General features: G+C 67.0%; 134 protein-coding genes, 1 tRNA gene, 4 pseudogenes and 2 riboswitches (1 of these 141 only partly in view). Of the genes and pseudogenes, 61 read left to right on the top strand and 78 right to left on the bottom strand.

Features of this window, described 5'->3' with window-relative positions; translation table 11 throughout:
- The first annotated feature begins 15 nt into the window (after positions 1 to 15).
- A tRNA-Met gene (locus tag ACP7C5_RS08465) sits at positions 16 to 92 on the top strand.
- A gap of 723 nt (positions 93 to 815) precedes the next feature.
- On the opposite strand, the gene ACP7C5_RS08460 is transcribed toward ACP7C5_RS08465, so the two are convergent.
- The 7 genes from ACP7C5_RS08460 to ACP7C5_RS08430 form a co-directional block, all read right to left on the bottom strand.
- On the bottom strand, positions 816 to 3,626 hold the full coding sequence (locus ACP7C5_RS08460; protein WP_426263902.1) for an MHYT domain-containing protein: 2,811 nt from the start codon (positions 3,624 to 3,626) through the stop codon (positions 816 to 818).
- A 454-nt stretch (positions 3,627 to 4,080) separates the two neighbouring features.
- Entirely contained in the window at positions 4,081 to 5,958 is a 1,878-nt protein-coding gene (locus ACP7C5_RS08455; protein ID WP_426263901.1) for an ABC transporter ATP-binding protein, read from the bottom strand.
- 308 nt (positions 5,959 to 6,266) lie between these two features.
- On the bottom strand, positions 6,267 to 7,565 hold the full coding sequence (locus tag ACP7C5_RS08450) for a DUF1501 domain-containing protein (RefSeq protein WP_426263900.1): 1,299 nt from the start codon (positions 7,563 to 7,565) through the stop codon (positions 6,267 to 6,269).
- A gap of 88 nt (positions 7,566 to 7,653) precedes the next feature.
- Positions 7,654 to 9,375, bottom strand: coding sequence for a DUF1800 domain-containing protein (locus ACP7C5_RS08445; RefSeq protein WP_426263899.1), 1,722 nt, complete (start codon positions 9,373 to 9,375; stop codon positions 7,654 to 7,656).
- A gap of 315 nt (positions 9,376 to 9,690) precedes the next feature.
- Positions 9,691 to 10,317 (bottom strand): hypothetical protein, encoded by a 627-nt coding sequence (locus ACP7C5_RS08440; RefSeq protein WP_426263898.1) that lies wholly within the window; start codon positions 10,315 to 10,317, stop codon positions 9,691 to 9,693.
- A 23-nt stretch (positions 10,318 to 10,340) separates the two neighbouring features.
- Positions 10,341 to 10,649: a hypothetical protein gene (locus tag ACP7C5_RS08435; protein ID WP_426263897.1), complete on the bottom strand. Its 309-nt coding sequence runs from the start codon at positions 10,647 to 10,649 to the stop codon at positions 10,341 to 10,343.
- Positions 10,650 to 10,733: 84 nt separating this feature from the next.
- The gene (locus ACP7C5_RS08430) at positions 10,734 to 11,003 is read right to left on the bottom strand and encodes a GlsB/YeaQ/YmgE family stress response membrane protein (protein WP_189677354.1); all 270 of its coding nucleotides are present in this window, start codon (positions 11,001 to 11,003) and stop codon (positions 10,734 to 10,736) included.
- A 169-nt stretch (positions 11,004 to 11,172) separates the two neighbouring features.
- Between ACP7C5_RS08430 and ACP7C5_RS08425 the strand changes: the two genes are divergently transcribed.
- On the top strand, positions 11,173 to 12,648 hold the full coding sequence (locus tag ACP7C5_RS08425) for a PAS domain S-box protein (RefSeq protein ID WP_426263896.1): 1,476 nt from the start codon (positions 11,173 to 11,175) through the stop codon (positions 12,646 to 12,648).
- A gap of 52 nt (positions 12,649 to 12,700) precedes the next feature.
- Entirely contained in the window at positions 12,701 to 13,093 is a 393-nt protein-coding gene (locus tag ACP7C5_RS08420) for a DUF1622 domain-containing protein (RefSeq protein ID WP_426263895.1), read from the top strand.
- 145 nt (positions 13,094 to 13,238) lie between these two features.
- Here ACP7C5_RS08420 and ACP7C5_RS08415 read toward each other — a convergent pair whose 3' ends face one another.
- The 5 genes from ACP7C5_RS08415 to ACP7C5_RS08395 all read right to left on the bottom strand — a co-directional run bounded on the left by ACP7C5_RS08415 (position 13,239) and on the right by ACP7C5_RS08395 (position 18,321).
- Positions 13,239 to 13,901: a TenA family protein gene (locus ACP7C5_RS08415; RefSeq protein ID WP_426263894.1), complete on the bottom strand. Its 663-nt coding sequence runs from the start codon at positions 13,899 to 13,901 to the stop codon at positions 13,239 to 13,241.
- A 260-nt stretch (positions 13,902 to 14,161) separates the two neighbouring features.
- Positions 14,162 to 15,226, bottom strand: coding sequence for a hypothetical protein (locus ACP7C5_RS08410; RefSeq protein ID WP_426263893.1), 1,065 nt, complete (start codon positions 15,224 to 15,226; stop codon positions 14,162 to 14,164).
- Positions 15,219 to 16,181 carry a glycosyltransferase gene (locus ACP7C5_RS08405; protein WP_426263892.1) on the bottom strand — a complete coding sequence of 321 codons (963 nt, stop codon included), beginning with the start codon at positions 16,179 to 16,181 and terminating at the stop codon, positions 15,219 to 15,221. The genes ACP7C5_RS08410 and ACP7C5_RS08405 overlap by 8 nt, the downstream gene beginning before the upstream one ends.
- A complete protein-coding gene (locus ACP7C5_RS08400; protein ID WP_426263891.1) occupies positions 16,178 to 17,389 on the bottom strand; it encodes a bifunctional PIG-L family deacetylase/class I SAM-dependent methyltransferase in 1,212 nt (403 codons plus the stop codon). The genes ACP7C5_RS08405 and ACP7C5_RS08400 overlap by 4 nt, the downstream gene beginning before the upstream one ends.
- Positions 17,386 to 18,321 carry a glycosyltransferase family 2 protein gene (locus ACP7C5_RS08395; RefSeq protein WP_426263890.1) on the bottom strand — a complete coding sequence of 312 codons (936 nt, stop codon included), beginning with the start codon at positions 18,319 to 18,321 and terminating at the stop codon, positions 17,386 to 17,388. The genes ACP7C5_RS08400 and ACP7C5_RS08395 overlap by 4 nt, the downstream gene beginning before the upstream one ends.
- A gap of 363 nt (positions 18,322 to 18,684) precedes the next feature.
- Here ACP7C5_RS08395 and ACP7C5_RS08390 point away from each other — a divergent pair, with 363 nt between their 5' ends.
- The 3 genes from ACP7C5_RS08390 to ACP7C5_RS08380 are packed head-to-tail and all read left to right on the top strand — an operon-like array spanning position 18,685 to position 22,771.
- Positions 18,685 to 20,706, top strand: a complete 2,022-nt coding sequence (locus tag ACP7C5_RS08390; protein ID WP_426263889.1) for an HAD-IIB family hydrolase — start codon at positions 18,685 to 18,687, stop codon at positions 20,704 to 20,706.
- On the top strand, positions 20,703 to 21,863 hold the full coding sequence (locus ACP7C5_RS08385) for a glycosyltransferase (RefSeq protein WP_426263888.1): 1,161 nt from the start codon (positions 20,703 to 20,705) through the stop codon (positions 21,861 to 21,863). The genes ACP7C5_RS08390 and ACP7C5_RS08385 overlap by 4 nt, the downstream gene beginning before the upstream one ends.
- The gene (locus ACP7C5_RS08380; protein ID WP_426263887.1) at positions 21,860 to 22,771 is read left to right on the top strand and encodes a galactosyltransferase-related protein; all 912 of its coding nucleotides are present in this window, start codon (positions 21,860 to 21,862) and stop codon (positions 22,769 to 22,771) included. Before ACP7C5_RS08385 ends, ACP7C5_RS08380 begins: the two co-directional genes overlap by 4 nt.
- Here the strand turns inward: ACP7C5_RS08380 and ACP7C5_RS08375 are convergent.
- Entirely contained in the window at positions 22,705 to 23,793 is a 1,089-nt protein-coding gene (locus tag ACP7C5_RS08375; RefSeq protein WP_426263886.1) for a glycosyltransferase, read from the bottom strand. The genes ACP7C5_RS08380 and ACP7C5_RS08375 overlap by 67 nt on opposite strands.
- Before the next feature lie 202 nt (positions 23,794 to 23,995).
- Between ACP7C5_RS08375 and ACP7C5_RS08370 the strand changes: the two genes are divergently transcribed.
- The 3 genes from ACP7C5_RS08370 (at position 23,996) to ACP7C5_RS08360 (ending at position 27,832) form a co-directional block, all read left to right on the top strand.
- Positions 23,996 to 26,035 (top strand): M3 family metallopeptidase, encoded by a 2,040-nt coding sequence (locus tag ACP7C5_RS08370; protein ID WP_426263885.1) that lies wholly within the window; start codon positions 23,996 to 23,998, stop codon positions 26,033 to 26,035.
- Between the two features lie 366 nt (positions 26,036 to 26,401).
- Positions 26,402 to 26,827 carry a fasciclin domain-containing protein gene (locus tag ACP7C5_RS08365; RefSeq protein ID WP_426263884.1) on the top strand — a complete coding sequence of 142 codons (426 nt, stop codon included), beginning with the start codon at positions 26,402 to 26,404 and terminating at the stop codon, positions 26,825 to 26,827.
- 75 nt (positions 26,828 to 26,902) lie between these two features.
- Complete coding sequence (locus ACP7C5_RS08360; protein WP_426263883.1) at positions 26,903 to 27,832, top strand: NAD(P)/FAD-dependent oxidoreductase; 930 nt, start codon at positions 26,903 to 26,905, stop codon at positions 27,830 to 27,832.
- On the opposite strand, the gene crtI is transcribed toward ACP7C5_RS08360, so the two are convergent.
- The 4 genes from crtI to ACP7C5_RS08340 all read right to left on the bottom strand — a co-directional run bounded on the left by crtI (position 27,829) and on the right by ACP7C5_RS08340 (position 32,033).
- A complete protein-coding gene (crtI, locus tag ACP7C5_RS08355; protein WP_426263882.1) occupies positions 27,829 to 29,451 on the bottom strand; it encodes a phytoene desaturase family protein in 1,623 nt (540 codons plus the stop codon). The genes ACP7C5_RS08360 and crtI overlap by 4 nt on opposite strands.
- A complete protein-coding gene (locus tag ACP7C5_RS08350; RefSeq protein ID WP_426263881.1) occupies positions 29,448 to 30,314 on the bottom strand; it encodes a Brp/Blh family beta-carotene 15,15'-dioxygenase in 867 nt (288 codons plus the stop codon). Before ACP7C5_RS08350 ends, crtI begins: the two co-directional genes overlap by 4 nt.
- Positions 30,315 to 30,384: 70 nt before the next feature.
- Positions 30,385 to 31,152: a bacteriorhodopsin-like gene (locus ACP7C5_RS08345; protein ID WP_426263880.1), complete on the bottom strand. Its 768-nt coding sequence runs from the start codon at positions 31,150 to 31,152 to the stop codon at positions 30,385 to 30,387.
- A 257-nt stretch (positions 31,153 to 31,409) separates the two neighbouring features.
- Positions 31,410 to 32,033 carry a LuxR C-terminal-related transcriptional regulator gene (locus ACP7C5_RS08340; RefSeq protein WP_133191934.1) on the bottom strand — a complete coding sequence of 208 codons (624 nt, stop codon included), beginning with the start codon at positions 32,031 to 32,033 and terminating at the stop codon, positions 31,410 to 31,412.
- Between the two features lie 497 nt (positions 32,034 to 32,530).
- Between ACP7C5_RS08340 and ACP7C5_RS08335 the strand changes: the two genes are divergently transcribed.
- From ACP7C5_RS08335 to lysA, 4 genes are read left to right on the top strand one after another with little or no spacing between them, the layout of a single operon-like run.
- Entirely contained in the window at positions 32,531 to 32,803 is a 273-nt protein-coding gene (locus tag ACP7C5_RS08335; protein WP_426263879.1) for a hypothetical protein, read from the top strand.
- Positions 32,804 to 32,846: 43 nt separating this feature from the next.
- Positions 32,847 to 33,365, top strand: a complete 519-nt coding sequence (locus tag ACP7C5_RS08330; RefSeq protein WP_426263878.1) for an SAM-dependent methyltransferase — start codon at positions 32,847 to 32,849, stop codon at positions 33,363 to 33,365.
- Positions 33,362 to 33,622 carry a hypothetical protein gene (locus ACP7C5_RS08325; RefSeq protein ID WP_426263877.1) on the top strand — a complete coding sequence of 87 codons (261 nt, stop codon included), beginning with the start codon at positions 33,362 to 33,364 and terminating at the stop codon, positions 33,620 to 33,622. The genes ACP7C5_RS08330 and ACP7C5_RS08325 overlap by 4 nt, the downstream gene beginning before the upstream one ends.
- A 40-nt stretch (positions 33,623 to 33,662) precedes the next feature.
- Entirely contained in the window at positions 33,663 to 34,955 is a 1,293-nt protein-coding gene (gene lysA, locus ACP7C5_RS08320) for a diaminopimelate decarboxylase (protein ID WP_426263876.1), read from the top strand.
- A 7-nt stretch (positions 34,956 to 34,962) separates the two neighbouring features.
- On the opposite strand, the gene ACP7C5_RS08315 is transcribed toward lysA, so the two are convergent.
- The 8 genes from ACP7C5_RS08315 to cbiE form a co-directional block, all read right to left on the bottom strand.
- On the bottom strand, positions 34,963 to 36,024 hold the full coding sequence (locus ACP7C5_RS08315; protein WP_426263875.1) for a HoxN/HupN/NixA family nickel/cobalt transporter: 1,062 nt from the start codon (positions 36,022 to 36,024) through the stop codon (positions 34,963 to 34,965).
- Between the two features lie 234 nt (positions 36,025 to 36,258).
- A riboswitch (cobalamin riboswitch) is annotated at positions 36,259 to 36,497 on the bottom strand.
- Between the two features lie 73 nt (positions 36,498 to 36,570).
- A complete protein-coding gene (gene bluB / locus ACP7C5_RS08310) occupies positions 36,571 to 37,212 on the bottom strand; it encodes a 5,6-dimethylbenzimidazole synthase (protein ID WP_426263874.1) in 642 nt (213 codons plus the stop codon).
- Positions 37,209 to 37,967, bottom strand: a complete 759-nt coding sequence (cobF, locus tag ACP7C5_RS08305) for a precorrin-6A synthase (deacetylating) (protein WP_426263873.1) — start codon at positions 37,965 to 37,967, stop codon at positions 37,209 to 37,211. Before cobF ends, bluB begins: the two co-directional genes overlap by 4 nt.
- A complete protein-coding gene (cobA, locus tag ACP7C5_RS08300; protein WP_426263872.1) occupies positions 37,964 to 38,692 on the bottom strand; it encodes a uroporphyrinogen-III C-methyltransferase in 729 nt (242 codons plus the stop codon). The genes cobF and cobA overlap by 4 nt, the downstream gene beginning before the upstream one ends.
- The gene (locus ACP7C5_RS08295) at positions 38,689 to 39,996 is read right to left on the bottom strand and encodes a cobyrinate a,c-diamide synthase (RefSeq protein ID WP_426263871.1); all 1,308 of its coding nucleotides are present in this window, start codon (positions 39,994 to 39,996) and stop codon (positions 38,689 to 38,691) included. The genes cobA and ACP7C5_RS08295 overlap by 4 nt, the downstream gene beginning before the upstream one ends.
- Positions 39,993 to 40,778 (bottom strand): precorrin-4 C(11)-methyltransferase, encoded by a 786-nt coding sequence (gene cobM / locus ACP7C5_RS08290; RefSeq protein WP_426263870.1) that lies wholly within the window; start codon positions 40,776 to 40,778, stop codon positions 39,993 to 39,995. The genes ACP7C5_RS08295 and cobM overlap by 4 nt, the downstream gene beginning before the upstream one ends.
- On the bottom strand, positions 40,775 to 41,140 hold the full coding sequence (locus tag ACP7C5_RS08285) for a cobalamin biosynthesis protein (RefSeq protein WP_426263869.1): 366 nt from the start codon (positions 41,138 to 41,140) through the stop codon (positions 40,775 to 40,777). Before ACP7C5_RS08285 ends, cobM begins: the two co-directional genes overlap by 4 nt.
- Complete coding sequence (gene cbiE, locus ACP7C5_RS08280; protein WP_426263868.1) at positions 41,137 to 42,345, bottom strand: precorrin-6y C5,15-methyltransferase (decarboxylating) subunit CbiE; 1,209 nt, start codon at positions 42,343 to 42,345, stop codon at positions 41,137 to 41,139. Before cbiE ends, ACP7C5_RS08285 begins: the two co-directional genes overlap by 4 nt.
- On the opposite strand from cbiE, the gene ACP7C5_RS08275 reads away from it, so the two are divergent.
- Positions 42,344 to 43,093, top strand: a complete 750-nt coding sequence (locus tag ACP7C5_RS08275; protein WP_426263867.1) for a cobalt-precorrin-6A reductase — start codon at positions 42,344 to 42,346, stop codon at positions 43,091 to 43,093. The genes cbiE and ACP7C5_RS08275 overlap by 2 nt on opposite strands.
- Here ACP7C5_RS08275 and cobJ read toward each other — a convergent pair.
- From cobJ to ACP7C5_RS08225, 10 genes are all read right to left on the bottom strand, one after another.
- Positions 43,069 to 43,812: a precorrin-3B C(17)-methyltransferase gene (gene cobJ / locus ACP7C5_RS08270; protein ID WP_426263866.1), complete on the bottom strand. Its 744-nt coding sequence runs from the start codon at positions 43,810 to 43,812 to the stop codon at positions 43,069 to 43,071. The two genes, ACP7C5_RS08275 and cobJ, sit on opposite strands and share 25 nt — an antisense overlap.
- Entirely contained in the window at positions 43,809 to 44,534 is a 726-nt protein-coding gene (gene cobI / locus ACP7C5_RS08265) for a precorrin-2 C(20)-methyltransferase (protein ID WP_426263865.1), read from the bottom strand. The genes cobJ and cobI overlap by 4 nt, the downstream gene beginning before the upstream one ends.
- Positions 44,531 to 45,160, bottom strand: coding sequence for a precorrin-8X methylmutase (locus tag ACP7C5_RS08260; protein WP_426263864.1), 630 nt, complete (start codon positions 45,158 to 45,160; stop codon positions 44,531 to 44,533). Before ACP7C5_RS08260 ends, cobI begins: the two co-directional genes overlap by 4 nt.
- Positions 45,160 to 46,263 carry a cobalamin biosynthesis protein CobG gene (locus ACP7C5_RS08255; RefSeq protein WP_426263863.1) on the bottom strand — a complete coding sequence of 368 codons (1,104 nt, stop codon included), beginning with the start codon at positions 46,261 to 46,263 and terminating at the stop codon, positions 45,160 to 45,162. Before ACP7C5_RS08255 ends, ACP7C5_RS08260 begins: the two co-directional genes overlap by 1 nt.
- Positions 46,260 to 49,532 (bottom strand): cobaltochelatase subunit CobN, encoded by a 3,273-nt coding sequence (cobN, locus tag ACP7C5_RS08250; RefSeq protein ID WP_426263862.1) that lies wholly within the window; start codon positions 49,530 to 49,532, stop codon positions 46,260 to 46,262. The genes ACP7C5_RS08255 and cobN overlap by 4 nt, the downstream gene beginning before the upstream one ends.
- A gap of 7 nt (positions 49,533 to 49,539) precedes the next feature.
- Positions 49,540 to 50,577 (bottom strand): cobalamin biosynthesis protein CobW, encoded by a 1,038-nt coding sequence (gene cobW / locus ACP7C5_RS08245; RefSeq protein ID WP_426263861.1) that lies wholly within the window; start codon positions 50,575 to 50,577, stop codon positions 49,540 to 49,542.
- Positions 50,578 to 50,746: 169 nt separating this feature from the next.
- Positions 50,747 to 50,973, bottom strand: a riboswitch (cobalamin riboswitch).
- 99 nt (positions 50,974 to 51,072) lie between these two features.
- Positions 51,073 to 52,083 carry an aldo/keto reductase gene (locus ACP7C5_RS08240; RefSeq protein WP_426263860.1) on the bottom strand — a complete coding sequence of 337 codons (1,011 nt, stop codon included), beginning with the start codon at positions 52,081 to 52,083 and terminating at the stop codon, positions 51,073 to 51,075.
- Between the two features lie 25 nt (positions 52,084 to 52,108).
- A complete protein-coding gene (locus tag ACP7C5_RS08235; protein ID WP_426263859.1) occupies positions 52,109 to 52,987 on the bottom strand; it encodes an amidohydrolase family protein in 879 nt (292 codons plus the stop codon).
- Entirely contained in the window at positions 52,984 to 54,039 is a 1,056-nt protein-coding gene (locus tag ACP7C5_RS08230) for a 4-oxalomesaconate tautomerase (protein ID WP_426263858.1), read from the bottom strand. The genes ACP7C5_RS08235 and ACP7C5_RS08230 overlap by 4 nt, the downstream gene beginning before the upstream one ends.
- The gene (locus ACP7C5_RS08225; RefSeq protein ID WP_426263857.1) at positions 54,032 to 54,706 is read right to left on the bottom strand and encodes a 4-carboxy-4-hydroxy-2-oxoadipate aldolase/oxaloacetate decarboxylase; all 675 of its coding nucleotides are present in this window, start codon (positions 54,704 to 54,706) and stop codon (positions 54,032 to 54,034) included. Before ACP7C5_RS08225 ends, ACP7C5_RS08230 begins: the two co-directional genes overlap by 8 nt.
- A gap of 93 nt (positions 54,707 to 54,799) precedes the next feature.
- Between ACP7C5_RS08225 and ACP7C5_RS08220 the strand changes: the two genes are divergently transcribed.
- The 13 genes from ACP7C5_RS08220 to ACP7C5_RS08160 all read left to right on the top strand — a co-directional run bounded on the left by ACP7C5_RS08220 (position 54,800) and on the right by ACP7C5_RS08160 (position 67,132).
- The gene (locus tag ACP7C5_RS08220; protein ID WP_426263856.1) at positions 54,800 to 56,008 is read left to right on the top strand and encodes a LysR substrate-binding domain-containing protein; all 1,209 of its coding nucleotides are present in this window, start codon (positions 54,800 to 54,802) and stop codon (positions 56,006 to 56,008) included.
- 52 nt (positions 56,009 to 56,060) lie between these two features.
- The gene (locus ACP7C5_RS08215) at positions 56,061 to 56,939 is read left to right on the top strand and encodes a DUF1932 domain-containing protein (RefSeq protein WP_426263855.1); all 879 of its coding nucleotides are present in this window, start codon (positions 56,061 to 56,063) and stop codon (positions 56,937 to 56,939) included.
- Positions 56,936 to 57,961 carry an amidohydrolase family protein gene (locus ACP7C5_RS08210; protein WP_426263854.1) on the top strand — a complete coding sequence of 342 codons (1,026 nt, stop codon included), beginning with the start codon at positions 56,936 to 56,938 and terminating at the stop codon, positions 57,959 to 57,961. Before ACP7C5_RS08215 ends, ACP7C5_RS08210 begins: the two co-directional genes overlap by 4 nt.
- Positions 57,958 to 58,989: a Rieske 2Fe-2S domain-containing protein gene (locus ACP7C5_RS08205; protein ID WP_426263853.1), complete on the top strand. Its 1,032-nt coding sequence runs from the start codon at positions 57,958 to 57,960 to the stop codon at positions 58,987 to 58,989. Before ACP7C5_RS08210 ends, ACP7C5_RS08205 begins: the two co-directional genes overlap by 4 nt.
- Positions 58,986 to 59,456 carry a protocatechuate 4,5-dioxygenase subunit alpha gene (gene ligA / locus ACP7C5_RS08200; protein ID WP_426263852.1) on the top strand — a complete coding sequence of 157 codons (471 nt, stop codon included), beginning with the start codon at positions 58,986 to 58,988 and terminating at the stop codon, positions 59,454 to 59,456. Before ACP7C5_RS08205 ends, ligA (ACP7C5_RS08200) begins: the two co-directional genes overlap by 4 nt.
- 1 nt (position 59,457) lies before the next feature.
- Positions 59,458 to 60,300 (top strand): class III extradiol dioxygenase subunit beta, encoded by an 843-nt coding sequence (locus tag ACP7C5_RS08195; RefSeq protein WP_426263851.1) that lies wholly within the window; start codon positions 59,458 to 59,460, stop codon positions 60,298 to 60,300.
- Complete coding sequence (locus tag ACP7C5_RS08190) at positions 60,297 to 61,238, top strand: Gfo/Idh/MocA family oxidoreductase (protein WP_426263850.1); 942 nt, start codon at positions 60,297 to 60,299, stop codon at positions 61,236 to 61,238. The genes ACP7C5_RS08195 and ACP7C5_RS08190 overlap by 4 nt, the downstream gene beginning before the upstream one ends.
- Positions 61,235 to 62,413, top strand: a complete 1,179-nt coding sequence (gene pobA / locus ACP7C5_RS08185; protein WP_426263849.1) for a 4-hydroxybenzoate 3-monooxygenase — start codon at positions 61,235 to 61,237, stop codon at positions 62,411 to 62,413. Before ACP7C5_RS08190 ends, pobA begins: the two co-directional genes overlap by 4 nt.
- An 82-nt stretch (positions 62,414 to 62,495) precedes the next feature.
- Positions 62,496 to 63,017, top strand: a complete 522-nt coding sequence (locus ACP7C5_RS08180) for a DUF1993 domain-containing protein (RefSeq protein ID WP_133187872.1) — start codon at positions 62,496 to 62,498, stop codon at positions 63,015 to 63,017.
- A gap of 121 nt (positions 63,018 to 63,138) precedes the next feature.
- A complete protein-coding gene (locus tag ACP7C5_RS08175) occupies positions 63,139 to 64,815 on the top strand; it encodes a chloride channel protein (RefSeq protein WP_426263848.1) in 1,677 nt (558 codons plus the stop codon).
- 160 nt (positions 64,816 to 64,975) lie between these two features.
- Positions 64,976 to 65,536, top strand: a complete 561-nt coding sequence (locus ACP7C5_RS08170; protein ID WP_426263847.1) for a YkgJ family cysteine cluster protein — start codon at positions 64,976 to 64,978, stop codon at positions 65,534 to 65,536.
- A 109-nt stretch (positions 65,537 to 65,645) separates the two neighbouring features.
- On the top strand, positions 65,646 to 66,458 hold the full coding sequence (locus tag ACP7C5_RS08165) for a glycoside hydrolase family 16 protein (protein WP_426263846.1): 813 nt from the start codon (positions 65,646 to 65,648) through the stop codon (positions 66,456 to 66,458).
- Positions 66,455 to 67,132, top strand: coding sequence for a DUF6445 family protein (locus ACP7C5_RS08160; RefSeq protein ID WP_426263845.1), 678 nt, complete (start codon positions 66,455 to 66,457; stop codon positions 67,130 to 67,132). The genes ACP7C5_RS08165 and ACP7C5_RS08160 overlap by 4 nt, the downstream gene beginning before the upstream one ends.
- Here the strand turns inward: ACP7C5_RS08160 and ACP7C5_RS08155 are convergent.
- The gene (locus ACP7C5_RS08155) at positions 67,129 to 69,381 is read right to left on the bottom strand and encodes a beta-glucosidase (protein WP_426263844.1); all 2,253 of its coding nucleotides are present in this window, start codon (positions 69,379 to 69,381) and stop codon (positions 67,129 to 67,131) included. The two genes, ACP7C5_RS08160 and ACP7C5_RS08155, sit on opposite strands and share 4 nt — an antisense overlap.
- 215 nt (positions 69,382 to 69,596) lie before the next feature.
- Between ACP7C5_RS08155 and ACP7C5_RS08150 the strand changes: the two genes are divergently transcribed.
- The 8 genes from ACP7C5_RS08150 to ACP7C5_RS08115 all read left to right on the top strand — a co-directional run bounded on the left by ACP7C5_RS08150 (position 69,597) and on the right by ACP7C5_RS08115 (position 81,715).
- Positions 69,597 to 72,668 carry a TonB-dependent receptor gene (locus ACP7C5_RS08150; protein ID WP_426263843.1) on the top strand — a complete coding sequence of 1,024 codons (3,072 nt, stop codon included), beginning with the start codon at positions 69,597 to 69,599 and terminating at the stop codon, positions 72,666 to 72,668.
- A gap of 106 nt (positions 72,669 to 72,774) precedes the next feature.
- On the top strand, positions 72,775 to 74,298 hold the full coding sequence (locus tag ACP7C5_RS08145; protein WP_426263842.1) for a tryptophan halogenase family protein: 1,524 nt from the start codon (positions 72,775 to 72,777) through the stop codon (positions 74,296 to 74,298).
- Positions 74,298 to 75,020 carry a SapC family protein gene (locus tag ACP7C5_RS08140; protein ID WP_426263841.1) on the top strand — a complete coding sequence of 241 codons (723 nt, stop codon included), beginning with the start codon at positions 74,298 to 74,300 and terminating at the stop codon, positions 75,018 to 75,020. Before ACP7C5_RS08145 ends, ACP7C5_RS08140 begins: the two co-directional genes overlap by 1 nt.
- A complete protein-coding gene (locus ACP7C5_RS08135) occupies positions 75,013 to 76,044 on the top strand; it encodes a cupin-like domain-containing protein (protein ID WP_426263840.1) in 1,032 nt (343 codons plus the stop codon). Before ACP7C5_RS08140 ends, ACP7C5_RS08135 begins: the two co-directional genes overlap by 8 nt.
- Positions 76,041 to 77,519, top strand: coding sequence for a tryptophan halogenase family protein (locus tag ACP7C5_RS08130; protein ID WP_426263839.1), 1,479 nt, complete (start codon positions 76,041 to 76,043; stop codon positions 77,517 to 77,519). Before ACP7C5_RS08135 ends, ACP7C5_RS08130 begins: the two co-directional genes overlap by 4 nt.
- 5 nt (positions 77,520 to 77,524) lie before the next feature.
- Positions 77,525 to 78,571, top strand: a complete 1,047-nt coding sequence (locus ACP7C5_RS08125) for a LacI family DNA-binding transcriptional regulator (protein WP_206365646.1) — start codon at positions 77,525 to 77,527, stop codon at positions 78,569 to 78,571.
- A 52-nt stretch (positions 78,572 to 78,623) separates the two neighbouring features.
- The gene (locus tag ACP7C5_RS08120) at positions 78,624 to 79,838 is read left to right on the top strand and encodes an MFS transporter (RefSeq protein WP_426263838.1); all 1,215 of its coding nucleotides are present in this window, start codon (positions 78,624 to 78,626) and stop codon (positions 79,836 to 79,838) included.
- Positions 79,839 to 80,047: 209 nt separating this feature from the next.
- Positions 80,048 to 81,715, top strand: a complete 1,668-nt coding sequence (locus ACP7C5_RS08115) for a diguanylate cyclase domain-containing protein (RefSeq protein WP_426263837.1) — start codon at positions 80,048 to 80,050, stop codon at positions 81,713 to 81,715.
- A 324-nt stretch (positions 81,716 to 82,039) separates the two neighbouring features.
- On the opposite strand, the pseudogene ACP7C5_RS08110 reads toward ACP7C5_RS08115, so the two are convergent.
- The 14 genes and pseudogenes from ACP7C5_RS08110 to ACP7C5_RS08045 all read right to left on the bottom strand — a co-directional run.
- Positions 82,040 to 83,152 (bottom strand): annotated as a pseudogene (locus ACP7C5_RS08110) (SGNH/GDSL hydrolase family protein); the annotation flags it as partial.
- Between the two features lie 29 nt (positions 83,153 to 83,181).
- Positions 83,182 to 83,602: pseudogene (locus ACP7C5_RS08105) on the bottom strand (MFS transporter); the annotation flags it as partial.
- Positions 83,603 to 83,751: 149 nt separating this feature from the next.
- Complete coding sequence (locus ACP7C5_RS08100) at positions 83,752 to 85,182, bottom strand: phospholipase D-like domain-containing protein (RefSeq protein ID WP_426263836.1); 1,431 nt, start codon at positions 85,180 to 85,182, stop codon at positions 83,752 to 83,754.
- Between the two features lie 114 nt (positions 85,183 to 85,296).
- Positions 85,297 to 85,434, bottom strand: a complete 138-nt coding sequence (locus ACP7C5_RS08095) for a hypothetical protein (protein ID WP_426263835.1) — start codon at positions 85,432 to 85,434, stop codon at positions 85,297 to 85,299.
- Positions 85,435 to 85,568: 134 nt separating this feature from the next.
- Positions 85,569 to 88,295, bottom strand: a complete 2,727-nt coding sequence (locus ACP7C5_RS08090) for a response regulator (protein ID WP_426263834.1) — start codon at positions 88,293 to 88,295, stop codon at positions 85,569 to 85,571.
- 68 nt (positions 88,296 to 88,363) lie between these two features.
- Positions 88,364 to 90,139, bottom strand: coding sequence for an SLC13 family permease (locus tag ACP7C5_RS08085; RefSeq protein ID WP_426263833.1), 1,776 nt, complete (start codon positions 90,137 to 90,139; stop codon positions 88,364 to 88,366).
- Positions 90,140 to 90,377: 238 nt separating this feature from the next.
- Positions 90,378 to 90,716, bottom strand: coding sequence for a hypothetical protein (locus tag ACP7C5_RS08080; RefSeq protein ID WP_133187904.1), 339 nt, complete (start codon positions 90,714 to 90,716; stop codon positions 90,378 to 90,380).
- Between the two features lie 143 nt (positions 90,717 to 90,859).
- Positions 90,860 to 93,406, bottom strand: coding sequence for a cation-translocating P-type ATPase (locus ACP7C5_RS08075; RefSeq protein ID WP_426263832.1), 2,547 nt, complete (start codon positions 93,404 to 93,406; stop codon positions 90,860 to 90,862).
- An 86-nt stretch (positions 93,407 to 93,492) separates the two neighbouring features.
- The gene (locus ACP7C5_RS08070) at positions 93,493 to 94,308 is read right to left on the bottom strand and encodes a universal stress protein (RefSeq protein WP_426263831.1); all 816 of its coding nucleotides are present in this window, start codon (positions 94,306 to 94,308) and stop codon (positions 93,493 to 93,495) included.
- 124 nt (positions 94,309 to 94,432) lie between these two features.
- A complete protein-coding gene (locus tag ACP7C5_RS08065; RefSeq protein WP_426263830.1) occupies positions 94,433 to 94,705 on the bottom strand; it encodes a hypothetical protein in 273 nt (90 codons plus the stop codon).
- Positions 94,706 to 94,921: 216 nt separating this feature from the next.
- Positions 94,922 to 95,449 carry a peptide-methionine (S)-S-oxide reductase gene (locus ACP7C5_RS08060; protein WP_426263829.1) on the bottom strand — a complete coding sequence of 176 codons (528 nt, stop codon included), beginning with the start codon at positions 95,447 to 95,449 and terminating at the stop codon, positions 94,922 to 94,924.
- Positions 95,450 to 95,473: 24 nt separating this feature from the next.
- The gene (locus tag ACP7C5_RS08055; protein WP_426263828.1) at positions 95,474 to 96,379 is read right to left on the bottom strand and encodes a diacylglycerol/lipid kinase family protein; all 906 of its coding nucleotides are present in this window, start codon (positions 96,377 to 96,379) and stop codon (positions 95,474 to 95,476) included.
- A gap of 122 nt (positions 96,380 to 96,501) precedes the next feature.
- Positions 96,502 to 97,563 carry an AI-2E family transporter gene (locus ACP7C5_RS08050; RefSeq protein ID WP_426263827.1) on the bottom strand — a complete coding sequence of 354 codons (1,062 nt, stop codon included), beginning with the start codon at positions 97,561 to 97,563 and terminating at the stop codon, positions 96,502 to 96,504.
- Positions 97,564 to 97,729: 166 nt separating this feature from the next.
- Positions 97,730 to 98,668: a DUF808 domain-containing protein gene (locus ACP7C5_RS08045; RefSeq protein ID WP_189677282.1), complete on the bottom strand. Its 939-nt coding sequence runs from the start codon at positions 98,666 to 98,668 to the stop codon at positions 97,730 to 97,732.
- A 301-nt stretch (positions 98,669 to 98,969) separates the two neighbouring features.
- On the opposite strand from ACP7C5_RS08045, the gene ACP7C5_RS08040 reads away from it, so the two are divergent.
- Positions 98,970 to 100,232: a YihY/virulence factor BrkB family protein gene (locus ACP7C5_RS08040; protein ID WP_426263826.1), complete on the top strand. Its 1,263-nt coding sequence runs from the start codon at positions 98,970 to 98,972 to the stop codon at positions 100,230 to 100,232.
- 172 nt (positions 100,233 to 100,404) lie between these two features.
- On the opposite strand, the gene ACP7C5_RS08035 is transcribed toward ACP7C5_RS08040, so the two are convergent.
- A complete protein-coding gene (locus ACP7C5_RS08035) occupies positions 100,405 to 102,063 on the bottom strand; it encodes a M28 family metallopeptidase (protein ID WP_426263825.1) in 1,659 nt (552 codons plus the stop codon).
- Positions 102,064 to 102,392: 329 nt separating this feature from the next.
- Between ACP7C5_RS08035 and ACP7C5_RS08030 the strand changes: the two genes are divergently transcribed.
- The 6 genes from ACP7C5_RS08030 (at position 102,393) to ACP7C5_RS08005 (ending at position 111,669) form a co-directional block, all read left to right on the top strand.
- Positions 102,393 to 105,245: a TonB-dependent receptor domain-containing protein gene (locus tag ACP7C5_RS08030; protein WP_426263824.1), complete on the top strand. Its 2,853-nt coding sequence runs from the start codon at positions 102,393 to 102,395 to the stop codon at positions 105,243 to 105,245.
- A 71-nt stretch (positions 105,246 to 105,316) separates the two neighbouring features.
- The gene (locus ACP7C5_RS08025) at positions 105,317 to 105,997 is read left to right on the top strand and encodes an ABC transporter ATP-binding protein (RefSeq protein WP_426263823.1); all 681 of its coding nucleotides are present in this window, start codon (positions 105,317 to 105,319) and stop codon (positions 105,995 to 105,997) included.
- Positions 105,987 to 108,515 (top strand): FtsX-like permease family protein, encoded by a 2,529-nt coding sequence (locus tag ACP7C5_RS08020; protein ID WP_426263822.1) that lies wholly within the window; start codon positions 105,987 to 105,989, stop codon positions 108,513 to 108,515. The genes ACP7C5_RS08025 and ACP7C5_RS08020 overlap by 11 nt, the downstream gene beginning before the upstream one ends.
- Positions 108,515 to 109,579 carry a lipocalin-like domain-containing protein gene (locus ACP7C5_RS08015; RefSeq protein WP_426263821.1) on the top strand — a complete coding sequence of 355 codons (1,065 nt, stop codon included), beginning with the start codon at positions 108,515 to 108,517 and terminating at the stop codon, positions 109,577 to 109,579. Before ACP7C5_RS08020 ends, ACP7C5_RS08015 begins: the two co-directional genes overlap by 1 nt.
- A 63-nt stretch (positions 109,580 to 109,642) precedes the next feature.
- Entirely contained in the window at positions 109,643 to 109,969 is a 327-nt protein-coding gene (locus ACP7C5_RS08010; protein ID WP_426263820.1) for a DUF485 domain-containing protein, read from the top strand.
- Positions 109,966 to 111,669: a cation acetate symporter gene (locus tag ACP7C5_RS08005; protein WP_189677275.1), complete on the top strand. Its 1,704-nt coding sequence runs from the start codon at positions 109,966 to 109,968 to the stop codon at positions 111,667 to 111,669. Before ACP7C5_RS08010 ends, ACP7C5_RS08005 begins: the two co-directional genes overlap by 4 nt.
- A gap of 138 nt (positions 111,670 to 111,807) precedes the next feature.
- On the opposite strand, the gene ACP7C5_RS08000 is transcribed toward ACP7C5_RS08005, so the two are convergent.
- From ACP7C5_RS08000 to ACP7C5_RS07975, 6 genes are all read right to left on the bottom strand, one after another.
- The gene (locus tag ACP7C5_RS08000) at positions 111,808 to 112,083 is read right to left on the bottom strand and encodes an HU family DNA-binding protein (protein WP_133187930.1); all 276 of its coding nucleotides are present in this window, start codon (positions 112,081 to 112,083) and stop codon (positions 111,808 to 111,810) included.
- 189 nt (positions 112,084 to 112,272) lie between these two features.
- Positions 112,273 to 112,950 carry a nitroreductase gene (locus tag ACP7C5_RS07995; RefSeq protein WP_426263819.1) on the bottom strand — a complete coding sequence of 226 codons (678 nt, stop codon included), beginning with the start codon at positions 112,948 to 112,950 and terminating at the stop codon, positions 112,273 to 112,275.
- A gap of 118 nt (positions 112,951 to 113,068) precedes the next feature.
- Positions 113,069 to 114,460 carry a phospholipase D-like domain-containing protein gene (locus tag ACP7C5_RS07990; protein ID WP_426263818.1) on the bottom strand — a complete coding sequence of 464 codons (1,392 nt, stop codon included), beginning with the start codon at positions 114,458 to 114,460 and terminating at the stop codon, positions 113,069 to 113,071.
- A 214-nt stretch (positions 114,461 to 114,674) separates the two neighbouring features.
- Positions 114,675 to 114,881, bottom strand: coding sequence for a helix-hairpin-helix domain-containing protein (locus tag ACP7C5_RS07985; RefSeq protein WP_426263817.1), 207 nt, complete (start codon positions 114,879 to 114,881; stop codon positions 114,675 to 114,677).
- Positions 114,878 to 115,372, bottom strand: a complete 495-nt coding sequence (locus ACP7C5_RS07980) for a nucleoside deaminase (RefSeq protein WP_426263816.1) — start codon at positions 115,370 to 115,372, stop codon at positions 114,878 to 114,880. Before ACP7C5_RS07980 ends, ACP7C5_RS07985 begins: the two co-directional genes overlap by 4 nt.
- Before the next feature lie 49 nt (positions 115,373 to 115,421).
- On the bottom strand, positions 115,422 to 116,609 hold the full coding sequence (locus ACP7C5_RS07975; protein WP_426263914.1) for a DUF2252 family protein: 1,188 nt from the start codon (positions 116,607 to 116,609) through the stop codon (positions 115,422 to 115,424).
- 297 nt (positions 116,610 to 116,906) lie between these two features.
- Here ACP7C5_RS07975 and ACP7C5_RS07970 point away from each other — a divergent pair, with 297 nt between their 5' ends.
- Both ACP7C5_RS07970 and ACP7C5_RS07965 read left to right on the top strand, forming a co-directional pair.
- Positions 116,907 to 118,322: a M20/M25/M40 family metallo-hydrolase gene (locus tag ACP7C5_RS07970; RefSeq protein WP_426263815.1), complete on the top strand. Its 1,416-nt coding sequence runs from the start codon at positions 116,907 to 116,909 to the stop codon at positions 118,320 to 118,322.
- 83 nt (positions 118,323 to 118,405) lie between these two features.
- On the top strand, positions 118,406 to 120,514 hold the full coding sequence (locus ACP7C5_RS07965; protein WP_426263814.1) for a M3 family metallopeptidase: 2,109 nt from the start codon (positions 118,406 to 118,408) through the stop codon (positions 120,512 to 120,514).
- Between the two features lie 69 nt (positions 120,515 to 120,583).
- Here the strand turns inward: ACP7C5_RS07965 and ACP7C5_RS07960 are convergent, their stop codons facing one another.
- The 5 genes from ACP7C5_RS07960 to ACP7C5_RS07940 form a co-directional block, all read right to left on the bottom strand.
- Complete coding sequence (locus tag ACP7C5_RS07960) at positions 120,584 to 123,121, bottom strand: beta-glucosidase (protein WP_426263813.1); 2,538 nt, start codon at positions 123,119 to 123,121, stop codon at positions 120,584 to 120,586.
- 37 nt (positions 123,122 to 123,158) lie between these two features.
- On the bottom strand, positions 123,159 to 125,057 hold the full coding sequence (locus ACP7C5_RS07955) for a glycoside hydrolase family 2 protein (RefSeq protein WP_426263812.1): 1,899 nt from the start codon (positions 125,055 to 125,057) through the stop codon (positions 123,159 to 123,161).
- Positions 125,058 to 125,064: 7 nt separating this feature from the next.
- Entirely contained in the window at positions 125,065 to 126,267 is a 1,203-nt protein-coding gene (uxuA, locus tag ACP7C5_RS07950) for a mannonate dehydratase (protein WP_426263811.1), read from the bottom strand.
- A 59-nt stretch (positions 126,268 to 126,326) separates the two neighbouring features.
- Entirely contained in the window at positions 126,327 to 127,667 is a 1,341-nt protein-coding gene (locus ACP7C5_RS07945) for an alpha/beta hydrolase family protein (RefSeq protein WP_426263810.1), read from the bottom strand.
- Between the two features lie 72 nt (positions 127,668 to 127,739).
- Positions 127,740 to 129,992: a TonB-dependent receptor gene (locus ACP7C5_RS07940; protein WP_426263809.1), complete on the bottom strand. Its 2,253-nt coding sequence runs from the start codon at positions 129,990 to 129,992 to the stop codon at positions 127,740 to 127,742.
- Between the two features lie 719 nt (positions 129,993 to 130,711).
- On the opposite strand from ACP7C5_RS07940, the gene ACP7C5_RS07935 reads away from it, so the two are divergent.
- Entirely contained in the window at positions 130,712 to 133,054 is a 2,343-nt protein-coding gene (locus tag ACP7C5_RS07935; RefSeq protein WP_426263808.1) for a TIM-barrel domain-containing protein, read from the top strand.
- Between the two features lie 387 nt (positions 133,055 to 133,441).
- On the opposite strand, the gene ACP7C5_RS07930 is transcribed toward ACP7C5_RS07935, so the two are convergent.
- The 3 genes from ACP7C5_RS07930 to ACP7C5_RS07920 all read right to left on the bottom strand — a co-directional run bounded on the left by ACP7C5_RS07930 (position 133,442) and on the right by ACP7C5_RS07920 (position 137,053).
- Positions 133,442 to 135,055 (bottom strand): M28 family peptidase, encoded by a 1,614-nt coding sequence (locus ACP7C5_RS07930; protein ID WP_426263807.1) that lies wholly within the window; start codon positions 135,053 to 135,055, stop codon positions 133,442 to 133,444.
- A gap of 274 nt (positions 135,056 to 135,329) precedes the next feature.
- Positions 135,330 to 135,728, bottom strand: coding sequence for a hypothetical protein (locus ACP7C5_RS07925; RefSeq protein ID WP_426263806.1), 399 nt, complete (start codon positions 135,726 to 135,728; stop codon positions 135,330 to 135,332).
- Between the two features lie 416 nt (positions 135,729 to 136,144).
- On the bottom strand, positions 136,145 to 137,053 hold the full coding sequence (locus ACP7C5_RS07920; protein WP_426263805.1) for a LysR family transcriptional regulator: 909 nt from the start codon (positions 137,051 to 137,053) through the stop codon (positions 136,145 to 136,147).
- Between the two features lie 129 nt (positions 137,054 to 137,182).
- Here ACP7C5_RS07920 and ACP7C5_RS07915 point away from each other — a divergent pair, with 129 nt between their 5' ends.
- The 6 genes from ACP7C5_RS07915 to ACP7C5_RS07890 all read left to right on the top strand — a co-directional run bounded on the left by ACP7C5_RS07915 (position 137,183) and on the right by ACP7C5_RS07890 (position 144,758).
- The gene (locus ACP7C5_RS07915; RefSeq protein WP_426263804.1) at positions 137,183 to 139,612 is read left to right on the top strand and encodes a TonB-dependent receptor; all 2,430 of its coding nucleotides are present in this window, start codon (positions 137,183 to 137,185) and stop codon (positions 139,610 to 139,612) included.
- Positions 139,613 to 139,774: 162 nt separating this feature from the next.
- Positions 139,775 to 140,890, top strand: coding sequence for an FAD-dependent oxidoreductase (locus ACP7C5_RS07910; protein WP_426263803.1), 1,116 nt, complete (start codon positions 139,775 to 139,777; stop codon positions 140,888 to 140,890).
- Between the two features lie 28 nt (positions 140,891 to 140,918).
- Complete coding sequence (locus ACP7C5_RS07905) at positions 140,919 to 141,821, top strand: VOC family protein (protein WP_426263802.1); 903 nt, start codon at positions 140,919 to 140,921, stop codon at positions 141,819 to 141,821.
- 3 nt (positions 141,822 to 141,824) lie between these two features.
- Complete coding sequence (locus ACP7C5_RS07900; protein WP_426263801.1) at positions 141,825 to 142,982, top strand: alpha/beta hydrolase family protein; 1,158 nt, start codon at positions 141,825 to 141,827, stop codon at positions 142,980 to 142,982.
- Positions 142,979 to 143,758, top strand: coding sequence for a cyclase family protein (locus ACP7C5_RS07895; protein WP_133187964.1), 780 nt, complete (start codon positions 142,979 to 142,981; stop codon positions 143,756 to 143,758). Before ACP7C5_RS07900 ends, ACP7C5_RS07895 begins: the two co-directional genes overlap by 4 nt.
- Positions 143,759 to 143,792: 34 nt before the next feature.
- Positions 143,793 to 144,758, top strand: coding sequence for a fumarylacetoacetate hydrolase family protein (locus tag ACP7C5_RS07890; RefSeq protein WP_426263800.1), 966 nt, complete (start codon positions 143,793 to 143,795; stop codon positions 144,756 to 144,758).
- A gap of 241 nt (positions 144,759 to 144,999) precedes the next feature.
- Here the strand turns inward: ACP7C5_RS07890 and ACP7C5_RS07885 are convergent, their stop codons facing one another.
- The 5 genes from ACP7C5_RS07885 to ACP7C5_RS07865 all read right to left on the bottom strand — a co-directional run bounded on the left by ACP7C5_RS07885 (position 145,000) and on the right by ACP7C5_RS07865 (position 150,734).
- The gene (locus ACP7C5_RS07885) at positions 145,000 to 147,363 is read right to left on the bottom strand and encodes a TonB-dependent receptor (protein ID WP_426263799.1); all 2,364 of its coding nucleotides are present in this window, start codon (positions 147,361 to 147,363) and stop codon (positions 145,000 to 145,002) included.
- Positions 147,364 to 147,636: 273 nt separating this feature from the next.
- Positions 147,637 to 148,533: a class III extradiol dioxygenase subunit beta gene (locus ACP7C5_RS07880; protein ID WP_426263798.1), complete on the bottom strand. Its 897-nt coding sequence runs from the start codon at positions 148,531 to 148,533 to the stop codon at positions 147,637 to 147,639.
- 1 nt (position 148,534) lies between these two features.
- Positions 148,535 to 148,987 carry a protocatechuate 4,5-dioxygenase subunit alpha gene (gene ligA / locus ACP7C5_RS07875; protein ID WP_426263797.1) on the bottom strand — a complete coding sequence of 151 codons (453 nt, stop codon included), beginning with the start codon at positions 148,985 to 148,987 and terminating at the stop codon, positions 148,535 to 148,537.
- Between the two features lie 27 nt (positions 148,988 to 149,014).
- Positions 149,015 to 149,863 (bottom strand): formyltetrahydrofolate deformylase, encoded by an 849-nt coding sequence (gene purU / locus ACP7C5_RS07870; protein WP_426263796.1) that lies wholly within the window; start codon positions 149,861 to 149,863, stop codon positions 149,015 to 149,017.
- Entirely contained in the window at positions 149,856 to 150,734 is an 879-nt protein-coding gene (locus tag ACP7C5_RS07865) for a methylenetetrahydrofolate reductase (RefSeq protein ID WP_426263795.1), read from the bottom strand. The genes purU and ACP7C5_RS07865 overlap by 8 nt, the downstream gene beginning before the upstream one ends.
- 88 nt (positions 150,735 to 150,822) lie before the next feature.
- Between ACP7C5_RS07865 and ACP7C5_RS07860 the strand changes: the two genes are divergently transcribed.
- Together ACP7C5_RS07860 and desA are read left to right on the top strand one after the other, a co-directional pair.
- The gene (locus ACP7C5_RS07860; protein ID WP_426263794.1) at positions 150,823 to 151,554 is read left to right on the top strand and encodes an alpha/beta fold hydrolase; all 732 of its coding nucleotides are present in this window, start codon (positions 150,823 to 150,825) and stop codon (positions 151,552 to 151,554) included.
- A 36-nt stretch (positions 151,555 to 151,590) separates the two neighbouring features.
- Positions 151,591 to 152,988 (top strand): syringate O-demethylase, encoded by a 1,398-nt coding sequence (desA, locus tag ACP7C5_RS07855; protein ID WP_426263793.1) that lies wholly within the window; start codon positions 151,591 to 151,593, stop codon positions 152,986 to 152,988.
- Positions 152,989 to 153,036: 48 nt separating this feature from the next.
- Here the strand turns inward: desA and ACP7C5_RS07850 are convergent, their stop codons facing one another.
- A complete protein-coding gene (locus tag ACP7C5_RS07850) occupies positions 153,037 to 153,780 on the bottom strand; it encodes an IclR family transcriptional regulator (RefSeq protein ID WP_133187980.1) in 744 nt (247 codons plus the stop codon).
- 36 nt (positions 153,781 to 153,816) lie between these two features.
- Positions 153,817 to 154,944, bottom strand: coding sequence for a cobalamin-independent methionine synthase II family protein (locus tag ACP7C5_RS07845; RefSeq protein ID WP_426263792.1), 1,128 nt, complete (start codon positions 154,942 to 154,944; stop codon positions 153,817 to 153,819).
- 113 nt (positions 154,945 to 155,057) lie between these two features.
- On the opposite strand from ACP7C5_RS07845, the gene ACP7C5_RS07840 reads away from it, so the two are divergent.
- Both ACP7C5_RS07840 and ACP7C5_RS07835 read left to right on the top strand, forming a co-directional pair.
- A complete protein-coding gene (locus ACP7C5_RS07840; RefSeq protein WP_189677252.1) occupies positions 155,058 to 155,465 on the top strand; it encodes a nuclear transport factor 2 family protein in 408 nt (135 codons plus the stop codon).
- A 408-nt stretch (positions 155,466 to 155,873) separates the two neighbouring features.
- Positions 155,874 to 156,731 carry a serine hydrolase gene (locus tag ACP7C5_RS07835; RefSeq protein WP_426263791.1) on the top strand — a complete coding sequence of 286 codons (858 nt, stop codon included), beginning with the start codon at positions 155,874 to 155,876 and terminating at the stop codon, positions 156,729 to 156,731.
- A gap of 84 nt (positions 156,732 to 156,815) precedes the next feature.
- Here the strand turns inward: ACP7C5_RS07835 and ACP7C5_RS07830 are convergent, their stop codons facing one another.
- The 6 genes from ACP7C5_RS07830 to ACP7C5_RS07805 all read right to left on the bottom strand — a co-directional run bounded on the left by ACP7C5_RS07830 (position 156,816) and on the right by ACP7C5_RS07805 (position 164,134).
- Positions 156,816 to 157,568 (bottom strand): exonuclease domain-containing protein, encoded by a 753-nt coding sequence (locus ACP7C5_RS07830; protein ID WP_426263790.1) that lies wholly within the window; start codon positions 157,566 to 157,568, stop codon positions 156,816 to 156,818.
- A 152-nt stretch (positions 157,569 to 157,720) separates the two neighbouring features.
- A complete protein-coding gene (locus ACP7C5_RS07825) occupies positions 157,721 to 158,071 on the bottom strand; it encodes a hypothetical protein (protein WP_426263789.1) in 351 nt (116 codons plus the stop codon).
- A 13-nt stretch (positions 158,072 to 158,084) separates the two neighbouring features.
- Positions 158,085 to 159,578, bottom strand: coding sequence for a L,D-transpeptidase family protein (locus ACP7C5_RS07820; protein WP_426263788.1), 1,494 nt, complete (start codon positions 159,576 to 159,578; stop codon positions 158,085 to 158,087).
- A gap of 299 nt (positions 159,579 to 159,877) precedes the next feature.
- Entirely contained in the window at positions 159,878 to 161,182 is a 1,305-nt protein-coding gene (gene pncB, locus ACP7C5_RS07815) for a nicotinate phosphoribosyltransferase (protein WP_426263787.1), read from the bottom strand.
- Complete coding sequence (locus ACP7C5_RS07810) at positions 161,179 to 162,891, bottom strand: alpha/beta fold hydrolase (protein WP_426263786.1); 1,713 nt, start codon at positions 162,889 to 162,891, stop codon at positions 161,179 to 161,181. Before ACP7C5_RS07810 ends, pncB begins: the two co-directional genes overlap by 4 nt.
- 148 nt (positions 162,892 to 163,039) lie before the next feature.
- Positions 163,040 to 164,134: an alpha/beta fold hydrolase gene (locus ACP7C5_RS07805; protein ID WP_426263785.1), complete on the bottom strand. Its 1,095-nt coding sequence runs from the start codon at positions 164,132 to 164,134 to the stop codon at positions 163,040 to 163,042.
- Between the two features lie 108 nt (positions 164,135 to 164,242).
- On the opposite strand from ACP7C5_RS07805, the pseudogene ACP7C5_RS07800 reads away from it, so the two are divergent.
- The 6 genes and pseudogenes from ACP7C5_RS07800 to ACP7C5_RS07775 form a co-directional block, all read left to right on the top strand.
- Positions 164,243 to 167,788: pseudogene (locus tag ACP7C5_RS07800) on the top strand (hydantoinase B/oxoprolinase family protein); the annotation flags it as partial.
- A 6-nt stretch (positions 167,789 to 167,794) separates the two neighbouring features.
- Positions 167,795 to 168,448 (top strand): DUF969 domain-containing protein, encoded by a 654-nt coding sequence (locus ACP7C5_RS07795; RefSeq protein ID WP_133188008.1) that lies wholly within the window; start codon positions 167,795 to 167,797, stop codon positions 168,446 to 168,448.
- A complete protein-coding gene (locus tag ACP7C5_RS07790; RefSeq protein ID WP_426263784.1) occupies positions 168,445 to 169,386 on the top strand; it encodes a DUF979 domain-containing protein in 942 nt (313 codons plus the stop codon). Before ACP7C5_RS07795 ends, ACP7C5_RS07790 begins: the two co-directional genes overlap by 4 nt.
- Positions 169,386 to 170,361 (top strand): annotated as a pseudogene (locus ACP7C5_RS07785) (DUF2891 domain-containing protein). The gene ACP7C5_RS07790 and the pseudogene ACP7C5_RS07785 overlap by 1 nt, the downstream one beginning before the upstream one ends.
- Positions 170,362 to 170,956: 595 nt before the next feature.
- Positions 170,957 to 172,132 (top strand): tyrosine-type recombinase/integrase, encoded by a 1,176-nt coding sequence (locus ACP7C5_RS07780; protein WP_426263783.1) that lies wholly within the window; start codon positions 170,957 to 170,959, stop codon positions 172,130 to 172,132.
- A protein-coding gene (locus ACP7C5_RS07775; RefSeq protein WP_426263782.1) for a hypothetical protein crosses the window boundary here: on the top strand, positions 172,133 to 172,656 show its 5' portion. Its footprint extends 88 nt past the window's final position; the window shows 524 of its 612 coding nt (coding positions 1–524); its start codon is at positions 172,133 to 172,135; its stop codon lies off the right edge, out of view.

The raw sequence follows: 172,656 nt of genomic DNA, 5'->3' as shown, positions 1-172,656 counted from the left end.
AGTCATCTACCCTGGCGCGGGGTGGAGCAGCCCGGTAGCTCGTCAGGCTCATAACCTGAAGGTCACAGGTTCAAATCCTGTCCCCGCAACCACACACCGACATACCAAACCGTCTCAGGATATTCCGAGGCGGTTTTTTTGTACCTGCTTTCCGTGGCTTGTCGCCAATTCGTCGCCGCTCGCCGCGCGCGCTTGGCCGCGTTTTTGGCCAATGATGCTGAGTTTCTTGGGATATTTTGAGGATCCAATGCTGCATCCATGCAGGAGATATCCCCATGGCACTCAGCGACAGCCTCTATGCGTTCGTCTGCCCGAACCGCTCGAAGCTCTGGCGATTTACGTATTGGACAATGACAAGAAGCTGCTGTCGCCAGGTCGCTATCCGAGGCTTGTCCTCGCGGTTACGTGGCATCGCCGCGGGGGAGCCAAGCTGGCATTGCAGCAGGGCCGGGACCGGCGCGCTCAGCTGGTGCCGGTTTCGTGGACACCAGGATACAGAAGGTTTTGGAACCGCACGGTGAAATGCGGCAGCGCAAGTTCGCGCGCAAATTCCAGCGCGAGGTGACGAAATCTACCCGCGATCGGCGGCGGCGGTCACATTGGCCGCGTATGACCTGGCTCTGTACGAGAACGTCCGGCGCAAACCCGTCGGCGAAGCCGAAGCCCATCCCCCGTCGGTAATCCCTGACACCGGCCAGATGAAGCCCGAACAGGAGGACGCAGTCGGTTCGGCGCAAAACAGGAGCGAGACAAGTGGCCGGGGTTGCGCAGCTTCGGGACCACGTGGATGTCGTCCTGGGGCCGCGCCGCCCGTTTCAGTTTCTCAACTGGCTCAAGGCCGCTGCAAGGTCGTCCCTGCGGAACGGTTTCGTAAGCCGCGGAAGGGTGGCGTCGATCCCGGCTGTTTCCGCGTAACCCGAGACGATGAGCACTGGGCGCTCCGGGGACAGGTCGCGCACGGCGTAAGCGAGGTCGGTGCCCGTCATCCCCGGCATCAGATGGTCGGTCACGAGCACATCGAATCGAACGCCCGCGCCGATCAACCGCATCGCTCCCTCGCCCGAGCTTGCCTCGATGACGTGATATCCCAGATCGATTAACATGTCCGCGGTGGTCATACGCACCAAATCCTCATCATCGACGACCAGTGCAGTGCCGGTGGCGACGTGCGAAACGATCTTTTCGACGGCCAGCTCGACTGGTGTTTCCCCGGCGCTCACCGGGAGCCACAGCTCGACGGTCGTGCCGACGCCGGTCTGACTGTGCAGCGTGAGCGCGCCGCCGAGCTGCGACGCCAGTCCGTGGACCATCGACAAGCCCAGGCCGGTCCCTTTGCCCACGCCCTTGGTGGAAAAGAACGGCTCGGTCGCGCGCGCGAGCGTTGCCTCGTCCATTCCGGATCCGGTGTCCGAGATTGCAATGCAGAGATAGCGGTCGGGGTTGAGACCAGAGCGGTGGCCTTGCCCAATGGCCGCAGTGCTCGCCGACAGGCGCAACGTGCCGCCATCCGGCATCGCGTCGCGCGCGTTGACCGAGAGGTTTAGGATGGCCATTTCGAGCTGGTTATGGTCGGCGCGCGCGCAGGGTAGGTCGGCGCCTGCGTCGATCACCACATGGACCTGGGGGCCGGTGGTGCTCGATATGAGCTCGCCCATCCCGCTCACGAGTTTGCCGATGTCGACCGCCACGGGTTGGAGCGGCTGACGCCGCGCAAACGCCAACAATCGCTGAACGAGGATCTTCGCGCGCTCCGCCGATTGCATGGCGCCCGCGATCAGACGCTGCTCGCGTTCCCCGCCGACGCCCTTGCGCTGGAGCAGGTCCAAGCTGCCGATGATCGGCGCGAGCAGGTTGTTGAAATCATGCGCCACGCCGCCGGTCAGCTGACCCATGCTTTCCATCTTCTGGCTCTGGCGCAGCGCCTCCTGCACTTCCTCGCGGTCTTTGAGCGCCGTCGCTATGCGGGCTTCCAGCGTCGCGTTGAGCTCGCGCAGCGCTTCCTCGGCCCGCTTACGCCCCGTAATCTCGACCACCGTGCCCGCGACGCGGAGGCAGCGCCCCGTTTCGTCGAAGACGCCGCGACCCTTGGCGGCGATCCAGCGAACGATCCCGTCCTCCTTGCCGACCGTGCGATACTCCACGTCGTAGAGCGCGCGCTGGCCGGGATCGATCGCCGCCGTGAACGCGACGGCGGTCGGTTCGCGATCTTCGGGGTGCAGGCCTTCGTAAAAGTCCGTCAGCGTGACCGGAACGTCGGGTGAGATGCCGAACATCGCCTTGGTGCGCGGCGGCCAGACCAAGGCGTCGTTGACGACGTCGAGATCCCAGAAGCCGATCTCGGCATTGTCGACCGCGAGCCGCAGGCGCTCCTCGCTTTCCCGCAGCCGCGCCTCCGCGCCGATCCGCCCGACATGCGCCCAGCACCGCTCGACCACCTCTTTGACGAGCAGGATCTCGTTTGCGGTCCAATCGCGCGGGTGGTCCTGATGCACCGCCATTATAGCCGAAAGCCGACCGTCGCCGCCGATCAGCGGGCAGCAGATGATCGCGTCGATCGAGATGCCCTGGAACATCTCGCGCCCACCGCCGGGCTCAAGTTCGCGGGCGATATCGCGCAAGACGACCGCCTCCCCGGCGCGAAGGTTCTGCGATGCGCGGGGCCCGAACAGGTCGAGACTGTATGCCCCGACCGAACTTTCCTGTCCCGGCGCGGTATAGTCGCTCCGGATCCAGAACCGGTCGCCGTCGCGATCGACGTCGGCATAGGCGCAGCGCGATGCGCTCAGCTTGCGTCCGAGCAATTCCGAGGCGGCGCTCATCGCATGCCACGCGTCTGACGACCGGAGCAGCCGGTCGTTGAGCTCGCTGAAGAAGTGCAGGCGTTCCTCGCGCTCGGCGCTTGTCCGCAAAAGGTGCTCGACCCAAACCGCCGCGAGCCCGAGCAGCAGAACGAACAGCGTGACCAAGCCGATCGCGGTCGCCAGGTACGCCTGTCCCAGGCTCGCAAGCCCGTTCGCCTCGCCGACGCCGCGCGACCGCGTGAACGGCGCTGCGTACATTCCGGCGTAATGCATGCCGGCGATGGCGAACCCCATGACGACCGAGGCTCCCGCGCGGCCGCCCGATCGCTGATCGCGACCCGCCAGCCAGACCGCCAATGTCGCAGCGACGATCGCGATCGCAACGGAAACGGCAACCCATCGCACGTCGTAGCTCAGGGTCGCGGGCATACGCATCGCCGCCATCCCAAGATAGTGCATCGAAGCAACGCCAGTGCCGATCAACAGGCCCGCCGCAAGCATTCTGGAAACCGACGCGCGCTGCCAATCGACGATCGCCAGGCCCGCGCCGGTGAACCCGATCGCGAGACATAGCGAGAGCAGCGTCGGGGCGAGCTCGTAGCGCATCAACATGCCGGGCATGCTGAATGCGAGCATCGCGACGAAGTGCATCGACCAGATCCCGCCCCCCAGCGCAGCCGCAGCCGCCGCGAGCCAAGCGGCGCGGGAACGGCCGCTCGAGCGCCGGATCCGGCTCGCGAGACTGAGCGCGGTGAACGATCCGATAATCGCGATCACGATCGACAGGGAGACGAGATATGGGTCGTGAACCCCGGTCATGGTCATGAAGCGACATTTCCACAGAGAACTGACGTTCGCAACTCCGGCGCGGCCGCGCGTAGCGGATCTGCGTGAGGAAAGTCGCATGGTTCGCCCGGTGCGCCCCGATGTGACGCGGCTAACGTAGCGTAACGCCGCCCGAAACCGAACCGAGCCTGCAAAACGAAAAACCGAACTGGCCAAGAAAGATTAAGTCGCTGTGGTTTATCGATAAAACCCGTAGAGGAGGAAACGCCTATGGGGAGTGCGCATTCCGCAACCGCCGCCGTGGGACGCAGTCAGGAATGGCAAGGTTGCGCTGTCGGAGCCGGATGAGCCGCTCGGCACTGTCGCCCGCAACGCAATTTCGTTCGCCAGCGTGAGGGAGAAGGACATAGGCCGCCGCGGCCCCATTCAGCGCATAAGGTTCAAGGTGCCGCCAACGCGGAGTGCCGGGTACTGGAATTCGGGCAGGTGCCCGTCACCGATAGCCCGCGGCCTGGAGTTCGAACAACTCGGCATAGCGGCCGCCGGCAGCGAGCAAATCGCCATGGGTCCCGGATGCCTCGACACGACCGTTGCTGAGGACGAGGATCCGATCCGCCATTCGCACGCTGGAGAAGCGGTGCGAGATCAGCACGGCCGAGCGTCCGGCGCTCAACTCGCGGAACCGTTGGAACACCTCATATTCCGCTCGCGCATCAAGCGCCGCCGTGGGCTCGTCGAGAATCAACACTTGGGCGTCGCGCATATAGGCGCGGGCGATCGCCATCTTCTGCCACTCGCCGCCCGACAGGTCGACGCCGCCCTGGAACCGCTTGCCGATCATCTGGTCATAGCCGTTCGGCAAGTTGGCAACCACATCATCGGCGAGCGCGGCGGATGCCGCAGCCTCGATCCGCGCGCGATCGCCCCGCGCTTCGATGCGGCCGACCGCGATGTTGTCGGCGGCGGGCAGATTATAGCGGACGAAGTCCTGGAAGATCACGCCGATCGCGGCGCGCAGGCCGTCGAGGTCGTAGTCGCGCAGGTCGCGTCCATCGAGCAGGACGCGGCCCTCGACAGGATCGTAGAGCCGCGAGAGCAGCTTCACGAGGGTGGTCTTGCCAGCCCCGTTCTCGCCGACCAACGCCAGCACCTCGCCCGGCGCTAGCGTGAACGACAGATGCCGCACCGCCCATCGTTCGGCACCTGCATAGCGGAAGCCCACATCCTCGAAAACGAAGCCTTGCCGGACGGGATCGGGGAACGGCAGCGCTCCTGCGGGCGAGCGGATGCCCGGCTCCGTCCGCAAGAAGGAGAACAGGTCGTCGATGTACAATGCCTGCCCAGCGGTCGAGGAAAAGCCGGTCAGCAAGTTTTCCAATAGCCCACGAAGTCGCAGGAACGAGGCAGCGAGGAAGGTGAGGTCACCGATCGTGATGACCCCGCTCACCGCGCGCCAGGCGATGTAGGCGTAGGCGGCGTAATAGGCGATCGTGCCGAGGGCTGCGAAGCCGGAGCCCCAGACTGCGCGGCGCAGCGCCAACCGTCTGCTCGCCTGGTAGGTGTCGCGTGAGATGGTGCGATACCGGTCGATCAGGAACGGGCTGAGGCCGAAGATCTTGACCTCCTTGGCCGTGTCCGCGCTTGCGGCGACCTGTCGGACATAGTCGAGCTCGCGGCGCTGCGGCGTGCGGACATAGCTGAGCGCGTAACTCAGCGCGTTGAAGTGCGCCTCGCCGAGGAACGAGGGCACCAGTGCGATGGCGAGCAGGACGATCAGCCACGGCGCATAGACGACCAGGCCGGCGGCGAAGCTCAATACCGTGACGATGTCTTGTACCTGTCCGAACAGCTGCCCCATCAGCGACATGCGCCCGCTCGCCTGCATGCGCGCGCGATCCATGCGGTCCTGGAAGGCCGCGTCTTCAAAGTCGGCGAGATCGAGGGTGGCGGCGTGTTCCATCAGCCGTACGCTCGCGTCGTTGCTGACACGGTCGGAGAGCAGCCCGTCGACCAACGAGACGGCCCGGCCGAGGAGATCGGAGGCGACCGCCAGAGCGAACTCGACCAGCAGCAGCACCTCGAGCCGGCCGAGCAGACCTGAGCCCAGCCAACCCGCGAGGCTATCGGGGCGAACCGCGAGGTGACTTAAATGCACGACCTCGTCGATGATGAGCTTGCCGACAAACAGCGTCGCCACCGGAAGCAGTGCACGCACCAACCGTACGGCCACGGTCGTGGCGGTCAGCTGCCAACTGCTGTCCCACACCATTGCAAGGAACGGTGGCAGGTTGCGCAACGCACCGAGCCGCTCGCGCCAGCTGGTCGGCCGGGGCGGAACACCGCCACGACCCTGTCTGACGCCGAGCGCCATTCAACCGTTCCGGGACGACATGCTGGCCGCTTCGTACCGGGGTCGGGAAGGGGATAACGTCATCTGCATACCCACCCGATACACAATCGGTACCTGGGTTGGCAGGGGTACTCGATGTTTCCCTCTCGATGCTGCGAGCAGTTCGATCCGAGCCTAACGGCGCCGGCACCGGCTCGTCGAAGAGACCGACGTGCGCGACCGATGAGTGCGTGTCTAAAGTTGGCGCGGAAATGCAGTCGGGAGAGACGGCTTGTGGGTCAAGTGGCAGGCATTCGCTCCACGATGACGCCGCAAGTCTTACGCTGAAATCAGACGAAACCGAGATTCCAGGACGACGGATTGTAATTGCCGATGTTCGGCAACACCGTCGGCATGGCGCCGGCCGACACGCCGAACCAGCTCGCGAGTGTCGCGGCATATTGATCGACCGAAATCGTCGGCAGCAGGCGGCCTTGTCCGACATCGTCGGCGGTGCCGTTGCCGATCGCCGGCGGGGTGCCGTAGATCTTCCGGCCGTTGACCGCGCCGCCCATGACGAAGTGCATCGACCCCCAGCCATGATCGGCACCGCTGGTGTTCGACACGAGCGTGCGGCCGAAATCGCTCGCGGTGAAGGCGGTCACTTGGTTGGACACGCCCAGCGCGACGGTCGTGTCGTAGAACGCGCGCATCGCATCGGCGACGAGCCCGATCTGCGTCGGATGCGCGGTGGCGAGGTTCTGGTGCATGTCGAAGCCGCCCAGCGAAACGAAGAACACTTGCCGTTTCGCACTCAGCGTTTGCGACACCGAGATCATCTGCGCGACGATGCGCAATTGCAGCGCGAGCGAGTTGGTCGTCGGAAAGAGCGGGAAGTTCGCCGCGGGTGCGCTCGCCAGCGCGCTCGAGACCTGGCTGTAGAGGTTGAGCGCCCGCGCGCTGACCTTGCCGTGTTCGTTGGCGAGGATGTTGCCTGAGGACGCGGTCATCAGCGTGCGCAGCGTCGACGCGGCGGTGGTCGAGCCGTATAGGCTCGTCGCATTGTTGATCAGCGCGGTCGGGCCACCCGTGCCGATCGCATATTGGATCGCCTGTTTGCCGGCAAGGTACACCGCATTGCCGCTGGCGTTGATGCACGTCAGCGTCGCGGTGCCGTTGCCGCTTTCGAACAGATCGTCCATCCGCCCGCCCCAGCCCGAGGTCGCGCCTTCGGGGCTCGATGCCTGGAAATAGCTTTGCTGGTCGTTGTGGCTGAACAATTTCGGCGGCAGCCGGACCGAGGCGGCGCTGTACTGCGCCTTGGTCGTCGGCTGGACGAGCGTGCCGACGTTGAGCGCGACCGCCATCTTGCCGGCGTTGAACACCGGGAGCAGCGACGCCATCGTCGGCGCCATCGCATATTGCCGCCCGCCGAGGCTGTTGGTCGGGCTGAGCGCGGTCGCCGCGAGCGCATCGCGGGCGTGCGCGATGTTCGAGCGCTGCGCCTGATAGAGTGCGTAGCTCTCCGCGTCGTAGGGCGGCAGCGTGTTGGCGTAATCGTTGCCGCCGTACAGGAAGATGCAGACCAGCGCCTTGTAATCGCCCGCCGTCGCCGCCGCGGCCTCGCCGATCGCGCCCAGGCTGGTCACGAAGGGTGTCGCAACGCCCGCTAGCCCCAATTGCGCCGACCGACGAAGGAATGCGCGTCGTGACTCATCGTGATCGAAAACGCTCATATCACTTCACCGTCAGATAATCGGGCGACGCAAGCGCCAGGAGGATCGCGATCTGAACACGGGTGCTCGCTCCGTTGGTCGCGGTCGCCGCGATGCTATCCACCGCGCTCTTGATCGAAGCGATGGTGGTCGCGGACAATTGCCCCGCCGCCAGCACCGTGTTGACCTCGTCGACCAGCGCTGCGCTATCTGATGCCTTGGTCAGGATATCGGTATAGTCGGCCTTCACGTCGCCGATCCCGCTGGCGACGAGCGTCTGCATGAAATTGACATAGGCGACGACGGACTGTTCGTTGGTGATCTGGAACTCGGGCGCGACGAGCCCGGCGGTGGCGATCGCGGTGTCGGGCGGGGTGTAGCCGGGGCGGAACCAGTTGAAGACCGTCTGGCTGCGGCCCATCGCCTGGCCGAGCCGTGTCGTCGTGCTCGACGTGTCGCCGATCGCCCAGGCGGCAGACGGCGATGTGACGCCATAAGCGCGCGCCCAGCTCGTCAGTCGCAGCACGGGCTCGCGCAGTTTGCCCGCGGCGGTCGCGCTCAGTGTGGCGTCGCTGCGCGCCTCGGTATCGAGCAGGATCGCGCGGAGCACCGCTTGCATGTCGCCGCGCACGCCCTTGCCGTTGTCGGCGAACACTCCCGCCACGCGCCCGATATAGCCCGGCGAGGGATTGCTCGTGACCAATCGCTGGATGAGCTGCTTCGAGACGAAGGGCGGCACGTTGGGATGCGCGAAGATCGTGTCGAGCGCGGCGTTGACCGCCGCCATGCCGCCACCCGACACGCTGGTGCCCAGGAAGCTGGCGCTCCCGGTCTCGTTGAGCGCCGCGTTCATCACCAGCGGGGTTCGGTAGACATCGGGCGTGGTCGTACTGCTCGAGGCGAGCGAGAGGCCGGTGAACACGCGCGCGAGGCCCGAGACGTCGGCTTGCGTATAGGTCTCGAGCGGGGCACCGTTCGCGGTCTTGATGCTGCCGTCCATGTTGAGCTGGTAGAGCCCCAGCGTGAACAGCTGCATCAGCTCGCGCGCGTAATTCTCGTCGGGCTGCGATCCCGTCGCCGCATTGGCCTTGCGGTTGCCGAGGAAGGTGAGGAACGATCCCATCGCGGGATTGGTGGTGATCGCGCCAAGGATCTGGCGATACGTGCTGAAGGCGTTGTCGAGCAGCACGTCGACATAGGCGGCCGTCGCAAACGCCTTCCAGTTGACGTTCACCCCGTCGATGCCGACCACCAGCATGTCGAGCAGCGCCATGCCGACGCGCTGGCGCAGCTGGTCGGGGTCGGAAATCATCCCACGCCACATCGTCGGATCGAAGCCGGTTTGGCTATTGACGTTGGCGGCGGCGTTGTAGCCGTTTGCGACCAGCCAGTCCCAATGCGTCGTCGTCCGGGCTCTCGCGAACTGTGCAGTCAACCAGCCATCGAAACCGGACGACACGACCTCGGTGATCATGGCGCGCGTCGCACCCATCGTTGATTGCGCTAGAAAGCGGCTCGCCTGGCTGGACGTGATTGCTTGCGCCACCACGATCGGGGGCGGCGGGCTGCTGCTGGATGCGCTGGAGCTGCCATCGCCGCCACATGCCGCCAGCGCGACGGCGGGGGTCAGCGCGCCGATCGTCTTGAGCAGAGACGATCGATCGATGCCACCTGAGTCGAAATCAGCATCCGCGACGCGATCGTCGCTAGGGCGCGGCAACAACACGGTGTCCGAAATTCGCATTACCATCACCCCACCACGACCTGTCTTTGCGCCTGGAATGCGGGTTCGCGCAAGTGCCATGCGCTCGAAAGATCATGACAGGCCTAACGGCAGTTGTGGCGCCACGGCACTCGATCTCGACTGCGCGATGAGACGAGAAACGCCATATTTGATCGCGGGTCAGAGGCCGACGCAAAGCAGACCAGCTTCAAACGCCCCAACAGGGTGAGGGGGCGGACTGGTAGCGGGACGCTGCTCAGCACGACCAAGAGGACATGCCTGGGGCTTGGTGCTGCAAGTACGGTCCGTCCCCTAAAGGACGGACCGTCTGCGCGATCAGAGGCTCGACGTGTTGCCGTAGCGCGCGCGCTCGGCCGCAACGTCGTCGTCGGTGTAGGCGGGCGCCGTGTCGTCGAAGCTGTTCCAGCCCGACTGGCGATAGGCGGCGCCGCGCGTGGTGGCCTCGACCGACTTGTTTCGCTCGAGCACCGCCTCGGCATCGGCTGCGAGCGCATCGTCGACTCGAGCGCTGACCAAGGTGCCGCCGCGGCGTACGCCCTCGGAATAGACGTTTGCCTCTTCGTCGGTATGGCCCGCTTCCTTCAGCGCCCCAACGACCCCACCGGTTGCTGCGCCACCGGCCGCGCCGATCCCAGCGCCGACCGCCGTGGACGCGAGCCAGCCCGCCGCCACGATCGGACCCAGGCCTGGGATTGCGAGCAGACCGAGGCCAGCGAGCAAGCCGCCCGCGCCGCCCAGCAGCGCGCCGGTCGAGGCGCCACGCGTCACGTCACCGTCGTCATTGACGTCGTCGATGCCGGTCGTGCCGTCACGGTCGGTATGGTCGCGCGAGTTGGCCATGATGCTGAGGTGGTCGTGCGGGACGCCGAGCCGCTCGAGCTCGTTCACCGCATTGGTCGCGTCGGCATAGCTATCAAACAGGCGGGTGATGGTCTTGGTCATGATGTCTCTCCTGAAGGTGTCGCTTAGCGGGTTGTAATGTTGCCCTTGTAGTCGAGCCCGACTTGCACCCGCTTGCCATGGCGCATCGCCACGCCGCGCCAGACGCCGTCGCGGTCCTTCGCCAGCTTCGAGACGCCGGCATAACCAGCCTTGGCGATCCGACCGCGGGCCTGCGCTTCGGTGAACGAATTGCTGCCGCTTGCCGGGGTCGCGACATGACCGACGTCGCTGTCCTTGATGGCTGAGTTGTGCGATCCGGGATGCCCGGACTGAGCGAACGCGCTCGACGACAATGCCGCGACTGCGGCGGCGGCGAAAATGATGCGCTTCACAATTGCTCTCCTGTGATCAGTGCCGACTGCACCGCGATCCTAAAAATGCCGCGGCGATCCGGAGCCGGATCGCCGCGTTGTCCCTCAGCGAACGGTGCCGCGACGAAGAAGGTTGACGATCGCAAGCAACACGACCGCGCCGAGCAGCGACACCAGGATCGACTGGATATTGATGGCGCCATCCATGATCGACGCGCCGCCGATGAGCGGAGTGATGATGAACCCGGCGAGCAGCGCGCCGACGATCCCGACGACGACGTTGAGGATGATTCCCTGTTGGCCGTCGGTCCGCATGATCATGCTGGCAACCCAGCCGATGAGACCTCCGACGACGAGAAGAATGATAAGGTTCATAGGTAAAGCCCTCCAGTTTTGGTAAGGCGACTAAAACCAAGGGGAAGGCGTCGATGTTCCGGTTCCGCCTTCCGCAGCCACCGCTCGGCTTGGTTGTTTCGCATCAGCACGATTGGTAGATTGCCGCGCTGGCGAGGGAACTTGCAGCGCTGTGTTGCGCTTCGACACGATGAGCCCTTCCGCAAATCACCCCGTTCACGGTCCCACGCTCCATCATCTCGAGCAGTTGATGGAAAGTCTGCTCGCCGGCGTCATTCTGATGGACCCGACCGGCGTCATCCTCAGCGCCAATGCCGCAGCGCTGGAGATGCACGGCATCGACCGGTTCGAGGATTTGGGCGCGACGGCGGACGATTATGCGCAGCGCTTCTGCCTGCGCTACCGCGACCAGCGCCGCCTGGCGCGCCGTGAATATCCGCTCGTGCGCTTGCTCGCGGGCGAGAGCTTCCCCGACCTGATCGTCGAGGTCGCGCCGCTCGGCAGCAACACGCCGCGCTGGGTCCATCAAGTGCGCGACGTCGCGATGGACGACGATGGCGGCGAACCCGACTGCCTGGCGCTGGTCATCCACGACGTGTCGGAGCGCTTCGACGCAGAGGACCGCTTCGAGGCGATGTTCCAGGCCAATCCCGCACCCGCGATCATCGTCCGCGTGTCGGACCAGCGCTATGTCCGCGCCAATCAGGGCTTTCTCGATCTCGGCGGATATCATCGCGGCGACATCGTCGGTCGCAGCCTGTTCGAGCTCGACCTGCTGGCCAACGTCGATCGGCGCGAACACGTCAAGGACTGCGTCGCGGCGGGCAAGGTCATCCCGCAGCTCGAGGCCGAGCTGCCGCTCGCCGACGGATCGACCAAGCTCGTCATCCTTGCCGGCCAGCCGATCGAAGTCGAAAACGACCCGTGCCTGCTGTTCACCTTCGCCGATCTGGAGCCGCGCCGCCGGGCGGAGCGTGCCCTTGAGACCAGCGAGCAGCATTTCGCGACGGTGTTCGACATGGCTCCCGTCGCGATGGTGGTGACCAAGGGCGACGACTATCGCATCATCAACGTCAACGACGCGTTCCGGCGCCTGACCGGCTATTCCGGGCACGATGCCATCGGCAGGGTCGCGGACGACCTGCAGCTCTGGAACGACGCCGCGCAGCGCGAGGGGCTGGAGGCGGAGATCGTGTCGCGCAGCGGCTTTCGCGGGCATGACGTCCGCGTGATCGGCAAGGACGGCGCGCCGGTCGATTGCATCGTCTCGGCCGAACGGATCAGCGTGCGCAGCGACGAGTGCGTGCTCTGGCTCTACCAGGACATCAGCGCCCGCCGGCGAAGCGAGCTGGAACTGGTCGAGGCGATCGAGGCGGTGATGAAGGACGCCAATTGGCTCAGTCGCTCGATCATGGACAAGCTGGCGACGCTCCGCGGCCCGCGCGGTGCAGCACTGGTGCGCAAGGATGCTGCCGAAATCAGCCCACGCGAGCGAGAGGTGCTCGAACTGATCTGCCAGGGCGTCGACGATAGCGGCATCGCGGAAAAGCTCGCGCTGTCGCGCAACACGGTGCGTAACCATGTGGCGCGGTTGTACGCGAAGATTGGCGTCAACCGCCGCAGTGCGGCGATCGTCTGGGCACGCGAACGGGGAATCGAAGGGTGAGCGCGACGCGGTCTTTCGAAAGGCGCGACCTGCAAGCGCGCGGAGGTATGGGATGAACACCGCAGGGGCGCACGCCTTCGTCGATCAGCTCGCCAAGCTGCTCGAACTCGTCGGCGTCGGAATCATCATCGGCGGGGTCGCGCTGGCGGCGGTCCTCTTCGTGCGATCGGGATTGCGCATTGGCCAGTGGCAGGCCGCCTATCAGGATTGCAGGTCCAACCTCGGTCGCGGCATCCTGCTCGGGCTCGAGTTGCTGGTCGGAGCGGACATCATCTCGACGATTACCGCACCGCTCACCGTCCAGAGCGTCGCGCTGCTCGGCGGCATCATCGTGATCCGGACCTTTCTCAGCTTCTCGCTCGAGACCGAGATCGAAGGCTGCTGGCCTTGGCAGCGCGCCGGCCGCGACCGGAGCGAGCGGGAAGGCCCTACCTCGCCCGGCTAAGCACTTTGGCGGGTCGATTTCGCACGCAGCGAACCGTAGAACAGCAGAATACGCGGCCGAGCGCTGGCAGATGGTCGGGGTCAGCGAACAGATTCAGACGGGGTGAAGGGCGTATCGACGCCAAGGGGCGGGCGTAATCGAGATGCTATATCGGCCAGTCGAGTTGCCGATAGGCGGAATCCCAGAACATCCATTCGTAGCGGGTGGCCGTGCGAAAAGCCTTGGCCATTGCCGCGCGGACCGATGGCGTCGCAAGGCTTGCGGCGTGGTCCACCAAAGCGCTGACCCGACGCGTTGCTTCGCCGAACCCGGGGTCGGCATAGGTGGTGATCCACGCCTCGTACGGATTGGGCGATCCGGCGATCGATTTGATCGCGCATCCAACCTCCCAATACACCGAAAAGCACGGCAGGATCCCGGCGATCAGTTCCTCGTAGCTCCGCGTGGCAGCGAGGCTCGCAAGGTATCCGGTATAGCCGAGACATACCGGGCTTGGCTCGCTCATGGCCACCATTGCGGGGGTGATATCGAAATGTTCGAAGAAGGTCTGGTGCAGGATTTCCTCGACCTGCACCGCAACCTTGGCACCGTCGGAAAATTCGAGCCGAGCCGCAGCACTGGGCGCGCGCGCCGCGGCGATCGCCAGGACGCGTGCGTACTCGGCCAGATACAGGCTGTCCTGCACGATGTAATGCCGAAAGCTGTCGGGCGCGAGCGATCCGTCGGCGAGTTCTGCGAGAAACGGCTGCACGAGGATGGACTGTCGCAGCGGGGCAACGTCTTCCCATACCGCGTCGCAGAAGCTCATCGTAGAATCCTCCCTGAAAGTCTTGCAATCGCCATGCAGGCTGACGCGCCCGCCGTCACTCGCCGATTGCGGCAGCAGACCGGGGCGCGCCGTGACATTCCCGTCATAGCGCAGATTCGTATTGAGTTGCGGACCGCGGCTAGTGCACGCTTGGCAAGGCTGCCTCGAGTGCTTCATCGAACTTTGTCGGCTGGTCTTACGTAGGGCACCGTGACCGGTATCCCGACCGCGCCGAGGTCCGGCCGGCAGCTCGATTTTGGCTAAGCGACGAACCAATCCGCCGTCGCGACGCGTAGTTTCCCGTCGAGATCGGCCTGGCGGAGATACAGGCGAAGATCGCGCGACAGCCGACCGATCTCGCTGCCGCGGCGATGCATCGCGGTGCCGTTGATGCGCTCGACCAGCGCCAACAGGCGCGTTGCGGCTTGCTCGATCGCTTCGCGCGCGAACAAGGTGGTCGCCACCGCCTCGCCCCGAGGCGCTTGCGGGGTTTCCACCGCGAGGCAGGCGGCACGGGCCCACAATGCGGCGCCCTTCGCCTCCATCGCAAGATGCCCGAGCCGATGCGCGGCGAGCGGGTCGCCGCGACTGCCTGTCCGGTCCACCTGGCGGGAGGTCAAGCGCGCCAACCGCTCCATCGCGCCGGCATAGCAAGCGCATAACCGCCACACTCCGCCGTTGAAATCGGGCTCGATGAACAGCGCATCGACTTCGCCGAGGCAGTCTGCCGGCCCCGCCGGGAGCCCCGTACACTCGAACCGGCCCGACTGGCTGCCGACCATGCCGTCAACGTCCCAATCGAGGATTTCGCCGCGCGCGGGATCGGTGGCGTCGGTCAGCACCATCCGCAACCCATCGGCGACACACGCGGTGACGATGGCGAGCGTCACGTCGCCGAGCCCCGAGGCGAACGTCTTGACCCCCGTCAGCAGCCCGTCGGCGTCGATGCTGACCGGCTGATCGCGCTCCGCACCCCAGACGCCCAGGATCGCGCCCGCGACGACCGCATCGCAGACCCGGTCCTGCTGGCTCCGGTCCCCATGGCGCAGGACGAGCTTGATCGCGTTGACATGCCCTTCGTAGATCCGCGCGAGCGGGAGGCTGGCGCCGCCCAGCGTCGCCAACGACGCGAGCATCGGCTCTGCGCCTGGCGCGCTCGTTCCCCAGCCGCGGCCACCGCGATCCACCGGCAAGGGCGCCGAGAGCAAACCGGCGTCGGCGAGCAGCGCGAGTTCGCGTGTCGGCCCGCGCAAACCGCGATCGAGCGCTTCGTCGCCGGCGCGGATCGCCGCGAGCAGATCATCCGCCAATATCGTCTCAGGCATTCGAGGCTATCCAGTCGCGCAGGCGGTCGATTTCAGCAGGGAGGTCGGCCGGGCGCAGCCGGGGGGCGATATGCGATTTGCGCACGGTCGCCGCCCACGCGGCGCCGAAGGTCGATCGATCCGTCGCATCGGCCCGCCATGCGGCGCGTGCGGCATGACGCGCTCGCCACATCGCGACCAGCGCATCGGCAGGCACGAGCTGATTATCGCACAGATAGTCAGCCGCCAGCCGCAGGCGCAGCGCGTCGGCCATGCCCCCTCCGGCGCGTCCGACCAGGCGTGCCGATGCCGTGACATGCGGCGCGCGATCGTGGCGGATGCGACCGTCCGCCAGCTCGACCGCCGCCAGCAGCGCGCGGTCTTCGCCGGTCGCCAGCGCGGGCACTCCGCCGACCCGCTCGAGCATCGCGCGGGTTATGCCGAGATTTGCGCCGCAGCGTTGGGCGTGGCGGGGGGCGGGGTCGTGCGCGAGCGGATCGAAAAGCGGCTCAGCCTCGGCGATCAGGCCGAGATAGGTCCATTCGAGCTCGCCGATCCGCAGCGCGGGGGCGGGGTGGAGCGACAATTCCGACCAGTCCGCGCTGACCCGCCCCGCCACCGCATCGGCGCCGCGCGCAAAGGCCGCGCGATGCGCGCGGACCCAGTCGCGATCGGCAACGCAATCGGCATCGGTGGTGAGCACGATCGTCCCAAGCTGCGCAGCCTGCGCCATCGCCATGCGCCGCGCCGCGCCGGCGCCGCGTTCGTGCTCGGCGAAGGCGTGTTCGACGACCTCGACTTGGATTGCGCGCGGCGCGCGCGCGATCGCGGCGGTCGCATCGCTGCAATTGTTGGCGACGACGACCGCGACGATCGGCCCGGGATCGTCCAGCGCCGCGAGCGAGTCGAGGCATCGCCCGATCCGGTCGGCTTCATCGTAAGCGGGTATCGCGATGGAGACGATATCGCTGATCATACCCGGGCCATCACGTGGATCCTGAGGCGATCGGTGCGTTCGGCGTGGATCCGCGTCCAGCCCGGAAGGTGCGCGATCGCGATCTCGGCGGCCATCTCGCCGGTTATGATGGTCTCGGTCTCGCCGAGATAGCTGGCCAAAAAGACGCGCGCATCGGGCGTGGCCGACCGTTCGATTGCGGCCATCAGCGCGACAACGCCGTCGAGGCCGAGATAATACAGCATGTCGCTCGCGACGATCAGGTCGAAGCGCGCCTCGGGCATGTCCTGCGGCATCGTCTGCTGCTCGAGGACGACATTTGCGCGCGCACCGATGCGATCGCGCGCGGCGCTCAGCGCAGCCAGCGAAGCGTCGGTCGCGAGCAACCGGTCGCACAGCGGCGCGAGCTGTTCGGTCAGCGCGCCGTTCGCGCAGCCCAGTTCGAGCGCGGAGCGATACCGACGCCCGGCCAGCGCGGCGACCGTCCGCTGGAAACGATCGCGCTCATAGGGCTCGCTGTCATAGCGCCACGGGTCGGGCGACTGCGTGAACAGCGAATCGAAATGCGCGGCAGGGATCGCGTCGTTGCTCCGGTCGAGGCGGTCATAGGCGGTCCGCACATATTCGACCGTGGTGAACGCGTCGCAAATGTCGGGCGCGAGCGAAAATCCCGCAACCGGGTCGAGCTGGCTCCGGTGACAGGCGAGGGCTGCCCGCTTGCGCGCAGCGAAATCCCCGACCGGGATGGCGTCATAGCCGGTCGGGTCGAACCGGCGATCGACTCGCTGGCTCACCGGCATCACTTGAAGCACCCGGCCGGTACCCGAGCCGACGATGCGGCTGGCGAGGCCGAACGCGGCCTTGTGATCGGGGTGCCCGTCGGCAGGATCGGTGACGAGAATCGTATCCGGCGCCGCCTCAGCGACAAATGCCCCGAGCGCGGCCATTCGGGGGCGGGGGATCGCGGTGCTCGACAGGCCGCCATCGGGTTGGTCGAGGAAGAGGAGCGGGGGGACATATCCCAGCATCCGCTCGAGCCCGGCCCGGCATTCTTCGCGCCGCAGGCTCGCCAAGGTCGTGGCGTCGCGCCCGGGGTCGGACGCCGCGCCGTCGGTCGCGACGATGACGGCAACCCGCGCACCGGCCTGCGCGGCGCGCGCCATGATCGCCCCCGCGCCCAGGATTTCGTCATCTGCATGCGGCGCTATGACGAGCAGCGATGCGGTCATGCGAGCCTCGCCACGATGGCGTCGAGCCGGACGCGCGTCGCGGGCGTCAGGGCGATGTCGTTCGCAACGACCAGGGGTTGCGGCAGAGACGCGAACGCAATGCCCATGTCGGCGAGATTGATCGGGACCGGCGCGGGCGTGGTTCCCGGACGCCAGTCGGCGATCGTCTGCCACAAGGCCGTGCGATCGTCCCTGCGCCGGGCACTCGCATAGCCCGTCGCGGTGGCTGCGGTCAGGCTATCGGGTTGCTCGTATTTGTCGAGCAGGACATCGTCGATGAACCAGATATGCGCGCCCGCCATCAGCGCGCGGTTCCGCAGGTCGCGATCTTCCTCGACGCTCTCGGCATAGCCGCCGATCCGGGTGAACAGATCACGCCGAAACAGCCCGCTGTTGATCAACACCCAGGCGCCGGGCGGCCCTGCGGAGAATTGCAGATTGGGGAAGAAATCCTCGACCAGCGACAGCGTGCGGGCGATCCGCGCCGCGCGACCATCCGCGGAGACGAAGCGATGTGCGGTCAGCACCAAGTCGAGTTCGGCCGGCGCATCCGCAACCTGGCCGCCGCCTGCAAGATGCCAGGGCGCGCAATCGGCAGCGACGAGACCCGAGCGCGCGAGCGTGCGCTGTTGGCGGAGCAGCTTGTCGATATGCGGAATGTCGTCGGAATCGTGGAAGGTGATCGCATCGAACGCAAGCAGCGCAAGCGCGACATTCTTGGCGGCCGCCGTGCCGAGGTTCCGGTCGAGCTTGATGTAGCCGAAGCGGGGGTGGCCGAACCACTGCGCACACGCGGCTTGGGTTTCATCGGTCGATCCATCGTCGATCACGACGACGCTGACGTCGTGCTGCGACTGCGCCAACGCCGCTTCGACGGCACGCACGATCTGATGCGCGCGCTGGTAGGTCGGGATCGCTATGAGACTTTGCATGGCCGACCTGACGCGGGGAAAATGACAGCGGTCCGAAGGATCCAATCGTGCCCGATTTCGACGATGCCACTCTGCCCAGGTCTTCTGGGTATTTTATTTTCTGCGCGCATTCTCGACCTCCACATCACCGCTGAACGCGTGTCGCGGGAATTCGACGCCTCAGGCCGTGAGTGCAGTGCGATGTCATGCGTCGAAATACCCGCCCACTAAAGAGTAGGAGCCTTCGCGCTGATGCAAATCAATATAAAATCCAGGGCAATTGGGGTTTGCATCCGCAACCACACCATGAACCCTGCGTTAATGCGGTCGGCTCCGGCAGGAGCACCTATCCCGTGACTTGAGGTTTTGCGTCCCTTGTTCATCATGTCGATTGCCCTTGGCGGGTGCCTTAAAGGCCCGCCCATCGAATTCGGCCTGACCGAAGATACCGGTGGACATATTACCTATGCGCTGGGGGCCGCCCAGGCGTTGGCGCAACGCGGCGATGTCGACCGGGTCGAGATCCTCACGCGCTTGATCGAAGACGGGACTCTAGGTGCAGCCTATGCGGTCCCGTTCGAGCCGATCACCGAAAAACTCGCGATCCGTCGCATCGGAACCGCCGATCGGCAGTATCTCTGCAAGGGCGCTGCGGCGGCCGATCGTCCCGCTTTCGCCGAGGCGTTGATCGCGCACATCGCGACGCTCGACCGGCGCCCCGATGTGATCCATGCCCATTTCGCCGATGCGGCCGACGTCGCTGCGGCGGTGCGCGATCGTTTCGGCATCCCGTTCCTTTACACCGCGCATTCGCTCGGCATCGACAAGGCGAACCATGCGACGGGGCTTAGCGAGGCGATGGCGTCGCGGATCGCCGAGGAGAACCGCGCGATCGCCGCCGCCGATGCGATTATTGCATCGTCGCGCGACGAAGCCGAGCGGCAGCTGATGGCGTATCCCGCGGCGTGCCCCGCAAAGATCCATTGTGTCCCGCCCGGGGCCGGGCTCGCGCAGACCACGCCAAGCGATCTGACCCGCGCCCGCGCGTTGATCGTGCCGTTCCTGCGCGATCCCGACAAGCCGATGATTCTCGCGATCGCGCGGCCGGTCGCGAAAAAGAACCTCGGCGGGCTGATCGACCTTTTCGCCGGCGATGCCGGGCTGCGCGATCGCGCCAATCTGGTGATCGTCGCGGGGCTGCGCGACGGCCCCCACACCGGCGAGGATGAACAGCGCAGCGTGATCGCGGGCCTGCTGGCCGGACTCGACCGCCACGATCTTTACGGGACGCTGGCGCTGCCCAAGCGCCATACCGCCGACGATGTTGCCGCGCTTTACGCGCTTGCCCGCGAAACGCGGGGCATCTTCGTCAATCCCGCGCTGACCGAACCTTACGGACTGACGCTGACCGAAGCCGCGCTGCACGGGCTGCCGGTGGTGGCGACGTGTCACGGCGGTCCTGCCGACATCGTCGCGCGATTGGGCCACGGCTTGGTCGCCGATCCGCGCGATCCCGCGAGCTTCGCGGCTGCGATCACGACATTGCTCGACGACGAGATGGCATGGGCGCGGGCGTCGAGCGCCGGACGCGTAAATGCGCGGGCGCTCGACTGGCATGGCTATGCGGCGCGGTTCGTCGCGATCGTCGAGGGTCTTGCCACGGTCGCCCCGGCGAAACCGCGCCCCTCGCGCTTATTGCTCTGCGATATCGACAATACGCTGACAGGGTGCACCGTCGGCGCACTCGGCATGGCGGCGTATCTCGAGGCTGAACCCAATCTCGCCTTCGGCGTCGCGACCGGACGATCGCTGCAGGTAGCCGAGCGCTTGCTCGGCGAATGGGGGCAACCCGCGCCCGACGTCCTGATCACCTCGGTCGGCGCTGAAATCTACTGGCGCCACGGCGCGCGGCTCGTCGCGGACGCCGACTATGCCGCGCACATCGATCGCGGCTGGGATCCGGCGGCGGTCGATGCGCGCGTCTCGGGCCTTGCTGGCGTCGAGCGCCAGCCGGCAGTCGAGCAACGCCGCCACAAGCGCAGCTATTTCGCCGAGGAGCCCGCAGTGGTCGCTGCCATCCGCAGCGCGGTCGCCGATCTGCCGGTGCGCGTGATCCACAGTCACGGGCGGTTGCTCGACATCGTTCCGACGCGCGCCGGCAAGGGTGCCGCGATGCAATGGGCGGCGCGCGCCTTGGGGGTCGCACCCGATCAGGTCTATGCCGCCGGCGATAGCGGCAACGATCTCGATATGCTCGCCCAGTGCCAGAACGGCATCCTCGTCGCCAATTACAGCACCGAGCTTGCCGAACTGATCGGGCGTCCGACGATCTATCTCGCACGCCGCGCGCATGCCGCCGGCGTCGTCGAAGGTATGCGCGCCTTTGCCATGGCGCGCGCGGCATGATGCGGCCGATCGGCTATTTCGTCCATCATCAGGGGCGCGGCCATGCCGAGCGCGCTGCGGCGATCGTCAATGCCTTGCCCGCTGACCGTCCGGTGGTGCTGTTCTCGGCGCGCGCCGACATCTTCCCGCCGCTCGCCGCGAACGTCACGGTGCGCACGATCCCGTCGCTGTTCGAAGCGGTCGGCGATGAGCCGGCCGGTTTGGCAAACGTACCGACGCCCGCGAACTTCCATTGCGCGCCGCTCGGCTGGAGGAGCATCACGCAAGCAGTCGCGGTCATCGCGTCGTGGTTCGATACCGCCCAGCCTGCACTGTTCATCACCGACGTATCGGCCGAACTCGCGCAGCTCGCCCGGATCGCGTCGGTTCCGTGCATAAGCGTCCTCCAGCACGGCGACCGTAACGATCCGGGGCATATGGCGGCGTATGAATCGGCGCTGGGGATCTTGGCACCCTATGCGCCGACGCTCGAACAGCCGGGGCGGCCGGCGTGGATGCTCGCAAAGACGCACTATGCGCCGGGCGTTGGGGTTGCGGTCGACACGATCGAGCGCGACGCTGCGCGGACTGCGCTTGGCCTGCCGCTCGATGCCGAGATCGTCGTCGTGATCGCCGGGGGCGGGGGTAGCGGCACGCCCGCGACCCCGCTCACGCTCGGCGCGCGGGCCGAGCCCGACGCGCTCTGGCTGACGATCGGGTCGGTCGAACACGAGTGGCACGCGACGGCGCCGGGGAACCTCCGGCATCTCGGGTGGGTCGATACGCCGGCGCTGTATATCGCGGCGGCGGATCGCGTCGTCTCCTCGGCCGGCAATACCACGGTCCATATGATAGCGGCGGTCGGGCGCCCGTGGATCGTCGTGCCCGAATGGCGCTATTTCGACGAACAGCTGTGGAAGGCGCGGATGCTCGATCACGCCGGCGCGGCGACCATGCTCGAGCATTGGCCGTCGCATGTCGGCGCCTGGACCCAGGCCTGGGCGCACGCTGCGTCGCTCGACCTGTCGCGGCAACGCGCACTCTACGACTCCAACGCGGCACAGGATGTCGCCGCATGGCTGTCGCGCGTCGCGGACTCGGCCTGGACGCGGCCCCGGGTCGCGGCATCGCCCGAACTCGCCCCTGTCGATCAGCTCCTTTGTGAAAGCCTGTCATGACCGTCTCGATCTGTACGCTCGCCCATGGTCGCTCGGCGCATTTGGTCAACGTCGTCCGCGCCCTCGATCTGCAGACGCAAACGCCCGACGAGTTGGTGATCGCGGTGATGCAAAGCGAAGCGTATGACTTGCCCGAGACGCGGTTTCCGGTGCGGCAGATCCTGATGGGGGCCGACGGCATCCCGTTGGCATCGGCGCGGAATACCGCCGCCGAGGCAGCGCACGGTGAGCATCTGATCTTTCTCGACGTCGACTGCATTCCCGAGCCTTCGCTCGTCGCGGACTATGGCACGCAGTTGCGATCGGTCGATGCCGTGCTGATGGGGGAGGTGTTGTACCTGCCGTCGGGCGCCACCGCAGAGGGGCTCGATTTCGACCGGTTCGCCGCGATCGGGGTCAAGCATTCGGACCGGGCGGGGCCACCGGTCGAGGCGCTGGGCGATTGCACCGACTATCGCTGTTTCTGGTCGCTCAACTTCGCGATGCGGCGCGCGACGTTTGTCGCACTCGGCGGCTTCGACGAACGCTATGTCGGTTACGGTGGGGAGGACACCGATTTCGGGCGCGTCGCGATGACCGCGGGCGTGCCGATCAACTGGGTGCGCGGCGCGCGAGTCTATCATCAATACCACCCGCACCACATGCCGCCCGTCCACCATATCGACAGCGTGATCGCCAACGCCGCGCGCTTCCGCGACAAATGGGGGCATTTCACCATGGAGCATTGGCTCAAGGCGTTCACGCTGATGGGCTTGATCACGCTGCGCGACGGCGAGCATGTTCGTTTGCGGGAAGTCGGCGAGGACGATCTGGCGCTGACCCGTCAGCAGGCCGACCAGCCCTATGCGAGCACCTCGGTCGTGCTGGCGCAGCTCGAGGCGCGCGCGCCCGCGATCGCGGCGGCATAGGCGGCTTCATACCCGTCGAGCATCGATGTCAGCGAGAACTCGCGTGTCACGCGGTCCCGGCATGCGGCGCGCGGAAACGCTCGGGCGCGACCGATAGCCTTAGCAAGCGTCGCCGCGTCGGTCGCGAGCGCGCCGCAATCGCCCACGACTTCGTGCATCGCCCCGCGATCGAGCGCTGCGACGGGGACGCCGCACGCGAGCGCTTCCGCGGCGATGAGGCCGAACGGTTCGTCCCACATCGGGGTCGAGAGCAAGACCGATGCCGCGCCGATCGTATTGACCAACGCCTCGCCGCCCAGATGGCCATGATAGACCCGGGCCTCGTCGAGCAGCGGTGCGACGTGATCGGTGAAGTAATCCATGCAGTCGATCGGCCCGATCACGTCCAGGCCTATGCCGGCCAGACGCGCCGCCTCGAGCGCGACGGCGGTGCCCTTGTTCGGCGTTATGCGCCCCGCCCAGACCGCCCGACCGTTGCCGGTCGAGCGGAATTGCCAGCGTGCGGTGTCGATGCCGTTATGGACGACCGAGGCTGTGTCGGGCGGGGTAGTCCACCACGTGGCCAGATGCGCCCGAGACGTGGTCGTCTGAAGCATCCAGGCTGCAATATTGGCCGCGATCGAGTCGGCGAGGCCCGCGAAAGGAGGAACGTGGAGCGACGTCACCATCGGTTTGCGATCGCGCTTGGCGAGCACGTGCAACGTCGGGTGCATCGTGTTGTTGTGAACGATATCGAAGTCCCCTCCGGCGATCTCGTCCCAGGCGTGACCGAAGGCGACGTCTTGGAATGCGGTGAGGTCGCGTGTTCCGTGCCATTGCGCCCACGGCAGCACGGCCTCGTAATGGCGTTCGGCGATGGGGTGAAGCGGCAGCGCGGGGTCGCTGTCGCCGCTGGCGAACAGTTTGACCTCATGGCCGCGTGCGACCAGCGCTGTGACGAGCTGATGACAATGCGCTTCCATGCCGCCCATGAACGGCATTGCAATCGGATGACGAAGATGCGCGATAACGGCGATCCGCAAAAGCGCACGTCCGTGCGTGGCGGCATGTTTTGCGTCGATGGGCTCGGAGATGGTCATCAGGTTGAAACACCCGGGTGGAGCTTTGGTGCCCACCAGCGTAGCTGGCAGTCGAGCCCTTCCTCGCCGGAAATAATGCCCGTGCGATTGCCGCCGCCGGCGTCGATACCGCGTTGATGGTTTGAAACCTGAAGTGGATGAAACGATGACGAACCCTCTGCTCGACACGCTGGACCTGCCGCGTTTCAGCGAGATTCGGCCGGAGCACGTTGCGCCCGCGCTCGACAAGGTCATTGCCGACCATCGCGCGGTGGTTGCGCGGATCGTTGCGACGCAGCCGAGCAGCTTTGCCGAGGCATGGTTGCCGCTCGAGCGGGCAGACACTGCGATCACGGCGGTCTGGTCTGCGGTTTCGCACCTGCACGCTGTCGCCGACACGCCCGAACTGCGCGCCGCTTTCGTGGCCGGGCAGGAAAGGTTGGTCGAAAACAGCCTGCAGGTGATGCAGAATCAGGCGGTGTATGCAGTGCTCGTCGCGCTCACCACAACCCCGGAATTCGCGGCGCTGGCGGATCCCGACCGCGCCGCCGTCGAGCACAGGATCCGCGATTTCGCCTTGGCAGGCGTCGCGTTGGAGGCAGCGGAGCGCGCGCGCTTTGCGGCGATCTCGGTCGAATTGTCGCACCTGTCGACCGCATTCGGCAACGCCGTGCTCGATGCGACCGACGCCTGGTTCGAGCATGTCGAGGATGCGGCCGTGTTGGCCGGCATTTCGGAGGCCGACACGGCGATGTTCGCCGCCGCGGCCGCCGCGCGCGGACTGCCCGGATGGGTCGTGACGCTCCAGATGCCGAGCGTGAACGCCGTCCTGACGTTCGCCGAGGACCGCGGCCTGCGCGAGCGGGTGTATACCGCATTTGGCACGCGCGCATCGGATCAGGGACCGCATGCGGGGCAGTTCGACAATTCGGGCCGGATCGCGGCGATCCTGAAACTGCGGCGCGAAGGTGCGCGGTTGCTCGGCTTCACCGATCCGGTCGCGTGGTCGCTGGCCACCAAGATGGCGCCCGACGCCTGCGCGGTGCTGGCTTTTCTCCGCGATCTCGGCCGCCGGGCGAAGCCTGCCGCGACCCGCGAATATGCCGAGCTGGCGGGGTACGCCGCCGACCATCTGGGGATCGCGGCGCTTCAACCCTGGGATCTGGCCTATGTCTCGGATCGGCTGCGCGCCGCGCGCTATGCCGTCGACGAGCAGGCGGTGCGCGCTTATTTTCCCGTCGAACGCGTCATCGCGGGCTGGCAGCAGTTGCTCAATCGTCTGTTCGGCATCCGCATGATCGCGCGCGCCGACGTGCCCGTCTATCATCCCGATGCCTGCTATTACGACGTGACGGACGAGGATGGCGCGGTCATCGCCGGTATCTATGTCGACTTGCACGCCCGCAGCGGCAAGCGCGGCGGCGCGTGGATGGCGCAGGCGCGTCCGCGGCTGAAGGATGGCAACAGCCGACAGGTGCCGGTTGCCTATCTCGTCTGCAACTTCGCACCGAAAACCGAAGCAAGCCCCTCGCTGCTCAGCCACCGGGAAGTGGTCACCTTCCTGCACGAGACCGGGCATTGCCTGCACCATTTGTTCACGCGCGTCGATCGTCCCAGCATTGCCGGCACCAACGGGTTCGAATGGGATGCGATCGAGCTGCCGAGCCAGTTGATGGAGGATTTCGCCTGGGACCGCGACGTGCTTAGCGGCATGTCGGGCCATTACCAAACCGGTGCGCCGTTGCCAGGCGGGGTGTTCGACACGCTGGTGGCGGCGCGCCGGTTCCTGTCGGGCATGTTCGTCGTCCGCCAGGTGGAATTCGCACTGTTCGACCTGCTGCTGCATCTGGGCACGCTGGGCAGCGACCCGATGGAGGTGATCGAGGCGGTGCGCGACGAGGTCGCAGTGGTCCGCCCACCGGCATGGCACCGCTTTCCGCACGGCTTCACCCATATCTTCGCCGGCGGCTATGCATCGGGCTATTACAGCTATCTGTGGGCGGAAGTGCTTGCGGCGGACGGGTTCCAGCGTTTTGCGGAGGCAGGATTGGTCGACCGCGCCACCGCCGCTCTGTTTCGCGAAGAGGTGCTTTCGCGCGGCGCCAGTCGTCCAGCCGCAGACAGCTTCCGCGCCTTCCGCGGTCGCGATGCGGACCCGCAGGCAATCCTCGTCCGTCATGGCCTGGCGATGCACACCGACGGTTGATCGCACCGGTGCCGATCGGCGGATCGGCTACGCTCGACAATCTCAGCAAGGCCGCGTTCGAGAGCTATTTCTCCTGAGCGGGAACGCGATGCGCGCGGCATCGCGCACTCGTGGTGTTACAGGGGCGTACGGATTGCACCGCGTGACCGCCCCTTCACCCAACGCAGCAGCATCAAGGGGACGGCGGGATCGCATATGTGGGGCAATCATCGGAGAGGTGAACGCCAAGGTGGGCCAAAGCCCGTATTGGGAGTCCGCTGTCACTATGGGAAGGCGACGCAGCGTCGGAGCGCAGCGATACCAACTCGCAAGAGGCGGTATGCGCTGACTTCAGGCGCGACACCGGCCCAGCCAAAGGATTCCATAATGACCGATCCACGCCACGATATCGTCGATACCGCCGTTGCTGCGGGTTCCTTCTCGACCCTGGTCGCCGCGGTGACTGCCGCTGGCCTTGTCGAGACGCTGAAAGGGGCCGGCCCCTTCACCGTGTTCGCGCCGTCGGACGACGCGTTCGCAGCCCTGCCCGCAGGGACCGTCGAGACGCTCGTCAAGCCCGAGAACAAGGACCAGCTGACCGCGATCCTCCTCCTCCACGTCGTTCCCGGCAAGGTGATGGCGGCTGATGTCGCCGGCCAGGTGCTCGACCCGGCCACTGCCGGCGGTGCGACCGTCCATATCGATGGGACGAATGGCGTGACCGTCGACGGCGCGAAGGTCGTCACCGCCGACATCGAGTGCACGAATGGCGTGATTCACGTCATCGACGCCGTGATCTTGCCCAAGGCCTGACCGTCGACACCGGCGGCGCTTGGTCTTTATAGCGTCGCCGGTGTCACACGTCGTGCCTATCGGACGGGAACTCGAATGAAGATCGCCATCGTCGGCGCAGGGATCGCAGGGGCGTCCTGCGCTGAAACGCTGCAGGCCCGCGGCCACACCGTCCTGATGTTCGACAAAGGGCGCGGGCCCGGCGGGCGGATGGCGACGCGGCGCGCGCCCGGACCCGACGGCGACGTCGCCTTTGACCACGGCGCGCAATATTTCACGGCACGCGACTCCGCCTTTGCCGCGCAAGTCGCGCAGTGGGCCGCCGCGAACGTCACGGCGGCATGGCCGAGCGCGGGCGACGATGCCTGGGTCGGAACGCCCGGGATGAGCGCGGTGGTCAAGGCCATCGCCGAACGGTTGGACGTCCACTGGACCACGAAGGTCGACACGATCCGCCAGGACGGCGCGGTCTGGAAGCTCGACCCGGTTTCGGACTTGGCGTTCGACGCGGTCGTGATCGCGACGCCTGCCGAGCAGGCCGCACCGCTGCTGGTCGCGCATGATCCAGCGATGGCGGCGATGGCGCAGGCGTGCCCGTCGGCACCGTGCTGGACCGCGATGGTGGCGTTCGACGAACCGATCGCAATAGCAACCGACATTCTGCGCGACACCGGCATCCTTGGCTGGGCGGCCCGCAACAGCGCCAAGCCCGGACGCGGCGCCGGGGAAGCCTGGGTGCTCCAGGCGACGCCGGACTGGTCCCGCCTACATCTCGAGGATGCGGCCGAGAGCGTCGTAGACGCTTTGCTCGCCGCGCTGGCGGACCAAGCCACGCGCGCACTGCCCCCGCCCACCGTCCGGATCGGTCACCGCTGGCGCTATGCGCGCGTCAGGGCGACACAGCACGGGGCGCTGTGGAATCCCGCTAAGCGTATCGGCGCGGTCGGCGACTGGCTGCTCGCGCCGCGGATCGAAAGCGCGTGGCTGTCCGGCCGGATGCTCGCCGACCGGATCGGCCCAGCCTAGCGCGTTGCCGGGACGCCCGCGACGATCGCCGGATCGATCGCGTAATCGCGCGCGATCTCACGCGCGGTCATCTTCGCGGACATCATCACCGACGGCGTCCCGCCGCCCGGCTGCGTGCCTTGGCCGACGAGATAGAGGTTGGTGATGTCCTCGCTGCGATTGTGCGGGCGGAAGAAAGCCGTCTGCGTCAGCCGCGGCTCGACCCCGAAGCCGTTGCCGGCATACGCGCCGAGCACTTGCTCGAAATAGTCGGGTGTGACGAAGCTCTGATAGACCAGCCGCTCGCCGAGGTCGGGGATATAGCCGCGCTCGTCGAGGAAGGTCAGCACCTTCTGCGCGAAGGCCTCGCCTACCACGTCCCAGTCGACATCACCGAGCGTGTTGGGGACGGGGATCAGCGTGTAGGCCGCGTGATGCCCTGGCGGCGCGAGGCTGGGGTCGGTCATCGTCGGGATGTGGAGATATTGCGAGAAGTCTTCCGCGAGGATCTTGCGCTCGAAAATGTCGGTCAGCAGTTCCTCGTAGCGCGGGCCGAGGATGATGTTGTGGTGGCGCAGGTCGGGATCGCCGTCGCGCTTCTGATAGCCGAAATAGATCACCATCAGCGACATGCTTTGCTTGCGGAACTTGACCACCGCGTCGCGATTGATCCGCCGATGCGCCTTGTCGATCAGCTTGAGATAGGTCGTCGCATAATCGCCGTTCGACACGACGAGATCGGCGGCGAGCCGCTCGCCCGACGCCAGCGTCACGCCCGTCGCGACGCGCTTGCTGCCGCGCTTCTCGACGTCGATCCGCGCAACCTCGGCGTTGAGCTGTACCGTCCCGCCGAGCTCCTCGAACTTGGTCACCATCGCCTTCACCAGCGCGCCGGTGCCGCCCATCGCGAAATGCACGCCCCAGGTCTTTTCGACGAAATGGATCATCGCATAGATCGCGGGCACCTTCAGCGGGTTGCCGCCGATCAGCAGCGGCTCGAAGCTGAACACCTGCCGCATCTTGTCGCTCTTGAAATATTTGCTGATGAGCGAGAATAGCGGCTGGACCGCGCCGAGCTTGAGCAGGTCGGGCACGACGCCGAGCATCGAGCCAAGGCTGCCGAAATAGGTGTAGCCGAGCTCGAGGAAGCCGCGCTGGAAGATCGCACGCGCGGCTTCGTGGAAGCGTTCGTAGCCGTCGAGATCCTCGGGCGCGAGCTGGGCGATCTGCGCGCGGACGTTGACCGGGTCGGCGTCGTAATCGAAGAAAGTGCCGTCGTCGAAATAGATCCGGTAGAAGGGCAGGACGGGGACGATCTCGAGATAGCGGCTGGTGTTGGGCCCACCGCTGATACCTTCGAGAATCCGCTTTTCGGCAAGCACTTCGGCGGGAAAGTCGGGTTGCGCCAGCATCGCGTGATCGCGCTCAAGCGAGAACAGCTCCTCGATGAAATGCGGCACGGTCAGCACGGTCGGCCCCATGTCGAAGGTGAAGCCCTCGGCGCGCCGGACATAGGCGCGGCCCCCGACATCATCGAGCTGTTCGACGATCCTGGTGTCGAAGCCGAGGCTCTGCAAGCGGATCGCGCACGCGATGCCGCCAATGCCGGAGCCAATTACGATCGCAGTACGACGGGTCATGGGGTCGATGTCTTTTCGTGAGAGTAAGGCACGGCGATAAGCCGTCTTTCGATCCAGCGCGAGAGCAACAAATGCGGCACCGCCACCGACGCTAGCAGTTGAAACGCCTGCGCGACCAGGCTTGCGTCGACGTGGGACGATACGAAGCCACGCAGGCCCCACCACCCAAGAATCGCGAGGCCGGAGAGCAAAGCGCCAGTCCCGATCCAGCGCCCTAGTGGCATGTCATGTAAGGCCGAACGGGTCTGCGCCAAGTGCCGCGGCGAATGGAGGAAGACGAAAAACAGCGCGAAGCCTGCGACGGGCGGGAGGATGACGAGCAGGACAAGGCAAAGGCTCATCGCCGCAGCCCAGTGGCGGCTGCCATCGCGCCACGCAAGCGCGACGCCGACCGCGGTGACGAGCAGCGCGACCGGCGCTGCGGCGGTGATGATTTGCGCAATGACCGCCGCGCGCGGATCGCTCATCGCGACGAACAGCGTGGACACCTCGGCGGGATGACCAAGCGTCGCCGCCGCAATCACCGCGGCGCCCGCGGCAAACCGCAGCAGCGGCTCTTCGAGCATCGGCCAATCCTCGCCGAAATGGACCGATGCGACCGCCAGGAACACCACAAGAGCGACCAGCGGCAGCGTCATCCACAGCGCGACCATCAGCACGGCGATCGCCACATATCCGCCGATTGCGAGCCAGAGCCCCGAGCGGTCGAGTGCGACCGATCGACGCAACAGCGCGATGTCATAGGCCCCGTGCGGGAGCCCGCCCGCGATAAAGACCAGCGCGGCGGCGGTTTGCGTGAGCGGAACGCCCATCAGCGTCATCCCGATCAGTCCGGCCGCCGCGACCCAATAGGCTGGATACACGACATCGCCGCGCCCGGGAGGGGCACGGCGAGCCGATGGCGGGTGCGGGTGGGCAAGCGCCGTCATGCGATCAGGCAGCATAGCCCTTATGCCCGTCGGCTTCGGCTTCCGACTTGCGGACCGCGATCAGGAAAATCAGGATGCCGAGGCCGGCCTTGGCGACGATATCGGCGATCGTATACCCGATCTGGATCGTCGTGGTGACGTTGCCGCCGGTCAGCCCGGCATACGGTGCCATGTAGACGATCGGGTAGAAACCCCACGATGCGAAGGTCAGCAGGCGCGCCTTGCGAACCAGACCTTGTGCGCTGGCAGGCTGCTGCTTGATCGAGGCGCCGAGGCCGCTGAACAATTCCCACACGATGTAGACGAACGGGATCGCCGACAGCGTCCCCCAGATCGCGCGGGTCGGGATGTCGCTGGCGATCTCACCGGGATAGCCGAGGATGATCATCAGCGCCGCCGCCGAGCCGAGGCGGATCGCCTTGGACGACGTCTCCTCGCGCGACAGCCGCATCACGAGCACGAGTTCGATCAGCAGCAGCGGCACGGTCAACAGCCAGTCGACGTAGCGATACGCATCGTTGAACGCGTAGCCCGTCGCGGTGACGATGCCGTCCTTGAAGGTATAGGCGGTGTTCCAGCTCTCGAAGATCCGGAAATAGTGATAGGCGGCGATTCCGGTGACGAGCCCCGAAATGGTCAGCGCGGTGCGATAGGCCGGCGCGACTTGCCCGCGGCTGAGCCAGAGGAATGCGGTCGCGGCGCCCATCGCCGCGAAGGTGAACGAGAACGCATTGTAGACGAGCGAGAATTGAAAGGGCGTGACGATATCCATCGGAATCTCCGTCGCAAGGGTACGCGGCACGGATGCGCCGGGCAGGGGGGGGATTCAGGATGCCGCTCAGTCGTGGCGGAGCGCCCCTTCATCTCCAGATTTGTCGCCACAGCAGCACCACACGGGCGAGGGTAACCCTGACCGCACACCGAATGGCTGAACGGGTGCGGCAATGCCGCTGTGGCGACCCCACTTTCCTAGAATGAGCCGGTAGCGGCGGCGATACGGGCTTTGTGCCGTACCGGGGTAACGCGGTATTACAGGCCAGCCTCGACAGCGAGGCGGATAAGGTCTGCGGTCGTGTTCAACCCCAGGCGATCCATCAGAATGGCACGGTGCATCTTGACCGTCTTTTCGGCCAGATTGAGTTCGGCCGCGATCTGCTTGTTGAGCAGGCCGTTCGCGACGAGCTTGAGCACCTGGCCCTGCCGCGGCGACAGCGCCTTGACCATTTCCGCCGCGCGGATACGGCGCATGCTCGATGGGCTTGCCGCGCCGGCGTCGATCTCGAGTTGCGATCCGAGGAAATACAGCAACGCGTCCTGCTCGTCATAGATCGGCGCGACGAGCACGGCATTGCGGAATGGCTGGCCGCTGCGCTTATAGTTGAGGATTTCGACGAGCACGGGGCGATGCTCGCGCACCCCGCGCCGGATTTCCTCGGTCAGCCAGGGTTCGGTCGCGGGGCCGGAGAGGAAACGGCAGTTCCGTCCGACGACGAGATCTGCCGGATATCCGGTCAAATCGCAGAACGCATCGTTGCAGGCGACGATCGGATTGTCGGGCAATCGCGGATCACTGATCACTGACGGAATCGGGCTATCTTTGACAAGACGGATGTGGCGGTTCGGGGCAGACGGGAGTTCCAACGTTTGTGCCATACCGAGTGTGCGCCCATTTCCTGTGGGCTGTTCTACCGCCGACAGGAGGATAAGCCACGCACTTTGTGCCCTATCTCGGGCCATTTTCCGATCACACTGATCGGAGCGATCATTTGACGCGAATTCCCTGATGTCGTCAGCCATTCTCGGCCCGATGCAGGATTTTCAGAGCTCCGGATCGGCATCCTCGGACCGAGGCTGCCTCGGGGGGCAGCCCACGGCAACGAACCCGCCGCAGACCCGCGCGATCATGCGATCCTGATACGCAAAATCCGTGTTCGGGGCTCCGCGCCATAGGACGAGACTACCAGCCCGTGCGGGCTTCGACGGATGCAAGCATGCGGCGGGGATTACGCGGATTCTACGCGTTTGCCGCCCAAACAGTCTCGCGCCTTTATGCGCGGAGTCGCTATTTGGCTTCCTGCAAGGACATCCGCTCTCGAGCGTCGCTTCGGCGGTATCGGTTTCTGGGATGGTCCGCATGAGGAAGTCGAGACATGACAGCATCACTCAACCCGGAGCCCGACCAAGCGTGCCCGGTTTTGAAAGTTGGACAGGATTGCGCCGGCCATTGGCTGGTGCAGGATAGCGGCGGCGCGCTCGAAGGCCGCTTCGTGTCGCGTGCCGCAGCGATCGGTTTTGCGCGCAGCGAGCTGCATGCCTTTGCGGGCGCCGTGATCGTTATGGCGGCGTCTCCGCTGGTCGCGAGGATTTCCTTTGCGCCGGTTCAGCCGTGGGAAACCGCGCGCGATCATCGGAAGGCCGCCTGATGCGCCCGATCTCCCGCCGCAATGCGCTTTCGGGTGCACAGCAATGACCTATGCTGCCGAACATACGATCGATGGCCCGTCCTGCCTTCACCGCAGTGCCCGCAAACGCATCGTCGCTGCCCCGCGCCGCCCGCGCTGCCGCGACACGCGCTGGCCCGAGGTTGCAGCGACGCTCGCCGCCTTGCGCGCCGCCAAGCGCTGCAGCGTGCGGATCGTCGATGTCGATTGCGGGGCGGGGACGCTGCTGCTGTGCGCGGTGCGGTTCGCACGCGCGCTCGGCTTCACCGCGATCGAGGCGCGCGGCATCGACGCCGCTCCGACGTTGATCGGGCGCGCCAGGGTTGCCGCCGCGGCAGTCCGCGACCCGGCGATCGGGATCATCTTCGAACGCGGCGATCCCGTTGCGGCGTTAGGCGCGGAATGCGATTTTCCGGCCGACATCGTGCTGTGGCACGGCTGCGACCGGACGCACGGCGAAGCCGCAGTCCGCGCCGAGCGGACCGCGCTGTGCGCCGGCCACGCGGTCATCGCGGATCACCCGTCGCCGCGGATCGCGGCATGACGCAGCGCGATCTCCTCTGGCGTGGGCTCGGCGTCGCGCTGGTCGTCTTCGCCACCAGCGTCCGGGTGGCGGATGGTGATGGCACGCAGGCGGCGGCGAGCCTCGTCGCATTCATCCTGACGCTCACCGGGCTCGTCCTCATCGTCCAGGGGAGGCGCGTCCCCGCCGCGCTGCGTGTCGAGCGCAGCCGGCACCGCCTGCTCGCGCAGGCGATCCGCGACCGACGGCACAAGCGGACCGACGACGGCAACGCTTGATCCCCGCGTCTCCACACGACCCTTTCCAGAACGGACTGCCATGCCTCTTCCTTTCGACTGTCGCGACGGCGTCCTCCATGTCGAGGACGTCGCGCTGCCGGCGATCGCCGCCGCGGTCGGCACCCCGGCCTATGTCTATTCGACCGCCGCGCTCCGCACCTCCGCGCGCGCGTTCCGCGCCGGGCTGGCGTCCGTGCCGCGCAAGCAGCTTGCCTTTGCGGTGAAGGCCAATCCCAACCTTGCGGTGCTAAAGCTGCTCGCCGCGGAAGGCTATGGCGCCGATATCGTTTCGGCGGGCGAGATGCTGCATGCACGCGCCGCAGGAATGCCAGCTGAGAGCATCGTCTTTTCGGGGGTGGGGAAATCCCTCCGCGAACTCGCCGCCGCGCTCGACGCCGGGATCGGGCAGTTCAACCTCGAGCTCGAAGAGGAAGGCGTGGTCCTCGCCGCGATGGCGGCAGCGCGCGGCGTGCGCGCCTCCGCAGTGCTGCGTGTGAACCCCGATGTCGACGCGGGCACCCACGCGAAGATCTCGACCGGCCGCAAGCAGAACAAGTTCGGTGTCGCGCTGGACGATGCGGCGGCGATCTATGCGCGTCTCGCCGGGTGCGACGGGCTCGATTTGCGCGGGATCGCGATCCATATCGGCAGCCAGTTGTCGGATCTTGCGCCGCTCGAAGCCGCTTACGCGCGCGTCGGCGAGCTTGTGGCGCGGCTGCGCGCGGCGGGGCACACGATCACGCACGTCGATCTCGGGGGAGGTCTTGGCTTGTCATACCGGCCGGGCGAGCAAATGCCGAGCCCGGCGGCGTACGGCGCGATGGTGGCGCGCGTGACGCGCGACTGGGATGTGACGCTGCTGTTCGAGCCTGGCCGCTTCATCGCCGGCGACGCGGGCGTGCTGCTGACCGAAGTGCTGTGGGTGAAGCCGGGCGCAGTCGACCCCTATGTCATCGTCGACGCTGCGATGAACGATCTTGCGCGGCCTGCGCTCTATGACGCGTTCCACGACTTTGTAGCGGTCCGGCCGAGCGGGCAGCGGATGACCGCCAACATTGCCGGCCCGGTCTGCGAAAGTGGTGACACCTTCGCGATGGGGCGCGAGATCGATGCGGTGGCGGCGGGCGACCTCGCCGTGTTTCGCACCGCCGGGGCGTATGGCGCGACGATGGCGTCGACCTACAATTGCCGCGCGCTGGTGCCCGAAGTGCTCGTCGATGGCGATCGCTTTGCGGTCGTCGCCGACCGGATCGCACCCGAGGCGATGCTCGCCGCACAGCATATCCCGCACTGGATGGCGGAGGCTGAGGCGGCCCCGCGCAAGGCCGCTTGAAGCCTTGCTACGGGGCGAGCGCGGGGGGCGGCTCGTAGACCGCGATCTCGTCGAAGCGCATCCAGCGATAGATTAGGAAGCTGACGATCCAGGCGCTCGCGAACAGGCCGATGATCCAGAAGCCGAGCAGATTGAGGTGGCTGCCGAGCCCGGTCGCCACGTCCCACACCCCGCCCGACAGGTTGAGCTTGTCGGCGAGCAAGGCGGCGGTCTCGATCCCGCCGATCATCACCGCGACCAGCGCCGAGACCGCAGTGATCGTCACGTTATAGTACAGTTTGCGGATCGGCCGGACGAACGCCCATTCATAGGCGCCGAGCATGAGGATGGCGTCAGCGGTATCGACCAGTGCCATCCCGACCGCGAACAGCGCCGGGAACACCAGCACCGCGGCAAACGAGAAGCCGTGCGCCGCCTGCGCGGTCGAGAGCCCGAGGATAGCCACTTCGGTGGCGGTATCGAAGCCGAGGCCGAAGAGGAAACCGAGCGGCGCCATGTGCCACGGCCGCGTTATCAAGCGGAACAACGGCCGGAACAGGCGCGAGAGGGGCCCCTTGCCGGCGAGCAGCACGTCGAGATCGTCGGCGTCGTAGCTGCCGCCATCGCGGACGTGGCGGAAGGTCTTCCAGACCGAGCGCAGGATGACGAGGTTGATCGCCGCGATCGCGAAGAGGAAGCCGGCGGAGAAGATCGTCGCGATGACGCTCCCCGCGGCCTTGAGCGTCTCGAATTGCGCGAGCGCGTTGGCGGTGGCGGCGATCGCGACCGAGGCGATCAGGATCACCGCGCTGTGCCCGATCGCGAACCACAGGCCGACGCTGATCGGCCGAGTGCCGTCCTGCATCAGCTTGCGCGTGACGTTGTCGATCGCGGCGATGTGATCGGCATCGACCGCGTGGCGCAGCCCCAGCGTCCAGGCGAGCAGCGCGGTGCCGAGCATGGCAGGGGCGGCGTGGAACAAGCTGCCGGCCCAGATCCACGCGCCGATATTCGCCGCGAGAAGCAGCGCGAACAGCGCGATGATGCGCGCCCGCAAACGCCGTTTGCGGCTTGGCTGGAGCCCGGTCATCGGGCCGCCCGCTGCGCGCTGGAGTGATGCGCGGCCGGTACCCGATCGGCGCAGAACGATCGAAATCGCATGAAACGTCCCCCGGCGTCGGACGAAACCGGCGGGCCTTCCGTATCGACGGCGACAGTCGTGCCGCCCGGACGCCATCGCGACCGGCACGCCTGCTCGTGCGGCCCCCCGCACCTTCGTCGCTCGACGGACTTCACCGTGCCGCGGCCATCCCCTGGACCAAGGCAAGAGCGACCCACGCCGGCAGGTCTCCTGGCTCACGGGTCACCGCCACGCTGCACGGCCTTCCCAGGCCGATCACGCAAGCGTGTCCGTCCCAGTGGCTGCCCCCGTCCGATGGACCTGGAGCGATGTGCAGCGCGCTCGCCGCTTACAGTTGCAGGGACAGCCTCGGCTTCGGGGTAACCCCCTCACCGCGTTCCCTTTTAAGTCCCTTGCGGGACACCAGCGTAGTCACGAGACGGGCTATCTTCACGACCGCTCGCCTCGGTTGATGGCGTATCGAAACGATCGCTCCCGGGCAAGCGCGCAGCGGTGTCAGCGTTCGAACAGCCGATCGGCGAGCGGTTCGCGCGCCTGCCAGTCGCGGCGCTCGAGTTCGGGAATATCCGAGGGGGCGAGCGGCGTGCCGAGGCACAGCAGGGCGACGAACGACCAAGTCGCCGGCACGTCGAGCAGCACTGTGACCACGTCGGCGTCGAGAATCGACACCCAGCCGAGACCGTAGCCGCGCGCGTGCGCCGCGAGCCAGAGCGTATGGATCGCGGTGACGGTGGAGTCGCGCAACGTCTCGGCGATCGTCGCGCGGCCAAGGCCGTGGCCGGCCAGCGGATCGAGCGCGTTGAACACCGCCAGGATCTCGGGGGCCTCGCGCAGGCCGTGGAGCTTCAGCGTGGAATAGTGCGCGCGGCGCGCCGGATCGACGAGGCGATCGGCCGCGGCGTGGCTGGCCGTATCGACATGCTCGGCAAGACGGTCGCGCAACGCCGGTGAACGGATGCGGATGATCCGCCAGGGCTGCGCATTGCCGACCGACGGCGCCAGGGCGACCGTGGCGAGCAGGTCGTGCAGATCGCGTTCGGGGATCGGCCGCGTATCGAAATGCCGGACGTCGCGCCGCCAGCGGAACAGGTCGTCCAGGCGCGCGACGAACGCGGCGTCGAAGACCGGTGGCGTCATGGCAGTGCTGTCCGGCGCAGCAGGTAGATGTCCATGATCCAGCCATGCTCGGCGCGCAACGCCGCGCGGCGCTCCACGATCCCGTCGGCGACGTCGCCAAGCGAGCCGGCGATCAGCGCCTCGTGCGGCATGCCGAGATAGGCGCCCCACCAGATCGCGACACCCTCCTGCGCCAGCGTGGTGAAGCAGCAATCGCCGTCGAGCATCACCGCGACGCTGTCGGCCGCCTCGGGCCAGCCATGCTCGCGCAGCCGTCGACCCGTGGTGATGACAACGGGCGCGCCGAGCGTGTTGAGCGGGATCGCATGCGCGGCGGTCAGCGCCTGCAGGCTGGTGATGCCGGGGATGACCCGGACGCGCAGCGCCATGCCGCCGGCGCGCAGCCGCTCGGCGATGCGCAGCGTGCTGTCGTAGAGCGAGGGATCGCCCCAGACGAGCAACGCGAGCCGACCGCCCTGCGGCAGGTGCTCAGCGATCTGCGCCGTCCAGGTCGCGGCGATCGCATCGTGCCAATCGCCCACCGCGGCGAGATACGCGCCTGTGGCAGCGCGGACCGGCAGGTCGAACTCGACGATCCGCACCGGCTGCGTCAGCGCGGTGGCGCAGAGCGTGCGGCGCAGGTCGATCAGGTCCGACTTGGCGTCGCCCTTGCGCGGCAGCAGGATCAGGTCGGCGGCGTTCATCGCCGCCTCGGCCTGGCGGGTAAGGTGATCGGGATTGCCCGTGCCGATGCCGATCAGATCGAGCTCGATCACGGCGCATCCTCCTCCATCAGCGGGCCATAGAGGATCAGCGCCGGCGCGGTGCCGATGTCGGTAGCGAGGCTCTCCGCCAGCGCTGCGATCGTCGAGCGGAGCAGCCGCTGATCGGGATGCCCGACATTTTCCGCGAGCAGGGCGGGGGTGGTCGGCGGCAGGCCGTGCTCGACGAGGCGCGCGACGAGCGCGGCGAAGGTGCGTTTGGGCATGAAGATCACCGTGGTCGCCTCGGCATCGGCGAGAGCGGCCATGTTCAACGCGCCGGGCAGGCCGCCGGTGATGTCGTGCCCGGTGACGAACTGCACCCGCCGCGCGCTGAGCCGCCGCGTCAGCGGGATCGCCGCCGCGGCGGCAGCAGCCGAGGCGGAGGTGACGCCGGGGACGATCTCGAACGCGATCCCCGCGGCGCGAAGTGCGACGATCTCTTCCTCGAGCCGACCGAAGATTGCCGGGTCGCCCGACTTGAGCCGGACGACACGCGCGCCGGTCGCGGCATGATCGACGAGCAGTTGGGAGACATGCGCCTGGCTCGGCGAGGCGCGTCCGGCGCGCTTGCCGACTGCAACGAGCTCGGCGCCGGGGCGGATATGGCCAAGCAGCGGACCCGACGAGAGATCGTCGAACAGCACGACATCGGCCGCCTGCAGCCGCGCGACGGCTTTGAGCGTCAGCAGTTCGGGATCGCCCGGGCCCGATCCGACGAAGGAGACGAAGCCCGTCATTGCGCGGGCGCGATCAGGTGGAAGAAGGTTCCCGAGACGCGCCCGCGATACGATCCGGATTCGGCGACGGCCGTGCCCTCGGCATCGACGACATGCGCGAGTGCGGCGTCGGGCTGATCGAGGATCGTCGAATAATGAAATTCGTGGCCGCGCAGCGCCGTGCCGCCGGGCAGCCCCGCCATCGGTGCGAGCAGCGTGGCATGGCGATAGCCGAGATGCATCCGGCGCTGCGCATAGCTGGTGACGAGCCCCAGCAGCCCCGCCATCCGGTGGCTGGTCCCGTCGGCATCGATCAGCGCCTCGCCGAGTGCCATATAGCCGCCGCACTCGCCATGGATCGCGCGGGTGCGGGCATGCTCGGCGAGGCCGGCGTGGAAGGTCGAAGCGGCGGCGAGGCGACCGGCGTGGAGCTCGGGGTAGCCGCCGGGCAGCCAGACGAGGTCTGCGCTGGCGTCGGGCGCCTCGTCGGCGAGTGGCGAGAAGGGCAGGATCTCCGCGCCCGCGTTACGCCACGCATCGAGGATATGCGGGTAAGTAAATGAGAACGCAGCGTCCTGTGCGAGCGCGATGCGCTGTGCGGGGGGTGCGAAACGCCAGGTCTCAGCGGTGGTGTCGGGCTTGGCGGTGGCGGACTCGCGCAGTGCGGTGAGGTCGACATGCTCGCGCAGGAAGGTCGCGTACTGCGCGATGCGCGCGTCGAGATTGGCATGTTCCCCGGCCTGCACCAGCCCCAGATGCCGTTCGGGGAGCGTGAGGTCGCTCCGCCGCGGGAGCGCGCCGAAGACGCGGATGCCTGCCGCCGCCATCCCGCTGCGCGCGAGCCGGTCGTGGCGCGGGCTCGCCACGCGGTTGAGGATCACGCCTGCAATCCGCAGATCGGGATCGTAGCGTGCGAAGCCGAGCGCGGTCGCGGCGGCGGATTGCGCCTGGCCCGACACGTCGATGACGAGCACGACTGGCCATCCCATCCGCCGCGCTATGTCGGCGCTGGCGCCGTTGCCCGTCGCGCCCGCCGCCGCGACGCCGTCGAACAGCCCCATCGATCCCTCTGCCAGCACGAGATCGGCGTCGCACGCGCTGGCGGCGAGGCGGTGGAGCATCGCCTCGGGCATCGCCCAGCTGTCGAGGTTGAACGATCGCCGGCCGCTCGCCGCATGGTGAAAGGCGGGATCGATATAGTCGGGGCCGCTCTTGAACGGCTGGACGCTCAGCCCCTCGTCGCGCAGCGCGCGGAGCAGGCCGAGCATCACCGTCGTCTTGCCGGTGCCCGAGGCGGGTGCGGCGATCATCAGGCCGGGGGTCATGCCTCGGGCTCACTGAAGGGCGAGGTGGCGCTTTGCGGGCGGAAGCGGCGGTCGTAACCGGGAGCGTAGAGGCTGCTTTCGATGAAATCGTCCGCCGCGAGCACGGGGCCGACGAGGATCAGCGCGGTGCGTTCGGGGCCATCCGCCGCTACCGGTGCGATCGTCGCGAGCGTCGCGCGGACGATCCGCTCGTCGGGCCAGCTCGCGCGCCACACGATCGCGACCGGGCAGTTCGGCCCATAAGCGGGGATGAGGTCGGCGACGACGCGGTCGAGCGCGTGGATCGACAGATGGATCGCGAGCGTCGCGCCGGTGGTGGCGAAAGTGGTGAGGCGTTCGGCCGCCGGCATCGTGCTCGCCCGGCCTGGGGTGCGCGTCAGCACGACCGATTGCGTCAGGCCGGGCAGCGTCAGCTCGGCCTCGAGCGCGGCCGCGGCGGCGGCGAAGGCGGGGACGCCCGGCGTGATCGTGAACGGAATGTCGAGCGCACGCAGGCGGCGGAGTTGCTCGCCCATCGCCGACCAGATCGACAGATCGCCCGAATGGAGCCGCGCGACGTCCTGGCCCGCCGCATCCGCCGCCGCGATCTCGGCGACGATCGCGTCGAGCGACAGCGGCGCGGTGTTCACGATCCGCGCGCCCGGCGGGCAATGGTCGAGCAGCGCCTGCGGGACGAGCGACCCGGCATAGAGGCAGACCGGCGACCCGGCGATACGGTCACGCCCGCGCAGCGTGAGCAGGTCGGGCGCGCCGGGGCCGGCGCCGATGAAATGGACGGTCATGGATCGGATCTTTCGGCGATGGCGCAACTGGCCATGCGGTCGGGGGAGATATGGCGCTGCGCGATCAGGCGTGCGCCGGGGCCTGCGGCGGCGAGCGCGGCGGCTTCCGCGACGCTGCCCGCGCCGCGCGCGGCTAGGCTGGCGGGGGATTGGGTCGCGGTCGGCGTGGCGCGCAAGGCTGGCGGTGCAACGGCTATCAGGGGGATGCCCATCGCTTCGGCGAGCGCGGCGAGCAGCGCAGTCTTGTCGGATGGCGCCGCGAGCGCGGTGACCGGCGGATGTCCGGCGCGCGCCAGGTCAAACGCAGCGCTCAGCGAGTCCGCTTGCGCACCGGTGCGATACCCGAAGCCTGCGACGATCATAGCGTCACGCTCCACTGCACGATGGGATAGTTCGAACGCCAGCCACGCCGAGTGCCGATCGGGGCGGCCCGCGCGAGTTCGATCCGCAGCAAGTCGCCGCCCTTATCGCGCTGCCACTGCGAGAGCAGCGCCTCGGATTCGAGCGTGACGGCGTTGGCGACGAGCCGCGTACCCGATGGCAGATGCTGCCACAGCCACACGAGCAACGCTTCGGAAAGCCCGCCGCCGATCACGACCGCGTCGGGGATCGGCTCGCCGGCGAGCGTACAGGGCACGCGACCCTCGATCACGCGCAGCCGATCCATGCCGAGCGCGGCGGCATTGTCGCGCGCGCGGGCGGCACGGGACGGGTCGGCTTCGAACGCCAGCGCGCGCATCGATGCGGCGCAGAGCAGCCATTCGATTGCGATCGACCCCGATCCGGCGCCGATGTCCCACAGCAATTCCCCCGGACGCGGAGCGAGCGCCGAGAGGGTAAGCGCGCGGATCGGTTGCTTGGTGATCTGCCCGTCATGCGCAAACCAGTCGTCGGGTCGGCCGCTGGCCCCTGGCAATACTGCACCCTCGCCAGCGACCTCGATGCCGACAGCGACCGGATGCTGGATGTCGGCGAACGCTTCTGAAGCTGCGCTGGTCTGATGAATGCGCTCGCGCGGACCGCCGAGCGCCTCGAGGATCCACAGCGCGCTCTCGCCGAAGCCGCTCCCGGTCAGGTAGCCCGCCAACGCGGCGACCGCTCCGCCATCGCGGAGGGTGACGATCACGCGGCGGCCGGGTGCGAGATGCCGGCGCAGCCGCTGGAATGGCGCGGCGTGGAGGCCGAGGCACTGCGTCTCCTCGATCGCCCAGCCGAGCCGCGCGGCGGCGAGCGCAAAGCTCGACGGGGCAGGGTGCGCCACCCATTCGTGCGGCGCCAGCTGCCGCGTGACAACCGACCCCGCGCCGAACCAGAACGGATCGCCCGACACGAGCATCACCACCCGGCGCCCACGCCGCGCCAGCACCGGCGCGATGCCGTCGGCAAAGGGGACCGGCCAGCATGCCGTTTCGCAGCCCGGATCGGCGAGCAAGGCGAGGTGCCGCGCCGCCCCCGTCAGCCAATCGGCCTGCGCGATCGCATCACGGCTTGCCGCGGACAGGCCTGCCGGTCCATCCTCACCGATCCCGACGATCGTCAGCCACGGATTGCCGACACCCTCAGCCATGACGCACATCCTGATCCTTGGCGGCACGACCGAAGCCAGCGCACTTGCGACCGCGCTCGCCGAACGCGGCGTGCCCGCGACGCTGAGCTATGCCGGGCGCGTCGCCAGCCCGAAGCCGCAACCGGTGGCGGTGCGGGTCGGCGGTTTTGGCGGGGTTGCTGGGTTGGTGGCGTGGCTGCGCGAAGCTCGGGTCACGCATCTGGTGGATGCGACGCACCCCTTCGCCGCGCAGATGAGCGCGAACGCGGTCACTGGAGCGGCGCAAGCGGGCGTTCCGCATATCGCGCTGAGCCGTCCCGGTTGGGTCGAAGAGGATGGCGACCGCTGGATCCGCGTCGCCGATATTCCCGCGGCGGTCGCTGCCCTTGCAGGTCCACCCCGAAACGTGATGCTTGCGCTGGGGCGGATGCATGTCGCGGCCTTCGCGGCGCAACCGCAGCATCGCTACTTGCTCCGCTTCGTCGATACCCCGTCCGAGCCCGTTGGGTTGCCCGATTACGGCCTGGTGGTGGATCGCGGGCCGTTCACGCTCGCTGGCGATGTCGCGCTGCTGCGGGAGAACGCGATCGATCTGATCGTCTGCAAGGATGCCGGCGGCACCGGCGCGCAGGCGAAGCTGATCGCCGCGCGCAGCCTGGGCGTGCCGGTCGTGATGATCGATCGCCCGCCCTTGCCCCAACGGACCGAGGTCCATGACTTCGCCGCGGTGCTGGCCTGGATCGATCATGCCGCCGACCGCGGCGTGTAGAGGAAGCGCGTTCCGGGGATCATGCGCGTGCGGCTCGAGCCGACGATGACCACCGTGCGCATGTCGGCCATCTCCGCGCGAGCCTCTGGCAGCGCGACGACCTCGAGCTGCTCGTCGGGCGTCGAGACGGCGCGCGCGAAGAGCACCGGGCGCGCGTCGGCACAGGTCTCGCGAAGGATCGCCAGCGCCGAAACCAACCCGTCGGGCCGCGCCTTCGAGCGGGGATTGTAGAAGGCGATCGCGAAATCGGCCTCCGCCGCGAGCCGCACGCGGTGATCGATGATCGCCTGCGGCTTGAGATTGTCCGAGAGGTTGATCGCGCAGAAATCGTGGCCCAACGGCGCCCCGGCGCGCGCGGCGGCGGCGAGCATTGCGGTGATCCCGGGAAGCACCCGGACATCGAGCGTCCGCCATTCGGGCGCGCCCTGCTCGATCGCCTCGAACACCGCCGCCGCCATCGCGAACACGCCGGGATCGCCCGACGACACGACGACGACGCGATGCCCGGCGAGCGCGAGCTCGAGCGCGTGCCGCGCGCGCTCGAGCTCGACGCGATTGTCCGACGGATGCAGCGTCAGCCCGTCGCGCGGCGCAACGCGCGCGACATAGGGGATGTAGCCGATCACATCGGTCGCCGCGGCGAGCGCCGCGCTCACCTCGGGCGTCACCAGCGCCGCGTCGCCGGGCCCGAGCCCGGCGATGGCGAGCCAGCCGGTCACGGCCGACGCCCTTGCCCGTGGATCAGCAGGATCGCGAAATAGGGGGCGACCGCGCCCGCATCGACCAGCCGCGTGATGCGCTGGTCGGGCATTGCGGCATGTTCGACCAACCAGGCGGCATCCTCGCGTCCCGCAGCGGCGACCGCGCGACGCAATTTGCCGAGGTGGCGGCCGATCTTCATCACCACCAGCGCGTCGGTATCGCGGATCCGGCGCGCGAGCTCGGCCTCGGGCATCGTCGCGGTCAGCACGGTCAGCACGTCGTCGCCCCAGGTGATCGGACTCGCGCTCGCGGTCCACGCGCCCGACATGCCGGTGATGCCGGGGACGACCTGGACGGGCACGAGTCCGGTCAGGCGGCTGTGGAGGTGCATGAACGACCCGTAAAAGAACGGATCGCCCTCGCACAGCACGACGACATCCGCGCCGCCCTGCGCCAGCGTCGCGAGGCGTCCGGCGCACTCGGCATAGAAGCCGCTCAGCTGAGCGTTGTAGCGCGGGTCGGCGAGCGGGATCTCGGTGGTGACGGGATATTCCATCGCGAATTCGACCGCGTCGTCGCGCAGGATCCCCTCGACGATGCAGCGCGCATGGCCGGGGCGTCCGGCCTTGCGGAAGAAGGCGATATGGCGCGCCTGGCGCACCAGCCGATCGGCGCGTACGCTCATCAGATCCTGCGCGCCGGGGCCGAGGCCGACGCCGTGGATGGTGCCGCAGGTCATTCGGCGCGGCTCGCCAGCGCGTTGATCGCGGCGACGGTGATCGCGCTGCCGCCCATCCGCCCCTCGACGATGACGCACGGCACCGGCTGTTCCGCCCATAATGCCGCCTTCGACTCCATCGCGCCGACAAAGCCGACCGGACAGCCGATGATCGCGGCGGGGCGCGGGCACGTCGGGTCTTCGAGCATGTTGAGCAGATGGAACAAGGCGGTCGGCGCGTTGCCGATCGCGACCAGCGCGCCGGCGAGATGCGGGCGCCACAGTTCGAGCGCGGCGGCCGAGCGCGTGTTGCCCATCGCGCGGGCAAGCTCGGGCGTCTCGGGCGCGTGGAGCGTACAGATGACGGGATTGTCGGCGGGGAGGCGGGCGCGGGTGATCCCTTCGGTCACCATGCGCGCGTCGCACAGGATCGGCGCGCCGGCTTGTAGGGCTGCTCGCGCGACGCTGGCGAAGCCAGGCGAGAAGCGGATGTGGGCTGCGAGCTCGACTAGTCCGGCGGCGTGGATCATCCGCACCGCGACCGGCTCCTCGTCGCGGTCGAAGCGCGACAGCGCGGCTTCGGCGCGGATCGTGGCGAACGACTGGCGATAGATTGCGGCGCCATCGGTCTCATAGACATGCGGCATCAGGCGGCTCCGAAATGGTCGAGAATCTGGCGCACGTCGAGGCCCGCGCGCGTCGGCGGCGCCCCGGCGCGGGCGTCGAACGCGAGGTCGTAGCGCCCGTCACGCCCGGTCAGCACGACGGCGGCGGGGGCCGCGCGCGCGCAGCCCCTGGCGCACCCCGAGACGTGGAGATGCCCGGCGACGAACGGGGCGAGCCGGGCGGCGAGGTCACGCGTCGCGACGCTGGCTTGCGGGCAGGCGGGTGCGCCGACACAGGCGTCGGTCGCGGCGAGCGGGTCGCGGGCGGGGACGTGGGTTGCGCCTTCGATCAGCAGGAGGCGCCACGGGGTGGTGCGGACGGCGCTGGCGGGGAAGGTGGCGAGCATCGCGATAAAGGTGTCGGCATCGATTCGGCCGAACGGAAGCGGCTGCCCGGCCCCGAGCGGATGGCGGCCGGGGGCGAGCGGCGCTGCGGGTGGGGCGGGATGATCGCCGCCAGCGGCCCAGTCGGGGAGCGGTGCGGTATGGCGCGCCATCCGACCGGCCTCTGCGCCGCCGGTGGCGACGAACCACTGGGCGAGCGCGATCAGCGCATCGACTTCTTTGCCGAGCGCGATCGCAACGCCAGTCTCGCGGCCTTCCGCTCGCAGGATCAGACGGCCTGTGGCGGCGCGTTCGATGCGAAAGTCGGCGGGCGCGGTCGTCAGGATCGGTGTGGCACCAGCGTCGATTGCGAAGCCGACCTTGCCCGGCAACTCGGGAAGTTCTGCGAGGCGCGCTTCGAGTTCGGTCGCGATGCGATACGTGTCGTCGCCTGTCTGCCAGTTGGGCGCGACGAGGATCGCCCGGCGGGCTTCGCGCTGTGGATCGGGATCGACCAAAGCCAGGTCCACCAGCGCGGCGACAAGCGCTTCCCAACTGGAGTCGGTAGCCCCGCGGATCTGCAAATTCGCCCGGTTGGTCACGTCGATCTGGCCGTTGCCATACCGCACCGCCGCCGCGCACAGGCCGAGTATCTGGTCACAATCGAGCCGCCCGAGCCGCGGCCGCACGCGCACCAGCAGGCCGTCGCCCGCCGCCATCGGCCGCCACGCGGTCGGGCACCAGCCACGCACCGCGCTCATGCCGCGCCGTCCAGTTGCGCGAGGATCGAATTGCGCCGCGTCTGCCACAGCCCCGCCGCGTGCAACGCCGCAAAGCGCGCCTCCATCGCCGCGAGCGCGCCCGGGTTGGCCTCCGCGATGAACGCACGAACATCGTCGCGCGCCAGCGTCGCGTCGAAATAGAGGTCGAACGATTCGGGCGTCACCGCGCCCGCGAGATGCGCAAAGCTGCCGAGATGATCGAGCGTCGCCGCGATCTCGGCTGCACCGCGATAGCCGTGGCGCATCATCCCGGCGATCCAGCCCGGATGCGCGGCACGCGCGCGGACGACGCGGGCGATCTCTTCGGGAAGCGGCCGCGCGCGCGGGCGATCGGGATCGGTCGCATCGAGGTGATAGGCCGCCGCATTCCCGCCCGTCACCGCCTGCGCGGCGGCGAAGCCGGCTTCGTGCGCGGCATAATCGGCGGCGAGCAGCAGGTCGGTTTCGGGCAGGTCCTGGAGATGGACGAACAGATCGGCCGCAGCGACCCGCGCGCGGATGCCAGCGGAATCCGCGCGTTCGGCCTCGCCATCGAAGGCGTGCGACGAAGCGGCGAGCCACGCTTCGCCAGCCGATCGGCGCGCCTCGGGCGTGTAGGTGTCGACGCTGTCGCCCAGGCCGACGCCATAACGACCGGGCGCGGGACCGAACACGCGCGAAGCGGCCGGTGCGCCCACGAACGGGTTGCGATCGGCGGGCTCGTCGCGCGCGGCAATCGCGCGCACCGCCTGGCCGAACATAACGCACAGCGTCGGGAAAGCATCGCGGAACAGGCCGGATATGCGGAGCGTCACGTCGATCCGCGGCCGGTCGAGCAACAGCAGCGGCAGGATTTCGACCCCGGTTATGCGCTCCGACCCCATGTCCCACACCGGCTCTGCGCCGAGCAGATGGAGCGCCATCGCGAACTCCTCGCCCGCGGTGCGCATCGTCGCCGATCCCCACAGGTCGACGACGAGCGCGCGCGGATAGTCGCCCTGATCCTGCAAGTGGCGGCGGATCAGTTCGTCAGCGAGCCGCACGCCCTGCGCATGCGCCGAGCGCGACGGCACCGCGCGCGGATCGGTCGTATAAAGGTTGCGTCCGGTCGGCAGGACGTCGCTTCGTCCGCGCCACGGCGAGCCCGATGGCCCCGCCGCCACGCGGCGCCCGTCGAGCGCGGCGAGCAGTCCGTCGCGCTCCGCCGCACCTTGGTGCTCGCGGCCGAAGACGTGCAGCCCGTCGCCGAACTGGCTGTCCTTGACGTCGCAGACGAAGGTGTCGATCCGGGTGATCGCCTCGGCATCGGAGCGCGCCGCGTCGAGGCCGAGCACCCCGTCGAGCCCGAGCGCGCGCGCCTCGTCGCGGATGTCGCCGCGCAGCCGCGCACGTCGCGGCGGATCGAGCCCGTCGGCGTTGGAGAATTCGTCGAGCAACCCCTCGAGCCGACCGAGCCCCGCGCCGCCTCCGCTGCGCGCGAGCGGCGGGGGAACATGCCCGATCGTCACCGCGCCGATGCGGCGCTTGGCCTGTGCCGCTTCGCCTGGATCGTTCACGATGAACGGGTAGATCACGGGCAGCGCGCCGGTCAGCGCCTCGGGCCAGCAGGTGTCCGACAGCGCAACCGCCTTGCCCGGCAGCCATTCGAGCGTGCCGTGCGCGCCGACATGGACCAGCGCGTACGTGCTCCGCGCCTGGAGCCAGAGGTAGAAGGCGACGTACCCGTGACGCGGGCAGCGCGACAGGTCATGATATTCTTCCGTGCGCGAGGCGGCACGCCCGCGTTCGGGTTGCAGCGCGACGATGCTCTCGCCGCTGGCATAGGCGGCAAAACGAAACTGGCCTTCGCTGACGGTAGGGTCGCCCTCCGGCTCGCCCCACGCGGCGAAGAGATCCTCGCGCAACGTCGCCGGTAGCCCGAGCAATGCCGCACGATAGTCCGCGACCGGCCAGTCGAGCCTCTGCGTCGCGAGCAGGCCTGGCAGATCGGCGGGGCCGAGTCCGGTGGTATAGCCGGCCCTAGCCAGATCCTCCAGCATCGCCGCGACCGAGGCTACCGCGTCGAGGCCGACCGCATGCGCCATCTGGTGCGTCTTGCCCGGATAGGTCGAGACGACGATCGCCAGCCGCCGCTCCGCCGCCGGGGTGCGCGCGAGCGAGATCCAGCCGAGCACCCGTGCGACGATGGCAGCGACCCGTGCGGGATCGGCGCGATGTTCGCGGCGGGCGAACTGAAGGTCGGGATCGAACGGCGCGTCGTCCTTGAAGCTCGCGACGCCTGCGAACAGGCGACCGTCGACTTCGGGCAGTACGACATGCATCGCCAGATCAACCGGCGACAGCCCGCGCTGCGCGCCTGCCCAGGCCGCGCGATCCGATGTCGCGAGCGCAACCTGAAACACCGGCACGCCCGCCCCATCGAGCGGCGTGGTGCCGGTGTCATCGCGCGCTGAGAACGCGGTCGCGTTGATGATCGCGGCAGGCGCGAGGCTCGCGACCCAGCGCCGCAGCCAGCCGCTTGCTTCCGGGTCCTTGAGCGACGGCGCGAACAGCGCGAACACGTCGCAGCCGCGCGCCTCGAACCCAGCTTGCAGCGCGGCGATCGGGTCGAGATCGGCGGCGGTGAGATACGATCGGTAGAAGACGATCAGGATCCGCGGCCGCGTTGCAGTGAGCGCGAACGCTGCGGGGCAGACGATTCCGCGCCCCGCCTGCCACCCCCCGACCGGCGCGATCGCGCGTGCGCCGTGGACCGGCCGGACATAGCAGCCTGACGCCAGCGCGAACTGCGCAAGCGCCGCCTGCGCCGCCGCCGCGCCGCCGATATCGCACAGCTGCGCGATCCGATGCAGCGTCGAGACCGGCACCGTCGAGGCGGCCTCGAGCCGTTCGTCGCGGCGCCCGTCGGCGGGGATCACCGCCAGCGCGATCCCCTCGCGCCGCGCCAGCGCCGCGACCTGCTGCAGGCCATACGACCAATAGGCCGCCCCGCCGATCAGCCGGATCAGGATACCCTTCGCACCCGTTAAGGTGCGTTCGACATAGGTATCCACCGACAGCGGATGCGTCAGCTCGGCGAGATTGGCGAGCCGTACGCTCGGCAGCGCGGCATCGCCCGCATCCGCCACGGCGCTGCGCCACCCGGCCGCAAACGCGCCGAGATCGCTGTCGGAAAACGACAAGAGCACGAGATCGGCGGCGTCCTGCCCCAGATCGCGCGGCGATGCGCTCTCCTCCAACCCGTGGGTTTCGCGGAAGATGACGTGCATCGCGGCGTCAGCCCTGCAGCGCCGCCCGGATCGCTGCGGGGTCGAGACGATCGCGCTCGGCGATCACCACAAGGCGCGTGGCGCGTGGCTCGTCGCTGCGCCACGGCCGGTCGTAATGCGTGCGGACGCGCGCGCCCACCGCCTGGACCAGCAGCCGCATCGGCTTGCCCGCCACCGCGGCATAGCCCTTCACGCGCAGCACCTCGCCACCGCCGCCGAGCGTCTCGATCCGCGCGGCAAGGTCATCGGGCGCGGTTATCTCGCTGAAGTCGAGCACGATGCTGTCGAAATCGTCATGCTCGTGCTCGTCCTCGCCATCGTGATGCGACGGGCGCGCGGCGATATCGTCCTCCGCCGCCGCGCCGATGCCGAGCACGATGCGCGGATCGACCACGCCGTCGATCAACTCGAGCACGGGAAGCGCGCGCGGCGTCTCGGCGGCGATCACCGCGCGCGCCGCAGCGATGCCCTCGGCACCGGCCAAGTCGCATTTGGTGAGCAGCACCATGTCGGCGCAGGCGAGCTGATCCTCGAACACTTCGGACAGCGGGGTCTCATGGTCGATGCTGGGATCGGCGGCGCGCTGCGCATCGAGTGCCGCCAGATCGGGGGCGAAGCGCCCGGCGGCTACCGCCTCGGCATCGGCGAGCGCGATCACCCCGTCGACGGTGATCCGCGAGCGGATCGCCGGCCAGTCGAACGCCTTGAGCAGCGGCTTGGGCAATGCGAGCCCCGAGGTTTCGATCAGGATATGGTCGGGTCGCGGGTCGAGCGCGAGCAGGGTCTCGACGGTCGGGATGAAATCGTCGGCGACGGTGCAGCAGATGCAGCCATTCGCCAGTTCGACGATATTCTCCGCCGGGCAATCGGGGATCGCACAGCCCTTGAGGATATCGCCGTCGACGCCGAGCGTGCCGAATTCGTTGACGATCACAGCGAGCCGGCGACCGCCCGACTGGCGGATCAGATGGCTGATGAGCGTCGTCTTGCCCGCGCCGAGAAAGCCGGTGACGATGGTAACGGGGATTTTCGTAAGATCGGACATCGGGATTCCCACGGCTCTGGCAACGACCGGCGGGGACCTCATGTCGGTCGGCGCACGCCTTCGATGGGCGCCGAAAGCCCCCCGCAAGCGCACACCGATGCGGCCCCAGCCACACAGGTTCGTCGCTCAGACGGAGAACCGTGCCGCAGCCATCCCCTGGGCCGAAGCAAGAGCGACCTTATCGCCGGCAGGTCTCCTGGCTTGCGGGTCAAAGCTCGGGCATCGCCTTCCCAGGAGCGCATCGCTGGATGCGGTATCCCAGTGGCTGCTCCTGAGTGGAGCCTGACGCCGTCGCTCACCGCTCACAGTTGCAGGGACAGCCGCGGATTTGGGGCGAACCCCGCACCGCATTCCCATTCAAGCCCCTCGCGGGGCACCGGCGCGATCATCGGGACGCGAAAACGCTTCCCGATCATGGTTGTAGCTGCGGCGCGACGGATTGCCAATCGGTCATTCGCGCGGCCGGCGATCATCGGCCGCCGGGATACGCCCTGCCTAGGCCGCGAGCTCTTCGCCCGGCAGGGTTTCGGTATCGATCTGCGCTTGCATCGCCGCGGGATAGCGTGCGCCCTTGAGCGCCCCCGCCGGAAACAGACGGTCGACCGCAGCGACCAGATCCGCGGCGAGCGGGTGTTCTGCCGCGGCGAGATTTTCGGCGAGATGCGCCAGACTGGTCGTCCCCGGAATCGGCACGGTGAACGGCCGCTGCGCCAGCACCCAGCCGAGCGCGAGTTGCGCGGGCGTCAGCCCCGCCTGCGCGGCAAGCGCGTCGAAGTCCGCCACGGTCTTCAGATTCTGTGACAGCAGCGGCTCGACGAAGCGCGGCATCGGGCGGCGGATGTCACCCTCGGCATAGCTGTCGTCGCGGACCGCGCCCGCGAGCAGCCCGCGCGCCACCGGCGAGAAGGCGACGAGCGCGATGCCGAGCTCGGCGCAGGTATCGAGCACCGCCACCTCTGGATTGCGCACTGCGGGCGAATATTCGGATTGCACTGCCGCGATCGGGTGAACGGCGTGCGCGCGGCGGATCGTCTGCGCGGACATTTCCGACAGGCCGATCGCGCCGATCTTGCCCGCTTCCTTCGCCCGCACCAACGCGCCGACCGACTCCTCGATCGGCACCTTCCGGTCGAGCCGGTGCATGTAATAGAGGTCGATATGGTCGGTCCCGAGCCGCCCCAGCGCGCCGTCGAGCGTGCGCGTGATCGCGGCTGGCGTTGCGTCGAGGATGCGTTTGCCGTCGACGAGATCAAGCACGCATTTCGAGGACAGCGTGAATTCGGCGCGGCGATGCATCACCGCGCGCCCGATCAGCCGCTCGTTCTCGCCACCGCCATACAGCGCCGCGGTATCGAGCAGCGTGTAGCCGAGATCGAGCGCTGCGTTGAGCAACCGCGCGCCGTCCTCCGCGCTCGGTGGCACGCCGTAAGCATGGCTGAGGTTCATGCAGCCGAGTCCGATCGCCGAGACGGTGAACGGGCCGATCGTGCGGGTCGGCAAGGTCATGGCAGCTCCGAATGCAACGGGCGGGTCAGCCCAATTCCTCGGGCCAATACAGCCGCATCGGATTGTCGACCAGAAGCTTGCGCTGCAACTCGGCAGTAGGAGCGATTCGCGGGATGACGTCGACCAGCGTGCCGTCGTCTGGGATGCGATGCTCCATATTCGGATGCGGCCAATCGGTGCCCCACAGCACGCGGTCGGGGAAGCGCTCGACCACCGGGCGGATCACCGCGACGAAATCGTCGAACGGCGGGCCCTGCGGTGAGAGGCGTTCGGCGCCCGACACCTTGGTCCAGATGTTGGGGTGGTCGTCGAGCAGCTGCACGAAGCGCGTGATGTCGGCGCCGCCGGGGCCCTGCGCGATGTCGGGGCGGCCAAGGTGATCGACCACGATCGTCGTCGGGATCGCGGCGAGGAAGGGCTCGAGCTCCTCGAGGATATCGGCCTCGAAATAGACGACGACGTGCCAGCCGAGCGGGGCGATGCGGCGCGCGATGTCGAGGAACTTGTCCTTGGGCGCATCGTCGACGAGGCGCTTGAGGAAGTTGAAGCGGACGCCGCGGATGCCGCCGTCGTGGAGCCTCTGCAGTTCGGCATCGTCGATATCGGGGCTGACCACCGCGACCCCGCGCGCTACGCCGTCGGACTTGGCGATTGCGTTTAACGTCGCGGCATTGTCGGTGCCGTGGCAGCTCGCCTGGACGATCACGTTGCGCGCGAAGCCGAGTTGGTCGCGGAGGGCGAACAGCATTTCGGGCGTGGCGTCTTCGGGGTGATATTTCGCCTTGGGGCTGAACGGGAAGTCGGCCTCGGGCCCGAAGACATGGACGTGCGCGTCGATCGCGCCGGGGGGCGGGGCGTAGGCGGGGGTGCTCGGCTGATCGACCCAGGTCTTGGTGCGGCTCATTCGAAAACCTCTCCGTCCATCAATTTGCGCGCGGTGCGCAGCATGCCCGCCTCGATTGGCTGGCCGCCGGCGTCGATCGTCACGACGCATTCGGTGACGCCGCTGGGGTGCTCGACGCCGAGCGTCTTGGTGTTGCCCTCGGGCACGTGCGCGAGCGCGGCGGCGGGCGAACCCTCGATCAGGCACGCGGTCGCGACACTCACCGCACCAAGCACGCCGATCGAGGCATGGACGCGGTGCGGGATGAGCGAGCGCACCGCGATCGCGCCGCCGTCCTTGGGGGCTGCGACGAGCATCATCTTGGGGACCGACTTTTCGGTGACGTCGCCAAGGTTCATCAGCGGCCCGGCCTTCAGCCGGATCGCCTCGATCTTCGCCTTCATCGCGTCGTTCGCGTCGAGCGTTTCCCGATCTTCATAGCCGGTGACGCCGACATCGGTGGCGGCGAAGACGACGCATGGCATGCCGTTGTCGATCAGCGTGACCTGAACGCCGTCGATCGTGTCGACGCCGTTGCCGGTCGGCAGCAGCGCGCCGCACGACGATCCGGCGGTATCGCGAAACGCGAGCGAGATCGGCGCGGCGGTGCCGGGGACGCCGCTGATCGCGGCAGCGCCATCGTAGCGCACCTGGCCGCCCGGCGTCTGCAGCGTGGCGACGGCGACTTGTCCCGTATTCTCCATGAAGATCGCGACGCGGGTTTCGTCGCCGCTCGGCGTCACCAGCCCGCGCTCGACCGCGAACGGGCCGACACCGGCGAGCATGTTGCCGCAATTCTGGCTGTCGCTGACGAGCGGCTGATCGACGAACACCTGGAGGAAGAGATAGTCGACGTCGACGCCCTCGCGCGCCGACTTCGACACGATTGCGACCTTCGAGGTCAGCGGATCGGCGCCGCCCATGCCGTCGATCTGGCGCGGATCGGGCGAACCCATGATCCGCAGCAGCAACGCGTCGCGCGCCGCGGGATCGGCGGGGAGGTCGTCGGCGAGGAAGAACGCGCCCTTCGACGTGCCGCCGCGCATCCACATGCAGCGCACGCCATCACTCATAGCGCAGCCCCAGCGCTTCGAGCTTGCCGCGCATGTCGTAGATGTCGAGCCCGAGTTCGCCCGCCGCGAGCCGCTGGCGCTTCGATTCCTCGTTCGCCTCGCGCTTGCGCGCCTCCTCGAGCACGGCGGGCGCATCGGCGCGTTTGACGACGCAGACGCCGTCGTCATCGGCGACGATCACGTCGCCCGCCTCGATCGCCGCGCCCGCGCAGACGATCGGCACGTTGACCGAGCCCAAGGTCGCCTTGATCGTCCCTTGCGCGAACACCGCCTTCGACCAGACCGGGAAGCCCATGTCCTTGAGGTCGCGCACGTCGCGCACGCCCGCGTCGATCACCAGCCCGCGACACCCGCGTGCCATCGCGCTGGTCGCCAGCAGGTCGCCGAAATAGCCGTCGACGCACGGCGAGGTCGGCGCGAGGACGAGGATGTCGCCCTCCTTCAATTGCTCGATCGCGACGTGGAGCATCCAATTGTCGCCCGGCGGCGACGAGATGGTGACCGCCGACCCGGCGATCCGCGCTCCGGAATAGATTGGGCGCATGTAATGCGCGAGCAGGCCGATGCGCCCTTGCGCCTCGTGCACCGTCGCCACGCCGGCATGGGCGAGACCATCGATCACGCTCTGCTCCACTCGCGAAATCTCGCGTACCACGCGTCCGGCCATGCTCACTCTCCTTGCGGCGTCGGAGTGCCCGGCGCCGGCGAAACCCCCAAATCAAATCTCGTGCACGGCCATAAGATTATACTATGAGAGGGTATGGCGTACGATCCGCTCGACCTCAATCTCCGCCACCTCCACGCGCTGGCGACCGCGACCGAACTGGGCAGCATCAGCCTCGCCGCCGAGGCGGAGAATCTGTCGCAGCCGGCGCTGACGCAGGGGATCGCCAAGGTCGAGCGGCAGCTCGGCGTCGCCTTGCTCGATCGCCGCGCCGACGGCGTGAGCGCGACCGCGCTGGGCGCCGCGCTGGTGGTGCGAATCCGCGCCGCCTATGCGCGGCTCGCCGAAGCGTCGCGGGCGAGTGCGCGCAGCGGCGCGCGAGGGTTCGCGCGGCCCGAACGGCTGATCAGCGCGACGCAGCTGCGCGCATACCTTGCCCTGGCGAATGCTGGGAGCTTCGCGGCGGCGGCGCTGCAGCAGGGGCAGTCGCAGCCCGCGGTCCACCGCGCGGTGCGCGATCTCGAGAGCCTGTATGGCGTGCCGCTGGTCGAGCGGCGCGGGCGCGGCGTGGCGTTGACGCATGCGGGGCGACGCCTTGCGCGCGGCGCGCGGCTGGCGGTGCTCGAACTCGCCGCCGGGCTGGTCGAGGCGCTGCCAGAGGGGGCTGCCGAGCGGATAGCGATCGGCGCGATGCCCTTGTGCCGCGCGCTCGTCCTGCCGCACGCGATCGCGGCGTTCGCGCGGAGCGAGGCGCGGGTTACTGTCGACGTGCGCGAGGGATCGTGGCGCGAACTGGTCGAGCCGCTGCTCGATGGCGAGATCGACGTTATGATCGGCGCCTTGCGCGACGTCGCGCCTGCCGGGCTCGAGCAGACGCCGTTGTTCGAGGATCGGCTGGTGATCGTCGGGCGTGTCGATCATCCGCTCGCCGGCCGCACGCCCGAACCCGCCGACCTGCTGCGCTATCCGTGGATCGCCGCCCCGCACGGATCACCGCTGCGCGCGTTATGGCAGGGCTTGTTCGCTGGCGGCGCTGTGCCCGAAGCCCTGATCGAATGCGGATCGGTGATGGTGATCCGCGGCGTGCTGCGCGACAGCGATTTCCTGACGCTGCTGTCGCCCGACCAGGTCGCGCCCGAGCTCGCGACCGGCGTGCTGTCTCAGATCGGGGCTCCGATCGACCACGCCGTTCGGACGATCGGGCTTACCGTGCGCCAGAATTGGCGGCCCACGCCCGAGCAGGAGCATTTCCTCCAGCTGCTCCATGCAGCGGTCGGAGAAACGAGACTTCCGGAAAACCGATAGCAGCGTGCAATTGTGATTGGCGGGGCGGGCGCGGCTTTGCCACCACGGCTGCATGGCGACGCAAGATCCCAGTTTCATCGGTTTTGGAGAGGCGGCGATGGCCTTCGCCGGTGGCCTCGCGGCATCGGGATATGACCGCGAGCTCGCCTATCCCGCGACGCGCGCCGCCAAACTGGCGGACTTCGCCACGCTGCATGCAGAAGCCGTGATGACCAACCGCGAGGCGGTCGAGGGCAGGGCGGTGATCCTGTCGCTCGTCACCGCCGACCAAGCGCGCGCTGCCGCCGAAGAAACCGCGCGTTCGATCGCTCCCGGCGCGCTGTTCTGCGACCTCAACTCGGTCGCCCCCGAAACCAAGCGGCACGCCGCGCACGCGATCGAGCAGGCCGGTGGCCGCTATGTCGACGTGGCGGTGATGGCGCCGGTGCATCCGCTCGGTCGCAAGGTGCCGCTGCTTGTGGCCGGCCCCCATGCCGAAGCGGGCGCCGAGGCGCTGACCGCTATCGGCTTCACCAACGTCCGCATCGTCGGCGCGAGCATCGGCGCCGCAAGTGCGATCAAGATGATCCGCTCGGTGATGATCAAGGGCCTTGAGGCGCTCACCGCCGAATGCCTGCTCGCCGCCGAGGCGGCGGGGGTGCGCGAAGAAGTGCTCGCCTCGCTCGACGCGAGCGAACGCGCGCGGCCCTGGGCCGAGCGCGGCGCCTACAATCTCGAACGGATGATCGTCCATGGCGGCCGCCGCGCCGAGGAAATGGTCGAAGTCGTCAAGACGCTCGACGGCCTCCGCACCGGCTCGGCGATGGCGCGCGCCACCACCGAGCGTCAGCGCGCGATCGGCGCACTCGGCGTCGCCCCCACCGACACCCTCGATTCCACGCTCGCGCTCCTCAACGCGCGGCTTTCTCCTGCTTTCGGATGTGCCGCATGACCCTCGTGATCGACTGCCATGGCCATTACACCACGGCCCCACCTCAGCATGATGCCTGGCGCGCCGAACAGACCGCGGCGTTCAAGGCGGGCACTCCGGTCCCGGCCTACCCCGCTATCAGCGACGACGAGATCCGCGCGACGATCGAGGCGAACCAGCTCAAGCTGATCCGCGAGCGCGGCGCCGACATGACGATCTTCAGCCCGCGCGCCTCGACGATGGCGCCGCACGTCGGCGACGAGAGGATCGCGCTGCAATGGGCGCAGGTGTCGAACGACCTGATCGCGCGCGTCTGCGACCTGTACCCGGAAACCTTCGTCGGCGTGTGCATGCTGCCGCAGAACCCGCAGGCCGACATGGCCGGCTCGATCGCCGAGCTCGAGCGCTGCGTTACCGAGCTTGGCTTCATCGGCTGCAACCTTAACCCCGATCCCGGTGGCGGCCATTTCACCGCGCCGCCGCTGACCGACCGCTTCTGGTACCCGTTCTACGAGAAGATGGTCGAGCTCGACGTGCCCGCGATGATCCACGTCTCGGGATCGTGCAATCCGGCGATGCACGCGACCGGCGCCTATTACATCGCCGCCGACACGATCGCGTTCATGCAGCTGATCCAGGGCGACCTGTTCCGCGATTTCCCCACGTTGCGCTTCATCATCCCGCATGGCGGCGGCGCGGTGCCGTATCATTGGGGGCGCTATCGCGGGCTTGCCGACATGCTCAAGCAGCCCGATCTGGCGACGCATCTGATGAACAACGTGTATTTCGACACCTGCGTCTATCACCAGCCCGGCGTGAACCTGCTGGCCGAAGTGATCGACAGCAAGAATATCCTGTTCGGCAGCGAGATGGTCGGCGCGGTGCGCGGGATCGATCCGCAGACCGGCCACTATTTCGACGACACGAAACGCTATGTCGACGCGCTCGCCATCCCCGAGGCGGATCGCGCGGCGATCTTTGCGGGCAATGCGCGCCGCGTCTTCCCACGGCTCGATGCCAAATTGAAGGAGCGCGGACTGTGAGCACCTGGGTCACCAACGCCTGGTACGTCGCCGGCTGGGACAGCGAAGTCGATCACCAGCCGCTCGCGCGCACGATCTGCGGCGTGCCGATCATGCTCTATCGCAAGCTCGACCGGCAGGTGGTGGCGATGCGCGATGCCTGCCCGCACCGCTTGCTGCCGCTGTCGATGGGGATCCGCGAGGGCGATTCGATCCGCTGCAAATATCACGGGCTGAAGCTCGGCCCCGACGGCGTCGCCGAGGAAATGCCGCTCAAGACCGACCGCGTGAACACGCGCGTCTGTGCCGAGACCTATGTCGTCGCCGAGAAGCATCGCTTCGTGTGGCTGTGGGTCGGCGACAAAGCCCGCGCCGATGAAGCGCTGATCCCCGATCTGTGGCCATGCTCGACGCCGGGCTGGACCTTCGACGGTGGCTATTATCATGTCGCGGCCGACTACCGGCTGATGATCGACAATCTGATGGACCTGACGCACGAGACGCACGTCCATTCGGGCTCGATCGGCCAGCCCGAGCTGATGGAAGCGCCGCTCCAGACCCGCGTCGAGGGCGACCGCGCCTATGTCGCGCGCTGGATGCCGGGCGTCGATGCGCCGCCCTTCTGGCGCGGCGCGCTCAAGCAGCCGGGGCCGGTCGACCGCTGGCAGATCTGCGAATTCCTCGCGCCCTCCTCGGTGATGATCGACGTCGGCGTGGCGCCGGTCGGCGCGGGCGCGACGCTCGAGAGCCATGACCAGGGCGTGCGCGGGATGGTGGTCGATTGCATGACCCCCGAGAGCGAAGGCACGATGCACTATTTCTGGGGCATGGCGCGCAGCTTCGACCAGGACGATCCCGGCTTCACCGCGCGCTTCAAGCGCGCACAGGGCGGCGTGTTCCTGGAGGACAAGGAAATCCTCGAGGCGCAGCAGCGCGCGATCGCGCTCAACCCCGATCTCAAGCTCAACGCCTACAATATCGACGAGGGCGGCACGCGCGCGCGGCAGATCATCCGCCGCCTGATCGCCGCCGAGGCGGCAAGGGCATGACGGCACCACGCGACATTCACGCCTATCTCGCCGAGCTGGAGACGATCCCCGGCACGCGCGTCTACACCGCGGCGCGGGCGCGTAAAGGCTTCCACCTCAACCAGTTCGCCTTCAGCCTGATGCAGGCCGGAAATCGCGAACGGTTTAAGGCCGACGAGCGCGCCTATCTCGACGCCTGGCCGCTCACCGACGGGCAAAAGGCGGCGGTGCTGGCGCGCGATTACAACGCGATGCTCGACGTAGGGGGGAACATCTATTTCCTGGCGAAGATCTTCTCCACCGACGGCAAGAGCTTCCAATATGCCGCCGGCACGATGACCGGCATGAGCCAGGAGGAATATGCCGCGATGATGCTCGGCGGCGGGCGCTCGCCCGAGGGCTTGCGCTCGCATGCCGAGCAAGCGGCGCTCGCCGAGGTGGCTGAGATCGCCGCCGAAATCCCCAACGCGCCGACGGCGGAGAACTGACATGGCCCGCATCACCGCTGGCATTACCACCAGCCACATCCCCGCAGTCGGCGCCGCACTCGACAACGGCAAGGCAGACGAGCCCTATTGGCAGCCGGTCTTCGCCGGCTACGAGTTCGCGCGGGCCTATGAGCGCGACACCAAGCCCGACGTCGTGATCCTGGTCTATAACGACCACGCCTCGGCGTTCGACATGACCTTCATCCCGACCTTCGCGATCGGCTGTGCCGAGAGCTTTCCGATCGCCGACGAGGGCTGGGGCCCGCGCCCGGTGCCCGAAGTGCAGGGCCATGCCGATCTCGCCTGGCACATCGCGCAGAGCTGCATCCTCGACGAATTCGACATGACGATCATCAATGCGATGGCGGTCGACCACGGGCTGACCGTGCCGATGTCGCTGATGTTCGGGCAGGTCGATGCCTGGCCGGTCAAGGTCGTGCCGATCGCGGTCAATGTCGTCACCTATCCGCCGCCGTCGGGCAATCGCTGCTGGCTGCTCGGCGAGGCGATCGCGCGGGCGGTGGCGAGTTACCCCGAGGATCTCAACGTGCAGATCTGGGGCACCGGCGGGATGAGCCACCAGCTCCAGGGCCCGCGCGCCGGGCTGATCAACAAGGCATGGGACACCGCCTTCCTCGACAAGCTCACCGCCGACCCGGCCGCTTTGCGGCACATGCCGCACATCGACTATCTGCGCGAAGCAGGGAGCGAGGGGATCGAACTCGTCATGTGGCTCATCATGCGCGGCGCGCTGGGCCCCGAGGTGCGCGAACTGCACCGTCATTATCACGTTCCGGCGTCGAACACCGCCGTCGGCCATATCGTTCTGGAGCCATTGCCATGAAGATCGCCCTCGCCGGTGCCGGCGCTTTCGGGGAAAAGCATCTCGACGCCCTGCAGAAGATCGACGGAGTCGAGGTCGTTTCGATCGTCGGCCGCCGATTGGAGCCGACCCAGGCGGTCGCCGCCAAATATGGCGTGCAGCATGCCTGTACCGAGCTCAGCGAAGCGCTCGAACAGCCCGGGCTCGACGCGGTGATCCTCGCCACTCCGACGCAAATGCATGCCGAGCAGGCGATCCAGTGCATGGTGGCGGGCAAGCATGTCCAGGTCGAGATCCCGCTGTGCGACAGCCTCGCCGATGGCGAAGCCGTTCTCGCTAAGGCCGAGGAAACCGGGCTTGTCGCGATGGTCGGCCATACGCGGCGCTTCAACCCGTCGCACCAGTATATCCACGACAAGATCGTCGCGGGCGACCTCGCCGTTCAGCAGATGGACGTGCAGACCTATTTCTTCCGCCGCAAGAACATGAACGCCAAGGGCGAGGCGCGCAGCTGGACGGACCATCTGCTCTGGCACCACGCCGCGCACACCGTCGACCTGTTCGCCTATCAGGCGGGGCCGATCGTCCAGGCCAATGCGATCGCCGGGCCGCTCCATCCCGAGCTCGGCATCGCGATGGACATGTCGATCCAGCTCAAGGCCGAGAGCGGCGCGATCTGCACGCTGTCGCTGAGCTTCAACAATGACGGGCCGCTCGGCACCTTCTTCCGCTACATCTGCGACAACGGCACCTGGATCGCGCGCTACGACGATCTCGTGACGGGGCGCGAAGAGCCGATCGACCTGTCGGGCGTGGCGGTGTCGAGCAACGGCATCGAGCTGCAGGACCGCGAATTCGTCGCGGCGATCCGCGAGGGGCGCGAGCCCAATGCGAGCGTTGCGCAGGTGCTGCCGTGCTACCGCATCCTCGACCAGCTCGAGCGTCAGCTCGCGTCATGACCACGCGCCGCACCCAGGTCGCGGTGATCGGCGCCGGACCCGCCGGGCTGCTGCTCGCGCATCTGCTGCGCGCCGAGGGGATCGACGTGATCGTGATCGAGCGCCAGACGCCCGATTACGTGCTCGGACGGATCCGCGCCGGGGTGCTCGAACGCGGCACGACCGATCTGCTCCACCAGCTCGGGCTCGGCGCGCGACTGACCGCCGAGGGGATGGTCGAAGATGGCTTCAACCTCGCCGATGGCGAACATCTGATCCGCATCGACATCGCCGCGCTGACCGGCAAGCGCGTCACCGTCTACGGCCAGACCGAGGTGACGCGCGACCTGATGGATGCGGCGCCGGCCCGCGGGATCGAGATCGTCTATGGTGCTTCGGATGTCGCGCTGCATGATCTTACCGACGACCGGGCGGCGGTGACCTTCAGCGTCGACGGCGTCGAACAGCGGATCGAGGCCGATTTCATCGCCGGCTGCGACGGCTTTCACGGCCCGTCGCGCAAAGCGATCCCGATGGCCGAGCGGCGCGAGTTCGAGCGCGTCTATCCGTTCGGCTGGCTCGGCATCTTGGCCGACGTGCCGCCATGCCATCCCGAGCTGATCTACGCCAACGGCCCCAAGGGATTCGCGCTCGCCTCGATGCGCTCGCCGACGCGGAGCCGTTATTACATCCAGGTGCCGCTGACCGACCGGATCGAGCAATGGCCCGAGGCGCGTTTGTGGGACGAGTTCGAGGAGCGCTTCGCGCCGCTCGCCGCCGGCCCGGTGACGCGCGGGCCTGCGCTCGAAATGTCGATCGCGCCGCTGCGCTCCTATGTGTTCGAGACGATGCGCTACGGTCGGCTGTTCCTTGCCGGCGACTCCGCGCACATCGTGCCGCCGACGGGTGCGAAGGGGCTCAACCTCGCCGCGTCCGACGTCGCCTATCTCAGCCAGGCGATGATCGCGCATTACCGGCGCGGCGACGATAGCGGGCTCGACGGCTATCAGGCCAAGGCGCTCGCGCGGATCTGGAAGGCCGAGCGTTTCAGCTGGTTCCTGACCAAGCTGATGCACCGCTTTCCCGAGGACGGCCCGTTCGAACACCGCATGCAATCCGCCGAGCTCGCCTATCTCGCCAGCTCGACCGCGATGCAGACGGCGGTGGCGGAGAATTACGTCGGCCTGCCATTATAAGAGGTTGAACCGGGTCAAGAACGGACGTGGACCCGCAGCGCCCGACGCTGCATAAGGCGCCGACCGCAATGGGAGCCGGACGATGACCTTTTCGCTATACGATGCCGTGGTGCCGTCCAACCTTCAGATCCTCGGGGCGATCGACGCGCTGCTCGACAAGGCCGCGGCGTTCTGCGCCGAGCAGGGGACCTCCGAGGCCGAGCTGATCGATGCCCGCCTCGCGCCCGACATGCTGCCGTTCGGCTATCAGGTTAAGTCGTGCGCGGCGCATTCGATCGGCGGGATCGACGGCGTCCGCGCGGGCACCTTTTCCCCGGATATGAAGCCCTGGCCAACCGACTTCGCGAGCCTCCACGGCGTCGTGCAGGACGCCATCGCGAGCCTGAAAGCGATCGACCGTGCGGAGTTCGATGCGCTGGCCGACAGCGATACCGAGTTCGCGTTTGGCGAGACGCGGATGCCGTTCACGGGCGCCAATTTCCTGCTCTCCTTCTCGCAGCCGAACTTCTATTTTCATGCCACCACCGCGTACGCCATCCTGCGCGCGCAGGGCGTCAAGCTTGGCAAGCGCGACTTCATCGGCATCCCGCGCCTGAAGCGCTAAGCCTGATCGACCCGCGACGGCGCAGGCCGTCGGCGCGGGTCGATTCCGTCGATAAGGACATCCCCTGCGCGCCGTAGCCCTCTTGAAATGGTTTCGCCGCCGCGTGCGCGCGAGCGAAGCGATGTTCATCGTACTCGCGACGATCGTGGGGGCGGGGGCCGGTCTGCTGAGCGTCGTCCAGGGGACGATGGCGCGGACGATCCAGCGAATCCTGTTCGGGCTGCCGCCGGGCCAGCGGCTCAGCGCCGTACCGTCCCTGCCGCTGGCTGCGTTGCTCGTGCTCCCGGTCGGCGGGCTCGTACTCGCTGCCTTCTCCTGGGGCGTGCGCGCGCGGCGGCGGCGGTTGGTCGACGCGGTCGAGGCGAATGCGCTCCATGGCGGGCGGATGACGCTCGGCGACAGCTTGGTGATTTCGGGCCAGACGGTGATTTCGAACGGATTTGGTGCGTCGGTCGGGCTCGAGGCGGCTTACGCCCAGCTCGGCGGCGCGCTGGCGTCGCTCGCGGGCGGGGCGTTCAATCTGCGGCGTGCCGATCTGCGTAATCTTGTCGGCGCTGGCACGGGGGCGGCGATCGGCGCCGCGTTCGGGGCGCCGCTGGCCGGTGCCTTCTACGCCTTCGAGATCGTGATCGGTGCGTACACGCCGTCGGCGCTCGCGCCGGTGGTCGCAGCGGCGCTCGCGGGGACCTTGGTCGCGCAAGGCCTGGGCGCGCAGCCCTATGTCATCGACGCTGCGACGATGCCGACCGAGACGCATCATTACCTCATCTATGCCGGGCTCGGTGCGATCTGCGCGGGGCTCGGGATCGTGCTGATGCGCGCGGTGGCCTTGGTCGAGGCGGGCACGCGGCGGCTGCCCCTGTTCGATTGGGCACGGCCAGCGATCGGCGGGCTGTTGCTGATCCCGATCGCGATGATCTCGCCGCAGGCGCTGTCGGCGGGGCATGGCGCGCTCCATGCCGATCTCGCGCTCGGTGCGCCGCTGACGCTCATCCTGATGGTGTTGCTGGTGAAATGCGCGGCGTCGATCGTGTCGCTCGGCTTCGGTTTCCGCGGCGGGCTGTTCTTCGCGTCGCTGTTTCTCGGCACGCTGGTCGGTCATCTGTTCGCAGGTGGATTGGCGCTGGCGATCGGCCACGATGTCGTCGATCCGCGCAATGCCGCGCTCGTCGGGATGGCAGCGCTTGCGGTCGCGGTGGTCGGCGGGCCGATGACGATGGCCATGGTCGTGCTGCAGGCGACGCAGGATTTCGCGCTGACCGGCGCTGTGCTGGCGGCTGCGCTGGTCTCCTCGACGATCGTGCGCGAGACGTTCGGCTACAGCTTCTCGACCTGGCGGCTGCATCTGCGCGGCGAGACGATCAAGAGCGCGCGCGACGTCGGGTGGGTCAAGACCTTGACCGCGGGGCAGATGATGCGGCGCGGCGTCGCGGTGGTGGCGGCGGACACGCCGCTTGGCACGTTCCGCAGCCATGTCCCGCTCGGATCGTCGAGCCGTACCGTGCTGGTCGATGGCGCGACGCATTACGCCGGCATCGTCCAGACGCCGGCAGCCTATGCCGAGGGCCTCGATACCCACGCCGCGGTCGGCCAGCTCGCGATCAACGTCGACGCGGCGCTGACGCCGGGAATGGACATTGCCGAGGTGATGCGGCGCTTCGACGCATCGGGCGCCGACGAACTCGCCGTCCTCGACGACAATCGCGCGGTGCTCGGCATCCTGTCGGAATCGTTCGTCCGGCGGCGCTATGCCGAGGAGCTCGAAAAGACAAAGCGCGAGCTGTTCGGCGAACGCTAGCCCCGCCGCCCTGTCCCCGCGCGCGCGCGTGTACCCGGGCGGAGGACGGACGCGCGCAGTTGCCGACGCCCGCTCCAGCTGCGCGCACCGCATCGCGGAACAGCTCCTCGCCGACCGACGATGGTTGACGGCGTACGCCGTCGTGCGGCACTCCCGTCGGGTGGAGACAGACCCCGACTTGGAAACCACGTTGCTCGGCCCGGTCCTCGCCGACCGCGCGTGTGGCGATTGCACCGCGTGTTGCACCGTTCTCACGGTCAACACGCCCGAGTTCGCAAAGCCCGCGGGAACGCCGTGCGTTCACCTTACGACGCTAGGATGCGGCATCCACGCCGTGCGCCCCCGTATCTGCCGCACCTGGTTCTGCGCGTGGCGGCGCGTCGCGCGCATGCCCGAGGACGCGCGCCCCGACCGATCGGGCCTGCTCGTCTCGCTCACCTTCGTCCAGCACCCGCAAAACTGCCTCGAAGGCGTGTCGATCACCGTCCGCGCGCTCGAGGGGAGCAACGCGATCGAAAACGGCATGGCCGCCGCGGTGCTCGACAGCGTGTGCGATCGGTTGGTCCCCGTCTGGTTCAGCGACGGGTCCGAGAAGATGTTGATGCACCCCGACGCCGAAATTGCCGGCTTCGTCCTCTCGGGCGACCCCGCACCCGCCGAACTCCACGACGAAGTCGTCGCCTGGCGCGCGCGCTACGGCGTTTTCGCGTCCGACGCTTAGTCGCGCGCGCGTGACCCTCGCCGATGCGCTGGTTTCAGTCGCCTCCGCGCTTTAAAGGGCTTGCAGACACGACGACGGGAGCTCGATCTGTGCTGGACGAGGTGACACGATGACGGCTGTAGCGATCCTGCTGGCACAGGCGGTCAGCCTGGCCGCGACCAACTATTCGATCGACGTGCCGATGCGCGCGCCCGTGGCGCCGCCGGTCTGGGCGGACGAGTTCAACCAAAAGATCGACCAGACCCGCTGGCGTTTCGACACCGAGCGCAACCTGCAGGGCTGGGCCAATCACGAGAAGCAATATTACGCCGCCGACCGGCGCGAGAATGCGCGGATCGAGCACGGGGCGCTGGTGATCGAGGCGCGGCGTGAGGCGCTGCGCGCCGAGCCCGACTGGGGTGGGCAGGCATACAGCTCGGCCAAGCTCGTCAGCCGCGAGTCGCTCGGCTACGGTTTTTACGAAGTGCGCGCCAAGCTGCCGTGCGGGCGCGGCACCTGGCCCGCGATCTGGTTGCTGCCCCAGAGCGGAACGTGGCCCGATATGGGGGAGATCGACCTGATGGAGATGGTCGGCTGGCAGCCACGCGTGGTGCATGCCACGGTGCATAGCGGGGCGTTCAATCATGTACGCGGTACGCAGCGCGGCGCCGAAACCCGCATTGCCAGCGCGTGCTCCGCCTATCACCGGTATCAACTCGACTGGCAGCCCCATTCGATCACGATCGGCGTCGACGGCCATGGCTATATGCGCGTTGTCGACGATCAGCCGGGCGGACATGCCGCCTGGCCGTTCACTGTGCCGTATCGGCTGATCCTCAACCTCGCGGTCGGCGGTGATTGGGGCGGGGTCAAGGGAATCGACGATGCCGCGCTGCCGCAGCGCATGTCGGTCGACTACGTCCGCTACTGGCGCGCACCGTGAGCGAACCCGCGATCACCGTCCACCGCGTCGGGCGCGAGGCGCAGCCGGTGGTGGTGATCGACGGCTTTTCCGCCGAGCCTGATGCGTTGCGCGCGGCCGCGATCGCGGCGAGCTTTGGTCCTGCCGCGCAGCATTACCCGGGTATCCGCGCGGCGCTTCCGCCGGCGTATGTGCCCACGCACCTCGCGGTGTTGGCGAGCGTGCTCGGCCCGGTGCTCGGGCGCGGCGGTGCGGTCGACCTGATCGACGCGAGCTTCTCGATCGTCACGACGCCGCCCGCAGCGCTCGATATCCGCCAGCGCTTGCCGCATTGCGACGCGTTCGGCGCCGACCGGATCGCGCTGGTCCACTATCTCGCCCCGCACCATGCCGACGGGACCGCCTTCTTCCGGCATCGCTCGACCGGGTTCGAGACGATCGACGAGGAACGCGCCCCGATCTTCTTCGGCCAGCTCGAGGCCGAGCTCCGCCACGGCGGCGTGCCGCCCGCGCGCTATGTCACGGGCGATACGCCGCTGTTCGAGCGCACCCTCGAAATCGAGGCGCGCTACAACCGCGCGCTCGTCTACCCGAGCTATCTGCTCCACAGCGGCGCGATCGCGCCCGACGCATTGCTGTCGGGCGATCCCGCGGACGGGAGGCTGACGGTCACCGCCTTTCTGTCGGTCGGTTAGGGTTTCATCGTCGCCGCGGTCACGTTCGCGGTCGAAACAAGCGCGCGATCGGTCGCATCATGCGCCAGTGCCACCCGGTAGCGGCCACCCGCGACCCGCCAGCCGGGCAGCGCCGGATCGTAATCCGCGAGGATCCGCGGCTCGGCGACGAGCGTGACGCGCTTTGCCTCGCCCGGCTTCAGCGTCACGCGCTGGAATGCCGCGAGTCGCATCGGCACCGCGGTGCCGTCGCGCGTAACGTACATCTGCGGCACGTCGGCGCCCGCAACGCGTCCGGTATTGACGACCTCGAAGCTGATGCTGAGCTTGGCGCCGCCCGTCACCACCGGGTTGCGATAGGCGAAGCGCGTGTAGCTAAGCCCGTATCCGAACGCGAAGAGCGGCGTGACACGCGTCTTTTCATACCAGCGATACCCGACATCGGCACCTTCGGTGTACTCGATCGGGAAGCTCGCCAGTTGATGGTCGCTGGCATGGCCGGGGTCGGCGGCGGCCTGCGCCTCGGCGCTGGTCAGGCGGTCGAGCCCGACGGGAGCGGCGCGCGGTGCCTGGCTTGCACTGGCGGGGAAGGTGATCGGCAAGCGACCCGATGGATTGACGCGACCGGTAAGGATGTTGGCGATGGCGGGGCCGCCACGCTGGCCGGGATACCAGGCCTGGACGACTGCTGGCACCGCCGACAGCCACGGCATCAGCACGGGGCCGCCTGTTTCCATCACCGCGATCGTCCTGGGCTGCGCGGCGGCGACCGCGGCGATCACGTCGTCCTGCCGGTCGGGCAGCGAAAGGTCGGCGACGTCCTGCGCCTCGGTCGCCCATTGCGTCGCGAACACGATTGCGACGTCGGCAGCCTTGGCGGCGGCAGCGGCGGCGGCCGGGTCGCGGCCATCGATCCATGTGACCTGCGCTTGCGGCATCGCCGCGCGGATCGCGAGCAGCGGCGAGGAGGCGTGCCAGGTGATGCGCGCAAACGACGACGCGGCACCGCTGGTGAGCGGGATCTCGACCGGCGCGCCGCCGACCGAACGCACCTGGCTCGATCCTCCGCCCGACAGGACGCCGACATCGGCACGCCCGCCGATCAGCACGACGCGCTTCGTGGTGCGGGAAAGCGGCAGGAGGTTGCCCTCGTTCTTGAGCAGGACGATCCCGGCTTCGGCCGCGCGCTGTGCGACTTCGGCATGCGCGTCGTACGAGATCGGCTGCGCGGTATCGGCGGGCGCATCATAGGCGCCGGTCTCGATCAGCCCGGTCAGATAGCGGATCACCATGGCGTCGAGCCGCGCCATCGGCACGCGGCCGGCGGCGATATCGGTCTTAAGCGGATCGCCGAAATAGATGGCGCGGTCGAGTTCCTGCCCCGATTCCTGATCGAGCCCGGCGTTCGCCGCCTTGGCGGTCGAATGCACCGCGCCCCAATCGCTCATCACCCAGCCGCGATAGCCCCAGTCGCGCTTGAGCACGTCGTTCATCAGATGCGCATTCTCGCACGCCCAGTCGCCATTGACCTTGTTGTACGCGCACATCACCGAGCCGGGCTTGCCCGTCTCGATCGCGATCTGGAAGGCGAGCAAGTCGCTCATCCGCAGCGCCGCCTCGCCAATCCTGGCGTCGACGACGGTCCGGCCGGTTTCCTGCGAATTGAGGGCGAAATGCTTGACCGTCGAAACGATGTGGTTCGACTGGACGCCAGCGATGTGGGCGCCCGCCAGCATGCCCGAAAGCAGCGGATCCTCGCCGAGATATTCGAAGTTGCGGCCGTTCCACGGATCGCGTGTCAGATTGACCCCGCCGGCAAGCAGCACGGTGAAGCGCTTGGCGCGCGCTTCGGCGCCGATCATCGCGCCGCCGGCCCGCGCGATCGCGGGATCGAAGGTTGCCGCGGTCGCGAGGCTCGAGGGGAGGGCGGTCGCGACGTCGCCCTTGCGCTGTTCGATCTGGTTGGCGACGCCAAGCGAGGCGTCGCTTTCGCGAATCAGCGGAACACCCAGGTGCGGAATGCCATCGATATGGCCGGCCGACGGAATCAGCTCGTTTGGCGTCTTGCCCTTGGCCATTGGCGGGAAGAGTCCGTGAACGAGCGCGATTTTCTCGTCGAGTGTCATTTTGGCAACGATCGCCGCCGCACGCGCGCGCGCGTCCTGCGCCGCAGCTTTCGCGGGCGATTGGCGCGCGACGACGGGCGACGTGCAGGCGATGCCGGAAAGCAGCGTTGCGCCCAGCAGCCAGCGGTGAATCGTCTTCGCCATTTCAGAAATCCTCCCAGATCTTGGCGCGCTGCCCTCGCCGACGCGGGCTACCCCGCGTGGCAGTGCCGCCGCCTGCGGTGCCTAGACAGCACATCCCGGGAACGTTCACAACCACCCGTTTCCGCCAGTTCGTCGACTTGACAATCGCTTTGCTGCGGAACAAGTGAACGTTCTCAAATCAAGAGGGCGCAGGGGTAACGCGCCGCTCAGGGAGGATGATGATGGGGGGCTTTAGCAGCCGTTTGGCGACGCGTTTGGCGCTTGGCGTATCGACGCTCGCGCTCGCGGGCTATCCGATGATGGCCGTTGCGCAGGACGCGGCATCGACGATGGGCAACACCGGTCCGTCGACCACACAGGACGCGCCTACCGGCACCGCGACGACGCAGAGCACCGCGACCGCAGACGGGACCGATGCGAGCGGCGATATCGTCGTCACCGGCATCCGCGCCTCGCTCCGCAGCTCGATCAACCTCAAGCGCAACGCGCAGGGCATTGTCGACGCGATCTCGGCCGAGGATATCGGCAAGTTCCCCGACACCAACCTGGCCGAATCGCTCCAGCGCATCACTGGCGTGTCGATCGACCGATCGAACGGCGAAGGCCAGTTCGTCACCGTCCGCGGCTTCGGCCCCGAGTACAATCTCGTCACGCTCAACGGCCGCCAGCTCGCGACCTCGACCATCGGCGACGGCAACAGCGCGCCGGTCTCGCGCTCGTTCGATTTCGCGAACCTCGCTTCGGAGGGCGTCGCCGCGCTCGAAGTCTACAAGTCGGGCCGCGCGAGCGTTCCGTCGGGCGGCATCGGTTCGACGATCAACATTCGCACCCCGCGTCCCTTCGACAAGCCGGGGATGCGCGGCTCGCTGTCGGCGCGCGGTGTGGTCGACACGTCGCAGAATGGCGGCAAGGACGTGACGCCCGAAGTTTCGGGCATCTTCTCCGACACCTTCGCCGACGATCGTATCGGCGTGCTCATCCTCGGTTCGTTCCAGGAGCGGCGTTTCAGCGCGAACCAGGCCAATGTCGGCTTCCGCGACGGCTATCTCGGTGCCGAGAACAATTGGGGTTCGCTCGCGCAACCAGGCGACCCGCGCGCCGCCAACATCGCCAATCGCCCGGGCGCGACCGACGTCTATCAGGTGCCGCAGAACGCGGGCTACGACGTCGTCAACGGCAAGCGCCAGCGCATCAACGGGCAGGCGGTTCTCCAGTTCAAGCCGACTGACACCCTGACCGCGACGTTCGACTATACCTATTCGCGCAACACCGTCGACATTCGCGATAACAGCGTCGGCATCTGGTACAACCACAACGACACGTCGAGCTCGTGGACCAACGGCCCTGTCGCGGGCCCGAACTTCTACACCGAGCGGTTCGGCGCGGGCGAGACCAAGGATCTGGCGTATTCGGCGTCGCAGACGTCGGCGCGCAGCGAGAACAAGGCGATCGGCGGCAACCTCACTTGGAAGGGGCCGGGCGGGGTCACCGTCGTGCTCGACGTCAATCACTCGACCGCGACGTCGAAGCCCAACAGCCCGTACGGCAACAGCAACTCGGTCGGCACCGCGGTATTCGGCGTCCAGAACCAGACGATCAACTTCCAGAACCAGCTGCCTGTCATCTCGTACAACATGTATTCGGGCATCGATCCGCTCAATGCCGCGAACATCGTCCCGACCGGCAACGCCTTCCGCAATTCCTACTTCCGCGACGAGATCAACCAGATCCAGCTGAAGGGGCATTACGATCACAGCCACGGCTTCCTCGAAAGCCTCGACTGGGGCGTGCAATACACCGACAACAAGGTCCGCTCGGCCTATAGCGTGTTGCAGAACGACACGTGGGGCGGAACCGGCGGCGACAGCGCGGCGCAACGCGCGGCGGCGGCGGCATTGCTGCCCGACAGCCTGTTCACGCTGACCAGCATTCCCGACAAGTTCTCCGGGATCAGCGGCGCGAATTCTGCGGACATCGTCAAGTCGTTCTACACGTTCGACCTGCCAAGCGTCGTCAAGCTGCTCGACCAGGCGTACAAGATCTGTGGCGGGGCCGGCCAGTGCCTGCTTCCGTACACCACCGATTCACGCGTCCGCGAGAAGACGATCGCGCCGTACTTCCAGTTCAACGGCAAGTTCGACGTGTTCTCGGTGCCCGGCCACATCATCGGTGGCGTGCGCTACGAAACGACCGACGTCAGCGCGACCGCGCTCGTGCCGAACCCATCGGGCGCGCGGCAGAATTCGCAGAACGAGTTCAACATCCTGTTCAACGGCAACGGTTTCACGTCGTTCAAGGGTAGCTATCAGAACTGGCTCCCGTCGGTCGATTTCGACATCGAGCCGACCGACACGATCAAGCTGCGGGCGTCGTACAGCCACACCATCACCCGTGCGGACTATGGCAGTCTGCAGGGCGGTCGCCGGCTCGATCAGCTGTTCCGGGTCGGCGGTGGTACCGGCTCGGTCGGCAACCCCAATCTGATCCCGTTCAAGTCGAAGAACATCGATCTGTCGGCAGAATGGTATTACACCAAGGAGAGCTACATCTCGGTCGGCTATTTCCACAAGAACGTGTCGAACTATATCAGCACGACCGTGGTCAATCAGACGATCCCGGGCATTACTTCGCCGACGACGACGTTCAACGGCGTGACGCAGAACGGTCCGCGGTATCAGGCGGCGCTCAATGCACTCGGAGCGAATGCGACCTTCGCCCAGATCCGCGACTATATCGGCGCCAATTATCCGGGCGGCGTGGTCAATGGGACGATCGTTGCGCAGGCGAACGATCCGCTCGTCAACTTCGTGATCCAGACGCCGTTCAACAGCGCGCAGACCGCCAGTGTCGACGGCTTCGAATTCGCGATCCAGCACAATTTCTGGAACACCGGGTTCGGCACGATCCTCAATTACACGATCGTCCGCGGCAATCAGAACTATAACAACCGCTTGCCGTCGAGCGTGCCGCAGTTCGCGATCACGGGTCTTTCGGACAGCGCCAACGCAGTGCTGTTCTACGACAAGAACGGGCTGCAGGCGCGCGCCGCGTATAACTGGCGCAAGGGGTATTTGGCGGGGGCCGGCGTCAACCCGACCTACGTCAATACCTACGGCCAGCTCGACGTCAGCGCGAGCTACGCGATCACCAAGAACATCTCGGTGTTCGTCGAGGGGATCAACGTCAACAGCGAGAATCGCAGCGGCCATCTCCGCTCGGACCGCAATGTCACGTTCGTGACCAAGCAGGATCCACGCTATTCGGCGGGGGCGCGAATCTCCTTCTAGCAACTGGTGCCACCCTCGCGATGCGAGGGTGGCGTTTTCCAGGGCCACGCGGCACAAGCGTCAGCGAACCGGGCCCGAGTACGGACCCCGCAACAGGACGGGCCAATTGGATACGGCCATCTCTAAAGTCGTCATCGTCGGTGGCGGTACCGCCGGTTGGCTTGCCGCGTGTCGTATCGCCGCGGCGGCGCGGCCCTCCGCGGCGCATCCGATCACGGTGACCCTCGTCGAATCTCCCGACGTTGCGACGATCGGGGTGGGCGAGGGGACGTGGCCGACGATGCGCGCGACGCTCGAGCGGATCGGGATCGGCGAGGCCGAGTTCCTGCTCGCCTGCGATGCCTCGTTCAAGCATGGCTCGCGCTTCCACGGCTGGGCGACCGGCGCGGCGGACGACGTTTACTTCCATCCCTTCACGCCGCCCCTGGAAGCCGACGCGCGCGCGCTCGTCGCCGCGTGGCAGGCCGAAGCCGCGGGTGCCGCGTTCGCCGACGTGGTCACGCCGCAATCGCAGGTTGCAGGGCAGTGCCTCGCGCCACGCCAGCGATCGATGCCCGATTATGCGGGCGCGCTGAACTATGGCTATCATCTCGATGCGGGCAAGCTCGCGGCTTTGCTGGTGCGGCATGCGACAGAACGGCTTGGCGTGCGGCACGTGCGCGATCATGTGATCGGTGTCGATCGCACGGCGACGGGCGAGGTGATCGCCGTAAATACCCGCGACACCGGCGCGGTCTCAGGCGATCTGTTCCTCGATTGCACCGGCCACGCCGCGCTGCTCGTAGGCGACGTGCCGTTCATCGACCGCAGCGACGTGCTGTTCAACGATCGCGCGCTGGCGGTGCAGGTTCCGGTCGCCGCCGACAGCCCGATCGCCGCGCAGACCGACGCGACCGCGCATGCGGCGGGCTGGATCTGGGACATTGGCTTGCCCACCAGGCGCGGTGTCGGCTGCGTCTATTCCTCCGCGCACATGAGCGACGACGCCGCGCTGGAAACGCTGAGCGCATATCTTGGCAGCGCCGAACAGATCACGCCGCGCCGGCTGACCTTCCGCTCGGGCCACCGCGAACGCTTCTGGACCGGCAATTGCCTCGCGATCGGGCTCTCGGCGGGGTTCCTCGAGCCGCTCGAGGCGTCGGCGATCGTGACGATCGAGCTGGCGCTCGACGCGCTGCTCGACGACTGGCCGACGCACGAAACGATGCCGCTGACGGCGGCGCGCTTCAACACGCTGTTCCGCTATCGCTGGGACCGGATCGTCGAATTCCTCAAGCTGCACTACGTGCTCAGCCGACGCGAAGGGCGGTATTGGCAGGACCACCGCGATCCGGCGTCAATTCCGCCGCGCCTCGCCGAACTGCTCGCGTTGTGGCAGCACCGGCCGCCGACGCGCGCCGATCTGCCGATGGTCGACGAGCTGTTTCCGGCGGCGAGCTATCAGTATATCCTGTACGGCATGGGGGCACGGGTCCCCGATCCCGGCCCGCTGCGTGGCGGTCCGCTACCGTCGTTCGCCCCGATCGCCCAGCGCACGCGCGGCATGGTCGCGACGCTGCCGCCGATCCGCGCGTATCTCGACGCGTGCCGGGCGGCATCTCAACCGATCGCTATGGAGCATATGAACTGATGGCCAACCACGTCCTGCTCACCAGCGACGATCACCGAACGCTCCGCATCACCTCCGAGCGTAGTGCCGCGCTTGGCGACGCGGTGATGTCGTGCCTGATCGTGCCGAGCGAGTTTCGGCGCGTGCAGAACGAATATCCGATCCTGTTTCGTCTCACCCCACAGCGCGATCGTTTCCAGGCGCTCGCGATGTTCGGGTTCGAACCCGGCGAGAACCTGTTCCTCGCTGGCGAGCGGTGGGAAGCCCGCTACCGTCCGCTCGCGCTCGAGATCCAGCCCTTCCTGATCGGGCATCCCGCGACCGAGGGCGGCGACAAGCAGATCCATCTCGACCTCGACCATCCCCGCGTCGCGACCGGCGGCGAGGGGGTGCGCGTGTTCGACGATCTCGGCCGGGCGACGCCGTATCTCGAGACGATCGCCGCCCAGCTCGGCGAGCTCGATGCCGGCTGGCAAGCGAGCGAAGGCTTCTTTGCTGCGCTCGCGCGGCACGAATTGCTCGAGCCGCTGACGCTCGAGATCACGCTCGCCGACGGCAGCACCAACCGGCTGGTCGGCTATCACGGAATCGCCGAGGAACGGCTGCAGCAGCTCGACGCCGTGGCGCTGGGGGAACTCCACGCCGACGGGCATCTGCTGCCGGTGTTCATGGCGCTCGCTTCGCTCGCCAACGTCGCCGAGCTGGTCGAGCGCAAGAGCCGACGGGGCGACCTGCGTGGCTGAAGCCGTCCCCGGCGTCTTCAAGGATCTCGCGTCCGTGCCCGAGGTCGAGGTCGCCGACGCGGCCGAGCTCGACGCGCGGCTGCGCGCGGCCGATGCGCCGTTCGTCGTGCGCGGGCTGGTCAAGGACTGGCCGCTGGTCGAGGCGGGGCGCCGCTCGTCGCGCGACGCGCGCGCTTATCTGCTGCGTCACCACCGCGACACCGCCTTCACCGTCGCGATCGGCGAGCCCGGCGGCGATGGCCGGCTGTTCTACGATGCGGCGATGGCGATGAATTTCCGCACGCTGCGCGCCAAGCTGCCCGACATCTTCGGGCGGATCGACGCGATCGAAGGCAAGGCGGGGGCGCCGCCGGTCTATCTCGCCTCGATCGACATGCACCAGTTCTTCAAGGGTCTGTATGAGGCGAACCATGTCGATCTCGGCGATCGGACGTGTCTTGCAAGCATCTGGATCGGCACCAGGACGCGGATCGCCGCGCATAACGATCTGCCCAACAATCTGGCGTGTGTGGGCGTGGGGCGGCGGCGTTTCACGCTGTTCCCGCGCGAGCAGTTCCGTAATCTCCATCTCGGGCCGATCGACAATACGCCTGCCGGGCGCGCAATCAGCATGGTCGATTTCCACGCGCCCGACGCGCAGCTGCACCCGCGTTTCCCCGACGCGCTCGCGCACGCCCAGGTCGCCGAACTCGAGGCGGGCGACGCGCTCTATATCCCCGCGCTGTGGTGGCATCACGTCGAGGGGCTCGCCGATTTCAATGTGCTGGTGAACTATTGGTGGCGCGAGACGCCGCGCTGGATGGGCTCGCCGCAGGATGCGCTCAACCATGCGTTGCTTGCGATCCGCGATTTGCCCGCCGACCAGAAGCAGCATTGGCGCGACCTGTTCGACTATTACGTGTTCGACAACGGCGACGACGTGACCGCGCATATTCCGGACGCGGGTCGCAGCATCCTCGCCCCGCTCACCCCGGAAAGCGCCGACCGCATCCGCGCCTTCCTGCTCAGGAACCTCAGCCAATGATTGCCAGCCCACGCCGTATCGTCGTTGCCGGGGGCGGAACCGCGGGCTGGATGGCCGCCGCCGCGATCGCGCGGACGATGGGCCGCACCGCCGAAGTGACGCTGATCGAATCCGATGCGATCGGGACCGTCGGGGTGGGCGAATCGACCATCCCGCCACTCGTCACCTACAATCGGCTGCTCGGCATCGGCGAGGCCGATTTCATGCGCGCGACGCAGGCGACCTTCAAGCTCGGCATCCTGTTCGATGGCTGGAAGGACGGGACCGACCGGTATTTCCACTCGTTCGGGACGACCGGGCAGGACCATTGGTCGGCCGGCTTCCAGCATTTCTGGATGAACGGCCGCGAGCGCGGGCATGACGCGGCTTACGACGCCTATTGCCTCGAGCTGGTCGCCGCGATGGAGGGCAAGTTCGCGCATCTCCCCGACGAGCGGATGAACTACGCCTATCAGCTCGATTCCTCGCTCTATGCGCAATTCCTGCGACGGATGGCCGAGGGTGACGGCACGCGGCGGATCGAAGGCAAGATCGCGCGCGTCGCGCTCGATGGCGAGACCGGCGACGTCGCCGCGCTGCATCTGGAATCTGGCGTGGTCGTCGAGGGTGACCTGTTCCTCGACTGTACCGGCTTTCGCGCGCTGCTGATCGAGCAGGCGTTGCACGCCGGCTATGACGACTGGAGCCACTTTCTGCCGTGTGACTCGGCGATCGCGGTGCAGACCGAGAACGTCCGGCCACCCGTTCCCTATACGCGCGCGATGGCGCACGATGCGGGCTGGCAGTGGCGCATCCCGCTGCAGCATCGCACCGGCAACGGCATCGTCTATTGCAGCCGCTACCTCGACCGCGACGCCGCGCTCGAGCGCCTGCTCGGCAATGTCGAGGGCACGGTGCTGACCGAGCCGAACAACATCCGCTTCGTGACCGGCGCGCGGCGCCGGCAATGGCACCGCAACGTCGTCGCGATCGGGCTGTCGGGCGGGTTCATGGAGCCGCTCGAATCGACCAGCATCCATCTCATCCAGCGCGCGATCCTGCGGCTGATCCGGATGATGCCGGGCGGCGCGATCTCGCCGCGCGACGTGGCCGAATTCAACGACCAGCAATTCGCCGACATGGAGCAGATCCGCGACTTCCTGATCCTCCACTACAAGGCGACCAACCGCCGCGACTCCCCGTTCTGGCGGCAATGTGCGGCGATGGAGGTGCCCGAGAGCCTGGCACAGAAGATCGCCTTGTTCCGCGAGACCGGCCGTGTGTTCCGGCGCAACGAGGAACTGTTCGCCGAGAATAGCTGGGTGCAAGTGATGCTGGGGCAGGGGATCGAGCCTGCCGCCTATCACCCGATCGCCGACAAATTGCCCGATGAAGAACTGGCGCGGTTTCTGGGGACGCTGCGCGAGAATGTCGCCCGCACCGTCGCCGGGTTGCCGGCGCATGCCGACTATGTCGCGCAATATTGCGGCGGCTGAGCGGGATGGCGCGCAGACGGCAGGCCGTCACGATCAAGCATGTCGCGGCGGATGCAGGGGTGTCGCTGCAGACCGTCAGCCGTGTCGTCAACAAGGAGGCCGGCGTTCGGCCCGAGATGGTCGCGCGGGTGCAGGAAGCGATCGACCGGCTCGGCTACGTCCCCTCGATCGCGGCGCAGCGGATGGGCGGTTCGCGCTCGTATCTGATCGTCGCGCTCAACGACCGCGAGCGTACGATCGCCGACTGGCGCGCGCGTGAGGGAACCGACTGGGTCGACCAGATGCTGCTTGGCGGCATGTTGACTTGCGCGACCTACGGCTATCGCATGATCGTCGAGCTGGTCGACACGCATAGCGACCATATCGCGCGCGAGCTGATGGGGGCGATCGCCGCGCTCCAGCCCGACGGCGTGATCCTGACGCCGCCGCATTCGGAAAATCCGCTGATCATCGACCTGCTCGAGGCGCAGCGGATCAGCTTCGCGCGGATCGGCTCGCGGCGCGCAGGCGCGGGTTTCGCGCTGACGATGGATGACGAGCGCGCGGCACAGCTGGCGACGAAGCACCTGATTGCGCTTGGCCATCAGCGGATCGGCTTCATCGCCGGCCCTTCCGAATACACGTTGAGCGGGTGGCGCATCGACGGCTGGCGCGCGGCGATGGCGGCGGCGGGGCTCGCCGACGATCTACTCGCCCGCGGCGATTTCGGCTATGCGTCGGGCCGGGCCGCAGCGGCGGCATTGCTCGACGCGGCCGAGCCGGCGACCGCGATCATCGCCAGCAACGATCAGATGTCGCTCGCCACGCTCGAACTGTGCCGCGAGCGCGGGATCGCTGTGCCGCACGATGTGTCGCTGATCAGCTTCGACAACACCCCGATCGTCCGCTTCACGCATCCGCCCCTCACCGCGATCGACCAGCCGATCGCCGATCTGGCCGCGCGCGCGGTCGAACTCATTATCGGCGAGCTTGCGGGACGCGAGGCACCCGAGCAGCCGATCATCGTGTCGGCGAAGCTCGAACTGCGGCAATCGACCGCACCGCGCCGCTGACCGCGTTCAAACGCTTGGCCGTGGCGGGTGCTACGTCCTAAGCGTCGCGCGTATGACCGTGTATCAGGACCGCTTCTTCTCCGCTCGCCGCGCCGCGCGATCGACCCTGCTGGTTCCGGTGCTGGGTGCGCTCGGCTATGCCGGATGCGTCGTTGCCTATCTCCCGCTGCTGACGCTGCTGCTGCCGCTGCGGGTCGAGCAGATCGCGGGGGACGCCCGGTTCGGCGTGCTCGCGACGGCGCTGATCGCCGGGGCGGTAATGGCGAGCGTGTCGGGGATCGTCTTCGGCTGGCTGAGCGACCGCGCGCTCGAACGCGGCGGTGGGCGGCGGCCGTGGATCGCGGCGGGGCTGATCGCGACGCTCGCTTCGTACGCCGGCATCGCGGTCGCGCGCACGCCTGAAATGCTCGTCGTCGCGGTGATGGTGTTTCAGGTGGCGCTCAACGCCGCGCTCGCGCCGCTCGTCGCGTTGCTGGCCGAGGAGAGCCTCGATCGGCAGAAGGGCGTGATGAGCGGCTTGCTCGGCGCCGCGCAGCCGTTTGCCGCGGCCATCGGCCCGCTGTTGATCGCCTGGACCGCGCCGGGACTGGGGCTTCGCCTCGCGGCGATCGGGGTGATCGCGACGCTGTGCCTCATCCCGCTGCTGGCGACGTCCGCCAAACCGACCGCGCAGCCCGGCGGTCGGACCGTCGCGGCGTCGTCGCGCGACCTCGGGCTTGCCTGGATTGCGCGACTGCTCGTCCAGATCGCGGGCAATGTGCTGTTTGCCTACCTGCTGTTCTTCATGGAGCAATTCGTCGCGCCGTCCGCGCGCGCCACCGTGCCGGTAGAGGTCGGCGGGCTGATCCTCGCCGCCAATATCGTGCCGTTGCCGATCGCGCTCGTGCTCGGCCGCTGGTCGGACCGGATCGGACGCCGCAAGCCCTTCCTCGTCGCGGCGGCGCTGCTCGATGCGACGGGGCTGGTGGTGATGGCGGGCGCGCAGGGATGGGCCGTCGCGGCGATCGGCTTCGGCCTGTATTCGATCGGCTGGTCGGTCTTTCTGACGCTGCAGATCGGCTTCGTCATGCAATTGTTGCCAAACCCACGACGGCGCGGACGCGATCTGGGGCTGATCAACCTGTCGAACACGGCACCAGTGCTGATCGGGCCGGCATTGGCCTGGGGGCTGGCGACCCCGCAGTCCTTCGCTCCGCTGCTGCTGACGCTTGCCGCCTTGTCGCTGGCTGGGGGCATCGCGATGCTCGGGGTCAAGGGACGCAAATGACGCGCGGCGCGATCCGGCCGGCCGCTGGCAGCGTTCGGTAGTGATCCTGGCGTAGCGCACGCCCACCCGTCACTCGGTGGTCTTGTCGATGGACCGAACTGCGATGATCGTCCCGCTGCTCGCGGCATCGCTCGCGCACCGCGCTGGCAAGCGCCGTCGGCATCCAGCACGAGTACGATCAGTTAAGGAAACAGGCTCTATGCAACGGTATGAGCAAGTTCGACCTCGATACGATATGGCCCACGCAAACGCTGCTGCCGCCCGCTTCCCGCCTGCTGGACATGTTGCCGGGGCTCGTCGCCTATTTCGGACCCGACCTGCGGTATCGCTATGCCAATGCGACGTATGCGACGTGGCGCGGTCTCAAACCCGCGCAGATCATCGGCCGGACGTGCCGCGAGATCGTCGGCGAGGCGAACTATCAAAGCGTGGAAATGCGGCTCGAGGCAGTGCTTCAGGGCAAGACGGTCACTGCCGAATATACGCTGTTCGACGGGAACAATGCGCGCCGCGTACAAGGCAGCTACGTTCCCGATATCGATCCGGCCGGGTGCGTGCTTGGCGTCGTCGCGCTCGTTACCGACATCAGCGTTCGTGAAGATCTCGAGGCGCGGATCGTCGAGACCGAAGGCATGTTCGACGATGCCTTCGATCATGCCCCGATCGGGATGGTCGTCATCAACGTCGATGGGCGGATGGAGCGCGTCAACGAGGCCTTCTCGACGATGCTGGGCCGGTCGAGCGAAGCGCTGACCGGAACCGATTTTCGTGCGATCACGCATCCCGATGACGTCGCGGCTGACGATCGCCAATTCCGCCAGTTGGTCGCCGGACGGCGCGCCGGCTATCGCATGGACAAACGCTATCTGCGCGGCGATGGCGAAGTCGTCCACACGACGCTTGCCGTCTCCGCGGTGCGGGGGCTGGACGGCGCCGCCCCGGTGCGGCTCATCGCGCAGATCGAAGACGTTTCGGAACGCCGCACGGCCGAACGCGAGCAGCAGGAGATCACCGCGCGGCTGATGCTGGCGATGGAAGCGGTGCGCGGCGGCTTCTGGCATATCGATGTCGAAAGCATGCGTTTCGAGATGTCGCCGTCGTTCCAGCGTTTCGTCACCGGCAGCGATACGGGTGCCTCCTCCGATCTCGCGGATTACGCCGAGCGAATCCTGCCCCCCACGCGCGAGGCGGCGTCGGTCCAGGCGTTGCTCGACGGGACGATCGACGAGACGTCGGTCGAATATGCGTTGCAGACCATCGCAGGACCGCGCTGGATGCGGTGCGACCGCCGCTTGCTGCGCGCGCCAGACGGCAGCCCGCTTCGCATCGTCGGCGTGACGATCGACGTCTCGGAAGACCGTGAGCGCCAACTCAAGGCCGAAGCCGAAGCGGGAACCGATCCCTTGACGGGGCTGCTCAATCGGCGGGGCCTCGACCAATGCCTTGCCGACCCCGCATTGCGCCTGCCGCTCGGCGTGCTGGCGATCGATCTGGATCGCTTCAAGTCGATCAACGACAGCTTCGGCCATTCGGTCGGGGATGCCGTGCTGGTCGAGGTCGCTGAGCGCCTGCGCCATGCGGTTCGGCCGACCGATCATGTCGCCCGGCTCGGCGGCGACGAATTCGCAGTGCTGTTGCCCGAATCGACCGACGACCGCGTCGCAGCCGTCGCCGAGCGGATCGAGACAGCGCTCAATCGCGCCATGGTGAGCGCGGGCGTCACGGTATCGATCAGCGCGAGCGTAGGGGCGGTGACGAACGAGGCGGACGATGGCGCAACTGCGGTCGAGCGCTTCAATGCGGCGTGGCGTCGCGCCGATGCCGCGCTCTATGAGGCTAAACGCGCTCGCCACAGGCGCTGGCTGCACCGCGACTGATTTCGTCGGCGGATATCGCGGTGGAAAGAAGCGGACCCAGGCTCCGCAGTCCGCGCGGCGCCGACCGTCGGGATCGATGCCGACGGTGTCGTTTGGCGCGCGATTTGACAGCGATGCCGGACGGCGGTCGGCTTCGTCGGCGTGCTGCGCGTCGCAACCACGCTTGGCCACAAGGTCGCGGAGATGCTCGACGCCACGGTGCCCGCGGCGACGCGGCGTCGCCTCAGCGAAACAGCGCAAGCGGGATCGCCTGGCCCATCCGGGCATGGCCTTGGCCGAGGGGTGCAGCCCATCGCCCGAGTCGAATGCCGCCGCCAGCCGGGCGGGGTTGGCGGGATCGCGCATCACCACGTCGAAATCGACCACTGCGTCGAACACGCCCGACGTCCGGATCCAGGCGTTCACGGCGAGGCGATCGGCTTCGCCCGCTGTGCCGGGATGATAATAGGCCGATCCGCCATCGGGCAGGATCGTCGCGCCAATGACCTTGATCCCGTGGGCACGCGCGCGCGCGACGATCTGGCGATAGCCTTGCTCGAGCTCGGCGACGAGTGCGGCATGCTCGGCCGCGGACACCGGGTGATCGCGCGTCAGGACGCCGAGATCGTTGACCCCCTCGAGCACGATCAGATAGCGCACGCCGGCTTGCGCGAGCACGTCGCGGTCGAGCCGGGCGAGCGCGTTGGGGCCGAGCCCGTCGCGCAGCACGCGATTGCCGCCGATCCCGTGGTTGACGAGCGACAGCCCCGATCCAGCGGGAAGCCGCGCCGCGAGCACGTCGGTCCAGCGATCGTCGCGGTCGGTGGTGGCGCCGTGCCCGTCGGTGATCGAATCGCCGAGTGCGACGATCGTCCTGCCGCAGCCGGCGACATCGACACCCGATGCGAAATACCAATGCTCGACGCGGTCGCCGACGAGCGTGGTGTCGCCGCTATGGTTGCCCGCGGCGATGTAGCTGCTCGTACGTGAGCCCGGGTGGCTGGTCACCGCGGAGGGCGCTTCGGGCAGATGGAGGCTGATCGACAGGGTCGCGCGGTCGGGAGCTTCGAGCGCGATCGGATCGGAAACGTAGTCGGCGCTGGCCGGTATGCTGATTTGGGATTGGCCGCCGAACGTGACGGCATGGTCGCTGCCGGCGCGGATGCTCGGCGAACCGCTCGCCTCGGCCAGCGCCGCGTGCACCGAGTCGATCGTCAGCGGGGCGGTCCCGACGAGGTTCGACAGATGGATCCGCACGCGCTTGCCGCCGCGCGAGAGCCAGACCGTCTGGCGCAGCGTCGCATCGCGCAGCTTGGCGGCGATGCCGGTCTCGGCCGGGTCGGCATCGCGCTGCGACGAGGCCCAGCTCGCGCTCCAGCTTGCGGTGCAGGCCGGAGCGGCGGTGGCGAGCGCGGGCACGCTCAGCGCGAGCAACGCCGTAAGCGAGCGAATGAGCATCGAGCGGTCTCCCGGTTGGTCAGTGGCGGTCACCCGGTCCGCTCCGCTGCAACCGGCGTATAGCGCGGAACGAGCAAGGGGATCACGCTGAATGCCACGCTATACGCGCACGAGGCGATGAGGAAGATCGGCTGATAGCTGCCGAGCATATCGAGGATGGTCCCGGCGAACTTCGCCATGATCATCCCGCCGACAGCCCGCCAAGCCCGATCACCGAACGGCGCGACCGCGCGGGAACAGGTCGCCCGGCAGTGCATAGACGCTGATCGAAAAGCCCTGATGAGCCGCGCACGCGAGGCCGATCGACAGCACCGCGGCTCACATACTGGGCGCCTGCGCGGCCAACGCGATCGGCTGAGCGAACAGCGCGCAGGCAAACATCGCGGTCTTGCGCGCACGGCCCGTCTGCCAGCCGCGCAGCAACAGCCGCGACGACAGCCATCTGCCGCCGTCGAACCCAATCTTCGCATCGTCGAAGCGGTGTTCCCGGCGCATCGTCCCCGGGCGGATACCGTCAGGATCTGGCGGATCGACGACACTGTCGGGCTCGAGCGGGTGAAGGCAAGCGTCGTTTCGCCCTGATCCCTGTTCGGGCGCGGTCAGAACAGCGGCGCCGCCATCGTCAGCAGATTGTCGACGAAGCGGCGGGGGAGCGATCGCTGGGCGACGCCACCATGATCGATTTCGGTCGCAGCGGCGAGCCAGCGGCGTTGCTGCGCGCCGACCTCGGCCGCCAGTGCGGGCGATTCGAACAGCACGTTGTTCTCGAAATTGAGGTCGAGGCTCCGGCGGTCCATGTTGGCCGACCCGACGAGCCCAAGCGCCTCGTCGACGACGAGCGTCTTGGCATGGAGCAGGCCGCCGCGAAACTCGTGGATATGCACGCCCGCGCGCGCCAGCACCGGGTAATAGGCGCGGCTGATCGCGCCGACGATGCGACTGTCGTTGCGCTGCGGAAAGACGATCGTGACTTGCACCCCGCGCCGCGCGGCCGCGATGATCGCGTTGAGCAAGGGCGGGTCGGGCGCGAAATACGGGGTGGTGATCACCGCTTGCTCGCGCGCCGCCGCGAGCACCGCGACGAAGATGTTGGTCATCGTCGCATGGGGCGACAGCGGGCCGGTGCCGACCGCGATCGCCGGGAAGCCGTCGGCGCGCGGCGCAGGCGGGGCGGCTGCGAGCACGGGGCGCATGTCCTCGCCGGTCTCGGCCATCCACGCCGACGCGAAGATCAGCTCGGCCTGGCGCGCGACGGGGCCTTCGTAGCGGATCAGGATGTCGACCCACGGCGCGAAGTGGCGCTTGGGGAGAAAGGCGGGATCGGCGCAGTTCTGGCTGCCACACCACGTGATTCCGCCATCGACGACGATGATCTTGCGGTGGTTGCGCAAGTCGGTGCGATGCCCGGAAAGCACGCCAAGCCCGAGCGGGACGGGCAGCGAAGCGTAGACGTGCGCGCCAGCGTCGCGCATCGCAGTCCACTGTCGCGAGCGGATCAGCGCGCGCGAGCCGATCGCGTCGGCGACGATCCGGCATGCGACGCCGCGGCGCGCGGCGCGGCATACGGCGTCGACGACCTTGGTGCCGTTGCTATCGCCGAGCCAGATGTAGAAGGACAAATGGACCGTCCGCGTCGCGGCATCGATATCGGCGACGATCGCGGTGATCGCCGCATCCGCGCCCGATGCGACTTGCGCCGTATTGCCAGTTGCCACCGGCCACCGGCTCGTCGCTTCGCACGTCCGGAAGGCGCCTTCCATCGCGGGAGACAGTATCGGCGTCGGCGCCAACGGCGCGTAGGGCAACAGCGTCGTGTACGCCGCGCGGGCGCGCTGCTTGAACGCGGTGGAGATCCACGGCTCGCCGAACAGCAGATAGAGCACCGTCCCGATCCCCGGCAGCGCGATCAGCAGCAGCAGCCACGCCGCGCGCGCATAGGCGTCGCGGCCCTCGAGCAGGATCGCACGCACGATCACCGCGAGATGCAGCGCGCCGAGCGTCAACCAGAGCGCCGTCTTGAAATCGATCATGCTTCACCCGCATTCGCCACGCGCCGACATCGGCGCGGCGGACGCCTTTCGCTAGCGGTATCGCGGGGCGCTGTCAGCGGCGTCCTCGCGCCCTCGTCGAGAGGCGTGCGCCGCTCAGCGCATGGCAAGGTCGGGCGCGGCCGCAAGCCGCTGCATCAGATCGACCAGACGATGAATCTCGCGCGATCGCCCTGCATCGGCGAGCGACCAGACACCGAACCGCCACGACGTCGCCGTTGCGACGCGCAACACCGTGATGGCCTAGTGCCGTTGATCGCACAGGATCTCCGCAAACAGCGTGTCGACCGCCGCGGGGTTCCTTCGATGGTCTGCGCGCCATGCCGGTCGGTCGCGACCAGCGCGCCGGCAATCGAGGGCCGCAACCATTAGTCTGTCGTTGTGCGCTCCGCCGCAGCGGGGGCGTCGAGCGCGACGAGCTCGGGCCTGCCCAGTGCCACGCGCACCGCACGTTTGAGAGCATCCGCGTCATACGGCTTGGCGAGCACGATCGTTCGCGCGTCCTCGAGCCCCGCCACGGCTTCGGCATCGCCAGTGGCGAACACGATCCCGACCGTCGGCCGCAGCGTCCGCGCGCGCGATGCGAGCTCGGGCCCCGACACGCCCGGCAAATTGACGTCGGTCACCAGCACGTCGATCGCGGCGGTCTGCAGCGCCATCGCCGCGTCCTCGGCGCTCGCCGCCTCGACGACGCCGACGCCGCTCGCCTCGAGCATCGCTGCGGTATCGGCGCGGATCATCGCGTCGTCCTCGACGAGCAACACCATCGGCCGGGCCGATGAGGCCGGATCGGCGGGCGGCAGCGGGGTTGCACCGGGCTCGGCGATCCCGCGCCGCGCGCGCTGGCCGGCGAGCATTTGCTCGAATTTCCGGGCGAGCGCCTCGCGCGTGTAGGGCTTCGACAGCAAGTCGATCCCGGCATCGAGCTTGCCGCCATGAACGATCGAGTTCTCGGTATAGCCCGAGGTAAACAGCACCGCGAGATCGGGCAGCCGCTCGCGCGCGCGGCGCGCGAGCTCGGGGCTCTTCAGCTGGCCGGGCATGACGACGTCGGTGAACAGCATGTCGATCGGGATGCCGCTCTCGATCACGCTCAGCGCACTGCCGGCATCGACCGCCTTGAGCACTTGATAGCCAAGCTCGCCGAGCATCTCGACCACCGTCGCGCGGACTTCGTCATCGTCCTCGACCACCAGAACTGTCTCGGTCCCGCCGACGATCGGCCCCGCGGTCGCCGCGACCTCGAGATCTTCCGACGCCATCGCGCGCGGAAGATACAGCTTGATCGTCGTGCCTTCGCCGAGCTCCGAATAGATCTTCACATGGCCGCCCGACTGTTTGACGAGGCCGTAGACCATCGACAGCCCAAGCCCCGATCCCTTGCCCTCGCTCTTGGTCGAGAAGAACGGCTCGAACACCTTGTCGATGATGTCGGGTGACATGCCGGTACCGGTGTCGCTGACCGCAAGCATGACATATTGGCCGGGTGTCACCTCGGCATGCGTCCGGGCGTATGCATCGTCTAGGCTGGCATTGCCGAGCTCGATCGTCAGCTTGCCCTGGCCGTCCATCGCGTCGCGCGCGTTGATCGCGAGGTTGAGCAAGGCATTCTCGATCTGCGCCGGATCGACAAAGGTGTTCCACAGCCCGCCGCCGACGATCGTCTCGATCTCGATGCCCTCGCCGATCGCGCGGCGCAGCATGTCGTCCATTCCGCGCACGAAGCGGGTGACATTGACGACCTTGGGCTCGAGCGCCTGGCGGCGGCCGAAGGCGAGCAGTTGCGCCGCAAGCTTGGCACCGCGCGACACGCCCGCCATCGCATTGGTCACGCGCTTCTCGGCACGCGCGTTGCCCGCGACGTCGAAGGCGAGCAGCTGCAGATTGCCCGAGACGACTTGCAGCAGATTGTTGAAATCGTGCGCCACGCCGCCGGTGAGCTTGCCGATCGTCTCCATCTTCTGCGACTGGGCGAGCACCGCCTCGGTCTGGCGACGCTCCTCGATTTCCTGGATGACGCGCGCTTCGAGCGTTTCGTTGAGATGGCGCAGTTGCCCCTCGGCACGCGCGCGATGCGCGGCCTCGCGCTCGAGCGCCTCAGCCCGGCGGACGCGCTCCTCGATGTCGAACACCATTACGTGGAAGCCCGGCACCGACCCGTCGGCCTCGATCCGCGGGATATAGCGGATCTCCGCGCGCCGTGGGCCGTCGGTATGCGGCATCACGTCGTCGACGGTGATATCCTCGCCAGCGAGCGCGCGCGCTATCATCGGCGCGCGCCGGAGGTAGAGTTTGTTGCCCATCACCTCGCGGATCGACCGGCCGATGATCTCGCTGCGTGGCCGGCCGGTCCAGGTTTCGTAATAGCTGTTGGCGAAGCGATAGATCAGGTCGCGATCGATATACGAGATCAGGATCGGCATCGCGTCGGTGACGGTGCGCAGCTCGGCTTCGCGCCATGCGAGCAGGCGTTGCGCCGCGACCTTCTCGGTATTTTCGAGGACGGTACACATCACCCCGCCGACGGCGCCGTGATCGTCATAGACGGGGGTGTAGAACAGGTCGAACACCGCCGTTTCGGGTTTCCCGTAGCGATTGAGCACCATCGACTGGTCGGGGAGCGACTGGACTTCGCCGCGGAACCCGGTCGCCAACATCGCTTTGTTGAAGTCCCAGATCTCGGGCCAGATCTCCCGCACAGTGCCGCCGAGCGCGCGCGGATGGTTGTCGCCGGCGATCACGCTATACGCATCGTTGTAAAGCATGACGTGCTCGCTGCCCCACATCAGCACCTTGGCGACGGGCGAATTGACGATGTTGTTGACCGTCGCGCGGAGCGATCCCGGCCAGCTGGCGAGGCCGCCGAGCGGCGTCGGCGACCAGTCGCGCTCACGGATCATCGCCCCGCAGCTTCCGCCGCCGATCAGCCATGGGGCGGTTGCCTTCGTGTCGACTGACCGCTCGTCGCGCAGCCGCGCGATCGCGGCGCTTATGACCGCGTCGGCCGTCGCGTAAGCGCCGAGCGCGACGCGCTCCTCGATGAACTGCTCAAGCTCGGACGGGAGCGAGACGGTGCGACTCTGAGGGCTAGGCATGGCAACCCTTTGCAACGCGGTCGGCATGTGTCAACAAATCCGCGGGTTTTGGCGGTTCGTACCGTGCGCTAGCCCAGATGCCACACCCACGCGATCAGCGGCGTCCCGACCAGGATCACCAGTACGGACAAGGGCAAACCGAGCTTCCAATAATCCCCGAAGCGATAGCCGCCGGGGCCCATGACGAGCGTGTTGCACTGGTGCCCGATCGGCGTGAGGAAATCGCAGCCGGCGCCGGTCGCTACCGCCATCAGGAAGGGGTCGGGGTTGAGGTGCAGGCCGCTCGCCACGCCGACCGCGATCGGCGCGAGCACCAGGACCGTCGGCGCGTTGTGCAGGAAAGGCGAGCAGGCCATCGCCGCGACCATTATGACGCCGAGCGCGAGCATCGCCGGGATGCCGAGCAACATCGCCGACAGCGCATGCGCGATCAGGCCGGTGCCGCCGCTATGCTGCACGGCTTCGCTGAGCGGGGTCAACGCGCCGATCAAAACCAGCACTTCGGGCTCGAGCGCGCCATAGGCCTCGCGCGTCGACAGCGCCCCCACCACGATCATCAGCACTGCCGCCCCGAAAAACGCGCCGACCACGGGCACGATCTTGAGCGCGACCAGAACCATCGCCACGGCGAGGATCATCACCGGGACATAGCGCCGGCGCCGGTCGCCGAGCTTGACCATTCGTTCGACCAGCGGGAGCAGCCCGAGCTCGGTCATCGTCTCGGGCAAGGTGTTCTCACCAGCCCGCAGCACCAGCACGTCGCCCGCGCGAAGCTGAATGTCGCGCAAGCGCTCGGTGATCCGCGCATCGCTACGGCCGACCCCCAGCAACTGGACGCCGTGCCGGTCCTGCAGCCGCGCGCGTTCGGCGGAATCGCCGATCAGCGACGAGCCTGGCTGAATCACCGCCTCGACGGTGCGCATTTCCTCGTTGGGCTCGTCCTTCGACAATTGCTTGACGTCGCGCGCTTGATCGAGCGGCACGCGCGTGAACAGCCGGTCGAGCGCTTCGTCATCGCCCTCGAGCACCAGGCTGGTGCCCGGCGTCAGCGTGGCGTCGTTGGAAGCCGCATGCGGACGACCATCGCTCCCGACGATCCCGCGCAGCTTTACCCCCGCATCGGCAAGACCCAGGTCGGCAACGGTCGCGATGCCTTCGGGAAGGCTTTCGGGGACCTTCGCTTCGGTTGCATAAGAGGCTTCGGCGGCGATGCTGTCCAACCCGCCGCGTCCCTGGCGGTCGCGTGGCAGCAGCCGCCAGCCAAAGCTCACGAAGACGAAGCCGAGCGCGGTCAGCACGAGCCCGACCGGCGCGAAATCGTACATCTGGAAGAGTTTGCCGAGCGTGTCCTGCCGCACTTGGCTGACGATGATGTTGGTCGACGTGCCGACCAACGTGACCAGGCCGCCGAGCAGCGACATGAACGCCATCGGCATCAACAGCGACGATGCCGAGGTCTCGGTCTTGCGGCCGATCCGCAGCGCGACCGGCATCATGATCGCAAGCGCGCCGACATTCTTGGTCAGCATCGACAGCAAGGCGGTCGTCCCGGCGAGCGCGGGCACTTGCGTCGCGGTGCTGTGCAGCCGCCCCATCAGCGGTCGCACAGCCCATTCGATCACGCCCGAGCGCGCGATCGCGGCGCTGACGATCAGGGCCGAGGCGATGATCACGACCACATCGCTGGTGAACCCGCTGAACGCCTGTTTGACGGGGACGTCCCGCGTCGCGATGCCGATCAGCAAGGCGACCAGCGCGATGAGATCGTAGCGAAACCGGCCCCACACGAACATCGCCACCGCGCCGCCAATCACGGCGAAGGACAGACCCTGAGCGTAGGTCATCGCGGCGGCATCCCGGCCAGCGGGTTTGCCTTGGCCGCGGTCGATGGGTGTTCGATGGTCATCGTGGTTGAACGCGCCCGCGTTCCTTCCGCTCCGTTGGCGCCTTCCAAAACACCGGCAGGCGGGCGATTTGGCGCGCCATCGCAGGGGCTAGCCGTGTACCAGCGGCATCGCGCGTCGAGCTGGTGGTCCGGTCGGACGCGCGCTGCAGGTCCGGCCGCCTTGCAACGATCCCCCGTCAGCGCTGCTTCTTCGTCGTGCCGGCGGTGAAATCGGGATCCTTCTTCGCGACCCAATCGACGAACTTGCGCACCGCAGGTTCGGCGAGCAATGCCTCGGCGTTCATGCCGTGCCGCTCGAGCTCGGAATTGGTGAAGTTGGCGGTCACCGTCTGCTGGCAGATCGGGTGCATCGGCACGACATCGCGACCGCCGCGGCTTTTGGGGACGGGATGGTGCCAGACGATGGTCTTGCCGGTCGGCCGACCGCAGAGCCAGCACGGCGGTGCCACCTCGACCGTTTCTTCCTCGCCCATCGGGTCTTCATAACCGCCGTGTTTCGAGTGCTTGCGAGCCATGCGTCTCTCTGGATCCGTGCCTGCGCCGCCCGTCATGGGCGGCGCGCTCGGTTCCCCTACACCAGCGCCGGATCGATACCGAGTGCGAATACTCGGTTCGGAGCGATCAGCGGTCCGTCAGCTTGCGGCTGCGGGGCACCCGGTCATGCCCGCGCCGCCAGCCGCGCCGTAACCGAGCGCACGAACGGTTTGCACGCCTCGAGCAAGACCAGCAGCAGCAAGCCCAGGCCGATCGCCAGCGCCATGTCGCGCCACCCGATCGATCCGAACTTGAGCAGCGCCTGCGCGCTTGGCAGGAACAGGATCAAACCCGTCACCGCCACGATCGCGCCCGCGACATAGCGGAGTGCGGCGTTGTGCCGCGTCAGGGCATCGCGCAGCGAAGCGCCGAACGAGCGGTTGACCAGGATCAGCGCGACGATCTCGGCAATCAGCGCGAAGAAGATCAGCGCGCGCAGTTCGAATTCGCCCATTCCCGAGCGGTGCTCGACCAGGAAGACTGTTCCGAGCATCGCGAACGCCAGCCCGCCCTGAAAGACGCTCCACACGATCATCGGCAGCGAGAACAACGCTTCGGCGGGATCGCGCGGGGGGCGCCGCATGATGGTGTCCTCGTCGCGCTCGGCCTCGAACACCAGGGCGCAGACCGGATCGATCACCATTTCGAGCAAGGCGATGTGGATTGGCCCGAACAGGATCGGCAGCCCGGCGAACAGCGGCAGCAGCGCAAGCCCGGCGATCGGCACGTGCACCGCGAAGATGAACGCCATCGCCTTGCGGAGATTGTCGTAGATCCGTCGTCCGAGCCGTACCGATTGCACGATCGATCCGAAATCGTCCTCGATCAGCACGATCGCCGCCGCTTCGCGCGCGACGTCGGTGCCGCGCTTGCCCATCGCGACGCCGATATGCGCGGCTTTGAGCGAGGGCGCGTCATTGACCCCGTCACCGGTCATCGCGACGATCTCGCCTGCCGCCTTGAACGCCTCGACGATCCGCAGCTTCTGTTCGGGCATGATGCGCGCGAACACTGTCACCGACTTCAGGCGTTCCGCCAACGCCGCGTCGTCGAGAGCCGCCAGATCGTCGCCGGTCAGCACGTCGCCTTCGGCAATCCCGGCCTGGCGCGCAATCGAGCGCGCGGTCGCGGCATAGTCGCCGGTAATCATCACGACGCGGATCCCGGCACGGCGACACTCGGCGACTGCCTCTGGGACGCTTGCTCGGATCGGGTCGGCAAGGCCGACGAGGCCGGTCAGCGCATAGGCATAGTCGCTTTGGGTCGCGGCCCAATCCCGGTCTTTCGGCGTCGCGCGCGCGACGGCAAGCACGCGGATGCCGCGAACCGCCATCGCCTCGACAGCGGCCGTCATCGCCGCCAGTTCGGCCGCCGACAGATGACACAGGCGAGCTATAGCCTCGGGCGCGCCCTTGGCCGCGATCGTCAAGGCATCGCCATCCGCCCAGACGTTCGACATCGCCAGCAAATCGGGTCGCAGCGCATAGGCATGGACCAAGGCGCCTGTGGGCAGCGACGCGGTCGTCGCGTTCGCCGCGCGGGCGCTGTGCAACGCCAGTTCCATCGGATCGGTCGGCTCGGCCGCGCTGGCGAGTGCGGCAGTGGCGAGGAGATCATGATACGCCGCGCCGACCGCAAGATCGGGCTGCAGTGCGAACGTTTCGCCCGACGGCAGCCAGAGCTCGGTCAGTGACATCCGGTTCTCGGTCAGCGTGCCGGTCTTGTCGGTGCACAGCACGGTGGCCGATCCGAGCGTCTCGATCGCTGCGGCGCGCCGCGTGAGCACGCCGACCGCGCCGATCCGCCAAGCCCCCATCGCGAGAAACACCGTCAGCACGACGGGGAATTCCTCGGGCAGCATCGACATGCCGATCGCGATCCCGGCGAGCGCCGCATCGATCCAGCCGCCGCGCAGCAGCCCGTACAGCAGCACGACGAGCAGCGCGACCGCGCCGCCGCCGATCCCGCACCACGTGACGATCCGCGTCGTCTCGCGCCGCAGCCGCGGCGCTTCGGTCTCGAGCGTGGCGAGCGACTGGCCGATCTTGCCGATCTCGCTACGCGGCCCGGTCGCCAGCACGCGCGCGATGCCGCTGCCGCGCGTCACCAGCGAACCCGAATAGACGTAGGGCTGGTCGTCGCCGCCCGGACGCCGCGCCGCGCCCGTATCCTGCTCGCTGCCGGCGACCTTGTCGACGGGCAGCGACTCCCCCGTCAGCAGCGATTCATCGGCCTGCAAATCGGCGGCCTCGACCAGCATCGCGTCGGCGGCGATGCGATCGCCCTGTTCGAGCACGAGCAGATCGTCGCGCACCACGTCGCGGCCCGCGATCCGGACCCGAACCCCGTCGCGGATGACGAGCGCGCGCGGCGCGGACAGGTCGCGCAGCGCGTCGAGCACGTGTTCGGTGCGGGTCTCCTGGACCACCGTCACGACGATCGAGAAGGTCGCGAAGGCGAGCAGGATCAGCGCTTCGGTGAGGTCGCCGAGCAGCAGATAGGCGATGCCGCCCGCGAGCAACAGGACGAGCATCGGCTCGCGGAACACGTCGAGCGCGATGCGGAGCATCGATCGCCGTCCAGCGCTTTGCAGCGCATTGGGGCCGTCGCTCGCCAGGCGCTCGGCCGCAGCGGCCGTTGAAAGGCCGGGGTGGCGTGGTGGGACGGTCATCGCATCTGGCGCCGTAACGCGTGGCAATCGTCGGCGCGGATGGTCTGCCCGCGTCCTGTGATCGTGTCGTACGCTGCGTGCCGCATTCAATGGGCCATCAGGACGGGCAGGCGCGGGTCGGCGATCAGGCTGCGCGTCACCCCGCCGAGCAGGATTTCACGGACGCGGGCGTGTCCGAAGCCACCCACCGCAAGCAGATCGGCCCCATGTTCGAGGGCGAAGCCGGTGAGCGTGTCGTGCGCGCTCTCCGAGCGATCGAGCGCATGGCCCGTCACGGAAAAACCATGCCGCTCGAGCAGCGTGACGACCGGTGCGAGATCGGTCTCGGCGAGGTCGTCGAGGCCGTGCTCAACCGAGACGACATCGATGCGGGCGCCGGGCGCGGCGAGATGGATCAAATGGTGCAAGCTGCGCATCGCCGCAGGACCCGGCTTCCAGCCGAACACCGCATGGTCGATCGCGCGAAGCGACCGCCCCGATGGAAGCAGCAGCAGCGGCAAGCCCGACGACAGCAGGATCGTCTCGATCGTGCGGCGCCGCAGCCAGTCGATCGACCAGGTTTCGGCGGGGCCAAAGACGACGATATCCGCAAGCGGGGCGGTCGCGCGGACGTCGCCCGGGATCCAGCCGACATCGTCGAAATGCGAGACGACCTCGGCAGGCGCGCCCGGCGGCAGCATCGCGCGGACGCTATCGGCGTGCATTTGCGCGAGCTGCCGGATCTGTCCGGGCAAGGTGTAGAGCGTCCCAAGCGGCGCAAGCTGTTCCGAGAGTAGCGGGGCCGCGGTCAGCACGTCGAAGATGACATGCGCTTGCCGGAACGCGGCGAGTGTCAGAACCGTGTCGATGAAACCCGATTTCCGGGCGGGCCCTTCGACAATTGCGAGAAGTGTCTTGATCATGGCGGCCCCCGTTGGAGGCGCCATATTGCGCCGGACGGGGCGCTGTCGCTCTACGTGACTCTACGGACGATCGTCCGCCCAGCGCGCAAACCATGGTGCCGGGCTGGGTCGGAGGCGACAGCGATCACGATGGCTCAGACGGCGGCTGCCGGTCGATGCGAACGTCCTCGCGCGCCCAGGCGTCGCGGGACTGGCACGTGTCGATCGATGGACCAGGATGCGGATCGGCAGCGGGCGGATCGGCAAAGAAGCGGATGCAATACACGTCGCGCCGCGCGTCATACCGCACGCGGTAGTCCTCGGTCGTCGTGGCACCCGACGGTGCGGTGGCCGCGGGTGGCTGACCCGTCAGCAATACCGCAGCGGCAAGAAGCGTGATCGTTGTGATACCCGTCATATCCAAGCTCCCCGTTGCGGCGGCCGTCCGTGGCGCCGCGTACTGGTCGCTCTGCAAGTCGTGTGCCATGCGAGTAATACACCTGCAAGCGCAGCGGGCGCAAAGCGGCTGTCGGTGCGAGCCGCCACAAGATGGCGGATCCCGCCAGACACAGGTCGTTCGCCAGGCGCAATTGTGCTGCTTCGCGCCTAGCGTGACGAACTGACGACGATCGCCTTATTCGGTTCGCGGCGGAGCCAGGTCTGCCTTCGCCGCCGCTGCTTCAGGAAGCGCGTTGTCGGCGAATTGACGCCGGATAAAATCGAGCTTGGGGTCGATATAGCGGCGGCAAAACGGCCTCTGCGGGTCGGTCCGATAATAATTGCGATAGCGCGCCTCCGACGGTTCGAAGCCGACAAAGGCAAGCACCAGCGTTCGAGGAGCCTCTCGCGAAGCGCTGGCGAACTGATCGATTGCGCGCTCGGCCACTGCGCGCTGCTCCGCTGTAAAAACATAGACCGCGCTGCGATAGCGGCCGCCCGGCGAGTAGGTCCCGTTGGCCGAATGCGTCCTGAGATGGACCTCGATGAGCGTCGCCAAGCTGATGACCGCCGGATCGAAGCCGACGATCACGCCTTCCGCCGCGGCCTCCCACGGGGCTTCCGACCGAATGAAGCCCTGGTCGACCTGTGCGACACCGCGCAGCGCCTGGAATACGCCCTCGGTGCACCAATGACAGCCGCCGCCAAAGCCGATCGTTTCCACGGTTGGTTCTCAGCGCCGACCGGATCAGACAAATGCAGCGCCGCGCGGCACCGCAATCTCGACAGCCTGCGCGGCGATCTTGGCAACGACTGGGGTCTTGGCGAGGACTTCGCCGTCGATCGAGATCTTCATCCGCGGCGTCGTCTCGATGCGAAAGGTGCAGCCGCGAAATTCGCGCGTGTGCGCCTGCCGGTCACGCAGCCGGAAGAACTTGGCGTACCAGTCGGCGGCAAGGCGCGCGCGGCTGCGACCGACGACCGCCTGGATGACGATCTCGCCGCTTTCCAGATTTGCGTTGTCGGACAGTTCGACACCACCATGATAGCATCCGTTGAGAATGCGGACCTCGGTCGACCACATCCGCCGCTCGACGATCCCGTCGTCGATCATCAGCCGGAACGCGCGGAAGCGGATCGAGCAGCGTAATGCCCAGAGGAGATATCCGACACGGCCGAGGTACCGCTTCAGCGCATGCGGCACGGTCTGCCCGATCAAGGCGGGCAGGCCGATCGAAGCGCCGTTGACGAAATAGTCGCCGTCGATCATCCCCAGATCGACGCGCCGACGCATGCCATCGGCAATCACCGCGATCGCACCGTCGAGATCGAGCGGCAACTCGAGCGTGCGCGCAAAGCTGTTGGCGGTGCCGAGTGGCAGGACCGCGAAGACGCAACTCTGGCCGATCAGTTCGTCGATCGTCCCTGACAAGGTGCCATCGCCCCCGCCGACAATCACCATCGGCGCGCCGTTCGCCACCGCGCGGCGGACCGTTTCGGCGAGCGCGTCGGGGTCCTCGACCGCATGGGCTTCGGTCAGCGTCATCCCCGCCGCCTCGAGCTTGGCCTTCGCCTCGACGAAGAGATCGCGCCCGCTCCGCGAATGCGCGTTGACGATCAGGGCCGCGGCGCGGGGGAGGGGGGCTGGGGTCATCGCATGACAACTCACATGGAACGATTTGGATGCCGCGCAGCACGGCGTCTTGGACCGACGGTGTTCGACGGCAACGGCACCTCCGGGCTTTTCACGGTCGTGTCGGGCCGGCGCGATCGTCGTCAGGAGCGGGCGCGGGCATCGTCGCGAATTGGCGCGCCGTCGGTTCCGGCTGGATCGCCCAAGCGCTTTTCGGTCAGGATGCTCCAGCCCGTGATGAACAGCGCGCCAGCGATCGGGCCGACGACGATCCCGCTGAGGCCGACCAGCTCGACGCCGCCCAGCGTCGTCACCAGGACGAGCCAATCAGGAATGCCGGTGTCGCGCCCGACCAGCATCGGCCGCAGAATATTGTCGGCCAGGCCGATCACCAGCATGCCAGACGCGACGACCACGCCGGCCTGCCAATATGCACTCGTGGCCAGCAAGTAGACCGCCACCGGCGCCCAGATGATCGTCGGCCCGATCGCTGGCAGCAGCGCGGCGATCGCCATCAACACGCCCCACAACAAGGCTGCAGGCAGCCCCACGATCCAGAAGGTCGCGGCGCCGAGCGCACCTTGCACCAGGGCCACGACGACCGAGCCCTTGATCGTCGCCCGTGCGACCGAAACGAACTGGTCGGCGATCCGGGTCGCGACGCTCTGCTCGAGCGGAAGGCCGCGGACGATCGCCGGGCCGAGCCGCTCGCCGTCGCGCAGCAGGAAGAAGGTGACGTAAAGCCCGACGCCGAATGCGAGCAGGAACGCCGCGGCGTTTGCGCCGATCGAGAGCGCGCGCCCGGCAAGCAGGCTCGCACTGTTGCTCACTGCCTCGACGACTTGGGTCTTCGCGCGCTCGAAGCTGCCGAACCCGGCGCTGTCGAGCATTTGCTGGAGCCGGATCGGCAGGGCGTCGTGGATCTTTTCGAAATAGGACGCGATGTTGATCTGGCCCGAGCGGATCTGGGTATAGACGCCCGCTGCCTGGTCGACGACCATGCTGCTCACGATCAACGACGGCAGCACGATCGCGACGGTGATGATCAGCAGCGCGACCAGGGCGGCGCGATTGCGGCGTCCCGGCCAATAGCCAAGCAAGCGCTGGTAGAGCGGCTGGAACAGGATCGCGGCAAGCGCGGACCACAGCAGCGCGCCGAGGAAGCTCGAAACGACCAGTACCAGTCCGACCGAGATCGCGGTCACAAAGAGAATAAGCCCGCCGTTTTCAACGCGCTGTCGATCGATCGCGATTGTCTGGTCCTCCAAAGATCTTAGCCGGGGCAATGCGGTGGCAAGGCGACGAAATCTGTCGTTGCGGGGCCGTAACGCGCAACGGTGCGGATCGCTCCGTAAGAAACTGCCGCGCGGTTTATGCGTGCCCGCCGCGCAGCCGCGTCACCGCAGAATGCCCGAGCACGATCGCGCCGCCGACGACAAGGCCGACCACCGCCGCGAAGGCAGCGCCCGCGGTCCAGCTCGCCACGCCGCCGATCGCCGGCAGCGCGGCCGCGGCCGTGCTGAAGGCGTGGCTGACATGCGCCGGGCCGCTCACCCCGAAGGTCTCGAGCCCATGCACCAGGATGCCGCCGCCGACCCAGATCATCGCTGCCGTGCCGATGATCGCCAAGACGCGCATCAATATCGGCATGCCGATCACCAGCCCGCGGCCGACCGCGCGGGAAACTGCGCCCTCCCGTCTCGCCAGGAACAGGCCGATATCGTCCATCTTCACGATCAGCGCGACCACGCCGTAGACCCCGAGCGTGATCGCGACGCTGACCAGCGCCAGCACGATCGCCTGAGTGATGATCGGCGAGGACGCCACTTCGGCAAGCGCGATCGCCATGATTTCGGCCGATAGGATCAAGTCGGTGCGGATCGCGCCCGACACTTTCTGCGCCTCCAGCGTCGCGGCGTCGCCTTCCACCGGCGCGGCTTCGGCCGCATGCCCGCCGAAGATCGCCTCGACGACTTTCTCGGTCCCCTCATAACACAGATAGGCGCCGCCGAGCATCAATAGCGGGGTCACCAGCCACGGCGCGAAGGCGCTCAGCAGCAGCGCCGCCGGAAGCAGGATCAGCAATTTGTTGCGCAGCGACCCGAGCGCGATCTTGCCGATGATCGGCAATTCGCGCTTGGCGGTGAAGCCCGCGACGTAGCGCGGCGTCACCGCGGCATCGTCGACGATCACGCCCATCGCCTTGCTGCCGGCCTTGCCCGTTGCGGCGGCGACGTCGTCGAGCGACGCGGCGGCGAGCTTGGTGATCGCGGCGACATCGTCGAGCAGTGCTACGAGTCCTGACGGCATGGTATTCCCTGTGATTGTCGGGTGATTGTCGAGTGGTTGTCGGCCCGCGAACGCGCGGATGTTCGGGGCGGGGCAAAACCAAGGTGAGGTAACGGTGGGCGAGACGGCAGCTCAGGCGGTGCTAACCGATCGAGGTACGGTGGCTCAACGCGACAACACGCTTCGTCGTCGCGCAGACATGCAATGTAACGCGCCAGCAATGGTGCGGAAACACAAAGCTGTCGGGAAGCGTGCCGAAATTGCGGGTCCGAGTGGCGCGCGGGAACGCTAGTGGAAGGCAGGTGTTCAGGCACCGCGTCGCATGATCGGGCGCTGGGAACGGGCAGAGCTATTGAACGCGCAAGGGCATGACGCCACCACCCCGTGGCAGATGCCACCAAAGGCCTGGCTCAGCGTCGCAAAGCGCACCTGGGCCGAAACGGGGAGCGACAATATTGGTCTGATCGCCGCTGGCGTCGCCTTTTACGGCTTTCTTGCGCTCGTGCCGCTGCTCGGCGCGATCGTGCTGATCTATGGCATTGCCGCCGAGCCTTCGACCGTGATGCACAACATGAAGCAGTTGATGGCGGTGATGCCCGCCGAAGTCGCCAAGCTGATCGGCGAACAGCTGATGAACGTCGTCAAGACGTCCGACGGCAATAAGGGTTTCGGCTTGTTGCTCGCGGTCGGTCTCGCGCTGTTTGGCGCGCGCAATGGGGCGGGCGCCGTGATCACCGCGCTCAATGTCGTGTATGAGGAGCAGGAAGCACGCGGTTTCGTCCGGCTCAATGTGCTGGCGCTCGGCATCACCGCCGCCGCCGTGCTTGTGGCGATCCTGGCGCTGGTCGCGGTCGCGGCGCTCGGCTATCTCCAGGCGGTGCTTCCGCAGGCGCCCGATGCGGTCGTCGTGCTCGGGAAGCTCGTCGCCTATCTGCTGCTGACACTGGCCGGGGCGGGCGCGGCGGCGACGCTGTACCGCTATGGCCCGTCGCGGCAGAATGCGCGCTGGATATGGTTGACGCCGGGTTCGCTGTTCGCGGCGCTGATGTGGCTGGCGCTGACGGTCGGTTTCGGGGTCTACGTCGCCAATTTCGGCAATTACAATGCGACCTACGGCTCGCTCGGTACGGTCGTGGTGACGCTGACCTGGCTCTATCTCTCGAGCTACATCCTGTTGTTCGGAGCCGAGCTCAATGCCGAGCTCGAGCATCAGACCGCCACGGATACGACCACGGCCGATGCGCCACTCGGGGCGCGTGGCGCCTGGGTCGCCGATCATGTCGCCGATGACGGCATCCCCGATGCATCGCCCGGGGGCCTGACGGCGGCCAAACCGAGCGGGGTCGGAGACGTGGTCGCGAGCCGTGGCGCGGTGCTCGCGGCACAGATGATCGGTCTGCCTAAAGTCGGCTGGGTGCCGTCGGCCGCGGCAACGCTCGGGCTCGCTTTGTTGCGGCGAGGGCGTGGGGTGTCGGGTGTGGCTGTGATCGGCGTTACCGCGGCGACGATGTGGGCTTTGCGCGAACGCCCGGCAGCCCATCCGCGCGAGCCGGACCCGCCGCAATCCCCGGTGAGCGATCGATAACCGCCTTATCGCCGCATCACTTTGGACCGCTCGCGAACCGGGCAAGGAAATCGATGAGCGTCGATATTGATGAACGCGGGGCTCTGACCTGGGCGGCGGACCCGACTGTCCGATGCGGCAGCCCAATACGGACGGCCAATACCGCAGATCACCGGAACGCGGACGTGCCGGATCAGCGCCGCAGCGTTTCGCTTCGATCGCGCACCGCCTTGAACTCGGATCCGTCCTTCCAGCGTGGCCAGCGCGACGTGTGGGCGAGTTCGTCGCCGATCTGACCGATCAACCCGATGTCCTGCACCGCACCGGCGAGGTTCCAATCGGGGCTCCACTGGTCGCAGGCCTGATGATAGCATTGCCCGGTATAGGCATCGATCCACGCTTGGCCGGCCTTGACGCCGCCTTGCTTGAGGTCGGTCGCGCCGGCAATTCCCATCATGAGCAACACCGGCACGCCGCGCTTGGCGAAGGAGAAATGGTCGGCGCGGTAGAACAGCCCGCGTTCGGGCAAGCCTTCGGGCGTGATGCGGCGGCCCTGCGTCGCCGCGACGCGCGCCATATCGTCTTCGAGCGTATCCTGCCCCTTGCCGACCAGCACCACGTCGTTGCCGGCCCCCGCGGTCTGGAGGATATCGATCGCGAGGTTGGCGACGGTCGTTTCGAGCGGGAAGACGGGGTGGGTGGCGTAATATTCGGATCCGAGCAACCCGCGCTCCTCGGCGGTCCAGGCGGCGAACACGACGCTGCGATCGGGCGCTGGGCCGGCCTTGATCGATCGGGCGATCTCGAGCAGCCCGGCGATGCCGAGCGCATCGTCGTTGGCGCCGGCGCGATAGACGCGGCCCTGCGCATCGGGCGGGCCCTTGCCGTACGCATCCCAGTGCGCCCCGAACATCACGCTTTCCTGCGGGCGCTTCGTGCCGGCGATCCGCGCGAGCACGTTATGGCTGTCGATCCGTTCGTGGGTGACCGGGATGCTCGCATCGAGCGTCACGCCGGGCAGCGGCACCGGTCGGAAACCCGAGGTTCGGGCGGTGACTTCGAGCGCGGCGAGATCGAGCCCTGCTGCGGTGAAGAGCGCGCTGGCGGCATCGCCGGCGATCCAGCCTTGCAAGCGCAGGCTGGTAACGTCCTCGGGCTTGCGCGCGATGTCGTAATTCTCGCCGCCCGGGCTGATCACGACGTTCCAGCCATATCCGGCGCCCGCGGTCTCATGCACGATCAGCGCACCGATCGCCCCGTGCCGCGCGGCTTCCTCGAACTTGTAGGTCCAGCGCCCGTAATAGGTCATCGTGCGGTCGCCGAACTTGCCCGCCGCGGGATCGCCCGGCTTGGCGGCGAAATCGGGGTCGTTGACGAGGAACACGAGCACCTTGCCCTTCACGTCGACGCCCTTGAAATCGTCCCAGCCACGCTCGGGTGCGGTGACGCCGTAGCCGACGAAGACCAGCGGGGCCTTGGCGATCGTGGAGACATCGTCGGGCCGGATCGTCGAGACATAGACCGAACGCGATTGTTCGAGCGCGACCGCTGCCTTGGGCGTGGTGAAGCGCAGCACGCTCGGCGTTCCCAGCCGCGTATGGAGCAACGGCACCGTCTGCACCCATTGCCCGTTGGGGCCGCCGGGCTCGAGCCCGAGCGCCTGGAAGCGCGCGATGAGATAGCCGACCGTTCGGTCTTCCCCCGCCGTCCCGGGCGCGCGGCCCTCGAACGTGTCCGACGCGAGCGTCTTGACCGTTTCGGTCAAGCGGGCGGGGTCGATCGTCTGCTTGGCAAAAGCGGGGGTGGCGCTCGCGAGGAGCGCGGCGAGCAAAGCGAGGGTGCGCAGGGTCATCGCCGCACTGTATCGCGCACCTCTCGCAGCGCAACTGCGCGACGCTCGACCGTATGCGCCGTCCCGATAAGGACAGATCCGCGTTGCACCGGAAAGCGGAAGCGCGCGCTGCGCCGGTATCACCTTTGCCAGAGTCACCACCCGTAACGACTGTCTCTCATTTATCACAATATCGGGCGAAAAGGCCGATCCGGGCAGATTGCGCCTTGCCACCCTACGACAGATTGTTTCAGTTTCGTCGCATAGATCCGGAGAGGATGTCGCGAAGACGACTAACGGGGGATCGAATCATGCAAAAGTTGACGTCGCGATGCTATGCAAGTGGTGCCATGCTCGCACTCGCTGCGGGGCTGGCGGTCGCACCGGCATCGGCGCAGACCGTGCCGGACAGCGCAGCGTCGGCGTCCGATCAGGACATCGTCGTCACCGGATCGCGCATTCGCCGCAGTCCGCTCGACCAAGACAAGCCGGTCATCACCGTCGATCAGACCGCGATCGCGCGGACCGGCCTCAGTTCGGTCGCCGACGTGCTGCAACGCTTGCCGAGCGCGGGCGGTGGTCTCAACACCAAGGTCAACAATGCCGGCAATATCGGCGGCCCGCCCGATGGCACCGGCGTGAGCTCGGGCGCGGCGGAGATCGACTTGCGCTATCTCGGCGCGAAGCGGACGCTAGTGCTCGTCGATGGCCTGCGCTACGTCAACGGATCGTCGGCGGGGGGCATCCCGGCGTCGGTCGATCTCAACGAAATTCCGATGAACTCGATCGAACGGATCGAAGTGCTCCAATCGGGCGCTTCGCCGCTCTACGGCACCGATGCTGTGGCGGGTGTGGTCAACATCATCACCAAGCAAAACCAGAAGGGTCTGCGGGCCAACGCCCAGTTCGGCACCTTCCGCCAGGGCGACGGCCACACGCAGAATTACGAGCTAAGCTACGGCATCCAGAAGCCCGAAAGCGGGACGTCGGTGGTGCTCGGCGGCTATTACACCAAGCAGGAAGCGGTCAGCACCGCCAACCGCGCGATTTCGCAATTTCCGTCGGCGGGTGCGGTCTCGTGCGCCGACCCGGCCTTTGCCGCGAGCGGCGGGGTGGGATGCAGCGGTTCGCCGCCACTCGGGCGCTACCGTGTGCTCGGCCAGAACCTGACACTCAGGGCGCCAGTGATCGGCCGCACTGCGACGCTTGCCGATTTCAAGACCTTCACCGATGCCGACCGCTTCAACTTCGCGCCGTTCAACTATCTGCTGACGCCGTCCGAGCGCTACGGCGGGTTCCTCAACTTCAAGCAAGCGCTGAGCGATGCGGTCAACATGCGCGTCAAGCTGGTGTACAACCACCGGCATTCGCGGACCCAGGCGGCGTTCCTTCCGCTCGTGATCGGACCGGGCGCTGGCAACGGCAATCTGCTCGACCGGATCTCGGTCGATGCGAGCAACCCGTTCAACCCGTTCGGCGTCACGCTTTCATCGGGCGTCAACCTCGACGGTACGCCGTCGGGGCGCCCGGCGAACTACGTCGCGATCAACCGGCGTTTCGTCGAGGGCGGCCAGCGCGTCTTCACGCAGGATGTCGATACCTTCTCGGGCACGGTGACGCTCGACGGCTCGTTCCACATCGGCGACCATAAATGGTTCTGGGACGCGAACGCGGTCTACGGGCTCAACGACGCACACCAGCTCTTCACCGGCAACGTCAACGCCGCCAAGCTCGCGCAAGCGCTCGGGCCGGTGTCGCAATGCACCGGGGCGTGCGTGCCGTTCAACATTTTCGGCGGCGCGACGGTCGGCGGGGCCGGTTCGATCACCCCGGCGATGCTCTCCTTCGTGACCTTCGACCAGCGCGACAAGAGCCAGCAGGAGCTCAACGATTTCAGCGCCAATCTGTCGGGTGCGCTGTTCACGCTCCCTGCGGGCGATGTCGGCGTGGCGATCGGCTATGAGCATCGCGACCAGGGCGCGAGCTACGATCCTGATCCCGTGATCGTTGCCGGGCTAGGCGCCGACGTCCCGACCCAGCCAAGCCGCGGCCGCTTCAACGTCGACGAGATTTACGGCGAGCTGCGCGTGCCCATCCTCACCAACACGCCGTTCTTCCAGAAGCTCGAATTCGACGGTGCGGTGCGCCATTCGAACTATTCGACCTTCGGCAGCAACACCGTGTTCACCGCATCGGTCTTGTGGAAGCCGACGGCAGACCTGCTGTTGCGCGGCGGCTATGCCGAGAGCCTGCGCGCGCCGAGCATCGGCGAGCTCTACGCCGGCGCGTCGCGATCCGACCAGACGATCCAGGATCCGTGCACCAGCGGGCTCGGCGGATCGTTCCAGACGAACGCGACCGTGAAAGCGAACTGCATCGCCAATGGCGTGCCCGCAAATGGCAGCTATGCCGAGCCCGCCGGGCAGATCGGCGTGTTCTCCGGGGGTAACGTCAAGCTCAAGCCGGAAACCGCGGTGACCTGGACCGCGGGCGGGGTGTACAGCCCGTCCTGGGCGCGGGGCGGCATCGCCAGCGTGCTCAGTCTCGAGGTCAATTATTACGCGATCAGCTTGAGCAACGCGATCGACTCGGCGCCCGCGTCGCTGATCCTGTCGCGTTGCGCGTTCAATGCCGATGCGCCAAGCTGTGCGCTCGTCAAGCGCACGACCGTGGGCACGATCGCATCGGTGGGGGCTGTCTTGCAGAACCTCAACTCGATCAAGACCGACGGGCTCGACGGCACGTTCCTCTACCGCACGCCGCAGATCCACGGCGGAACCGCCGGGCTCAGCGTCAACGCCGCGTATCTGCTGAAGTATGACGCGCTGCTGCCGACCGGCCTGCAGCAATGCGTCGGGAAAGAGCGCTGCCTCTCGGTCGACCAGGCGTTCCCGCGCTTCAAGCTCAATGCGACGGTCGATTTTGCGACGCCTGCATTCGGGGCGTCGTTCACCGGCCGTTACATCAGCGCGGTGACCGAGAACAATGCGACCAAACACCGGATGACGCCGACCTTCTACGGCGATATCCAGCTGTATCTGTCGCCCGCATGGATGCAGAAGTTCAAGCTCGTGGCGGGCGTGAACAACGTCTTTAACAAGCAGCCGCCGGTCTGCATCACGTGCGACGGCGCGAACTTCGATGCGACGACCTACGATGTCCCCGGCCAGTTCGGCTATCTGCGGCTGTCATACGGCTTCTGAGGCATCGGTCGGAGCGACCGACCGACGAGGATTGATCTTGTCGCCGCCCTGGCAAGCGGCGACAAGGGCGGATGGCCCATCCTGTTCTACTGACGGTGCGCGCGCTCGCGAAAAGCGTTCCCGGACCGCGATCGCTGTTTCATGCGCTCGATCTCGAGGTGGCGGCGGGGGAGATCGTCGCGATCACCGGCGAATCGGGTGTCGGCAAATCGACGTTGCTCAATATCCTCGCCGGGCTCGACGATGCCGATACCGGCGAAGTGGCGATCGAGGGTGTCGTGCTCGGCACGCTCGGGGAGACGGCGCGCACGCGGTTGCGGCGCGAGCGGATCGGCTTCGTCTTCCAGGCCTTCCACATCCTGCCCTATCTGACCTTGCGCCAGAACGTCGCCTTGCCGCTCGCCTTGGTGTCGGCCGACGGCGCGGCGGCGCAGGCCGAGGCGGAGGCGATGCTCGTCGCGGTCGGGCTTGGCGGGCGCGGCGAAGGCTATGCGCGGGATCTGTCGGGCGGAGAGTTGCAGCGCGTCGCGATTGCACGCGCGCTCGTCCACCGCCCGGCACTGATCCTCGCCGACGAGCCGACCGGCAACCTCGATCCCGAAACCGCGGCGCGCGTCCTGACGCTCTTCGCCAATGCTGCGCGAGATCGCGGTGCGGCGGCGGTCATGGTCACGCATTCCGATGCCACTGCTGCGATTGCCGACCGCGTACTGACGCTCACCGCCGAGGGGCTGGTCGCGCGTGCGCGCTGAGCCCGGCCTGTGGTCGGGACGGCGGGCGCTCGGCTGGCTGATCGGCGGCGAGTGGCGCTTTCACCCGGCGCGTTTCCTCGTTACCGCGCTGGCAATCGCGGTGGGCGTTGCGCTCGGCTTTGCGGTGCATCTCGTCAACGGATCGGCGCTGGCGTCGTTCGACAGCGCGGTACGCGGGGTCAATGGCAGCGCCGACCTGAGCGTCAAGGCGACGAGCCGGCTCGGCTTCGACGAACGCCTCTACCCGCGCGTCGCGAGCGCGACGGGCGTTATGGACGCAAGTCCGGTTGTCCAGCTCGACGCGCGGATCGGGACGGCACGCGTGACGCTGCTGGGGCTCGACATTCTCCGCGCCGCTGCGGTGACGCCGACGCTGATCGGGGTTGGTGCGCAAGCGGCAAACGGGGTCGGCGGCGATGTCTTCGACGAAGCGAGCGTGTTCCTGTCGCGCACCGCGCTCGAGCGGAGCGGAGCGAAACTGGGTGCGGTCGTCACGGTCGAGGCGAACGGACGCGCGGTTCCGCTGCGGGTTGCGGGCACGCTGCCGGGGGTGGCCGACGGCAGTGCGGTCGCGGTGGTCGACATCGCCGCGGCGCAGTGGAAGTTCGACCGGATCGGACGGCTCGATCGGCTCGACGTGGCGGTGGCGGATCGCGCAGCGGCGGAAGGTGCGCTCGCCACGCTCCTGCCAGGCAACGCCGTCGTCTCGACCGCGCAGGCGCAGAGTTCGCAGGGCGACGCGCTGTCGCGCGCGTACCGCGTCAATCTCGACATGCTCGCGCTCGTTGCGTTGCTGACCGGCGGGTTCCTCGTCTATTCGGCGCAGTCGCTGTCGGTCGTCCGACGCCAGCGCGCGTTCGCGTTGCTGCGCACGCTCGGCATGCCGCGCGGCGGGGTGATCGCCGCGGTCGTCGCCGAGGGCGTGGCGATCGGCGTGATCGGATCGGGTCTCGGGCTTGCGGCAGGCTATGGCCTTGCCTGGGCCGCGGTGCAGTGGCTCGGCGGCGATCTGGGCGCCGGGTATTTTCGCGGGGCCGGGGCAGGGGTGGTGTTCCAGCCCTGGGCCGCGCTCGGCTTTTTCGCGATCGGCCTGCTTGCGGCGATCGTCGGGAGCGCGGTGCCGGCGCGGCTGGCGGCGCGCGCGGCGCCTGCCGCGGCGCTCAAGAACGCCGGCGATGTGCTCGATCCGCGGCAGCGCGTGGCGTGGTGGCCCGCCGCTGCGCTGTTGCTGGCGGGCGGCGCGGTGTCGCTGCTGCCGCCCGTCGCGCACTTGCCGGTGTTCGGCTTTGCCGGGATGGCGCTGTTGCTCGCCGGTGGCATAGCGGGCGTGCCGTGGTTCGCCCGCGCGCTGCTCGCGCCGCTCGCCGCGCGCGCGATCGGAACGGTGCCGCGCCAGCTTGCGATCCGGCATTTGCACGGTGCGCCGGGCGAGGCCGCGACAGCGCTGTGCGGTATCGTCGCCTCGACTGCGCTGATGATTGCGATGGCGACGATGGTGACGAGCTTCCGCGGCGCGGTCGACGACTGGCTCGGCGATGTGCTCAGCGCCGATCTCTACATGCGCACCAATGCCGGCGCGAGCTTCGACCCTGCGACTCGCGCGACGCTCGCCGCGACGCCGGGCGTTGCGCGTCTCGCCTTCGGGCGACAGCTCCAGCTGACGATCGCGCCCGATCGTCCCCCGATCGCGCTTGTCGCGCGGCCAACGCCCGGCGCCGGGGATCGGCAGTTGGTGCTGATCGCGCGCGCCGACGCACTTCCGGCGGGTGTTCCACCGATATGGGTGTCGGAACCGGCGGAGCGGCTTTACGGCTGGCACCCCGGCGCCGTGATCCGCTTGCCGATCGGCGGCGGCACGCGCTTTGCGGTCGCGGGAGTGTGGCGCGACTATGCCCGCCAAGGCGGGGCGGTGCTGATCGATGCGGCGGCGTATCAGCGCTTGACCGGCGACACCGGCAGAGACGAGGCCTCGGTCACGCTCGAGCCGGGCAGCGACGCTGCCGCAGTGATGCAGCGGCTGCGCGCGCGGCTGAGCCCGGCGCTGCGCGATCAAGTCGACATCACGCAGCCGGCGACGCTGCGCCGCTTCGCGCTGACGCTGTTCGACCGCAGCTTTGCCGTGACCTATCTGCTCGAGGCGATCGCGATCCTGGTCGGGCTGGCGGGCGTGGCGGCGACGATGTCGGCGCAGACGCTGGCGCGCGAGCGCGAGTTCGGGATGCTCCGCCATCTTGGCCTGACGCGGCGTCAGCTCGGGGCGATGCTCGCGACCGAGGGGGCAATCGTCGGGCTGACGGGTGCGCTGGCGGGGATCGGGCTCGGTCTCGTGCTGTCGCAGGTGCTGATCCATGTCATCAACCCGCAATCGTTCAACTGGACGATGGCGACGCGCGTACCTGTCGGGACGCTGGTCGCGGTGGCGGCCGCGCTCACCGGGGCAGCGGCGGTGACCGCGCTGCTGGCAGGGCGACGCGCGACGTCGCGCAGCGCGGTGCAATCGGTACGGGAGGATTGGTGATGCGTGTCTCCCCGGCCATCGCATTGCTCGCCGCGGCGAGCCTGACCGCGTCAGCGCCGGCGCCCTATCCCGTGGTGAAGCCTGGCATCACGCTGCGCTTCCCGCGTGATCACGGTGCGCATCCGCCGTTCCGCACCGAATGGTGGTACGTGACGGGCTGGCTGCGCACCGCCGACGGCGCCGATCTCGGCTTCCAGGTCACGTTCTTCCGCACGCGGCCGCCGGTCGATCCGGCCAATCCGAGCCGCTTTGCCGCCGGGCAAGTGCTCTTCGCCCATGCCGCGCTGTCCGACCCGCGGATCGGGCGCTTGCTCCACGGCGAGCGCTCCGCCCGCGCCGGGTTTGGCCTTGCAGGTGCAAGCCCCGCCGATGCCGATGTCACGATCCGCGACTGGCGGCTCCGCCGCAGCACCGACGGGCATTGGGCGACGCAGGTGGCCGCGCGCGACTTCGCGCTTGCGCTCGCCTTCGCGCCGACCCAGCCGCCGCTGCCGCAGGGCGCGGGGGGCTATAGCCGGAAGGGCCCGGAAGCTGGTGCAGCGAGCTATTATTATTCGATCCCGCACCTCAAGGTCTCGGGCCAGGTGCGGCGCGGCGCCAAGTCGGTCGCGGTGACCGGCGAGGCGTGGCTCGATCGCGAATGGTCGTCCAACTATCTGCAGGGCGAGGCGCAGGGCTGGGACTGGACTGGCCTCAACTTCGATGACGGCAGCGCGCTGATGGCGTTCCGCATCAGGCGCAAGACGGGCGGCACGCTATGGGCGGGGGGATCGCTGCGCCGCGCCGACGGCACGACGGTCGTGCTCGCGCCGGGCGACGTGGCGTTCCGCCCGGTGGCACGGTGGCGCAGCCCTGTGACGGGCGCGGTCTATCCGGTCGCGCAGGAGCTCAGCGTGCGGTTGCCCGACGGCGTGCACCGCTGGCCGCTCACCCCGCTGTTCGCGGCGCAGGAACTCGACGCGCGGCGGAGCGGTCTGCCGGTCTATTGGGAGGGCGCGGTGCGGACGACGGGCGGGCGCGGCTATCTCGAGCTGACGGGCTATGACCGCGCATTGAAGATGTGACGTCTTGGCGGTTTACGCCGTAAGGTGCGTTGCCAAGCGGCGCATCCTTGTGGATGATGCGCCATGCCCGCATCACCCCAATCCGACGCCGCGCTCGAAGCGCGCATTGCCGCCGACCCGCGATACGCCGCGCTCGTGCGCGACCGGCAGCGCTTTTCGTGGACGCTCACCGCGATCACCGTAATCGTCTATAGCAGCTTCATTTCGCTCATCGCGTTCGACAAGCCGCTGATGGCGCAGCCGATCGGCGGCGGCACGATCAGCCTCGCGGTGGTGCTCGGCGCGGCGATGCTGATCGGCACGGTGGCGATTTGCGCGGTCTATGTTCGGCGCGCGAACGGCGAATACGACGCCCGGCTCGCCGAGCTGCTCGCGAGCGTCGCCGCATGACGCGCAACCTGTGGTGGACCGCCGGCCTGCTTGCGTTGCTCGGCTGGGCAACCGGCGCGACCGCGGCGATCGGCGGCGCGATCCAGCGTCAGCCGACGAACTGGACCGCGATCCTGATGTTTGCAGGGTTTGTCGGGATCACGCTGTTCATCACCGGCGCGGCGGCCCGGCGGACTCGAACGGTCTCCGATTTCTATACCGGCGGCGGCATCACCGGCTTCCAGAACGGCCTGGCGATGGCGGGCGACTATTGCTCGGCGGCGTCGTTCCTCGGGATCACGTCGCAGATCTTCAACGATGGCTATGACGGGCTGATCTACGCGATCGGCTTCCTCGTCGGCTGGCCGATCGTCTTGTTCCTGGTGGCCGAGAAGCTGCGCAACCTCGGCCAGTTCACCTTCGCCGACGTCGCCTCGTACCGCTTCCTCCAGGGCCCGGTGCGCAGCTTCGCCGCGCTGAGCACGCTGCTCGTCGTCTCCTTCTATCTCATCGCGCAGATGGTCGGGGCGGGGCAGCTCGTCCAGCTGTTGTTCGGTCTGCCGTATCTCTATGCGATCACCGTCGTCGGCGGGTTGATGATGATCTACGTCCTGTTCGGCGGGATGCGCGCGACGTCGTGGGTGCAGATCATCAAGGCGGTGATGCTGCTGTGCGGTGCGAGCTTCCTCGTGCTCGGCGTGATGGCGCATGTCGGCTTCTCGTTCGAGACGCTGTTCGCGCGCGCCGTCGCGATCAAGACGCGGCTGGCGCTCGAGAGCGGTCTTTCACCCGCCGATGCGGCGGCCAAGGGGCGTGCGATCATGGGGCCGGGCGGGTTCATCAAGGATCCGATCTCGGCGCTATCGTTCGGCTTCGCGCTGATGCTCGGCACTGCCGGGCTGCCGCACATCCTGATGCGCTTCTTCACCGTTCCCGACGCGCGCGAGGCGCGCAAGTCGATCATGTGGGCGACCGTCTGGATCGGCTATTTCTACGCGCTGACCTTCGTCCTCGGATTCGGCGCGATCGTGATGATCTCGTTCAACCCGGACTATGTCGGCGTGGACGGGCTCTTGCGCGGCGGCAACAACATGGCGGTGATGCACCTCGCGCATGCGATCGGCGGGAATCTGTTCCTCGGCTTCATCTCGGCGGTCGCATTTGCGACGATCCTAGCGGTGGTGGCGGGGCTGACGCTATCGGCGGCGTCGGCGATCTCGCACGACATCTATGCGAGCGTGCTCCGCAAGGGCGATGCCGATCCGGTCAAGGAATTGCGCGTGTCGCGGATCACGACGATCCTGCTCGGGATCTCGGCGATCATCCTCGGCGTCGTGTTCGAAAAGCAGAACGTCGCCTTCATGGTCAGCCTCGCCTTCGCGCTCGCCGCGTCGGGCAATTTCCCGGTGCTGGTGATGTCGCTGCTGTGGAAGGGCTGCACCACCAAGGGCGCGGCATGGGGCGGCGCGATCGGCCTGCTCGCGGCGTTCGGCCTGACGGTCGTGTCGCCGGTGATCTGGGTAGCGGTGTTCGGGTTCGACCACGCGATCTTCCCGTACAGCTCGCCGGCGTTGTTCTCGGTGCCGGCCGGGTTCTTCGCGATCTGGTTGATTTCGACGCTCGACCGATCACCGCGCGCGGCGATCGACCGGGCGGCTTACCCAGCGCAACGCCTGCGGTCCGAAACCGGCATCGGCGTCCACGACTCGGTCGCGCACTAAGCGGAAGGGAGGCGCCGCCGCTTTGGTGGCGGGCGGTGAGCAAGCGGGGGTGCTGCAAGTCGCGGAGCATGGTGCCGCCGCGACCTGCACCCCGTTCGCGCATCGGGATCCGGTCGAATCCCGATGCGCGCCGATGGATCAGCCGTTCAGCGCATCCTTGAGCGCCTTGGCGGGCGCGAAGCCGAGCTTCTTCGACGCTGCGATCTGGATCGTCTCGCCGTTCGAAGGGTTGCGGCCTTCGCGTGCGGGGCTGTCCTTGACCTTGAACTTGCCGAACCCGGCAAGCGCGATTTCTTCACCGGCCTGCGCCGCTTCGGTGATCGCTGCGAAGACGCTATCAACGATAGCCTTGGCGTCGGTCTTGGGGATGCCGTGTGCGGTGGCGATTTTTTCGTTCAGGTCGGCATTGTTCATGAGACATGTCCTGCAGAAGAAAGGGAACCGGCGCCCTAACGAGCGATCCGCGCCATGACCAGTGGGTGTGTGACGGACAGCGCCCGGATTCGGTGCGGTTTGTGCGCAAAATCGGTGGATGCGAGGCGCAAAGACCGCAAATGCGGGGTTAACTGCGGGCCGTGGGCGCAGCGGCCGGCCGAGCGCGGCTCACTCCCCGAATCCGACGAAAACCGCGGCGTCCGCGACCGATCGGCGCTCGGAGACGACGGCGTTCGCGGGGAATTCGGCGTCGGGCCAGCCCAGAGCGATGCTCTTCATGATCACCTGATCGTCGGGGATCCCGGCATGTTCGCGCACGACGGGGGATTGCATGATCCCCTGACTGTTGATCACCGTGCCGAGTCCGCGCGACCAGGCGGCGTTGACCAGCGCGGTCGCGACTGCGCCGCAGTCGAACGCGGTGTCGTCGCTCTCGGCGAGGTCGCGATCGTAGGTGATGATGACGCAGATCGGCGCGTCGAACTGCCGAAAGCCGCGCATCACCCAGTCCTGCCGCGCATCCTTGTCGTCGCGCGCGATCCCCATCGCGGCGAAGAGCTGCTTGGCGACGCCGATCTGGCGGTCGCGATGCGGGCCGGCGAACGCGGTCCCGGTGCGGAATTCGCGCGACTGCGGGATTCCCGCCACCATCCGTTCGGTGTTGCCGGCGCGGATCGCATCGAGCGCGCTGCCGCCGATGACGTAGAAATGATAGGGCTGGGTGTTCATCGACGAGGGTGCGCGCATCGCCAGCGTCAGGATCTCCTCGATCAGCGGGCGCGGCACCGGGTCGGGGCGATAGCCGCGGATGCTGCGCCGTCCGAGGATCACATCGTCAAAGTCCATGGGAGCTCCTTTTCGGGGGATGGCGACGCCGCGTCACGCGCTAAGATCTCGCGCCACGTTGCAAGCAGGGCCGAAGCCCCGGGTACGGGAAGCGCCAGCCGGGAAACCGCATGCCACATCACCCGAACGGATGGCGAAGCCGACGAAAGAGTCCGCGCTTGGCGACGCTTTCGAAGATTTCGGACGGGTCTTCAGGGTCGAGCACCTCATTGTCGGCGAGCCAAGCTTCGACCTCGCTGAGATCGGGGATTTCGTACGGCCGCAGCGATCGGCCCGTGCCGCGCAGCGCCTCGATCGTCGCGATCAGCGAGCCGCTCGAGTCGATCCGCGCGGCAACCTTGGCGACCGACACGCCGAGATGCTCCGCGATGAGGCCATCGCGGATCGCGCGAATGGCATCGGCGCCTTCGTCGCCGGCGTCGATCGTCACGTCGCATTCGGTGTCGAGGCCAAGCGAGCGATTGTTCATGTTCGCCGATCCGATCCGGAGCATACGCCCATCGACGATCATCACCTTGGCGTGGACATAGATCGGCGTGCCCTTCTCCGTGAACGGATGGTACAGCCGGAGCCGGCCGTGGGGGTCGCGCTGCTTCAGCGCAGCGACGAGGCGCGCGCGCGCCGTGTCCATCGCGAGCGGCTCGAGCCAGCCCTGGGCGTGCTCGGGATTGATGATCACGATCTCGGGACCATCGGCTTCGGCCAGCCGCGCCGCGATTGCCTCGGCGATCTTGCGCGACGCGAAATACTGGCTTTCGGCATAGATCGAGACCTTCGCCGACGCGATCTGCGCGACGAACAAATGTTCGATCTCGCGAATTTCGGGGCAGTCGGGCATGTCGGGCGAAGTTCGGGCAATCCCGACCTGAACCTGCTCGAACTCGGTTGCCAGCCCCTTGGGCCAGCAGCGCCCCGGCGTATCGGCCGCCTCGACCGGGTCGAGCGGGTGCCCGCCGGCATGTTCCCAGCGATCGCGGGCGAGCTCGCCCAGCGCCGCCGCAACGGGGCCCTGCAACGCGGTCGTCGCATCGTGCCAGGGCGTATAGGGTTTGCCATTGGCCAGCACACGGCGTGGCTCGACATCGCGGTGATGCCGCGTGTCCCACCGCTCGCTCGTCATGTCGATCCCGCCGCAGAATGCGAAACAATCGTCGATCACGACGATCTTCTGGTGGTGCGAACCGCCGGTCGGGTGGAAACTGTCGAGCTTGGTATGGATCCGCGGATGCTGCATCCACCGCGCCAGCGTGATGATGTTCGAGCCGCGCACGAGCGTCTTGAGCGCGCCGACGTCCCACCGCAGCAGGAAGATCTCGAGCTCGGGATTGCGCTCGGCGAGCCAATAGATGAAGTCGCCGACCGCCTCCGGCTCGCCGGCTTCACGGTCAGATCCGACGAGGTGGATGCGTGCGTCGAAATCCCAGCCGATCAGCATGATCCGACGACGCGCCTGAAGCATCGCGAGCCGGGCGTTCTTGAAATAGTCGTCGGCGTCGATGAGTACGCTCATCCGGGTTGCCTCAGCGACGCGCCAGAATGCCTTGTTGTCCAAGCCCACGCGATGTCTTCCCAATTGCGTCGTGTAACGATCCGTCCAAAGGCTGATTGGCCAAGGTCGGCTCCACACGCAATCGCTTCTTATCAGACTCGCGTCACGCAGCCCTAAAGGTCTTGTGGCAGCTTGCTCAGAAACGCCGGGCTGAATCGCTGTCGGCTACGGCGATTCAGTCGCCGCCAACCGTCAGAGCCGCCTTGCTTGCATCGGCCTTGCCGGTGAGGCCCGGCACCTCGTCGAGCTGGCGCAGATCGGTAAATCGACCACGCTCGCCGCGATAGCGCACGATCTCGAATCCGTGGCCTTGCAATCCCGGCACTTGGTCGAGTTCCTGGGCGCTGGCGGTATTCACGTCGATGAGGGGCGCCGTGCTCATAGATTTGCCTGCTCTTCCTCGGGGAGGGTCGCGTCGGGTCCGTAATAGAGGGTGGCGCATTCGTCGGCGAGGCAGCCGCCCTCGATCGTGATGTCGTCGCGATAGGCATCCTGGATGAAACCCAGCGTATCGACGTGGCGCGCCTCGAAATACATCGGGTGGACATCGTCCCGGCCCGCCCCGAAGACGACGCGCCCGACTTTCGACCAGATCGAGGCCATCGTGCACATGCCGCACGGCTGCAGCGTCGAGTAGAGCGTCGCGCCGCGCAGTTCGAGTTCGCCCGTGTCTTCGCAGGCTCGGCGGATCGCCATCATTTCCGCATGCGCGGTCGCATCGGGCAGTTCGTGCGTCTGGTTGCGCTCGGCTGCGATGACCTTGCCATCGAGCACGATTACGCAGCCGAGCGGCGAGGTTGATGGGTCCGAACCCTTCGACCGCGCGACCTCGATCGCCATGCGCATATACTTCTCGTCGTCATTCGCGTGCATCGGAATCTCCTTGGTGAAGTCGCAACGCACATCGCGCGAAATCGACGCGTCAGGCGGCGAGCGCATAGCGACGGCAATGGTCGAGATAGCCCGCCTCATGGCTGCCAGCGAGCGATACGACGCTTTCCCAGAGCCACGACGGCGTGTCGATCGCACCGCGACGGTCGGCCTCGAGCACGGTGATCCACGCCTCGCGCGTCGCGCTGTCCATTTGCCGGGCGTGGGCCTTGCCGACGACGAAGGCGAGATAGCGCGCCGAGCGAACGGCTTCTGCATGGTTGAACTGGTCGACCTCGAGCTTGAGATCCTGCGGCGCCAGTTCGCGGATGAACAGCGACCGGCCGAGCATGCGAACCGCCTTCATCCGCGTGCCCAGATGCGGCGAGAGCGCGCGCGCCGCGGCAACGACGCGGTCGCCATTGTCAGCGGGCATCGCCGCGTCGGCGGCGGCGGGTGCGATTGGCGCGGTTGCTTCCTTGAGGTCGGCCAGCGCGTACGACCAGCGCCCCTTGCTCGTCTTCATCCCGACGATCGCGGCATAGCGGAGCAGCCCGAGCGAACTGCAGCCCTTCATCCAATATGCGGCATCGACCAAACGCACTTCGCGATCAGCCGGCTTGCCCTTCATCGACAGGATGAGGTGCTCGACGGCAGGATCGGCGAAGAGCTGTTCGAGCGCGGCACGCTCGTCTGCCGCCAGCGCCCAGAACTTCTTGCCGAGCGGTATGCGCGGCTCGATCGCTTCGAGCCGCTCCTTGGCGAGATGCCGCCAGCGCCGGCCCAGCGCCGCACGCTTGATGCTGCGGACGACCTCGGGCTCGACGCCCGGGTCGCCGCTGGTCGGATCGTGAATGGCGGCGGCATAGCCATCGATCATTTCTTCCATCATCCGGGCGGTCGTGACGCCGGGCAGATCCGACCCGCGCGCAGCAGTCGCCAGGGACAGGCCAAGCCGGATGAGATCATGCGCGGGATTGCCGATGACGGCCTGATCGAGGTCGCGGATCTGGATCTCGACCCGCCCGTCGCCATTGGCGAGGGGGCCGAGATTGCCGAGATGGCAGTCGCCGCAAATCCAGATCGCCGGACCTTCGGGCACGCGGCGCGAGGCAGGCGAGTCCGCGAGCCATTCGTAAAATTTGGTGGTGTTTCCGCGAACATAGGCGTGCGCCGAGCGCGCCATCTTCAGTGTGCGTGTGGCTTCGAGAACGGCGGTACGGTCGGTAGGCAGGGGCATCGTCAGGCGGACCTCGGTGAGTGGCGATCGCATCAACGCGCATCGGCCGCATTTGTAACGCAGTGTTGCGGAAGTGTTGGGACGCCGGGGAAAACGTCGGGAATTGGTCCGCGACGCGCGCGTCGAGCGGGGCGATGCAGCCAGGCCGCAGCTTCGGCATCGAAACGCCGCGGGGGCGGGGGGACACCGCCGCGGACCGATCCGCGCCCGCGTAAAAGATCGCTCCGCCAAGGCTTCCCGATTGCCCTTTGTCTGCGCATAGTGTGCGCCAAGGGACGCCAGACACGGGGAAGCACGATGAAGAATGCCGCGACGATCGCCATCGGTCTGGCGACGCTGACGAGCCTGTTTGCGGCGGAGCCCGGCGCGGCGCAAACGCTGCGGCCCGACCAGCAGGCGTTCCGCGCGCTCTACAAGGAAATGGTCGAAACCGACACCAGCATCACGACGGGCAGCTGCACCGTGCTCGCCGGCAAGGTTGCCGCGCGCTTCAAGGCGGCGGGCTTCGCCGATGCGCAGATCACCCCCTTTTCGGTCCCCGACCATCCCAAGGAAGGCGGGCTGGTCGTCGTCTATCCGGGCAGCGCGAAGAGCGTCAAGCCGATGCTGCTGCTCGGCCATATCGATGTGGTCGTCGCCAAGCGCGAGGATTGGGTGCGCGATCCGTACACGCTGATCGAGGAAAACGGCTATTTCTATGGCCGTGGCACCGCCGACATGAAGGCGCTCGACGCGATCTGGGTCGATAGCCTGATCCGCTTCAAGCAGCAGGGATACCAGCCGAAACGCACGATCAAGCTTGCCTTAACGTGTGGCGAGGAGACGAGCTGGGCATTCAACGGTGCGTCGTGGCTCGCAGCGAACAAGCCCGAGCTTATCGCTGCCGAGTTCGCGCTCAACGAAGGCGGCGGCGGGCGCAGCGACGGGCACGGCAAGCTTGTCATCTCGACGCTCCATGTCGGCGAGAAGACCGCGATCAACTACCGCGTCGAGGCGACCAATCCGGGCGGGCACAGCTCGGCACCGGTCAAGGAAAACGCGATCTACCAGCTGTCCGACGCGATGGTCCGGCTGCGCGCCTATGATTTCCCCGTGATGATGACCGACACGACCAAGGCTTATTTCCGCACCGCCGGCGCCGCGCGCGGCGACGCGATGGGGCGTGCGATGATCGCACTCGCCGCCAATCCCGCCGATACCGCGGCGCTGGCAACGGTCGACACCGACAAGAGCTATCATTCGATGCTGCGCACGACCTGCGTTGCGACGCTGCTCGACGGTGGCCATGCCAATAACGCGCTGCCACAGCGTGCCGGCGCGAACATCAATTGCCGGATCTTCCCCGGCGTTTCGCCCGACGCGGTGCGCGACCAGATCGCTGCGGTCATCGCCGATCCCGCACTGAGCGTGAAGCAGACCGACAGCCGCGGGCCAGTCGCCAAGCCAGTGCCGCTCGACCCGAAAATCGTCGAGCCCGCGCGGACGCTGCTCGCCAAATACTATCCCGGCGTGCCGCTCAGCCCGATGATGTCGACCGGCGCGACCGACGGCATCTTCTTCGAGGCGATCGGCATCCCGGTCTATGGCCCACCGGGCACCTACGGCGACCCCGACGGCAACGGCACGCACGGCCTCAACGAGCGCGCGATCGTCAAGGCGGTCTATTCGGGGCGCGATTACCTGTTCGATCTGATCAAGGCCTATGCCGGCTGAGCAACGCCGGGCGGGATGATCGCCCGGGGTCGACACGCTGCGGCTGCCTTCGCTAGGCTCGCCGCATCCCGAAAGGACTGAAGATGCGCCATGTTTTCCTGCTTGCTACCGTTGCCGCGGTGATCGGCTTCGCGCCCGCGCAGGCCGAAAATCCCTTCGCGCAGCGCAGCACGCTGCCGTATCAGGCGCCGCCGTTCGACAAGATCCAGGACGGCGATTACCAGCCCGCGATCGAGCAGGGGATCGCCGAAAGCCTCGCCGAAGTGCGCGCCATCGCCGACAATCCCGCCGCGCCGACCTTCGACAACACGATAATCGCGATGGAACGGCAGGGGCAGATGCTCGCGCGCGCGCAAGCTGCGTTCGGTCAAGTCGCGCAGGCAAACACCAATCCGACGCTGCAGGCCGCCCAAGCCGTCCTGGCACCCAAGCTCGCCGCCTATGGCGACACGATCTTCCTCGATCCCAAGCTGTTTGCCCGCGTTAAGAGTTTGTACGACCGCAAGGCGTCGCTCAAGCTGGACGCCGAGCAAGCGATGCTCGTCGAGGAATACTATACGAACTTCGTGCGCGCCGGCGCGCAATTGTCGGCGGCCGATCAAACTACGCTGCGCGATCTCAACAAGCAGATCTCGATGGCCGGTATCGCGTTTCGCCAGCGCTTGCTTGCGGGCACCAAGGCCGGGGCGCTGGTGGTCGACGATCCGGCCAAGCTCGCCGGGATGTCGCCGGGCGAGGTCCAGTCGGCAGCGCGCGACGCCGCCGAGCGCAAGCTGCCGGGTAAGTATCTCCTGCCGCTCCAGAACACGACCGGCCAGCCCGCGCTCGAGGCGCTGAGCGACCGCACGACGCGCAAGGCGCTGTTTGACCAGAGCTGGACGCGCACGCAAAAGGGCGACGCGAACGACACGCGCGCCGCGATCCTCCAGCTGATCGCGCTGCGCACGCGCAAGGCCAATCTGCTCGGTTACAAGACCTGGGCGGATTATTCGCTTGCGGAGCAGATGGCCAAGACCGCCGACACGGCGCGCGGCTTCCTCGATGCGCTCGATGCTCCGACCGCTGCGGCGCAGGCCGCCCAGGTCGGTGAACTTCAGCAAGCGATCGACGCGGAGAAGGGGGGCTTCAAGCTCGAGCCGTGGGATTGGGAATTGTACGCCGAGAAGGTCCGCAAGGCGAAGTTCGACCTCGATCTCAACGAAACCAAGCCGTATCTCGAGATCTGGAACGTGCTCGAAAACGGAATCTTCTACGCCGCCAACCAGCTTTATGGGCTGACCTTCAAGCGGCGTAGCGACATTCCGACCTATCATCCCGACATTCGCGTCTACGAAGTGTTCGAGGAAAACGGCAAGCCGCTCGGGCTCGCCTATTTCGATTACTGGAAGCGCGACAACAAGTCGGGTGGCGCGTGGATGAACAGCTTCGTTCGGCAGGCGAAGATCTTCGGAACCAAGCCGGTTATCTCGAACACCGCCAATTTCACCAAACCGGCGGCCGGCCAGCCGGGGCTGGTGACGTTCAGCGACGTGCGGACGATGTTCCACGAATTCGGCCACGGGTTGCACGGGCTGTTCGCGAACCAGACCTATCCGACGCTGTCGGGCACCGCGGTGGCGCGCGATTTCGTCGAATTCCCCTCGCAGTTCAACGAGCATTGGGCGCTCGAGCCGCGCGTGCTCGCGCATTACGCGCACCATTATCAGACCGGGGCGGCGATGCCGCAGCCGCTGGTCGACAAGATCAAGCGCGCCGAGACCTTCAACCAGGGCTACAGCTTCGGCGAGACGCTGGCCGCAGCGCAACTCGACATGGCGTGGCATTCGGTCCCGGCGACCGCGGTGCTGAGCGACGTCGATGCGTTCGAGGCCAAGGCGCTCGGCGCGACCGGGCTCGACGTGGCGCATGTGCCGCCGCGCTATCGCTCCAGCTATTTTGCGCACATCTGGGGCTCGGGCTATGCGGCGGGCTATTACGCCTATCTGTGGACCGACATGATCCAGCAGAATGTCTACGACTGGTTCGTCCAGCATGGCGGGATGACGCGCGCGAACGGACAGCGCATCCGCGATCTGGTGCTGTCGCGCGGCCATACCGAGGATTACTCGGTCATGTTCCGCGCAATGACGGGACACGACCCGCAAGTCGCGCCGCTGCTGCGCAAGCACGGCCTCGACCCGAAGACCCCCTAAGCGGCATCGCCGGCGGCTGACCGCCGCCGGCGAGCGCCCGCCGACTTCCGAGCGGACACGCGCCGGGGCCTATCGAACGAACTGGCCCGCTTCGACGAGGCTGGCCGGCGACGCCGACGTGCCGACCCACACCGTGTAGCGACCCGACGCGATCACCCAGCGATGCTCCGCGCTGTTCCAGACGCCGAGCGGATGATGGCTGGCGGCGGGATCGATCGTGATCGTTACGCTCTGCGTCGCGCCGGGCGCGACCGTGACGCGCCCGAACCCGACGAGGCGCTTCGGCGGCTGTTTGACGCCCAGCCGATCCGCACTCTCGGGGAGCGAGACATACGCCTGGACGACCTCGGACCCCGAACGCTGCCCTGTGTTCCTGACACTGAGCGAGACGCGGTAGCGGCCCGTCGCAGCGTCGGTGGCGAGCTTCGGTGCCGATGTCGCGAAGCGGGTGTAGGACAAGCCGTGGCCAAACGCGAACGCCACGCAGGGGTTCACCCCGGCGACCGGCGCGCATTTCCCCAGCGAATTGGCGTCGTACCAGCGATAGCCGATGGCGAGCTTCTCGCTATATTGGACGGCCTGGAACGCGCCGCCTGCATCGCGCACGCCGGGGAATTGACCGGCGGTGATTTCGTCGAGAAATCCCTTACCCGCGACGGGGAAAGTGACGGGCAGCCGGCCGACCGGATCGACCCGGCCAAACAGCAGATCGGCGACGATGTTGCCGTCTTCCTGGCCGGGAAACCACGTTTCGAGGATCGCGGGGCCTTGCCTCCCCAGCAACGCAGGGTCCATCGCGACGCTGGCATTGTCCTTGAGCACGAGCACGGTCTTTGCCGGCATCGCGACGCCGGTGGTCGAGCGCGCAGCGAGGATCGCCTGCAGCATCGCCCCGGTCTGGCTCGACTTGGCGGTATTGCCTGCGGGATCGGTCGTGGCAATCGCGCTCGGCTTGGCGACGTACCAGTCGAGCGACAGGCCCGCCGCCGCCGCTGCCGCCAGCTGGTGCCCGTCCTTGTCGGCAAAGGTTGCGCGGTCTGCGCCTTCCTCGGCGTTGGTGCCGGCCATGACGACGACCGAGTCCGACACCCCGATCGTCTCGAGCGCCTTGGCGAACGGGACCGAAACCCCGTCGATCGTCGCGCTGGCATTGGCATCGTCGATCAGCACCAGCTTGACCACCGCGTCGCCGCGCCCGAGTTCGCGTAGCGCGGTGCGGATGCCGTCGACCGGGGAAACGGTGTAGTCGGGCACCACGTCGGAGCTCCCGCCGCCCGCGCCCATTGCCTTGCCGAGGATCGAGCCGCCCGCGATCGCTTGTTGCGCATAGGGTTGCGAGGCCTTGCCGACGAGCGCGATGCTGCGCGCGGTTGGCGACAGTGGCAATGCGCCGTTATTCTGCAACAACACCGCCGCGCGCGTGCCGATGGCCCGCGCGGCTTTTCCGCCCGCGACGAAATCGATCGGCGTCTGGACGAGCTTGCGGTCGAAGATCCCCGCCTTGAACATCTGCGTATAGCGCCGTTCGAGCGCGGTATCGATCTGGCCGATCGCCAGGCTATGCTGGCCGAGTGCGGCGCTGATCTTGTCGGGCGACCAATAGAGCGGCGTCGGCATTTCGTGATCGGTGCCGGCCTCGAGCGACGGCACCGTGTTCTTCAGCGCGAAGAAATCGGTCTGGACGTAGCCGCTGAAATTCCAGTCGTCGCGCAACACGCCGGTCAGCATCGCCTTGTTGGCGCATGCCTGCAGGCCGTTGAGATAATTGTACGAACACATGATCGCGGCGACCTTGCCGTCCTTCACGCTCATTTCGAACGGGAGCAGATACAGTTCGCGCAGAACTTGGTCGTCGACGGTCTCACGGATCGTCATCCGGTTGGTTTCCTGCTCGTTGGCGACGAAATGCTTCGCCATCGCGATGATCCCGGCCGACTGCACGGCCTTGGTCTCGGCGACCGACATCGTGCCCGCAAGATACGGATCCTCACCGAAATATTCGAAATTGCGGCCGAGGATCGGCAAGCGCGCGAGGTTCATCCCCGGCGCTTCGAAGACGTGCAGCGCGAGGTTGTTCATCTCGGTCGCGATGACGCCGCCAAAGTCGGCCGCGACGCGCGGGTCGAACGATGCCGCCACCGCCATGCCCGACGGGAGCGCGGTCGCGTGCGCCGAGCTCGGGTGCGAGTACGGGTGAAAGAACGGCGCGCCCGGAACTGCGCGCGCCTTTTCGACGTCGCGCGAGACGCAGTCGTTCTGGCCGACCCCGACCGGGCCGTTGGTGATGCGGAAGGTCGGAATGGCGAGCGCGGCAATCCCCGTGACGTGGCGCGCGCCGAAGCATTCGGGGAGTTCGGGGAGGACCGACGGTTCGCTGCCGGTCAATTGCTGGAGCTTCTGCGCCAGAGTCATCGCCGCGACGAGCTGACGCGCACGCGACCGGGCGATCGCCTCCCTGGCCGCATCCGCGCGCGCGGCGGCTTGTTTTGCAACCGTGGCGCGCGCCATCCACGGGTGTGGCGTCGCAGCGTGTGTCGGGCCGGGGAGGCCCAGCGCCAGCGCCGCCACTCCTGCGAAATGGGCGATGCGCGCGGTGCGGATGGTCATGCTCTGCTCTCCTGTAGGGCCGCTTCGCGCGGCCTCGTCACTTCGCGCGGGGTGTTGCCTTGGCGTCGTAATAGGTCGCCAGCACGCCGAACGCCTGCTTGCGCTCGCCCGTCTCCGAGATCAGCCCCTTGCGGTTCCAGCCTTGCTGGAAGTCGGGATTCTGCCGCCGTGGCGAGCGGAAATCCTTGAGGATCCACGGCGACATGCCGCGCAGCGTCGGCACGCGATCGGCCATCGCCAGCGTCGCGCGGTAGAAGTCGGCCTGGAATTCCTCGGAGAATTTCTGCGGCGCGGCACCGATGTCGTGGAAGCCGGCGCGCGCATCGGCGCCGAATTCTGAAAAGACCAGCGGCTTGCCGGCCGGCACGCGCCAGCTGACGCCGGGCACGTCAGCGAGCCGGTCGGGCGTGTACCAGCCGTTATAGGTGTTGATCGCCAGCACATCGAGCACGTCGGCGAGCGGATCGGCCATCGTCATCACCGGTCCGGTCGGACCCTGCGAGCGTTCGACCAGCAGCGCCGCGCTGACGAGCCGCGTGTCGTCGAGCGCGCGTACGTCGCTGACGAGCGTGCGCAGGAAAGTGTTGCGCGCATCGGTCACTGGCGTCTCATTGGCGACGCTCCAGATCGCGATCGAGGCGCGGTTGCGGTCGCGCAGGATGTTTTCCGCCACCATGTTGCGCGCCGTCGCCAGCGTATCGGGGTTGGACCAGGCAACGAGCCAATAGACCGGCACCTCGCTCCACACGATCAGGCCCATCTCGTCGGCCATCCGCGTCATCACTTCGGAATGCGGATAGTGCGACAGCCGGACATAGTTGCCGTGCAACCCGTCCTTGATCTCGCCGAGCAGCGCGCGCGCAGCCGCCTGCGTGATCGCGCGGGTCGGCTCGGTGCCGATCTCCTCCTCGTGGAGCGAGATGCCGCGCAGGAAGATCGGTTTGCCGTTGAGCAGGATGTCAGTGCCGCGCACTTCGATCGTGCGGAAGCCGATCCGATCGCGCCACGTGTCGGCCCCGGCGGCGATCGTCACGTCATAAAGCTGCGGGCGTTCGGGCGACCAGCGGATCAGCGCGCGGGGCGCGGCGACGGTCGCGCGCCAATCGCCCTTCACATCGGTGCGCCCTGCCAGATCGAGCCCGAGCTTGGCGATGCGCAGATGGAGCGGCTGGTCGCCGGCCTGCGGACCACGCAGATGCGCCTCGACCGCCAGCTTGCCGTCACGCGTCATGCGCACCCAAGCGTCGTCGACATAGGTGTCGGGCGTCGAGATCAGCCGCACGGCGCGCGTGATGCCGCCGTAATTCTCCCAATCGGTGACGGGCGGCGGCACGGTGGCCGCAGTTGCTTGGGAATCGACTCCGACGGTAATCTGGTTGTCGCCGTCGCGCAGCAGTCCGGTGACGTCGAACGCGAAGGGCGTGAAGCCGCCTTCGTGGCGCCCGAGCGGCTTGCCGTTCAGATAGACGACGGTCGCGTAATTGGCGGCACCGAAGCGCAGGAAGCTGCGCACCTTGCGCTGCGCCGGCGCGGGGAAGCTGCGCTGGTACCACATCAGCCCCTGATAATGGCGTAGCTCGGGTGCCTCGGTGAGCCACGACGAGGGCAGGGTGGTGACGGGCGAGTGCGGCAAATCGAACTCGAACAGCGCGCGATTGTCGTCGCGCATCGCCTTGCCGACGTCGAGATCGAGATAGCGTTGCTGCGACAGCCCCGGCACTTCACCGTGGAAGCCGGCCAGCCCCGAGCGGAACGGGTCGATCGAATAATGCCACGGCCCCGACAGATCGACTCCGTCGCGCATGTCGGCCGAGGCGAGCAGCGGACTGGTCTTGACCGTCGCCAGCGTCAGCGGCTGCGGGGCAACCTCCTGCGCCGCGACCGGCGCCGCTCCGACGAGCACCGCCGCCACCAAATACCGAATCTTGCGGGTCATCTGCACGTCAGTGCTCCTCTGTGGTGATCTGTGGGTGTGCCGCGTCGGCGCGCGCGAAGGCGATGCCGCGTTCGAGCCCACGCAATTCGGCGAGCCCGCGCATTCGGCCGAGCAGCGAATAGCCCGGGTTGGTGCGCTTGGTCAGATCGTCGAGCATCTGGTGCCCGTGATCGGGGCGCATCGGGATCGAGCGTCCGAGCCGCTTCTGCAGCCGATGCACCGCGCCCACGATCGCCGCCATGTTGGCATCGCCTTCGAGGTGCGGGGCTTCGTGGAAGGCACCATCGGGCTCGCGCTGGACCGATCGCAAATGGAGAAAGCCGATCCGGTCGCCGAGCCGATCGACCATGCCGGGCAGATCATTGTCCGCGCGAACCCCGAACGATCCCGCGCAGAAGCACAGCCCGTTGGCGCGGCTCGGCACACGCGCGAACAGGTCGGCGACATCGGCCTCGGTGCTGACGGTGCGCGGCAGGCCGAAGATCGGGAAGGGCGGGTCGTCGGGATGGACGACCAGCTGCACGCCGACTTCTTCGGCGACGGGGCAGACGGCTTGGAGAAAGGCGATATGGTTGGCGCGCAACTGGTCGCGGCCGATCTCGGCATAGGTGTCGATCGCCGCGAGGAATTCGGCCTCGGTGAAGCTCTCCTCGCTGCCCGGCAGCCCGGCAACGATCGTCCGCGCCAGTGCGGTGCGCGCCGTGTCGTCCATCGCCGCAAAGCGGCGGCTTGCGGCATCGACCAGCGCGGGCGCGTAATCGCCCTCGGCACCGGGACGGCGCAGGATGTGGATGTCGTAGGTCGCGACCGCCTCGAGCTCGAATCGCAGCGCGAGCGCGCCATCGGGCATCGCCCAGGCCAGATCGGTGCGAGTCCAGTCGAGCAGCGGCATGAAATTGTAGGTGACGACCGTGATCCCGCACGCCGCCAGATTGCGCAGACTCTCGCAATAGTGCGCGATCAGGCGGTCGCAGTCGGGCCCGCGCGTCTTGATTACCTCGTGCACCGGCACGCTTTCGACGACACTCCAGCCAAGCCCGGCTTGCTCGATCATCGTCTTGCGCGCGGCGATCGCGGCGCGCGGCCAGACGTCGCCATTCGCCACCTCGTGGAGGGCGGTCACCACTTCGCTCGCGCCGGCCTGGCGGATATCGCGGAGCGAGACCGGATCCTCGGGGCCGAACCAGCGCATCGTCTGTGTCATCAACATGAAGGCACTAGCTCCCGAGCCGTTGCACCGATGTGCGGCGTGGCCCTCAACGTTTCTGTCTAATCGGCGCGTTTGAATTCGAAGCTCATGCCCGCCGCCTTGCCCGGCTGGAAACCCTTCCACAGCGTCGCGGCGGGCGGGCCGGGGCTGTATTCGGTGTGGCGGCCAGGCGTCAGCCCGGCCCAGACGCCGTCGTTCGAATTGGGCACGAGTCCCTCGAGATAGCTCGCCTTGGCGGCGTCGTCCTTGACGTAGCGGTCGAGGAACGCGGTGATGAAATGCGTCTCGACCGCGAGCAGCCGGTCCTTGCGCCACACCGCATCCTCGAACCAGTCCTTGTCCCAGAAGCTGCGCTGCATCGCCGGTGGCGCGGCGATCAACCCGATGCTGTGGCCGGCCTCGCGAAAGGTGAGCAGATAGCGCGGCGCGTGGACGGCTTCGTCGAACAGCGTGCGCACGCCAGGCGCATAGCCGACGGTGCGGTCCTGGCTGCCGACGATGAACAGCGTCGGGGCCGTGAGCGCGCCGACGCCGGGTTTGGCCCAGAGCGGCGTGCCACGGATCACGCTTGCCGGGGAAATCGCCACCACGGCTTTCAGGTTGGCGACCTTGAGCGTGTCGGCCGCGCGGGCCCCCGCGACATACGGCGCAAGCACGCCGCGCGTCGCCGCCGCGAGCCCCGGATCGAGCGGTGCGCCCGCCGCGGTCAATACGCCGTAACCGCCCATCGAATAGCCGATCAGCGCGGTCCGCGTCGGGTCGGCGCTGGCGAACAGGCCTTGCCCCGCGGTCGCGCGCCGCTGCGCCTCGGCAGCGACGAAGGCGATGTCGAGCGGGCGCCGCGTGATCGGGCCGGCGGCGGCCGCCGCGGTGCGGATCGTGATCGAGGGATCGCGAAACGCCGGGGTGACGACGAGATACCCCTTGCTCGCGAGGTTCTCGCCGAGCCAGGACAGCACTTCGGGGGTGTTGCTGTAGCCGTGCGCGAGGATGACGAGCGGGAAGCGGCCGGCGGCGGCCTGCGCGCCTGAGGTGGCGATGCCCGCAACGGTAAAGACGACGTCGCGGCCGTCTTCGCCCGGTAGGCCGGTGCGATAGAGCGTGCCGCGTCCGGCTGCTGCGGCGGGATACCAGATTTTGAGCGGGAGATGCCGGTCAGCCACCGTCGGTGCCGCTGTGCCCGTCAGCGGATCGGCCTGTGCCGGTTGGACGAACTCCACGTCCGCGACCCCGACCGGATGCGCGCCAAGCCGCGCGAGTTCGGGCGCATCGATGCCGGGCCGGGCTTGTGCGGTCTGCGCCGACGCCTCTCCGACAGGTGCCCGTTGGGCCGGGGCGGCGCTGGTAAGGAGCGCCCCGGCACCACACGCGGCGAGCGCGATCTTCAGCTTGTGCTGCATCATACGGTCCCTGATCAAGTTCGATGCCAGCAACGCGGGCGGGGGGCGGCAACGGCCGCCCCCCGCAGACCTTTAGAAGTTCAGCGCGAGCCGTACCCCGCCATAACGCCGGAAATCGCGTGGCAAAATCGCCTGCGTTGCCTGCGCACCACCGAAATTGCCCGCCGTGTTCACCAGTGCCGGGAAATATTGCTTGTCGAACAGATTGTTGACGAAGCCGACCAGTTCCCAGCGGCGGTTGGCATCGCGGATGCCGAGGCCGATGTTGAAGATGCTGTACGCCTTCTGGATCGTCTCGGGATCCTGCGACAGCGAATAGTTGACCGTGCTGGTATATTGCCAGTTGATCTGCGCCACGCCGCGCAGCGTATCGCCGATTGCCGGCGAATAATCCGCACCCGCCGACAGCTTCCATTCGGGCGCCTGCGCCGCGCGCGCGCCGGCCAGATTTTGGCGTGCTGGCGTGCCGGTGCAGCCCTGCGCCGCGGTCTGCCCGATATAGCATTGCGCGACCGGGAACGATTTGATCCGCGCATCGAGATAGGTCGCGGCGGCATTGATCGACACGTCGTGGCCGATCCGCGCCGTGCTCTCGACCTCGACACCGCGCGTGTTGAGCTTGCCGACATTGGCGAGGCGGAAATTCTGCGTGCCGTCGGGCAGCGTCTCGATGCCCTGTGCCTGAAGGTTGGTGAAGTTGGTATCGAACACCGTGGCGTTGAGCGTCACGCGGCGATTGAGGAACTGCGTCCGCAGGCCCAATTCGAAGTCGCGCGAGGTCTCGGGCTTGATCGGCCCGGCGAGCGCGCGGTTTGCGTTGAAGCCGGTGGTCAGATCGTAGGTCTGGCCTTTGTACCCGGTCGAATAGGTCCCGAACACGCTCACGTCGGGCGTGAATTCGTAGCGCAGGCTGACGCGGTGCGTCTCGGCGGTATCTTCCGCACCGCCGCTGAAGAACGCGTTGCCGTTCTGGATGTCGCGGAAGGTGTAGTTGATCTTCTCGTTCTGGACACGCAGCCCGCCGGTCAGCGTCGCCTTGGGCAGGAATTCCCAATCGGCCTGGACGAAGCCCGCAAGCTGGCGCGAGGCCGACGTGGCGTACCAATTGGCGAGCGAGAAGGCCGGCCCACGATAGAACGGGCGGTTGAAGTCGACCTTCGCGAAATAGGCGCCGATCGTGTAGCGGAACGGCTTGTCGCCCGGCGACTGCAGCCGCAGTTCCTGCGTCACCAGCTTCGAATTGAACGTGCCGATCTGGACGTTGCTGCCGATCGGCACGGTCAGCGCGGTATCGTCCTGATCGAGGAAGTCGTTGAGCTGGAACTTGTCGTACGAGGTAATCGACACCAGCGTCAGATCGCCAAGCCCGAATTCGCCACGCAGATAACCGCCATACCCTTCGTAATTGGTACGCGCGTTGTAATTGTTGCTGATCTTGTCGTTCTGCGTGCTCGGCGTGAAGCCCGGGAAGACCACCGCTGGCGTCAGGCCCGCAGTGTTGCGGAACAGCGCGTTGGGCGCGACGCGGATGAAGGGACGGCCGACGTCGGTCTTGCCGTTGAGATAGTTGGCCGACAGCGTGATGGCGATGTCGTCGCTCGGCTTCCAGCGCAGTTTACCGCGCGTGTTGAACGTCCGCCGGCCATTGACGTCCTTGCCGTTGAAGACGTTGCGGACGTTGCCGTCGTAATAATTGTAGCTGCCCGAAAAGACGTAGCCCAGCTCGGGGCTGATCGGCCCCGACAGGCTGAAATTGCCGCCATATTCCTGATCGCTCGTCACCAGCGCGTTGGCACGGGCGTGGAAGGTAGGTGTCGGGTTGCGGGTGATGATATTGATCAGGCCGGCCGACGCCGCCTTGCCGTAAAGCGTGCTCTGCGGCCCGCGCAGTACTTCGATCCGCTCGACATCGGGCAGATCGGAAAAGGCGCGTGCCTGGAACGCGAGCGGGACTTCGTCGACCAGCACGGCGACGCTCGGCTCGACGCCGATCCCGAACGCGAAGGTGCCAACGCCGCGCAGCGAGACATTGGCGTTGACCGGATGCTCGGCGGGGCGGACGACGAGCGACGGGGCGACCCGGCCAAGATCCTGGAACTCGCGTACGCCCGCTGCCTGGAGCTGCGCAGGCTGCAGAACCGAAACCGCGAGCGGCACGTCCTGCACGTTCTCGGCGCGTTTGTTGGCGGTGACGATGATGTCGGTTGCGCTGTCGGGGTCGGGTGCGACGGTACTGGTCGGGCCACCTGAGGCGCTTTGCGATGGTTGGGTTAGTGCGCCCGGCGCGGCGGTTTGTGCCAGAGCGGGCGTGGCCCCAACGAGCATTACAGCGATCAACGCGTTACGGCACACGGAATTGCACAGGATCGTCATGGTGTCCCCCCCAAATCGGACCGCAACTTCTTTGGTGTTTGCGGACCCGTTAGAAGCGAAATCTATCAAATGGCCTGACCACATGCAAGGGGTTGCCAAGTATCATGGTATGTCCAGCTATGTGCATGCTTTATAGGCAAACTCAGGATTTTCTTGCCGTCGGAGACGATATTTTCCGATGGCGGCCTGGACAAATTTGAACAGACCAATTGTCGCGATTGCAGACTTTAGGCAGACGAGGGACACAACGACCGCCGAGTCGAGTGTCGGTTGCTTCATCGATTCTGGACGGTAGTCAGCGACTACCGAGCGGCTTTGGGACAATCTATTGGGGTGCGCCGAAACGGCCGTTCGTCCCGTCCCGCGCGGAGCGCGCGGGCTAGGCGTCGAAGAAGTTACCTCCGTGCCCTCACCATGGCCTCGGCTGCGTTGGTGTGAGCGTGAGGTCGTGACCTGCGGTCACACCGTCGGTGAGGGGCACGCGCCGGGAGCACCCGATCAACGACCATCGAAGCGGTTGCCACCACGATTGGCACGCCGCAGATGGTCATCAGGGCTATGGTCGCATTGCACGGTCGTCGGTGTCGGCGAAGCGATGTAGTGTAGCGAACGCAACGAACTAAGCGGCGCACGTGCTTCGGCCTCGCGCAGCGACACAGGGGATCCGCGACATGGCAAGGATATCGGCACGCAAACGCGCACTCGCCAAATGGGCCGGCGGCGCCGTCATTGCCCTTATCCCGCTCGCCGCAGCGCACGCCGGCCCGCTCGCCTCGATCGACCGTAACGGCAGTCGCGTGGCGATCGAACCCTATGCTCCCAACATCGTGCGCGTGACGATCGCGCTCGACCGCGATCTCGCCGCTGCCGCGCCCGGGCCTGGCCCGAATGCCACGCCCGACGCATCGGGCTGGAGCCACCGCGCCGACGCATCGGGCGACGTGTTCGCCTCGTCTGCGCTGTCGCTCACCGTCGATGCGCAGCCCTGGCCCAAGGCGCCGAGCCAGATGGAGCGCTATTTCGCGCCGTCGCTGCCGCCGGTGTCGATCAGCGTGAACGGCGCCGACGGGCACCGCATCACGCAGATGACCGGGTGGGAAATGGCGCCGCACACCGTTGCGGGCGAAAAGACCTTCAAGGTCGGTGCGAGCTTTGCCGCCCCGCTCGACGAGCATTATTACGGGCTCGGCCAGAACCAGGACGGCAAGCTCGACCTGCGCGGTCGCACGATCGACTGCCGCCACAATTACGATGCGCCGGCGGGCGAGACGGTCTGCGTGCCGTTCATGGTGACCAACAAGGGCTATGGCATCGTCTGGGACAACCCGTCGGCGACGACGGTGTCGCCCGGGCTGCACAACAGCACGCACTGGCAATCGGAGGTCGGCGAGCGCGTCTCGTTCTTCGTCATCACCGGCGCGACGACTGACGCGCTTTATGCCGGTTATGCCCGGCTGACCGGCAGGACGCCGCTCCCGCCCAAGGCCGCGTTCGGGCTGATCCAGAGCAAGGCGCGCTACGAGAGCCAGGCCGAACTGCTCGGCGTGGCGGAGGGCTATCGCAGCCGCGGCTATCCGCTCGACGTGATGGTGCTCGACTGGTTCTACTGGACCCGGATGGGGCAGCTCGACATCGATCGCACCTTCTTCCCCGACCCCAAGGGGATGAACGCCAAGCTCAAGGGGCTCGGCCTGCGCAGCATCATCAGCGTGTGGCCGCGGTTCGAGAAGGAGTCGCGCTACTTCAACATGCTCGCCGCCAAGGGCTGGCTGCTGCACGATTCCGACGGCAGCGTCGTCGATGGGCTGCCGATCCGCTCGGATCGCGCGGGCGCTTTGCTCGACAGCACCAATCCCGATGCGCGCGGCTGGTTCTGGGATCGCATTCGCGACAATATCGCCTCGCAGGGCTTTGACTGGTTCTGGCTCGACGAGACCGAGCCCGACCTCGTCCCCGACGGCCATCAGTTCGCGATCGGCTCGGGCGATCGCTATCACAATCTCTTCCCGCTCGTGCACACCGCCAGCGTCGCCGATGGATCGGCCAAGGACCGGCCCGATTTCCGCAACCTGATCCTGTGCCGCGCCGCCTATCTCGGCACGCAGCGCAACGGCTGCCTGTTCTGGTCGTCCGACGTCCAGGCGACCTGGGAAGCACTCAGGCGCCAAGTGCCGACCGGGCTCAACTTCACCGCGTCGGGCATGGCCTATTGGAGCAGCGACACGGGCGGCTGGCAGTATCCCAATGGCCCCAAGGCCGAGCACCCCGTGCTGCTCGATCCTGCCGGCGCGACCGCGATGTCGCCGAGCTATGCTGATTATCCCGAGCTGTTCGTGCGCTGGTTCGAGTACAACACCTTCACCCCGACGCTGCGCATCCACGGTCAGCGGCCCGGCACCGCGATCTGGGAGTATGGCAAGGCGGCCGAGCCGGTGCTCGCGCACTATCTGAAGCTGCGCTACGCGCTGGTGCCGTATCTCTATGCGATGGCGCATCACACCCATGAGAGCGGCGCGCCGTTCATGCGCGCGCTGTTCATGGATTTCCCGAACGACCCCAAGGTCACCGATATGGGCGACGAATATATGTTCGGCCCCGCCTTCCTCGTCGCACCCGTGACCGAGCAAGGCGCGACGAGCCGGTCGGTCTATCTGCCGGCGGGCGCCGACTGGTACGATTACTGGACCAACGAGCGGCATACTGGCGGCCAGACGATCACCGCCGCCGCGCCGATCGACACGATCCCGCTGTTCGTCCGCGCCGGATCGATCGTGCCGATGGGCGCGCACGTCCCCAGCACCGCGACGCGCCAGCCGCTCGAGAGCATCCGCGTCTATCCCGGGCGCTCGACCAGCTTCACGCTGTATGACGATGACGGCGTGAGCAACGCCTATCGCAAGGGCGGCGGCACCGCGACGTTGCGCTGGGACGATGCCGCCGGCCGATTGACCGCGTCGGGCAAGCTGCCGAGCGGGCAGGATCTGGGCACGCTGGTCAAGGTGATCGGGCGCTAACGTCCGGAGCCCGCTTTCGATCTCATGCGCCACCCCATGGTCGTGGCGGCGGTGCGACGCCGTGCCTGAGCGGCACGCTGGACGAGAATGAGGCGGAGACCGAACCGGTCGGCTGGGTCGATCTGGCAGACCTGCGGGCGCCTGCGCGGATTGCGGCGCTTGCGCGACACGTCGTGCTGCAGGGGCTGACGGCAGCACCGGCCCGAGCTGGACCGGGGCCTTGGGATCGAGGCCTGCGGGCGCTATGCCACGATGGTGGCGCTCGACACCAAGGATCGCGCGCCGATGACGATCGAGCCAATGACGCGCGGTTGCGCGATCGGAAGGTCGGGCGTGGCTACCCGGTCACGCCGTGTTGCCGGCGATGCCTGCCGATCGGTGCCCGGCTTAGCGACCCGCCTTCCGGTCGCCGTCCGTCGCGGCACGAAGCGCTCCATATTCGGCACCGGTGTTCCACGTCGGCCAGTCGGATGCGTTCGCAACCTCGAGGCCGAGATCATAGGCGACGGTCGCCTCCTGGACGGTGCCCGCAAAGCTCCATGCCGGATCAAACGCGTCGCTCGGCTGGTGATAGCGCTTTGCATTGTAGTCGGCCACGATCGCCGCGCCCGTCGCCGTGCCACCGTTGACGAGATCGCGACCGGCACGGAAGGTGATGGCGGGCACGCCCCGCCGGGCGAAGGAAAATTGGTCGGATCGGAAGTACCAGCCGGCCTCAATCGCAGGTTCGTCGATGACGCTGAGCGCCTGGGCCCCGGCAATGCGGCGCAGATCGGCCTCGAGCGAAACGCGGCCACCGCCGATCAACTCGATGTCCTTTGCCGCGGGCAGCACCACGTGCGGATCGAGGTTGATAACCGCCGCGGTGGTGGCGAGGGGATAGACCGGATGCGCGGCGTAATACTCGGACCCCAGCAGCCCCTTCTCTTCCGCGGTCCAGGCCGCAAAGACCACGCTACGCGCCGGCCGTGGCCCGCGCGCGAAAGCGCGGGCGACCTCGATCAACTCGGCTGTACCCGTCGCATTGTCGACGGCGCCGTTTCGGATGCCGTCGCCCGCGACCGGGCCGTTCTGTCCGTTTGCATCCCAATGCGCACCGTAGAGGACGGTCTCGTCCGGCCGACGTGTTCCGCGCACTTTGCCGATGACATTATGGCTGACGATCGGCGTCGCCTTCAGGCTGCCCTGTGCTGCCACGCTGCCGTCGCCGAGCGGGAAGGCGCGGAACCCTGGGTCGCGCGCGCGTGACTTGAGGGTCGCGAGATCGAGCCCTGCGTGGCTGAGCATCAGGGCAGCGACATCGTTGCGCAGCCAGCCCGACAGCATGAAGCTGGGTGAGGGCGGGAGCGGTGCGATGACCATTGCCGGCAAAGCGTCGCCGCTTGCCACTTGCAGGAACGGATAGCTGGCGGCCGCATCCTCGTGGATCACGAGGACGCCGGCAGCGCCCGCCTTGGCAGCGGCTGCGAACTTCTCGCCCACGCGTCCTTCGAAGGCGAGCCGACGACCTTCGAAGCCGAGATCGCGGCCCGCCTCAAAGTCGGGGTCATTGGCCAGGACGACGGCGATCTTGCCGCGCATGTCGATGCCGGCATAGGCGTCCCAACCGAGCTTTGCGTTGACGACCCCGTAGCCCGCGAACACCAGCGGCGCATGTGCGAGCGTCGTGTCGCCAGGGTTGCGGAGCGACAAAGTCGCATCGTGACCGAGCGACAGAGACCGGTGCCATTTCCCGACCGTCAGCGCGAGCGTCGCCCCGGCTTGTCGATCTAGCCTGATGAGCGGCACGTCCTGATACCAGCCGCCATGCTCACCCGCAGGTTCCAGTCCGGCTGCGGCGAATTGTCGGGCGATGTGGTCGATCGTCTTGTCTTCGCCAGCCTCGCCCGGTCCGCGACCCAGGAACGCATCGGACGACAGGGTCCGGACATCGGCTTTGATACGGTCGGCCGAGATCGGGGTGACGACAGCGGCGGCGAGAGCGACGAGCGATATAAGCATGCTGGCATCTTGGGATGAGCCATGCCGTCCTGGCAACCATCATTCGACCGGCCATGCCGCGATCGGCTCGCCGCAACCCCTTTCGGCGCAAGCGCGCGGGGCCATGTAATCGCGCCGGGGACGCATCATCCGCACCTTTGAGGGCTCCGGCGCTCGCGTACTCCGCTCCATTTCGCGGGATGGGCCGATCAGATTGGCGAGCGCGGGGACGATCGGTGCGACACCGGCGATGCCGATCGCGCGGCCAGGCATGCGACCGGCCGCGCTGTTGCGATCAGCAACCGTTGCGATAGTTTTGCGAACGATCGTGCTTCTGGTCGAGGCTCTTGCCGAGCAGGCCGCCACCAACCGCGCCGAGGATCGTGCCAAGCGTCCCGCCGCCGAGCACCGAACCCAGCACCGCACCGCCAGCGCCACCGGCGATCAGGCCGGTCGTGCCGCTCGACCGGCGGCAATCCTGGTAATTGCGGCGCGCATAGCCGCGATACACCCGGCCGTCGGTATAGCCGCCGGTATCGCTGCGCTGATATTGCGCGCGGTCGTAATCGTAATTGCGCTCGTATTGCGCACGATCATTGTAGCCGTAGCGCTGCGCCTGTGCTGGTGCTGCAACGGTCATTGGCAGGATGGCGGCAGCCGCAAGGGCGGTGAGGGCGAACTTTTGCTTCAACATCGTACGTCTCCTTTCAAGTGATGAAGACGGTCTAGTGAGTCGCCCCCGAACCAATCCTGAACTCGCTTTGCAACGTCTGTTCATCTCGAAGACGAGCGAGCCCCCAACGCCGATGCCTCGCGGCCTCGAATGCGCTGGACTCTATTCCGGTAGAGATGCCGGGCGTCGGGCAAGCAAGGACACAGCGCCGCGTTGGCGCGCAGCCCCACCGACGGATCGGGCGATCGGTCAGCATCCGCGCGGTCCGCGTCGACGATGGCGTCGCCGCGCCCCTGTGGCACGGGGTTGAGCGTCAAATACTGATCGTCGCGGGCAGCGCCGGCGTCCGCGCTGCCGCTGCCCGTTTGTGGCGGGTGGCGGCCGTCTCGACGTTCGTGGTCCAACCCGCGGCAACGCAACCGCAGCGGCGCGGTCGCTCAGTCGATCCGCGCCGCCTGCGCGCGGATCTGCTCGATCAGCCAGCGGACGCCCGGATCGGCCACACGAGTCTCGTGGATCTGCACCAGTTCGCGGAGCGGCTCGAACGCGAAGGGCAGGGGGCGATATTGGATATCGAAGCTCTTGGCCGAGATCCGCGCCAGCCGCTCGTGCATCAGGCTCAGCCGCGTCGTGCCGACCAGGAGGTACGGCACGACCGAGAACGACGCCGTCGACACTTCGATCACCCGCCGGTGCGCCAGCAGATCGAGCCGCCGGTCGCCGACGGTATAGCCGCGCGGACCGCCGATCGACACGGAGACATGGCCGTAGCGGAACACGTCCTCGGTCGTGATGCCGCCCGTGAAGATCGGGTGCTGTCCCCAGCCGGCGACGACATAGGTCTCTTCACACAAGGGTTCGGTCGGAATACCCGCCACCGCGAATTCGACCGGCGTGATCAGCAAGTCGATCTCGGCATGGCGCAAGTGTTCGCCAGCGGTCTCGGACACCTGGATGAAGCTGAAGCGCAAATGCGGCGCGCGCGTTGCGAGATCTTCGAGCAGCGGTGCCATCACCGAGGCCAGGATATAATCGGAAACCATCAGGCGAAACAGGCGATCGGCCGTCGCCGGGTCGAACTGCGCCGACGTCGTGATGACGCCTTCGGCCTCGCGCAGGCATTGCCGGATCTTGGGAAGCAGCATTTCGGCAAAGGGAGTCGGATACATCCGTCGTCCCTTCACCAGCAGCAACGGGTCGCCGAAATAGTCGCGCAACCGCGCCAGCGCGGCGCTGGCGGCAGGCTGGCTGAGCCCCAGCCGCTCGCCCGCCAGCGCGGTATTGTGCGTTTCCATCAACGCCTCGAACGCGACGAAAAGGTTGAGATCGAGACCCTTGAACCGCACGTTGCATCCTCTCCTGATCTGCAGACGACAAATCGTACAAATCGTTTGCGAGAAAAACAATCAATTTGAGCAAAATGGCCTGACCAGTTAGACCAATCTTATAAGAAAATGGTCAAGACAGGAGAGGTCATGAAACTCAAAGCAGCACTTTTGCTTGCCGCGATGCCGCTGTTCGTAGCACCGGCCTATGCGCAAAATGCCACGTCGACGCCGCCGGCAGGCTCTGCCCCCGAAGCATCGGCGACCCCTTCCACGATCGCCAGCGCCGAAGCCGAGCAAAACGCGACGGCAGCCGGCGACATCATCGTCACCGCCCAGCGGCGGAGCGAAAGCCTGCAGCGCGTTCCGGTCAGCCTGACCGCCTTGTCGGCCGAGACGCTGACGTCGCGCAACCTCAACGATCTCACCCAGATCTCGCGCGCCGCACCGACACTGCAGGTCGGCATCGACAACACCTTCTCGGTTCGCGGCGTCGGCACGCTCGCCTTTGCCGGCACGATCGACAGCAGCGTCGCGACCGCGATCGACGAGGTCAATCTCGGTCGACCGATCCTCAATACGCCGCTGCTCAACGATTTGACGCGGGTCGAAGTGCTCAACGGGCCGCAGGGCCTGCTGTTCGGCAAGAATGCCTCGGCTGGATTGATCAACATCGTCACCGCCCGTCCGGTGCTCGGCGTTGTCTCGAGCGCAACCGACGTCGAATTCGCCTCGCGCGCCACGCCGGGCATCCGCCGCACGGCACCTGGCATCATCGCCCGCGAGACGCTCAACATCCCGGTCAGCGCGACCTCGGCGTTGCGTTTGAACATGCTCTATTCGTACCAGGAGCCCGGCACGACCTATGTCGGCACGCCGCGGAACGGCACCCGGCATGATCTCAACGCGCGCTCCTTCTCGCTCAAGGGCAAGTATTTCTGGCAAGCGACCGACGCGTTGTCCTTCTATCTGATCGGCGATTATAACGAGAGCCACGGCATCGCGGGGATAGCCGACGTCACCTATCGTCAGGTCTCGCCGACCAGCCTCAACAATGGACCGCTCGCCGCCGACGGGATCGTCGCGGGTCCGAACAATCTCAAATTTGGTGGCGATGGCGACCAGTATCGCGATCTCGCGACGGGTGGCGCGCAGGCCAAGGCGACCTACAGCTTCGCCAGCGGCTGGGAATTGAGCAACTTGTTTGCGTGGCGGTATTATAAGCAGGACCAGAATTTCGACACCGATTACCTGTCGGCGAACGGGCTCAACCGCAACGAATCGCACGCAAAATATAATCAATATTCCAACGAACTGCGGCTCGCATTGCCGTCGTCGGGGCGGCTGAGCGGCCAGGCTGGCCTGTATTATTTCCAGTCTGATCTCAGCCTTCGCCGCAACCTGGGCGGCAACAGCTATACGCCCGACTTCGTCGCCGCCGGTTCGCCGTTCTGCGTCGGCGCGATCGTCGGCACGACTCCGCGCTGCACCGTCAGCAACGTGTCGCAGATTGGCAGCGACGCCAATTACGTGCTGCGAACCAAGAGCTATGCGGCATTCGGGCAGTTGACCTATACGATCGCCACCGGGCTGACCGCGTTTGCCGGCGGGCGTGTTACCCGCGACGATATCGACTTCACCACCGCGCAAAACCAGCTCAACTATTTCTCCGCACTGGGCGGTCCGCGCGGGACGTTCTCCGCGAGCTATGGCAACACCGATTTCAGCTGGAAGGCGGGCGCGCAGTACCAGGCGACCCCGACGATCATGGCCTACGGTTTTTACGGGCGCGGCTATAAGGGGCCGGGTTTCAACGATTCCTTCCCGACCGCGACCTCGAACGTCATCGTGCGGGGCGAGACGTCGAACACCGGCGAGATCGGCGTCAAGACGAGCTTCCTCGACCGTCGTCTGACCGTCAACGTCTCGGCATTCTACACCAAGTTCAGCAACTTCCAGGTCCAGGCGTTCAATCCCGTGACGGTGTCGTTCCTGGTCCAGAATGCGGCGAAGGTGAAGTCGAAGGGGGTCGAAGTGGCGGTCGGGCTGCGTCCGTTCGCAGGGTTCAGCATCAACCAGAGCGCGTCGTTCCTGTCGTCCAAGTTCGACAGTTTTGCCGGCGCACAATGCTATCCCACGCAGACCACGCGCGGCTGCTCCGCGACGGTCCAGACCTTCGATGCGTCGGGCCTGCGGCTCCCCGCGGCGCCGGCCTTCACCTCGAGCTTCCAGGCGATGTACGAAGTCCCGACCGAAGGGCCGGTGGCACCCTTCATCGAAGGCAATTGGTATCACCGCTCGAGCATCAACTACGTCGTGAGCCAGGCACCGGGCGCAACGTTTAACGCGGTCGATATCTTCGGAGCAAGTGTCGGTGCGAAGGTCGGCAAGGCGCTGCGCCTCGCGCTGTTCTGCAAGAATTGCACGAACAAGATCACACCGACCGCAATCGGCGTGGATTCGGGCGATGCCAATGCCCGCAATGCGCGCGGACAGGCGACGCCGATGTTGTCCTACACCCAGCAATTCGGGCTCGATTCGGTTCGGACGATCGGTCTGTCTGCGCAGTTTCGGTTCTAGCGCGGGACGGGCAGGGGGCAGCGCCCTCTGCCCGATCTATCAATTATATTGATAGAATAGGATCAATATAAGTAGATTTACATATACGTTCAGCCCGATATGGTCGCGTCGAGGAGAGAGAAAAATGATCGCGTCGAAGCCTAAAACGGCCCGTAGTTGCTGATGGAAAACGCCACTATTTTGATCGTCGGTGGCGGTATCGGCGGCCTCACGGCGGCGATCGCGCTGCGCAAGCGCGGCTTTGCGGTCGATCTCGTCGAGCGCGATCCGACGTGGTCGGTTTACGGTGTCGGAATCATCCAGCAGGCCAATGTGCTGCGCGCGGTCGATGCGCTCGGGATCCTGCAGGATTATATCGGCGCGGGCTTTCCGTTCGACAGCGTTGACATCTACCTCCCCAACGGCCGCCATGCCGCGACCATTCCAAGCCACAAACTGGTCGATGGCCAGCCCGCCAATCTCGGGATCGGGAGGCGCGCGCTGCACGATGTGCTCGGCAAGCGCGCGATCGAGGCTGGCACCACGATCCGACTTGGCGTTACGCCCGAGCGACTCGATGATGACGGCGCCGGTGTCACCGCCTATTTCTCCGACGGGACAAACGCACGCTACGATCTCGTAATTGGTGCCGACGGCGTCTACTCGCAGACGCGCGCCGCACTATTTCCCGATGCGCCAGCCCCGCTTTTCACCGGCCAAGGCGTGTGGCGCTACAATTTCCCGCGCCCTGCCGAGGTTACCAGCTTGCACGCCTTTCAGGGGCCGCTCGGGATCGGGCTGGTCCCGCTGTCCGACGACCTGATGTACATGTTCGTGACGACGCCCGAGCCCGATAACCGGCGCTACGAGCGGACCGAACTCGCCAGTGCGATGCGCGACAAGCTTTCTGGCGCACCGCCCGAGATCGCGGCGCTTGCAGCCGAGATTACCGACGACGATGGCGTGGTCTATCGTCCGCTCGAATGGTTGCTGGTCGAGGGGCCGTGGCACAAGGGCCGGGTCGTCCTGCTCGGCGACGCGGTCCACGCGACGACGCCGCATCTCGGCCAAGGCGCCGGTATGGCGATCGAGGATTCGCTCGTGCTCGCCGAGGAACTGTCGCGCGCTGCCGATCCCGAGACGGCGTTTGCCGCATATCGCGCGCGGCGGTTCGATCGCTGTGCCTACATTGTGCGCGCGTCGATCGCGATTTGTGACGGACAGCTGGGTCGCGGGCCGATGGTCGACCAGGCGGCGGCCACTTTCGAAATGTTTCAACTGACGGCGCAACCGATCTGAGTGTGCCGCTCTGCGTGAGGATATGACTATGAGCCGTGTTACCGAGATCCGCTATGTCGGATATGGCGTCGTCGACTTGCCGGCCGAGCGCGAATTCTACACCGAAAAATGGGGCCTCAAGACCGTCGCCGAGCAGGACGGGATGACCTATCTCGCGACGCATGGCGACGAGGAGCTTTACGTCGTGCGGCTGCGCGAAGCCGAGGACAATCGCATCGACGTGATCGCGCTGGCGACCGAGACCGATGCCGATGTCGCAGCGCTCCACCAGCGCGTCGTCGACGCCGGCTGCAAGATCATCTTCGCGCCCAAGGCGCTCGAGAGCTTCGGCGGCGGCTATGGCTTCCGCTTCTTCTCGCCCGATGGTCTGCCGTTCGAAGTCTCGGCGGGCGTCGCGCGCGGCGACAAGCGCGATATCGTCAAATGGGAAGGCATCCCGCGCAACATCAGCCACATCGTGTTGCATTCGCCCGACCATAAGGCGGCGGTGCAGTTCTTCATCGACGTGCTCGGCTTCAAGCTCAGCGACTGGCTGGGCGATTTCATGGCGTTCCTGCGCTGCAACAGCTGCCATCACCGGATCGCCTTCCTGCCGGGACCGCCGTGCCTCAACCACGTCGCCTATGAGGTCGCGTCGATCGACGACATGATGCGCGGCGTTTCGCGGCTGCGGAAGAAGGATGTCGACATCAAGTGGGGGCCAGGCCGCCACACTGCGGGGAACAACACTTTCAGCTATTTCACCACGCCCAATGGCTTTGCGGTCGAATATACCGCCGAGGTCGAGGCGGTCGATTTCGAGACGCACCAAGCGACGGTGCACGAGGCTGGGCCGAATACGATGGACCAGTGGGGCACCGGCGTCGGCGGCCCGCAGACGATGCCAAAGCCTGCGCCCGACAAGGGTCTCTTCCAGCCGGTGGCAGTCTGAACCATGGCACTTTTCCAATATTTCCCGAACTATGTCTGGAACCTGTCGCTCGCGATCGCGCTCGAGAGCGGCGCCAAGATTGGCGAGATCGTCGACATGTGCGCCCCGTTGCTCGATGCGGCCGAACGCGGCGAGGATGCCGGCACGCCCGCCTTCATGGCGCAGTGGGTGGCGATGGCCGAGCGGCTGAGCGGCCTCGCCGACGAAGACGAGGCGCGTGGGCGGCTCTTCTCGGCGGGCGAGAAGCTCAAGCGCGCGAGCCTCTATTTCGCGGTGGCCGAGCGGATGCAGGGGCACGGGCATCCCGGAAAGGCCGAGACCTATGCGCGCCAACTCGCCAGCTTCGAGAAGGGCACGCGCTTCGCCGGGGAATCGGCCGAGCGCGTCGAGATTCCGTATGAAGGCAAGACCTTGTCGGCGATCTGGACTCGGGCGCCGGGTGCGGCGAACGGGCCGAGCGTGATCTATTGCAACGGCCTCGACAGCACCAAGGAGCTCCTCTATTTTTCGGGGCTCCCGCAAGCGCTCGCCAAGCGCGGCATCTCGACGCTGAGCGTCGACCAGCCCGGCACGGGCGAGGCGCTGCGGTTGCAGAGCCTTCCCGCAACGCATGAGAGCGAGCGCTGGGCATCGGCCTGGGTCGACTGGCTCGAGACGCAGCCCGAGGTCGATCCCAAGCGGATCGGCATGACCGGCATTTCGCTCGGCGGTTATTACACGCCGCGCGCCGTCGCGTTCGAGCCGCGCTTTGCCGCGGGCGCGGTGTGGGGCGCCAACCACGACTGGGCCGAGGTCCAGCAAAAGCGCCTGCGCCGCGAGGGCGAGAACCCCGTGCCGCATTATTGGGGGCATGTGCACTGGGTGTTCGGCGCGAGCGACATGGACGATTTTCTCGAGAAATCGAAGGGCATGACGCTCGACGGCGTGATGGAGCGGATCAAGGTGCCGTTCCTCGTCACCCACGGCGAGAAGGACCGCCAGATCGGGCTCGAATATGCCCACAAGAGCTACGACCAGCTGACCAACGCCGCCAAGCGCGAGCTCAAGATCTTCACCGAGCGCGAAGGCGGGGTCGAGCATGTCGGCGCCGACAATATGGCGTTCGGCAAGGATTATATCGCCGACTGGTTCGCCGATACGTTGGGAGGGAAGCTCGGATGACACGCCGCTTCGTCGATCTGTCGATCACGCTCGACAATGATGTCATCACCGATCCACCTTTCATGCGGCCGGAGATCACCTACGAGACGCATGACGAGACGACCGCGGGGATGCAGGTGTTCTTCCCGGGCCTGACGTCGGAGCAGTTGCGCGGCGGCAAGGGGTTTGCCGCTGCGGAAACGGTCAAGATGACGACGCACAACGGCACGCATCTCGACGCGCCATGGCATTTTCATCCGACGATGAACGGCGGCGAGCGCGCGATCACGATCGACGAAGTGCCGCTCGACTGGTGCTTCCGTCCGGGCGTCAAGCTCGACTTCCGTCATTTCGAGGACGGCTATGTCGCGACCGCGGCGGATGTCGAGGCCGAGCTCAAGCGCATCGGGCACGATCTGCAACCGCTCGACATCGTGCTCGTCAACACCGCCGCAGGCGCGGCGCTGGGGCAGCCCGATTATGTCAGCAAGGGCTGCGGCATGGGCTATGAAGCGACGATGTACCTCACATCGCGTGGCGTGCGCGTGACCGGCACCGATGCCTGGTCGTGGGATGCGCCGTTCGTCCACACCGCAAAGCGCGTCGCCGAGACGGGCGATACCTCGCTGATCTGGGAAGGCCACAAGGCGGGCGCGGACATCGGCTATTGCCATCTCGAGAAGCTCCACAATCTCGAGGCGTTGCCGGCGACCGGCTACACCGTGTCGTGTTTCCCGCACAAGGTGAAGGCCGGCTCGGCCGGCTGGACCCGCGCGGTCGCGATCTTCGAAGACTGACCGGGCGGCTCCTACCAACACAGGATTGTTTTCGATGAAGCTCGCCACGCTTGCCAATGGGCGGCCCGACGGTCGCCTCGTTATCGTCTCGCCCGATGGCGAGCGTTATGCCGGTGCCGAGGCGATCGCGCCGACGCTGCAGGACGCGCTCGAACGTTGGGACGCGGTCGAGCCGGCGCTGCGGGCGCTCGCCGATGAGCTTGCCGCGGGTGGGGGCACGCCGCTGGCGGGCGAAGCGCTCGAGGCACCGTTGCCGCGCGCGTGGCAGTGGCTCGATGGGTCGGCTTTCCCGAACCACGGCGTGCTGATGCAGCGCGCGTACAACGCACCGCCGATCGAGACCGAGCTGCCGCTGATGTACCAGGGTATGTCGCACTGCTTCCTCGCGCCGACCGCCGACGTCCCGCTGCCCGACGAGGCGCATGGCATCGATTTCGAGGGCGAGTTCGGCGTTATCACCGCCGCCGTGCCGATGGGCACGAGCGCCGCGGATGCCGCCGCGCTGATCCGGCTGGTGGTGCAGATCAACGACTGGTCGCTGCGCACGCTGGCTGGCCCCGAGATGAAGACCGGGTTCGGGTGGGTCCAGGCCAAGCCGGCGTGCAGCATGGCGCCCGTCGCGGTGACACCCGACGCGCTGGGCGCGGCATGGGCGGAGGGGCGCGTGTGTCTTCCGCTCGAGGTGCAATGGAACGGCGAGCCCTTCGGTCGGGCGCGCGGCGACGCGATGGCGGTGAGCTTTCCCGAGCTGGTCGCGCACGCCGCGCGCACGCGCGCGCTCCCGGCGGGGACGATCATCGGATCGGGGACGGTCGCCAATGTCGACTATCGTGAGGTCGGATCGTCGTGCATCGCCGAGCGTCGCGCGATCGAGATGATCGAGCAGGGCGCCCCGGTGACGGGCTTCATGCGCTTTGGCGACCGGGTGCGGATGGAAGCCCGCGGCGTCGATGGCGCACCGCTGTTCGGCGTGATCGACCAGCGCGTGGTCAAGGGCTGAGGCCCTAGCTTATCGAACCATGATTTCCACTCGCGGAAATATCCGCAGCGTCACCACAGCCGCGCTTCCCCGGCGAAGGCCGGTGCCCAGTCGCGGTCGGCTGATGGCAGCGGCAGTGCCCGAAGACGACCACCTTCGCGACTGGACCCCGGCCTTCGCCGGGGAAGCGCCCAACTAGATGCGAGCGGAGTATTGCACTCGTCGGGCGCCCCGCACCAGCGGGGCGGGCGCCCGATCTCTCTCAGAACTTCACCCCGGCTCGCACGCCGAAGGTCCGCGGCGGGCGGAGCGCGCCGGCGTAATAGGACGTGAACGGCACCGGGGTCGCGAGCGCCAGCACGGTCTTGTCGAACGCATTGTTGACGAACAGCCCGATCGAATAGCGGCTCCCCGGCGCAGTGTAGGTGACCTGGGCGTCGGCGGTCCAATACGCGTTTTGATACTCGACCTGCGTGAACTCGAGGCCGGTCAGCGTACGGCTCTGGTAATGCGCGCGGACGTTGCCGACGATCTTCCCGTCGTTCGCCAGCCTCACCGTCTGCTCGGCGCCGAGATTGATCGTCCACTCAGGCGCGTTGGGCGGGCGGCGGCCCGAGCAATCGATGACATAGGTCGCGCCCGGCGTCCCGCGCGTGGCGCAAGCCGTGCCATTGTCGCGCCCGCCATTGTTGTTGGGCGCGCTGTAGACGAACGAATCGTAGCGCGCGTCAAGATATTGCGCGTCGGCGGTCAGCTGCGTCGAGCGCGTGACGAGCAGGCGCCCTTCGACCTCGACCCCCTTGAAGGTCGCCTGGCCGACATTCTCGGTCGCGAGGATCTGGCTGCCCGACGAATCGGCGACGACATGGCTGATCTGCTGGTCGTGATAGCGCCAGTAGAACGCCTCGAGGTTGAGCTGGAGGCGATTGTCGAAGAAGCGGTTCTTCGACCCCAGCGTCCAGGCGCCGATCCGCTCGGGGCGGAACACGCCGCGATCGACCGTCTGGAAAAAGCCGCCCGACTTGAAGCCGGTCTCGTAGCTCGCATAGACCAGGTTGCGCGGCGTGATGTCCCAATCGGCCGCCGCGCGATAGGTGATGCGATCGAACGAGGCGCGCTTAGCCTTCAGACCCTGATAGGTGCCGGTCGCGAGCGTGGTGATCGTGCCGTCGATGAACGGGTTGAAATTGGGCGTCGGCACGACCGACGGGATCGCCGTCGACACCGCGATCGGCTGCGCGGTCGGGCAGCCCGCGACATAGGTCGGGAAGAAGCTGCTCGGACGCGTGCAGAGCCGCAGCGCCGCTGTGGTAAAGCCATCGAGCGACTTGTCCTCGGTGGTGTAGCGTGCGCCCGCGGTGACGCGGAACGTCGGCGCGATCGCATAGGTCAGCCGCCCGAACACCGCCATGCTCTTGGTGCGCTGGTCGGCGACGTTCGAGTTCACGCTCGCTTGCTGGTTGATATAGCTGCCGGGGACGTGGTTGCTCTCGTCATAGTAGAACAGCCCGGCGATGTAGCGCAGCGGATGCGTCTCGTCCGACGCGATCCGCGCCTCGAGGCTGGTCTGCTTGTCCTTCTCGACCTGGCGGATGTAGAAACCCGGCGAGTAGGACAGGTAATCGAGCTTGCCCTCGCGATAGGCCGGGATGACGGTGATCGTGCCGGCGGGCGTGTTGAGCTCGATCGTCGACGACACGCCCCAATAGCTGTTGTTGAGGAATTGCGGCGTCGTCTGCGCGACCATCGTGCGGCCGAGCACCTGGTCGACCTGACCGTTGACGAACGCTTGGCCCGCGGGCGAGAAGAAACCGTCGCGATTGTCGGGATTGAGCCCGAGCGGCGTCGCGCCGGTACCGCGGCCGCGCTGGCGGAAATAATCGGCGGTGAGGTTGATCGACAGCGTGTTGGTCGGACGCAGCCGGAGGGAAACGCGGCCACCGGCATCCTTCTGATTGTCGGTGCCGTCGTTCATATAGGCGTCGTGGCGGACATAGATGCCCGCGGCGCGCAGCGCGACATTCTCACCGAGCGGAACGTTGACCGCGGCATCGAGCCGCAGCGCGTTGTAATTGCCGTATTCGACATTGCCCTCGGCGCTGGCCTTGTCGAAATCGGGGCGCTTGGGGATGACGTTGATCGCGCCGCCGGTGGCGTTGCGGCCGTAGAGCGTGCCCTGTGGGCCCTTGACGACTTCGACGCGCTCGAGATCGTAGAAGAAGCCCGTGGTCGAGCTCGGGCGGCCGACATAGACGCCGTTGAAATTGAACGCGACCGCCGAGTCCGACAGCGCGTTGCCGTTGAAATTGCCGACGCCGCGCAGATAGAACAGCGCGTACGGGCCCGCCGCGGGCGCGACCTGGAGCGACGGGACGACCGAGGTCAGCTCGGTCGGGCGCGTGATGCCGGCGCTGGCGAGCGTATCGCCCGACACGGCGCTGATCGCGACCGCGGCGCGCTGGAGACTTTCCGAGCGGCGCTGCGCGGTGACGATGATGTCCTGCAACCCGGATTCGGTGGGTGCGCTCGCTTGCGTCTCGGCGGGGGGCGGGGATGACACCTGGGCCTGTGCTGCCGTCGCGCTGCCCAGCAGGGCGCACCGCAAGATCCATCGCGCTGTTCTCATGCTTTCTCTCCTTTTGGGCCGTTCTTCCGACAACCGTCATCAAAGGATATGCGACTTTGTGCGATTTGAATAACTGCTTATAATAATCGCGATCGATCAGCCCTGGTAATTATCTGAGTCTGCCGCACGTACAAATCCTGTGTATTCGCAGAGCCCTATCGAAAACGCGCGGCGCGACGCGGGCGGCGCAGCCTATCGCGCTTTGCGTGTCGCGCAGACGTGGTCGCGGCAGGCGTTTCCGGCAGCGAACGCGCCGTTCGACCAATACTCCCGCTAGGCGGCTGCGGTTGCCAGGTCCGCTCCGTCGTCCGTCATGTCGAGCCCTTCGCCATTGTCGGGGCGCAGAACGAGGTGGCCGATCGCGGTATTGCTGCACGGCACGTGATAGTGGCGATGCAGCGCGCGCGTGCGCTTGCCGAGCGCACCGCGCATCACCAACCACATCACCATCTCGATCCCCTCGGACCCCGTCTCGCGCAGATATTCGAGGTGCGGGATCCGCCGCAGATCGTCGCCTTCGCCCGTCAGCCCGTCGAGGAAGCGATTGTCCCACTCGCGGTTGATCAGCCCGGCGCGCGGGCCCTGCAGCTGGTGGCTCATCCCCCCGGTGCCCCAGATCTGGACGTTGAGATCCTCGCCATAGCTTTCCACCGCACGGCGGATCGCCTCGCCCAGCGCCCAGCAGCGGTTGCCCGAGGGGGGCGGGTAGGTGACGACATTGACCGCGAGCGGGATGACCTTGGTCGGCCATGCCGCGGGCTTGCCGTACATCATCGTCAGCGGGACGGTGAGGCCGTGGTCGACATCCATCTCGTTGATGATCGTCATGTCGAACTCGTCGAGCACCAGGCTCTGTGCGATGTGCCAGGCGAGATCGGGATGCCCCTCGACATCGGGCACCGGGCGCGCGCCCCAGCCTTCGTCGGCCGAGGCATAGCGTTCGCCGCACCCGATCGCGAAGGTCGGGATGATCTTCATGTCGAACGCCGAGGCGTGGTCGTTATAGACCAGGATGACGACGTCGGGCTTCTCGGCCTGCTGCCACGCGCGCGTCCAGTCATAGCCAGCGAAGATCGGGCCGAAATAAGCGTCGCGATCCTTGCCTTGGTCGGACGCGACGCCGAGCAGCGGCACGTGGCTGGTGGCAATGCCTGCGGTGATGCGCGCCATGTCAGTTCGTCTCCTTCAGGGCGGTCTCGTCGCCCGAATTTGCCTTGATGCTGCGATTGCCGACCGGCGAGCGCCCGCCCGCGAGCATCATCTTGGTATAGTCCTCGAAATTGAGGTCGGTCATCGACGACACCGCCTGGGCAAAGCCGATGCCGTCGGTCGCGAACACCTTGGCAAGAAAATAGACGTTGCCGCCAAGATCGAGCAGCCGGTTGTAGTCGCGCTTGAGCAGCGCGTCCTTCTGCTCGGGCGTGATGTTCCACGCGTCGAGATAGGCGCTCTCGTCGGCGCGGAAGCGTGCGCGGTTCTCGTCCTTCATCAGGCTCATCGCGCACTGGTTGAGGTTATAGCCCTGGCGGGCGCGCCGTGCGGTGAAGACGCGCGTGCCCGGAATATCCTCGAACTCGGCGAGATAGGCGTGGATGTCGCTGCTGGGCGGTACGGGTGCGGTCATCGTCATCGCTCCTTGAATGTCATGCGGTCACCGAAAGACGACGGTGCGCGCGCCGTTGAGCAGCACGCGGTCCTGCAGATGATAGCCCACCGCCTGCGCGAGTACACGCCGCTCGATATCGCGCCCCTTGCGGACGAGATCGTCGGGCAGATCGGCGTGCGTGATGAACTCGGCGTCCTGCGCGATGATCGGTCCCTCGTCGAGATCGGCGGTGACGTAATGCGCGGTCGCGCCGATCATCTTGACGCCGCGCTCATGCGCTTGGTGATACGGCTTCGCGCCCTTGAAGCCGGGCAGGAAGCTGTGGTGGATGTTGATGCAGCGCCCCGACAGGAACCCCGCCAGATCGTCCGACAGGATCTGCATGTAGCGCGCCAGCACGATCAGATCGGCGCCGGTGTCGGTGACGATCTGCTTGATCTGCGCTTCCTGCGCCGCCTTGGTCTGCGGCGTGACGGGCAGATGATGGAACGGGATGTCGCCGATCATGCTGATATGCAGCGCGCGCTGCGGGTGGTTAGAGACGATCCCGACCACGTCCATCGCCAGCTCGCCGATGCGGTAGCGATAGAGCAGATCGCCGAGGCAATGGTCGAACTTCGACACCAGCAGCAACACGCGCTGGCGCTCCTGCGCGCTGCGCAGCGTCCATTCGGCGTCGATCGCGGCGGCGAGCGGCGCGAACGCGAGGCGCAGCGTGTCCACATCGCGCTCGATCTCGAAAACGACGCGCATGAAGAAGCGGCCCGTGAGCCGGTCGTCGAACTGCTGTGCGTCGGTGATGTTGCCGCCTGCACTGGCCAGAAACCCGGCGACCTGCGCGACCAGACCGGGCCGGTCGGGGCAGGAGAGGCGAAGCGTCAGCGTCTCAATCATGGGCGCGCTCTTCATAAGCCTTGATCCAATCGACCGCGCGGACGAGCCCGCCGAACGGATAGAAATGCAGCCGCACCGGGCCGTGCGCCGGTGTCAGCCGTTCCGAGAGCCGATCGACCAGCGCGTCGGGGCCGGTCGAGCCGAGCAATTTGGTCAGCGAGATCCCGTATTTGCCAAGCGCCGAAACCGAGGCGCCGACGCCGCAATGCGCGGCAAAACGCAGCAGCGTCTTGATCCCGGCCGGGCCCGGCACGCCGATCCGCACCGGCGAATCGATCCCGTTCGCGCGCAGGTCTTCGAGCCATGTGATGAACGGGTCGGGATCGAACCCGAATTGCGTGACGATCAGCGTCGCCATGCCGCGCGCAGCGATCTCGTCGCGCTTGGCCTTGAGCACCGCAAGGCACGTCGCCGAATCCATCGCCGAATGCCCTTCGGGGTGCCCGGCAATGCCGATCGCGGTGATGCCGTTGCGCTCGAACAACCCGGTCTGGAGCAGCGCCATCGTATCGGCGAACGGGCCGACCGGGGTTGGCGGATCCCCGGCGACGAGAAACATGCGGCGGACGCCCGCTTCGACGACGGTCCGTTCGACGGTCGCGGAGAGTTCGTCGAGCGACGCGATGCGACGCGCCGACAGATGCGGCATCGGTTCGAATCCGAGCGTGCGCACTTCGACGGCAGCCGCGATCCGCGCGTCGATCGTCTCGCCGGGGAGGAAGGTGATTGCGACGGGCGTATCGGGCGCGATGCGGTCCGCCGCCTCGCGTAGCGCGGGGCGATCCTTGGCGGTCATCTCGAGCGAATAGCCGTCGGTCATTCCGGTCGGCGCCCGCGTCCAGGCGGGATGGATGGCGGGGATGGTCGTCATTCGTCCTCTCCGGTCGGGCGCGATTGTGCCTCGCACTGTGGCAAATTGGCCTAGCCGAATGGCGTTGGTTCGGATAGATGAAATCTTCATGGACGCGAACTCATCCTTACCGTTGCCCAGCGAGCCGTTGCTGCTCCTGCCGGGTCTGATGTGCGATGCGCGCGTCTTTGCGGCGCAGCGCGCAGCCTTCGCGGACGCCGTCGCAGCGCCGGACTATGGCGATCTGGCGACGCTCGGCGCGATGGCGGAGCGGGTGCTCGCCGCGGCGCCCGCGCGCTTTGCGGTGCTCGGCCATTCGATGGGCGCGCGAGTCGCGCTCGAAGTGGTGCGGCGCGCGCCAGGTCGCGTGACACGGCTCGCGCTGGTCAGCACCGGCGTCCATCTGCCGCTGCCGAGCGAACCCGAAAAGCGCCACGCACTGCGCGATGTCGGGCGCCTGCACGGCATGGCCGCATTGGTCGATACCTGGCTGCCCCCGATGGTCGCGCCTGCGCGCAGTGCCGATACCGCGCTGCTGCAGCCGCTCCGCACGATGTGCATCGAGGCCGGGCTGCAGCCGTTCGAAGCGCAGATCGCAGCCTTGCTCGCGCGTCCCGAGGTCGAATCGCTGCTGCCGCAGCTCGCCTGCCCGGTCCTCGTCGCGTGCGGCAGCGAAGACCGCTGGAGCCCGCCCGATCAGCACGCGGCGATGGCAGCGGCGATCCCGCACGCCCGCCTCGTCGTGGTCGATGGCGCCGGACACATGCTGCCGGCCGAAGCGCCCGACGCGCTCAATTCCGCAATCGCCGACTGGCTCAGCGCGACGCCAAACCCGCTCTGACGCCCGTCGAAACCGCTACAGCCCAAGGAGAGCCCGATGACTGAAACGACCCTGCAACAGATGCTCGATATGAGCGGCGATATCGTCACGCTGCTGCGCAACCAGCAGACCGGACCCAATGCCTATCCCGGCGTCCCCGCCGAATATTCCAACTGGCGCGCCGAGCAGCAGGCCTGGTCGAAGACCTGCGTGCTGTTCAACCAGTCGTTCCACATGGTCGATCTTTCGGTCGAAGGCCCCGACGCGCTGGCGATGCTCAACCATCTCGGCGTCAACAGCTTCAAGGGCTTCGTCCCCGATCGCGCCAAGCAGTTTGTTCCCGTCACGCCCGAGGGCTATGTCATCGGCGACGTGATCCTGTTCTATCTCGATGAGAATGCGTTCAATCTGGTCGGCCGCGCGCCGGTGATCGAATGGGTCGAATTTCATGCCGCGACGGGCGACTGGGACGTCACCGTGTCGCGCGACGAGCGGACCGCGGCGCGGCCCGATCCGGAAACCCGGCGCTCGTATCGCTTCCAGCTGCAGGGCCCGAACGCGATGCGGACGCTCGAAAAGGCAATGGGCCAGACCCCGCCCGAGCTCAAATTCTTCCACATGGCGCGGCTCACGATCGCGGGCGCCGAAGTCCGCGCGCTGCGCCACGGCATGGCCGGGCAGCCGGGTTACGAGCTGTTCGGTCCGTGGTCGGATTACGACACCGTCCGCAACGCGCTGATCGAGGCGGGCAAGGACTTCGGGCTCGCGCTCGTTGGTGGCCGGACCTACGCATCGAACACGATCGAGTCGGGCTGGATCCCGTCGCCGCTGCCCGCGACCTATTCCGGCGCCGGCACGCAGGCGTTTCGCGAATGGCTCAAGACCAACTCCTACGAGGCGAAGGCGTCTATCGGTGGCAGCTATGTCCCCGACAGCGTCGAGGGCTATTATCTGACGCCGTGGGATCTGGGATACGGCCCGTTCGTCAAGTTCGACCATGACTTCATCGGGCGCGAGGCGCTCGAGGCGATGGCCGGGCAGCCGCATCGCAAGAAGGTGACGCTCGCGCTCGATACCGAAGACGTGATGCGCGTGATCAGCTCGCAATTCGCCAAGGACAATCGCGCCAAATACATCGACTTCCCGTCGGCGGTGTATGCGATGCATCCGTACGATCAGGTGCTCAAGGACGGCAAGCTCGTCGGGCTGTCGACCTGGATCGGCTACAGCGCGAATGAAGGGCGCATGCTGACGCTCGCGATGGTCGATGCCGACATGGCCGAGCCCGGCACCGAAGTGACGCTGCTGTGGGGCGAGCCCGATGGCGGCACGCGCAAGCCGACGGTCGAGCGCCATGTGCAGACCGAAATCAAGGCGATCGTCAGCCCGGCGCCCTATTCGGAAGTCGCGCGCGACAGCTATGCCGAAAGCTGGCGCAACCGCCAGCCAGCCTGAGCCTTGCGGGGAGGGCCGGGCTCCGGCGCTCCCCAAAGAGCGGTGTCGTCAGGCAGCTTCAAGCAACGCGACGGTCCGCTTGAGCAAGTCCGCAACGCGCGCCTCGACCACCGCGTCGAAGCGCACGTTGGGGATGGCGACGCTGAACGCGCCGAGCAGATCGTCCCCGACGATCAGCGCGCGTCCAAGCCCCTGGATCCCTGGCGTATGCTCCTCGCGCGTCCGCGCGTTGCCCGTGCGGCGGATTTCGGCGATCTCGGCGCGCAGGCGATCGGGCGCGGTGATCGTCGCAGGCGTGAAGGCGGCGCGGTCGACCTCGCCGAGATAGACCTCGAACTCGTCCTCCGGCAGCGCGGCGAGGATCGCCTTGCCCGCCGCAAAGCTGTGCAACGGGGTGCGCGCGCCGGTCGCCACCGCGTAGCGCAGCGCATGGTCGCTGGTCTCGGTCGCCAGTGCCTCGACCTCCCAGCCCTTGCGCACGAAGAAAGAGACGGTCTCGTTGAGCTGGACGCGCAGCGCGCGCACCAGCGGGGCGACGCGGTCGGCGAGCGCAAAGCCGTTCGCGCGCGTCTGCAACCGCGCCAGACCGGGGCCCGGCGTATAGCGCCGGCCCTCGCGCGCGAGGTACCCGCGATCCGCCAGCGTGGTGAGCAGATACGACAGGCTGCTGACCGGAATGACGAGCGCCGCGGCGATTTCCTGCGCGACCACCGGGCGATCGCGCGCGACGACATATTCAATGATGTCGAGCGTGCGGAGCGCCGATTTGACGGGGGTCGCGATCTCTACCATCGCCGCGCTATAGCCCGTCCGTTGCAGCCTGCCACCTCACAACCGCGCGGTCGCCAGATCCGCGCCGGCGCGCAGGTTGCGCAGCTTTGCCCAGGTGACGGCGGGATCGATCTTGCCGTACCCGGCAAACGTCCCGAACCCGCAATCGGTGCTCGCGACGACACGGTCGGCGCCGACGATCGCCGCGAAGCGCTCGATCCGCTGGGCGATCAGCTCGGGGGTCTCGAGATAGTTCGAGCACGTGTCGATCAACCCGGGTGCCAGGATCTTGTGATCGGGCAGCGCCGCATCGCGCCAGACGATCCATTCATGCTCGTGGCGCGGATTGGCTGCCTCGAACAGGATCGTCGCCGGGCGCGCCTTGAGCACGATATCGATGATCCGCTCGAGCGGGATGTCGTGATCGTGCGGGCCTTCGTAATTGCCCCAGCAGACGTGCATCCGCATCTTCTCGGGCGCGATATCGGCGGTCGCGGCGTTGAGCGCCTCGACATTGGCCTCGATCGTCGCGAGGAACTGCGCTTCGTCCATTTCCTGATAGCCGGTGTGGCGCGACATTGCGAGATCGGGGCAATCGAGCTGGAGCTGGAACCCGGCGTCGACGATCGCTGCATATTCGGGCTGCATCGCGGTCACCAGATCGGCGAGATAGGCCTCGTGGCTCGGATAAAAGGCGTTCTTCTGGAACGCGGTGATCAGTCCGGGCGATGCCGCATTCATGAAGGCGCGCGTGCCCTCGCCGTGGCGATCGAGCGCGGTGCGGAAGCGGCGGATGTCGTCCTTGACCGGCTGCAGGTTCACCAATTTGACCTCGCCGATGCACGATGCGCGCGTGAAGTCCTGCGAGCCCATGATGTGGGCGAGCTTGGTGCGCAACTCGGGCAGCGGCGCGAGGTCGAGCGCCGACATGCGTTCGCTATGCCCGCCGAAACCCGACAGCCGCTCGATCATGTAGGTCGAATAGCCGACCTTGCCGAGCTCGCCGTCGCTGACGATCGTCACCCCCGCCGCGACTTGTGCCGCAACCGCCGCATCGACTGCGGTCTGCACGACGTGGTCGAACGCATCGGCGTCATACGGCTCGCCACGATCGCGGGCGAGCAGGAGGGGGGTGAGTTCGGGGCCACGCGGCAAGCTGCCGACATGGGTGGTGGCGATCGCCATAAAGCTTCCTCTCATGCGTTCGGGCGACCATGATTGCGTTTCGCATTGATGTACAGATCGTATATGCGATTTTACGAAATGGGCGCGGATGCCGGGATTGGAGAGATGTTGTCATGACCATGGTTTCGGCAACCGAACGCCGTGAGATCGAGGCGGATTGCGCGCGATTGATCAATCTGTACGCGGCGCTCAACGATGCAGCACGATGGGCCGATGTCGCCGCGCTCTACGCCGAGGATGGCAGCATGACTCGCCCGACCGCGCCCGATGCGCCGGTCATCGGGCGTGCCGCGATCCTTGCCGCGTTCGAGGCGCGTCCGGCGCGCGTCACGCGACATCTGACGGGGACGATCGTGGTCGCGGTCATCGATCGCGACACCGCCACCGCGACGAGCGCGATGCTTCTGTTTACCGCGCCCGATGCGCCGCCGCTGGTCGGCGGTTTCACCGATCGTTTCGTCCGGGTGGCGGGCGAGGGGTGGCGTTTCGCCGAACGTCGCGGATCGCTGACCTTCGCCTGAAGCGATGTCCGGGCGCTGGGCCGATCTGGAGGCGCCCCCAGGCGGTGGAGAAGCGGTACTGGCCGCTGCCGATCGCGATCACCGCCTCGGACGCATCGCGCGACACGATCATTATACCGGCACGATCTGTCACCGTGCGCCGCCTCTCGAACTCGCGCACTCCCGGTGCGAGTGGCACAGGAAGCTCGCCACGCATGACGGGCGGGCGCGTGACGTCGAGCGGGACCACGCTGTCGCTCTTTCGTTCCAGCGCGCGCTGAGCATCGCGGTGTCGGTGACGCCAAGCCTCGCGCCGCGTAACGCGCACGCAGTGGTTGGCCGCTCGTCGCCGACATGCAATAGGATGGGATAGAGTTTTCCCAGTTCAGCATGAGCCCGCCTTTCAAGGCCAAGGTTCAAGGACGATCGATGCGCGTATTTCCGCTTTCCCACCTGCTGTGTTCCGGGCTCGCCGCAAGCCTTCTCGTTCCGGCACCTGCGGCCGCCAGTTCGCCTGAGCTTATCGGGCTCGAGCGCCAGTTGAGCATGCTGGTCGCGGCAAAGCCGGGGGAATATGGCATTGCGGCACTCGACCTTCGCGACGGTTCGATCGTTGCCATCAACGGTGACACGCCGTTTCCGATGGCGAGCACGGTCAAGCTCGCCATCGCAGCCACCTATCTCGCCGAGATCGATCAGGGCCGACGCAGCCTCAGCGACATGGTCGTCGGCCGGCCCGCCGCGAAAGTCCTGGAACTGATGATCGTGCGCAGTAACAATCAAGCGGCCGATCAGCTGCTGGCGGCGGTCGGTGGTCCGGCTGCCGTCCAGCAGTGGCTCTCGTCGCATAACATCATCGGCATCCGGGTCGACCGGACCATCGACCAGCTGCTTCGAGAGCGCGGTCACCTGGCCGACATCAAGGATGTCGCTACGCCGGTCGCCATGGTCGCGCTGTTGCATAAGCTCGACAGTGGCGCGGTGTTGACGGCGCAAAGCCGCGCGTTCCTGTTCGAGTTGATGCGACGCTGCGAGACGGGCACGCGCCGCATCCGCGCGATGCTGCCCGCTGGTACCCCGGTCGAGGACAAGACGGGTACGCTCGACGGCGTCACGAATGACGTGGGGTTCATTACCATGCCGGATGGCCACCGCGTGGCCGTCGCCGTCTTTGCGCGCGGTGGACGCGATCGCCAGCCTGTCATCGCTGCTGTCGCCCGCGTCATCTATGATCGCTTCGCGGATAGCGCACGCACCGCGCTGTCGTACTTCCTGCGGATGCGGTGAGCAGCGCCCCTCGATTCGGCTCTTCTTCCCCCCGCCGCCCAGCCTATCAGTGCTGGGAGCATTGAACTTCAACGCGTAGCAGCGTCAGAATAGCTTGCCTTGCACAGGGCGGTCGAGCACGGGCGGGCTGTATCTTCCCCGGCGACGCACTTCGGTCTGCGCGGTGAACCGGACGTCCTCGTCTCGATCCCGCGCGAACTGTTCGAGCGCATCGGCCGAGAGGTCGCTCCAGGCACGCCCACGCTCGGGCCCGGCGACGACTCGCGGCAGAAGCCCGGGCTCGGCGCTCCAGGCAAGCAACTGTTCGATCGAGGCCGCATTCAGCATGTCGCGAAGGTGATGCGCGCTCACATAGGCGTCGGGCAACGCGCGGTGGACCGGCAACCCAATCTCGCGGACCAGCCCGTGCGGCATCCGCCAGTACCGCAGGACTTGATTGGAGAAGCTCGGCGATCCCGGCCATAGCCGCAGCGCACACTTCCAGGTGCAGATCCACCGCGCGCCGCCCGACACGTGCGGGGTGCAAAATCGCTGTTCGAAGCTCGCACGATGCGCGGCCAGCGCGACGACGCCGCCGTCGGGCTTCAGAATGGCGGGCGCGACGTCCTGCCAATACCCCGCAGCGGCGACATCCGCGTCGACGATGTGGTGCACCGCCATCGTCACCGGAGGGATCGGCCGCCCGGGATTGACGAAGCTAGCGCCGCGTTCGTCTGTCACGGACCATTGCCCGTCAGCGCCAAGCGCGACGTCTTGCCAGCCGATTTCGCACACGCCGTGCGCCGGGGGACGCGAGCCAGTGGTTTCCAGATCGATGACGCGCACGCGAAGAGACATGATTGGAATATAGGGGCATCACCGCGTCATCCAATCGCCGTGGCATCGACGTCTGAGGATCGCGCTAAGTTGGCCGATCATCTGACGCGCGGCTCGCCAGGCCGAAGTCGGAAACTGTCCGCAACCGGCTCGCCGCTACATAGCCCTCTGCTCTAGTCGTTCGGGGTCTGCTCAGCCGGAGCAGCCTGGTTCGTCTGATCGCTGCGCGTCGTGCGTGCCGTCATACCCGTGGCCGAGGCATCGTCCATCAGCTGTTCGTCCGGCGCAGTCGCTGCGGGGGCCTTTTCCGGCAGCGCGGCCGTCAGGTTGGTGGCGGCGGTCGGGGTAGGTTCGGGCTCGGGCGCGCGCGTCTTGGGTGCCGTCGGTGTCGCTTCGTCGGCCGGTTCTGCGGGCGTCTCGGTGGACTGTTCGTCGCGCGTCGGCGCCTCGGTCGATTGCGAACACGCGCCGAGACCGGCGATCAACAGGATTGCCGCGAAGGCGAGGGGGAATTTGTGGGTCATTGGTGTCATCTCCTCAGCGCGCCGCAATCGCCTGGCGCGCGGACCGTTCCGCAATCTTGGTCGCCAGCGTTCCGTCCCAGCCATAGGGGTCGTTCCGGAAACCGACCTGCCCGTCCGCGTTCGCAAACGCCGTCCAGTACAGCAGATACACCGCAACGGGTGCCGCCAGTTTTGCGCGCACCGTCTTGCCCGCGGTGACCGTCGCATCGATCGTGTCCGCCGGCCATTCGGGCGTGCCCTCGAGCAGCCGCTTCGCAAGGTCGCCGGGCTTTTCGAGACGGACGCACCCATGGCTGGCCAAGCGGTCGAAGCGCGCGAACCCCGCCTGGGCGGGCGTGTCGTGCAGGTAGACGGCGAACGGGTTGGCAAAATCGAACTTGTACTTCCCCAGCGCGCTATGGTCGGAGGATTGCTGGAGCCGCTTGCCGCCATCGCCGGTGTCGATCACCCGGAAGCCGTGCTGCGTCAGATAGCCGGGGTGGGCCTTCTCCTTGGGCCACAGTTCGCGCCCCGCGATCGTCGACGGCACGTTCCACGGCGGATTGAGCACGATGCTGTGGATCTGCGAGGTGAGCATCGGCGTCTCGGCCCCGGGGCGCCCGGTCACTGCCTTCATCGACATGACCGGGGCGTCGCCGTCGAACAGCGTCAGCACGGCTGCGGCGATATTCACTTGGACGCGGTTCTTGGCGAGTTCTGCTGGCAACCAGCGCCAGCGCTCCATGTTCGCCTTGATCTGGCGAAGCCGCGCATCGACCGGCACGTTGAGCGCGGTGAGCGTTTGCGCGGCGACGATACCCGTCGGATTGAGCCCGTAGCGCCGTTGCGCGCGACGGACCGCGTCGAGCAGCGCGGCGTCGAAGCGGTCCTCCGACGACGTCACTTGCGGATCTTCGAGCGCCAGCCGCTTACGCAGCGCGGCGACGCGCGGGCCGGTGTTGCCGAGCGTCAGATCGGCGCCTGCGCTCAGCGGCTCCCAGCCACCCGCCGCCGCGATCGTCCGGTACCGCGCAAGCGCAGCGACCAGTGCATCGTAGCCTGCATAGGGCGGCGGCAGCGAAGCGATCCAAGCGGCGAGACGATCGTGCTCGACCGCATTCTTGAAGGCCGGTAGCGGGTCATAGACCGCAGGCCGCATCGCCCAATTCTGATCGAAATCGGCTTCGGCAAGGCGGCCGGCATGAACGGCATGGGCATGATCCAGCGCGGCGCGGACAAGACGGTCGTTGTCGACCGGGTCGATCGATTGTGAATCGGCGAGACCCTGCGCGACGATGTCTTTCTGAAGCAAAGCCGCAAGCGCGGCCGCTTGAGCCGGACTGAGTTGCGGAAGCGGCGTGGAGGGCGCTGGCTGCACGACCGGCGACGGCATCGGCAGATCGGTGCTCGGGCGCGCATCCTGCGCCATAGCCGGCGTTGCAGCGAGCAGCGCCGACAGAGCGAGGTAGCGCGTCGCGCTCGACTTACGGCGGTTCAGAGTACGGGTTTGGCGATGCGGCTGTGTCATGCGCGCTGTCCTACACGGCGTTGTCGGCGACTGCATCGGTTATCTGGCATCTTCGCGTTCTCGAGGCCCGATACGTCGCTTGCAATGCAACAGTCTGATGCGTCGGATCCCCCACGCGGCGCACTCGCTCCGCCCGTACGGCGGTTGGATGACGTTCGGTCAGCGCCGTGCTTTCGGTCTGCGCGAACACGCCGCCTTTTGTGCGACGCATGCTGTGAAATGCGGCCAGACCTTCCCGTCGATCGCGGCCTGGGTCTGGGTGGGTATCGGATCGTCCTGCCCTGGCACATGGGGTGGGGTCAGACGTGCACCGCGGTTTCGGTCCGGCCGGCGGCGCCGAACACGCGCAGATAGCGCGCGATCTCTGCCGGATCGCCGGTCGCCTTGGCCGGATTGTCGGACAGCTTGACCGCTGGCCGGCTGTTCGCGCTGACCACCTTGCAGACCAGCGAGATCGGCGCGAGCGCCGCGTCACCGTCCGGATCGCAGCCGCGAAAATCGTTGGTCAGGTTGGTGCCCCAGCCGAAGCTGGTGCGGACGCGGCCGTGGAAATGGCGATAGGTCGCTTCGATCGTGTCGATGTCCATGCCGTCCGAAAAGATCAGCAGTTTCTCGCGCGGATCGCGGCCGTGCTGCTGCCACCAGGCGATGATCTGCTCCCCGCCCGCGATCGGCGGTGCGCTGTCCGGGCGGAAACCGGTCCAGTCGGCGACCCAGTCGGGCGCATTGGCGAGGAAGGCGGTGGTGCCGAACGCGTCGGGCAGCGCGATCAGCAGGTTGCCGCCATAGCTTGCCTGCCATTCCTCCAGCACGCGATAGGGCGCGCGGGCGAGTTCCGCATCGTCGCTCGCGAGCGCCGCGGCGACCATCGGCAGCTCGTGCGCGTTGGTGCCGATCGCCTCGAGATCGGCATCCATCGCTAGCAGTACGTTCGAGGTGCCGACGAAGCGGCTGCCCAACCCTTCCTTGAGCGCGTCGACGCACCAGCGTTGCCACAGAAAGCCGTGCCGCCGGCGTGTGCCGAAATCGGAAACCACGAGATCGGGGAGCTGCTGCAGCCGCTCGACCTTGTTCCACAGCCGTGCCTTGGCACGCGCGTAGAGCACGTCGAGCGCGAAGCGGCCCTTGTCGCGCATCGCAGCGCGCGAGCGCAGTTCGTTGATGATCGCGAGCGCCGGGATCTCCCACATCGTCGCGTGCGTCCACGGCCCGGAGAAATGCAGCTCGAACTGCCCGTCGACCGTGCGCAATTCATATTCCGGCAGCCGGAAATCGCCGAGCCAGGCTATGAAGTCGGGCGCGAAGATCCGCGCTTCGCCGTAGAAGCTGTTGCCCGCCAGCCAGATCAGCTCCTTCTTGGAGAAGCGCAGCGTGCGCGCGTGATCGAGCTGGGCGCGCAGTTCGTGCGCGTCGATCGCATCGGCCAAGCGAACGACGCGGCTGCGATTGATCAGCGCGAAGGTCACGTCGACATCGGGGTGCTGGCGGCGGATCATCTGCACCATCAGCAGCTTGTAGAAATCGGTGTCGAGCAGGCTGCGCACGATCGGATCGAGCCGCCAGCTATGGTCGTAGGTGCGCGTCGCGATGTCGGTGAAGGTCATGCGTGCCTCCCAGCACTTGCGGGCGCCGTCGGTGTCGGCGGCGCGCCGCGGTAACGAAAGAGCTCGGCGGGCCGATGCGAGGCGTCGGGCTCGCGCTCGCCGGTCGGCACCAGCCAGCCGCGGTCGAGCATGCGCCGGCGAAACGTCGGCTTGTTGAGCCGGACCGACAGGATCGCCTCGTGGACATCCTGTAACTGCCGCAGCGTGAACCGCTCGGGCAACAACGCGAAGCCGATATCCGAATAGTCGATCTTGCCGCGCAGCCGCTCGCGCGCGACGCCCAGAATCGTCGCGTGGTCGAAAGCGAGGGGCAGGGGAGTGCCGGCAGCATCGCGCACTCGGCCGTCCGCGGCGAAACTCGCCGTGCCGAGGTTCTTGCCCGACGCCATCCCCCGAGCGAAGCTCGCTGCATCGAACAGCGCCATATACGCGACGCTGATGATCCGCATGCGCGGATCACGGTCGATCGCGCCAAACGTGTACAGCTGCTCCAGCGACACGCCGGTAAGCCCGATCTTTTCGCGCAAAACGCGGTTCGCCGCGTCCTCGAGCGTTTCGTCGATCCGCACGAACCCACCGGGTAACGCCCAGCGCCCTTCTTGCGGCCCGGCCGTGCGGCGTTTCAGCAGCACCGAGAGTTCGCCGCCGGCGGCGTCGGCCGGATTGCTCGCCGCACCTGCCGTGTGACCCCAGAGCGACGGGATTGGAAGCAAGGTCACATGCGGGATAAAGCGGGCCTCGTAGCGTGCATCGTCGACGGGAAAATACAGGTCGGTTGCGGACGGCATGTACAGCACCGGCACCTTGATCGACGCGAGAGCGCTTTTGACATTTCCACCGAAGCCCGGGGTCGTTCCGACGTCATGCGCCTCCCATGTGTGCATTTGAAGGATCAAATCGTTGGCATCGGCACCTGGAATGAAATCCTTGTAGAGCCCCTCGAAGACGGTGCGGAAGGTCGTGCCGGGGGGCGCGCCGGCGCGCCACGCTTCCTCGCGCCACCACCCTTGTGAAAACAGCCACCCGGCCCAGATCGCGCCGAACGTCTGGAGGCCGGTTTTCGGCTGCACCTTGTAGTCGCCGCTTGCAAAGGTCGAATCGCTCTCGATCGCGATGATCTGGCTTTCGAGGCGCACGATGCCATGCGGCCAGGTCTTGGCGGTCGCCGAGGTGACGACGATGCGGTCCATGAAGTCGGGATACGTAACCGCCCATTGGAAAGCCTGCTCGCCACCCATCGAAAATCCCACGATCGCGCGCAGATGCCGCACGCCAAGCGCATCCCCGAGCAAGCGGTGCACTGCTGCGACATTGTCGCGGATGCTGGTGACCGGGAAGCGCGGCCCGTCGAACGGCGCGGGGGTGTTGCTGGGCGAGGATGATTTGCCGTTGCCAAACAATTCGGTAGCGACCATGAAATACTTCTTTGGATCGAGCGCTTTGCCTGGGCCAATCAGCCATTCGTAGCCATGCGCATCTGCCATGTAGTGCGACGGCAACAGCACGACGTTGTCGCGCGCGCTGTTGAGTGTCCCATAGGTCGCGTACATGACCTTGGCCTCGGGCAGGACCTTGCCGTTCTCGAGTGCAAAATTCTTGATCAGGAAAGCACGCCTGTCTCCGTCGGCCGCCATCGCCGGCCCCGCCATCGCCGCCGCCGCCGCCGCCGCCAATATCAGGGCTAGGAAGCTCGCTAGGACTCTCAGCATCGGGTTTGCCTCAACAGGTTCGGTTGCGTGACGTTACCGTTTTTACACGTGCGGACGACGTAAATTACGAGATGAACGCGTGGCGGCGTTAGGGATCGAGCGGCGCGCCGCTAAACGTCGGAGGCTGGGTCGTGATGATTATGGCGCATTACTCGGTGCGCTGGAGCAGTTCGACCAGATCCTGCTTCCAGAAGCGCGCCGCGGTGTGTGTGCCGTGGCCGCGTGTTTCCGCCGTTTCCGGAATGAGCCGGAAGCGAGCGTCCTTCATCCGCGCGACCGCCTGCCGGGGATAATCGAGGTTGCGCGGGTTGATGAAATCGTCTGCGGAATTGATCCAGGTCGTCGGCACGGTGATCGCCTCCAGCCGAGGCCATGGTGCGTAGGTGCGCGACGCGTTGATCTGGTAGATCAAATCGTTGGCGTCGGTCGCGGCGATTGATGCCGCCACCCGTTCGCGCGCGAAGGCCTCGGCCGCTTGGCGATGCGGATATTGCGACTGGAAATAGAGCGGGGCCGCCCCCGCGACGAACAGCAGGCTCGCGGCAGTTCGCAAGCCCTGCGTCGGCGGCGCGCGATAGTCGCCGCCGGCCCAGGCCGGGTCCGCCTCGATCCCCTCCACCGCAAGTTCGCGCCACATGCGGTTCAACCCGGCGATCTCCACAGGCTCGCACGCGAGCGGCATCAGCGCGCGAACGTAATCGGGATGCGTCTCCCCCCATATCAGGCTGTGCATGCAACCCATCGACGTGCCCATGATGAGACGCATCCGCTGAATGCCCAGCGCATCGCGCAACAGCCGATACTGCGCTTCGACCATATCGTCATAATCGTACTGGGGAAAACGCATGTGCAAGCCGTCCGACGGCTTGGACGATTTGCCGTGGCCGATGCCATCGGGCAGGATGATCCAGTAGCGCGCGATGTCGAGCGGCTGGCCGGGTCCGTAGAGCTCGTCGGCGAATTGCGGGCTGAGGAACTGGCGGCCGGTACCGCCGGTGCCGTGGAGCACCATCACCGCATTGTCGATTTCGCCCCGCGCGTTGCGGTGCGGTTGCCCGAGCGTGGTGTAGGTGATGCGGAGTTCGGGCAGGGTTTCCCCAGACTTGAAGCGGAAATTGCGAAAGGTGACCTGCGCATCGCGCGCGGGCCACCTCGACGTCTGCGCGGCGGGCGCGGTCGCGGCGGCGAGCGGAGGGGTTTGCGGTGCGCTCGCCTGGGCGAGGAGGAGGAGCAGGGTCAGCATCGCGTCAGTTTGCGGTAAAACGGCCCATGCGCCAAGCGGCTTGGCCTAGCCGGCGCAATCAAAGGATCTCCCGCTTGATCCTTCACTGCGGAAATGAGAAACGGACTGATGGTGCCATGGCAGTTCTGGATTGATCGCGGCGGTACCTTCACCGACGTCGTAGCGCGCAAGCCCTGCGGAAAAATCGTCACCGCCAAACTGCTGTCCGAAGACCCCGAGCGTTATGCCGATGCGGCGGTCGAGGCGATCCGGCGCCTGACCGGGCGCGTTGACGTGCCGCTCGAACTGCGCATCGGCACGACCGTCGCGACCAATGCGCTGCTCGAGCGCAAGGGCGAGCCGACCGTCCTGACGATCACGCGCGGCTTCGGCGATGCGCTGCTGATCGGACACCAGGAGCGGGCCGACATTTTTGCGCGCGACCTGGCGCGTCCCGTGCCGCTGTTCGCGCACGTCGTCGAGATCGACGAACGGATCGCAGCGGATGGCACGGTGGTGACCCCGCTCGACCGCGACGCGGCGAAGGCCGGATTGCAGGCGGCCTTTGCGGCGGGTTTCCGGTCGATCGCCATCGTCCTGATGCATGGCTATCGCTTCAGCGCGCATGAGGCGGCGCTGGCCGAGTTCGCGACGGCGATCGGCTTCACGCAAATTTCGGTCAGCCACCGCGTCGCGCCGCTGATCAAGCTGATCGGGCGCGGCGATACGACGTTGGTTGATGCCTATCTGTCGCCGGTGCTCGATTGCTACGTCGCGGGGCTGCACGCAGCGCTCGGCCGGAACGCGCTGTTCATGCAATCGTCGGGTGGCCTCGTCGATGGGGCACGCTTTCGCGGCAAGGATGCGATCCTGTCGGGGCCGGCAGGTGGCATCGTCGGGATGGCGGCGACCGCGCGCGCGGCCGGGTTCGACCGAATCATCGGGTTCGATATGGGCGGCACATCCACCGACGTGTCGCATTATGCCGGCAGTTACGAACGCGATACCGAGACGCTGATCGCGGGCGCTCGCATCCGCGCGCCGATGTTGCGCATCCATACCGTGGCAGCGGGCGGGGGGTCGATCTGCAGCTTCGACGGGCAGCGGCTGCGAGTGGGGCCGGACAGCGCCGGCTCGATGCCGGGACCGGCCTGTTACCGCCGTGGCGGGCCGCTGACCGTCACCGACTGCAACGTGATGCTCGGCAAGGTGCGCCCCGAATTCTTCCCCGCGCTGTTCGGGGCGAAGGGCGACGAGCCGCTCGACCCGGCGGCAGTGGCGGCGCGTTTCGCCGAACTGCCGCTCGACGCCTATGCCGCCGCCGAAGGCTTCGTCGCGGTGGCCGTGGCGAACATGGCCAATGCGATCCGCAAAATCTCGGTCGCGCGCGGGCACGACGTCACTCGCTATACACTTGCCTGTTTCGGCGGCGCCGGCGGGCAGCATGCGTGTCTCGTCGCCGACGCGCTGGGGATGGATCAGGTGATGATCCATCCGCTCGCGGGCGTGCTGTCGGCGTATGGCATGGGGCTGGCCGATCGCCGCGTGCTGCGCGAGCGGACGCTGGGCGCGGGGATCGCGGACAAGGCCGCGATCGCCACGGCCTTCGATATGCTGGTGGACGAGGCGCAGCAAGCGCTGGTGGCGCAGGGCGTCGCACCCGACGCCGTCGTGGTCGAGCGCCGAGTCCACCTCCGTCGCGGCCAGACCGAACATACGATCGAGCTCGATTTTGGGGAAACGGCGACGATGATCGCCGGTTTCGACGGCGCGCATGTCGCGCAATTCGGTTTTGCCAGCACGCAACCTTTGATCGTCGATCGTCTCGTCGCCGAAGCCGTCGCGAAGAGTCCGCCGGTCGAGACCATGCTGGTCGATCTGCCTGGTCATGCCGCCGCACCGCTGACCATCGTGCCGGTGCATATGGCGGGAGCGTGGCACGATACGCCAGTTATGGCGCGCGAGGGCTTGACCGCCGGCCATACGCTCGACGGGCCCGCCTTGATCATAGATCCGATGTCGACCACGGTCGTCGAACCCGGCTGGCGCGCGCGCGTGGACAATCTCGGAAACCTGCTGCTCGATCGGGTCGCCGCCCGACGCGTCGCCAGCTCCGGCACGCAAAGCGACCCCACCCGCCTCGCGATCTTTGCCGGACTGTTCATGAGCATCGCCGAGGAGATGGGCGCCGCGCTGCAACGCTCCGCCGCGTCGGTCAACATCCGCGAGCGGCTCGATTTCTCGTGCGCTCTGTTCGACGCCGGGGGCAATCTCGTCGCGAACGCGCCGCATATCCCGGTGCATCTCGGTTCGATGGGCGAGAGCATCCGCACGATCATCGCCGCGCGCGGTGGCAATGCCGACGGACGCGGTATCCGCCGCGGAGACGCCTATGCGCTGAACGCGCCGTATCGCGGAGGCACGCACTTGCCCGACATCACCGTCATCATGCCGGTCTTCGCCGCAGGATCGTCGGGTGGAAGCGGTGCGCCGGACTGGTTCGTCGCCGCGCGCGGCCACCATGCCGATGTCGGCGGGATTACGCCTGGATCGATGCCGCCCGACAGTGTTTCGGTCGAGCAGGAAGGGGTGTTGCTCGACGATATGCTGGTGGTGGACGAAGGGCATTTCTGCGAAGCCGAACTGCGCGCGTTGTTCGCCAGCGGCCGCTATCCGGCGCGCAACATCGACCAGAATATCGCCGATCTTGCAGCCCAGCTTGCCGCCTGCACGCGGGGCGCGGCTGGCTTAGCGCGGATCGCCGACGAATACGGCGCGGATGGTGTCAGCGCCTATATGGAGCATGTTCAGGCCAATGCCGATGCCGCGGCGCGCCGCCTGATCGCCCGGCTGGACGATGGCGCTTTCACCTATGCGATGGACGACGGTGCGGTCGTCCGTGTCGCCATCTGGATCGATCGCGCAAGCAGGACCATGACGATCGACTTCGCCGGGACCAGCGAGCAGCGGCCGAACAACTTCAACGCGCCGGTCTCTATCGTTCGCGCCGCTGTGCTATACGTCCTGCGCGTGCTGATCGACACCGAGGTGCCGCTCAACGATGGCTGCCTGCGCGGCGTGACGATCCGCGTGCCGGAAGGGTCGATGCTCAATCCGCGCTTCCCGGCGGCGGTGGTGGCAGGCAATGTCGAGACCAGCCAGGTCGTCACCGACGCGCTATTCGGGGCGCTGGGGGCAATGGCGGCGAGCCAGGGGACGATGAACAACTTCACCTTCGGCGACGCGACCTACCAATATTATGAGACGATCGCCGGAGGATCGGGGGCCGGCCCGGGCTATGACGGCACGGCGGTGATCCAGACGCACATGACCAACAGCCGCCTGACCGACCCCGAAATCTTCGAGACGCGCTTTCCGGTGCTGCTCGAAGCGTTCGCGATCCGCCCGGGTTCGGGCGGTGCAGGGGCGCATAAAGGCGGTGACGGGGGGCTGCGGCGCGTTCGGTTCCTGTCCGATATGACCGCCTGCATCCTCGCCAATCGCCGCCGCGTGCCGCCGTTCGGACTGCATGGCGGGTCGGCGGGCGCCGTGGGCACTGCGCGCGTCGAGCGCAGCGACGGATCGATCGATCGCCTCGGATCGACGGCAAAGGTGGACATGCGGGCGGGAGACGTGTTCGTCATCGAAACGCCTGGCGGCGGCGGATTCGGAGGCGATTGGATGCTTGTTCTGGCCGGGATCGCGGTGATCGTCGCGGGCTTCCTGTTGCGCTTCAACCCGCTGCTGGTCGTGGCGGTCTCGGCACTGGTCACCGGCCTTGCCGCGGGGATCGCTCCGCTCGCGATCCTCGCTGCGTTCGGCAAGGCGTTCAACGCCAACCGCTTCGTGAGTGCGATTTATATCGTCTTGCCCGTCATCGGCCTGCTCGAACGCCATGGCCTGCAGGAGCGCGCGCGCGGCGTGATCGCGGCATTGCGGGGCGCGACGGTCGGGCGGTTGCTGATCGGCTATCTCGTGTTCCGGCAGATCACGTCCGCGCTTGGCCTGACCTCGATCGCCGGACCGGCGCAAAGCGTACGCCCGCTGGTCGCGCCGATGGCCGAGGCGGCGGCGGAGCGGCAAGGCGTCGCGCCGGGCGGCGACGCGATCCCCGCGCTGGCCGCCGCGACCGACAATATCGGACTGTTCTTCGGCGAGGATATCTTCATTGCAATTGGATCGATCTTGCTGATGAAGGGGGTGCTCGAGGGCTATGGCATCGTCATCCAGCCGCTGCATCTGTCGCTCTGGGCGATCCCGACGGCGGTCGCGGCGCTGATGATCCATGGGGGCCGCCTGTGGTGGCTCGACCGCCGCCTGGCGCGTGGCACATGATCGGCACGAATTTCATCTACAAAGTTGCCGGGCTGATGTTCGCGATGTTCGCATGGCTGAGCGCGACCGATCGCAGCAATCCGAAGCGCTTCGGCAGCGCCTGTTTCTACGCCTTGCTTGCGGTCAGCTTCACAATCGGTGACCGGATCGGCGATATCGGGAATGGTGTCCTCGTCCTTGGTCTCGTCGCAATCGCGGGCACTGGAGCGATGGGACGCGGCGCGCGCGGCACCACCGGCGCGGTCGAGCGACAGGCGGACGCGACCACGCGCGGCAATCGGCTGTTCCTGCCCGCTTTGGTCATTCCCGTGACGGCTATGCTGGGCACCCTTGCCTTCAAGGCCATGCCCGCGCTGGTCGATCCCAAGCAAATCACGCTGGTGGCCCTCACGTGCGGCGTTTTGCTCGCGCTGGCGATCGGGTACGCCTGGTTCCGGCCGAGCCCCGCCACGCCGTTTGCCGAGGGGCTGCGGCTGATGGACGGTGTCGGCTGGGCGGCGGTGCTGCCGCAAATGCTGGCGAGCCTCGGCGCGGTGTTCGCGCTCGCCGGTGTTGGGCACGTCGTCGGCGGTATTGCCGGCACCGCGATCCCCGAGGGCAGCCTGATCGGCGCGGTGCTCGTCTACGCGCTTGGCATGGCGGCCTTCACGATAGTGATGGGCAATGCCTTCGCGGCCTTTCCGGTGATGTTCGCGGCGGTCGCGATGCCGCTGCTGATCGGCCGCCATCACGGCGACCCGGCAGTCATCGCGGCGATCGGCATGCTCGCCGGGTTTTGCGGCACGCTGATGACGCCGATGGCGGCGAACTTCAATCTTGTGCCCGCCGCCCTGCTCGACCTGAAGGACAAGGGCGCGGTGATCCGCGCGCAGGTGCCGACCGCGCTGCCGCTCTTGGCGGTCAATATCGTGTTGCTCTACTGGCTGGGATTTCGCTGATGCTCGATGCTGCCACCGCCGAGCGGTTCGCCACGCTGACGCTTGGCCATTTGACGCGCGAATGGCCCTACAAGCTCGATCAGGTCCTCAACGGCCCGGCCGATCTTGCGCTCCCCGCGACGCTGCACCCGATCTTCCATGGGAGCTTCGATTGGCACAGTTGCGTCCACGGCTGGTGGCAAGTGATGCGGCTCGCCCGCCTGTTCCCTACGATGGACCAGGCAGCCGCGATCGAAGCGTTGGCGGATCGGATGCTGTTGCCGCACCGTGTGGCGGGCGAGGTCGCCTATCTCGATCGACCGATGACCGGCGGGTTCGAACGCCCGTACGGCTGGGGCTGGCTGCTGGCGTTGCATGACGAGCTCGCGTTGCGCCCCGATCGGCCATGGGCCGCGGCGCTGGAGCCGCTTGCGCGGGCCTTCGCCGCGCGCTTTGCCGCCTATTTGCCCAAGCTCTTGTATCCCGTGCGTAGCGGCAAGCATGACAGTACGGCCTTCGCGCTGATCCACGCGCTGCGGTGGGCGAGAACACACGACGCGGCCCTTGTCGGGGTGATCGAGGAGCGATCAAGACTTTGGTTTGGTGCGGACCGCGCGGCGCACCCATGGGAGCCGAGCGGCGAGGACTTCCTGTCCGCGACTTTGTGTGAAGCGGTCTTGATGCAGGACGTGCTCGGCGCGGATTTTCTGGCGTGGCTCGGCGCCTTCCTGCCGCAATCCCTACGGCGCACCGACCGCTTGCTTGCGCACGCCGGCCGTCGTCACCGATCGCAGCGACGGTCGCCTCGCCCATCTCGACGGCCTGAACCTCGCGCGGGCTTGGTGCTGGCAGCGCCTCGCCGACGATCTGCCCGAGCCAACGTCGGCCCGCCTGATCGCCCACGCACACCTCCAAGCCGCGCTGCCCCATCTCGCGGACGATTATATGGGTGAGCATTGGCTAGCGACGTTCGCGCTTCTTGCGATGACGGACTGACGCAACGGTTTGATCGACGACGCGATGCGCAAACCGGTAAAACGGAACGGCGGTAAACCCGCTGCTTGCGCTGCTTGGGAGCGGGTTGCCAGACATCAGCTTTATCCGGCCAAATATGGAGCGCAATCGTGCTAAACGAATAAGCGCTGGGTGACCGACTATCTTGTGGTCCGACGCCCATAGTAGATCGCTCCAAACTCGCGATCTGAACGAACGGCCGGTTTTGGGGAGCGCTGACGCGGCGCGGGACGTCCGCGATTGGGTCCGATTGGTCTTCAGCCACCGCAATCGCGACCGACTGATTTGCACACCTAAATGTTACCCGTGGCGTTACCCCGCAAGGTAAAACAACTCCACCCGATCACTCTAACGTACGGAAGTTATGGTGGACGCACTTGGGCTCGAACCAAGGACCCGCTGATTAAGAGTTTCGGCATCGCGAACAGCGCGAGGTCCGTCATTTCCCGCAGAAATGCTGGATTTTCTCTGAACGGCAATCACTTCCATGATTGATTGGACCGGACATTCGGGGGCATAAGTGGGCATAGAATGTCACACAAATCGCTAATGAGACGGACACAGGACGGACACGGATTTGACGCGTATTACTGATAAGCTCGTTCGGGACCTGGAACTGCCGCCCAAAGGTGGGCAAACCGTCGTGCGCGACGATTTGATTATCGGCTTCGGGGTCCGTCGCACGCCTACTGGGAACACAGCGTTTTTCTTGAACTACGTTATCGACGGGCGGGAGCGTCGCATTACGATTGGTGGCTATCCGACTTGGGGGGTCGCTAGGGCTCGTGACGAGGCTAAGGACCTTCGGAGGCGGGTCGACGCTGGCGACGACCCGATGGTTCAAAAGGAAAAGGCGCGAGCCGAACTGACTGTGATCGAGCTTTGGGACCGCTATTCTGTGGAGGTCTTGCCACGCAAGGCGTCGTCCAGTCAGCGCAACGAGCGGTCAATGTGGGATCGGCTGATCCTGCCTGCCCTCGGGCGGAAGCGCATTTCCAAGGTGGAGCCTCTGGACATCGACCGCCTTCACAACAAGATCAGCGCGACGACGCCCGCGCAGGCCAATAGGTGCCTTGCTAGTATCCGCCACGTCTTCAACACTGCAATCCGCTGGCGGCTCATCGGCAACAGCCCCGTTGGCACAGGTTTGGCCAACGACGAACATGGTCGAGAACGCTTCCTATCTGCGGACGAACGTGCACGGTTCTTCGCTGCCCTCGACAGTCGCCCAGATACGCCATCCGCCCTCGCGCTCCGTTTCCTGTTTCTTACGGGCGCACGGCGCGGTGAGGTGCTGAAAGCGACGTGGGGCCAGTTTGATCTGACTGCGGCGGTTTGGGTCAAGCCAAGCTCGCATACAAAACAAAACAAGCTGCACCGGGTGCCGATCTCTGATGGTGCGGTCGATGTGCTGCAACGAGCGCGCCGCCTGACGAACGGTGAGTATGTCTTCCCCGGTAGGAGCGGCGAGGCACTGGTCGAGATCAAGAAGCTATTCCATGCCGTGCGGCTTGAGGCAGCGATCAGCGATTTTCGTATCCACGACATCCGCCATTCGTACGCCTCGTTCTTGGTTTCCGATGGCGTGTCGTTGCCTGTAATTGGAAAGCTGCTGGGTCACACGCAGGCCAAGACAACGAGCCGCTACGCCCATCTGGAGGACGATCCACTAAGGCAAGCGACTAACCGACTGTCAAACGCCATTAGCGGTCAGAGAAAGCCGGATGCTGGAAGCGATGGAGGCGCGGGCTAAATGGGGCGACGCAAACGGTATGGCGGTTCATATACCGTCGAGAACGCCGAGAAGCTATTTCAGCAGTCGGTGGCGTTGGGAAAGCCTGACTATCAGCTTGTAGCGTTGGCCATCGGCGCTTGTCCGTCTGCTCCGCCGTCGTGGGCAGTCTTGGCATGTATTGAGTTGCGCCAGCAGTACGAACGGCTCCCTGCACGCGGCAACGACGCCGAGATGTCATTCATTCTGGACGACCTCGTGCGGTTCTTTGATCGGGCAGGGCGCAACGGCGAGCCGCCCTCGCTCAGGTCGGCGATTATCCAAGTCATGACAGACAGGGGTCTCCGGCAGCACAGGGCGGATAGCGCAAACGACGATTGGTTCCGCGACATACGCGAGGCGTGGGAATGGGAGCAGGCGAACGAGCTTGCCCCGTCCAGCTTCATGCAACTGGCGGACGGGCATCTCATCGACGCCTATAAGCTCAAAACCACTTCACGCATCCACCGGGTGCTAATGCAGGACGTCGCCACAGAAGTCGGCGA

Origin of the sequence: Sphingomonas sp. PWP1-2 (assembly GCF_049898305.1) — a bacterium.
Taxonomy (GTDB): Bacteria; Pseudomonadota; Alphaproteobacteria; order Sphingomonadales; family Sphingomonadaceae; genus Sphingomonas; species Sphingomonas glacialis.
The sequence above is the reverse complement of the archived record's forward strand: the minus strand, read 5'-3'. Positions and strand labels throughout refer to the sequence as shown.

Excerpts from the sequence above, each read along its gene's own strand:
- ACP7C5_RS08460 (WP_426263902.1), bottom strand. The coding sequence starts at position 3,626 with ATGACCATGACCGGGGTTCACGACCCATATCTCGTCTCCCTGTCGATC.
- ACP7C5_RS08455 (WP_426263901.1), bottom strand. The coding sequence starts at position 5,958 with ATGGCGCTCGGCGTCAGACAGGGTCGTGGCGGTGTTCCGCCCCGGCCG.
- ACP7C5_RS08445 (WP_426263899.1), bottom strand. The coding sequence starts at position 9,375 with ATGCGAATTTCGGACACCGTGTTGTTGCCGCGCCCTAGCGACGATCGC.
- ACP7C5_RS08440 (WP_426263898.1), bottom strand. The coding sequence starts at position 10,317 with ATGACCAAGACCATCACCCGCCTGTTTGATAGCTATGCCGACGCGACC.
- ACP7C5_RS08430 (WP_189677354.1), bottom strand. The coding sequence starts at position 11,003 with ATGAACCTTATCATTCTTCTCGTCGTCGGAGGTCTCATCGGCTGGGTT.
- ACP7C5_RS08425 (WP_426263896.1), top strand. The coding sequence starts at position 11,173 with ATGAGCCCTTCCGCAAATCACCCCGTTCACGGTCCCACGCTCCATCAT.
- ACP7C5_RS08420 (WP_426263895.1), top strand. The coding sequence starts at position 12,701 with ATGAACACCGCAGGGGCGCACGCCTTCGTCGATCAGCTCGCCAAGCTG.
- ACP7C5_RS08415 (WP_426263894.1), bottom strand. The coding sequence starts at position 13,901 with ATGAGCTTCTGCGACGCGGTATGGGAAGACGTTGCCCCGCTGCGACAG.
- ACP7C5_RS08410 (WP_426263893.1), bottom strand. The coding sequence starts at position 15,226 with ATGCCTGAGACGATATTGGCGGATGATCTGCTCGCGGCGATCCGCGCC.
- ACP7C5_RS08405 (WP_426263892.1), bottom strand. The coding sequence starts at position 16,181 with ATGATCAGCGATATCGTCTCCATCGCGATACCCGCTTACGATGAAGCC.
- ACP7C5_RS08400 (WP_426263891.1), bottom strand. The coding sequence starts at position 17,389 with ATGACCGCATCGCTGCTCGTCATAGCGCCGCATGCAGATGACGAAATC.
- ACP7C5_RS08395 (WP_426263890.1), bottom strand. The coding sequence starts at position 18,321 with ATGCAAAGTCTCATAGCGATCCCGACCTACCAGCGCGCGCATCAGATC.
- ACP7C5_RS08390 (WP_426263889.1), top strand. The coding sequence starts at position 18,685 with ATGTCGATTGCCCTTGGCGGGTGCCTTAAAGGCCCGCCCATCGAATTC.
- ACP7C5_RS08385 (WP_426263888.1), top strand. The coding sequence starts at position 20,703 with ATGATGCGGCCGATCGGCTATTTCGTCCATCATCAGGGGCGCGGCCAT.
- ACP7C5_RS08380 (WP_426263887.1), top strand. The coding sequence starts at position 21,860 with ATGACCGTCTCGATCTGTACGCTCGCCCATGGTCGCTCGGCGCATTTG.
- ACP7C5_RS08370 (WP_426263885.1), top strand. The coding sequence starts at position 23,996 with ATGACGAACCCTCTGCTCGACACGCTGGACCTGCCGCGTTTCAGCGAG.
- ACP7C5_RS08365 (WP_426263884.1), top strand. The coding sequence starts at position 26,402 with ATGACCGATCCACGCCACGATATCGTCGATACCGCCGTTGCTGCGGGT.
- ACP7C5_RS08360 (WP_426263883.1), top strand. The coding sequence starts at position 26,903 with ATGAAGATCGCCATCGTCGGCGCAGGGATCGCAGGGGCGTCCTGCGCT.
- crtI (WP_426263882.1), bottom strand. The coding sequence starts at position 29,451 with ATGACCCGTCGTACTGCGATCGTAATTGGCTCCGGCATTGGCGGCATC.
- ACP7C5_RS08345 (WP_426263880.1), bottom strand. The coding sequence starts at position 31,152 with ATGGATATCGTCACGCCCTTTCAATTCTCGCTCGTCTACAATGCGTTC.
- ACP7C5_RS08340 (WP_133191934.1), bottom strand. The coding sequence starts at position 32,033 with ATGGCACAAACGTTGGAACTCCCGTCTGCCCCGAACCGCCACATCCGT.
- ACP7C5_RS08335 (WP_426263879.1), top strand. The coding sequence starts at position 32,531 with ATGACAGCATCACTCAACCCGGAGCCCGACCAAGCGTGCCCGGTTTTG.
- ACP7C5_RS08330 (WP_426263878.1), top strand. The coding sequence starts at position 32,847 with ATGACCTATGCTGCCGAACATACGATCGATGGCCCGTCCTGCCTTCAC.
- ACP7C5_RS08325 (WP_426263877.1), top strand. The coding sequence starts at position 33,362 with ATGACGCAGCGCGATCTCCTCTGGCGTGGGCTCGGCGTCGCGCTGGTC.
- lysA (WP_426263876.1), top strand. The coding sequence starts at position 33,663 with ATGCCTCTTCCTTTCGACTGTCGCGACGGCGTCCTCCATGTCGAGGAC.
- ACP7C5_RS08315 (WP_426263875.1), bottom strand. The coding sequence starts at position 36,024 with ATGACCGGGCTCCAGCCAAGCCGCAAACGGCGTTTGCGGGCGCGCATC.
- bluB (WP_426263874.1), bottom strand. The coding sequence starts at position 37,212 with ATGACGCCACCGGTCTTCGACGCCGCGTTCGTCGCGCGCCTGGACGAC.
- cobA (WP_426263872.1), bottom strand. The coding sequence starts at position 38,692 with ATGACGGGCTTCGTCTCCTTCGTCGGATCGGGCCCGGGCGATCCCGAA.
- ACP7C5_RS08295 (WP_426263871.1), bottom strand. The coding sequence starts at position 39,996 with ATGACCCCCGGCCTGATGATCGCCGCACCCGCCTCGGGCACCGGCAAG.
- cobM (WP_426263870.1), bottom strand. The coding sequence starts at position 40,778 with ATGACCGTCCATTTCATCGGCGCCGGCCCCGGCGCGCCCGACCTGCTC.
- ACP7C5_RS08285 (WP_426263869.1), bottom strand. The coding sequence starts at position 41,140 with ATGATCGTCGCAGGCTTCGGGTATCGCACCGGTGCGCAAGCGGACTCG.
- ACP7C5_RS08275 (WP_426263867.1), top strand. The coding sequence starts at position 42,344 with ATGACGCACATCCTGATCCTTGGCGGCACGACCGAAGCCAGCGCACTT.
- cbiE (WP_426263868.1), bottom strand. The coding sequence starts at position 42,345 with ATGGCTGAGGGTGTCGGCAATCCGTGGCTGACGATCGTCGGGATCGGT.
- cobI (WP_426263865.1), bottom strand. The coding sequence starts at position 44,534 with ATGACCTGCGGCACCATCCACGGCGTCGGCCTCGGCCCCGGCGCGCAG.
- ACP7C5_RS08260 (WP_426263864.1), bottom strand. The coding sequence starts at position 45,160 with ATGCCGCATGTCTATGAGACCGATGGCGCCGCAATCTATCGCCAGTCG.
- ACP7C5_RS08255 (WP_426263863.1), bottom strand. The coding sequence starts at position 46,263 with ATGAGCGCGGTGCGTGGCTGGTGCCCGACCGCGTGGCGGCCGATGGCG.
- cobN (WP_426263862.1), bottom strand. The coding sequence starts at position 49,532 with ATGCACGTCATCTTCCGCGAAACCCACGGGTTGGAGGAGAGCGCATCG.
- cobW (WP_426263861.1), bottom strand. The coding sequence starts at position 50,577 with ATGTCCGATCTTACGAAAATCCCCGTTACCATCGTCACCGGCTTTCTC.
- ACP7C5_RS08240 (WP_426263860.1), bottom strand. The coding sequence starts at position 52,083 with ATGACCTTGCCGACCCGCACGATCGGCCCGTTCACCGTCTCGGCGATC.
- ACP7C5_RS08235 (WP_426263859.1), bottom strand. The coding sequence starts at position 52,987 with ATGAGCCGCACCAAGACCTGGGTCGATCAGCCGAGCACCCCCGCCTAC.
- ACP7C5_RS08230 (WP_426263858.1), bottom strand. The coding sequence starts at position 54,039 with ATGAGTGATGGCGTGCGCTGCATGTGGATGCGCGGCGGCACGTCGAAG.
- ACP7C5_RS08225 (WP_426263857.1), bottom strand. The coding sequence starts at position 54,706 with ATGGCCGGACGCGTGGTACGCGAGATTTCGCGAGTGGAGCAGAGCGTG.
- ACP7C5_RS08220 (WP_426263856.1), top strand. The coding sequence starts at position 54,800 with ATGGCGTACGATCCGCTCGACCTCAATCTCCGCCACCTCCACGCGCTG.
- ACP7C5_RS08215 (WP_426263855.1), top strand. The coding sequence starts at position 56,061 with ATGGCGACGCAAGATCCCAGTTTCATCGGTTTTGGAGAGGCGGCGATG.
- ACP7C5_RS08210 (WP_426263854.1), top strand. The coding sequence starts at position 56,936 with ATGACCCTCGTGATCGACTGCCATGGCCATTACACCACGGCCCCACCT.
- ligA (WP_426263852.1), top strand. The coding sequence starts at position 58,986 with ATGACGGCACCACGCGACATTCACGCCTATCTCGCCGAGCTGGAGACG.
- ACP7C5_RS08195 (WP_426263851.1), top strand. The coding sequence starts at position 59,458 with ATGGCCCGCATCACCGCTGGCATTACCACCAGCCACATCCCCGCAGTC.
- ACP7C5_RS08190 (WP_426263850.1), top strand. The coding sequence starts at position 60,297 with ATGAAGATCGCCCTCGCCGGTGCCGGCGCTTTCGGGGAAAAGCATCTC.
- pobA (WP_426263849.1), top strand. The coding sequence starts at position 61,235 with ATGACCACGCGCCGCACCCAGGTCGCGGTGATCGGCGCCGGACCCGCC.
- ACP7C5_RS08180 (WP_133187872.1), top strand. The coding sequence starts at position 62,496 with ATGACCTTTTCGCTATACGATGCCGTGGTGCCGTCCAACCTTCAGATC.
- ACP7C5_RS08175 (WP_426263848.1), top strand. The coding sequence starts at position 63,139 with ATGTTCATCGTACTCGCGACGATCGTGGGGGCGGGGGCCGGTCTGCTG.
- ACP7C5_RS08165 (WP_426263846.1), top strand. The coding sequence starts at position 65,646 with ATGACGGCTGTAGCGATCCTGCTGGCACAGGCGGTCAGCCTGGCCGCG.
- ACP7C5_RS08155 (WP_426263844.1), bottom strand. The coding sequence starts at position 69,381 with ATGGCGAAGACGATTCACCGCTGGCTGCTGGGCGCAACGCTGCTTTCC.
- ACP7C5_RS08150 (WP_426263843.1), top strand. The coding sequence starts at position 69,597 with ATGATGATGGGGGGCTTTAGCAGCCGTTTGGCGACGCGTTTGGCGCTT.
- ACP7C5_RS08140 (WP_426263841.1), top strand. The coding sequence starts at position 74,298 with ATGGCCAACCACGTCCTGCTCACCAGCGACGATCACCGAACGCTCCGC.
- ACP7C5_RS08130 (WP_426263839.1), top strand. The coding sequence starts at position 76,041 with ATGATTGCCAGCCCACGCCGTATCGTCGTTGCCGGGGGCGGAACCGCG.
- ACP7C5_RS08125 (WP_206365646.1), top strand. The coding sequence starts at position 77,525 with ATGGCGCGCAGACGGCAGGCCGTCACGATCAAGCATGTCGCGGCGGAT.
- ACP7C5_RS08120 (WP_426263838.1), top strand. The coding sequence starts at position 78,624 with ATGACCGTGTATCAGGACCGCTTCTTCTCCGCTCGCCGCGCCGCGCGA.
- ACP7C5_RS08115 (WP_426263837.1), top strand. The coding sequence starts at position 80,048 with ATGAGCAAGTTCGACCTCGATACGATATGGCCCACGCAAACGCTGCTG.
- ACP7C5_RS08100 (WP_426263836.1), bottom strand. The coding sequence starts at position 85,182 with ATGATCGATTTCAAGACGGCGCTCTGGTTGACGCTCGGCGCGCTGCAT.
- ACP7C5_RS08090 (WP_426263834.1), bottom strand. The coding sequence starts at position 88,295 with ATGCCTAGCCCTCAGAGTCGCACCGTCTCGCTCCCGTCCGAGCTTGAG.
- ACP7C5_RS08085 (WP_426263833.1), bottom strand. The coding sequence starts at position 90,139 with ATGACCTACGCTCAGGGTCTGTCCTTCGCCGTGATTGGCGGCGCGGTG.
- ACP7C5_RS08080 (WP_133187904.1), bottom strand. The coding sequence starts at position 90,716 with ATGGCTCGCAAGCACTCGAAACACGGCGGTTATGAAGACCCGATGGGC.
- ACP7C5_RS08075 (WP_426263832.1), bottom strand. The coding sequence starts at position 93,406 with ATGACCGTCCCACCACGCCACCCCGGCCTTTCAACGGCCGCTGCGGCC.
- ACP7C5_RS08070 (WP_426263831.1), bottom strand. The coding sequence starts at position 94,308 with ATGATCAAGACACTTCTCGCAATTGTCGAAGGGCCCGCCCGGAAATCG.
- ACP7C5_RS08065 (WP_426263830.1), bottom strand. The coding sequence starts at position 94,705 with ATGACGGGTATCACAACGATCACGCTTCTTGCCGCTGCGGTATTGCTG.
- ACP7C5_RS08055 (WP_426263828.1), bottom strand. The coding sequence starts at position 96,379 with ATGACCCCAGCCCCCCTCCCCCGCGCCGCGGCCCTGATCGTCAACGCG.
- ACP7C5_RS08045 (WP_189677282.1), bottom strand. The coding sequence starts at position 98,668 with ATGCCGTCAGGACTCGTAGCACTGCTCGACGATGTCGCCGCGATCACC.
- ACP7C5_RS08040 (WP_426263826.1), top strand. The coding sequence starts at position 98,970 with ATGATCGGGCGCTGGGAACGGGCAGAGCTATTGAACGCGCAAGGGCAT.
- ACP7C5_RS08035 (WP_426263825.1), bottom strand. The coding sequence starts at position 102,063 with ATGACCCTGCGCACCCTCGCTTTGCTCGCCGCGCTCCTCGCGAGCGCC.
- ACP7C5_RS08030 (WP_426263824.1), top strand. The coding sequence starts at position 102,393 with ATGCTCGCACTCGCTGCGGGGCTGGCGGTCGCACCGGCATCGGCGCAG.
- ACP7C5_RS08025 (WP_426263823.1), top strand. The coding sequence starts at position 105,317 with ATGGCCCATCCTGTTCTACTGACGGTGCGCGCGCTCGCGAAAAGCGTT.
- ACP7C5_RS08015 (WP_426263821.1), top strand. The coding sequence starts at position 108,515 with ATGCGTGTCTCCCCGGCCATCGCATTGCTCGCCGCGGCGAGCCTGACC.
- ACP7C5_RS08010 (WP_426263820.1), top strand. The coding sequence starts at position 109,643 with ATGCCCGCATCACCCCAATCCGACGCCGCGCTCGAAGCGCGCATTGCC.
- ACP7C5_RS08005 (WP_189677275.1), top strand. The coding sequence starts at position 109,966 with ATGACGCGCAACCTGTGGTGGACCGCCGGCCTGCTTGCGTTGCTCGGC.
- ACP7C5_RS08000 (WP_133187930.1), bottom strand. The coding sequence starts at position 112,083 with ATGAACAATGCCGACCTGAACGAAAAAATCGCCACCGCACACGGCATC.
- ACP7C5_RS07995 (WP_426263819.1), bottom strand. The coding sequence starts at position 112,950 with ATGGACTTTGACGATGTGATCCTCGGACGGCGCAGCATCCGCGGCTAT.
- ACP7C5_RS07990 (WP_426263818.1), bottom strand. The coding sequence starts at position 114,460 with ATGAGCGTACTCATCGACGCCGACGACTATTTCAAGAACGCCCGGCTC.
- ACP7C5_RS07985 (WP_426263817.1), bottom strand. The coding sequence starts at position 114,881 with ATGAGCACGGCGCCCCTCATCGACGTGAATACCGCCAGCGCCCAGGAA.
- ACP7C5_RS07980 (WP_426263816.1), bottom strand. The coding sequence starts at position 115,372 with ATGCACGCGAATGACGACGAGAAGTATATGCGCATGGCGATCGAGGTC.
- ACP7C5_RS07975 (WP_426263914.1), bottom strand. The coding sequence starts at position 116,609 with ATGCCCCTGCCTACCGACCGTACCGCCGTTCTCGAAGCCACACGCACA.
- ACP7C5_RS07970 (WP_426263815.1), top strand. The coding sequence starts at position 116,907 with ATGAAGAATGCCGCGACGATCGCCATCGGTCTGGCGACGCTGACGAGC.
- ACP7C5_RS07965 (WP_426263814.1), top strand. The coding sequence starts at position 118,406 with ATGCGCCATGTTTTCCTGCTTGCTACCGTTGCCGCGGTGATCGGCTTC.
- ACP7C5_RS07960 (WP_426263813.1), bottom strand. The coding sequence starts at position 123,121 with ATGACCATCCGCACCGCGCGCATCGCCCATTTCGCAGGAGTGGCGGCG.
- ACP7C5_RS07955 (WP_426263812.1), bottom strand. The coding sequence starts at position 125,057 with ATGACCCGCAAGATTCGGTATTTGGTGGCGGCGGTGCTCGTCGGAGCG.
- uxuA (WP_426263811.1), bottom strand. The coding sequence starts at position 126,267 with ATGTTGATGACACAGACGATGCGCTGGTTCGGCCCCGAGGATCCGGTC.
- ACP7C5_RS07945 (WP_426263810.1), bottom strand. The coding sequence starts at position 127,667 with ATGCAGCACAAGCTGAAGATCGCGCTCGCCGCGTGTGGTGCCGGGGCG.
- ACP7C5_RS07940 (WP_426263809.1), bottom strand. The coding sequence starts at position 129,992 with ATGCTCGTTGGGGCCACGCCCGCTCTGGCACAAACCGCCGCGCCGGGC.
- ACP7C5_RS07935 (WP_426263808.1), top strand. The coding sequence starts at position 130,712 with ATGGCAAGGATATCGGCACGCAAACGCGCACTCGCCAAATGGGCCGGC.
- ACP7C5_RS07930 (WP_426263807.1), bottom strand. The coding sequence starts at position 135,055 with ATGCTTATATCGCTCGTCGCTCTCGCCGCCGCTGTCGTCACCCCGATC.
- ACP7C5_RS07925 (WP_426263806.1), bottom strand. The coding sequence starts at position 135,728 with ATGTTGAAGCAAAAGTTCGCCCTCACCGCCCTTGCGGCTGCCGCCATC.
- ACP7C5_RS07915 (WP_426263804.1), top strand. The coding sequence starts at position 137,183 with ATGAAACTCAAAGCAGCACTTTTGCTTGCCGCGATGCCGCTGTTCGTA.
- ACP7C5_RS07910 (WP_426263803.1), top strand. The coding sequence starts at position 139,775 with ATGGAAAACGCCACTATTTTGATCGTCGGTGGCGGTATCGGCGGCCTC.
- ACP7C5_RS07905 (WP_426263802.1), top strand. The coding sequence starts at position 140,919 with ATGAGCCGTGTTACCGAGATCCGCTATGTCGGATATGGCGTCGTCGAC.
- ACP7C5_RS07900 (WP_426263801.1), top strand. The coding sequence starts at position 141,825 with ATGGCACTTTTCCAATATTTCCCGAACTATGTCTGGAACCTGTCGCTC.
- ACP7C5_RS07895 (WP_133187964.1), top strand. The coding sequence starts at position 142,979 with ATGACACGCCGCTTCGTCGATCTGTCGATCACGCTCGACAATGATGTC.
- ACP7C5_RS07890 (WP_426263800.1), top strand. The coding sequence starts at position 143,793 with ATGAAGCTCGCCACGCTTGCCAATGGGCGGCCCGACGGTCGCCTCGTT.
- ACP7C5_RS07885 (WP_426263799.1), bottom strand. The coding sequence starts at position 147,363 with ATGAGAACAGCGCGATGGATCTTGCGGTGCGCCCTGCTGGGCAGCGCG.
- ACP7C5_RS07880 (WP_426263798.1), bottom strand. The coding sequence starts at position 148,533 with ATGGCGCGCATCACCGCAGGCATTGCCACCAGCCACGTGCCGCTGCTC.
- ligA (WP_426263797.1), bottom strand. The coding sequence starts at position 148,987 with ATGACCGCACCCGTACCGCCCAGCAGCGACATCCACGCCTATCTCGCC.
- purU (WP_426263796.1), bottom strand. The coding sequence starts at position 149,863 with ATGATTGAGACGCTGACGCTTCGCCTCTCCTGCCCCGACCGGCCCGGT.
- ACP7C5_RS07865 (WP_426263795.1), bottom strand. The coding sequence starts at position 150,734 with ATGACGACCATCCCCGCCATCCATCCCGCCTGGACGCGGGCGCCGACC.
- ACP7C5_RS07860 (WP_426263794.1), top strand. The coding sequence starts at position 150,823 with ATGGACGCGAACTCATCCTTACCGTTGCCCAGCGAGCCGTTGCTGCTC.
- desA (WP_426263793.1), top strand. The coding sequence starts at position 151,591 with ATGACTGAAACGACCCTGCAACAGATGCTCGATATGAGCGGCGATATC.
- ACP7C5_RS07850 (WP_133187980.1), bottom strand. The coding sequence starts at position 153,780 with ATGGTAGAGATCGCGACCCCCGTCAAATCGGCGCTCCGCACGCTCGAC.
- ACP7C5_RS07845 (WP_426263792.1), bottom strand. The coding sequence starts at position 154,944 with ATGGCGATCGCCACCACCCATGTCGGCAGCTTGCCGCGTGGCCCCGAA.
- ACP7C5_RS07840 (WP_189677252.1), top strand. The coding sequence starts at position 155,058 with ATGACCATGGTTTCGGCAACCGAACGCCGTGAGATCGAGGCGGATTGC.
- ACP7C5_RS07835 (WP_426263791.1), top strand. The coding sequence starts at position 155,874 with ATGCGCGTATTTCCGCTTTCCCACCTGCTGTGTTCCGGGCTCGCCGCA.
- ACP7C5_RS07830 (WP_426263790.1), bottom strand. The coding sequence starts at position 157,568 with ATGTCTCTTCGCGTGCGCGTCATCGATCTGGAAACCACTGGCTCGCGT.
- ACP7C5_RS07825 (WP_426263789.1), bottom strand. The coding sequence starts at position 158,071 with ATGACCCACAAATTCCCCCTCGCCTTCGCGGCAATCCTGTTGATCGCC.
- ACP7C5_RS07820 (WP_426263788.1), bottom strand. The coding sequence starts at position 159,578 with ATGACACAGCCGCATCGCCAAACCCGTACTCTGAACCGCCGTAAGTCG.
- pncB (WP_426263787.1), bottom strand. The coding sequence starts at position 161,182 with ATGACCTTCACCGACATCGCGACGCGCACCTACGACCATAGCTGGCGG.
- ACP7C5_RS07810 (WP_426263786.1), bottom strand. The coding sequence starts at position 162,891 with ATGCTGAGAGTCCTAGCGAGCTTCCTAGCCCTGATATTGGCGGCGGCG.
- ACP7C5_RS07805 (WP_426263785.1), bottom strand. The coding sequence starts at position 164,134 with ATGCTGACCCTGCTCCTCCTCCTCGCCCAGGCGAGCGCACCGCAAACC.
- ACP7C5_RS07795 (WP_133188008.1), top strand. The coding sequence starts at position 167,795 with ATGCTTGTTCTGGCCGGGATCGCGGTGATCGTCGCGGGCTTCCTGTTG.
- ACP7C5_RS07790 (WP_426263784.1), top strand. The coding sequence starts at position 168,445 with ATGATCGGCACGAATTTCATCTACAAAGTTGCCGGGCTGATGTTCGCG.